The organism is Paenibacillus sp. FSL K6-0108 (assembly GCF_045040695.1).
GTDB lineage: Bacteria > Bacillota > Bacilli > Paenibacillales > Paenibacillaceae > Paenibacillus > Paenibacillus pabuli_B.
Genome location: NZ_CP150288.1, coordinates 7,208,747 through 7,439,432, shown reverse-complemented (window position 1 = coordinate 7,439,432; position 230,686 = coordinate 7,208,747). Strand labels below are relative to the sequence as shown.

At 47.1% G+C, this 230,686-nt stretch carries 190 protein-coding genes and 2 pseudogenes (2 of these 192 cut by a window edge); 128 read left to right on the top strand and 64 right to left on the bottom strand.

Translation table 11 applies throughout. The features are described 5' to 3' along the window. A protein-coding gene (locus MHB49_RS33615; RefSeq protein WP_405154522.1) for a TerD family protein crosses the window boundary here: on the top strand, nucleotides 1–886 show its 3' portion. The gene continues 1,214 nt to the left of window position 1, outside the view; the window shows 886 of its 2,100 coding nt (coding positions 1,215–2,100); its start codon lies beyond the left edge, outside the window; it ends in the stop codon at nucleotides 884–886. A gap of 106 nt (nucleotides 887–992) precedes the next feature. Here MHB49_RS33615 and MHB49_RS33610 read toward each other — a convergent pair whose 3' ends face one another. After that, entirely contained in the window at nucleotides 993–1,724 is a 732-nt protein-coding gene (locus tag MHB49_RS33610; protein ID WP_405154521.1) for a glycosyltransferase, read from the bottom strand. Further along, nucleotides 1,724–2,461, bottom strand: a complete 738-nt coding sequence (locus MHB49_RS33605; RefSeq protein WP_405154520.1) for a glycosyltransferase — start codon at nucleotides 2,459–2,461, stop codon at nucleotides 1,724–1,726. The genes MHB49_RS33610 and MHB49_RS33605 overlap by 1 nt, the downstream gene beginning before the upstream one ends. Before the next feature lie 168 nt (nucleotides 2,462–2,629). Here MHB49_RS33605 and MHB49_RS33600 point away from each other — a divergent pair, with 168 nt between their 5' ends. The 8 genes from MHB49_RS33600 to MHB49_RS33565 all read left to right on the top strand — a co-directional run bounded on the left by MHB49_RS33600 (nucleotide 2,630) and on the right by MHB49_RS33565 (nucleotide 8,927). After that, nucleotides 2,630–3,253: a hypothetical protein gene (locus MHB49_RS33600; protein ID WP_405154519.1), complete on the top strand. Its 624-nt coding sequence runs from the start codon at nucleotides 2,630–2,632 to the stop codon at nucleotides 3,251–3,253. Nucleotides 3,254–3,411: 158 nt separating this feature from the next. Then, nucleotides 3,412–4,176, top strand: coding sequence for an SDR family oxidoreductase (locus tag MHB49_RS33595; RefSeq protein ID WP_405154518.1), 765 nt, complete (start codon nucleotides 3,412–3,414; stop codon nucleotides 4,174–4,176). Between the two features lie 292 nt (nucleotides 4,177–4,468). After that, nucleotides 4,469–5,170 carry a hypothetical protein gene (locus MHB49_RS33590; RefSeq protein WP_405154517.1) on the top strand — a complete coding sequence of 234 codons (702 nt, stop codon included), beginning with the start codon at nucleotides 4,469–4,471 and terminating at the stop codon, nucleotides 5,168–5,170. A gap of 63 nt (nucleotides 5,171–5,233) precedes the next feature. Then, a complete protein-coding gene (locus MHB49_RS33585) occupies nucleotides 5,234–6,199 on the top strand; it encodes an SMI1/KNR4 family protein (RefSeq protein WP_405154516.1) in 966 nt (321 codons plus the stop codon). Nucleotides 6,200–6,444: 245 nt separating this feature from the next. Continuing rightward, complete coding sequence (locus MHB49_RS33580) at nucleotides 6,445–7,260, top strand: SDR family NAD(P)-dependent oxidoreductase (RefSeq protein WP_405154515.1); 816 nt, start codon at nucleotides 6,445–6,447, stop codon at nucleotides 7,258–7,260. A 40-nt stretch (nucleotides 7,261–7,300) separates the two neighbouring features. Then, a complete protein-coding gene (locus MHB49_RS33575; RefSeq protein WP_405154514.1) occupies nucleotides 7,301–8,035 on the top strand; it encodes an SDR family NAD(P)-dependent oxidoreductase in 735 nt (244 codons plus the stop codon). A 66-nt stretch (nucleotides 8,036–8,101) separates the two neighbouring features. Next, nucleotides 8,102–8,521: a MarR family winged helix-turn-helix transcriptional regulator gene (locus MHB49_RS33570; protein WP_405154513.1), complete on the top strand. Its 420-nt coding sequence runs from the start codon at nucleotides 8,102–8,104 to the stop codon at nucleotides 8,519–8,521. Between the two features lie 31 nt (nucleotides 8,522–8,552). Continuing rightward, on the top strand, nucleotides 8,553–8,927 hold the full coding sequence (locus MHB49_RS33565) for a winged helix-turn-helix transcriptional regulator (RefSeq protein WP_405154512.1): 375 nt from the start codon (nucleotides 8,553–8,555) through the stop codon (nucleotides 8,925–8,927). Between the two features lie 60 nt (nucleotides 8,928–8,987). Here the strand turns inward: MHB49_RS33565 and MHB49_RS33560 are convergent, their stop codons facing one another. Both MHB49_RS33560 and MHB49_RS33555 read right to left on the bottom strand, forming a co-directional pair. Further along, entirely contained in the window at nucleotides 8,988–10,058 is a 1,071-nt protein-coding gene (locus MHB49_RS33560) for an SDR family oxidoreductase (RefSeq protein WP_405154511.1), read from the bottom strand. Nucleotides 10,059–10,252: 194 nt separating this feature from the next. Further along, nucleotides 10,253–10,804, bottom strand: coding sequence for a DinB family protein (locus tag MHB49_RS33555; protein ID WP_405154510.1), 552 nt, complete (start codon nucleotides 10,802–10,804; stop codon nucleotides 10,253–10,255). 173 nt (nucleotides 10,805–10,977) lie between these two features. Between MHB49_RS33555 and MHB49_RS33550 the strand changes: the two genes are divergently transcribed. From MHB49_RS33550 to MHB49_RS33525, 6 genes are all read left to right on the top strand, one after another. Continuing rightward, nucleotides 10,978–12,135 (top strand): response regulator, encoded by a 1,158-nt coding sequence (locus MHB49_RS33550; RefSeq protein ID WP_405154509.1) that lies wholly within the window; start codon nucleotides 10,978–10,980, stop codon nucleotides 12,133–12,135. 3 nt (nucleotides 12,136–12,138) lie between these two features. Then, nucleotides 12,139–15,273, top strand: a complete 3,135-nt coding sequence (locus MHB49_RS33545) for an ATP-binding protein (RefSeq protein WP_405154508.1) — start codon at nucleotides 12,139–12,141, stop codon at nucleotides 15,271–15,273. 168 nt (nucleotides 15,274–15,441) lie between these two features. Then, on the top strand, nucleotides 15,442–16,758 hold the full coding sequence (locus MHB49_RS33540; protein WP_405154507.1) for a sensor histidine kinase: 1,317 nt from the start codon (nucleotides 15,442–15,444) through the stop codon (nucleotides 16,756–16,758). A gap of 80 nt (nucleotides 16,759–16,838) precedes the next feature. After that, nucleotides 16,839–17,204, top strand: a complete 366-nt coding sequence (locus tag MHB49_RS33535) for a DUF4180 domain-containing protein (RefSeq protein ID WP_405154506.1) — start codon at nucleotides 16,839–16,841, stop codon at nucleotides 17,202–17,204. Continuing rightward, nucleotides 17,201–17,683 carry an SRPBCC family protein gene (locus MHB49_RS33530; RefSeq protein ID WP_405154505.1) on the top strand — a complete coding sequence of 161 codons (483 nt, stop codon included), beginning with the start codon at nucleotides 17,201–17,203 and terminating at the stop codon, nucleotides 17,681–17,683. The genes MHB49_RS33535 and MHB49_RS33530 overlap by 4 nt, the downstream gene beginning before the upstream one ends. A gap of 50 nt (nucleotides 17,684–17,733) precedes the next feature. Further along, entirely contained in the window at nucleotides 17,734–18,858 is a 1,125-nt protein-coding gene (locus MHB49_RS33525; RefSeq protein ID WP_405154504.1) for an SGNH/GDSL hydrolase family protein, read from the top strand. A 112-nt stretch (nucleotides 18,859–18,970) separates the two neighbouring features. On the opposite strand, the gene MHB49_RS33520 is transcribed toward MHB49_RS33525, so the two are convergent. Continuing rightward, complete coding sequence (locus MHB49_RS33520) at nucleotides 18,971–19,507, bottom strand: dihydrofolate reductase family protein (RefSeq protein ID WP_405154503.1); 537 nt, start codon at nucleotides 19,505–19,507, stop codon at nucleotides 18,971–18,973. Nucleotides 19,508–19,578: 71 nt separating this feature from the next. On the opposite strand from MHB49_RS33520, the gene MHB49_RS33515 reads away from it, so the two are divergent. The 5 genes from MHB49_RS33515 to MHB49_RS33495 all read left to right on the top strand — a co-directional run bounded on the left by MHB49_RS33515 (nucleotide 19,579) and on the right by MHB49_RS33495 (nucleotide 23,148). Continuing rightward, entirely contained in the window at nucleotides 19,579–20,487 is a 909-nt protein-coding gene (locus tag MHB49_RS33515) for a helix-turn-helix transcriptional regulator (RefSeq protein WP_405154502.1), read from the top strand. 268 nt (nucleotides 20,488–20,755) lie between these two features. After that, nucleotides 20,756–21,022 carry a CD3324 family protein gene (locus MHB49_RS33510; protein ID WP_405154501.1) on the top strand — a complete coding sequence of 89 codons (267 nt, stop codon included), beginning with the start codon at nucleotides 20,756–20,758 and terminating at the stop codon, nucleotides 21,020–21,022. A gap of 165 nt (nucleotides 21,023–21,187) precedes the next feature. Beyond that, the gene (locus MHB49_RS33505; RefSeq protein ID WP_405154500.1) at nucleotides 21,188–21,733 is read left to right on the top strand and encodes a GNAT family N-acetyltransferase; all 546 of its coding nucleotides are present in this window, start codon (nucleotides 21,188–21,190) and stop codon (nucleotides 21,731–21,733) included. Between the two features lie 251 nt (nucleotides 21,734–21,984). Next, nucleotides 21,985–22,542, top strand: a complete 558-nt coding sequence (locus MHB49_RS33500; protein WP_405154499.1) for a class I SAM-dependent methyltransferase — start codon at nucleotides 21,985–21,987, stop codon at nucleotides 22,540–22,542. Between the two features lie 27 nt (nucleotides 22,543–22,569). Continuing rightward, entirely contained in the window at nucleotides 22,570–23,148 is a 579-nt protein-coding gene (locus MHB49_RS33495) for a hypothetical protein (protein ID WP_405154498.1), read from the top strand. A 124-nt stretch (nucleotides 23,149–23,272) separates the two neighbouring features. Here the strand turns inward: MHB49_RS33495 and MHB49_RS33490 are convergent, their stop codons facing one another. From MHB49_RS33490 to MHB49_RS33480, 3 genes are all read right to left on the bottom strand, one after another. Then, entirely contained in the window at nucleotides 23,273–25,090 is a 1,818-nt protein-coding gene (locus MHB49_RS33490; RefSeq protein WP_405157300.1) for an AbfB domain-containing protein, read from the bottom strand. A gap of 339 nt (nucleotides 25,091–25,429) precedes the next feature. Next, the gene (locus MHB49_RS33485; RefSeq protein WP_405154497.1) at nucleotides 25,430–26,875 is read right to left on the bottom strand and encodes a DEAD/DEAH box helicase; all 1,446 of its coding nucleotides are present in this window, start codon (nucleotides 26,873–26,875) and stop codon (nucleotides 25,430–25,432) included. Nucleotides 26,876–27,157: 282 nt separating this feature from the next. Further along, entirely contained in the window at nucleotides 27,158–27,514 is a 357-nt protein-coding gene (locus MHB49_RS33480; protein WP_405154496.1) for a hypothetical protein, read from the bottom strand. A 430-nt stretch (nucleotides 27,515–27,944) separates the two neighbouring features. Between MHB49_RS33480 and MHB49_RS33475 the strand changes: the two genes are divergently transcribed. Both MHB49_RS33475 and MHB49_RS33470 read left to right on the top strand, forming a co-directional pair. After that, nucleotides 27,945–28,883 (top strand): macrolide 2'-phosphotransferase, encoded by a 939-nt coding sequence (locus MHB49_RS33475; RefSeq protein ID WP_405154495.1) that lies wholly within the window; start codon nucleotides 27,945–27,947, stop codon nucleotides 28,881–28,883. A 225-nt stretch (nucleotides 28,884–29,108) separates the two neighbouring features. Continuing rightward, entirely contained in the window at nucleotides 29,109–29,615 is a 507-nt protein-coding gene (locus MHB49_RS33470) for a hypothetical protein (protein ID WP_405154494.1), read from the top strand. Nucleotides 29,616–29,731: 116 nt separating this feature from the next. On the opposite strand, the gene MHB49_RS33465 is transcribed toward MHB49_RS33470, so the two are convergent. Together MHB49_RS33465 and MHB49_RS33460 are read right to left on the bottom strand one after the other, a co-directional pair. Continuing rightward, a complete protein-coding gene (locus tag MHB49_RS33465) occupies nucleotides 29,732–31,858 on the bottom strand; it encodes a 5'-nucleotidase C-terminal domain-containing protein (RefSeq protein WP_405157299.1) in 2,127 nt (708 codons plus the stop codon). A gap of 277 nt (nucleotides 31,859–32,135) precedes the next feature. Beyond that, complete coding sequence (locus MHB49_RS33460; RefSeq protein WP_405154493.1) at nucleotides 32,136–33,326, bottom strand: MFS transporter; 1,191 nt, start codon at nucleotides 33,324–33,326, stop codon at nucleotides 32,136–32,138. Nucleotides 33,327–33,645: 319 nt separating this feature from the next. Between MHB49_RS33460 and MHB49_RS33455 the strand changes: the two genes are divergently transcribed. Beyond that, a complete protein-coding gene (locus MHB49_RS33455) occupies nucleotides 33,646–34,614 on the top strand; it encodes an endo-1,4-beta-xylanase (RefSeq protein ID WP_405154492.1) in 969 nt (322 codons plus the stop codon). Between the two features lie 108 nt (nucleotides 34,615–34,722). Here MHB49_RS33455 and MHB49_RS33450 read toward each other — a convergent pair whose 3' ends face one another. Further along, entirely contained in the window at nucleotides 34,723–36,060 is a 1,338-nt protein-coding gene (locus tag MHB49_RS33450; RefSeq protein ID WP_405154491.1) for a glycoside hydrolase family 30 protein, read from the bottom strand. A gap of 120 nt (nucleotides 36,061–36,180) precedes the next feature. Between MHB49_RS33450 and MHB49_RS33445 the strand changes: the two genes are divergently transcribed. Next, complete coding sequence (locus MHB49_RS33445; RefSeq protein ID WP_405154490.1) at nucleotides 36,181–37,095, top strand: helix-turn-helix domain-containing protein; 915 nt, start codon at nucleotides 36,181–36,183, stop codon at nucleotides 37,093–37,095. 99 nt (nucleotides 37,096–37,194) lie between these two features. On the opposite strand, the gene MHB49_RS33440 is transcribed toward MHB49_RS33445, so the two are convergent. Further along, nucleotides 37,195–38,718: a leucine-rich repeat domain-containing protein gene (locus MHB49_RS33440; protein ID WP_405154489.1), complete on the bottom strand. Its 1,524-nt coding sequence runs from the start codon at nucleotides 38,716–38,718 to the stop codon at nucleotides 37,195–37,197. A gap of 400 nt (nucleotides 38,719–39,118) precedes the next feature. Between MHB49_RS33440 and MHB49_RS33435 the strand changes: the two genes are divergently transcribed. The 7 genes from MHB49_RS33435 to MHB49_RS33405 all read left to right on the top strand — a co-directional run bounded on the left by MHB49_RS33435 (nucleotide 39,119) and on the right by MHB49_RS33405 (nucleotide 45,213). Further along, nucleotides 39,119–40,009, top strand: a complete 891-nt coding sequence (locus tag MHB49_RS33435) for a diacylglycerol/lipid kinase family protein (protein WP_405154488.1) — start codon at nucleotides 39,119–39,121, stop codon at nucleotides 40,007–40,009. 171 nt (nucleotides 40,010–40,180) lie between these two features. Continuing rightward, nucleotides 40,181–41,098: an aldo/keto reductase family oxidoreductase gene (locus tag MHB49_RS33430; RefSeq protein WP_247899985.1), complete on the top strand. Its 918-nt coding sequence runs from the start codon at nucleotides 40,181–40,183 to the stop codon at nucleotides 41,096–41,098. Between the two features lie 274 nt (nucleotides 41,099–41,372). Next, on the top strand, nucleotides 41,373–42,755 hold the full coding sequence (locus MHB49_RS33425; RefSeq protein ID WP_405154487.1) for a transcriptional regulator: 1,383 nt from the start codon (nucleotides 41,373–41,375) through the stop codon (nucleotides 42,753–42,755). A gap of 241 nt (nucleotides 42,756–42,996) precedes the next feature. Next, complete coding sequence (locus tag MHB49_RS33420; RefSeq protein ID WP_405154486.1) at nucleotides 42,997–43,167, top strand: Spo0E family sporulation regulatory protein-aspartic acid phosphatase; 171 nt, start codon at nucleotides 42,997–42,999, stop codon at nucleotides 43,165–43,167. A 98-nt stretch (nucleotides 43,168–43,265) separates the two neighbouring features. Then, nucleotides 43,266–43,646, top strand: a complete 381-nt coding sequence (locus MHB49_RS33415) for a GntR family transcriptional regulator (protein WP_247899983.1) — start codon at nucleotides 43,266–43,268, stop codon at nucleotides 43,644–43,646. Beyond that, nucleotides 43,643–44,518: an ABC transporter ATP-binding protein gene (locus MHB49_RS33410; RefSeq protein WP_247899982.1), complete on the top strand. Its 876-nt coding sequence runs from the start codon at nucleotides 43,643–43,645 to the stop codon at nucleotides 44,516–44,518. The genes MHB49_RS33415 and MHB49_RS33410 overlap by 4 nt, the downstream gene beginning before the upstream one ends. Next, nucleotides 44,515–45,213 (top strand): hypothetical protein, encoded by a 699-nt coding sequence (locus tag MHB49_RS33405; RefSeq protein WP_405154485.1) that lies wholly within the window; start codon nucleotides 44,515–44,517, stop codon nucleotides 45,211–45,213. Before MHB49_RS33410 ends, MHB49_RS33405 begins: the two co-directional genes overlap by 4 nt. Nucleotides 45,214–45,312: 99 nt before the next feature. Here MHB49_RS33405 and MHB49_RS33400 read toward each other — a convergent pair whose 3' ends face one another. From MHB49_RS33400 to MHB49_RS33385, 4 genes are all read right to left on the bottom strand, one after another. Continuing rightward, entirely contained in the window at nucleotides 45,313–45,828 is a 516-nt protein-coding gene (locus MHB49_RS33400; RefSeq protein WP_247899980.1) for a hypothetical protein, read from the bottom strand. 195 nt (nucleotides 45,829–46,023) lie between these two features. Beyond that, complete coding sequence (locus tag MHB49_RS33395; protein ID WP_405154484.1) at nucleotides 46,024–46,794, bottom strand: isocitrate lyase/phosphoenolpyruvate mutase family protein; 771 nt, start codon at nucleotides 46,792–46,794, stop codon at nucleotides 46,024–46,026. A 79-nt stretch (nucleotides 46,795–46,873) separates the two neighbouring features. Further along, nucleotides 46,874–47,923, bottom strand: coding sequence for a bifunctional transcriptional activator/DNA repair enzyme AdaA (locus tag MHB49_RS33390; RefSeq protein WP_405154483.1), 1,050 nt, complete (start codon nucleotides 47,921–47,923; stop codon nucleotides 46,874–46,876). A 169-nt stretch (nucleotides 47,924–48,092) separates the two neighbouring features. Continuing rightward, nucleotides 48,093–48,695 carry a hypothetical protein gene (locus MHB49_RS33385; protein ID WP_405154482.1) on the bottom strand — a complete coding sequence of 201 codons (603 nt, stop codon included), beginning with the start codon at nucleotides 48,693–48,695 and terminating at the stop codon, nucleotides 48,093–48,095. Between the two features lie 520 nt (nucleotides 48,696–49,215). Here MHB49_RS33385 and MHB49_RS33380 point away from each other — a divergent pair. Further along, entirely contained in the window at nucleotides 49,216–49,797 is a 582-nt protein-coding gene (locus tag MHB49_RS33380; RefSeq protein ID WP_247899976.1) for a hypothetical protein, read from the top strand. Between the two features lie 204 nt (nucleotides 49,798–50,001). Here MHB49_RS33380 and MHB49_RS33375 read toward each other — a convergent pair whose 3' ends face one another. Then, the gene (locus MHB49_RS33375) at nucleotides 50,002–50,919 is read right to left on the bottom strand and encodes a phosphatidate cytidylyltransferase (protein ID WP_405154481.1); all 918 of its coding nucleotides are present in this window, start codon (nucleotides 50,917–50,919) and stop codon (nucleotides 50,002–50,004) included. A gap of 96 nt (nucleotides 50,920–51,015) precedes the next feature. On the opposite strand from MHB49_RS33375, the gene MHB49_RS33370 reads away from it, so the two are divergent. From MHB49_RS33370 to MHB49_RS33360, 3 genes and pseudogenes are all read left to right on the top strand, one after another. Then, nucleotides 51,016–51,576: a hypothetical protein gene (locus MHB49_RS33370; protein WP_247899974.1), complete on the top strand. Its 561-nt coding sequence runs from the start codon at nucleotides 51,016–51,018 to the stop codon at nucleotides 51,574–51,576. Between the two features lie 310 nt (nucleotides 51,577–51,886). Then, nucleotides 51,887–53,196, top strand: a pseudogene (locus MHB49_RS33365) (GntP family permease). 23 nt (nucleotides 53,197–53,219) lie between these two features. Then, nucleotides 53,220–54,368, top strand: coding sequence for a glycerate kinase (locus MHB49_RS33360; RefSeq protein ID WP_405154480.1), 1,149 nt, complete (start codon nucleotides 53,220–53,222; stop codon nucleotides 54,366–54,368). A gap of 99 nt (nucleotides 54,369–54,467) precedes the next feature. On the opposite strand, the gene MHB49_RS33355 is transcribed toward MHB49_RS33360, so the two are convergent. Together MHB49_RS33355 and MHB49_RS33350 are read right to left on the bottom strand one after the other, a co-directional pair. Further along, complete coding sequence (locus tag MHB49_RS33355) at nucleotides 54,468–55,514, bottom strand: CdaR family transcriptional regulator (RefSeq protein ID WP_405154479.1); 1,047 nt, start codon at nucleotides 55,512–55,514, stop codon at nucleotides 54,468–54,470. A 216-nt stretch (nucleotides 55,515–55,730) separates the two neighbouring features. Further along, nucleotides 55,731–56,087: a winged helix-turn-helix transcriptional regulator gene (locus MHB49_RS33350; protein WP_405154478.1), complete on the bottom strand. Its 357-nt coding sequence runs from the start codon at nucleotides 56,085–56,087 to the stop codon at nucleotides 55,731–55,733. A gap of 235 nt (nucleotides 56,088–56,322) precedes the next feature. Between MHB49_RS33350 and MHB49_RS33345 the strand changes: the two genes are divergently transcribed. After that, the gene (locus MHB49_RS33345) at nucleotides 56,323–57,066 is read left to right on the top strand and encodes an SDR family oxidoreductase (RefSeq protein ID WP_405154477.1); all 744 of its coding nucleotides are present in this window, start codon (nucleotides 56,323–56,325) and stop codon (nucleotides 57,064–57,066) included. Nucleotides 57,067–57,268: 202 nt separating this feature from the next. Then, nucleotides 57,269–60,862 (top strand): S-layer homology domain-containing protein, encoded by a 3,594-nt coding sequence (locus tag MHB49_RS33340; RefSeq protein WP_405154476.1) that lies wholly within the window; start codon nucleotides 57,269–57,271, stop codon nucleotides 60,860–60,862. Nucleotides 60,863–60,970: 108 nt separating this feature from the next. Here the strand turns inward: MHB49_RS33340 and MHB49_RS33335 are convergent, their stop codons facing one another. From MHB49_RS33335 to MHB49_RS33320, 4 genes are all read right to left on the bottom strand, one after another. Next, on the bottom strand, nucleotides 60,971–62,080 hold the full coding sequence (locus MHB49_RS33335; protein ID WP_405154475.1) for a response regulator: 1,110 nt from the start codon (nucleotides 62,078–62,080) through the stop codon (nucleotides 60,971–60,973). Continuing rightward, nucleotides 62,077–65,082, bottom strand: coding sequence for an ATP-binding protein (locus MHB49_RS33330; RefSeq protein ID WP_405154474.1), 3,006 nt, complete (start codon nucleotides 65,080–65,082; stop codon nucleotides 62,077–62,079). Before MHB49_RS33330 ends, MHB49_RS33335 begins: the two co-directional genes overlap by 4 nt. Nucleotides 65,083–65,359: 277 nt before the next feature. Continuing rightward, nucleotides 65,360–69,769: an S-layer homology domain-containing protein gene (locus MHB49_RS33325; protein WP_405154473.1), complete on the bottom strand. Its 4,410-nt coding sequence runs from the start codon at nucleotides 69,767–69,769 to the stop codon at nucleotides 65,360–65,362. Between the two features lie 400 nt (nucleotides 69,770–70,169). Beyond that, nucleotides 70,170–70,736 carry a GbsR/MarR family transcriptional regulator gene (locus tag MHB49_RS33320; RefSeq protein WP_405154472.1) on the bottom strand — a complete coding sequence of 189 codons (567 nt, stop codon included), beginning with the start codon at nucleotides 70,734–70,736 and terminating at the stop codon, nucleotides 70,170–70,172. Nucleotides 70,737–70,936: 200 nt separating this feature from the next. Here MHB49_RS33320 and MHB49_RS33315 point away from each other — a divergent pair, with 200 nt between their 5' ends. The 7 genes from MHB49_RS33315 (at nucleotide 70,937) to MHB49_RS33285 (ending at nucleotide 78,201) form a co-directional block, all read left to right on the top strand. Further along, a complete protein-coding gene (locus tag MHB49_RS33315; protein WP_053782533.1) occupies nucleotides 70,937–71,812 on the top strand; it encodes a carbohydrate ABC transporter permease in 876 nt (291 codons plus the stop codon). Then, on the top strand, nucleotides 71,812–72,726 hold the full coding sequence (locus MHB49_RS33310) for a carbohydrate ABC transporter permease (protein WP_405154471.1): 915 nt from the start codon (nucleotides 71,812–71,814) through the stop codon (nucleotides 72,724–72,726). Before MHB49_RS33315 ends, MHB49_RS33310 begins: the two co-directional genes overlap by 1 nt. Nucleotides 72,727–72,759: 33 nt before the next feature. Then, nucleotides 72,760–74,139, top strand: a complete 1,380-nt coding sequence (locus tag MHB49_RS33305; protein ID WP_405154470.1) for an ABC transporter substrate-binding protein — start codon at nucleotides 72,760–72,762, stop codon at nucleotides 74,137–74,139. A gap of 88 nt (nucleotides 74,140–74,227) precedes the next feature. Continuing rightward, nucleotides 74,228–74,995, top strand: coding sequence for an HAD family hydrolase (locus MHB49_RS33300; protein WP_405154469.1), 768 nt, complete (start codon nucleotides 74,228–74,230; stop codon nucleotides 74,993–74,995). Beyond that, nucleotides 74,992–75,327: a DMT family transporter gene (locus tag MHB49_RS33295; RefSeq protein WP_405154468.1), complete on the top strand. Its 336-nt coding sequence runs from the start codon at nucleotides 74,992–74,994 to the stop codon at nucleotides 75,325–75,327. Before MHB49_RS33300 ends, MHB49_RS33295 begins: the two co-directional genes overlap by 4 nt. After that, nucleotides 75,327–76,337: a metallophosphoesterase family protein gene (locus MHB49_RS33290; protein WP_405154467.1), complete on the top strand. Its 1,011-nt coding sequence runs from the start codon at nucleotides 75,327–75,329 to the stop codon at nucleotides 76,335–76,337. Before MHB49_RS33295 ends, MHB49_RS33290 begins: the two co-directional genes overlap by 1 nt. Before the next feature lie 403 nt (nucleotides 76,338–76,740). Next, complete coding sequence (locus MHB49_RS33285; protein ID WP_405154466.1) at nucleotides 76,741–78,201, top strand: carboxylesterase/lipase family protein; 1,461 nt, start codon at nucleotides 76,741–76,743, stop codon at nucleotides 78,199–78,201. Nucleotides 78,202–78,371: 170 nt separating this feature from the next. Here MHB49_RS33285 and MHB49_RS33280 read toward each other — a convergent pair whose 3' ends face one another. Then, nucleotides 78,372–79,526 carry a VanZ family protein gene (locus tag MHB49_RS33280; RefSeq protein WP_405154465.1) on the bottom strand — a complete coding sequence of 385 codons (1,155 nt, stop codon included), beginning with the start codon at nucleotides 79,524–79,526 and terminating at the stop codon, nucleotides 78,372–78,374. Between the two features lie 253 nt (nucleotides 79,527–79,779). On the opposite strand from MHB49_RS33280, the gene MHB49_RS33275 reads away from it, so the two are divergent. The 5 genes from MHB49_RS33275 (at nucleotide 79,780) to MHB49_RS33255 (ending at nucleotide 85,025) form a co-directional block, all read left to right on the top strand. Next, nucleotides 79,780–80,121 carry a zinc ribbon domain-containing protein YjdM gene (locus MHB49_RS33275; RefSeq protein ID WP_192271904.1) on the top strand — a complete coding sequence of 114 codons (342 nt, stop codon included), beginning with the start codon at nucleotides 79,780–79,782 and terminating at the stop codon, nucleotides 80,119–80,121. 194 nt (nucleotides 80,122–80,315) lie between these two features. Next, nucleotides 80,316–80,873 carry an RNA polymerase sigma factor gene (locus MHB49_RS33270; protein WP_405154464.1) on the top strand — a complete coding sequence of 186 codons (558 nt, stop codon included), beginning with the start codon at nucleotides 80,316–80,318 and terminating at the stop codon, nucleotides 80,871–80,873. Continuing rightward, nucleotides 80,830–82,491, top strand: a complete 1,662-nt coding sequence (locus tag MHB49_RS33265; RefSeq protein ID WP_405154463.1) for a DUF4179 domain-containing protein — start codon at nucleotides 80,830–80,832, stop codon at nucleotides 82,489–82,491. Before MHB49_RS33270 ends, MHB49_RS33265 begins: the two co-directional genes overlap by 44 nt. 486 nt (nucleotides 82,492–82,977) lie before the next feature. Next, on the top strand, nucleotides 82,978–83,790 hold the full coding sequence (locus MHB49_RS33260; RefSeq protein ID WP_405154462.1) for a class I SAM-dependent methyltransferase: 813 nt from the start codon (nucleotides 82,978–82,980) through the stop codon (nucleotides 83,788–83,790). Nucleotides 83,791–83,963: 173 nt separating this feature from the next. Then, nucleotides 83,964–85,025: an LLM class flavin-dependent oxidoreductase gene (locus MHB49_RS33255; RefSeq protein WP_247899952.1), complete on the top strand. Its 1,062-nt coding sequence runs from the start codon at nucleotides 83,964–83,966 to the stop codon at nucleotides 85,023–85,025. 109 nt (nucleotides 85,026–85,134) lie between these two features. Here MHB49_RS33255 and MHB49_RS33250 read toward each other — a convergent pair whose 3' ends face one another. Beyond that, nucleotides 85,135–85,794: a TetR/AcrR family transcriptional regulator gene (locus tag MHB49_RS33250; RefSeq protein ID WP_405154461.1), complete on the bottom strand. Its 660-nt coding sequence runs from the start codon at nucleotides 85,792–85,794 to the stop codon at nucleotides 85,135–85,137. Between the two features lie 192 nt (nucleotides 85,795–85,986). Here MHB49_RS33250 and MHB49_RS33245 point away from each other — a divergent pair, with 192 nt between their 5' ends. Beyond that, nucleotides 85,987–86,802: an SDR family NAD(P)-dependent oxidoreductase gene (locus MHB49_RS33245; protein WP_405154460.1), complete on the top strand. Its 816-nt coding sequence runs from the start codon at nucleotides 85,987–85,989 to the stop codon at nucleotides 86,800–86,802. A 49-nt stretch (nucleotides 86,803–86,851) separates the two neighbouring features. Here MHB49_RS33245 and MHB49_RS33240 read toward each other — a convergent pair whose 3' ends face one another. The 3 genes from MHB49_RS33240 to MHB49_RS33230 all read right to left on the bottom strand — a co-directional run bounded on the left by MHB49_RS33240 (nucleotide 86,852) and on the right by MHB49_RS33230 (nucleotide 89,465). Then, a complete protein-coding gene (locus tag MHB49_RS33240) occupies nucleotides 86,852–87,055 on the bottom strand; it encodes a hypothetical protein (RefSeq protein WP_405154459.1) in 204 nt (67 codons plus the stop codon). Between the two features lie 69 nt (nucleotides 87,056–87,124). After that, nucleotides 87,125–88,885 carry a cellulase family glycosylhydrolase gene (locus tag MHB49_RS33235; RefSeq protein ID WP_405154458.1) on the bottom strand — a complete coding sequence of 587 codons (1,761 nt, stop codon included), beginning with the start codon at nucleotides 88,883–88,885 and terminating at the stop codon, nucleotides 87,125–87,127. Between the two features lie 115 nt (nucleotides 88,886–89,000). After that, nucleotides 89,001–89,465, bottom strand: a complete 465-nt coding sequence (locus tag MHB49_RS33230; protein WP_405154457.1) for a DUF4385 domain-containing protein — start codon at nucleotides 89,463–89,465, stop codon at nucleotides 89,001–89,003. Between the two features lie 117 nt (nucleotides 89,466–89,582). On the opposite strand from MHB49_RS33230, the gene MHB49_RS33225 reads away from it, so the two are divergent. The 4 genes from MHB49_RS33225 to MHB49_RS33210 all read left to right on the top strand — a co-directional run bounded on the left by MHB49_RS33225 (nucleotide 89,583) and on the right by MHB49_RS33210 (nucleotide 93,728). Beyond that, on the top strand, nucleotides 89,583–90,050 hold the full coding sequence (locus MHB49_RS33225) for a YfbM family protein (protein WP_405154456.1): 468 nt from the start codon (nucleotides 89,583–89,585) through the stop codon (nucleotides 90,048–90,050). A 112-nt stretch (nucleotides 90,051–90,162) separates the two neighbouring features. Beyond that, nucleotides 90,163–90,294 carry a hypothetical protein gene (locus MHB49_RS33220; RefSeq protein WP_282189435.1) on the top strand — a complete coding sequence of 44 codons (132 nt, stop codon included), beginning with the start codon at nucleotides 90,163–90,165 and terminating at the stop codon, nucleotides 90,292–90,294. A gap of 212 nt (nucleotides 90,295–90,506) precedes the next feature. Further along, a complete protein-coding gene (locus MHB49_RS33215; RefSeq protein ID WP_405154455.1) occupies nucleotides 90,507–92,012 on the top strand; it encodes a copper amine oxidase N-terminal domain-containing protein in 1,506 nt (501 codons plus the stop codon). 246 nt (nucleotides 92,013–92,258) lie between these two features. Continuing rightward, on the top strand, nucleotides 92,259–93,728 hold the full coding sequence (locus tag MHB49_RS33210) for a GNAT family N-acetyltransferase (RefSeq protein ID WP_405154454.1): 1,470 nt from the start codon (nucleotides 92,259–92,261) through the stop codon (nucleotides 93,726–93,728). Between the two features lie 120 nt (nucleotides 93,729–93,848). Here the strand turns inward: MHB49_RS33210 and MHB49_RS33205 are convergent, their stop codons facing one another. From MHB49_RS33205 to MHB49_RS33195, 3 genes are read right to left on the bottom strand one after another with little or no spacing between them, the layout of a single operon-like run. Further along, entirely contained in the window at nucleotides 93,849–94,307 is a 459-nt protein-coding gene (locus MHB49_RS33205) for a GNAT family N-acetyltransferase (protein ID WP_405154453.1), read from the bottom strand. Next, the gene (locus MHB49_RS33200) at nucleotides 94,304–95,224 is read right to left on the bottom strand and encodes a D-alanine--D-alanine ligase (protein WP_405154452.1); all 921 of its coding nucleotides are present in this window, start codon (nucleotides 95,222–95,224) and stop codon (nucleotides 94,304–94,306) included. The genes MHB49_RS33205 and MHB49_RS33200 overlap by 4 nt, the downstream gene beginning before the upstream one ends. 13 nt (nucleotides 95,225–95,237) lie before the next feature. Further along, nucleotides 95,238–96,689, bottom strand: a complete 1,452-nt coding sequence (locus MHB49_RS33195) for a PLP-dependent aminotransferase family protein (RefSeq protein ID WP_405154451.1) — start codon at nucleotides 96,687–96,689, stop codon at nucleotides 95,238–95,240. Nucleotides 96,690–97,369: 680 nt separating this feature from the next. On the opposite strand from MHB49_RS33195, the gene MHB49_RS33190 reads away from it, so the two are divergent. From MHB49_RS33190 to MHB49_RS33135, 12 genes are all read left to right on the top strand, one after another. Beyond that, entirely contained in the window at nucleotides 97,370–97,726 is a 357-nt protein-coding gene (locus tag MHB49_RS33190; RefSeq protein WP_247899942.1) for a nucleotide excision repair endonuclease, read from the top strand. Between the two features lie 284 nt (nucleotides 97,727–98,010). Next, the gene (locus MHB49_RS33185) at nucleotides 98,011–98,760 is read left to right on the top strand and encodes a Bax inhibitor-1/YccA family protein (protein WP_405154450.1); all 750 of its coding nucleotides are present in this window, start codon (nucleotides 98,011–98,013) and stop codon (nucleotides 98,758–98,760) included. Between the two features lie 281 nt (nucleotides 98,761–99,041). Further along, a complete protein-coding gene (locus MHB49_RS33180; RefSeq protein WP_405154449.1) occupies nucleotides 99,042–100,259 on the top strand; it encodes an AraC family transcriptional regulator in 1,218 nt (405 codons plus the stop codon). Nucleotides 100,260–100,308: 49 nt separating this feature from the next. Further along, nucleotides 100,309–101,355 (top strand): ABC transporter substrate-binding protein, encoded by a 1,047-nt coding sequence (locus tag MHB49_RS33175; RefSeq protein ID WP_405154448.1) that lies wholly within the window; start codon nucleotides 100,309–100,311, stop codon nucleotides 101,353–101,355. Between the two features lie 302 nt (nucleotides 101,356–101,657). Next, on the top strand, nucleotides 101,658–102,518 hold the full coding sequence (locus MHB49_RS33170; protein ID WP_405154447.1) for an alpha/beta hydrolase: 861 nt from the start codon (nucleotides 101,658–101,660) through the stop codon (nucleotides 102,516–102,518). Between the two features lie 171 nt (nucleotides 102,519–102,689). Then, the gene (locus MHB49_RS33165) at nucleotides 102,690–103,475 is read left to right on the top strand and encodes a 2,3-dihydro-2,3-dihydroxybenzoate dehydrogenase (protein WP_405154446.1); all 786 of its coding nucleotides are present in this window, start codon (nucleotides 102,690–102,692) and stop codon (nucleotides 103,473–103,475) included. A gap of 23 nt (nucleotides 103,476–103,498) precedes the next feature. Next, entirely contained in the window at nucleotides 103,499–104,833 is a 1,335-nt protein-coding gene (gene dhbC / locus MHB49_RS33160) for an isochorismate synthase DhbC (RefSeq protein WP_405154445.1), read from the top strand. Nucleotides 104,834–104,836: 3 nt separating this feature from the next. After that, a complete protein-coding gene (locus MHB49_RS33155) occupies nucleotides 104,837–106,450 on the top strand; it encodes a (2,3-dihydroxybenzoyl)adenylate synthase (RefSeq protein ID WP_405157298.1) in 1,614 nt (537 codons plus the stop codon). A 78-nt stretch (nucleotides 106,451–106,528) separates the two neighbouring features. After that, a complete protein-coding gene (locus MHB49_RS33150) occupies nucleotides 106,529–107,614 on the top strand; it encodes an isochorismatase family protein (RefSeq protein WP_405154444.1) in 1,086 nt (361 codons plus the stop codon). Beyond that, on the top strand, nucleotides 107,611–114,849 hold the full coding sequence (locus MHB49_RS33145) for an amino acid adenylation domain-containing protein (RefSeq protein ID WP_405154443.1): 7,239 nt from the start codon (nucleotides 107,611–107,613) through the stop codon (nucleotides 114,847–114,849). Before MHB49_RS33150 ends, MHB49_RS33145 begins: the two co-directional genes overlap by 4 nt. A gap of 12 nt (nucleotides 114,850–114,861) precedes the next feature. Next, nucleotides 114,862–115,098 (top strand): MbtH family protein, encoded by a 237-nt coding sequence (locus MHB49_RS33140; protein ID WP_072733826.1) that lies wholly within the window; start codon nucleotides 114,862–114,864, stop codon nucleotides 115,096–115,098. After that, the gene (locus MHB49_RS33135; protein WP_405154442.1) at nucleotides 115,095–116,561 is read left to right on the top strand and encodes an MDR family MFS transporter; all 1,467 of its coding nucleotides are present in this window, start codon (nucleotides 115,095–115,097) and stop codon (nucleotides 116,559–116,561) included. The genes MHB49_RS33140 and MHB49_RS33135 overlap by 4 nt, the downstream gene beginning before the upstream one ends. 101 nt (nucleotides 116,562–116,662) lie before the next feature. Here MHB49_RS33135 and MHB49_RS33130 read toward each other — a convergent pair whose 3' ends face one another. Beyond that, nucleotides 116,663–117,349, bottom strand: a complete 687-nt coding sequence (locus MHB49_RS33130) for a 4'-phosphopantetheinyl transferase family protein (protein WP_405154441.1) — start codon at nucleotides 117,347–117,349, stop codon at nucleotides 116,663–116,665. Nucleotides 117,350–117,427: 78 nt separating this feature from the next. After that, nucleotides 117,428–118,300 carry an arylamine N-acetyltransferase gene (locus tag MHB49_RS33125; protein ID WP_405154440.1) on the bottom strand — a complete coding sequence of 291 codons (873 nt, stop codon included), beginning with the start codon at nucleotides 118,298–118,300 and terminating at the stop codon, nucleotides 117,428–117,430. 238 nt (nucleotides 118,301–118,538) lie between these two features. Here MHB49_RS33125 and greA point away from each other — a divergent pair, with 238 nt between their 5' ends. Continuing rightward, nucleotides 118,539–119,015, top strand: coding sequence for a transcription elongation factor GreA (gene greA / locus MHB49_RS33120; protein ID WP_063565893.1), 477 nt, complete (start codon nucleotides 118,539–118,541; stop codon nucleotides 119,013–119,015). Between the two features lie 74 nt (nucleotides 119,016–119,089). Here greA and MHB49_RS33115 read toward each other — a convergent pair whose 3' ends face one another. Then, on the bottom strand, nucleotides 119,090–120,439 hold the full coding sequence (locus MHB49_RS33115) for a hypothetical protein (protein WP_405154439.1): 1,350 nt from the start codon (nucleotides 120,437–120,439) through the stop codon (nucleotides 119,090–119,092). Between the two features lie 397 nt (nucleotides 120,440–120,836). On the opposite strand from MHB49_RS33115, the gene MHB49_RS33110 reads away from it, so the two are divergent. Further along, nucleotides 120,837–122,201: a sodium-dependent transporter gene (locus MHB49_RS33110; RefSeq protein WP_405154438.1), complete on the top strand. Its 1,365-nt coding sequence runs from the start codon at nucleotides 120,837–120,839 to the stop codon at nucleotides 122,199–122,201. Nucleotides 122,202–122,377: 176 nt separating this feature from the next. Continuing rightward, complete coding sequence (gene rlmN / locus MHB49_RS33105) at nucleotides 122,378–123,472, top strand: 23S rRNA (adenine(2503)-C(2))-methyltransferase RlmN (RefSeq protein WP_405154437.1); 1,095 nt, start codon at nucleotides 122,378–122,380, stop codon at nucleotides 123,470–123,472. Nucleotides 123,473–123,926: 454 nt separating this feature from the next. Here rlmN and MHB49_RS33100 read toward each other — a convergent pair whose 3' ends face one another. Beyond that, the gene (locus MHB49_RS33100; RefSeq protein WP_405154436.1) at nucleotides 123,927–124,367 is read right to left on the bottom strand and encodes a GNAT family N-acetyltransferase; all 441 of its coding nucleotides are present in this window, start codon (nucleotides 124,365–124,367) and stop codon (nucleotides 123,927–123,929) included. 210 nt (nucleotides 124,368–124,577) lie between these two features. Here MHB49_RS33100 and MHB49_RS33095 point away from each other — a divergent pair, with 210 nt between their 5' ends. The 7 genes and pseudogenes from MHB49_RS33095 to MHB49_RS33065 all read left to right on the top strand — a co-directional run bounded on the left by MHB49_RS33095 (nucleotide 124,578) and on the right by MHB49_RS33065 (nucleotide 130,351). Then, on the top strand, nucleotides 124,578–125,018 hold the full coding sequence (locus tag MHB49_RS33095; protein ID WP_247903356.1) for a MarR family winged helix-turn-helix transcriptional regulator: 441 nt from the start codon (nucleotides 124,578–124,580) through the stop codon (nucleotides 125,016–125,018). Beyond that, complete coding sequence (locus MHB49_RS33090) at nucleotides 125,015–126,238, top strand: glycosyl hydrolase family 8 (RefSeq protein ID WP_405154435.1); 1,224 nt, start codon at nucleotides 125,015–125,017, stop codon at nucleotides 126,236–126,238. Before MHB49_RS33095 ends, MHB49_RS33090 begins: the two co-directional genes overlap by 4 nt. Before the next feature lie 111 nt (nucleotides 126,239–126,349). Further along, nucleotides 126,350–127,225 carry a diguanylate cyclase domain-containing protein gene (locus tag MHB49_RS33085; protein WP_405154434.1) on the top strand — a complete coding sequence of 292 codons (876 nt, stop codon included), beginning with the start codon at nucleotides 126,350–126,352 and terminating at the stop codon, nucleotides 127,223–127,225. A gap of 26 nt (nucleotides 127,226–127,251) precedes the next feature. After that, entirely contained in the window at nucleotides 127,252–127,395 is a 144-nt protein-coding gene (locus MHB49_RS33080; protein ID WP_247899922.1) for a hypothetical protein, read from the top strand. Next, on the top strand, nucleotides 127,388–128,683 hold the full coding sequence (locus tag MHB49_RS33075) for a glycosyltransferase family 2 protein (RefSeq protein WP_247899921.1): 1,296 nt from the start codon (nucleotides 127,388–127,390) through the stop codon (nucleotides 128,681–128,683). Before MHB49_RS33080 ends, MHB49_RS33075 begins: the two co-directional genes overlap by 8 nt. Nucleotides 128,684–128,886: 203 nt before the next feature. Further along, nucleotides 128,887–129,435, top strand: a complete 549-nt coding sequence (locus tag MHB49_RS33070; RefSeq protein WP_405154433.1) for a hypothetical protein — start codon at nucleotides 128,887–128,889, stop codon at nucleotides 129,433–129,435. Nucleotides 129,436–129,602: 167 nt separating this feature from the next. Next, nucleotides 129,603–130,351 (top strand): annotated as a pseudogene (locus MHB49_RS33065) (class I SAM-dependent DNA methyltransferase). A 330-nt stretch (nucleotides 130,352–130,681) separates the two neighbouring features. On the opposite strand, the gene MHB49_RS33060 reads toward MHB49_RS33065, so the two are convergent. Both MHB49_RS33060 and MHB49_RS33055 read right to left on the bottom strand, forming a co-directional pair. Then, nucleotides 130,682–131,461 carry an ABC transporter ATP-binding protein gene (locus MHB49_RS33060; RefSeq protein WP_405154432.1) on the bottom strand — a complete coding sequence of 260 codons (780 nt, stop codon included), beginning with the start codon at nucleotides 131,459–131,461 and terminating at the stop codon, nucleotides 130,682–130,684. Nucleotides 131,462–131,541: 80 nt separating this feature from the next. Then, nucleotides 131,542–132,768, bottom strand: a complete 1,227-nt coding sequence (locus tag MHB49_RS33055; RefSeq protein WP_405154431.1) for an MFS transporter — start codon at nucleotides 132,766–132,768, stop codon at nucleotides 131,542–131,544. Between the two features lie 117 nt (nucleotides 132,769–132,885). On the opposite strand from MHB49_RS33055, the gene MHB49_RS33050 reads away from it, so the two are divergent. From MHB49_RS33050 to MHB49_RS33005, 10 genes are all read left to right on the top strand, one after another. After that, nucleotides 132,886–133,776, top strand: coding sequence for a helix-turn-helix domain-containing protein (locus tag MHB49_RS33050; protein WP_405154430.1), 891 nt, complete (start codon nucleotides 132,886–132,888; stop codon nucleotides 133,774–133,776). Nucleotides 133,777–134,250: 474 nt separating this feature from the next. Beyond that, nucleotides 134,251–135,168 carry an ABC transporter permease gene (locus MHB49_RS33045; RefSeq protein ID WP_405154429.1) on the top strand — a complete coding sequence of 306 codons (918 nt, stop codon included), beginning with the start codon at nucleotides 134,251–134,253 and terminating at the stop codon, nucleotides 135,166–135,168. A gap of 29 nt (nucleotides 135,169–135,197) precedes the next feature. After that, nucleotides 135,198–136,079: a carbohydrate ABC transporter permease gene (locus tag MHB49_RS33040; RefSeq protein WP_192271830.1), complete on the top strand. Its 882-nt coding sequence runs from the start codon at nucleotides 135,198–135,200 to the stop codon at nucleotides 136,077–136,079. A gap of 55 nt (nucleotides 136,080–136,134) precedes the next feature. Further along, the gene (locus MHB49_RS33035; RefSeq protein WP_405154428.1) at nucleotides 136,135–137,730 is read left to right on the top strand and encodes an extracellular solute-binding protein; all 1,596 of its coding nucleotides are present in this window, start codon (nucleotides 136,135–136,137) and stop codon (nucleotides 137,728–137,730) included. Nucleotides 137,731–137,762: 32 nt separating this feature from the next. Then, the gene (locus MHB49_RS33030; RefSeq protein ID WP_405154427.1) at nucleotides 137,763–138,749 is read left to right on the top strand and encodes a LacI family DNA-binding transcriptional regulator; all 987 of its coding nucleotides are present in this window, start codon (nucleotides 137,763–137,765) and stop codon (nucleotides 138,747–138,749) included. Between the two features lie 55 nt (nucleotides 138,750–138,804). Next, a complete protein-coding gene (locus tag MHB49_RS33025; protein WP_405154426.1) occupies nucleotides 138,805–139,917 on the top strand; it encodes a glycoside hydrolase family 105 protein in 1,113 nt (370 codons plus the stop codon). Further along, nucleotides 139,914–141,005, top strand: a complete 1,092-nt coding sequence (locus tag MHB49_RS33020) for a pectinesterase family protein (protein WP_405154425.1) — start codon at nucleotides 139,914–139,916, stop codon at nucleotides 141,003–141,005. Before MHB49_RS33025 ends, MHB49_RS33020 begins: the two co-directional genes overlap by 4 nt. A gap of 369 nt (nucleotides 141,006–141,374) precedes the next feature. Next, on the top strand, nucleotides 141,375–142,946 hold the full coding sequence (locus MHB49_RS33015) for a chitinase (protein WP_405154424.1): 1,572 nt from the start codon (nucleotides 141,375–141,377) through the stop codon (nucleotides 142,944–142,946). Next, nucleotides 142,947–145,046: a glycosyl hydrolase family 18 protein gene (locus tag MHB49_RS33010; RefSeq protein WP_405154423.1), complete on the top strand. Its 2,100-nt coding sequence runs from the start codon at nucleotides 142,947–142,949 to the stop codon at nucleotides 145,044–145,046. Nucleotides 145,047–145,461: 415 nt separating this feature from the next. Then, a complete protein-coding gene (locus MHB49_RS33005; RefSeq protein WP_405154422.1) occupies nucleotides 145,462–146,259 on the top strand; it encodes a hypothetical protein in 798 nt (265 codons plus the stop codon). A 56-nt stretch (nucleotides 146,260–146,315) separates the two neighbouring features. Here the strand turns inward: MHB49_RS33005 and MHB49_RS33000 are convergent, their stop codons facing one another. Continuing rightward, nucleotides 146,316–147,161, bottom strand: coding sequence for an aldo/keto reductase (locus MHB49_RS33000; RefSeq protein ID WP_405154421.1), 846 nt, complete (start codon nucleotides 147,159–147,161; stop codon nucleotides 146,316–146,318). 202 nt (nucleotides 147,162–147,363) lie between these two features. Next, the gene (locus MHB49_RS32995; protein ID WP_405154420.1) at nucleotides 147,364–148,563 is read right to left on the bottom strand and encodes an MFS transporter; all 1,200 of its coding nucleotides are present in this window, start codon (nucleotides 148,561–148,563) and stop codon (nucleotides 147,364–147,366) included. Nucleotides 148,564–148,725: 162 nt separating this feature from the next. Between MHB49_RS32995 and MHB49_RS32990 the strand changes: the two genes are divergently transcribed. The 3 genes from MHB49_RS32990 (at nucleotide 148,726) to MHB49_RS32980 (ending at nucleotide 150,355) form a co-directional block, all read left to right on the top strand. After that, entirely contained in the window at nucleotides 148,726–149,121 is a 396-nt protein-coding gene (locus MHB49_RS32990) for a helix-turn-helix domain-containing protein (protein WP_247899905.1), read from the top strand. Further along, nucleotides 149,118–149,795, top strand: a complete 678-nt coding sequence (locus MHB49_RS32985) for a TIGR00266 family protein (protein ID WP_405154419.1) — start codon at nucleotides 149,118–149,120, stop codon at nucleotides 149,793–149,795. Before MHB49_RS32990 ends, MHB49_RS32985 begins: the two co-directional genes overlap by 4 nt. A 164-nt stretch (nucleotides 149,796–149,959) precedes the next feature. Further along, nucleotides 149,960–150,355 (top strand): MarR family winged helix-turn-helix transcriptional regulator, encoded by a 396-nt coding sequence (locus tag MHB49_RS32980; protein ID WP_247899903.1) that lies wholly within the window; start codon nucleotides 149,960–149,962, stop codon nucleotides 150,353–150,355. A 96-nt stretch (nucleotides 150,356–150,451) separates the two neighbouring features. On the opposite strand, the gene MHB49_RS32975 is transcribed toward MHB49_RS32980, so the two are convergent. Then, nucleotides 150,452–151,426, bottom strand: coding sequence for an aldo/keto reductase (locus MHB49_RS32975; RefSeq protein ID WP_405154418.1), 975 nt, complete (start codon nucleotides 151,424–151,426; stop codon nucleotides 150,452–150,454). A 110-nt stretch (nucleotides 151,427–151,536) separates the two neighbouring features. Between MHB49_RS32975 and MHB49_RS32970 the strand changes: the two genes are divergently transcribed. Both MHB49_RS32970 and MHB49_RS32965 read left to right on the top strand, forming a co-directional pair. After that, the gene (locus tag MHB49_RS32970) at nucleotides 151,537–152,571 is read left to right on the top strand and encodes an LCP family protein (protein WP_405154417.1); all 1,035 of its coding nucleotides are present in this window, start codon (nucleotides 151,537–151,539) and stop codon (nucleotides 152,569–152,571) included. 196 nt (nucleotides 152,572–152,767) lie between these two features. After that, the gene (locus tag MHB49_RS32965; protein WP_405154416.1) at nucleotides 152,768–155,353 is read left to right on the top strand and encodes a DUF2339 domain-containing protein; all 2,586 of its coding nucleotides are present in this window, start codon (nucleotides 152,768–152,770) and stop codon (nucleotides 155,351–155,353) included. Between the two features lie 160 nt (nucleotides 155,354–155,513). On the opposite strand, the gene MHB49_RS32960 is transcribed toward MHB49_RS32965, so the two are convergent. Further along, a complete protein-coding gene (locus MHB49_RS32960) occupies nucleotides 155,514–155,669 on the bottom strand; it encodes a hypothetical protein (RefSeq protein WP_405154415.1) in 156 nt (51 codons plus the stop codon). A 223-nt stretch (nucleotides 155,670–155,892) separates the two neighbouring features. On the opposite strand from MHB49_RS32960, the gene MHB49_RS32955 reads away from it, so the two are divergent. Beyond that, on the top strand, nucleotides 155,893–156,564 hold the full coding sequence (locus tag MHB49_RS32955) for an FHA domain-containing protein (protein ID WP_247899899.1): 672 nt from the start codon (nucleotides 155,893–155,895) through the stop codon (nucleotides 156,562–156,564). 157 nt (nucleotides 156,565–156,721) lie between these two features. Further along, nucleotides 156,722–157,300, top strand: coding sequence for a class I SAM-dependent methyltransferase (locus MHB49_RS32950; protein WP_405154414.1), 579 nt, complete (start codon nucleotides 156,722–156,724; stop codon nucleotides 157,298–157,300). 89 nt (nucleotides 157,301–157,389) lie between these two features. Here the strand turns inward: MHB49_RS32950 and MHB49_RS32945 are convergent, their stop codons facing one another. From MHB49_RS32945 to MHB49_RS32930, 4 genes are all read right to left on the bottom strand, one after another. Continuing rightward, entirely contained in the window at nucleotides 157,390–159,237 is a 1,848-nt protein-coding gene (locus MHB49_RS32945) for a hypothetical protein (protein ID WP_405154413.1), read from the bottom strand. Nucleotides 159,238–159,564: 327 nt separating this feature from the next. Then, on the bottom strand, nucleotides 159,565–161,826 hold the full coding sequence (locus tag MHB49_RS32940) for a carbohydrate-binding domain-containing protein (protein WP_405154412.1): 2,262 nt from the start codon (nucleotides 161,824–161,826) through the stop codon (nucleotides 159,565–159,567). Nucleotides 161,827–161,848: 22 nt separating this feature from the next. After that, nucleotides 161,849–162,532, bottom strand: coding sequence for a DUF4956 domain-containing protein (locus tag MHB49_RS32935; protein ID WP_405154411.1), 684 nt, complete (start codon nucleotides 162,530–162,532; stop codon nucleotides 161,849–161,851). After that, nucleotides 162,525–163,343, bottom strand: coding sequence for a polyphosphate polymerase domain-containing protein (locus MHB49_RS32930; RefSeq protein ID WP_405154410.1), 819 nt, complete (start codon nucleotides 163,341–163,343; stop codon nucleotides 162,525–162,527). Before MHB49_RS32930 ends, MHB49_RS32935 begins: the two co-directional genes overlap by 8 nt. Nucleotides 163,344–163,594: 251 nt before the next feature. Here MHB49_RS32930 and MHB49_RS32925 point away from each other — a divergent pair, with 251 nt between their 5' ends. The 3 genes from MHB49_RS32925 (at nucleotide 163,595) to MHB49_RS32915 (ending at nucleotide 165,961) form a co-directional block, all read left to right on the top strand. Then, nucleotides 163,595–164,272, top strand: a complete 678-nt coding sequence (locus MHB49_RS32925) for a response regulator transcription factor (RefSeq protein ID WP_247899894.1) — start codon at nucleotides 163,595–163,597, stop codon at nucleotides 164,270–164,272. Beyond that, nucleotides 164,272–165,591, top strand: a complete 1,320-nt coding sequence (locus MHB49_RS32920; protein WP_405154409.1) for a sensor histidine kinase — start codon at nucleotides 164,272–164,274, stop codon at nucleotides 165,589–165,591. Before MHB49_RS32925 ends, MHB49_RS32920 begins: the two co-directional genes overlap by 1 nt. Nucleotides 165,592–165,676: 85 nt before the next feature. Beyond that, nucleotides 165,677–165,961 (top strand): hypothetical protein, encoded by a 285-nt coding sequence (locus MHB49_RS32915; protein WP_024629759.1) that lies wholly within the window; start codon nucleotides 165,677–165,679, stop codon nucleotides 165,959–165,961. A gap of 139 nt (nucleotides 165,962–166,100) precedes the next feature. Here MHB49_RS32915 and MHB49_RS32910 read toward each other — a convergent pair whose 3' ends face one another. Beyond that, on the bottom strand, nucleotides 166,101–166,868 hold the full coding sequence (locus MHB49_RS32910; protein WP_405157297.1) for an SDR family NAD(P)-dependent oxidoreductase: 768 nt from the start codon (nucleotides 166,866–166,868) through the stop codon (nucleotides 166,101–166,103). A 199-nt stretch (nucleotides 166,869–167,067) separates the two neighbouring features. Between MHB49_RS32910 and MHB49_RS32905 the strand changes: the two genes are divergently transcribed. Continuing rightward, on the top strand, nucleotides 167,068–167,706 hold the full coding sequence (locus MHB49_RS32905; protein WP_405154408.1) for a TetR/AcrR family transcriptional regulator: 639 nt from the start codon (nucleotides 167,068–167,070) through the stop codon (nucleotides 167,704–167,706). A 16-nt stretch (nucleotides 167,707–167,722) separates the two neighbouring features. Here the strand turns inward: MHB49_RS32905 and cobA are convergent, their stop codons facing one another. Genes cobA through nirB form a run of 4 tightly spaced genes read right to left on the bottom strand, consistent with a single transcriptional unit; the run spans nucleotide 167,723 to nucleotide 172,186 of the window. After that, a complete protein-coding gene (cobA, locus tag MHB49_RS32900) occupies nucleotides 167,723–168,493 on the bottom strand; it encodes a uroporphyrinogen-III C-methyltransferase (protein ID WP_405154407.1) in 771 nt (256 codons plus the stop codon). After that, complete coding sequence (locus MHB49_RS32895; RefSeq protein WP_405154406.1) at nucleotides 168,490–169,371, bottom strand: formate/nitrite transporter family protein; 882 nt, start codon at nucleotides 169,369–169,371, stop codon at nucleotides 168,490–168,492. Before MHB49_RS32895 ends, cobA begins: the two co-directional genes overlap by 4 nt. Before the next feature lie 36 nt (nucleotides 169,372–169,407). Next, complete coding sequence (nirD, locus tag MHB49_RS32890) at nucleotides 169,408–169,725, bottom strand: nitrite reductase small subunit NirD (RefSeq protein WP_405154405.1); 318 nt, start codon at nucleotides 169,723–169,725, stop codon at nucleotides 169,408–169,410. Nucleotides 169,726–169,741: 16 nt separating this feature from the next. Next, nucleotides 169,742–172,186 (bottom strand): nitrite reductase large subunit NirB, encoded by a 2,445-nt coding sequence (gene nirB, locus MHB49_RS32885; RefSeq protein WP_405154404.1) that lies wholly within the window; start codon nucleotides 172,184–172,186, stop codon nucleotides 169,742–169,744. Nucleotides 172,187–172,638: 452 nt separating this feature from the next. Between nirB and MHB49_RS32880 the strand changes: the two genes are divergently transcribed. Both MHB49_RS32880 and MHB49_RS32875 read left to right on the top strand, forming a co-directional pair. Beyond that, nucleotides 172,639–173,232, top strand: coding sequence for an ANTAR domain-containing response regulator (locus MHB49_RS32880; protein ID WP_192271773.1), 594 nt, complete (start codon nucleotides 172,639–172,641; stop codon nucleotides 173,230–173,232). A gap of 18 nt (nucleotides 173,233–173,250) precedes the next feature. Further along, nucleotides 173,251–174,327, top strand: coding sequence for an anthranilate phosphoribosyltransferase (locus MHB49_RS32875; RefSeq protein WP_405154403.1), 1,077 nt, complete (start codon nucleotides 173,251–173,253; stop codon nucleotides 174,325–174,327). Between the two features lie 44 nt (nucleotides 174,328–174,371). On the opposite strand, the gene MHB49_RS32870 is transcribed toward MHB49_RS32875, so the two are convergent. Beyond that, a complete protein-coding gene (locus MHB49_RS32870) occupies nucleotides 174,372–174,920 on the bottom strand; it encodes an acyl-CoA thioesterase (protein ID WP_379383682.1) in 549 nt (182 codons plus the stop codon). Between the two features lie 172 nt (nucleotides 174,921–175,092). Continuing rightward, the gene (locus MHB49_RS32865) at nucleotides 175,093–175,716 is read right to left on the bottom strand and encodes an acetate uptake transporter (RefSeq protein ID WP_062322933.1); all 624 of its coding nucleotides are present in this window, start codon (nucleotides 175,714–175,716) and stop codon (nucleotides 175,093–175,095) included. Nucleotides 175,717–176,187: 471 nt separating this feature from the next. Here MHB49_RS32865 and MHB49_RS32860 point away from each other — a divergent pair, with 471 nt between their 5' ends. Both MHB49_RS32860 and MHB49_RS32855 read left to right on the top strand, forming a co-directional pair. After that, nucleotides 176,188–181,383, top strand: a complete 5,196-nt coding sequence (locus MHB49_RS32860; RefSeq protein WP_405154402.1) for a fibronectin type III domain-containing protein — start codon at nucleotides 176,188–176,190, stop codon at nucleotides 181,381–181,383. 353 nt (nucleotides 181,384–181,736) lie between these two features. Further along, on the top strand, nucleotides 181,737–181,907 hold the full coding sequence (locus MHB49_RS32855; protein WP_247903349.1) for an aspartyl-phosphate phosphatase Spo0E family protein: 171 nt from the start codon (nucleotides 181,737–181,739) through the stop codon (nucleotides 181,905–181,907). A 120-nt stretch (nucleotides 181,908–182,027) separates the two neighbouring features. Here MHB49_RS32855 and MHB49_RS32850 read toward each other — a convergent pair whose 3' ends face one another. Continuing rightward, nucleotides 182,028–182,957, bottom strand: coding sequence for a response regulator (locus MHB49_RS32850; protein ID WP_405154401.1), 930 nt, complete (start codon nucleotides 182,955–182,957; stop codon nucleotides 182,028–182,030). Nucleotides 182,958–183,406: 449 nt separating this feature from the next. Between MHB49_RS32850 and MHB49_RS32845 the strand changes: the two genes are divergently transcribed. Further along, the gene (locus MHB49_RS32845; RefSeq protein ID WP_405154400.1) at nucleotides 183,407–184,825 is read left to right on the top strand and encodes an alanine/glycine:cation symporter family protein; all 1,419 of its coding nucleotides are present in this window, start codon (nucleotides 183,407–183,409) and stop codon (nucleotides 184,823–184,825) included. A 155-nt stretch (nucleotides 184,826–184,980) separates the two neighbouring features. Here the strand turns inward: MHB49_RS32845 and MHB49_RS32840 are convergent, their stop codons facing one another. Next, nucleotides 184,981–185,820: a methyl-accepting chemotaxis protein gene (locus MHB49_RS32840; protein ID WP_247899882.1), complete on the bottom strand. Its 840-nt coding sequence runs from the start codon at nucleotides 185,818–185,820 to the stop codon at nucleotides 184,981–184,983. A gap of 285 nt (nucleotides 185,821–186,105) precedes the next feature. On the opposite strand from MHB49_RS32840, the gene MHB49_RS32835 reads away from it, so the two are divergent. Then, nucleotides 186,106–186,798 (top strand): Crp/Fnr family transcriptional regulator, encoded by a 693-nt coding sequence (locus MHB49_RS32835; protein WP_405154399.1) that lies wholly within the window; start codon nucleotides 186,106–186,108, stop codon nucleotides 186,796–186,798. A 191-nt stretch (nucleotides 186,799–186,989) separates the two neighbouring features. On the opposite strand, the gene pepT is transcribed toward MHB49_RS32835, so the two are convergent. Continuing rightward, nucleotides 186,990–188,228, bottom strand: a complete 1,239-nt coding sequence (pepT, locus tag MHB49_RS32830) for a peptidase T (protein ID WP_405154398.1) — start codon at nucleotides 188,226–188,228, stop codon at nucleotides 186,990–186,992. Between the two features lie 427 nt (nucleotides 188,229–188,655). On the opposite strand from pepT, the gene MHB49_RS32825 reads away from it, so the two are divergent. After that, the gene (locus MHB49_RS32825) at nucleotides 188,656–189,690 is read left to right on the top strand and encodes an NADH:flavin oxidoreductase/NADH oxidase (protein ID WP_405154397.1); all 1,035 of its coding nucleotides are present in this window, start codon (nucleotides 188,656–188,658) and stop codon (nucleotides 189,688–189,690) included. Nucleotides 189,691–189,947: 257 nt separating this feature from the next. On the opposite strand, the gene MHB49_RS32820 is transcribed toward MHB49_RS32825, so the two are convergent. After that, a complete protein-coding gene (locus MHB49_RS32820) occupies nucleotides 189,948–190,775 on the bottom strand; it encodes a class I SAM-dependent methyltransferase (protein WP_405154396.1) in 828 nt (275 codons plus the stop codon). A gap of 276 nt (nucleotides 190,776–191,051) precedes the next feature. Here MHB49_RS32820 and MHB49_RS32815 point away from each other — a divergent pair, with 276 nt between their 5' ends. The 4 genes from MHB49_RS32815 to MHB49_RS32800 all read left to right on the top strand — a co-directional run bounded on the left by MHB49_RS32815 (nucleotide 191,052) and on the right by MHB49_RS32800 (nucleotide 197,429). Then, entirely contained in the window at nucleotides 191,052–191,474 is a 423-nt protein-coding gene (locus MHB49_RS32815) for an SRPBCC domain-containing protein (protein WP_405154395.1), read from the top strand. A gap of 335 nt (nucleotides 191,475–191,809) precedes the next feature. Next, the gene (locus MHB49_RS32810) at nucleotides 191,810–194,785 is read left to right on the top strand and encodes an ATP-binding protein (RefSeq protein WP_405154394.1); all 2,976 of its coding nucleotides are present in this window, start codon (nucleotides 191,810–191,812) and stop codon (nucleotides 194,783–194,785) included. Nucleotides 194,786–194,886: 101 nt separating this feature from the next. Continuing rightward, nucleotides 194,887–196,053, top strand: coding sequence for a response regulator (locus MHB49_RS32805; RefSeq protein ID WP_405154393.1), 1,167 nt, complete (start codon nucleotides 194,887–194,889; stop codon nucleotides 196,051–196,053). Between the two features lie 26 nt (nucleotides 196,054–196,079). Further along, the gene (locus tag MHB49_RS32800) at nucleotides 196,080–197,429 is read left to right on the top strand and encodes an FAD-binding domain-containing protein (RefSeq protein ID WP_405154392.1); all 1,350 of its coding nucleotides are present in this window, start codon (nucleotides 196,080–196,082) and stop codon (nucleotides 197,427–197,429) included. Here the strand turns inward: MHB49_RS32800 and MHB49_RS32795 are convergent. Continuing rightward, a complete protein-coding gene (locus MHB49_RS32795) occupies nucleotides 197,383–198,126 on the bottom strand; it encodes an effector binding domain-containing protein (protein WP_405154391.1) in 744 nt (247 codons plus the stop codon). The two genes, MHB49_RS32800 and MHB49_RS32795, sit on opposite strands and share 47 nt — an antisense overlap. Nucleotides 198,127–198,271: 145 nt before the next feature. Here MHB49_RS32795 and MHB49_RS32790 point away from each other — a divergent pair, with 145 nt between their 5' ends. From MHB49_RS32790 to MHB49_RS32770, 5 genes are all read left to right on the top strand, one after another. After that, nucleotides 198,272–198,736 (top strand): GyrI-like domain-containing protein, encoded by a 465-nt coding sequence (locus MHB49_RS32790; protein ID WP_405154390.1) that lies wholly within the window; start codon nucleotides 198,272–198,274, stop codon nucleotides 198,734–198,736. Nucleotides 198,737–198,949: 213 nt separating this feature from the next. Continuing rightward, the gene (locus tag MHB49_RS32785; RefSeq protein ID WP_405154389.1) at nucleotides 198,950–200,125 is read left to right on the top strand and encodes an acyltransferase; all 1,176 of its coding nucleotides are present in this window, start codon (nucleotides 198,950–198,952) and stop codon (nucleotides 200,123–200,125) included. A gap of 629 nt (nucleotides 200,126–200,754) precedes the next feature. Beyond that, nucleotides 200,755–202,374: an HNH endonuclease gene (locus MHB49_RS32780; RefSeq protein ID WP_405154388.1), complete on the top strand. Its 1,620-nt coding sequence runs from the start codon at nucleotides 200,755–200,757 to the stop codon at nucleotides 202,372–202,374. A gap of 278 nt (nucleotides 202,375–202,652) precedes the next feature. Further along, nucleotides 202,653–203,312 (top strand): TVP38/TMEM64 family protein, encoded by a 660-nt coding sequence (locus MHB49_RS32775; RefSeq protein ID WP_405154387.1) that lies wholly within the window; start codon nucleotides 202,653–202,655, stop codon nucleotides 203,310–203,312. A gap of 89 nt (nucleotides 203,313–203,401) precedes the next feature. Next, entirely contained in the window at nucleotides 203,402–204,475 is a 1,074-nt protein-coding gene (locus MHB49_RS32770; RefSeq protein WP_405154386.1) for a DUF1835 domain-containing protein, read from the top strand. Between the two features lie 64 nt (nucleotides 204,476–204,539). Here MHB49_RS32770 and MHB49_RS32765 read toward each other — a convergent pair whose 3' ends face one another. After that, on the bottom strand, nucleotides 204,540–205,052 hold the full coding sequence (locus MHB49_RS32765; protein WP_405154385.1) for a cupin domain-containing protein: 513 nt from the start codon (nucleotides 205,050–205,052) through the stop codon (nucleotides 204,540–204,542). A gap of 149 nt (nucleotides 205,053–205,201) precedes the next feature. On the opposite strand from MHB49_RS32765, the gene MHB49_RS32760 reads away from it, so the two are divergent. Continuing rightward, nucleotides 205,202–206,209 (top strand): NAD-dependent epimerase/dehydratase family protein, encoded by a 1,008-nt coding sequence (locus MHB49_RS32760; RefSeq protein WP_405154384.1) that lies wholly within the window; start codon nucleotides 205,202–205,204, stop codon nucleotides 206,207–206,209. 162 nt (nucleotides 206,210–206,371) lie between these two features. Here the strand turns inward: MHB49_RS32760 and MHB49_RS32755 are convergent, their stop codons facing one another. Further along, nucleotides 206,372–206,545, bottom strand: a complete 174-nt coding sequence (locus tag MHB49_RS32755) for a CsbD family protein (RefSeq protein WP_064506464.1) — start codon at nucleotides 206,543–206,545, stop codon at nucleotides 206,372–206,374. Nucleotides 206,546–206,736: 191 nt separating this feature from the next. Here MHB49_RS32755 and MHB49_RS32750 point away from each other — a divergent pair, with 191 nt between their 5' ends. The 12 genes from MHB49_RS32750 to MHB49_RS32695 all read left to right on the top strand — a co-directional run bounded on the left by MHB49_RS32750 (nucleotide 206,737) and on the right by MHB49_RS32695 (nucleotide 221,156). Continuing rightward, a complete protein-coding gene (locus MHB49_RS32750; protein ID WP_405154383.1) occupies nucleotides 206,737–207,669 on the top strand; it encodes a hypothetical protein in 933 nt (310 codons plus the stop codon). A 5-nt stretch (nucleotides 207,670–207,674) separates the two neighbouring features. Next, nucleotides 207,675–209,432, top strand: coding sequence for an RNA polymerase sigma factor (locus MHB49_RS32745; protein ID WP_405154382.1), 1,758 nt, complete (start codon nucleotides 207,675–207,677; stop codon nucleotides 209,430–209,432). A 680-nt stretch (nucleotides 209,433–210,112) separates the two neighbouring features. Beyond that, on the top strand, nucleotides 210,113–210,559 hold the full coding sequence (locus MHB49_RS32740) for a DUF1641 domain-containing protein (protein ID WP_024629786.1): 447 nt from the start codon (nucleotides 210,113–210,115) through the stop codon (nucleotides 210,557–210,559). Nucleotides 210,560–210,582: 23 nt separating this feature from the next. Next, nucleotides 210,583–211,764 carry an NAD(P)/FAD-dependent oxidoreductase gene (locus tag MHB49_RS32735; RefSeq protein ID WP_062322892.1) on the top strand — a complete coding sequence of 394 codons (1,182 nt, stop codon included), beginning with the start codon at nucleotides 210,583–210,585 and terminating at the stop codon, nucleotides 211,762–211,764. 338 nt (nucleotides 211,765–212,102) lie between these two features. Beyond that, entirely contained in the window at nucleotides 212,103–212,747 is a 645-nt protein-coding gene (locus MHB49_RS32730; RefSeq protein ID WP_405154381.1) for an SDR family oxidoreductase, read from the top strand. Between the two features lie 54 nt (nucleotides 212,748–212,801). Next, nucleotides 212,802–213,551, top strand: coding sequence for a response regulator transcription factor (locus tag MHB49_RS32725; RefSeq protein ID WP_405154380.1), 750 nt, complete (start codon nucleotides 212,802–212,804; stop codon nucleotides 213,549–213,551). Next, nucleotides 213,548–214,924, top strand: a complete 1,377-nt coding sequence (locus MHB49_RS32720) for an ATP-binding protein (protein ID WP_405154379.1) — start codon at nucleotides 213,548–213,550, stop codon at nucleotides 214,922–214,924. The genes MHB49_RS32725 and MHB49_RS32720 overlap by 4 nt, the downstream gene beginning before the upstream one ends. Before the next feature lie 77 nt (nucleotides 214,925–215,001). Beyond that, nucleotides 215,002–215,802 carry a PepSY domain-containing protein gene (locus MHB49_RS32715; RefSeq protein WP_405154378.1) on the top strand — a complete coding sequence of 267 codons (801 nt, stop codon included), beginning with the start codon at nucleotides 215,002–215,004 and terminating at the stop codon, nucleotides 215,800–215,802. A 182-nt stretch (nucleotides 215,803–215,984) separates the two neighbouring features. Next, the gene (locus MHB49_RS32710; RefSeq protein WP_405154377.1) at nucleotides 215,985–216,614 is read left to right on the top strand and encodes a PepSY domain-containing protein; all 630 of its coding nucleotides are present in this window, start codon (nucleotides 215,985–215,987) and stop codon (nucleotides 216,612–216,614) included. A gap of 350 nt (nucleotides 216,615–216,964) precedes the next feature. After that, entirely contained in the window at nucleotides 216,965–218,467 is a 1,503-nt protein-coding gene (locus MHB49_RS32705) for an RICIN domain-containing protein (protein ID WP_405154376.1), read from the top strand. A 240-nt stretch (nucleotides 218,468–218,707) separates the two neighbouring features. Next, nucleotides 218,708–219,493 carry an ABC transporter ATP-binding protein gene (locus MHB49_RS32700; protein ID WP_247899859.1) on the top strand — a complete coding sequence of 262 codons (786 nt, stop codon included), beginning with the start codon at nucleotides 218,708–218,710 and terminating at the stop codon, nucleotides 219,491–219,493. 1 nt (nucleotide 219,494) lies between these two features. Then, entirely contained in the window at nucleotides 219,495–221,156 is a 1,662-nt protein-coding gene (locus MHB49_RS32695) for a hypothetical protein (RefSeq protein WP_405154375.1), read from the top strand. Nucleotides 221,157–221,305: 149 nt separating this feature from the next. Here MHB49_RS32695 and MHB49_RS32690 read toward each other — a convergent pair whose 3' ends face one another. After that, nucleotides 221,306–222,589 (bottom strand): Glu/Leu/Phe/Val dehydrogenase dimerization domain-containing protein, encoded by a 1,284-nt coding sequence (locus MHB49_RS32690; RefSeq protein ID WP_405154374.1) that lies wholly within the window; start codon nucleotides 222,587–222,589, stop codon nucleotides 221,306–221,308. A gap of 342 nt (nucleotides 222,590–222,931) precedes the next feature. On the opposite strand from MHB49_RS32690, the gene MHB49_RS32685 reads away from it, so the two are divergent. Continuing rightward, on the top strand, nucleotides 222,932–223,447 hold the full coding sequence (locus tag MHB49_RS32685; protein WP_079348022.1) for a DUF2179 domain-containing protein: 516 nt from the start codon (nucleotides 222,932–222,934) through the stop codon (nucleotides 223,445–223,447). Nucleotides 223,448–223,717: 270 nt separating this feature from the next. Here the strand turns inward: MHB49_RS32685 and MHB49_RS32680 are convergent, their stop codons facing one another. Beyond that, nucleotides 223,718–225,703, bottom strand: coding sequence for a stalk domain-containing protein (locus tag MHB49_RS32680; protein WP_405154373.1), 1,986 nt, complete (start codon nucleotides 225,701–225,703; stop codon nucleotides 223,718–223,720). Between the two features lie 350 nt (nucleotides 225,704–226,053). On the opposite strand from MHB49_RS32680, the gene MHB49_RS32675 reads away from it, so the two are divergent. Next, a complete protein-coding gene (locus tag MHB49_RS32675; protein WP_405154372.1) occupies nucleotides 226,054–227,481 on the top strand; it encodes a hypothetical protein in 1,428 nt (475 codons plus the stop codon). Between the two features lie 151 nt (nucleotides 227,482–227,632). On the opposite strand, the gene MHB49_RS32670 is transcribed toward MHB49_RS32675, so the two are convergent. From MHB49_RS32670 to MHB49_RS32660, 3 genes are all read right to left on the bottom strand, one after another. Next, entirely contained in the window at nucleotides 227,633–228,646 is a 1,014-nt protein-coding gene (locus MHB49_RS32670; protein WP_247899853.1) for a LacI family DNA-binding transcriptional regulator, read from the bottom strand. A 205-nt stretch (nucleotides 228,647–228,851) separates the two neighbouring features. Continuing rightward, nucleotides 228,852–230,036: a glycosidase gene (locus MHB49_RS32665; RefSeq protein WP_405157296.1), complete on the bottom strand. Its 1,185-nt coding sequence runs from the start codon at nucleotides 230,034–230,036 to the stop codon at nucleotides 228,852–228,854. A gap of 2 nt (nucleotides 230,037–230,038) precedes the next feature. After that, nucleotides 230,039–230,686, bottom strand: partial view of an AGE family epimerase/isomerase gene (locus MHB49_RS32660; protein ID WP_405154371.1) — the 3' portion only. It continues 534 nt past the right edge of the window; 648 of the gene's 1,182 nt are visible here — the last part of the coding sequence; the start codon falls outside the window, past its right edge; it ends in the stop codon at nucleotides 230,039–230,041.

The window sequence follows — 230,686 nt, the reverse complement described above, 5'->3', positions numbered from 1 at the left end:
TTGTCGTGATGTCGTGCAAATGTGTGAACAAGCGCTGGTGCAGCGTTTCGCTGCCCTTCCTTCGCTTGGGAAGACGTATGTCGATCCGCGGCTCCGTGATTATCTGGTTCCCTTTTCCCAAAGATCGGCGAGCAAAGCCCTTCATACGATTGTTCGGGGAAGCCGAGTACCGATGGCAGAGGGAGATACGATTCGTTTCTTCAACTGGTGGAAGGAAGGGGCCGTGAACGGTCAAGCAACGGGGCGCGTAGATATTGATCTGTCTGCGGTGATGTACGATGAGAACTGGAACTATGTGGAGCATATCTCCTATACGAATCTGCGTTCGTCCAAATACCGGGCCGCTCACAGCGGGGATATCGTAACAGCGCCTCATGGTGCGAGCGAGTTCATTGACCTGCATATTCCGTCGATTGTTGATTATGGCGGACGTTATGTGGTGGCGAGTCTGCTTTCCTTCACGAGTCATCCATATTGCGATTTGCCAGAGTGTTTTGTAGGCTGGATGATGCGGAAGAAGCCGGGTTCCGGCGAGATCTTCGAGCCGTCCACGGTGGCGAACAAGATTGATATCACGGCAGATACGCAGATCGCGATTCCCGTCATTATGGATTTGGTGGAGCGTACGGTCATCTGGACGGATCTGGCGCTGACCAGACACCCGGATTATTACAATAATGTCGAAGGTAATCAAAAAGGGATGGTCCTGATGGGCAAAGCCCTGACAACATTGCGTAAACCGGATCTCTACGACTTGTTCATGCTCCATGCCACGGCCCGTGGTGAACTGGTGGATACGGTGGATCAGGCCGATACGATCTATTCGGTGGAGCAAGGAATTACCCCGTTTGATATCGAGGAGATTATGGCCGAGTATTTGGCTTGAGTCTATCACATATGAATACCGGGATCGAGAACAGAGAAGAGCAGCGAAATGCTGCTCTTTTTTTGAAATCCAACCTGCCGTCTACAGAATCATCGATCTGTAATTGCTAAATAAGATTATCGGGTTGGCATATAAATTTTCTTGGGTTTCTCACTTTCAGCACTTTAACATTTCTTGTTAAAAGCTCTTTATCGCTTACGATCCACGTATGATCTTTGGAGTTCCTCCTGCGAATCGCAAGGAAATGGGATGAACCGCCTGAATAAATTTTATAGCCCTTTGCCAGGCTGTCCGAACAAAACGTAACGCATTCTCCTCGATTTTGGTCGGGAAAGCCAACCTCGCTTACTACATGTCGTTTTACGAGCAGGGTCGCTCCTTGAACCAGGGGAACATATTGATTCGCCTTGGTAGGGTAACGTAGCAGAAGGAGTTTTTTGCTGCTCAAGTACATGTAGTGGGCTCGTTTCCCTACAATATCTGCTCTGGTCTTTAACAGGGTATGCACGCTATCTGTCAAATAGAGAGGAGCATAATAATCATCGTCATCAAACTTAGCGATGAGATTGAAATTAGATAATGAAGCTCCATAATTTAGGCAATGTCCAAGCGATACTTGTTCCGGCAGAGAAACTATTCTTACATTTCTGTATTGTTTTGCCGCCTGGATATATTCGGTCACACGCAGATTATTATTATTTAATATGATGATAAGCTCTTTCATCTTGTAATTCTGTCTGCTGTAGTTACGAAAAAGGTTGCCCATGCACTGTCGCCGTTTGGTACAAACAATGATAGAAACTCCATTCAAATCACGGGAACGGTCTGGGTTCACCATTATAATAAGCCCTTTGGCTTTTTCTGCACATATTTCTTGTAATTCGTAACAGAAGGTATTTTTCGGCTCTGAGAGATCAGTTCTTTATCGCTAATGATCCATGTATGGTTGGATGAGTTTCTCCTGCGAATCGCGACAAAATTATTTTTTCCAGCAGAATAAACGCGGTATCCTTTACGTTTGCTTCTAATGCAAAAAAGATCATCCTCACCGACGCTTTGATTTGGGAAAGACACTTTGTTTATCACCTTGCGTTTAAAAACTAGCGTTGCGCCAGGGATTAGAGTCACAGGTCGATGTTCATCTTGTGGAAAACGAAGAATAAACGTCTTTGACCCACGTAAATACATATAATGAGACCGCTTGCCAATGACATCGGCTTTGGTTCTTTGAAAGGTCAGCAAACTTTCCGTCAAATAATAGGGAGCGTAGTAATCATCATCATCAAACTTGGCAATATAGTTGTATCTCGTTTTCTTGATCGCGTAGTTAAGACAGGCACCTAGGGAGGTACGTTCCGGAAGACGATATACGTGTACGTTTGGGAACTTTTTCGCTAGACTGAGATAAGGCTTGAGGGGGATGTTATTGTTGTTGATAATAATGATAAGTTCTTTCTTGACGTGGATCTGTCGGCTATAGTTCTTAAATAGGTTTCTTATATAACTTTGGCGTTTCGTGCAGGCAATAATAGAAACTCCCTGCTTTTTGATAGAGCTTTTTGGCATGACTCCCATGTGGACCGCTCCCCTTATCCGTTATGATCAAAACTATCTCTCTACAAAATATGTGGAAGGCAAATAAGAGGAACGGCATATTTACAAAATGGAGAATTCGCACATAAGGCTGTCTTCGTCTAATAGTGGTGAAATAGAAGACCCCATTTTACAATTGGTGGTGAGAGAATGGAACGATTAAAGAACAGTGGTTTTTATAAGCTGAAATTTTTCATTACGCCTGAAGAGTTCAAAAGCCTGCTAGCCCTTTTCGAGCAGAAACAGGTTCAATTGATCAGACCCAACCATGCGCAGACCATGTATGATTTTGATCAGGTATATCAGGCGTATAGCCGATTTTATCAATCTTACACTGCTAGGGAAGAAGAGAACAGAGAGGAGAGCCCTCCTCATTTCGTATATTCGATCTTGAGTATGTTGGATCAGGGGAAGTCTGGATTTTTCTTGAAAAACGAAGGCATTAGCTTTCCGTATTTTGGACAATGGGCGGAGGATGAATTGCCGTCTATCTTGGTGTCTTTTCCCAAAGGGCTCGCAATTCATAAGGAGGATGAGAAAGGTAAGTATTATATATACGAGGATATTCGGGAGCATCAGCCGTTAACGTATGGGTTATATCATGAAGTGGCAAATGAAATTAAAAAAATAACCAAATTGCTGCGGTTTTCCGTACCTACACCAGAAGGTTTACACGAGCAAAAGACCTCTGTTCGGATTAGCAAGGAAGCTGCCGAAGATATGAGGCGCTCATGGATTTTTAATACATACTCGCTTGTTATGAACACAAAGTAGGTTGGAGAACAAATCAGAGTAGAAGTCAATTTCACTTGAAGCGGTGATTGTCTTTTTTTTAATTGCTGCTCTCTTCGGGCGGAAAATTAAAGAGCAACATTTCAAAAATGGCTCCGTGATATAACTATTCTTGAAATTAGGATAGAGGAGATGAGCATATGAACCGCTTGAAAGGTAAAATGGCTTTAGTCACTGGGGCAAGCCGGGGGATCGGCAGAAGTATCGCGCTTCGATTGGCTCAGGAGGGCGCTTATGTGGTAGTCCATTATGGAAACAGACAGGATGATGCGGCAGCAGTTGTTCGCCAGATTGAGCAAGATGGGGGCAACGCCTGCATGATTGGTGCTAACCTAAGAACGATGGACGGTATTCATCATTTATTGGCTGAGTTGGATGAGACTATCCGGAATCAGACAGGGGCCAGTGGATTCGATATTCTGGTGAATAATGCGGGGATCGGGCAGATCGTTGGGATTGAAGAGACGACAGAAGCATCCTACGAAGAGGTCATGAATCTTAATGTAAAAGCACCACTTTTTGTGACGCAGCAGGCTCTGTCGCGAATTAATGATGGGGGTCGTATCATTAATATATCGTCCTTTGTGACCAGGGTTGCTTCTCCGGGAGTGTTTACATACAGCATGTCCAAAGGAGCGATTGATACGTTTACGCTGCTTCTCGCCAAGCAACTAGGGAGTCGAAATATTACGGTGAACGCCATCCAGCCGGGAATTATTAATACCGAGATGAATGCTGGAACGTTACAGGATACAGAGGGACAAAAATATGCGGCTGGCCTTTCCGCCTTTGGCCGATGGGGTGAGCCAGAGGATATTGCAGATATTGCTGCATTTCTGGCCTCGCCGGACAGTCGCTGGGTCACGGGACAACTGCTTGATGCAAGCGGTGGGTCGCATCTATAACTGGCGGATAAGCCTCCTTAAATGAGCCTGAATGAGCTTTGGCAAGATGTACGTTATTGGATGAATAATAGGGGCGCTTACCTATCCGGTGGCGCTCTTATTTTTTAACATTTAATGTATTTTTTTGGTGGGGGTGAATTTGAGTGTTGGGCTGACGGTTTAAAAGTGGATGTGTACCGATAAATAAAAAGAGGGAGCTAGTTGAATATGAAAAAAATAATATTTAGTTTATTATTGGTAACCTTATTGTTGTTTTCGTTCAACGCAAGTGTATTTGCTTATGACAATGTAAATGATGGGTTGGAGCAAGAAAAAACGAACTAGTATTACTCCTAACGATCAAGAATGGAAAGAATTATCAAATAAGCAAGAGATGTTAGATGCAACTCGGATTCCAAGTGATGTATTGGAAAAAATGACTACCGAAAAGGTAGTTAATGCAGTACTGGATTATCCTTTGGTGATAAATATCTATGCATATGATACGTATGAGGCCGGGCTAAAGGCATTAGCTCAGGACTCAGATGCATTTAAAGAATTACTTAACCGTCCTGATGGTGGCAATGAACTATTAAAAAAATTACAAGTTAACAAGACTTTAAGTAGTGAATCTTCATTAGAGGATTTGACAGTAAGCGTTTTACTAACTGATACCACAATTTGGGACTCTGTATCAAATAAAAAACTGGCGAGAGATTTGGTCCTTACTGCAACCAACAGCACTGTAAAAACACCAAAAGGTACAAGCGTGCCAGTGATCATCCGAGGTGAAGAGCTAACTCTTACTCAAAAAACACAATTAAATAATTCTTACATTAATTCTTATCCAAGTGCTACATTCGTATCTACTTCAACAAGTAATTATAATTGTCATTCATACGCGTGGTACTCTGATTCAACAAGTAACACTTACTGGATGAACGATCCAAGTTCATATATGACAGATGGAAGTTATTCGAGTTTTACCAATTTGGAGTTGAATGATCTGCTTTGATTTAAATCAAGGCAAGCAAAATGATATAATTTTTACAACGAATAAGAGAGGGAGGCAAAATCAATGAATGATGAACTCTTGGAACGGCTAGAAGCTTGGCATGAAGAAGATGAATATGAAGAGATTATAGATGCGATTACAGAGGTTCCAGAGGAGGAGCGGGATTACACTCTGGTTAACCACCTGGGTAGAGCGTTGAATAATATGGAGCGTTACCAGGAGGCAGTGGAGCAATTCCTGTCGGTTGAAGAAGAGGGACAAAATGACCCGCTTTGGCATTACCGCATTGGTCTGGCGTATTATTATTTGGAGCAATATGAGAACGCGCGTGTAGCGTTCGAAGCAGCGGATCGGTTAGATCCGGGAGATGAGGATACACAGGAGTTCCTGGAATGGATTCGGATTAAAACAGCAGAAGAGCTCACAGAAGCAGCGGTAGAGGAGCCCGTGGATACAGTCCACTCGGCGACTGAAATCACCATCGAAGCAGCACCTGGGATCCGCCCCGAATCGACGAGCTTTTGGAATGACAGTCCCGCGTACGTCGATCAATATGTGTTGTCCCCGCCTACCGATGAGCAAATTGAAGCAGTGGAAGAGCAGCTGGTGTTCAAGCTGCCGACATTCTATATAAACATGATGAAACTACATAATGGTGGTGTGCCCCACTATCGCTATTTTCCGGTTAGTCAGGCGGAGAGTGATGAGAAGATTCATATTGAAATTCGGAATATTCTGGGTGTTGGACGGGACAAGGCCCATTCATTGTGTGGAGCAGCGGGCAGTCGAGTGATTATTGAGCAGGGGGGTTACCCCGAAATTGGTGTCATTCTGTGTGAGTGCCCTTCCGATTCAGAGGTCGTGATGCTGGATTATCGTGAATCCGGCAATGCCGGTGAGCCTGAGGTTGTTCATGTGAATAAAGCAGAAGGCTACAAGATCACTTGGCTTGCGCCCAATGTTGAGACCTTTATTCAAGGCCTGGTGAATGAGGGAAATCAACCTGCAAACCTTGAGGGTTCATTGTAAAGAAGCTTATAGTTCCTGCTATATAAAATATTGAAGAAGCTGAATCCGTAACAAAGGATGCAGCTTTTTTAGTGTATACTTCTCACTCCATGTGGAAGCTCCACTATAGGTATCCAAAATAAGGATAGGGCCGTACGCATTGCAGAAAGATAATTCCTCTGTTATTATTTAGACATCTAATATTTAGTTATCTAAATAATAGTGTTGTTTATTTTCGGTTTCTTTATGAAAGGAGTTTGAGAACGATGTTAAGAATGAAAGACAAAGTAGTCTTTGTAACTGGAGGCGCTTCTGGAATAGGATTGTCCGCAGCCCAATTGATGGCGAAAGAAGGAGCTAAAGTCGTTATTGCTGATTTTAATCTCGATGGAGCCAAGGAAGCGGCAGCGAACATTCAAGCTCAAGGCGGAGATGCTGTGGGTGTTTTTGTAGATGCAGGAGACGAATTTTCGATTAAGGAAGCTGTGGAATTTACGGTGCAACAATATGGTAAGCTCACGAGTCTGTTCAACAATGTTGGCCTGACCAACCTGAAGAAGGATTTGGACGTGGTTAACGTAGATCTGGACGAGTGGGATCGGCTGATGAACGTGAATCTGAAAAGCGTTCTGCTTGGCTGTAGGTTCGCTATCCCTCATATGATTCAAGCAGGTGAAGGTTCCATCATTAATACAGCTTCCATGGCTGGCTTTGCGGGAGATGCGGTTCGGGTTGCCTACGGCGCCTCAAAAGCAGGGGTCGTGAATCTGACGAGGTATATTGCCACCCAATATGGCAAGCATAACATTCGCTGCAATGCTGTTGCACCTGGATTGATTCTGACCCCGGCAGCCCAGAATAATATGCCTCCGGATGTATTGGATATGTTCGCAAAATATAACGCACTGCCTTATCACGGGGAGCCCGATGATATCGGTTATACCGTTCTGTTCCTGGCCTCAGACGAGTCCAAATTCATTACCGGACAGACCCTCCAGGTTGAGGGAGGCCATTATATTGCCAACCCAACCGTTCCGGATTTTGAACAGTTTATGAAATCACACAATACGCCTGGCAACTAAAGCAGCGTCGTATAAATAAATTACATGAGGAGTGTTTCAAATGGGAAGATTAGATAATAAAGTAGCTATTATTACTGGTGGAGCTTCAGGCATTGGTGAAGGCATGGTGGATCTTTTTGCAAAGGAAGGTGCCATCGTTATTGCCGCAGACATAAATGAAGAAGCATTGGAGAAAGCAAGCCAGAAAGAGAATGTATACGGAATGAAGCTGAATGTTTCCTCGGATGAAGACTGGGAGATATTAGCGAAAGTAGTGAACGAACGTTTTGGCAAAATTGATATTCTCGTCAACAATGCGGGCATTTCTTCCGAAAAACCGTTTGAGGAAATCAATGAACAGGAATGGCAGAAAATGCTCTCCATTAATGGCTTTGGCCCATTTGCTGGCATGAAACATGTAGCTCCTTATATGGCAGCACAAAAGAAAGGTTCCATCGTTAATATCTCTTCCTACACTGCTCTGATCGGACAAGGCTTTAACCACTATTCAGCATCCAAAGGCGCGGTACGCGCATTATCCAAAGCGGCGGCAACAACCTTTGGTCGTCAAGGTGTTCGGGTGAATGCACTTTTCCCTGGAATCATCGAAACACCAATGACTCAAGCCTTGAACACATCGAAGGAATTGCTTGACCGACTCATTCAGGCGACGCCCTTGCAACGTTTGGGTCAGGCTATAGATATTGCCAACGCTGCATTGTTCCTGGCTTCGGATGATTCTTCGTACATTACAGGATCTGAGCTGGTTATCGATGGTGGATACTCAGCCCAATAGCGTGTAAAATGATGACAGCCCTTAAGTAGAATGAGGGCTGTTGTTTATTTTTACGAGGAGGATCACATGGAAGAACAAAATATTTTTGAGCTTATACACAACATGGATAATTTCACCAATAAATTAATTATACAGTGGAACAAATCGTTTAATGAGGACCTCGGCGTCTCTCATGTGCTTGTACTCAGTCATCTCAATCAAAATGGAAAAAGCCGCCCTTCGGATATTGCCAAACTATTGGGCCTGACTCCGCCCACGCTCAGCTATTTAGCGGACAAGCTGGTAGCCAAGGAATTAGCCGTCAGGATCGTAGATGCAGCTGACCGCCGCATTATATATTTGAACATTACCGACAAGGGGGCCGAAGTCCTCGAAAGAGCAATCATGGAAGGGCAGAAACTGCGTAAAAATTTATTCCAGAAATTGAACGAAGAGGATCGGGCACAATTAGTAAACATTTTTCAGAAAATGAATAGGGAAGATTGAGCAATAGACTGGAAGGGAGACAGAAGGTGATATGGAGGAACCGCTCAAAGTATATAACACCGCAGTTGAAGCTTTTCTTGAAGTGATCGGGGGAAAGTGGAAGCCCGTTATTCTATTCCATCTTACCTTTGGCAAGAAACGTAATGGTGAGCTGATGAAGCTGATCCCTGCAATCACCCAGAAAGTGTTGACTCAGCAACTTGGTGAACTTATGAAGGCGGGGGTCATTGTCCGTATTTCCCATCACCAGGTCCCGCCTAAAGTGGAGTATGAATTAACAGAGTATGGGTGGAGCCTTAAAGAGATTCTTCATCTGATGTGTAGGTGGGGCGATATACACGTGGAGAATGTTTATGGTGATCGAGGAAAAATTCTGTTTAAGCCGCCAACTACTACGGACCGTTGAGGAACTGATATAAGCCGATTCTGGAATTCACGAATCGGCTTATTATGCATTTTATTTACTTTACGGAAGGATCTTGCGCTCACGTAGATTTCTGAAAATATCCATAAACATAGCCTCAGTGTCAATGAATTCATGAAATCCGAAGCGGCGAGCTTTGGAACCATCTGCGAAGAAGTCATAATCCCACGAGAAGACAAAGTCACCAAATACCCAGGAAGAGACATCATCATAAGGGGTGTTTACCAAACCATACTTTTCAATCATGGATTTCCAAAGATCTTCTTTATCTGCCATAACGGTTGCAAGCGAGAGAGGCAGGGGTGGTGCCGTTTCCAATTCGAAAAATGCAGCGATTCTGGGCCAAAGTTCATTCCAGCGAAACAGATCGCCGTTGGTGATATTAAACGCCTGATTGGCACAGCGAGGTTCGGTTGCTGCCCATACGGTTGCATGAGCCAGCAATGTGGCATCCGTCATTTCAAGAAGCGAATGATACGCTCCTGGTTTCCCAGGGAATCGAAGTGGCAAGCCAAGCTCCTTGGAGATAGACGCATAAACGCCAATAACCATGGCAAGGTTCATTGGATTACCCAGGGCAAATCCACATACAACGGACGGGCGCAGGGCTGACCAGGTCCAGCTACTTCCGGGTTGCCGATTCTCGAGAAACTTTTGCTGATCGACATTGAATTCAGGGGGCATATGATGTGCATCTGTTTCTTTGGCAGGTGTTTTGAATGGACCCAGATGTGCACCGTACACTTTATAACCTTGCATTAGGCTAATATGTTGGAGATTTGGAGCGATCGGTTCGATGGTATTCACCACATTGACGAGCATGGCCAAGTTGGGCTGTACCAATTCGGCCCAGGTTGGGCGATCCTGATACGCGGCGTAGAAAATATGCGTAACAGTCGTTAAATGACTCAGTTTGTCTTGTGTGTCTGCTTCGTTCAGTAAATCAGCTGATATATAACGTAACTTGGGGGCATCTTCTCCTCCGCGGCGAGATACACCAATGACATTCCATTGGGGAAGTGTCATCAGATAATCAATAAGGTTTCTTCCAATGACACCTCCAGCACCGATGACAAGCGCGGTGTAACGGGTAACCAATTGTTCAGTTTTCAATGGACATGCTCCTCTCTTCTTCTGTTCATATTGTGAGTCAGAAAAAGAAGGATGAGAAGTACGCACCTCAAAGTCATATACGTACTTTGAAGTAATATATGAGCCTGGAGCAGGATATGAGCGGTATAATCTGCACTTTAATGGATGTTACTTGCCTATAACCACAAGAAGCTGTAAAAGGAACAATCGTCCTTTCACAGCTTAGATGTGTCTGTATTTTCGTCCAATGGATCTGATGTAAATAGGGTTACGCCAGGGAACCCGCCTCCTGGTGGTGGCCATGCGCCGTAGAAACGACGAAGCAGAACAATTTCGCCCAGATGGTACGAGTTATGGGATGCGATATTGCGCAGAAGTCCTGCTTTGGTTTCCCCGGGGAAATAGAGTAGTGGATCATCTAATTGTGCTGTTTCTGCAATGGCTACGGCTTGATCAACCCCATCCAAGAATGCCTGAATATCTGCCTTCCACGTGGCTTCGTCCTGTGGACCTTTCTCTTCAGGCCAGCTCTCACTCACGTTAGCAGGGAGCTGTGGCTTGCGTCCTTCCAAGTGTTCGAGCATGAATTGCTGCCAGTAATGCATGTGCTTCACCAACTGATAGATCGTATATGGCATAGCATCGTGCGTACGAGCAGCAAGTGTGACATCAATATCGGGTAGAGCACGAGCGATGCGGATATGACCGCGTTCGCCCACCAATGATTTGACAAGGGCTTGCCCAAAGCTATGATTCGCATCTGACATATGGAACCCTCCTTTCTTCCAGACCGGATCTGTTCTGTTAACCTGTCTTCTGTTAAGTATTATACAATTAAATTGCTATAAATTAAAAATAGCAAGAATCTAAATACTTAAAATTCCTATGATATAATAGTGAAAATAAATCTCAAGACCTCAGGGTCGAGGAGGAAGCTCCTGTGAAAGTGATATTGGTTGACGACGAACGTCTAGCGTTGATAGGCCTTAGAAAATCACTAGAAAAAGAAGTAAGCGGCATCAAAATTATTGCTACATATATGAATCCAACAGAGGCTATGGCAGGTATTGTGGAGCATCGACCGGATGTTGTATTTCTGGATATTCATATGCCGGAGATGGATGGTATGGATCTGGGAAGACAGATTCAGGCAGCAACACCGGGCATCGAAATTATATTTGTGACCAGTTATGACCAATATGCGGTGCATGCCTTCGAGCTGCAGGCCTTGGACTATGTGATGAAGCCCATACAGAAAGATCGATTGAAGCAGACGGTGAGCCGAGTCCGGGAGAAACTGAGCGTTACACGCGAGCAGCGGTCAAAGGATACGGACGTACCTTTAATTTGCTGTTTTAATCAGATTCAGTTTAAGCTTCCAGGCAAGGATATCCAGGTTGCCAAATGGCGCACAAGCAAGGCGCAGGAGCTATTTGCATATTTACTTCACCACCGGAATCAGACGATTCATCGCAGTGTTTTGCTAGAGATGCTGTGGCCTGAATTGGGAGAGGACAAGACGGTGCATCAGCTTTATACCGCAATGTATCATGTCCGCCAAACCCTGAAAGCATGCAACATGGATATGATCACCATTCAGAGTGGACACTTGGAAGCCGGCTATCGACTCGAATTGGGTGAAGCTCAGTTGGATAGTGAGCAGTGGGAACAAGAGATCAGGCAATGGAATGTCGTGGACGCCAGTACCATTGATGCCTATGAGCAAGCGCTTCATCAATACAAGGGCACGTATCTTGGCAATTACGAATACATGTGGGCTGAACCTGAACGGGAAAGATTACGCTACCTGTGGCTGTATCATATGAGACAACTAAGTCTGTATTACCAGCAGCAGGGGCTAGGGGAGAAAGTGATTGAGAGCACGCAGCGTATCCAGCACATGCTTCCTGATGAGGAAGAGAGTTATTTTGTTCTAATGAAATTGTATGATGAAATGAACAACGATCTCGGTGTGGAGGAGCAGTATCGTCTCTTAACCACCAGAATGGAGCACGATTTGGAGATACCGATCAGTGAAAACATTAGCGCATGGTATCAGGACTGGAAGCTCGGTTTAACCAAAGTCATGAAAACATAAATAATGAAATCACTTCAAACGAAACCTGTGAATCGTTACAGATATATGATCATCATGCTAATCATTGTTGGAGTATTGATTGGCATGCGCTCGGCATGGTCGACGTTTTTCCATACGGCTGATGAGCACCGCGTCGTTAATGGAGTGCTTGACTTAAGGGGCGTGGATCTGGATCGCTCTCCGGTCATGTACTTGAATGGGGAATGGGAACTCTACCCGGATAAGTTGCTAACCCAGAAAGAGATTGCGAAGAGGGATGGCAGTGCAAAGACTGTTCATGTCCCAGGAGACTGGGGGAGTGCACAGAATCAGGAACAAGAGAGTTCGTACGGTTACGGAACATATCGATTGCGTATTTTGACAGATCCGCTTCAGACGCCTGTCACCTTCTGGTTTAAGGGAATCCGAAGTTCATCCGAGATTGAGATGAATGGATACAACGACGGGGGTATGGGTGAGGTCTCCGCGGATAGCAGTACATATATACCCAGAAGTACTTCATACACAGCGACCTACGATCAGGAAGGAACAACCTCCATTGAATTATTGATCCGTGTAGCCAATTACGACAGCCCGTATTTGGGCGGGATTAGCAAGCCCGTTCGCTTTGGCTCACAGGCAGCTGTTGATTTTTCGCGGTGGTACTCCATTGGTTTTCAGATGGTCACCTTTCTGATTTTGCTCCTTCACGGCATGTATGCCTGTATTCTCTACGCATTTAATCCGCAGGAACGCGCCTTGCTGGTTGCGGCCATGTTAACTTTATCTGTTGGCGTCACAGTTATGATGGGTCATGATAATATTTTGATGTTATGGCTTCCGATTAATTATACCTGGGGCTTTAAAATTCGATTAATCTTATTGTTGTTGCAAAATATATGTATCCTTCTGTTATTCCAGAGATTAACGGTGGTTCATATACGAAAGGCATGGCTTCAGTCGCATGTTGTTATTACTTTAATCTATACCGCAGTGATTGTGGTGGTGCCCATTCATATTACCTTTGCCATGATCCATTACCACGTCATTAACGTATTCTTTCTTCTATCATTAATCTGGTATCTATACTTCGTAGGAACAATGATCTTCAGGAAACAGGGGGATCGGGATATTGTGTTTCTGCTGCTTACCGCAGGAGGCATTACATCCAACCTGTTATGGAGTGTGGCCGAAACTGCCAGAGATGTGACGACAGTGTACTATCCAATCGATATCATTTTTGCGATTACCGGCTTCTCAGCCTATTGGTTCAAGAAGTACTTCAGGAATGTCCGAGAGAATATGAGACTGAATACAGAATTGCAGAAGAGTGACAAAATTAAAGATCAATTCCTGGCTAATACATCCCATGAACTGCGGACTCCGCTGCACGGAATCATTAACATCGCTCACAACGTGGTCACCCGAGAGAAAAGCAGGTTGGATGAACGGAGCCAGGAGGATATGGAACTGCTCATCACGATCGGTCGACGAATGTCCCATCTGCTTGGGGATCTGCTGGATGTAGTCCGGCTGAAGGAGCATCGAATTGTGCTGCGTCAGGTCCCCCTTTCAATACAGTCAGTGGTACCTGGTATTATCGCTATGCTGCAATTCATGGCAGAACGGAAACCGGTCCGCCTTCATATGGAGATTCCAGAATCATTCCCTCTGGTCATGGCTGATGAAGAAAGACTTGTGCAGATTTTGTATAATCTGCTGCATAACGCGCTCAAACATACGGAGGAAGGGACGATCTCCGTAAGCGCCGAAATTCGTGAAGGACATGCCCTGATCCATGTGACGGATACGGGCATTGGCATGGATGAGGATACCAGGATGAGGATATTCCTTCCATATGAACAAGGGTCTTATGGAATAAGTGATGGACAAGGCATCGGGCTTGGACTGAATATCTGCAAACAGCTCGTAGAACTGCACGGCGGGGCACTAACGGTTCACTCGGAAATCGGAAAGGGCTCGGTATTCAGCTTCGATCTGCCGCTCGCGCATGAAACCCGTCAGGCTCAGTCGCAGCTCCCCCTGATCTGGGAACAGGCGATGGAGATGATGGAAGATGCATCTAGTGGTTTCCTGCTACCCCGCTCCGGTATGGGCGAGGTAGAATCTTCGGCGACAGCGGAGATGGCCCCGTTGTTAAAAGAGGGGAAAGCCGCCATTCTGGCTGTGGATGATGATCCGGTGAATCTGGATGTGCTGGTCAGTATTCTTTCGACCGAACCCTACACGATAACTACGGCCTGTTCAGGCCAAGAAGCGATGGAATTGCTGGGCACACGTCAGTGGGATCTGCTCATTACAGATGTGATGATGCCTAATATGTCCGGCTATGAATTAACCCAGAAGGTGCGGGAACAATTCTCCATGTCGGAGCTTCCCGTACTGCTGTTGACTGCTCGAAGTCAGCCGCCTGATATCTACACGGGTTTCGCGTCGGGCGCGAATGATTATGTCACGAAGCCTGTCGATGCGTTGGAGCTGAAATATCGGATACGTGCATTGACCGTATTAAATCAGTCCATCCAAGAGCGCCTGCGCATGGAGGCCGCCTATTTGCAGGCTCAGATTCAGCCCCACTTCCTGTTCAATACGCTGAATTCGCTTATGGTCTTAAGTGATATTGATACAGAGCATATGCGGAAACTTGGTGAAGCTTTTTCATCCTATTTACGGATCAGCTTCAACTATCTCAATACAGGAGAACTGGTGAAATTATCACACGAGCTGGAACTCGTGGAGGCATATCTTTTTATTGAGAAAACGCGATTTGAAGATCGCTTGTCGGTGGTATTGAACGTAGAGCCGGATCTTTCGTTGCTTCTCCCGCCGCTATCGATCCAGCCTTTGATTGAAAATGCCGTAAGACATGGGCTATTAAGCCGAAATGTGGGCGGGACGGTATGCCTGTCCATCACTCGCCATGAGGGTTATACTCGTATTGAGGTGAAGGATAATGGCAAAGGCATGGAACCGGAGAAGGTTGCAGAGCTGTCACATGCTACGCTGGGTGGAAAAGGCGGAATAGGCATTGTGAATACGAACCGCAGATTGCTGCAACGGTATGGTCAGGGGTTATCTATTGTAAGTGAGCCAGGTGAGGGAACAATGGTGTCATTTGATATTCCGGATGAGATATAAGGAAATGGCCGCAGAAGTGAAGACTTCCGGCCTTTTTGTTTTGCTTGCGCGTTGATTCCCTAATTTTTATTATTTTCTAATGCTTCTTACATATGTTAGTATATTTAACATTAGAAGCGCAGGTTTCGGTATTGGCGCTAAACGTTGCTATAGTGGGTGAAGAGATCGATGCGCAATTGGGTCAAAAATGAGAATGTGCAGATGACGGCTATTGCCTTTGCCACAGCGGTAGGTGCGCAATTCAAGATTAATCCGTTCCGGGAAGATTATTTCCGAATCGGGTTGGGGGTCAGCATCCTTTTATTTTTGCTGATGATTATGCCGCATCTGTCTTATGTGAAGACGGGGATTTTAGCGGGGATTGCGAACTTCATTTTTCAATCAGCTGATTTACTGAATCATGTGAATTCGATCTCGATCATCGAAAGCATGCAGGATAATCTGGGCGCGGGAATATATTATGTTGTGTTCACCTATGGCCTCAGCAAATTCAAGAACAGATTCCATGAGATACCGCCTCTTCTGCTCGGTGGATTAATTACATGCATTGATTTTTCCTCCAATCTCGTTGAGCTGTTCATCCGCGGCGTGTTGAGCGGGACCAATATCTTTTATATGAAGGAATGGTTGTATCTGCTTGTGGTGGGCGGTCTGCGAAGTTACTTTGTGATTGGGCTCTACAACAGTTTTGCGGTGAGGCAGATGCGACTGCTGCATGCTGAGCAGGAGAAGCGGATGGAGCAGATGCTGAGTGTCAACTCCGGTCTGTACGGTGAAGTCTTCTATCTGAAAAAAGCTATGAACACGATTGAAGGCATTGCCGTAGACAGCTACGACCTTTATCGGGATCTTAGAGAGCAGGACTTGAACCAATATAGCCAACGGACGCTCGGCATCGCCCAACAGATTCATGAGGTCAAAAAGGACTCCCAACGTATCCTTGCAGGTCTGTTGAAATTGTATGATAGCGAAAAATCAGTGAATATGAGCCTTTCAGAGGTACTGAACTTTGCGACCAAAGGTAATCGGAAATATAGCCAAATGCTGAACAAGAAGATTGAGTTCTACATTGAGCAGCAGTATGACTGTGACTCGCCTTACTATATTCCTCTCTTGACTGTCATGAATAATCTGATCGCCAATGCCGTGGAAGCCATTGAGAACGACGGAACGATTCGGATTGGCGTTTTGGAAGAAGGGGCAGATGTGCAATTTGTGGTTATCGACTCTGGAAAAGGTGTACCCGAGGCGAAGCGAGATATCATCTTCGAACCAGGTTATACGACCAAGTTCAATGAAGTAGGCATTGCGGCAACCGGAATTGGGCTGTCCCATGTACGTGATATCGTTCAGTCCCTGGAAGGACGAATCGGTGTGGAATCGGCTCCGCAAGGCGATAAGGGCTCCGCATTTGTCGTATCCATTCCGAAAGCGAATCTGGTCAATGGGGACGGTGCGGACCAAATGGTTCAAATGGATAAATAAATACACTCAAAAAGTCGTTGCTATTCATTAGGAAACTGCGAGATATTATAAAGAGAAAGGCTCGAGAAAGGAGAAATGAAATGAATATAACCATTGACCAACAGGGCAGCTCCAAGGTTGCCATTATCGAAAGCAACGACATCGTTATTAACAATGTGCAGGATGCACTGGATCTAATGGCCTCCGTGAAATACACGGATGACGCACATAAAATCCTGATTAATAAATCCAACCTCACCGAAGATTTCTTCGAACTGAAGACCAAGCTTGCGGGTGATATATTGCAGAAATACGTGAATTATCAGGTGAAACTTGCCATAGTCGGGGATTTTGACGGATACAACAGCAAAAGTCTCAGAGACTTCATCTATGAGTGCAACCATGGCAAGCATGTTTTCTTTTTGAAAACAAAAGAGGAAGCGCTTCAGGCATTGCATACGCTATGATTGCTGATCTGAAACAAACGCCAACTGGAAACGTGGCCCGTTTCGAACGTCACTGGAAGCATGCTGCAGAGGATGTATGGTCTTATTTAACGGAAAACGAAAAGCTTGCAAAGTGGTTCTCCGAACTCGAAGTAACAGATCTTCGGGAAGGTGGAAGCCTTAAGTTTAATATGCCGGATGGTACGTTCCTGGTTCTTCAAATCCTGGACTTTGTGCCGCATTCCGTTCTCGAATATACTTGGGCAGAAGACCGGGTTCGGTTTGAGCTATATCCGGAGCCGAATGGGTGTCGTCTGCTGCTGCTTGAAACCATCCATCACATCACAAGCCATACACCTAAGGATCTAGCTGGGTGGCATGTCTGCCTGAACGTCATTGAGGCATTACTGGATGGTCGTACCTTGGAATCTCGTGAAGAAGAATGGAAAATCTGGTACGAGAAGTACCAGAAGCATGTAGACCATTTTCTTAGAATCTAGTCAGATGATACTGCCCTCTGGGGCAATAATCATGCGGGAGGAAATACATCGTGAAGACTAATGAGAAATTACAGACGTACGCGTTGTCTGATGTCAGCCATCTCAAAGTACATGGCAGAACGACAGGACAACGGTCACCCTTAACCTTGTTTTGGACCGGAAGTGCGATTGAAATTAATGTAAAGGGCTCCGAGCTGTGGGTGGAGATTGAGTCCGATTATGACCTGTATGAACCTTGGATCAGTATTCTGATTAACGGTGTACCGGTGAGCAGACAGATGTTAACGGCGGGAAGGTATTGGATCTGCATATTCCGAGGCATGAACGAGAATGTGGTGAAAAATGTACGCATCGTCAAAGACGTACAGGCCATGAATGGAGACCCAGGCTGTTCATTGCAGATTTATGCGTTTAAATCGGATGGTGTCTTCCTGCCTGTAGAGGAAAAACCTTACAAGATTGAATTTATCGGTGACAGTATTACATCTGGAGAAGGTGCGATTGGGGCCAAAGAAGAAGAGGATTGGATTCCGATGTGGTTCAGTGCCATACATAATTATACGGCAATGACAGCAGAAGCGTTGAATGCAGAATACCGCGTTATCTCACAGAGCGGCTGGGGTGTGCTGACGAGTTGGGATAACAATCCGAATGCGAACATCCCTGATTATTACGAACAAGTCTGTGGATTGGTGACCGGAGATAAAAATAAAGCACTCGGCGCAGGGGACAAGCATGATTTCAACTCCTGGCAGCCGGATATCGTAGTGGTTAATCTGGGGAGCAATGATGGGGGCGCCTTTCAGACACCTGAATGGAAGGACCCCGTTACCGGAAAGGTGTACAAGCAACGTTTGAATGAAGACGGCACTTATCATGAAGAGGATCTGGTTTCCTTCGAGAAAGCCGTAAGCCAGTTCCTGACCAAACTTCGAAAAAATAATCCAGAGGCGCATCTCGTATGGGCATACGGCATGCTTGGATTCCCGATGATGCCAGCGATCTATCGTGCTGTTGACGCTTATACGAAACAGGCTGGCGATATGAAAGTCTCGGTAATACAGCTTCCAGATACGACCGAGAAGACGGTGGGCGCCAGAAGCCATCCGGGTGAGTTATCTCATCGAATGTCTGCTGATGCGTTAGCGGAGTATCTAAAGGGAATTTTAAATTAATAGGTTATGTTTAAAAATGAGCCAAGCCAGACCATTCTTGAACAAGAGAGGTCTGGCTTTAGATGGTTAGGCCTTCGACATCCGAAAGGGATGTGTTAATTACGCTACGGTTTTACTTCCCTATTACCTGGTAACGGATCGAAATGATCTGCCCCAGCGTCTGCGTATGAATCATTCTGAAATGGGTGGGTACCGTTCCAGTTGGGAATAAGGGGATTCCTTCGCCAAGGATTTTCGGAATAATGGCAATCTCAACCTCATCGAGCAGTTGTTGTTGCAGAACAGCTTGGACCACCTGGCCTCCGCCTACAATCCAAATGTCACCGCTGGAGTCCTGCTTCAAGCGAGGAATCAGGTTCTCCACAGCTTCGTTCGTAAATTGTACGTGCGGCGCAGGGGCTTGTTTGGAACGGGAAAGTACATACGTCGGGCGATCCGCATAGGGGAAATCCTCTGACAGCTTGAGCACCTCTTCATACGTAAGACGTCCCATGACCACCGTTCCAATGGTTGAATAAAACTCGCCATACCCGTTATCGCCACCATCGCCTTCCACATCGAACAGCCAATCCACTGTACCATCCGGTCTTGCAATGTACCCATCCAAGCTCATCGCAATGTACAGTACTGTTTTATTATTTGACATCATTCATCGCTCCTTTCTAAACTTTATGATACACTCCAACTATGACAAATGTTGACGTAGTTAGGTGGATGAATATGAATAATCGAAAACTCGCATTGATGCGGATCATGGATTCGAGAAAGAAATTTACGGCTCGTGAATTGGCGGAGTGTTTTCAGGTGTCGATCCGTACGATCCAGCGAGATCTGAATGATCTGCAGGAGCTGGGCTTTCCTTTGTATACGGAGGTTGGAGTGAACGGGGGTTACCGAGTACTTCCTAATCGAATTTTGCCACCTCTTCAACTCACACAGCATGAGGCTTTGGGGTTGTTTATGATGATTGAATATTTGGAGAACGTCCCGGATTTTCCGTATGGATCGATTCGTGAGCATCTCGCCGAGGAATATTATTCAACTTTGCCTCAGGATGTACAGGATCTGATTACACGGATGAGGCAGCACATTACGTTCCTTCAACATCATGCTGTACAGGCCGAGGCATTAACAACCGAGATATTAGGCGCAGCAGTAGATAAAAGAGAGATTGAATTTATATATCATTCCCGGCAGGGAGATAAAAAGGTACAGGTCTTCCCCGTCGGCATCTATTACGATCACGGGTATTGGTATATGCCGGCTCGGAGGAAGGATCGAGTGCTGTTGTATCGGGTGGATCGCATGCAGGAGCTGGTTATGCTGGATTCCATCGACGAGTCGGTTCCTAGTTTACAAGAGTGGTTGAACTTGAAGGAAGAGAGAGAAAGCATAGAAGTCGTGCTGCAATTCACGGATTTTGGGGCGAGACTGGCAGGGTCAGATGTACTGTTCAAGTCGGTTGAAGGTAATGAATGGCGAGGACTGGTTCCGCCTGAAGAGTTTCCTTTTACAGCGCGGAAGCTGCTCTCCTATGGGCCTGAAGTGAAGGTGATTGAGCCGCTGGAGCTGCAACAACAAGTGAGAGAGATGCTGGAACGGAGTTTGAATCAGTACAATACGTTGTAAAAGGATATTGCGTTCTCATATGGAACATATATATAAGAGTACCATGAAAACAGCTTATAATAGGATTTACTGAATGGGGGGCTACCATGATTCAATTCATAAGAAGTTTCACGATCCGCTCTATGCAGAGTCCATGCGATGAACAACGGCGGTTGTTTGTATAGAGCTTGAAATTCATTTCCGCCACACCCGTATAATGCGTATAACAAGTGTTCATCGGTTGACTCTGCTGCCTTAAAGATTTTAACTTTTAAGGAGTGGAGCAAATATGAAATATATTAATGCAGACACGATCCTTCCAGAATCATTATTGAAGGAAATCCAGCGCCATATTCCTGGTGGATTGGTGTATATCCCCAAACCGAAGGAAGCCCATCGAAAATGGGGCGAGAGTTCGGGCAGTCGGATAATGTTGAAGCAAAGGAATGATGAGATTCGCCAGCTATTCGCTGCGGGCATGTCCATCGACCAACTCATAGAACAATTTTGTTTATCCATCGACAGTATCAAGAAAATTGTGTATTCCAAAAAGTGATCTAAGGGTAGAGCTGCATTCGAGAAATCGAATGTGGCTTTTTGTGCAGGGATTAGTTTAAATGGTTTGCTGCCTATATTGTGCAGAAGAAGACCAATACAATGAGATTATAGAACTGTTACTAATAAAACATTACGTCAGCTATGGAGAAGGAGGGGAGCCAATATGAGAATTGACGTACAATTAACGCATAACACTGAGGCATATATCATCAAAAACATGTATCCTCTTTACCTTCATGATTTATCCGGACATTATGGTCTGAGAGCAGAACACACTCCGAATCAACATGGGATTTTCGAAATGGGTGATGATTACAAAACATTGCAAGATCAATATGATGTCCAGAACATATGGTGGGAAAAACCGAATGTTCTCTATGCATTTTTAATTAGAGTAGATGGTGTACCAGCAGGTTTTGTATTTGTAGCTACTCCGCCTCATTGTTCGGCAGACACGGATTTCTTTGTACATGAATTCTTTCTGATGCAGCCATTCAGAGGTGTGGGAATTGCAGAGTATGCTGCAAAAGAGGTATTCCGGAGATATCGGGGACGATGGGAGTTGTTCACGAATCCTTCGGAGAAAAATAAAGTAGGTCAACACTTTTGGCGAAAAACTGTATCGAACTATACCCAGGGAAACTATGTGGAGCTTCAGAACCAGACGCATGATGGAGAAAAGTTGATCTTCAGATTTTCAAATCGGTAGTCGTTTTACATAATATAGTTTGATCATATAAGGGGCCTAAGGAGTAATCCGGTAGGCTCTTTTTGTGCTCCTCAGTTCCATGTTCTATGCGTTTACCCCGTAACGCTCGCAAGCTTTATCCACTCGGAATATGATGTAGCATGCTCTCAAATTTTCATCATTCTTCTCTTATTCTCCTCGATTTGATGGCTTCTTCGGACTTTGTTGATTCTAAACTGATCTAAGGAAATTGAAAGTAGGGGGCGGATGTGATGGAGTGGTTAGCCTTTTTGAAGCAATACATCCAGGGTCCCCGATGGATTGGCGCGATTGCCTCCAGCTCAAAATATCTAGCAGCGAAAATGGTGGAAGACATCGAATTTGACCGTGCATCATGCATCGTGGAGTATGGGCCGGGCACGGGTGTGTTTACGGAAATGCTGCTTGCGAACATACAGCAGGGGACTATCCTGATTTTGATTGAAAACAATGCACGTTTCTGCCATTTGCTGCGTAAAAAATACGGTCATCTTCCGAATGTACACATCATTCATGATTCTGCCGTGCATGTGGATCAGTATTTGCGGCAATACGGAGTGAACAAGGCCGATTACATTGTATCCGGGCTTCCGTTTGCCAGCTTGCCTACGGATGTGTCACTGGACATTTTGGGTAAATCAAGGCAATATTTGAAACAAGATGGCAGGTTCATTACTTTTCAGTACACGTTAATTAAACGGGGATTGCTCAAGCAATTTTTCGGAAACGTAAGCATCACAAGGGTGTACCTTAACCTGCCGCCTGCTTATGTATTCAGCTGTAGTCGATAACAAGAACGCACAGGATGGAGGATGATTTTGCGTAAATTAAATTATTTCATCGGAACAGTTACTCTGATGTCTGTCGTAATGATGGGGTGTAACGAGTCCCAAAAAAACGAAAGTATTCAAGAGCCAGCTCCATCTTCAAATAGTCAGTTGAGTATATTGACGAATCAAAAGGCATCTGCCCAGGAAGAGCAGCAAGCTCTTGAAATGACCTTGGAATATAAAACGGTGGAGTTTGCAGTTGATAACAAGGAGGGTGAAGAATTATTAACCGTAGAAAAGATGCTAGCCAAAAAAGAGATATTGAAGCCCTTCCTGACGGAACGGAATCTTGAAAGAAGTAGTATAGGGTTGCCATTCCAGGTGGCAGACAGAGAAGATGCGTCACTGCATGCTGAAGATATAAAAGCGAAGATTAAAGAAAGTAAAAACGATTGGATGCTCGTGGAGTACACGCTACATTTGGTATTTACGAATGATGATGGAGAAGAAACGAAGACCATTCCGTTAGAAGGGGAGATTACCTTTTTACAGGAACAAGGGGGATGGCGCATTCAGGACGACACATACAATATGAAGGCATTCATGGATATCGTCAATAAGCTATGAAAATTCATTTAGAGTCTGTGTGTCCGGTAATGTTGGACTACGAAAGAGGCCACTCCTTCAGTCATAAATCTGAAGAGGCGGTCTCTATCCCGAAAATAGATCGCTTAGTGCTCATTCCCAATGGCTAAAAATCGCTTCGCCCCAACGTGGCGTCACCCTTCACCGTTGCGCTGCTGGAGGCACTGATGGGATCCATCTGCAACACATAATCGTAATGCCGGATGTAATATCCGGGCTGGCTGTACGATTGGAGCGATACTCTGGAGCTGTCTGCCCAGCCGGGGCTGCTCAGGAAAGTGGCATCTCCTTTATAGGTGGCGGTATCCGTGTACGCCTCAAGTACGATTTTGTTGCTGGTGTTGCAATTCAGGAAGTAGCCCGGAAAATTGATGGATTCCAGTGAGATGCCTGTAGAGCTGGCCAAGCCAGGTACAACACGGAATTGTGAATCCAGTACAGGTGAGACGTTGGTGTCGATCCGTGCCGTGAAATTGGAATGACGGATGTACCGATCCGGATAATTGAAGGAACTGAAACGGCTGTAATTCGTCGCATCAGGTGTGGCTGGGCCTAACATTTTGACCTCATGCAGGGTTGGGGTATACCAGTTACCCGGATTGTTCCACAGGACAGCGTTGACCATATTGATCCGTACATAGCGGGCGGTAAAATGAACAGTGTCGGTCGTAAACCCATAGGTGGTATTGCTGGTTCGATCCAGCGTGGAGTAGTTGACACCATCGTTGCTGATCTCAATTTTGTACTTATAATAGCCTTCCGATCCTTTATACATAAACCAGGAGATATCGATCTCCGTGATGGTCTTCGGTGCACCGAAATCGACCTGCCACCAGGCTGGCCAAGTATTGGACGACGCTGCCCAAGAAGTCTGATAGTTGCCGTCATTAACATTGGATGCAGTTGAGCCAGAGGCTGTGGAGATGGCGGTAGCTGTTTTGCCTTGGGCGTGATTAACAAGAGAAGGTGGCGTTACCGTGCCTGTTACAGCATCGATATTCCACTCTTTGTACCATTCCAGTGAGGCGGTTCCGTTTGAATCATTCAAGGTTAAAGGAAGCCAAATATGTTTATGTTCACCAAGATTGAGTGGATTCCAGCGGTCGCCCATATAAATATAGGATGTGGTGTTGCTGCCTGTAATGGTGGCAATATCATGGATCTGGGAGCCGAAGGCCGATGGATTGCCATAAGGTGTAAGAGCGGACCATGTGCCTGTCATGGACGATGCGGTGGCATACGCGCCCTGATTTGGATACCAGCCAGCAGCCTGAGAGGTGAAGAGGTAGTAGCGATTGCCCTTTTTCACAACGGCAGGAGCTTCACGATAGGCGTTCTCGAATTGCCAACCCACAAAGGATTCCACACCGGTATAGCTGGCGTTCATTTTGAAAATAGCCATGGTATCATTGGCCCCGCCATTCTTGCGGGATGCTGTGATCAGATAACCTGTACCGTCTGTATCTACAAAAACAGTCATGTCGCGTGACTCGTAATCCAAAGGCCGAAAACTTCCCTCATACGTGAATTTACCGTTTGGTGTGCTGCTCGTTGCTACCGCGACCCGTCCCAGATTGTAATCTGTACCGTTCTCGTAATGTGCCCATAGCACATACTGCTTTGTGGCGGCGTTGTAGATGACTTTGGGACGTTCGATTTTGCTGGAGGCCAGCTCGGTGGCTGAATCCTTGGTCAGAATGGCATTGCTGAACGTCCAATTCTTCAGATCGGTTGAAGTATAGACATTAACGCTGTCAAACTTGCCACCGACCGCATGCTCGCCGTACCAATAATACGTGCTGCCGACTTTCAGAATGTTTCCGCTATTGGCCTGAATGGGGTTGCCTGCGGTATCCAGCCAATCGGAGCCGTTAGTGATGGTCACGCTTGCCGCACTGGTCCGTTCGGGATGAATGCCAAACATGGTTAGCGTGAGCGCGAAGACCAGAAACCAGACTGCTTTCCTGTTGCCCAATACACACACCTCCTAATATCGGTCCTTTATGAAGCACTTACATATTTAGTGTAATTAAAATGAATTTCTGTACAAGTGAACAATGTGTACCCTGATGAACAAATGGAACTTTGTCTGGAATATAGCGGCGATAGCAAGGAAGCTACCTGCATTATGCGTGGCTTTTGGCATCTTTGGCTTTTGACTTGGATATGTAGCATCCCATTAAAAACAAAACAGACCGGAAGTCTAAAGACTCACCAGTCTGTTTGCTGCGAATTCTATTCGGATTTGTTGATGTCGCACATCTTATTTTTTTCCTTTACGAACCTTGAGCTGCATGCGTTTGATCGTTGTATTCTGCATAATCTCAAGCACGAGTGGGCCTTTGCCATTCAAAATTTCCACATCGGTTACATTGTCCAGAATAGTAATAATCCCGATGTCGTCTGCAGTGACGCCTTCAATCTTGGCGATGGTGCCCACAAAGTCTACCGCACGGAGTTTCTTTTTCTTGCCTCCGTTGAAGTTCAGCTTCATGATCTGCTGGTTCAACTGTTCACGCTTGTCTTTTTTGCGTTCAGGCACGATCTTCAAACGCTTCTCGAACTCTTCCCGGCGTCGGTCTACAGCATCCTCGGAAGGCGCTTTAACGACAGGGATTTCAAATCCGATATACGATTCGATCTCTGCCAGACGTCTGCCATCCTTCGGGGTAACCAAAGTAAAGGCTTTACCTGTTTTCCCGGCGCGGCCCGTACGACCTGTACGGTGCACATATCCTTCTTTTTCCAAAGGAATATCGTAGTTGATGACGTGGGTAATATTCGTGATATCAATCCCGCGCGCGGCTACATCCGTTGCAATCAGATAACGAAATTGTCCTCTTCGGAATGCATTCATCACTTCGATGCGCTCATCTTGTTCCATGCCTCCGTGGATGCGATCAACTGGATAATCGAGGTCTGCCATGACCCGGAACAACTTATCTACATTCTCTTGTGTCCGGCAGAACACGATACAGCTATCTGGATTTTCAACAATAAACAGGTCCTGAAGCAGCGCCGTTTTGTTCACCTCTGGCACGTGAATCACGGCATGTTCAATCGTGGCTGTTGTAAGACCACTTGCCTTGATCTCAATCTCGACCGGATTGTTCATGTATTTGCGTGACAGCTTGGCTACATCTTCAGGGAACGTCGCGGAAAATAGCATCGTCACTCGCTCACTAGGCAGTGCTTGAATAATGGATTGCACCGTCTCGATGAAGCCCATGTTCAGCATCTCATCGGCCTCGTCAATGACAAGGTATGAGATCCGATCCAGCGGCAGGGTGCCGCGTTCGATATGGTCCAGTACCCGTCCAGGTGTGCCCACAGCGACATGCGTTCTTTGTTTTAACTCAGCTTTTTGGATATGAAAAGGGGACTGACCGTATAGTGCGGTTGCTTTAATACGCTTAAAGCGTCCGATATTGGTAATATCTTCGTTCACTTGCAAAGCCAGCTCGCGGGTTGGCGTGAGTATCAAAGCCTGGGGTTTATTTTCGTTCCAATCTACCAGCTCACAGACTGGAATACCGTAGGCGGCTGTTTTTCCGCTGCCTGTTTGGGATTTAACCACAAGATCTTTATTTTCAAGGGCTACCGGAATAACTTTGGTTTGAACCTCCGTTGGGGTTTCATAGCCCAGGCTATCCAGCGCTTTTACGATTTCTTCGCCAAGTCCATAATCTTTAAATTGTTGCTTACTCATCGTTAACCTCTTTTACGTTAGTTTTGAATACAGGAGCGTCTGGAATCGAATTATCCATATGCTTATATACAAGCATTGCACCGTACATTTATCGTATACCTCTTTATTATACTCTATATAGAGGTGCGCTAACGGAGTAATTGCTGTGAGCAACTCGATTACTGACACTTTTCGGGGCTATGGTCTGTCGCTGTTCTTCTATGAAAGCCATCACTTCTGAAAAAGAAGGTGTATCAAAATAGTTCCACGTGAAACGAAATGTATCGGTTGCTTTGTCTTTTGTTAATGAATAATCATCCTCAAGGCTGTGGTCTGCGGGGGAGAAGATTTGGCGATAGACGGACCTGTCCACACTTCAGCCCTGCGTCCAACCAATGTTGCATCCAAAGGGGCAGTGACGGTTTCACCATTAATGATAAGTTCGGCATTCGTATGAAGTGAAATCAAGATGGGTCCAGATTTATTACCGTTATCTTCTTCATTATCGATGAGGACCTGTCCCTTTTCTTCAACAAAATTCGTGATCACTCCGCTAACAGGAGCTTTCCTCTCCTCCTTTTCTGCTGATTCTTCTGAACATCCTAGCGTTAACAGAAGCAAAATGAGCGGCATTAGGGATAATTTTCGCACAATGGACATTCGTTGATCACCTCATTCTTTGTAATGGTTCTATACATATGACGGTTCTTAAGCCACCAAGGTTCCTGCACATCGCTGAAAAAATAACAGAAAAACCGCCATTTATGCTGGAACCGGAAAATGGAATATGTTAACATATGGTTAACTTACGGAACGGAGGGATACGTGTGGCAAATTTTATCCGACTGAGATAGTATGGCGAAACTTTTGTTTGCGCTTGCTGTATTTCTGCCTGTGTGCAGCTCATCGGGATCGGTTTGCCTATTTACACGTATGCCGCTAGTCATTAAAGAAACACTCGTTTAGAGTGGTTCTTTGGTGTACTACTATTTTATTGCGAGCATTCAGGTATACCCAATATCCGAAATAGACTGCACAGGCATGGATGTCTGTGTTTTTTATTTTATTGAGGAAAAGGGGAGATCCTGAAATGACTAAATCGAACGTGAATGAGCAGTTGGAATTTCAAAAAAAACTAACATCTTTAGCTGCACAGAACGGGCTTCATATTGCTGAGGAATCCGTGATAATCAATGAGTCCGGTATGGACTTTCGTGTAGCGTTTGCCGCCGATGAACAGGGACAACAGTGGATACTGCGCCAGCCACGACGCGAGGATGTATGGGAGCGGGCTGTAAATGAGCGCAAGGTGCTGGAGGTTGTAAAAAGGCATCTGCCGATAGAGGTACCGGAGTGGCGGATCTTTACGCCGGAGCTGATCGCTTATCCTTTACTTGTTGGAGAACCGATCGCCGTAGTTGATCCGGCAGGGGGAGGGTACACATGGCGATTTCCACAGGAAAGCTTATCCGATGATTTCTTCGATTCGCTCGCTGCTGCACTTGCCGCTTTGCATAACATTGATCCTGATGAGGCGGTAAAGTGCGGAGTGCGAAGCAAGACGCCTACAGAATCTCGTAAAGCTTTTGCAGCCAATATTGAGGAGATTAAACAAAGCTTCGAGGTGCCAGATCAACTGGCCATGCGGTGGGAAGCGTGGCTGACAACGGACAGCTACTGGCCTGAACACTCAACGTTCAATCACGGTGATCTGCATCCACCGCATATCATCGTGAGCGATGATATGCGGGTGACCGGGCTGATTGATTGGACTGAGGCGGAGATTGCCGACCCGGGCAAGGATTTTGTCATCTATTATGCGCTCTTCAAAGAGGAAGGGTTGCGGGATTTGCTCCATCGCTATGAGAAAGCGGGGGGAAGGGTATGGCCGCGGATGCTGGAGCATATTCGGGAGCAATGGGCGGCATATCCGGCAATTGTTGCGCAGTTTGCATTAATCACTGGGGAAGAATCCAATATGGAAATGGCGAAAGGCATGCTTGCGAGCTGGGACGTTAAGCGGGATTAATATAAGGTGAGAAAACACTAGGGAGGAGAAGGGTGCGTGACACAACTTCGTGTAGTGTGTTGGTTGTTTGTAATCACGTTAACAGTCGGTCTATTGGGTTGCTCGGCCCCTTTTTCTAACTCAGATGATGATGAATCAGATGTTTTAGATGTTCTCTCCCAAGATCGGTTACAGGAACTGAGGGAGGAGTACCCATTATCGCCGCAGTCTCTTGTGACTCCATGGATGAAAAAAGTGACCTTTAGAGAGATCATGGACTTCTCAGATGCAGTTATTGTGGCAGAGGTTGTGAGCGTCCTGCCGAATTTCAGCATGGTGGTAACCACTGAACCAGATACACCTGAACGCACAATGACAGAAAAGCAGGAGACTACGGGAATGACTCCCTACGAAGCTGAGTTCGTCTCTTACAAAGTAAAGGTGCACGAAGTGATTACAGGAGCAGATGTAGCCAAGGAAACATTTCTGTTCTATAACGCAGTGTTTGCGGCGCTTGAGCCTAAACTTATGCCTGGTCAGAGACTAGTTACAGCGGTCAAAAAGGGGGTAGAGTCCGAGCGACGTGGAGGTTATTCCTTCTCACGTTATGGCACGTACTATATCGTCGATGGGGATTATGTCCTTTCTGCCTATGAGGGGTTGTCCAACGAGGCGCTTGAATTCACCAAACAAACGAATGGAATTAAGCTGCAACAGTTTGTGAGAAAGGTTCGAAGTTTGGCGCAGGAGTAGATAAACACGTACGTATTACTCTAAAATCCAAAAAAAGTAAAGACCTCTTCCACATGCATTGTGGAGGAGGTCTTTCTTATGAATAGATGAATTACCTAGAGTCGTAAACGGACAATCTATTTCAGCATACTTACATATTTTCCGTAGACATAAGCTATGCGACCATCCAGTTTTACTTTGACCCAACCATACTTATCAATACTGATCACCTCAAGGACGGTGCCTTTCGGTACGGCAGTAACTACTTTAGCTTTGGATGAAGCGCTGGAGCGCACGTTCAGGTAGGCTGCAGTAACCTTGGCTTGTTTGCCTTTAACGACTGTACCTGGTTTACTTGCACCTGGTGATGTCGATGGTTTGCCGGGTTTCGATGTGTCAGGTGTCGGCTTAGGTACCGTTGGTGTTGTAGGCTTCTCAGGTGTAGTCGTCTCTTCTTCGCCACTGCCAGTGGACGCCTTGCGAGCTTTATTCAGCTCCTGATAGAACTCACCTTTGGTTTTCACGCCAGAGAATTTCGCAATACTTATGTTCGCTTTGGCGGCAAGAGCAGTCATCTCTTCTTCAGTCACCGCATCCAAAATGTTAATGGACGCAATATTGGTATACTTGCCATCTTCCGTTGTCGGAACAGACATGATGCCATCATTAATCAACTCTACGACATCTGCACGTGCAGGTGCTGTCAGATCCACACCGGTGATTTTCCAGTTGTGCTGGATTTTCGGTTCGTAGACGCCTTTCATCACGTCTTTCAGATAAGCAATGGACAGATTACGGATCGTACCTTGAATCTCGCCAAATGCTGAAGCATCCTTGGACGACCACAATTGCTTGAATTTACGCCCTTCCAGTGCGCCGCCTTTGGCAATCAGGGCTTCCATCCGGTAGGCATTCATACCGAGCTTCAGTGTATCGTCTTCTTTGACCACTGTGCCATTGCTGTATTTAAGGTTCGTAATCCGACTGCCGTAAGGCTTGGTCAGGTCAATCTCGTACGTTACTCCACCGAAGAAATCATCGGTGCTGTACTTGGAAGCACGTCGTTTTGGATCAAAACTGATCGTCACATCGCCAGGACGTGTGGAGTTGAAATAACCCGCAGACCATTCCATGTAATCCTTCAGATCACGTCCGGTCACTTCATATACCGTTACTTCACCAAAGGTATATTGGTAGTTAAACGCAATATCCTTTTTCTTGATCGGTCCGACATCCAGCTTGGCCTTATCGTTATCGATCTGGTGCGCAACTACGTCGGCATCGCTATAGTGCAGCATGACTTCGGTGAAAAAGTCAGACAAAGGTGTTTCCTGAATCTGCACAGCAGGGATACCCTTAATCTCATCGGCAGGAACCAGGTTCGTCCCTTTCAGTTCAGCCACTTCAATGTTGGCATCGGCACGAGCGAACTCGTGGAACGGATGCAGTGTATCTTCCAGTCCGGGATCGGACACTTCATAAGAGCCATCAGCGGCTTTTACAGCGAGTGCTTGTGCTTCCTTGCTTTTCAGTACAACCTTGTTGCCTTCTTTGGCAAATGTGAGGTCAATCCGTGAAATGTGTGAACCATATTTGTTCGGTTCGGAGATCAATACGCCGTTAACCGTTTGGGATTCAATCAGCGTATGCATGTGTCCGGCAAAAATGGCAGCCAGCTCCGGGTTGGCATTGGCGATATCCGTAACCCCGGTGCCCGGGTTCCCGTTCTCGTTATCCAGTCCCATATGCATAAGTCCAACCATGACGTCCACTTTGCCTTTCAGCTCGGCGATGGCCTTCTTGGTCTCTTCCACCGGGTCTTTGACAATGATGCCGTCCAGGTGATCCGTACCTTTCTCGAACTCGGTAATCATAGGTGTGTTCATTCCGATGACGCCAACCTTGATGCCGTCTTTCTCAATGATCGTATAGGCAGGCATGTAGCGGTCGCCATTTTCTTTGAAAATGTTACCTACCAAGGGTTGTCCCTTGAACTGTGAGGAAATCTTCTCTAATACGTCCAATCCAAAGTTAAATTCATGATTTCCCATGACCCATGCGTCATATTTCATTTCGTTCATTGCGACCATCATGGGAGATTGAGGTTGATCGTTGAACAGTTCAGCCGAGTTGTCCTGAATCATGTCCCCTGCATCCAGCAGGATTGTATTCGGATTCTCAGCACGCACTTTTTTTACAATCGTGTACAGCTGAGTCATGCTTCCTGTTGGATTCGGACCGTCCAGAGCATAGTCCCACGGCATAAATCGGCCATGAATATCCGATGTTCCCAGCAACGTAATCTTGGTTTCCTTGTCTGCTTCAGCAGCCTGGGCCGGTGTGGAAGCAAAGGGGGCGAAGAGGATGGAGGCACATAGGAGGAATGATAAGGGCCATCCGGTGAATCGTTTCAATGAAAATTTGCGCATGTTGTAATCTCCCTTGTTATCTAGTGTTATGTAAAGATATGTGTCATTGGAGTTAATACTAGATAAACATTTGGTAAATGTAAACCACAAAATGACAAATAAAAAAGACCGCTTATACGGTCTCAATTGAACTATGACTACGGGATGTGAAAAGTTTGATTTTGACAACGATGGACACCAAAGCAAGCAAACCAAAGATGATTCCGCTCCAGATAACCTGATGAATTCCAAGTTGGGCAATGAACCAGCCGCCAATGGAAGTACCGAAGGTGATTCCCAGATTAGAGAAAGAGACAAAGAGACTGTTTCCGAACTCCGGTGCTTCCCGAGACTCCGTTGTTAGCCAAGTTTGACTGACAATCAGACCACCAGAGTGAATGGCACCCCAGACGAACACCATGATAATCATCGGGGTGAAGTAGGAGCCTGCATAATAAACGAGTGAATAAACTGCCATGTATAGCACTGGGAAAAGGAGAACGGTCCTCGGAATATTTCGATGCAGAAGCTGTCCAAACACCAAATTCCCGGCAATCATAATGACGCCAAAGACCAAGAGCATTACACTAATCCAGGAACCGCCCATATGAGTGACTTGCCCAAGATATTCGGCGAAATAACTGTACACGGAGAACATGGCTGCAAAAATAAAAACGACGGTGGCAATGTTCAACCACAGCGCAGGTTTACGCAAAATACCGATCTGTTTGCCATAAGACATCTTCTCTTGCACAGGCATCGAAGGCAGCCAAATCCGTATACCGACGAAAGCGATCATACTGACTACTGCACCGAACCAGAACGCAGTCTCCAGTGAGAAGCGATTCGCAAGATAGGAAGTTAGGGGTACGCCGAATGCAAAGCCAGCGGTGATACCGGTAAACACTTTGGCAACCGCCTGACTGCTTTTTTCCGGTGGGACCAGTTTGGCACCCGTGACGAGAGCAACAGAGAAGAAGACGGGATGAAAGATGGCCGGGATAATCCGAAAGATGAACATCATGTCGAATCGGGTTGTGTAGGCATAGACTACGTTGGAAATGGCAAACAACAGCACAGCCGTTAACAATATGGTTTTACGATTGATACCGGATACGAGTAAAGTCAGGAAAGGGCCGGACACGGCAACGACCAGAGCGAAAATACTTACAAGCCATCCAGCCTGTGCAGCGGTGATGTTGAATTTCTGCGTAATCAGGGGCAGGACACCTATAATGCCTACTTCTGTAGTGATGATGGCGAATACACCCAATGCCAGAATGAGGATGAGCAGCGGGTTAACCTGTTGTGATTTCGATTTCATGTTAAAGTGTAGACCTCCAAATTAATTTATATATATAGAAAAATAGATATACTAAGCTAAAAAATACCTCCTTGCCTTTCTGTGAAATTATGGCCGATATGATAAGTTCTCAGAATTACATTATATCTATATTTATAGATTTGTAAATATAATAAAGTGAATTGCCTTTGGTTAAGTCATATCATGCTAGTGCCCAACATCTATACTTTTTGAGGGACAAGCTATACTTTTTACATGGATAATTACAAATTTATCCAGTAAAATGAAATTGCAAGCGCTTACTTTGTATTGCGTACTATACATTTAAAGGAGGAAGATCATGTTTAAGTCCAAGTCCAAATGGTTCAAAACGGTGAGTTCGCTCGCTTTAGTGGGTGTACTTGCTGCATCAGTAGCCGTTGGTAGTGTGAGTGCCGGTCTGGCAAAAGGTAGCAAATTTCTAGGAAATATCATCGCAAGCAGTGTACCTTCCAACTTTAATACCTACTGGAATCAGGTGACTCCTGAGAATTCAACCAAATGGGATGCGGTTGAGGGTACACGCAACGTCATGAACTGGTCTCAGGCAGACATGGCATACAATCATGCCGTCAATAATGGATTTCCTTTCAAGTTCCATACGTTGGTGTGGGGAAATCAGCAGCCTGGATGGATAAATAGTCTTTCGGCTGCAGATCAGAAAGCTGAAGTAACACAGTGGATCCAGGCCGCAGGCCAGCGTTATCCCAAAGCGGCTTTTGTCGATGTGGTTAATGAACCGCTGCATGCCAAACCGTCCTATCGCAATGCCATCGGAGGGGACGGAGCGACAGGGTGGGATTGGGTCATCTGGTCTTTCCAACAAGCGAGACAAGCCTTTCCAAACGCCAAATTGCTGATCAACGAATACGGCATCATCGGTGATCCGGCTAAAGCGGATCAATATATACAGATTATCAATATTCTGAAAAGCAGAGGTCTGGTTGATGGCATTGGTATTCAGGCCCATTACTTTAACATGGATAACGTCTCCGTAAGCACAATGAATGCGGTATTGAATAAGCTGGCTGCGACCGGTCTGCCGGTTTATGTGTCCGAGCTGGACATGACGGGCGATGACAATACCCAATTACAACGTTATCAACAGAAATTCCCTGTACTATGGCAGCATTCCGCTGTTAAAGGCGTAACCCTGTGGGGCTACAACCAGAATCAAACCTGGGTATCTGGTTCTCACTTGGTGAACAGCAACGGAACAGAGCGTCCAGCGCTCCAATGGTTGAGAAACTACCTTGCGAACAATCCGTAAGCTGTTATAATCACTCTCATCTGTTATCACTTGTATCCCCAAAAATAGCGCCTGTTCCGCAGATTAGGTAGCGGAGCAGTGCGCTATTTCTTTCTCATCATGTCCTGTCTAGGATTGAGAAATGACAATACTGTTGAAGGAATCAGCCTCCAGCTTGAACTGGAGTGTCTGTCCTTCATATGCCAGGTTCAGGTCACGGCTGTCCTTGAACGGATTGTTGATGACAATGACGAGGCTATTGTCCGGGTTGCGGAAAGCCACCGTTTTGCCGCTCCAGGCTCCAGACAGACCCACTCTTCGTGCACCAGGAACAACATGATGAGCAAAATGCTTCATCACATAATACTCGGGGTTCTGAATGACATCATGGGTATCCGGGTCTACCGTTATCATGGAGTTCTGCTCCCATCCCCATGTGCTGCGGCCTTTAGGCTCCAGAACCATGTTCCAGTAAATATACGCATTCACTCCATTACTGAAATAGTGCTGGTACAGATTATATACATACTTGGCGTAGTTCCACGAGTTGTTGCCATCACCGCATTCATTCTCGGTCTGCATGTAACGAAGCTCCGGGTAGCTTGCCGCTGTACGTTGAATGGCATTTTTGCCTGCCCACTGATAACCAACTCCCTTGATATAGGCGTACGCTTTGGGATCACTAAGCACCAGTCCGGCGTATTCGTCGAAATCATTTGTTTTCTTCTTGATCAATTCTTCCCATGGATCAGGTGCGTTGATCGTTCCCAGCCAGATTTCCGTATCCAGACCATGCTTGTCAAAAGCAGGACCCAGGTAGTCGGCGATAAACTCGCGCAGCTGCTCCCCGGTCCACATGCAGGAAGGGAATTTCTGATCCGCGATGACTTCGTTCTGTACATGGACCTGATGGATGGTAATGCCAGCGTCCTGGTAAGCTTGTACGAATTTGACGAAATACAGCGCATAAGCTTCCAGGATCTCCTTCTCCCAGCGCAGCGTTCCATAGTTATAGGCTCTTGGTGACTTCATCCAGGTAGGCGGGCTCCACGGGGAGGCGAAGAATTGCAGATTCGGATTATAGGTCAGGGCCTCTTTGATGTATGGAATCAGATATTTGAAATCACGTTCGATTGAAAAATGTTCCATGGCCACATCGCCGTCCACCTCATTGTGACTGTACCATTGCTCTGCATAATCACTCGCGCCAATAGGCAGGCGACAGATGTTGAATTTATGTTCACCTTCCGGGTGAAAGAGGGAATGAAATACGTCATGACGCTGCTCCTCATTCAAGTGGGACAGGGCAATATAACCAAGCTCGTTAAAGCAGCCCCCAAATCCTTCTACTAGCTGATGCTGTTCACCTGTGAGCTTTAAGTTAGCGTTTTCATTTATAGATGTATAAGAGATCTCTTTCCACGCATGATCTGGTGTAGTGGAATAACCGTGTATTGTCAGGGACATTGGAATTTCCTCCTCGCATGAATCTCAGGTATGATGTACAGTCAGTATATCAAGTCCCATTGCAAAAGAAGATACGCTGAACCGCGTAAAATTTGCCCTAATCCAAGGTGGTGAGAATCCATGATCATTCCTGAACCATACCGTTCCTATCTGTCTCCGGAGAGTCGGTGGTTACCTGCGACGGACTGGAACGTCAAGCTGTTTGGTGCTCACATGCAGAAGGTGAAGCGGGGCTGGCAAGTGCCAATGGAATCGCATTTGGCCTTTGAGTTGATATTGATTCTGGAAGGGTCGCAGACGACCATACTGGAGAATATCCGCTATGATCTCCACGCAGGAGATATATTGCTTATCCCGCCTGGATGCAAACATACCAATGAATGCAATCAGGAGCAGGGGTTGACCTATTTTATTGCCCATTTCAATGTAGATGAGGTTCTGTTTCGCCAGGAGATGAGCAGACATGTGCAGCTGTTGTTCCCATGTGGGAGCGAGGATAATCAGCGATTAACGGAAGTCATGATGAGATGGGTGGATCTGCTTCAGCACAAAGGAGAATATACAACATCAGATCTGTTCCGTATGCAGGCGGGTTTGTTGGAGATTATGGCGATATTGGCAGAGCAAAGCTCCTCCCGTTCCCAAGAAGCCGTATCGCCTACGGTGGCGCACTATGCAACACTGATAGCCGAGGCAATCAAAAGCCGATTCAATGCCGGGAATATCCAGCGGGAAGGGCTGGGGGATAAGGAGATTCGGATTGAAGAGATTGCGGCTTCGCTGCAAATCAGCCCTGGATATGCACTGGAGACATTTCAGAAAGTATACGGCATCTCTCCGCGCAGATATTTGTCTGAACTGAAGCTCCATGAGGCCAAGCAGCTGATACACCAGCCTGCTCTTAACCTCACTCGGGTAGCCACCATGCTTGGATATTCCAGTCTTGCGCATTTCAGTCGGCAGTTCAGGCGATGGACTGGCATGAGTCCCAGTGAATACAGACAGACCCTGGGGCGCATCCGTTTTTTCGATTAAACAATCGCTATTACGCCAATCACATTCCTGCCAGCTCGTATCCAGTTTAATGCTCATCAAAAATCCCCGCTGATGTTCAGACGGGGACTTATGCCTTGCTTAATTAATTTGTACATTCTCGTCCTGCGCTTTGTTTTCGAAGATCAGAATCGTTTTGCTGCTTCCGATATACCCAACCGTTGTATTGAATTGCTCCGAAATAAAACGTACCGGGACAAACGCCTTTCCACCCTTCATCAACAGGGGAGCGTCGTTCATCGCAAGGGCATCATCTACAATCACCTGTTTATTGCCCACAGTCCACCGAATCACTGTACCATTCTGCGTTATCTGAACTTCCTGTGTGTCTGGATTCCAATTCACGCTGGCATTCAATTGCTCAGAGACAAAGCGGAGCGGTACATAGGTCCGTCCTTCATCGATAAAAGGAGCGGCTTCCAGTGCATAAGTCTGATCACCCACATAGGCGGTTGTTGAACCTTCAATTAATCGTTGGAATTTGCCTTGCGGGGTGCGTTTCTGTTCCCGTACATTCATTTGATTTAGCAGGCGCATCGTATCACTGCCGCTTGCGACATCCAGATAATTATTTTGCACCGTGAGTCCGGCAGGTTCCGGCTCGGAGATCGAAGTCTGCGTACGAGAGGATATGGAAGTAGAAGCCGAAATATCCGTTATGGTATTTGTATGGGTTGAGCTGTTTCTTGTAAAAGTAAACCCGGCAATCGGTGTCAGATCCCACACCCGATTGTTGGACAATTTCAGCACTTCCAGCTTGGACAGCTGATGTAACGGCTCCAGATCATAGATCTGATTGGACTCCGCATTCAGTTCTTTCAACCCTAACAGGTCTTCCAAGGGTGCCAGATGCTGAACCTGATTCCCGGAGAAGTCTAGCGCCTGCAGGCGTGTCATATGCTCCAAGGGCATCAGATCCGAGATCTCGTTACCTGCCACATTCAGCTTCTGAAGTGTATTTGGCAGATCAGCCAGTACATCCAGAGTGTGAACGTGGTTGTTGGCCACATTGAGCTGTTTCAGTTTTTGTTTATCCGCCAGTGGTGTCAGGTCCGTTATCGCATTGTTCGAGATTTCAAGCCATTGAAGATCATCTGCATCAGCCAGTGCGGATAGACTGGTAATCTGGTTACCGCTGGCGTGAAACGTATGTAATCGGGTGAATCCACGTACAACTTCTATGGAAGAAATGGAATTGTTGCTGATGTACAACCGTCCCAGGTCTTTCAAATCAGCCAGTGCATCAATCGATGTAATGTAATTATTGCGAACGTCAACCTCGCGAAGCTGAGTCAGATGCTCCAGCGGTGTAAGATCGTCAATCTCATTGCCATATAAACGGAGGTGAGTCAAATTCTTGGCATATTCCAGACCGGCCAGGCTTTGAATGCCTGCATTGCTCAGATCCACCACGTGCAGCTGCTCCAGATCGGATGAGGTTAGAGGGGAATCTATCGGTTTGTTCAGGATCAGCTTCAGTCCGTTCTCCAGTGCAGGGTCTTCGATGATTCCTTCGCCCAAGTCCGCGGTAGTATAGGCCATCGCTTGACCAGCCGCCCCAAGACTCAGGATGAATACTAAAAATAGTAGAGTCATTCTTCTCATTGCATGAATTCCCTCCGATTCCGATTTTGAGATTATAAAATACTCCGAACAGATTGATTTCTTTCGATGATATATAAGGTAAATACAAGATTTACACGATAACAGTGATTCGGAAGGTTGTTCTGCCATCGGAGTAGTAAGTGTAAATGGATCAGTTTATCTTATGCAGGCACGAATAAAAACACATCTATAGTTATTAACCCATCAAAGGGCAAAAGGAACAAGAATTTCATAACATACAGAACATCTACTTCTATTCTATATGATATAAACCTAACACTGCACTCTTCCATCCATATTTTTCAAAAATAATTGTACAACTCCCCCAGATCCTATTCAACTTCATAGCAGAGAGGGTATAGATGAAGTAAAGATGCCATTTGGAGGAGAAGATGCGGGTATGCGCCAAGCCATGATCATTAGCAATCCATCGTCGGGTAAAGAAGAGGCTCAGCAGTATGTATCCCAGGTTCAAGAAATTCTTGAATCACAGCAGTATGAAGTGGTGGTTAATGAGACGGCCGGTGAGGGCGACGCGACCAACTACTGTCTGAGTGCCTGCCAAGACGGTTGTGATCTCGTCATTTCGATCGGAGGGGATGGGACGCTGCATGAAACGATTAACGGCATGGTGGGTCAGGATCATCGTCCCAGACTGGGTGTGGTACCGCTGGGTACGGTAAATGATTTTGCGCGAGCGCTGAGAATCTCGCTTGACCCGGAGGAAGCCATTAGGCAACTGAAATCGGAGCAGATCCATAAGGTAGACCTCGGTAAAATCAATGATCGTCTATTTGCCAACGTGGTGGCAGCTGGTTCGTTGGCGGAGGCGCTTTTCTCGGTGTCGTCGGAAGAAAAGTCGAAGCTGGGTTCATTCGCTTATTTGAAAGAAGGATTGAAAGACCTCATGAACACACCCGCCAAGCAACTTACAATTGAATATGACGGGCAGTCTTGGGAGGGGGAGTCTCCTCTTTTTCTCGCGGCGCTGACCAATTCGGTTGGAGGTTTTGAGAAATTGTCCCCGGATGCAGCGGTAGATGATGGGTTAATTCATTGTTTTGTCATCCGTAGCATGAACGTCTTCAATACGCTTACACTCGGAACTTCCCTGCTGTTTGGCAATCTGAAGAACCATAAGGATGTTGATTATTTTACGGCAAAAGAAGTTCATGTCCGTTCCACGGATGCAATCCGTACGAATGTGGATGGAGAAGAAGGGCCTTCCCTGCCCATTCGAATCCGTGTATTGCCTCAGTATATTGAAGTGATCGTCCCGGAAGAAGTATAAGTGGATGAACGTTGCAGAAAAAACCTCCATTATTCCATATAACAATTCTAAAATTCCATTGAAACCGATTGCAGTTCTGTGTCACAATCATAGACGGAAGACAAGTATATACTAGATGGCAATCATTATGGCATGAATGTACGATACTATTCGAATATGGAGGGAATCATCTTGAGAACAATTAAACTTGGCAGCAGCGCACTCGAAGTACCGGTTGTAGCCGTTGGCTGCATGAGAATTAATTCATTAAGCAGCAAAGAAGCTGAACATTTTGTTCATTCCGCCATGGAAGCAGGCGCCAACTTCTTCGATCATGCTGATATTTATGGCAGCGGAGCGTGTGAGGAGATTTTTGCAGAGGCTGTGCAGATGAATCCTCAGGTTCGTGAAAATATGATTCTTCAATCCAAGTGCGGTATTCGCAAAGGCATGTTTGATTTCTCAAAGGAGCATATCTTGAATTCGGTGGATGGCATTCTGCAACGCTTGAAAACCGATTACCTGGATGTTCTGTTGCTTCATCGCCCGGATACATTGGTTGAACCGGAAGAAGTGGCTGAAGCCTTTGACCAACTGGAACGCGAAGGCAAAGTGCGTCACTTCGGGGTGTCCAACCAGAATCCGAACCAGATCGAGCTGTTGAAAAAATACGTGAAACAGCCACTGGTGGCCAACCAGCTGCAGATGAGTATTACCAATACCACGATGATTGACAGTGGCATCAATGTGAACATGGAAAATGATGCTGCGGTTAACCGTGATGGCGGTATTCTTGATTATTGTCGCCTGCACGATATCACGATTCAACCCTGGTCCCCGTTCCAATACGGATTCTTCGAAGGTGTATTCTTGGGTAACGATAAGTTCCCGGAACTGAATGCGAAGATCGACGAGATTGCTGCAAAATATGAAGTGAGCAACACAACCATTGCCATTGCTTGGTTGCTGCGTCACCCGGCGCACATGCAGCCTGTGACAGGCACAATGAATCTCCAGCGTTTGCAGGATTGCATCAAAGCCGGCGAGGTTCACCTTACACGTCAAGAGTGGTACGAAATTTATCGTGCAGCTGGAAATGTCCTGCCTTAAAGTAAGAATAATATATAGCATATCCGTGCTGCGGTATTGCATAAAAACACGAGCGTTTATCCCGCTCGTGTTTTTATTTTGTGTTGTATTTGATGCTTATTCGTTCCCGGTATAAAATAGGAGTAGGACCTCTATTTTAACAAAAGGATTTTTTTGTAATTTATACAAATTAGTTGAATTTATCTTATTGACCCTTGCTTAATAATTACATATAATTACTTTTGCATACCGTTAATCCTGTTTATGGTTTTTTATTTTGGAGGGTGGTGTTAGTTTGGAGCCGACAACCACGATACGCGATCATTTAGAGAATTATCTGAAGCGTGAGCAGATGTCCATTAGTCTTTTTTCAGAAACGTCAGGCATTAACTCGGGTACGCTGAGCAATATCCTGAACAAAAACCGTCCGATTGCGATGCAGCAACTGGATCGAATCACTTCAGCTATGAGACTGGAAGAAGGTCACTTCTATGAATTGTACATAGATGAGTGTTTTGTCCATGCTGCCCCTGACTGGCGAAGACTGGGACCATTCCTTCATCGATGTGCAGAATTGGATAAATTGAATTGTATTGAAGATGTTATCCGATTGATGATGGATAATCTTTCTTATATTCCTTTGTTATTTGATCTGGCTGAAGAATTTTACCATGCGGGTAAATTCAAACCGGCCGTTCTACTATATGAAACGATAGCCGAAAGTGAGAAAATGCAGCACTCTGAGAGGCTTGCACTATGTCAGTATCGACTATTCAGATTGGGGCTTAGCAATGATCAGCAGCGAAATCTGATCATCGCGGCTCAATTCGAGTACTATGTGGATCGACTTGACGAACGTTACCAGCTGGATGCTCTCAACGAACTGATTAATGCCTTTGCATCCCTTCACAGGTGGAGCAAAGTTCAGGAGCTCTCTGATAAGCTTAAAGTGAAAGCAACTATTCATTATGAGCTGAATGGCAGGAGGAAACAGGAAGAAACGAAACGTCCGATTATTTTCTATATCATGTATGCCTATTTGGCATCTGGAAGTGCCAGCTTTCATCTGAATAACTATGAAATTGCATTGAAGTATGTGTCATTATATTCGGATTATAGTTGGGTGAGAGAGCCTGATGCCGATGAAATGATTGTGATTAATCAATTTCAGGAATGGGCTGAGGGTAACCGCTATATATATAAATTGATGGCCGGACAGTTTGATGTTTTGCTTGAGTATCTGAAATACATCTCAACCAAGGAAAATGAGATATTTCCGGCATTATGTGATATTGTAACTGCTGCAAATCGCTATGATATGAACATTGATTATGTACTGAAGCAATACGAATCCTACTTCACTTATCAAGAACAAAGCAACCGAATTGGGAAAGTCAGCAAACAGGTGACGGACGATCGTTATGTTCGTCTGCTGGCAGGGTTAGGGACCTATTATCTTAAGAAGGATGAATTTTTCAAGGGATTAAATTTTGTTCTTGATAGTTTAAGGTTTTCTCTTGAAATTAGTGATGGACGAGGTATGCTTAGAGGTGTCGGGCTATTTGAGCAATATAGGGATTATGCGTCTGACACAGCTATACAGCAGTACAAAATTTTGATTAGTGAGGTGCAGAAACTCAATGAAGAGAAAGCTGGCTTTGCTGATAGTTACATGTAGTATAGTGGTGAGCATCGTTACTCCTGTTATTGGACCTGTTCCTACTGAGGAAGTTCCAAACCCATCCATTTACCGAACTAATGACCACGGTTTAGGGACATAAGCCTAAGCCAAGGGACGCTTCTGAATATTCATTCAGAGGCGTCTTTTTTGCGTCTCATGGAAGAATAAGTATGTCGTACCCCTTGCGGCCTATCGATTGGCATAATAAACTAAAATATGACAAAAAGGAGGGGGTACTATGGATTGCCTGGAGTTAATGTCACAGATCGAAGAAGCCAGACAACAGCTTCACCGCTTGCAGTCGGAATACGGCAGTCTGCTTCATCCTGAAGTCATCCGGCAATCTGTAGTTCTGGACGGTCTTATTAATCAATACAATCGAGCCAAAACGAAAAAGTTGCTCAATTAGTGGTTCGCCTATTTACATATTGGTTTCCGTGTACTATAGTTAGTTACATGAGTAACTAACCGACTAACTAATTAACGATGAATGAAAGTTGGAATCGCATGAAATCGAATTTGGATGAATCTCAGCCCATTTTTCATCAGATATCCATGATGATCATGGATGACATTGTAGACGGCAGATTGAAGGTGGAGGAACAGGTTCCTTCAACCAATGAGCTCTCTCGCTTTTACAATATTAATCCAGCCACGGCACGCAAAGGACTTCAAACGCTTGTGGACAAAGGTATCATTTACAAACAGCGGGGTGTTGGCATGTTTGTTGCGAAAGGAGCCAGGGAAGCATTGCTTGTGGAACGAAAACAGCATTTCTACGAAGAATATATCAAGCCTTTACTTGAAGAGGCGAGACGGATTCATATGAATGAGGACATGATTATTGATTTGATCCGAGGCAAGCAGGATAAGGAGAGTGAATTATGATTCAGATCGAGCAAGTAACCTACGGCTATCAACAGACGCCCGTGCTGAACAACGTGACTCTGCATGAGAGTGAGCCGATCATTAGTGCAATGTGGGGAAGAAATGGTGCCGGCAAAACAACCCTGATGAGTCTGCTCGCAGGCCATAACCGTCCTGACACTGGAACCATCCAAGTGATGGGCCAGGATCCATACAACAACTTGGCTGCGCAGGAGAATCTGTGTTATATCCAGGAGAATCATCCCCTGGGTAGAAATTGGACGATCAACGACATGGTTCGATTCGGTCAATACTTCCATCCTCAATGGGATCAGACCTTTGCAGAACAATTAATCGATAGGTTCGAATTACCAGTCAAGAAGAAGATCGTCAAATTCTCAAAAGGGATGAAGACTGCCGCCCAGATGATATTGGGTCTTGCCAGTAATGCCAGGGTAACGATTCTGGATGAGCCCACCAATGGACTCGATGCCGAGAAACGCAAATATTTCTACAATGCTTTACTGGAGACTTATGAAGATAACCCGCGTCTGATTCTGATATCAAGCCACCATATAGAGGAGATTCAGCCTTTATGTGAGTCCCTCATCGTTCTGCAAGCGGGAAAAGTGTTACTTAATCAGCCTATGGAAGAGATGCGTGAAAAAGGAGTTCTTCTAACAGGGGGAATTGATGAAATTAACCGTGTCACAGCTGACGTGGAGGTTATAGAATCTTCCCAGATGGGATCGACCATGAGAGTGATGATTGATGAGCCATACTCTAAAGTGTGGAAAGACATTGCTCATGCACAGGGGCTTTCCATTGAGAAGGCGGCATTACAAGATTATTTGATTAGCAGGACCCGTAATCAAGAGGGGGTTAAGCGATGAACGCGACAAAAGGTACGAACCGGCTGATTCTGGATGATATGCGCTGGTATTTAATGATATTTTCATCGATTACACTCATGCTTACAGTCGTCTACCTGGCCATTGGATTTATCTTTGATGTGACGTATACGACGCAATTATTTGGTCCAATGTACGGAGGGATTTGTGCTTTTGCCGTCGCGGGGATCATAACATTGTTTCCGGTTGCGATAGGTATGGGCAGTACACGAATACAGTTTATGAAATCCTTTTATATCATTTCGATATGGATGGTCGTGGGGACGATTACCATACTGAATATCATTTATTTCCTTATGCATCTTCTCCATAAATATGGAACGCTTGGCGTAACCTTTTATCAACCAGGCATGCTGTATTCAAGTGAATATCATTTTTTTTCTTACCTGTGGTTTGATCTGATGATTGGTTTTCTCGTGCTGGGACTGTCCATCTTTTCAACCGTCTGTTGGATCAGATTGGGGATGCGCAATTTTTTCGTCCTGTTCTTCGGGGTTAGCTTAATCGTCACGCTGGTAATTGTTCTATCCGATCTGAGTATGTGGGTACAGTGGTTTACGAATGTTAATCTCTTCGCATTGGTCACCGCACTGGGGGCCATTGGAGGTGCTTTGCTTCTGAGCACATACCCGATGATGAAGAATGCGCCGCTTACAATGAAAGGCAGAAAAGACTGATATGAGATGGGTTTTAATGAAGGAAATCCGGGCTGATTATCCGGTGTAATCAAAAAAACACGAGTGTGTACATACGCGCCTCGTGTTTTTTTGTATGAGTTAAGATTGAGCTTGTGGTCTGAATCCTTCTTCTTTGAGATACTCGCCAGCTTCGCTGCGAGATTCAAAAGCCATATCCAGATGAACACCGGAGTACACGTACCACATGTCATCTTCATATTTTAAAGTAAGTGTATGCCCATCCTCATCGATCCATGTTCCGCCGCCAGTAGAGGTTGTAGCTAAAGTAGGAGCCGTTTTGGCTTGTTCTGGTTCTTTTGATTCTACTGCGTTGGGATTGGTTGACATTGCTCTAATCGTTTCATCTAACAAAGTGCGTAGATCTGCTTCGGAGTAATCACGAATATTGACGAATCCTTTATCATCAGTCTCATAGTTGGGCAGCAGCCCTGCATAGATATAACCGTTACCGTTAGGGTGAATATGGAGAGCAACAATCTTCTTATCATACGCACTTTCTTCGTAGTGGAAATTGACACGGCCGAGAGAAACATCTTTGCGTTGCAGTTGGGGATACGATTCCAGCACTTCAAGCTTTTGTTCAACGTTAAGCATATTTTCCTCCTGTTAATGTTGGGTAGTGGTGATTATAACATACATAGGTGAAAAGATAAGCATCAAAAAACAGGCGCAGTCTAGCACCTGTTTGAGGATTCACATCATAGATGATCGCTTATAATAGTAGCATTAATTGAATATCGTGAGAAAGTACACCTTCCTTTGATGAAATATAAGAAGTGCGCCTTTCTGTTAATTTCCAGACAGAATACTTTGCCCCAGATCCTTCAAATATTCCATGGCTTGCAGATAAGGATATGGCCCATAGCTTACGCGTGCCACACCCAGCTCGGCAAGTTGTTGCGGTGAAGGCTCACGGGATGTAACCACGTTGACCGGAAGCGACGAACGCTCACACAATTCCTGAATCAGTTGCGGATTCTGTAAGCCTGGAACGAAAAGTCCGCTGGCTCCTGCTTCTGCATATGCATTGGAACGAATCAGCGCTTCTTCCAGGAGAGCATCGTTATGTCGTTCAGGTGTATTTTGCAAAAAGATATCTGTGCGGGCGTTAATGAACAGTTGAACGCCTGCCTGATCCGCAGCTTTCCGGGCAGCCGAAAGTCTCAGACATTGCTCCTCCACATCGTACAGTCCTGCGCCATCCGGAAGTTGATCCTCGATATTGATTCCCACGGCACCGTGATGGATCACTTGGCTCACATTTTCCTTCACTTCTGACGCAAACCTGCCATACCCTCCCTCAATATCGATCGTTACAGGCAAGTCCACGCTCGCTGTAATCCGGGCCAGATTGTCCAGTACCAGCTGAAATGGCATTGCTTCGCCATCTTGTTCACCGTGGGCAGCAGCTACTGACCAGCTTCCAGTAGCGATTGCTGTTGCTCCAGCAGATTGAATGGCGAGTGCGCTCCCTGCATCCCAGACATTGACCAGAACCAATGGCTTCCCTTTCACATGGGATTGGTGGAATGACTTCGCCTTTTCCTGTAGAGTACTCATAATACTTATCTCCTCCGTTACATAGCTGTAATCCTTCATACCACTTGCCGTTCTTTTCTTTTGTTTTCTCTTGAGTTACTCAGCTATCACCCTGCTTTTCGTGAGTTAAAAGCCAGTTTTTGCGTGTTATGCCTCCTCCGTATCCACCCAGTTCACCACTGGCATTGATCACACGGTGACATGGAATAATAATGGCCAGCTGATTGGCTCCGTTGGCCTGTGCTACCGCTCGACATGCTGTGGGTTTACCCAGTGCATTCGCAATGTCCTGATATGACCTCGTCTCCCCTGGTGGGATCGCAATCAACTGCTCCCATACACTTTTCTGGAATGGTGTTCCTAACCAGAACAACGGGGTGTGGAATCCATTTAACGTGCCTTCAAAGTACTGCGCAAGTTCCCGTTCGATTGAACGAATCGGCTCTGTTACTCCAGGAACAATGGCTGACTTTGTCCGTTTGCGCAACCGTTCTACTTCACGCTCCAGACCTCTGCGATCCACGAATTCGAGCAGATATAATGCTTTCTCATCGGCTACAGCCATCATGGGTCCAAGACGTGTATCGATCCAGGACGCCTTCAATACATGTTCTTCATCTACTTGTGTAGGCGCTGCGCCCATGATTCGCGAGAAGGCATCCCGGAACCCGCTGCCGGACTCGTAACCGGTGGACAGCTGGGCATCAATGACCGTGCGACCGGAACGAATGTTTTTCAGGGCCAGTCCCATGCGGCGAGCGCGGGCATACTCGACAAAGGTCATCCCAAAACGCTTCTTGAACTGACGTCTGGCGGTGGATTCGTCGATGGATAATGCTTTGAAATCCTGGCCTTTCCAACGTTTCTCCGGATTTTTCTCCACCGCTTCCACCAATTTGCGTACCACATCAGATACCTGATTAGGATGAGATAACGGACGGCAGCGCTGGCAAGGACGATACGAAGCAAGCAATGCCTGCTGCGCCGTCGCATAGAATTCACAGTTTTCGAATTTTGGTTTTCTCGCGGGGCATGTAGGCCGGCAGAATACACCCGTGGTCTTGACCCCGACATAGAATAGACCTTCGTACTCCGAATCCTTAGCCACAAGAGCCTGGTAGTATTGTTCTTTGAGTTCAGCAGAAATCATTGGGCGCACGTCCTTATATCAGTAGAGTTTGTCCTTGTGGATATTATAAAAAAACGATGCACAGGGCATCGCCGAAAATCAGGCATGAATATTTTTTTTGAACATGCAGCATGCTAATTGGGTTAGTATGTTCTATTAGCACAGAACGTAATACATAACCTTCATTCATTTAATCAGTAATTTTTTTGAGCTCAAAAATAGTTGCCTCTGATAACAAGAGAAGCCTATCGTTATTAACTGCTAAAAAGCTTAAACCTACAGGTATGGACATTTTTGTAGAAGGGTTACTTATATCTATAGCCTTTACTTCATCATTTATATTTAAGTCTGGGATATCTATTTTATATAATCTATAAAAAGAGTCAGAGTTATAGCATGTCGTTGTAATCTCATATATTGGTTTTTTCATTTCATATTGATACTTACTATAGTTTTTAAGTCCTTTTGAAGAAAAAAAGTCTTTTTGGGTTATAATTTCATCTCCAATAAATTTTTGCCCGCTGGGATACTCAGAAGCATCATTATATGAATTTGCAAATCCTAAAAGTTTCTCAACTTTCCAAGTTCCATAGAAATACTCTTCAGTTTCACTATCCAAACTTATACGATCTACAGTACAATCGGATGTGTTTTCTGGAATAAAAGACTCTTCCGTTTCAGGTGTAGGCTCACTTGAAGCGTTTGAAGTTGAAGTCGTTTCAACAATTCCACAAGCCGATGATAGCATCAGCATTATCATAATACAGGCTAATAATGTTTTTTCATATCTCACACTAAAATCTCCTATTCCATCATTTTTATATCACCATGTGCTAAAAGCTACTTCCATTTCCTTTATCAGCGATGCCTCAGTATTTTTTTTCGGTTGAGTTGTTGCCTGTTTACTGGGGCCCCCTCGCCATTCTATCTACCTAGCAGAAATTATATCAGAGCAATTGAAGCGGTGAATGACATGAAATTAACATTATTTATGAATAAGGTTAAATTTATGTTATTTAAATCACAATTAGAAATTCCAATAAAGCCCAGAACGGAGTCGTCAGCTTCACCAGCCGTTAATTCAAAATGAAGAAGGTTTCGGAGCGCTATGTATGTTTTGTACCTGATTTAAATTAAGTTTAAAGGGAACAATCGATGAAATAATCGAGCTATCTTATAACCCGTTTACATAATATGGAGCTTAATGTGAGACGATATGGTGTAGTAATTACTATAAGAAGGTGCTAATTGGAAAGTTCTCTTTCGATGAATGCATCATGCTTGTTACTTTAGATAAAATGGAGGGAGTTCCAATGATGAATAATAATAAAAATAAATCTATACTCTGGGTGTCTGCTCTATGTATTCTGCTGTTGACCAGCGCATGTGGGGCAAAAAACAACAATGAATCCGTACAGGAGCACGCCTATCCACAATCGAAGCAGCCCATAGAGGAAGCTGGAAAGAGTTCCGTTCCCAATGCTGAGGCGAAGAATAACAATAATGAGGCGAACGAAAGTAAGAGTGAAGGGAAACCTTCGGCCCAATCGGAATCCTCCGATGATGCGGAAGGACAGGTCGTGATCGTGATTGACCAGACGGATAAGCCGTCCGAGGGTAATAGCTTTGATTTTGCGATCAAACAAATTCCTGAGGGCTACGCTTTATCCGAGATGCGCTGGATGTCCAACATGGTAACGATTGTGAATTCCTACAAGGAAGCAATCGAGCATGGCGCAAATGGAAAAGAAGGATTTTACATCAGTGGTGACGGGCAATTCTCCGGGTTTATTTATTCGGATGATATGAAGGGTGAACGGGGCAAAGCGACGTTTGTGTTTACCAATGAAGAGGGGAAGGAAGTCACCTCGGAAAAGGAAATTAAATTAAAATAATCAGGCGGCGAATTATTGCTGTGTGCCACTTCTTCTTCTGTTGCTTCCAATTAGAATGGAACCGGCGCACTGTGCTTGCGCTTCGATTCTTCCCCTAAATATGTAAAGCAGCCTTCAAGGCTGCTTTTTGGTGATGGAGGAATTTGCACCACATGCTCTTCGATCATGCGGCGTCCAACTTGGTGTCTGTAACCGATACTCCGTCTACATAAAGTCGAAGAAATAACGCACTACGTGGAACATGACCGGAGAGGTGTATGTCAGGCTGTCGACCCGGCTCAGATAGCTTTTTTTCAATGCATCGAACTTATTGTCATCCCCAATTAACAAGTCCCGCTTCAGAACAGATACCGTCAGACTTCCGAAGAAACCGGCCAGAGCGATTAACACACCGATGAAAAGCGCGAAACGTGCATCAAACGGAGTCAGGTAAGGATGAATAAAATAAGAAACAACAGTGGTGACAACGAATGCACAGGCGAACCCTTCCCATGTCAAAAAAGGATTGGCCGTGGGCACCACTTTGCGTTTGCCCAGATAGAGCGAGGCCAGATAATGCACCACATCATTCAACTGGGTTAACACGACCAGGAACAGGACCAGCTTAGAGCCATATTCCGGTGTTGCGAACGGGAAGTAGGCCAGATGACTAAGTCCAAATACCATCAGCATGAGTCCCCATTGCGTCGAGCTGACACTTCGCAGGAAACCAACCGTGCCCTTATTAATCAGACGTGGCAGGGGCAGCACCAGGAAGACGTACAGGGGAATAAACACGATAAACATCCCATACCAGCCAATATAGATCCAGTAGAACTGCACCGGAATCGCCAGATACGCCCATAGAAACAGCCTTCGATCCGCTTTGCGGGTACTGCGGATCATGGAAAAGTACTCTTTTAACGCAAAAAAGGTGAGTACCATAAGAGAGATCAGGGAGACAATTGGATTGAATAGAGTGGCAAGGCAGAAGATGACCAGCATGCCCCACCAGGTTTTGATTTTGTTGCCAATGCCCGAATAATCCTTGTCCGGCTGTAGCTTAGTAATGATTTTGTAGACGATATGTATGACTAGCAAAGCAATAAAAATCAGTGTTAAGGTAAAGAGTGAACTGCTCAAGTACAATCACCTGCTTATCCAGAAGTAAGATTCCAATATAGGGTACCTATGCTATTATGAAGGAATAGTGCCAACTTGATAAGGGGAAATTTCGTTATGACAGAACCATGCTCCATCTATATCCTGCTTACGAATACGGGAACGTTGTTTACCAAAGTCATTCAAAGTTACACCAGAGCACCGTACAATCATGCCTCCATCTCATTTGACCGGGAATTATCCGAGCTATACAGCTTTGGTCGCAAGCATCCGAGCAATCCGCTGAACGGCGGGTTCGTGAAGGAAGATATTCAGACAGGTACATACAGCAAATATCCAAATACCACTTGTGTCATTTATGAGCTTCAGGTGACGGAGCGTGAGGTGGAAAAAATGAAACGGGTGCTGCATATTTTCATCCGCAGCCGCCAGAAATATATGTACAATCTGCTTGGTGTGATTGGCATTACGTTGAAGGAGCCGGTGGAGTTCAGCAACTCCTATTTTTGCTCGCAATTTGTTGCCGAGATTCTGCAGCGCTCAGGCATCAAGCTGTGGAACAAGCTGCCTGCGCTGGTGACCCCGGATGATTTTCGCCAGAGTGAGCAACTGCAGCTGGTGTATGAAGGGAAGTTAAGTGCCTATAAGCCAGGAAACGAAGAACAGAAAGAAGAGTAAAAGTGAGAGGTGTCCGAGACCTCTCTTGGCTCTGGTTCGGGTTCTAAGGAATAAAACCATCAGCAGCTTGTCGCCACGGATTTCCGGGCAACAGGCTGTTCTGTTTGTATAGTTAGATCGATGGTTCGTTAGCACCTTGCTAATTTGGCTCATCATGCTGACCGACCGTGCGGCCAAGCCTACTAAAGCGATAAGTCCTTTCAATACAATCACTTATTCATCATTGTGCATATGCACAATCAATTTCGTCTGATCATCAATATTTATTTGGCTCACCAGCAACTATAATGAAAGCGTGTTAAACAAGTGCATGGGGGGCAGGACAATGGAACCTTTAACTATTAGCTGGATCGGCGCACTAGCAGGGCTTGCGATAGCAATCATACTTATTCTGAAGAAGCTGAATCCGGTCTATTCTTTATTTCTGGGCGCGATTGTAGGCGCTTTAATTGGCGGGGCCAATCTGGAAGAGACCGTAAATATACTGGTGAACGGCACACAAAGTGTCATGGGTACCGTACTCCGAGTACTGGCTGCCGGGATACTGGCTGGTGTCATGATGGAGTCGGGGGCGGCAGAGACGATTGCTCAGGCATCGTGCGAAAATTTGGCGGCAGCAAGGCCATTCTGGCATTGGCTCTGGCAACGATGATTATTACAGCCGTTGGGGTATTTATTCCCGTAGCCGTCCTGATCGTAGCGCCAATTGCGCTGTCTGTCGGCAACAAGATGGGCATATCCAAGCTGGCTCTGTTGCTAGCTTTATCGGGTGGAGGCAAGGCGGGGAATATTATCTCCCCAAATCCCAATACAATTGCTGCGGCGCGAGGGTTCGATCTGGATCTTAGCAATGTCATGCTGGCAGGCGTGATTCCAGCCGTCTGCGGATTAATGGTAACCGTTATCGTAGCTTCAATGCTTAAAAACAAGGGTGTGATGGTATCTGACCAGGAAGCGGAGCAGGGTGAGGTGGACACGTCACAGTATCCATCGTTGAAAAAGGCCATTGTTGCACCTTTAGTTGCGATCATCCTGTTGATGATTAATCCAATTGGCTCCATTACGGGCATTGCAGCGCTGTCCACATTCAAAGTGGATGCGATGTACATTCTCCCGATTGCAGGAATCATCGGTATGCTGGCCATGGGCCAGGGCAAGAACATTGTGAAATACACGACTTCCGGGTTAAACAAAATGACAGCGACTGTACTTATTCTGGTTGGTGCCGGGGGCATTGCGAGGCTTATCTCTGCATCCGATCTGTCCGGTCAGGTTGTTGGACTTATTGAAGCGTCCGGGATATCCGGCACCTTCCTGGCACCGATTGCGGGTATTTTGATGGCTGCAGCGACGGCTTCCACCTCGACAGGCGTTATACTTGCCACCGGTTCATTCGGTGATGCGATTCTGAACATGGGAACCGCTCCGCTCGCAGCGGCGGTCATGGTGCACACGGGTGCGACAGTTATCGATTCCCTGCCACAGGGCAATTACTTCCACGTCTCGGCTGACAGCATGAAGATGACTATCAAGCAGCGGATGGGCGTTATTCCTTATGAAGCGATCGTGGGTGGGACGATGGCGATTGTAGCGACGTTAATCTACGGATTTATTCTTTAATAACACGGATGGGGTGGGAGAAGATGAGAGAGACGACATTTGTACTGGCACCGGATTCATTTAAAGAGAGCATGACAGCAAAAGAAGTATGTGTGGCCATGGAAAAAGGATTGCGTAAAATCTACCCAGCTGCGAACTATATTCATGTACCGATGGCTGACGGAGGCGAAGGCACTGTACAGTCACTGGTGGATGCTTCTGGCGGCGCGATTCACCAGAGAGAGGTAAGCGGGCCACTCGGGCAGCCTGTACAGGCGCAATATGGCATTCTAGGCGATGGGTTAACGGCAGCGATTGAGATGGCATCGGCGAGTGGCATTCATCTGGTGACCAAGGAAACCCGGAACCCGCTTCACACGACAACCTATGGAACGGGAGAGCTGATTCGGGCCTGTCTGGATCAGGGCATTCGCAAAATCATTATCGGAATTGGCGGCAGTGCGACTAACGATGGCGGTACAGGTATGGCCGAAGCGCTTGGTGCGAAGTTCCTGGATGCAGACGGCGAGCCAATTGCACGTGGAGGCGGGGCACTTAATCAGTTGGCGCATATCGATGTGACCGATCTGGATGAACGATTGCAGGGCGTTGAGATCATTGTGGCCTGTGATGTAACGAATCCGTTATGCGGGGAGCATGGTGCTTCAAGAGTATTCGGGCCGCAGAAGGGGGCTACACCGGAGATGGCGCAGGTACTTGATGCGAATCTGTCTCATTATGCGGAAGTCGTGAAGCAGCAGCTGCACAAGGATATACGTGATGTGCCGGGTGCAGGTGCAGCAGGTGGTTTGGGCGCAGGGCTTTTGATATTTACACAGGCTGTGTTGCGCAAAGGCATTGAAATTGTCATTGAATACACAGGATTGCGTGACAAGCTGGTACATGCGGATGTGGTGTTTACGGGCGAAGGCGGCATTGATTTTCAAACGAAATTTGGCAAGACGCCTTACGGTGTGGCACGTGCAGCCAAGGAAGCGGGCAAGCCGGTTATCGCCATCGCGGGTTACGTTGGTGAAGGGATAGATACGTTGTACACGGAAGGGATTGATGCAGTGTTCGGTATTGTGCCGGGTGCGGCCGATCTGGAACGACTTCTGCACGAAGGCCCGGAGAATGTGGAGCGTACAACTGAGAATATTGCGAGAGTTCTGAAACTGGGGCTGATTTCTTAACATTCTGTGATGTAGTAATGAGGTGGAGCGGAGAGAGACTGTACGGTGCGTGTCCGCATGATAGGGGCGTTCCGGTGCAGTCTCTTTATGTTCGGCGATCTACTTATAAGACGCGAGTAGTCCGTGGGTAAGTTCAATGAGCTCCAGCCAATTATGCGGGTCCTTGCCGGTCAGCGTCTGAATCCGTTTGAGCCGATATTGCAGTGTATTGCGATGAATGTTGAGATCCTCTGCAGTCGTGGACATGCTGCCATTGTGATGAATGAAGCTGCGAAGTGTGTCCAGCAGATCGGCTGTGTCCTCCAGCTTGATGACGACGTTGTTATGGCGTGCCAGGTTGGCCGTGCTGAAGCGTACCAGAAATTGCACATCATCATAACGGACCAACGGTGCAGCCGGCCGAAGCGCGAGTAAGATGTTCATTGCAGATCTCGCTTGTTCGTAACATACGGCAATGCTGGTTTCCCGTCTGCTTACAGAAATAAAAGCTTGGGGTGTTTCCTGATGTACAGATTGGACTATGGAATCCACGTCCGAATCGCTCTGGATCAGAATAATCTGTGCGAGACCATCGTCCTCAATGGAAAAAGAGGGGAATTGCAGTAATACTCTACTTGTTTCCGGACTAAACTCAGATGCTTCATCGGGAAGGCGAATGTAGAGAACAACCGCTGGCAGGTGCAGATCGATACGGTATTGTGCTGCTTCCCTCCTGATCTTCTGCGAATAGGAACCGGAGTGGGCAAGCAGCCGTTCCAGAAAGGCTTTTTTCCGAGAAGCTTTATGGGCCAGACTTTCCAATTGATTGCGCTGTTCGATCAGGAGAGCTACGGTTGTGCGCACAATGTTGCAGAACGGACGGACTTCATCCGGATGCCCGGATATGCCGATAACACCCACATGCTGATGATTAATGCTGATCGGTTCATTGGTGCCCATCTTCTCAAGTCTGCCATCTTGCCATACTTCGACTCGGTTTCCGGTGGTAAGGGCACGGACTGCTCCCTGGTGAATCGTGCCGACGCGTTCCTTCTGTCCACTTCCAATGATAATGCCCTGCTCATTCATAATGTTGATGTTGTAAGGGATGTCCTGCATCATTTTATCGACAATATCCTGTGCCTGTTTTTCCGAAAGCTGCAACATTACATGTCCTCCCTCTCCCGCTGTCCCATCAAGGTGCAAGTGTTTTGTCTAATAGGTATGGTCAGCCTTGCTTATTCATTGTGCATCTGAACGAAAGTATAGCTGACGTGCCTGTCTTAAACAAGTTTGTTTCCTAAAGGGTGGAGGGATACCGAATCATTTATTTGATCTTCTTGCTAAGTCATGGGGTTTCTCTTATTTATGTGCTTACCCGGTTCATGTCTCCGCAGTATTTAACTGCTTGGTTCCGTTCAAGTATTCCAGATGCGCCTTGCCCCAGCCACACATGCCATCCAAAAGCGTGCCAATCGTCTGCCCGTGTTCGGACAGGCTGTACTCGACCTTCGGTGGAACATCGCCATAGAGGGTACGCACAATAATCTGGTCCTGTTCCAGCTCGCGCAGTTGTTTCGTTAATGTCCCCTGCGCTACATCGGGAATCATGCGTCTTAGTTCACCAAACCGTTTGGTGCCTTCCTTCAATAAAATGAACAGGATAAGCGGTTTCCATTTTCCATTAATGGCTTCCAACGTAACGAGTACACCTTGTAACCGTGGTTCCTGTAAATCCATAGTATTCACCTCGTTTTATATAGCTATATGTAATTCTATCATACCTGATTTTCTCGCATTCCGCTTGTTTCGCTGTGTGAATTGGGCAGGAATAATTGTGCCATCTGGTGCCAATAGTACGAATTTTCGTACCTGGTACGATTCAATTGCGTACTGTTCAGCTCCCCTCATTTCAATAATAATGAACAAAACGCTGGTACAACGAAAATCTGGCGATACGAGAGGGAGATGCAGAATGAGTCCATTTACATTGGAGAATAAACGTGTCGTGATTATCGGAGGAAGCTCGGGGATTGGACTTGCAACAGCCGTACAGGCTGCTGAGGCGGGGGCGCAGGTGGTTATCGCAGGACGTTCTGAAGCCAGGCTGGAGGAGGTCAGGGAACAGATTGCCCATGTTGCAGGCAAAGGCAAGACGGGAGCCGTATCTATCGAGGTTTATGTGCTGGACAATCAGGATGAACAGCAAATCGATTATTTTTTCAAACAGGTTGGGGCATTCGATCATCTGTTCACCCCTGGAGCTGAATATACCCGTGGTCCGATAACTTCAGATCGGGAGACGGCAGAAAGCTGCTTCAAGGGCAAATTCTGGCCTCAGTATTTTGCCGCCAAATATGCGGCTCCGTATCTATCGGTTTCGGGTTCGATCACGCTGATGTCTGGCGGATTCAGCCAGCGCCCGCTGAATGGTGGTGCTTCCTACGCTGCGTGTAACGGAGCGATTGAAAGTCTGGGCAAAGCACTCGCGGTTGAACTGGCTCCAGTCCGAGTGAATGTCGTATCCCCGGGGACAATCTGGCGAGAGGGGCAGGAGGGCACACCGCGTGGTGAGCATTTCAAAGACTACGAGAAGCTCTCGATTTTGAAGCGTGTTGGAGATAATGAGGAGATTGCGCATACGGTTACGTATTTGATGACGAATACATTTACGACGGGAAGTACGTTGTTTGTGGATGGCGGATACACGATGATTTGATGTTGTTTACCTGTGGTCTCTATAATTACTCGAAGAAGTAAAAATGATGAATAATGACGAAAAATATTTGAAATCCGGCCTGTTTTTCACCTACAGGCCGGATTTTTTTCCGTTTATTGGAGTGAATGTTCAGAATCCGTTCAGAGTTGCGTACTACAATATGCCTATATTTCGACAAGCGAGATAAGGGAGGAAAGCGTATATGCAATATAGAAAAATAATGAGCATGCTGCTTACTTTGGTGTTGGTAGCTCCATGGTTGGCAGCACCAGCAGGAAAGGTAAATGCAGAAGCATCGTATCTAGCACCAGGAAATAATGGTCTAATAACGATAAAGTATGTAAACGAGAACTCAATCGAATTGCAATGGAAGTATGCAGAATCCGGATCTTCTACCCCACCTGATGTAAATTATCAGGTTTACATATCCAATGATTCTGATCTTAAAAATATGGAAGAAATCAGCGTAACATCAGGTCATCCCTACGACGATGACTGGATTAATGGCTCAGCTTCTCTTCCAGATGGTACATTTACGAAAATAATCACAAATTTAATAGAAGGCGATACGTACTATTTCAATGTCGTTGTTAAAGATCGAAATCTGGAAGCTGCGTATCAAATGCAATCAATCGAATTCACTGTGCAGCTGAGTGAACTGGATCAGTACAACGAACTCAAAAAAAATGCAGACCGAGGCAACAGCAATGACTTTATCCAAGATGTTATTTTGTTGCTTCGTAATAAGCAATTCATTGGTACGCCTGATTTTGAATCTTTGCCTGTAGAAGATCAGGAGGCTATTGCAAAATACTTATTAGATATTGAGGCGCCAACAAGCAAAGGATACGAGAACAAGGAGCAAGTTGAGTTCTTTGTGCAATTAGCTCTGAAAGCACTTGAAGTGACTCGCCAAATCGGTGGACCGAATGCAGTAGCTGCACTTAATGACCTGTATAGTAAGCAAGCAGAAAGAATAAATCATTTTGATTATCCGAGTGCTGAAGATAATTTCTATCCACTCATTGCTGCATATCGCTCTGCCTCCGAGGTAGATAAACGCACAACTGCTTATGTATACGAACTTAAACTTAAAACACAATCTTCCATTTCACGTGTCTTGAGATATATAGACACAGTTGTGGAAGAAACACCTTTCATTAATCGTGCAAATACAACTGAGGAAATGTTAACCTCACTGAATAAATTTCAAAAAATTTATGAGAACTCTCTGACTTATAACGAAGCGAATCCAGGAACTCCGATAACCAGCTTCGCTTTGAATACAAGCAAAATGGATAACTTGACACCAGAAGAGCAGGAACAGTTGGCTGATCATATGCTGACTGAAAGACCGATTGGTGGATATGCAAGTTTTGAAGCCATTCAGAGCGCGTTTAATCAATTTTTCCCTGGCAATGAAGCTGATGCATTGGCTGCTGTAAATACTGCTAGGGTCGACAAAAATATAGACGCTATGCGTCTGGCTATGGAGAACCAGGAATTAGGTATTGATTTCCCCAATGAATATGGTTCTTTATCTAAGCAGGTCAAAGATTATGTGGCTGGGTTCCTGATTGATAATATCAAGAAGAACTATGAAAGTAAGGAACAGGTTCAATATATGATTGAGCTTGCTGTACAAGCTCAGTTGATCTGGGAGCAGAGAGGGTTGCGCGTACTTCAGGACAAGCTGGACCAATTTGCACAGAAACTGTCTGAAGGACCCGATCATTTTAAAGACCCTGAGACAGATATGCTTCGTCAGGTTGGAAATCATCATCTACAATTAAGCGAAGTAAACAAACCAATTTTCGCTTTTAAGTACCTGCATTTATTGGGATTGGAACGCATTGCAAAACAGGCTCAAGTAGAGATTGCAGATCCGCGCTTTCTGCTGGCACTGCTATCAATGCCTTTCGAACCTATCGAGAATGCCACGACTATAGATCAGATGAATCAATGGCTTGAGACAACCATGAATGAACAGTTTAATGGACACAATTTCTTTGACCAATACAAATTCAATCTTACAGGTGAACTTGATCTGTCCAAAAGAGCTGAACTCAGCACGGAAGGCAAGAAAGAACTGGCCGAATGGGTGCTTAATGAACAAGACCGCTACGAGGATGTTGGGAATCTACAATATGTGATCAACCGATTCTTTACGGCCCCGAATGTAACGGGAAATGACATCAACAACACCATAATTGGCTTGGATGACACGATGGAGATCTCTCTTAACGGCAAACTGACCTGGATTGATGTTGCCTCTATGCAGAAATTTGATTTTAGCGGTGACAAAACGGTTTGGGTTCGTTACAAAGCCATCAGTGACTTATTGCCAGGACGCGCGGTGAAGATTGTCTTCACGGCAAATGGCGATAGCAATAACGGAAATGGTTCAACACCAATCACGGGTGGGAGTACAGGTAGTGGATCATCAGCAACTACACCTGTAACAACTACACCGACGACCAAGCAGGAACAAATCGTCGTGGACGTGAACGGAGCTAACGGCACCAACCTGACCAAAACGCCAATTACACGTACAACCGAGGCCGACGGCACGATCAAGGACCTCGTGAAAATGTCTGAGGCGATTGCCAAGGAATCGGTGGAAAAAGCGAAGCAATTAAACATGAACACGGCACGCATTGTTATCCCTGACGCCAAAGATGCTGTGTCCGAGACACGCATTGAACTGCCAAAAGCAGCGGTGAAACAGCTGAATGATGGTGGGCTTAACCTTGAGATTTCCACAGAGAACGCTATTATCTCGGTTCCAACGAAGTCGATTGCCGGATTCGACCAGGATCTGTACTTCCGCGTTGTTCCGTTGAAGAAGGAATCCGAGCGTAAAGAAGTGGAAGAGCGTGCGAAGAAAGAGCAGTTGATCCAACAGATTACTCCAAATTCAAACGTGAAAGTACTGGCTCGTCCAGTTGAGATTGAAACGAATATGCAAAGCCATGAAGTAACACTGACATTGCCGCTGCGTGACAGTCTGCCAACTGATCCTGCTGCACGCCAGCAAGCTTTGGACAACCTGGCTGTGTACATTGAACACAGTGACGGTACGAAAGAGTTGATTCAAGGCAAACGGGTGAATCTCAGCGATTCCAGTGAAGGCATCGAGTTTACAGTTAACAAATTCAGCACGTTCACGCTCGTTGTGGTGGATGGACTGAAAACTTCCCAAGGCTCGCACAGCCCGTATATCAACGGATTTGGTACGGATTTCCGTCCGGATGCATTCGTAACCCGTGCGCAAATGGCAGCAATGCTGGTTCGTAATCTCACTGATGAAGTGGGAACCGCATCTGCGAACGTTGTAAACTACGACGATGTATCTGCAACTCATTGGGCAGCAAGCGATATTGAAAAAGCGCAATCCGCAGGCATCATGAACGGTATGAACGCCACTCAATTTGCACCGGAAGGTTCGATTACCCGTGCACAAATGGCAACCATTGCATACCGCTGGATACAGCAGCAAAGCGCTGATGAGACAGGCAGCACATCACAAGCAGCAGATGGTGCTCGATTCACAGATGTGTCCGCCGACCTTTGGGCTTCCGATGCAATTGCCTATGTGCAATCCGCTGGTCTGATGACCGGATACAACGATGGTACGTTTAAACCGGACAGCAAACTGACTCGTGCTGAAGCCGTGAAAGTATTAAATGTACTATTCAAACGGACTCCGGCAATAGGCGTAACTACGCCATCTTTTACAGACGTACCTGCAACACACTGGGCATATGCAGACATTGAGGCTGCGGCACAGAAATAAAAATCAGCATATATAACTTAAAAAGGGGTGTCCCAAACCATGTAAACATGGAGGGACGCCCCTTTACTCGTCTAAAGCCTGAACAGGTCTTGTGGATACATCATCGCTTTATACATTGACCAAATATTCGTTATATCTTCTATGAATCCTTTCGGGAACAGAGAGACCAATTTCAGCTAGTTTTGCTTGTATAGTTTCAAAGAATTTTAAACAATCTTGTTTTTTGTTTTGTTCAATTAAGAATTCCAATAATAAAAACATATATTGCTCATTGAATTCATCCAATTGTAGCATCATTTGTAAACAATTGAATTTTAATAAGGAATTAACTGAGTTTGTGCTAGTGACATATTGTTCAAGTACATGCAGTACACCCTGCTTTAACCGGAGTCTTATTTGAACAGCCCATAAGTAATCTTCCTCCACTAAATAATCTCCCTCATAGCAATTAATTAACTGTTGAATAGATTTTTCATCATGTTTTTCCCGTTCGAGCAATTGAATGAGCTCCTCATAATCACTTTCAATTTCAGCATTTAGTTGGTAGTGATTATTCACTAATTGAATCGGGTCTTGTATTCCCTTTTCTTTTAAAAGCTTTCTCAATTGATAAATGGAGGTATGTAAATTACTTGAGGCCTTTTCAAAGTCCAAATTTATCCATAACTCTTCTGAGATGATGGCGTTTGACATTGGTCTTTTTTGATTAAATAATAAAAATAAAAAAAGTTCGCGTACTTTCCTTGTACGCCATTTTACTACCTCTTGCTGAGGATCAAGCAGATAAAAACTGCCTAAAGTATGAGCGTAAAACAGGCTTTTTTTATTCATAGGGGGCACCTTAACTTGTAATTGCGATTTTTTCTGTGCTTTTGTTAGCGCTTTAATCAAGCGCTTTTCATGTACAGGCTTTAATAAATAATCGGTAGCCTCTACTTCAAAAGCATCCACTGCAAATTGCGAATGTGCTGTCACAAAAATGATTTGTAAGGAGGGGTGTTTTTGTAACATTTGTCTAGCTATTTGCATACCGTGCACATCGATCATTTCGATATCCAGAAATACAAGTTCAATGGCCTCTTTCTCCAGAAAACCAAGGGCATCTACTGCATTTGTAAATGTCCCTTGGATAGAAACCTGGAATTGCGTTAGCCGTTTAATCATAATACTTAATACATCGATTGCCATTTTTTCATCATCAACAATAATTATGTTCATGCTCCACCACCCTCTGGTAATAAAACGACAATAGTTGTTCCCTTTCCTTCCTCGCTGTATAAACGTAAACTTGCATTTTTCATTAATTTGAATTTTTTTAATGGATTCATAAAGCCAATACGTGTGCTTTCTTCATTAATCAGCTTTTGAAGTTTTTCCTCAGGAATACCTACACCATTATCATAGATTTTAATTCGGGCAAATTGACCTTCCCGCTGAATACTTACCTCAATAGTACCGCCACCTTGTTTCTTAGAGATACCGTGGAGAACAGCATTTTCAACTAATGGCTGAATGGAAAGTGCTGGAATCATTAATTGAATGGATTCATCAATATCATATTTAATATTTAAACGGTCACCATAACGCATCTTTTCAATATATAAGTATGCTTCGACAAGCTCCATCTCTTCTTCAATAGAGACAAAGCTATTTCGGTAATGGACATTAAGTTTGGCACGGAAATAGGTTGCCAAGCAGTAAAGTGCTTCACGCGTGTTGTCCATATCCGTATAGCTTAAACCAATAATTGTATTAAGCGTGTTATAAACAAAATGCGGTGTGACCTGTGAATACAAATAATTCAGTTCTACTTCAATTGCATCAATTGAAGATTGACGAATGGCTAACAGAGATTCAATACGAATAAATAGTTTATCCATTAAAATAGGTTTTTGTAAGTAATCATTTGCACCAACTTGTAAAGATAACACTAAATCAGAATGCTTCATGATTGCTGTTAAGATAATAATCGGTAGTTCCAACATATCATATTGTTTTCGTACTTGCTTACACAGCTCATAACCTGACATTCCATTCATCGTTAAATCGATTAACATACAATCTACCTGATTCGTCTTAATATAGTCTACTGCATCGAAACCATTATCTACTGCAATTACAGTATATCCCTTAAGTCGTAACGCCTCGGCTAAAACTTGTATATTGACATGGTTATCGTCCACCACAAGTATCTTTTTATTATTTCCTTTATACATGAGTGGCAATTGAAGCTGTAATTCTTTGGTTCTATGCCCGGTAGATGATTGCTCAATGCTCATATGCTCTCCATTAGCAAGTGGCATTGTAAATGTAAATGTAGTACCTTCTCCTACCGTACTTGTAACATAAATCTCGCCTGTTAACTTTTCGACAATGTTTTTAGTGATACTTAATCCCAAACCGAGCCCTTCTTTTTTATGATTATTTCCTTGATAAAAGGCATCAAAGATACGGTCTATATCTGGTGCCGGAATACCACAGCCTGTATCTCTTACCTGGATGACCATCTGATGTTGATGGACATAGGCTGTCACAATGATTTCTCCAACTTCTGTATATTTAATGGCATTGTGCAGCAAGTTGTATAGAACCTGCTTAAAACGTAATTCGTCTGTGTACATATTCGGTAAATTCGAACCAACCTCTGCATCAATACTTACTAGGTGATTCATTGGCATCACACTACGAATTTCTAACACAACTTCCGTAATAACAGAGGGTGAAACACTAGAAGGGGCAACCCTTACTTCTCCTGTCATTTGATTCGAAGAGAACAACAAATCCTCTACTAAATGTCCTAAACGCTGAGTCACACTATGAATTAAAATGACTTGCTCCTGTTGAGCCCGTTTTAGAGGGCCTTGAGCTCCTTCCATTAAGGACTTTGATAAATTTAAAATACCGTTAAGGGGTGTCCGTAATTCATGAGAAGTTTTCAGTAAAAATATATCCTTCATTTGATTATGTGTGAGCAATTCCTCTGATAAGGCCTGGATTTTTAAAATAGTCTGGTTTGCACGGGAATTTAATAACGAAGCAAATCCGAATAATATTAGTAAAAATAATGCGAATTCTGTGTAATCTATGGGAACGCCCATTATAAAGTTAAAAGTCAGTAAAATGGTATAACAACTAATAGCCGAAATCACGATTAGAACATAACGAACGCCTTCAAGGTGATGTAACATTACTTTAATAAGAGTCCATAGATTATAGAATATGACTGGAGCCGTAACACAGATATATGCCATTTTTCTAAGGAACAACTCCAAATCTGAAGAAGCTCTGTGATTTTGGGTAATTGGGTTATAAATACCATAAAAAATAATTACAACCCCAAGTAAAATCATAAACATATATATCGTTTTTCTTTTTTGTACTTGCGGGTACATTGAATTAATAAACAGCGTTAAAGTTAGTAGCGCTATCGGAATAATACTGAGCTGTAGACGCAATTGATTGAAGGGGGAGATATCGGGAAATAACAGGAAAAACACTTTTTGGTTAATAAATGACATATACAATCCCAATGAAATGGTAAAAAGACCAAAAAATAATTCTTCTTTGCGTTTACGATTCTGTAAAAATGTAAAGATATAAATGATTCCGAATAACACATGCCCAATAGATACTAATGCGTCTAAAAATACTTTCCAACGATATTGGTGCTGGATAACTTCCATCGTACCAAATTCAATAGGATAGACAATACCAGCCTGTGGGGAATTATAGTTGGTTACATGGATAACAATATTCAGTTCTTTATTTTCGCTACGAGCAAATACTGTATATTTATCATCATTCTCGGACCCATATTCACTTAAAACTGTGCTTGTCTTCCCCTTTGCGCCTACCTCTACATCATTTATAAACACACGATTCGCTTGACGAATAGTCCGTATAAACAAACCGTAGAATCCCTCCGTTGGTACATGTACCTTGACATAATAGGTCCCAACTGAAATTCCCTCTTTGTTGGGCTCTACATACTCTCTCCAGTTAAATGGCACATCAAGTGTGATTCGTTTATTCTGATCGTTATTGATCTGTTCCAAAGAAGGAATTAAAACATTTGGATAAAAGTACCAATTACCTTCCAGCTTAACCGGTCTTTGTAATTGCTCAGTGGATATCTTTACCGTTCCATCATGTACAATTTTGGAATGGTTACTGATAATATAATGCCAATTGCCAAGTGAAAAGACACTAACAAACAGCATGATAATACTCAAAATGATTAGGATATTCCTTTTCACTATCATGCCTCCATATACGAGTGAATTCTTATGTATGTTTACATCATAGGGTTAATGTTTTTTTCAATCAACTCCTTTTGGAATGTTATCATACTGCGCTTGAACAAAATCTGAACAACGGATCAGGGTTCTAAAACATGTATTCATATCAAAAACACCCAGTCAAGGTTAAGATCCTAGGCTGGGTGTTTCCTTTAGTTACATTTCTAAGATACAGATATTACTTTTGCAGCACTTACACCTATCGGATGGTTAATTCCACCACATCTTCTTCCTTAGTATTATGGGCAGCATCTTCTAGGTTATTAACCTTTACAGTTACTGTACCAGCCTCTGTAATATCAGCTTGTAATGTTACTGTCAACTTCTTCTTATCTTCTGACCAAACTCCCGATTCCGTATTGAATTCTTGGTCACCAATAAATAATTGACTGAAAGTTACGGGTTCACTAAATGTCAGCTCAACACTTTCACCCTTAGTAGCTTTTCCATCGCCATTACTGTCCATTAATGTTGCTAAATTGATTGTTGGAGCTTTATTTTCCTTAATTGTTACTTGGAAATTTTTCGTTTTCGTAATTCCGTTTTGCGTAAGTGTTGCTGTTAATGTCACCACATCATCTGCATCATCATTGCTGCTTCTATTAACCGTACCGTCAGCATGGACTGTTGCACCATCAACGGTATCAGCAGTCCATGCAACTGAAACGCCATCTAGATCCGTTGGTAAATTTAAAGCCTCCGTTACCTCCTGCAAGGTCGGATTACTGGCTTTAATTAAGTTTTCATCGATTTTTGCCCGTGCCTCATCAAGTACTGCCAAGTCATCAGGATTATGCTCGTACGCATCTTTAGTTTTTCCAGCACCAGCAGCATCTAAATCAAATATAGTAGTATCTGAAATATTTAAATTTGCATAGTTGACGTTATTTCCAATCCCAAATCCATTGGCGGCTGGAGCCGTGATAACAATTTCACTAGCACCACTCGTTGTTAAACTAGAGCCCTCTCCCAGGTAAATTCCATATACGGTACCAGGGAAAGTACTTGTTTTCACATTTATTGTACTATCAGTGATATTTACAGTAGCACCTTTGGAAGTCTGAATACCATTGGCACCTCCGTTTGCACCATTTGATGAGATTATAGAATTAATAATGTCTATTGAAGCACCTTCTACATCAGCTCGTACTCCAATTGCATAATAAGAACTATTGTCAGAATTCGTAAAATGAACTGAAATAGTTGTATCTTTTATTTCTAGTTTTGCATTAGCATTTTTTAATAGAATCCCTGAAGCTCCATAACCACCACCTGCTGGAAAATCCACCGTTACATGATCAAGTATAACGTCCGCAGATCCGCTAATATAAACTGGTCCACGTTCTCCGTCCTGTGCTGTTCCTAAATAGCTACCTTTAACTGTTAGATTTTTCAATAAAACTTTACTTGGAGTTGCTGTGACCGCCACTCCAGCCGTAAATTCCAATTTATTCTGACCGTCAATAATAATGGGGTTAGCTAGGTCTACTTTAGGAACTGAGATAGGATCTGTTACGGAATCATCCACTGTAATTGTTTTTACCAAACCATTTTTCACATAGTTATGATTAACACTATTCACTACTTCTGTACTGTCTTTTACACGTAAAACAGTCGAAGTGGTAACCTTAAGAGTTTCCCCGTCTGCAAAAGCGACTTTTTGCGAATTACCGCTTTTTGTAACAGTTACAGACTTGAGTGAAAATGAACCTGATGCGATGGAACCTTGAGCGAGATCTTCATCTGTGTATGAGATTTCCAAGCCTTCAACTGGGTCCCCATTCTGTGAGAAAGTCATTGAATTTTGTATTTTCCCAGCTGCTTCACTGACAACTGCGCCATTCTCCCAAATGAAGTCGCCTGTTAAGTTGTTTTGAACAATTTCATAAGCAAATGGAACATGCTGTAATTTGACCGAATTGGTTATACTTTGACCACCATTTGCATCTTTTACTGAGCCTTCCACTAGGGCAATATCAGAGCCAACTTTAAAAACATTAGCGCTAGAAGTGTCTCCACCAATTGTCATTGTCAGGCTTGTTCCATCTTCAGACCAAACAGCCTTGATTGGATATTGATCAGTACCCACCCCAAATACAAAATCTTTCCCAAAAAGATGCTCATCAATACTGTGATCCTCTGTGTTCCCGCTATATCGAACGGGTTCACTAAATTTGAATGTAATTGTATCTCCTGGTGAAGAATCTCCGTCTTTATCGATATCATTTAAAATGGCACTCACGAGGTAAGGCTTTTTCGATTCTAACACTGTAGTTTCGATGGAAGCCTCTTTGATTGCATTTCCATTCGTTGCTGTAACCTTTAACAAAAGTTTATCATTCTCATTATCCGCATCATCTTGCATTACGTTTCCTGTTGAAAGATCAATGCTTGCGTTATGGTCGCCCACTTTTGTAGCTGAATCCCATTTAAAGCTTGTACCATTCGGTCCCACTGTAACTAAATCAAGTGAAGTAGATACCTGCTCTAAGCTTGGGTTTTCTTTTTTAATAAGTGAAGGGAGCAATGCCGTATCGACTACCAGCTTTAATTCATCCTCTGTTAACGGCTCCCCTTTTTCAGCAATCGCTTTTTTCACTGCTGTTGTTACATCTGTGATATTTTCTGGAGTAACACCTTGAATATCAATACCTTCCAATAGTTTTACTAAATCATCTGCACCCGGTGCTGGTGTTGCATTGATTTTATCTTGCACTACCTCAACAGGGCGTTTAATCGTATGTGTCATTTTACCGTTGGCATCTACTGTTACGATAATTTGTGCTTCTTTTAAGGAAGGTGCATCTTCTTTAATCGATATAGTAGCTGTACCAGGACCTTTTGATGTGACGATGATTTCTCCATCTTTTAAGGTAGCTGTTGCGACATTTGCATTACTTGATGTAACTGTTGTACCAATCATGCCTACAGCAAGTGGATCTTTGTTGTCTGTATCTTCAATATTATTGGCTTTCAGAGTTTGGGAAACAAACGGGTTCGTTGTGCCCCCATTATTTCCACCGTCTGTTGATCCGCCACCATTAGACCCACCACCATTGGATCCACCTCCACTCGAAGGTGCTGTCGGTGTTGTTGGAGTTATCGGGGGGGTAGAGTGTTCTACCTGCGCGGTGTTCGTCACATTTTTAATTGCTGAAGATATACCTCCCGGGTATTTTACAGCTTCTTCAGGCTTAATATTTTCTGGCTTAATCAAAGTATCAATTGTAGTGTCTTTTGGGACAATCAGTTGACTTCCATATTGTTTCGTTTCTACTGTTGATAGTTGGGCTTTATTTTCAAGCGTTACTTTTATTGGTGTGACAATGGTTAAATCACTTGTTTCAAGCTGTCCTTTTACGACTACATCCTGGTTCCCAATAAAATCGATTGAATTGATTTTACCTGCAATTTCGATATCAGATACATTGTTACCAACCTTAATCGATGGTGTAGCATTATTCGTCAAAATTTTAGTGTTGTCACGGTTTACATCAATTTCATCTACTGTTGTGTTGGTAAGTTTAATAACTGATTCTTGCTCACGTTTTGCATCCCCTTCAATAATTAAGCGGCCGTTTAACGCAAGCTCATTAAATTCAATTTGCTTTTGGTCACCTTTTTTAACCGTAATATCACCAGTAATATTAGCATTTGCCAGCTTAATATAATCGCCTGCAATGGTTATATTGGCTTCGACAGTACCTCCTGCCAAATCTAATGTTAGCGGGTTATCCACCGTTCCTCCATTAGTCAATTCCAGGTTGCGAATACCGATGATTTTTGTGCCAATTTTGATAAAGTCTAAATTTGCCTCATTCAACGCCGCTAAATTTTTTGAATGAAGTAATGGCTGGAGCTCTTTTTTGATGTAAAATACCTGACCACCCATAGTCATTTTATTGCCGCTTATTTCAGAAATAATTTTCTCATCTGGTTGGCGGTTATCACGATAATCTGTTGTTTTTTCGGATCTTATTGTAAATGCTGCCATATCTCCGCGAGTTAGTGTCGAAATTCCACCGTATTTTAGGGCGGATTGTCCGGTTGTAATACCTAGATCATATAAGGTTTGAATATATGGAGCAGCCCAATTATTTTTTAATTGTGTATCCGTAAATGGTAAATTAATTTCTTTGGCGGGTTCTAGACCATAGCCATTGACAATAATTTTTGCCATTTGATTTCGTGTAATAGGTGAGTTCGGTTTAAATGTCCCATCCTGAAAGCCATCGATAACACCTGCTTCTTTTAATGCTTCTATGTACGGGTATGCCCAGTCACTCGTTGAAACATCCTTAAACGTAGGATTAAAAGATTTGGTAACATTTAATCCTAGATTAAGTGCCAGAATTTTTGAGGCTTCTGCTCGTGTTAACAATCCTCCTGGTTTGAATGAACCATCTTTATAACCACTAACAAAACCACGCTCAAATAATTCATTCACATATTCATAATAATCCGAAGCAACTTTGATATCTGTAAAGGTTTCCCCATTCTCACTCGCTTTTATATAATCCGGTGCCACAACGGTAAGTGCGCTTGTTGCAATCGTTGTAGCAAGTGCTATTTTGAAAAATTTGTCATATAATACGGTGTTTTTATTCATCCTACTACTTCCTCCTCGTGATTTAATTTCAGTTTGATAGATATGTCCTTAATTTAACGAAGTGCATCTGAACAAAATCTGAACAAAATTAAGACGCGATGGCGGATGGAGGCAGAGAATCGGTGCATCGCTTGTGGATGCTTCCTGGGAGGAGGGGCGTTCATAAAGAAGTGAGAGGTACCCTTGGTTAGTCCATTACCGGACTGTATGGCATTCTTGGTGACGGCACAACAGGGGCGATCGAGATGGCACGTATACATTTTGATCTAACGAAACACCTGAGAATCCACGAGTGGTAACAGAGAAGAGGCCATCCCTGGGGTTGGCCTTTTGCTGGTTTTTTTGTAAGAAGCTCGTTTCATTAAGATCGTTATACTGGAGATCTCTTCGCAACGCTGTATTAATCACTTTCATGTGGAGCGTCTTTGTAAAAAGCACCATCCCGCAGTTGGTCTACAAATCCCTGCAACCACTCATAATACTGCTCGGCATGCTGAAGTTTATGCAAATCCCGCAAAGCGTCTTCCCGTTCCTCCGGTGGAGTTGTTCTGGCAAGAATAATCTCTGATAACTCCGGAATGACCTCGCGAAGACTTTCTTGCATCACATCAATCTCCCGTTGGAGCTTGGCTCCGAAGAAATTCTGAAACGTAGTGAAAAAGTTGGTTTCGGCCAAATAAAGATCCTGGCGTTCCCGCTTTTCCTCCAATTTATAGATCATCTGAGATTCGGTAAGCGAACGTACAGCATAACTCATATTGCTTTTGCTCATGTTCATGGACGTTTTCATCTCTTCGAGTGTCATAGGTCGATCTTCAAAATACATAATGCCATACAGTTGACCAAATGAGTGATTGACTCCGTACAGATCCATCGTATTGGCAATTGCGCCAATAACTTTCTCCCTCAGCTCAGGCCGATAGGACAACGAAGAATGGTTCTGGTCCTCGGCAGCTTCTTTTCCCACAATCTCACCTCTAGTATATGGATGGGATTCCCTGTTTTCATTTCATATTTTACATGACTCTCCGTTATTTTAACATAATCCGGAATTACATTTTTCAAATGTATTATACAATTATTTTTGTACGGAAGTAAAAAACAAATAGATTTAAGGGGATTATGCATCATCGTAAAATAAAATTTGAACAATGAGGAGTGTATGAATTGCGTGTAAAACTATGGAGGGAAACAGAAGCGGTTCTGTTCACTCTTCCTGCCCTTATTCCCTTACTTATTTTCTGGCTGGGGCCCTTGGGATACATTGTTTATCTGAGTTTTACAGATTGGGACTTCATGAGTCCTGACAAACTATTCGTTGGTTTAGATAACTACAGCTATCTGCTCACCAATTCTGAATTTTATCGTTCATTAAAAGTTACATTGTTGTTCGGTCTTGGAAGTGTAGTGCCCACCATTGTTGGGGGATTGGCTCTGGCGATGCTCATGAACAGCAAGATTAAGTCCTCTGGACTGTTCAGGACGCTACTGTTCTCTCCTTGGGTGACCCCGACTGTTGCGGTTTCCATTGCGTGGTCCTGGATTTTCGAACCCGAAGTGGGACTGGCTAACCTCTTGCTTGGTTGGGTCGGCGTATCCCCCATCGGCTGGCTGAGAGATGCAAACTGGGCACTGGTGGCTGTTCTCATCGTCACGCTGTGGAAATCGATCGGCTGGTCCATGGTATTTTACCTGGTCGCATTGCGTAATCTGCCATCCGATTTGCTTGAAGCCGCATCGATTGATGGGGCAGGCAGCTGGGACAAGTTCCGGAGTATTACACTGCCGTTGATCTCGCCAACCACGTTCTTCCTGTCCATTATCCTGACGATTCAGTCGCTTCAGGCCTATGACCAAATCAACGTGATGACCCAAGGGGGACCGGCTGGATCAACAAGAACGTTGCTCTATATGTATTACCAGTCTGCATTTGAATCCTTCAATGTCGGCGAAGCTTCTTCCATCGCTGTTGTTATTATTCTGATCTGCGTTCTGCTGTCAGGGGTATCCTTCCTGCTTGGCCGACGCCTGGTGCACTACTGATGAACATGACCGCTTTAAGTAAACAAACCAGAAAAGATAATAGCCGTGAGGAAGTGCAGAAAGGGAAGGTCCCTCGTACAGGAAAAGGATTTGCCACTGCACTTCGCTATCTGCTGCTTGCTCTGATCAGTCTGACGATGGCATTTCCGTTCTACTGGATGGTTATCAGCGGCTTTAAGACCAATGACGAGATCTGGCAGTTCCCACCAACCTTCTGGCCCGAAACGTTCCGCTGGAACAATTATGTGGATGCGTGGCAGTCGGCTCCATTTGCCCGATACATTCTGAACAGTACAGGGGTAGCGGCAGCGATTTGCCTAATTCAGGTCATTAACTCCAGCATGATGGCCTACGCGCTCACCCATATGCGTTTTCGCATGAAGGGCGTGCTCACTGGACTGATTCTGGTGGGTTACATGATTCCAAGTACCGCCGTTTATCTGCCCAGTTATTTGGTGCTCAGTGAGCTCAAATTACTGGACTCCTATACCGGACTGATCGTGTCCAACTGTGTCAGTGTGTTCTCCATCTTCCTGATTCGTCAGGCATTCATGCAGGTGTCTCACGAACTGGTGGAAGCCGGACAATTGGATGGCGCGTCGCACTTCCGCATTCTGTGGACCATTATGACGCCGCTTGTTCGATCGTCGTTTGCCGTGATGGTGTTGATAACATTCATCGACCAGTACAACAACTATTTCTGGCCGATGCTCATTACCAAAGACCCGAATCTGCAATTGGTATCCGCAGGTCTGCGCAGCTTTTTTGTGGAAGGTGGGGCCTACGGTCTCGCATGGCCGCAGATCATGGCCGCCAGTGCCTTTACCATCGCACCGCTGCTCATTCTCTTCTTGTTTACGCAGAAGACGATTATGCAGAGTGTGAACATTACTGCCGGCGTGAACAAGAACTAATTTTCACAACATATTTATATAGGAGGAATCAATATGAAGTTGGGTCAAGCAAGCATGAAATGGCGAAACAAATTAAAGCTCAGGTGGAGAGGGGGCATGTCGCTGGTACTAGCTGCGAGTTTTGCCCTGATCACCGCGTGTGGTTCCTCAGCTGATAGCGGCACAGGCACTGGTTCAGATGCAGCTGCTGCGAATGGAGCTGATTCTGCATCAAGTAATCCGGTAGAGATTGAGTTCTGGTATGGTCTTGGTGGTAACCTGGGAGATAACATGAAGAAGACGATTGATGCCTTCAATGCATCCCAGAGCGAAGTCGTTGTGAAAGGGATTGTACAAGCCGATTACACGGAGACCGAACAGAAGCTTCAAGCAGCTATTGCCTCGAAAAAAGTACCTGCCGCTGTACTAAGCTCCAACATCGACTGGGCGCGCAAAGGATACTATGCACCCCTGGATGAGCTGATCGCTGCCGATCAGAGCTTTAACAAGGAAGATTATGTACAGACCTTCCTGGAACAGGGGAAAGTAGACGGCAAGCAGTATTTCTTACCAATGTACGGAACAACGCAGATCATGTATTACCGTATGGATGCGCTGAAAGAGAATAATATCGATCCTGCCACTCTGACGACGTGGGAGGCACTTGCTGAAGCGGCAGCGAAGATGAGCAAGCAGGAGAATGGCAAGACAACCTTCTACGGCTGGGAGCCGATGTGGGGTAGCGATAACATGATCGATGCCGTGCTGGGTAAAGGCGGGAAGATTCTGAGTGATGATGGTAAGACCGTAACGATTGATTCACCGGAATGGATAGAGACGTGGGAGTTGTTCCGCAAGTGGATTAATGAAGACAAGACCATGGGGATTCATTTTGGCGGCCAAGGCTGGGAGTACTGGTACAAAACGATTGATGATGTCATGAAAAATAAAGCGGCTGGATACACCGGTTCCAGCGGTGACCAGGGAGATCTGGATTTCAGTATCGTTGCAGCCATGGAACAACCAGGCTGGGAAGGTGTAGGCCAAGGCAAACCTGTAGCGAGTGCAATTATGGCAGGTATCCCGGCTGAAGCAAGTCCAGAACAGCAGCAAGCAGCCTATAAGTGGCTGACGTATTTTTCGGAAACAGCCAACACAGCATCTTGGTCCATGAACACAGGTTACATTGCAGTTCGTCAATCCGCTCAGGAAGATCCTGCATTCAAAACATTCAGTGAAGAGAACCCGCAAATCAAGGTTCCACTTCAGCAGGCTTCCCATGCTTCGGCTCCGTTCCAAGATCCGACCGGAGGCAAAATTAATGATGCACTGAAGGCTGCAGCAGATCAGGTACAGATTAATAACATTCCAGCTGCACAAGCACTGAAAGAGGCCAAGGAAAAGGCCCAAAAAGAACTGGATCGAGTGAAATAACAAGGGAAACAAACTTAACTTGGAGGAGCGGTGCAGTCATGTACCGCTTTTCTTACCTTAGTAATTCAGCAGACAAGGAGCGTAACCGATGTCCGAACTAACGCTTGGGGGCCTGTCTACCCCAATTGAGGCTATTTTGTTTGACAAGGATGGGACTTTGCTTGATTTTACAGCGATGTGGGGCTTCTGGACCGATTGCGTAATGGAGAACTTCCGGGAGGAGCTTGCTGCCCGCGGCCTTGAGTTCAATGCAGCAGAGATTCCTCATATCTGGGGAACATTCCATGATGAGCAAGGACGGATGAACGGCTATGATGTACGAGGACCCCTTGCCATGGGAACGATGGAGGAGGTCTACGCCGTATTAACTTGGCATGGTTATCGTGCAGGATTGAGCTGGGCGGAAGCGAAAATTATCGTGAGGGAATGTCTGCTGCAGGCAGAATATGCAATGAATAAAGAACGCCCTGCTCAGCCACTCCCAGGCGTCCTTGCCTTTCTTGAACAGTGTCGCAGCAAGGGACTGAAACTGGGCGTCGTCACAGCGGATGAGACAGAAAATGCCCTCAGTCATCTGAAGTGGATGGGCATTGAATCCTTTTTCTCCGTAGTTGTAGGAACAGATCAGGTTGGAAGGGGAAAGCCGTTTCCTGACATGTTGCTGCTGGCATGTGAGCGTCTGGGTGTACCTACTGCAAGAGTTGTCGTGATCGGCGATACGGACGGCGATATGGAGATGGCTCGTGCTGCAGGGGCTGCCTGGAGGATTGCTGTCGGGGAGCCTGCTCATATCAAGCTTGCGGATCTTACGGTCCGTTCATTTGAAGAATTGCTGGAAGTCGAGGTTAACCGATGACGGGTCATTCGTATACCGGATGGATATTGCTTGCCTTGGCGATTGGATTGGAGCTGAGCGGTACGATTCTAATGAGGGTCTCGGATGGTTTTACCCGCTTGTGGCCGTCCATTCTTATGTTCGTTTGTTATGGAGCGAGCTTTACCCTGTTGAATTTTGCTGTGAAGTATATGCCGCTTGGAGTTGCTTATGCAATCTGGTCGGGCGTAGGCATTACATTGATTGGGATCGTGGGACATTATTTTCTGGGAGAACGTCTGAAGACGATGTCAATTGTCTGGATGGGCTTCATTCTGATTGGCATAATTGGACTGAAATGGAGTGATTCCTGATGGAAAATAAAAATAAATACGTACAGCCGATAGTCAGCTTTCAGGTCATTACGGACACACATGTAAGAGAGCAGGCAGATCATATCCATAACCGTCATTTGGAGAAAGCGCTGGAAGACATCGCAACGTATAGCCATGGAAGCAGCGGAATTATGCATGTGGGCGATGTTACTGATCGTGGACTGCAGCAAGAATACCAGGAGTTGCAGCGGATATTGGAGGCTCAAGGTGATTCACTGCCTTCAATCCTTTACACTGTAGGCAATCATGATATTGGGGCCATGGTATGGGGAGATCCACCGCTGAACTTGACTACAATGACCGGGCAAGAGGTGGGTGAGGTGCTGGGGCATTCAACGGATATGGGCCAAGTCGAGGCTGAAGATATCGAGAAACCCAAGGAATCCATTACGATTGATGCATTGTGGCAGAAAAGGTTGAACGATTTTACAGCAATTACAGGTATGAACGGGTCGTACCACGACCACTGGATCAACGGTTATCATTATATCTTCTTGGGTACGGAGCAGCCTCATCCGAAAGATTGCGATATGTCTGCCGAACAACTGCAATGGCTTGAAGCGAAGCTATCCGAGCAGGCCGCTGCAGACCAACCCATTTTTGTTTTTCTCCATCAACCGCTGATGGATACAGTCGCGGGTTCCATGAAGGAACAGGGTTGGTATGGCGTGAATCAGGATGCAGCATTAAAGGATGTTCTAAGTCGTTATCCGCAGGCAATTCTCTTCTCCGGGCACACCCATTGGCAATTGCAGGCTCAGCGTACCATGTACGAAGGAGGGGAGCAGATGCCAACGATGTTTAATGCCTCCTCCGTAGCTTATCTCTGGACAGATGAGGATGAGCATCTGGATGGAAGTGAGAGTTTACATGTAGATGTGTACCATGACCGCGTCGTTGTTAAGGGGCGTGATCATGTAACGGGCAGCTGGATTGAAGGCGCGAAATATACGGTTCATTATCCGGTAAAAGTAAAGGGTAGTAATTAATTCATACATCGGGTAATGTATCGAAGATATATAGGGAGCAAAGCGCAACGTCCTCCCTTCTTTTCAGCGCAGGATGTTTTATGTAAGGCAAAATAGTAGACTTCGCTCGTTAATTGCAGCGGAGTCTTTATTATGGCTGTAAAAGTTCCACGTGAAACGTAGCAGTGACGGGTAAAATTGGACAAACTTGTAAATGGGGCTCGCGGAGATCTATACTCAAATTAGTGGAAACGCGCCTGCCAATTACGTACGAAAGGGCGTAGAAGCAATGCAAGATTATTCTTCGTATACGTTATTTCATAAACATTGAGACAGAATTTCGTCAGCTCAAAGTTACATTCGGATTCGAGCAACACCAGTCGTAAGCTGGAACTATCGATCAGTAGAGAGGATGTATGTGTGCATGAGGGAACTTCAAGTTGAAACAAGATATGGCACGGTTCAAGGAGAGCTTCTGCATGGAGTGAATGTATGGAAAGGCATTCCCTATGCCAAACCACCCGTGGGTGAATTGCGCTTTCAGGCTCCGGTTCCACCCGAGATTTGGAATGGAATCAGAGAGGCGAAGCAATTCGGCCCTGAAAATATACAGCCAAGAAATCCTCAAACCGAGGCCATATCCGGACAGCCTCCGGTGGAATCGGAAGACAGTCTTTACCTGAATATCTGGGCACCTGAAAAGGAAACCGATAATCCACTTCCCGTGATGGTATGGATTCATGGTGGATCATTCGTGTCAGGTGCTGGCAGCCAACCTATGTACGATGGAACACAACTCGTCCTCCGGGGAGATGTTATCGTTGTGACGATCAACTACCGCTTGGGACCGCTAGGATTTCTGCACCTGGCTCCGTTTGGAGAGGGTTTTGCATCCAATGTGGGTTTACTGGATCAGATTGCTGCGCTGCAATGGGTACAGGACAACATCGAGGCTTTTGGCGGTGATTCGGATAACGTCACTGTATTCGGAGAATCTGCGGGCAGCATGAGTATTGCAGCGTTGATGGCGATGCCAGCAGCCAAAGGATTGTTCCACCGTGCCATTATGCAAAGTGGAGCTTCGCAGGTCATGCCAGCAGAGCAGGCTTCAGCCATTCGTGATGGCATGCTGAAGGTTCTGGGTGTAACACCAGATGACCTGCATATCCTCAAAACCATTCCAGTGGAGCAAATCATCGCTGCTGGCGAGACGGTCAAACAACAAAGCGGTGCAGGCATGGCCCTGTTGTTCCAGCCCGTACTGGATGGAGTTACACTTCCGAAGTCGCCTCTTCAGGCAGTAGAAGAGGGCGCAGCACAGGATATCCCTGTACTGATCGGAACCACTCTGCATGAAGGCTCATTGTTCATTCAGCCTCAGGTGCCTTACTCGGAAGAGATCAACATGGTGAAAGCTGTTGATTTTATGACACCTGATCTGGAGAATCGGGCTGCCATTGCGGACAGTTATCCGAAGACCGCAGATGGTCAAGCCCAGGTGATGACGGATCTGTTCTTCTGGCGCTCGGCTGTGCAATATGCGGCTGCTCAGCAGAAACATGCACCTGTATGGATGTATCGGTTTGACTGGGTCATGCCGGAGCATCCACTGCTGCATAAATCAATCCATAGCATCGATATCTTCTTTGCTTTTAATACGTTACCTGTATTGAAGTTTATGAATGCCGAACCGGATGCTGCCGCAGCAAAACTGGCAGGTAAGGTGCAGGATGCATGGATTTCGTTTGCCAAGCAGGGCAAGCCTGAGACGGCGGGAGTAAATTGGCCAACCTACAAAGATGATCGGGCCACGCTGATTTTCAATCATGAAGTGGAGTTGATTCATGACCCAGAAGCATCCAAACGCGAGCTTCTGGGGCTATAGAACTGATCCCATCTGTACTTCATCTCAACATATTAAAAGGTGTGCTTCGTCAACCAATGACGAGGCACACCTTTTGTTATGATGGATCGAACCTGCCGACTGTAATGGCAAACGCTATGGTACTGTTTTTCACCTGAACCTATGTGCTGTGAGTGGAATGAGTCCAAAATCTACTTTCGGGATGCTTGTGTCTTGGATACATCATCACAGTAAAAGGCTCGATTGCCCCGGGAGAACAGCACCAGTATGACATGAACGAACAATACCAGGAGAATCAGCACATGCAAACCAACAATGCCGATAGAGAGCCATATTTTATAGGGCTCGAGCATCGCATTTTTGTTTAGCAAAGCATAATCGTTTATGATTCGAGCAATGGTCACAAACAGCCAAGGGACGTAAAGCGCCAGCAACCTTTTGAACAGGGATGCGCTGGAAGGCTCGCCAGTCGCCCGGTTAACATATCTAAACCGCATGAGAGCGGACCCCGGAGTCTTGCCATCTCGTAATGATGGAATAAAGAAAAATACAAACAGCATGGCGATCATCGTATTTAGCGTACTGACGATTACATTTGTATTACTCCAATTGAATATGGACATCAGATTGGACAGGAATACAACAACTACACCGTCAATGATAAGCGCCAGCAATTGAGGCACAGGATAGACCTTGTTTTGTTCCAGAATCTGCTCGCTCTTCGCCTGAATACTGGCACGAGACGGAAATAAGGCAAGCAGGATGGGCGCTGCGAAAAATCCAAGTACCGTTCCTGAAGTATTCAGAAACAGGTCATCCACGTCAAACAGCCGGTACGGGCAATCATAATAACCGTAGAAGCCGGTGATCTGGGTAATCTCAAAGAACAGGGATAAGCCGAATCCGCTTAACAAAGCCTGATTCCAGTACGATCTTTTTTGCCAAAAATAACGAATATACACGCCAAGTGGCATGAGAAGCATTATGTTGAACAGAACCTGCAGAAAAGCTCTGCCCTGGATCATTCCCATATAGCTGGCGGGTTGAGACCAGATGATTGGCGTTTCTTTCATAATATCTTTTACAAAGGTGAACGGAACAAGGTTGTAATATACGGTATCCGCTGCTTGCTGTGCACATGTATTACGAGTTGTCGGGAAAGGAAGAATAACCAGACAATATGCAGCCAGCAAGTAGAAAATAAATGAAAAGCTGACGCCAAACCGTGACCAGCTAAAATATCCATCTTTCCGATATCCGTAGATTAACCAAGGCACCAGCAGAAACATGGCAATAAGGACAAAAATAAAGAAAGCCGTTTGGACAGGAAAAACATAGGGTGACATAAGCAGAAACTCCTTTTATAGGATGAATATCAGCATTTCGTGTGAGACACGACTTTGAAAATAGTATTTCGTTGCGATGCTCCATCATTTTTCTTCTAGAGCTTCAGTATAAGGAATCTTCCTTAAATCAGGGGGCGGGGCAATCTTAAATTTAGTTTAAAATCAATTAATCACCGTGGTCTATGTGGAACAATGGACTGCATTCCCGTATACTTGCGAGGAAGCCACAAAATGAATGGAGAGTTTAATACATATGTCTAATTTGCCTAACTGCCCCAAATGTAATTCCGAATACACGTACGAGGACGGTAATTTGTTGGTATGTCCAGAGTGTGCGCACGAATGGGCGCCAGCGTCTGAACAAGAGAGTGCTGAAGAAACGAAAGTCGTACGTGATTCGAATGGTAATGTCCTGAATGATGGCGATACCGTTACGGTCATTAAAGATCTGAAGGTGAAAGGCAGCTCGCTGGTGGTTAAGCAGGGGACCAAAGTCAAAAACATCCGTCTGATTGACGGTGACCATGACATCGACTGCAAAATCGACAGTCTGGGCGCGATGAAGCTGAAGTCCGAGTTTGTGAAAAAAATCTAGCAATCTCTTTTAGGTAGGCTGGATTGCCATGTTACTGGCCTTGTTTTAAGCCATAAGGAACGTTCATTTCCTGCAATGCTGTGGAAGTGAAGGTTCTTTTTTGTTGTGTGGAGAAAGGGTAAGAATGAACCTTTGAAGGATCGGCTTTGTCTATAGATTTGAAAAGGCTGATGCAGAGAGAGGAGGTAAAGCTTTTGAACGAAAAGGAATTGTTTGAAATGTACAACAAGGATGTGTACCGAACCTGTTATTACATGCTCCACCATGCTCAGGATGCAGAAGATGTATGCCACGATGTCTTTATTACGGTGTTTCGTCAGGATTGGCAGAAGGTTGAGTACATGAAGACATGGCTGATGAGAATTACGGTGAATCATTGTCTTAACTTTCTGAAGAAGGAGCGCACAGCCAAGCAGCGGGAGAAAAAGCAGTTTATTCTCACTCCTCAACGAACCGCTGATCCGGTTGATACGTTGATCGAGCATGTGGAGGAGTCCGAGGTCTGGGCACAATGGGTTCATGAGCTGCCTGAGAAGATACGTTCAGCGATTCTGCTGCGTTATATGAATGAATTGAGTTTATCCGAAGCTGCAGAGATTCTGGAAGTACCACTGGGTACGGTGAAGTCAAGAGTTTATAAGGGAATTCGATTGCTTAGGAAAAAATGGGATCAAGCCAGAAAGCAACATCAGAAAGGGGAAATGTATAGTGAAGCATACGGAAAATCTGTTGTCTCGTCATCTGAAAAATGATGCAGATATTCGCTATCCCGATTTCGATGCCATGTGGGATCAGATAGGGCAGGATCAGGAGCGTTGCCCTGAACTTCATGTATCAGAGAATAAAGCATATGTGCCACAGCACTTCAAATGGAAAAAGACTGCACTGATCGGAACCGCTGCAGTTATTCTCATGGCGACGCCGGTATATGCAGCAGTCCACTATAATTGGGGTGATCTTTTAAATCACCGCAGTGGTATCCAGAATGCCATGCAAAAGGAGCTTGGACAGAAACTGAATCAGTCCGTGACAGTAAAAGGGGTAACATTAACGCTGGATACAGCCTTTTCCGATGATAATCGCACAGTTATTTTGTATTCGCTGGACCCTGGTAAGTATAAAGGTGATACCGTAAGATTCCCTTCTATTGGCCTGCGGGACGAGAGCGGCAAGCTGATCGAAGGCAGGTACTATCATGTTTTTGATCAGACCGATGGCAAGTTTAAAGGGTACTTTGAGACGGAGTGGACACCATCAGAAAAAGAAGCAAATGTTGACTTCACTGTAGGTGGAATCCAAGTGTTAGTTCCGGAAGAAAAGGAAATTACCCTAGATCCTTTACAGCCACAATCACAGGTGTTCCATATCAACAAGGATGGTTTGGGTGAACTTGTAGTGAGCGCATTCAACGAGAAGGAAAATAAGATGATGTTGTCTACATCATTAACCTTTGATCAGCCGGAGGTTCGTGACTATGCCTTTCCTTATTTAAAGATATACGATCAGAAAGGACAGATGGTAGAGGAGAATGCACCGAGTATAAACGGTAAGCCTGGAGAACATGGTGAATATATATCAGAACAGTTCTATAACCTGGAGACGTTGAAGCAACAAGCATCATCGTATGTACTGGCTTACAGTAAAGAAGATAGCAAAATGGATCAATCGCTGGATATCGGTATTCGTCTGGATAAAACAGAGATGCTTAGTGGTACGAGTAAAAGAGTGCTAAATATCCCTCTGGAGGAGCAGTCGGATGGAGTGATCGTTAAGGAAGCGATCATTACACCTACCCAAATCAGGGTGACCCTTGCCCATAATGAACTGTTCTTGCAACTACCCTATTTGAGATACACACTTGATGTGAATGGCGCCAAGCTAGATGGAGGAGTATGGCTGTCAGAGGATTCGAAGCATGAACAGGAACTACGTTTTGAAGTGAGCGCTGGTCTGGAAATCAATCCAGATACACCAATGACTCTTTATGCCCAACATAAAGTCAATTATTTTGAGGGTGAATTTGAGCCAGTTACGTTATCCGCGATTAGTGAGAAACCACAGTACCTTGATTCAAATCTGGGCGGTTCTATAATCCATTGGACATACTACCGCAAGGACGGTGATTTGTACGTGGAGAGATATAGTGATGATCTGCATTTTGGGGGAATTAATCAGACCTATACGATTCAAAAGGGAAAACGAAGTTATGGTACTTCGGCCAAAACTCAATTTGCCGGTGACGGAAAAAACCTGGGCATTGATCGCTATGAGAAGTACTCATCGGATACGGCAATCGTATATCCGTGGATGTACAGCACAGAAGAACCGGAGCGTGAAGTAGCTGTGCAGCTGGAAGAGAAAAAGAAGTAGAACTGCTTGATGTAATTGAGATGAGAAAAGTCCAGTAACTTATTTGAAATGCATTGACAGGAAATATTTAGAAGTACTATACTGGATAAAATTTAACAGTCAAATGCAATGATCAGGAGTAATAAGGTTTAAGGTTTGATCCAGAGAACTGCCGATTTGGTGCAAGGCAGTCCAACCTATCCCCAACTCACCTGTGAGCAGCAGAATCGAACCGTAGTTACGTGAGTATCGTCATTGCTCAGCGCACAAAGGGCTGGATGTTGAAAATGATGCTATACGCTGACTTCATGTAGATCCTGACGGTTAACCTCCGTCATCAGGTCCTGAGATGTTATGGCAGGGTAGGTTGGAGCATGATGTATCCAATCCTGTTCATGGATCAAGAAGAGTGGTACCGCGAAGGTCAGACCTGTCGCCTCTTAGTTGAGGCGGCAGGTTTTTGTTTTTTATATGGCCTTAATGTTGAGAAAAGGCAGGTGCAGAATCATGGAAAGATCACGTGTGATTGAGTATTATTCCAGATTTGACGAGTGGGGAAGGCTGGATCGAGAACCGCTGGAGTTTATCATTAACATGCATTATATCCGAGAGTCACTTCCGGCAGCCGGACTTGTGCTGGACAATGGCGCAGGACCCGGAAAATATGCGCTGGAGCTTGCCCAACTCGGATACCGTGTCACGCTCTCAGACCTGACCCCTGCATCTGTTGATATGGCCCGGCAGAAGGCAAAGGAATTGGATTTAACACAGCAGTTTGACGGATTCCATGTATTGGATGCGACCCATCTGAACGGCATTGCAGATGAGACGTATGATGCGTCTCTGATGCTGGGGCCGTTGTATCATTTGCAGGCGGAAGAAGAGCGAGTGGCTGCGGTGCGGGAGCTGCATCGGGTCACCAAGCGTGGGGGAACTGTGTTTGTAGCGATGCAGAGCCGCATGCGAATGGGCATTACCTCTTTGCAATTCCCGCAGCAATGGAAACCGCATGACCACATGGAAGCTATTCGTTCTTTTGGGGAAAAGGGGACATTCGATCATCTGGATCAAGGACGGTTTACGGGGGCGTACTATTTCAACATTCAGGATATTAACCCGTTTATGGAGCAGCACGGATTCGAAACGGTAAACCTGATTGGATCGTCCAGTCTGAGAGCTATGCTCACAGAAGAGCAGCAGCAATATTGGAAAGAACGCGGAGAATACGAAGAGTTAATCCAGTACATGATTGAGGCGGCCAAAGACCCGTCGATATTGGGAATCTCGTCTCATCTGCTGTACATTGGAAAAAAGAAATAATCATGAAATCATTGGATTCTGAGAAGAATATTGCACAAAAGTGTCCTCTGGAAACAGAGGGCACTTGTATTTTTCCTCAAAATAGTTCAATATTAAGATAAATAACAAAAGGTGATCTACTTACAATAGGTTAGATGAACGACGGATCGCTTCATAACAGGGAGGAATAGACAATGGAAATCGGAATCAGTACATTTGTGGAGACGAACCCGGATGTAAAAACAGGAGAACTTATAAGTCATGCACAGCGTATTCGCGACGTTGTTGAAGAGATTGTTTTGGCAGATCAGGTGGGGCTGGATGTGTATGGCGTTGGAGAACATCATCGCGCTGACTATGCCGCTTCATCACCAGCTGTCATTCTGGCCGCTGCAGCTTCACAGACCAAAAATATCCGCCTGACCAGTGCAGTTACGGTGCTGTCATCGGATGATCCAGTACGGGTATTTCAGGATTTTGCAACACTCGACGGCATTTCGAACGGACGTGCGGAGATTATGGCAGGGCGGGGATCATTCATCGAATCGTTCCCATTGTTCGGCTATGATCTGAACGACTACGATGAGCTATTTGACGAGAAATTGGATTTGCTGCTCAAGCTGCGTGATTCAGAAAAAGTAACGTGGGAAGGCAAACACCGCCCTTCCTTTAACAATCTGGGCATTTACCCGCGCCCGGTACAGGAAAAACTGCCAGTATGGATCGGCAGTGGCGGTAACCAGGAATCGGTTGTCCGCGCAGGTCTGCTTGGATTACCGCTTGTACTCGCCATTATTGGTGGTCGTCCTGTTCAATTTGCACCACTGGTGGAACTGTACAAGAAAGCAGCCGCACACGCGGGACATGATGCTTCCAAGCTGACTGTGGCTTCTCACTCTCATGGGTTCATCGCGGATACAACCGATGAAGCGGTGGAGAAATTTTTCCCGCCAGCTCAAGCGGTTATGAACATACTGGGCCGGGAACGTGGCTGGGGACACTATAGCCGTGCAACCTTTGACGCTGCACGTAGTCTGGAAGGCGCATTGTATGTGGGTGATGTGGATACCGTTGCTCAGAAGATTATCTACCTGCGCAAAGAAGTGGGTATTACACGCTTCATGCTGCACACTCCCCTCGGCACGATGCCGCATGAGGATGTAATGAGAGCCATTGAGTTACTCGGTAAAGAGGTAGCGCCGAAAGTTCGTGCTGAAATCTCGCGTTGGGAAGCTGAGAACGAAACCGCACGTTAATTGGTAATGGTATCCCTTATAGATCTAATTAATAAAAGGAGCATGTCCTTCATCCAAGCGATGAAGTGCCTGCTCCTTTTTTCGTTTCCTTTCCTTATCAATTCATGGCTTAGCCATTGGAAGATACCCCAACAAGGGAGAGGATGACCATGGACAACGTATGATCATATAGCCTTTTGGCGGCTTCTTCACTCTCAATATGGCCTCCCAGGTACAGATGGACGACACCATGCAGAGGGGCCCAGATCATACGGACTGCAAGCAGGAGATCGTTCTCCTTAAGCATTCCCTGCTCTATTGCGGCCGCAACCAGGGACGTAATTTGTTTGAGAGCAGTTGCTGTTCCTTGCAGACTCTCTGCATCTGGTTTGAATTCTGCAAATGAACCGCCAAACATCAGCTGATAGAAGCTGGATTGTGTAATTCCAAAATCCCAGTAGGCATAAGCGAGTTCACGAAGATAATTCTCGAATGATGCTTGCTGAGGCACGGCTTCAAACGATTGGGACAGGAGGGTACACCCCTCCATGTATAGGTATTTGGCTAACCCTTCTTTCTTGCCGAAGAGGTTATATATGATTTTGGTAGAGCACTCCATTCGTTCTGCCACGCGCCGAACCGTGACGGCTTCGGGACCGTGCTCTTGCAGCAAGGATGCGGCGGCCTGCACAATATTTTGGCGCAGGTTTTCGGAGTGCTGGAGTCTGGCTTCCTGAAAGGTAGTGACCGTGTGAGCGGATTCTTTGGAACCCGAATTGTGATCTTTCATCTATCTCATCCTCATACATCCATATTGTTGTTTAACGGAAACCGTGTTTCTTATCGTCATTCTACTGTTTTACGCTGGAAATCGTCAAATGATCAAAAGAAGTTGACAGTAAGAAGACAAGAGAGTACGATGATTTCATTAGGAAACACTGTTTCCAATAAAAAACGATCGTTCGAAAAGGGTGGATGAGATATGAAACAGGTTCAAAATCATTGGGTACTCATTACGGGGGCTTCTTCAGGAATTGGACAGACTTTTGCATTGGAGATGGCGTCAAAAGGCAAACATGTGGTCTTGGTGGCTCGATCGGAGTCCAAATTGCGTCAACTGGCAGAACGGATTGAGCGAACCTATCAAGTGAAGACGGAAGTAATTGTGGCGGATCTATCCCAAGCGGATGCACCAAAACATGTTTATGAGGAATGTATGAATCGGGGCATACAGGTCAATGTATTAATCAACAATGCGGGATTTGCCACGCATGGAATGTTTGAGCAGGTAGATGGTGCACGGCAGCAGGAAGAGATCATGCTGAATGTACTTGCAGTCATGAACATGACCCATCTTTTCCTGCCAGGCATGCTGCAAAAGCGGAGCGGTACCATCATTAACGTTTCATCAACGGCTGCTTTTCAACCTGATCCATACATGGCTGTATATGGGGCTACGAAATCTTTCGTCCTTTCTTTTACAGAGGCGTTGTATGAAGAGAACCGAAAACGGGGCGTACAGTTTCTGGCCCTGTGTCCCGGTGCAACGGAGACCTCATTCTTTGATGTCGTCAATGCCGAAGAGGCCTCGGTAGGCAAACGGGATACGCCAGAGCATGTTGTGGAAGTAGCGATGAAGGCGTTGGCGTCAGGCAAGCCGTATGCTGTGCCAGGGGCCTCCAATTACTGGACGGCCCAGTTGGCCCGCCTTATGCCGCGCAGACAAATGCTGCGCATTGTAGGGGGGATGCTTCGGCCTCGGTCAAAGAACGGCAAGCCGCAAAAGGCACAGGCTTAACGTACCAAACGAAAAAGCCGCTGCCAGCGAAATTGCTCACTGGCAGCAGCTATATTTGAATGATCTTCAATACTCCATAAGCCATACTGCATCCCGCAGCCCCCAAAGCAATCACCTGCGATCTCAGTCCCAAACCTCCGAAGTCAAACACTTTGGGTAGCAGCCAGTAGAGGCTGAGAATCGTCCAAATCGCCTGTAATCCCCCTGCAAGCAGCATCAGTCCTCCTGGAACTTCACCTACGGAAAATCCCAACGTGCCAGGGAAAGTAATTAGATTAATCCATCTCGTAGGAATACATTCTAACTCTCACACCATCAGTATTTAATTCTGTACTTCTCCAATCACCTGATTTCCGTTCTTAATCAGCGTGTAGCGAATGACCTCACCACTCCAGAAGTGAAATGTCAGCTCGATCTGTCCGTCGTTCAGTTCTTTGAGCCAATTGGGCTGTAGCTTAATTTCATTGGTCTCATAAGAAGGAGCAAATGTGGTCAAGATTTCCTTATATGGTGTCCAGTCCTGTGGCGCTGTGTTCCCACCGGATGTATACACAGCCTCCATCGTAGCAAGCTGATCACCTTGAAACTGGGTGGGAATGGAGAAGGTGTCTACCGTACCTGTTGCCCCGCCCAACTTGGGCTCCGTAGACACAATTACATTCCATTTCCATTCTGCGCCCCGATTGAACTTCGCTGTAAGTATCCCATGGTTCCCAAGTTTCTGAGTTGAGCGGATCATCCGGGATAACGCGGCGGATTTGACGGTTAACGCGTTGCCGCTGAGCGAATAATCCGTGCCAGCTTTCAGCATCTCCTCACCCGCATACAGGGCAACCAGCTTGTTTCCGTTTAACTTGATCGTCAATGGTGTGTCTCCCACAGGCGAACCTTGTCTGAAATAGAGCAGATCGCTTTCTCCTGTGGCAGAACGTCCTGTCCAGGACGCTTGGATCATCTGAAATAAATCGGTGTCAGCCCACTGAAATGTTTGTCGATTCAGATGCTGACCGTTGTCCCATAACATGGACGCAATCTTTTTTTCTTTTAGCTGATGACCGATGAATTCAAAATATTTCAGCTTCTCTCCCTGTTCGATGACATCGGTATGTTTGTCAAAGCCGAGCAGGCCGTATTCGCCCACAATAACCGGAATACCTTGAACAACCAGCGTGTTGTACACATTATTGAACGTGCTGGCCGCATCATTTTTTGTATCCGTATCGAAGGTGGTATGTCCTGCAATGTTAACGCTGAACGGCCAATATCCGTAATAATGCACCGTAGCAATCAGGTTGTGATCCTTCAGCCCGGCTATCGTCTGATGTAAACTATCCAGTCTCACCTGTGTTGGCGAACCTTCCAGCGTAGGCAGGACCAACAGGCGCTCGCCGTTATTTCCACCTGTTTCCCGTACCAACTTAACAAATGCAGTGTTCAATTCATGCAAAAGCTCCAGCTGCCGCGCCTCATCAATATTGCTGCCTGAGCCCATGTCTCCGGCATTCGTAGCCCCCCGATTAAAGCGTGGTTCGTTAACACTTTCAAACATAAGCTTACGTGGTTCATCTTTGAACTGCTTGGCAATCTGGGTCCATACTGCTTTATAACGGGAGAGCACCTGATCATGGTCCGTCTCCAGTTGGCTGATCCAGAGATAGGAATCATGGTGAACGTTCACGACGACATAGAGGTTGGCGTTCAGCGCCCATCGGACAACCTCCTGAACACGCGCCATGTATGCCGGATCGACCGTGTAATCAGGTGCGGCCCCGATATGTCCATCCCAAGTGACGGGAATGCGAATGCTCCGATATCCCTGGGCAGCGATCTGCTGTATCAGTTCACGGGTAACTCGCGGATTGCCCCAATTCGTTTCATCGGGTCCAACGGTATCCAGAGAATTCCCCAGGTTCCATCCAGGCTGCATTCCGTCGACATAGGTCTGAAGCGGACCAAAAGCCGTCGTTTCATGCTGTCTGGCAAGTTCAGACTTGGCAGCAGATGCGGGTAAAGGAAGCAGAATCAACAGACATAAGGTGATGCAAACAAGCTTCAGGACGAATTGGTAGCTAGGTGGGTTCATGAGGACTCCTTTGGATGGGTATACATCGTTAATCTCGTGTGTGAAGCTTGATGTAATGCATTATATCAAAATGAACATCCACATGAATCAAGTATTTCCACCCATGTCACAGTCCCTATGCGTTCTCCGACTCGTACTTCTCCCGATGTTTCTGCTTCATTCTCACATAATCCGGGTCCGTTTTGGCGATCTCCCATTGAGCTTTGAAAATGGCTGCCGCCTCAGCCTTTACCTTATCGTTCTGATAAGGCAGGATGGAGCCGTCCTCCTTCGAATATTTGCGTCCACCTTTATGATTCGTATACCGCCTTGCCCGCGTATAGCCCATTTGCAGAAACTTGCGCGCCATATCCATACCGACAAAGTCATCCTTTTTCTTATACTCCAAAAATAGTTCGTAGATCTTCTGCGAGGATTCTGTCGCAATTTCAGGTGTTTTGAACCGCCAGTGCGGTAGAATTTCGCTTTTGTAGGGCTCAACCATTAATACCCCTTGTTCTCCCCGGCCAACGGTATACAGTTCAGGCTGCTTGCGCAGATCAAGCTCCTCGTAATTGAGGCTGTAATCAAACTTTTTCATGGATGCTGTTCCTCCTTGAACGTTTTATTCCTTTCCACCTCTTTACCCCGATTCTTGTACAACCCGCACGGTTAATGGGAAAGAAGAGAAGAAACATGACATAGGAGGGATAAGTGTATGGGCATGTCCGGCAGATATGTTGTTGTCACTAATGAATTGATTGAATCCATTAAGTCAGGCGAAGTCAGTGTACATGATTGTTCGGTCGATCTGGATATTGATAAAATGTGGCAGATGGTTCAGTTTACATTGACTGGTGAAATGGTATACGGGGAGTTTCCCCTGGGGTATGTGGTCCCTATGGCAGGTGAACAATATATAGGTAATTATTCAGATATGGATCTGTTTCTCCTGAACAATGAACAGGTGCTCGAGGCGTATATGGCGTTAGAACAATTGCCACCTGAGGAGTTGAAGAAACGATTTAGCCTGGAACAAATGGTGGCTGAGGGCGTATATCCTGTCATGGATGATTGGGATCCAGAAGAGACGTTCAAGGAAATCGTTCAGACACTGGATGATATTCAGGCTTTATATCAGGCAACGGCTGCAAGCGGGAACGGCATTATATTTTATATTTTCTAAATTCTAAATTCTAAGAAACTACCTTCGTCTGTTTAGTTCGCCATCATTCCGGTTATTGATAGAACAAGGCACAGCCTGTGCCTGAAATCCGGTAGAAGAGAGGGAATACGATATGACACAAGACCAGAATGAAGAGAACAAAGCCATTCAAGACGACGAGCCGGATCAATTTGAAACCCCTGCACGTACCGATGGTAAAGAATCGGAAGAAGATACTCAGGCAGAGAGTGCGGAAAAAGACTAAACTCAACGGTCTATGATTTGACCTAGGCATATTGTTGTTGAAGCCAATTACACCAAATTTTAAATATACGTCATACCCGAGGTCGGACCATTGTTCGGCCTTTTTTTGCTATTTAGTGATCAATCAGGTTTACAACAATTACCTATAACCCTCATAATAGAAGTGAACCATATTTTTCCTAAGGGGGAGATCGTATCAAAAATCACAAGCTAATGAAGTGGATTGCCGTACCACTCGTTTTGATGATGGTTGCGCTTACGGGATGTCAGGCCGTAGGTGGCGTAGATATTGGCAAAGCCGTTGTCAACAGTACAACCGTCAAGTCCGGTGAATCCAAACAGTCCATGCATATAAAAATTGAACCTACAGCAAACCTCGTCGATGAGGATGCGCTTCAAATGATTGAACTCATTAATTCCGTTTCATTGGATATTGAAGATGCCAAAGTGAAGGACTCCAACACGGCGTCTGTCAAAGGTACACTGAGTATGCAAGGAAAGAAATTACCTTTCCATCTGTCGATGGATAAATCGGAAATGGTCATTGATGTAGACGGAGCGCAAAAGCCTCTATACATATCTTTGCAGGATGACACACTTCCTATGCTAGATACGAAGGCGTTGGAGAAGCAGATCGAGGAGCTTTCCCCGAAATTGCTGACCTTTGCGCTGAAGCATTTGTCCAACCCGAAAAATATTTCCGTAACCCCGGTACAGGAATCGGTTAATGGTGAATCGCTGAGTCTCTCCAAACTGCATGTGGAGATCAGTGGAGAAGAACTTCTTGCCATGGTTAAACCGTTTCTGACAAGTGTTGCTCAGGATGAGCAAGGACTCAAGGATCTGATTGGAGATCTGTATGATGTGTTCTACCCTCTCCTCGTTACATTCAACACGGTTGATACTGGCGACGGCAGTGCCCTTCCTTCTACGATTAGCGAATCACGGGATGCCGAAGTTGCTTCATTGTATGAAATGATTAAGGGCGGTCTTGACGAGATTCTTGCCAATTACGACAAGGAATTAGCCAACTTGTTGACCGAAACACCTGAATTGAAGACGGTGTTCGGAACTGAGACCAATCTCAAATTGGACTTTTATCTGGACAGCGCACTGAATATCCGTAAACAGAATTATGATTTCAAAGTAGCGTTACCTGCTTCTGAAGATCTGCCGATCAAATCGGTATCTGTATATGGTGACAGCGAACTTTGGAATATTGGCGGACCAGTAACTGTGGATGCCGTGGACAAAACGGCTGGTGCAATTGATCTCATGCAGGAAGATATCACGCCAGGTCAGATGTTGCGCAATTTTGATTCCAATTCACTGGTGTATCAGCTGTTGAAAGATGAAGCGGGAATCACCCGTAAATATGTCATGTTGTATCCGGACGACGAATCCTATGGCGCAGTCACTGTTAAAAATACAACATTTGTTCCTCTTCGTTATCTGTCCGAGGAATTGGATGCTGAAGTGAAATGGACCAAAGGATCGGATAAAATCGTCGTTATTGACGATATCACCGGCGATGAGATTGTCCTGACTGTGGGTTCCAAAAAGGCAACCGTTGCAGGCAAGGAAGTAACGATGGTCGAACCTGCTTATGTGGGCAAAAACGGAAAAACTTACGTCCCGCTGCGCTTTATGGCAGAATCTCTTGGGGCATCTGTAGATAAGGAAAAAGAAACAGGATGGATTTTCATCGACCGGCCATAAGTAAGATTTGTATGTGAGTCTTAGGTTGAGAGGGGATTTCAGAGTATGCCAGATTTCTCGTAATGATCATGAAAGAACACAATGAAAAAATTCCGTTAGACCATTAACGGGATACGTGTGTCCTTTTTGAACCATTACGAGGAGCTTCGGCGTTTCTGAAATGATGAAACGAATCGGGGAGTGCCTCTATTGGAGGTGCTCCTCTTTGTCGTGTCATCGCAAATAAATCCCCCAGAGGTGTTATATATGAAAAGTCAATTGATCATCCAATCCAGTTCGATTACATTACGTCCACTAACGCTGGAAGACCAGAACGCGCTGTATGCATTGACCCGACAACCTGAAATCACGGATATTCTTCCTGAATGGAGGATGACAGAGGAACAGCTGCATGGTTTTCTGCAATTTGTGGTTGGCAGTTACGAGCAGTTCGACCCGAATGATGTACGAGTCATGCTGGCTGTTGTACACAACAAAAATCAGCAAATCATTGGCTGGTGTGGTGTGTTTCCCAATGACATGCTGGATAGTGATGATCGTGAAGTGGCTTACGCCATTTCACGGGATTATCGGAATAAAGGGTATGTCACAGAAGCAGTGAATGCCTTAACGACATACTTGTTCGAAAATACTCTGTTGGACCGAATCGTAGGTATTGTGAAGCCGTTTAACCTGCCTTCACGCAAGGTGCTTGAACATGCTGGATTTCGTTATGTCTCTCGCAGAAAACTTTCGGACCAGACAGATTACGATTACTTTGAGCGACATAAAGTACAACCGGCACCAGCATCTTCACCGGGGCTGCAATCTCAAGTTCAGCTTCGTCGTGCACGCCAAGAGGATGCTGAAGTGCTTACGGAGATATGCACCAGAGCCTTTGATCATTCGATTCGGATCTGGGCTAAAAGAGGCACGGTTCTGGACAGCAACATCTGTCCACCCGGTTATTCGTCTGTTCGCATGCACAGTTACGTGATCCGTGAATGGGACTATTACGTTATAGAATGGGATGGATGTGCCATTGGTGGAGTCAGTGTCAATGTATTGGGAAGCAGGCATGCGAGATTGGATAAAATATTTATTGATCCCGTTTGTCATGGTCGTGGGATAGGATCTCAGGTCATCAGGCTTGTTGAGGCAGAATTTCCCGAAATTGGGGTATGGAAGCTGGAGACCTCAGGAAGACAGAGGGATAATCATCATTTTTATGAGAAAATGGGTTATGTCTGTTTCTATGCGTCTGAAGATGAATATGGATATGAGAAAATCATAACAATAGAGCCTGTAATCCAGCTCCCATCCGAGGAATTATCCAATGTTAAGGGTGAGTCGGTTAATGAATTTTATCAAAGTGATCTGGATTCAGTTCGCTTCAGCACCAGCAATCTTCAGAATATCCGGATGACCGATTGCAACCTGAGTGGGGGTAAATTCACCAATCTGAATATGACCGGCATATTACTGGCCGATTTACGTTTAACAGATAGCAAGGTTGAATTCTGTGCTTTGAATGGTGTTCATTTTCAGGATACACATCTGGGCCAAGACAGAGTACCCATGCGTTGGGAACATTGTGATCTCAAGGGCAGTCATTTCAATGACTGTGATCTATCCGACGTACAATTGGAACAGTGTCAGGTGACAGGAATGAAAATCAATGGAGTGGCTATAGAGGAGTTACTTGCTGCGTATGAGTCCATGAAGGCCAAAATCTGATTATACTTGTAGAGTAATATGAAAAGCCCGTTTCCGGCTTTGTGCTGGAAATGGGCCTTTTGTTGTTACTTTATAAAGAATGGTGAATTCAACTCGGCATTCGCCAAGATGTCATCAGAGTCAGCTATGCTGCAAAGCCTTCGGCTTTTTGCTAAATCCGGTGCTGCCCGCTGTAAATCCCATCTGCTGGTAGAATTCATGCGCTGCTTCACGATCTGGGCGATTGCCGCTGTTCAGCGATAAGGAATCTACGCCATGTGTGGCTGCCCATTGCTCTGCTTCCATAATAAGCTGACGGCCGATGCCTGAGCTTCTGAACTTTTCATGCACGATAAGAGCCATGATGCGGCAGTGTCTTCCGTTTTTTTCATAGAGGTAAGATGTTTGGAGTCCAATCAATCCAACAACACGGCCACGGACTTCGGCAACCAACGTTGCAAAGTTTGGATCGGCAGCAATGTGTGAATAACGCTCTTTCATCTCGGCATACGTGGTTGGGTAACCGAGCTGATCCATAAGAATGACCATATCCTGCAGATCTTCGGTGGAACTGTTACGAATCGTTATATTTAGACTCATGATCGAGTCGCCTCCTTTTGACGTTCTTTTAACGAGAGATCAATGATGGAATCCAGCAAACCGGCAAAGGAAATACCAGCAGCGGCTGCGCTTTTGGGCAAAAGGCTGTTCCGGGTAAGTCCCGGCAGCGTATTCACCTCAAGTACATAGGGCATGCCGTCCCGAATCATCATGTCCACACGGGCATAGACACTGCATTTTAGCACACGGTAACAGGTTAATGCGGCAGCTTCTACACGTTTATGCAGATCCGCAGGCAAATGGACGACCTGCTCCTCAGCGCCGCCGTCATTATATTTGGAGGTGTAATCGAAAAAATCAGCATTTGAACGAATCGAGATAACAGGGAGCATCTGACCATCCAGAATGGCGCAGGTAATCTCCTCGCCCTCAATATATTGCTCGATCATGACGACTTCGTCCCAGACGAGTGCTGCTTCTACAGCCGCATGAAGAGCCGAGGGTTCCTGCACCACTTGCGTACCGATGCTGGAACCGCCTGAATTGGGCTTTACCACTACGGGATACGTTAACTGCTGCACAGCGACTGATGATAATTCATCCAGACTGCTTACCTGAAGCCACTCGCCAGTAGGTACACCTGCATGCTGGATAAGCCGTTTGGACATATCTTTGTCCATGCATACGCTGCTTGCGAGGATACCACAGCCTGTATAAGGAACGCCAAGCGACTCTAACGTACCCTGAATTGTGCCATCCTCACCGTATTTACCGTGCAGAGCGAGCAGCGCCACATCCAATCCTGCGGCTTTGTCGACGAGATCCCGTTTGCTGCTGATCTCTACCGGTATGACCTCATACTTCTGTCGATCCAGATGGTTGATCATCTCCTGTCCGGTGAGCAGGGAAACGTCCCGCTCCGAAGAAGTACCACCCATTATCACGCCAACTTTCATTGTTTAATCCTCCTCATCTCATTTGAGCAACCGTCTCGCCAATGATGCGAATGCCTTTGCGAATGTTCTCATCGCTGACTCGTGAGAAGCCCAAACGCATTGTGTTTTGTCCCTGGCCCGGTTCAAGATAAAAGGTATCCCCTGGCATGAAGGTAACGCCTTTTGCCTTGCAAGCCGCGAGCAACTCTCTCGTGTGGTATTCCGGCGGGAATTGCACGAACAGGTGAAGACCGCCTTCACCCGACACCCGGCACATCGGCAGATACTGCCGCAAAGAACGGACGACCAGCTCATATTTTCGTTTATATTCCGTGCGGGCCCGCTTCAGATATTTCTCGAAATTGCCGTTGCTCAGGTACTGATAGAGCAGCGATTGATCCAGCGTCGAGGTATGAATGGTGCGCGCCCGTTTCATGCTTTCCAGATAATCAATCAGAGCAGCATCCGCAATGATCCAGCCTACGCGCAGTCCCGGAAATAATACCTTGGAGAAGCTGCCCAGGTATACGAGTCCGTTTCCTTTGCCCACACTGGCAATCAGAGGGGAGACGTGGGAACCGGAATAACGCAATTCCTCGTTAAAGCCGTCTTCAATGATCGGCACCTGGTATTGGTTCATCAACCGAATGATCTCTGCCCGTTTGGCAGGTGTTGTGACGATCCCGGTTGGATTATGGTAGGAGGGCACGAGATAGGCCAGATCATACGGGTTTGCTGCAAGTTCCCGTTCCAGCTGCTGCAGATTCAGACCATCTGATTCCATATCGACACCGGTAAGATGGAACTGATGAAGCCTCAGATTTTTAACAGCGGTATGATGTGTCGGATTTTCACACAGGGCCCTGCCGCTTTGTTTGCGAAGTGCGCCCAGTACCAGATCAAAGCCTTCCGTAAATCCGTTGGTGATCAGAATATCCTTGCCGCTCAGATCGACACCCTTATTTTCCATATAACGCAGCAAATATTTCATAAGAGGCCTGTAGCCTTGCGCATATCCGTAATTCAGCAGCACTTCACCTTCAAGCGACATCCGGTCGAGAAAGGCTCTTTTTACGTTGTGCATGTCGAACAGCTTCTCATCAGGCGCAATGCTGGTAAATGAAATTTCACCGCGCTCCGAGCCGGACCCGTGCTTCATCAGATCATGCTGCTCTGCCTGTATTGCGTACTCGCTGACACGTTCGTTCCAGTCCAGCTGCCACCCGGAGGTTTCCTCAGGTGCATCGATGGTGGAACTTACGTAATTGCCTTTGCCTTTGACCGCGTAGATCAGGCCTTCCTCCTCAAGTTCAGCATAGGCCAGCAGAATCGTGCTGCGGCTTACTTTCATGAGTGTGCTGAGTTCGCGGGTGGAAGGGAGCTTTTGTTTGGCTTGCAGGCCGCCTTTGAGCATCAATCGCTTCATATAATCTTTGACTTGTATATATACAGGGCGGTCCTCCGTCAATTGCAGATCGGAATACATCCCATCACTCCCTTATTTGCTATCTTGCCATATTATAACCCCAGCAGAAAGAACCACGATACCTCTGTTTCCCTGCGGGTGTGGTTGACTGTTTGCGCAAATGTAAAAAAGCCCTAGCATCATGCCGGGCTGGGGTGAAACGTGATCCATCTTGTATAGTGCTGCTGCTATAACTTTCTAGGTTGGCGTTGCATGACTAGTCTTTCTAGGATCGATAGCTATCTGTCCTTCTACGTGTGTCTATTTACTCTCGTACGGCTATAATTGCAGGCTTTCTAGGTGAACCCATTTCTACAGTAACTTCAATTAAATCTAGGATCTTTCTACGTTTGCTTGCTGCAAGGGTCGAATAGATGATGAATCGTAAAGCTGTAAGGCTAGGTTCTTGCTCTTGCTAACTGTACTCTTGTTCGTGCGCGCGTAACAGAATTCAGTATGAAAAAGATGATCAATCATAGGGTACAATAGACGGAAGTAGATATAAAGACATATGTCTTAGTGCCCAAATTCTTCCTCATACCCCTATAGTACCACTTTGAATCAGGGAAGTTAACCTTTTTTTTGAAATATTTGTCGTAATAGTTGAAAAAAGATTGAATCTTGCTTCTTATTAATGAAATGGTTTCCCTTTATAATATATGATAGGATGTAAACCTATAGATAATGAGGAAGTGAACCTATTGATTCATATTACTGTGCCAACACCAGATGTCACCATCACGAAGCAGGCTGATCCACAGCTTAGCCACATTTATGGATTCACCGATTTCCACCTGATTACGCGGGAAAAAGGCGGTATCTTCATGTTTTACAATGCCGCTGGTGAGTTGTTATTTGTCGGGAAAGCACGGAAATTAAGACCGCGCATCAAGAAGCATTTTGAAGATACTGTATCACCAATGAAGGAACACCGCGAGGAAGTAACCACCATCGAAGTGTGCGTTATTGAAGATCCGGTGGATCGCGAAATTTACGAGACCTATATCATCAACACGATGCGTGCGAAATACAATGTAGATAAAGTGCTGTACAAATAAGTTTTTCGAATTATGCCCCAAGAGCGTTAAGAAGGGGAAGCAAGTGATGAAAAATGCTGAATAGAGTGTAGAGCAGAATTCGCAACGCTTGGGACATATAGCCTATGTCTTGCGTCAACAGACAAGGATGTGATCTGCGGATTGCATCCCAAGTCTGCTTAGAAGCATTAGAATTTTTATTTTTCCAATATGCAATTTAATATGTAGTTCGTAGAAATGGAAATGTAGAACCTAGAGATGGTAGTAGTACAGGATACCCAAATACATAAGAAGAGGTGATTGTTTTGATCGGACGTAGCGGTAACCCAACACTCAAAGATAGTACATTTGAAAACTCCAGCGGGTATGGAGATGATCGGTATCAAACTAGCATGACCATTAACGGCACGGTAAACAAAGCGTTTATTACGCTTGTAATCCTGCTGGGTAGTGCATTTGCAGCATGGATGATGTTTTTCAATGGGCAGGAAGTGCTTCCTCTTGCATACGGCGGGTTAATCATCGGTTTTATTCTGGCACTGATTATTTCATTTAAACCTGTGGCGGCGCCTTATCTTGTACCAATCTATGCCGTAGCAGAAGGGCTGTTCCTTGGTGCGCTCTCGGCTACGTATGAATCGTTGTACAACGGCATCACATTGCAAGCTGCTTTGCTGACCATGGCCGTCTTTATTGCGCTGTTGATGGCATACAAGACCAGACTGATCAAAGCTACGGAGAACTTCAAGCTGGGGGTTGTAGCCGCAACTGGTGGCATCATGATTATGTACCTTCTCAGTTTTGTGCTTGGTTTCTTTGGGATTACGATTCCTTATCTGCATGATAACAGCCTGATCGGAATCGGTATTTCTGTCGTCATCGTCATTGTGGCCGCGTTGAATCTGGTACTTGATTTTGATTTTATTGAAAGAGGCGCCGACAACGGTGCTCCGAAATATATGGAGTGGTACGGTGCATTTGGATTAATGGTTACGCTGGTATGGCTGTACATTGAAATTATTCGTCTTCTTGGCAAACTGCGGAGCCGTGATTAATTTACTTTAACTCTTTTCAAATCTCATAATGTCATTCGTGATCCAAAGCTAACTCGTGTCCAAAACACGGAGTTAGCTTTTTTGCTGTTTACTGGACAGTCTTAACATCGAACGGAGTACATTCTTCCATATATGGATTGACCGGATGGAAAACAATGTGATATTTTAATTGATAATGATTATCATTTTCGATAATCTGACATAACATCAAGTTCATCAAGTATATATTGCACTGTACTTTTGATATCAAACCGATCAAGCAGATCGAAAGGAGTGGCCTCATGTTACTGGAAAATGATTCGCAGACCCCTGCGCACTTGCCCGTTGCCGGCCGCAGTCCCAAGACGGATCTTGCCAAGGTAAAAGTATATATGGACGAGCACTATGACGAACCATTGTCTATTGCGGATCTCGCCCACAAAGCCAATATTAGCGCAAAATATTTCGTGGATCTGTTCAAGAAAACATATGGACAGAGTGCAATGGAATATCTGACTGATCTTCGCATCAATCGCGCCAAGAGATATTTGAAAGAAACAGGGTACAAGCTTCGTGAAATCGCGCTGAGAGTAGGCTATAGCGATGAGTATTATTTTAGCCGCAAATTTAAAAAGGAAGTGGGCGTATCTCCTTCGGACTATGCCAAAAATGCGAGAAAACGCATCGCCACCTGCTCCTCCAGCATCATTGGACAGCTGCTGGCGCTTAATGTCATGCCTGTCGCTGCGCCGATTGACCCCAAATGGACCGCTTATTATTATAACGCGCATCGGACAGAGATTCAGTCACACTTGAGACTGACAGACCCGTATACCAGCTTGAGATTTGAAGCCAACGTGGAGCGTTTGGTTCATATCCGGCCGGACGCTATTGTCGGTACGGATCAAATCAGTGACCAGGATCAGGCCAAACTGGCTGAGATTGCACCTTGTTGTTTTGTACCGAAGTATCACTTGGATTGGCGTGCGCAGTTACGCATGATTGCTGCTTTTCTAGAACGGGAAGAACAGGCAGAGCAGTGGATTGGTGTATACAATCAGCGAGTCGAGAAGGCACGGGATTCCGTAAAACAGAAAGTGGGCCGAGAGAAGGTCATCGTTGTCCGAGTGTATGGGCAGCACCTTTATTTGTATTTAAATCCGGGTATTGAAGAGGTGTTGTACAACAATGGTTTACAACTGGAGACGTTCCCCGATGTTCAGGCCAATACACGGTTAACATTGGAACAACTGGCTGCGCTAAATCCAGACCGGATTCTCGTTATGGTGTGTCCTGAGGCCGCATCGCGTGCATACTGGCTCAGTTTGCAACACTCGCCAGTATGGCGTCAGCTTAAGGCAGTAAGGCAATACCAGATTCATCTGATTACAGGTGATCCCTGGTTTGACTACTCTGCCGTAGGTGTGATGCGCATGCTGGATGAAGCGCTGCTGATTTTCACGGGATATTGTCCAAATGTATATCTGGATAACGTCCATGGTGATTCCCGGGCTACATGACATATAATCCATCTATCTAAATGAGAATGTTTATCAAGGGGGATATGTCATGTTTCAACAGAAAAAAGGTAACGGACACGGTTCCGTTCGTCCATTTCGTAGCGCCGGATTCTCGGCCTTGCTTGTACTGGTATTGATTACGGGTCTGCTGTCTGCCTGTGGATCCAAATCGGAAAATGCGGGAGAAGCACAGAAAGAGCAGCCAACAACGGAGGCTTCGACCACGGCCTCATCAGGGACTGCTGTAACCGAAGAGAACACGGAAGACACCAAAGGAGAACGAACTGTCAAAGACGATCTGGGACATGATGTTATCGTTCCTGAGCATACAGAGCGTGTTTTTGCGCCGTATCTGGAAGATTCTCTGCTGACGCTGGGTGTCAAACCGGTAGCTCAGTGGGCGAGTGGTAAGCAAGGCCATGTTTACCTTCAGGACCAACTGAGCGGGATACCTACACTCGATTTCTCCAGTGGGCTGCCTTCCCCAGAAGCGTTGATGGCGTACAATCCGGATTTCATTATTCTACACACGGCCCAATATGCCGAGAACGGAGTATATGAAAGTTACTCCAAAATTGCACCAACCTACGTATTTACGAATGCTTCGGGTGATGTCGAGAAGTCTTTGCAGGTAATTGGTGATCTGCTGGGCAAAACGGCTGAGGCTGAAAAAGCCATTGAAACGTATCATGCGAAGGTAGATGATGCTAAGGCCAAGCTCGCCAAAGTTACCGAAGGCAAGAAAGCAGCGATCATTCGTTTTGCACCTCGCGGGATCAGCATGATGGGTGGTAACTACTTTAGTGGTTACGTGGTATATCAGCAATTGGGACTTGGCAAGCCTGCACTGGTGCAAACAGAGAACAGCGCAACGGTATCAACCGAGGTGTTGCCTGAGATTGATGCGGACTTTATTTTCACGGTGGAACAGGGTCCGGGCAGCATGAAAGAAATGACGGATACCAAAGTATGGAACAGCATGCCAGCCGTTAAAGCTGGACATGTATACGCAGTGGAGCCAGCTCCGTGGCTGGGCGGCGGATTGATTGCTTATGGTCATGTCATTGACGACACGCTGAAGGCGTTGACGCAATAAGAGACAATCCATTGATGTATTGATCACAATATGAGAACGTAGCTCCCCACGGGGTACCAGAAACCGGACAAATTCCAGCGTTTCAGGTATTTCGTGAGGGAGTTTTTTTAATTTTTACGAGTAACCAGATTGGTTACAAAAATGTGGAAATATGGAGATAATCAAAATCATTTCTGGATATCGTCCATGGGACAGCCGGATTTACTCTCTTATAATTGGTAATGAGAATCAATCTCATAAAAATCATCTGTAGTTCAGTATTCAACTTATATACGCAGAACAACGAGGAGGAACCATCCGTAATGACGTTTCAGCCCAATCAACCCGCATCTGGCACCCTTGAACATATCGCACGCAGTACCGTACAGATTCCACGTGCCGAACAATGGACCATGAAATCACGCAACGGCAATCATGCCTATCAGATCATGGTATTCCAACCGGCAGAAGCACCACCGCCCTCGGGATATCCGGTGATCTATTTGCTGGATGCCAACTCGGTGTTTGGCACGATGGTGGAAGCCGTTCGTGTACAGGGCCGCAGACCGGAGAAGACCGGAGCACTACCGGCCATTGTTGTTGGCATCGGGTATCCAACGGCGAGCCCTTTTTCGCCGCACCGATACTATGACTTTACACCGCAGGCTACAACGGAATATACACAGAATTCGGATGGAACCCCTTTACCGAAACAGGGTGGTGCTGATGAGTTCTTGCAGTTTATTGAAGAAGAGCTGAAGCTGGATATGGAACAGCAATTCCGGATTGACCGGAGCAGACAAGCTATTTTTGGTCATTCCCTTGGTGGATTGTTCGTGCTGCATACGTTGTTCAAGAAACCGGCAGCCTTTCGCTATTACATTGCGGGCAGCCCTTCGCTTCACTGGAATCAGAACGTCATGCAGGCGGAGGAACAGGAGTTTGTCGCACGGCTGGAGCAGCATCCCGTGAACGTCAACGTGTTGATTGGCATGGGAGAAGAGGAGAAGACGCATCCTGCGCGCAACAACGATAAGGCGTCAAGTCTTACAGAACGGTTATCCGCGCTGAAGCAGCCGGGTCTGGACATTCAATATACCGAGTTCGAAGAGGAAAATCATGTCTCGGTATTGCCGTTTCTAATCAGTCGTACGATGCGTTTTGCCTGCAGCCCGGAGTACTAGGGGGAAAGCGGTTGGCGGCATTTCTCCACCAGAGGTATGTGTAGGGCAAAATGGCGATAGACAGGCGTACTGAAATGATGCGGGCAGGATTTACGGATGATCCAATCGGGTTTGGCAGGCTAACATATCGTTTCAACGGAAAAGGAGCAGTAATGCAAGGGAGGAACCGAAGTGAGTTATACAGGAATTCATGGAAAAGTCGCCGTGGTCACCGGTGCTGCACAAGGCATTGGTGAAGCTGTGGCGAGATTGCTTGCCGATCAGGGCGCTATTGTTGCCGCTGTCGACATACGAGAGGATCAGTTGAATCAACTGGTCACCGATCTGCATAGTCAGGGTCATCAGGCAGCAGCCTGTCCTATGGATATATCTAACCGTCAATCCGTTGAAGATGCAATCCAGCATATTGAGGAGACATTAGGTCCGATTGGCATTCTGGTGAACGCAGCGGGAGTACTACACACAGGGGCTTTGAGTGAGCTCCGAGATGAAGAATGGACAAGAACGTTCGACGTGAATACACATGGTGTGTTTTACATGTCACGTGCTGTGGTGCAATACATGGCCGAACGTCAATCAGGGGCGATTGTTACTGTCGGTTCAAATTCTTCTGGCGTGCCCCGGATGCATATGTCTGCCTACGTAGCTTCCAAAGCGGCTTCCACCATGTTCACCAAATGCCTGGCGCTTGAATATGCCTCAAGCCATATCCGCTGCAACATTGTATCTCCAGGTTCGACGGATACCGATATGCAGCGTGCATTGTGGGCGGATGAGCAGGGAGCACAGGCCGTTATCGCGGGTTCCCTCCAAGCATACCGACTGGGCATACCACTGAACAGGCTGGCGTTGCCATCGGATATAGCGGATAGTGTGCTTTTTTTGGTATCGGATCAAGCAAGACATATTACAATGCATAACTTGTGTGTGGACGGAGGCGCCACGCTAGGGGCCTGAATCAAGATAAGGAGATGATAATCATGTCAAAAGCGGGTACGGTTGCTGCAGCTTCCGCCTTACACCTTCTGGAACAGTACCGGGAAGGGGCGTCCTTTTTCTGGTCTTCACCGCAACATGCCCTGTTAGCTCAAGGGGAACAGATTCGATGGTCTGCCATGGAGGTATCGGAAGGAAATACACCCGATTCCATGGGCATGGTTAGTGTTACCGAACAAAAGCGTGGTGAAGCAACGAAGTTTTTCATGAACCGGATGGAACAGCTGATGGAGAAGGCGAGACGCTTGGGCCAAACGAAACCGATTGTGGTCGGCGCTATACCGTTTGATCCGATACATTCTTCTGCGGAGCTATTTGTACCGGAAACGGTACAATGGGCTGAACCCTTATCCCCGGACTCCAGAGCATTGGTGGAAAAACGTCCAGCCGCAATGGGTTGTGAGGTACGTGAGGAACCTGCCGGAGCCATATTTCAGCAAAGTGTAAACAACGTTTTGCTGGATCTGAATCAAGGCGATCTCCACAAAGTTGTGTTATCCCGTACACTGCATGTGACTTCACAGACAGTGGTGGACACGCATCAGTTACTCCGTAATTTGTTCAGGGATAACACACACGGATATACGTTTGCCGTACCAATGACGAATACTTCTCAGTCAAAAAGTGACATAACAACGAATAAACGCGCTAATGTGGAGGCGGATAAAGAAACCCATCGGACGTATATCGGGGCGAGTCCCGAATTACTGGTTACCAGGAAAGGGTCCAAAGTGAAAGCCAATCCACTCGCTGGTTCTGCTGCCCGGAGTGAAGATCCGGCTGTGGACCGTTGCCGTGCAGAAGCGCTGCTGGCTTCCGCCAAAGATCGCCATGAACATGCCGTAGTCATTGAAGCTGTCGCGGAAGCACTGCGTCCGCTGTGCAAGCAGCTATCCGTCCCGGCAGAACCTTCCTTGATCCAGACACGAACCATGTGGCACTTATCTACAGAAATTCACGGGGAGCTTGCTGATGTAAACACATCATCCCTGGAACTTGCCTTTGCTCTTCATCCTACACCCGCAATCTGTGGAACGCCTGTACAGGCCGCTCGGGAAGCCATCCGTGAACAGGAACCGTTTGAACGGGGATTATTCACCGGCATGGTGGGGTGGTGTGACAGTGACGGAGACGGCGAGTGGGCTGTAACGATCCGGTGTGCGGAAGTGGAGGGCAAGACACTTAAATTGTTCGCTGGAGCGGGGATTGTAGCAGGTTCTACAGCAGAAGCGGAGCTGGCAGAGACCTCAGCGAAATTCGGAACCATGCTGCTCGCCATGGGTTTGGATTCATCTGTGTCCAGTATGAAGGAGGAATGAATGATGCTGTCAGGATTTCAGGCCTGGCCTGAGGAAGTTGCCGAACGTTATCGTCAGGAAGGCTGCTGGGAAGGAATTACGTTTGGAGAAATGCTCCGCCAGCGCGCAGAACTATATGGCAATCGGGAAGCCGTTATCAGCGGTGAACAACAATTAACCTATGCGGAGCTGAACGACCGGGTGGAACGTCTGGCCGCTGGCTTATATGCCAAAGGAATACGACAGCATGATCGAATTATTATCCAGCTTCCCAATATTACGGCGTTTATCGAGGTGTGCTTTGCCTTATTCCGCATTGGTGCACTGCCTGTATATGCACTTCCCTTACATCGGAAGAGTGAGATTACGTATTTTGCCCGTTTCTCTGAGGCCGTAGCATACGTGATTCCAGATCAGGATGGAGGGTATGATTACCGCACGCTGGCAGAAGAGGTTCAGGCAGAGGTTCGGGGACTTCGGCATGTATTCGTGGCGGGAGAAGCGGGGCGGTTTACGGCTTTGGAGGATGTTTATACAGCACCAGTCACACTGCCGGCTGAGCCCGTTTCTTCTGATGTTGCTTTTCTACAGTTGTCTGGTGGAAGTACCGGGCTGTCCAAAATGATTCCCCGCACCCATGATGACTACATCTACAGTTTGCGGAGAAGTGTGGAGGTCTGCGGTCTTACCCCAGAGAGTGTCTACCTGGCCGTTCTGCCTATAGCACATAACTATCCCATGAGCTCACCCGGCTTTCTGGGGACGCTGTATGCGGGTGGAACCATTGTACTGTCACGCGGGTCCAGCCCGGATGAAGCTTTTCCACTCATTAAGCGTCATAAGGTGACCATAACGGCTCTTGTACCACCCCTTGCGCTCATATGGTTGAATGCGGCGGCTACCCGGGGGATTAAACTTCCCTCACTTGAGGTGCTTCAGGTTGGTGGAGCCAAATTCAGCGCGGAGGTGGCTGCACGTGTCCAACCCATCCTGGGCTGTACCTTACAGCAAGTGTTCGGCATGGCGGAGGGGCTGGTGAACTACACTCGTCTAGATGATCCGCTGCATGTCATCGTTAACACTCAGGGCAAGCCGATGTCTCCGTATGACGAAGTGCGGATTGTGGATGACGAGGACATGGATGTGGAACAGGGTCAATCGGGACATTTATTGACACGAGGGCCTTACACGATTCGTGGTTATTACAAGGCAGAAGAGCATAATGCCAGATCGTTTACTACCGACGGTTTCTACCGAACGGGAGATATTGCGAGTCTTACCGCTGATGGATATCTCGTTGTGCAAGGACGGGCGAAGGATCAGATTAATCGTGGCGGCGATAAAGTGGCAGCCGAGGAAGTGGAAAATCATCTGCTGGCCCATCCTGCCGTACATGATGCGGCATTGGTATCTATGCCCGATGAATATTTGGGCGAGCGTTCCTGTGCATTTATCGTACCGAGCGGTGAAGCTCCGTCAGCTGCCGAAGTGAAGTCCTTTCTGCGGAACCGGGGTCTGGCGAGTTATAAAATACCGGATCGGATTGAGTATGTGCAGTCTTTTCCCAAAACTCAAGTTGGCAAAGTAAGCAAAAAAGCGTTGCGTGAGATGATTACGGCTAAACAGCCCATATCCTGATTCTGAATTCGAATAGATAGCATGACAGCGCAGTGATAAACATGATGGTGATCAATAAAGCTGAAAAGAGGGATATTCATGGCACTTCCAAAGATTCAACCCTATGCAATGCCTGTAGAATCGGAGCTTCCCGTCAACAAGGTAAAGTGGACACCGGATGCGAAGCGCTCTGTACTCCTGATTCATGATATGCAGCAATATTTTATGAACGCCTTTACCGCAGGCCAGTCGCCCGTGGTGGAGCTAATCGATCATATTTCACAACTTCGTTCGAAGTGTCATGAGCTTGGTATTCCGGTGGTCTACTCTGCACAACCGGGCGGACAGACTCCGGAGCAGCGCGGGTTACAGCTGGACTTTTGGGGTGCAGGAATTGATGGAGGACCTGTGCAAAAAGAAATTATTGAAGCACTCGCACCCGCTCCGCAAGATACGTTCATGACCAAATGGCGCTACAGCGCCTTCCAGAAGACAGAGCTGTTTGAACTAATGCAGCGGGATAGTCGCGATCAACTGATCGTCTGCGGCATTTATGCTCATATCGGATGCCTGATGACCTCCTGCGAAGCCTTTATGCGTGACATTCAGGCGTTCCTTGTTGCGGATGCAGTAGCTGATTTTTCGGCGGAAAAACATCGAATGGCCTTGACCTACGCAGCAGAACGGTGTGCGGTAACACTGACAACTGGGCGTTTGCTTGAATTGCTACATAATTCTGCCGCTGACGGAAATAAAGGAGAATTGAAGTCCGAGGCAGGTCGGCAAGAGAGGAAAGATGAACAAGGTAAGAAAGGTGAGAAAGGGGATCGATCCTATGCTACCCGCGCTCACGTGGCTGTTTCAGAGGCTGAGCAGCAAACGGCATCCGCAGCAGAGAGAATCCAGGACGGAAGTCATGGCGTTGAACAAGTGACGTTGGAGGCATTAAGGAATCAGGTCGGAGAGATGCTCCAGGAGCAGCCTGCCGACATTGGAGAGCATGATGATCTGATTCAGATGTGGGGACTGGATTCCATTCGTATTATGAGTCTGGCTGAGCGCTTTCGTGTGGAAGGAGCGGGGGTAACGTTCGTGGATCTGGCGGAGCTGCCTACATTGGCTGCATGGGCAGCATTGCTGGATAAGGCCAAAGATAAAGTGCTTCCGAACGGAGACTACTTTTGAGCGGGTCCGTGCATACGTCGCACAGTCGGAACACGGCTTGGCCTCTGTCCTCTGCACAGTCCGGCATCTGGTTCGCTCAGCAGTTGAATCTGGACAATCCGATGTACAACACCGCCGAGTATGTGGTCATCCAGGGTAGCGTAGACGCAAGACGATTCGAGGAAAGTGTGCGGCAGACCGTTTCGGAAGCAGAGTCGCTGAATATGGTTTATGGTGAAAATGAACAAGGCCCATGGCAGTCTTTGAACAGCAACGCAGATCATTGGACATTTCATGTCATCGACTTGAGGGAGGAACCGGAGCCCCACACAGCAGCACTAGCTTGGATGAAAAAGGATCTTGCCAATCCCGTCAATCTGGCGACAGGTCCACTTTTCACGGAGGCATTGTTCCAGGTGAGCCATGATTGTTATTACTGGTACCAGCGCATCCATCATATTGCGATTGATGGATACGGCGTTTCGCTGATTACCCGCAGGGTGGCGAGCCTATACTCCGCAAGTGTAAAAGGAGAAGCTGTAGATCAAGTGCAGCAGGGGGCGTCGTTTGGCTCGTTGACGGCCGTTCTTCAGGAAGACGAGGCCTATCTTGGCTCGGTGGACAAAGAGCAGGATCGTCAGTTCTGGATGGATCGATATGCCGATGAACCGGATGTTGTCAGTCTGGGGGAACGGGCTCCACGAACCTCTACCTACTTCCTGAGACAGAGTGGTCTGCTTACACAGCTGCAGCGCGAGCAAATGCAGGCGACAGCGACAAAGTTCGGAGTGACTTGGCCGGATTTGTTTGTAGCGGCAACGGCCATTTACGTACACCGCATGACAGGGGCGACCGATATTGTGCTGGCTCTGCCCGTGATGTGCCGATTGGGATCAACATCCCTGCGGGTTCCGGGTATGGTCATGAACGTGCTTCCGCTGCGTCTCCACGTGGAGTCGGCCATGACCGTGTCAGAGTTGCTGAAACAAGTGGTGCAGGAGATTCGGGCGGTACGCAAGCATCAACGCTATCGGCACCAGGATCTACGGCGTGATCTGAAGCTGCTTGGAGAGAATCGTCGCCTGTTCGGCCCCATGATTAATGTCATGCCATTCCACCATGAATTAAACTTTGCGGGGCAGCGCGGCATGATTCACAACCTGTCCACGGGCCCGGTAGACGATCTGTCCATTCATGTGGTGGATCAGGGGCATGGTCATGGGCTGAGTATTGATTTTGATGCGAATCCGTCTATCTACAATGATTCTGAACTGCTGAACCATCAGCTTCGATATATGCAGCTGCTGAACCTGGTGATGCAGGAAGGCATGGAGACGGAAACGGTGGGACGACTGGAATTGCTGCTCCCTGCCGAACGTGAGCAAGTATTGGTCACATGGAATGAAACGGGAGGGCTGACAGTCGAGACCAATTCAGCAGCACGGTTTGAACAGCAAGTCCGCCGCACCCCTTCTGCAACGGCGCTGACATTCGAAGGGGCCTCCCTGACGTATGCGGAGCTGAATGAACGGGCGAATCAGTTGGCTCATGAATTGATACAACGATATCAGGCAGGACCGGAACAGCGGGTGGCCATTGCTCTGCCTCGTTCGCTCGAAGTGGTCATTGCCATTGTGGCTGTTCATAAAACGGGGGCCGCTTATCTGCCGCTTGATCCTGACTATCCCGAAGAGCGTCTGATCTACATGTTGGAGGATGCCAAGCCTGCTTGTGTGGTGACGGGGATGGACCATGTTTCCAGTCTGCCGACAACATCCAGTGTACCGATGTTGGTCATGGATGAACCGAATACTGCTACGGCAGTGAGTCGCCGGCCTGGAAGTAATCCCGAAGGTGATGATCTGACAAGTACAGCTTCTCTGCTCAATCCTTCGTATATTATCTACACTTCAGGTTCTACCGGTAAGCCCAAGGGCGTAGCCGTAACCCATCTGGGGCTGGCGAATCTGCTTGAGGATATGAAGACGAGACTACAGGTTGGTCCGCAGGACCACTGGCTGTCGGTGACCACGATTGCTTTTGACATATCTGTACTGGAAGTATTTCTGCCGCTTACGACGGGTGCCCGGCTGGATATAGCACACAAAGAGACGATTCTTGATCCGGTAGCTCTGGCTGGGAAGATGAGGGAGTTGGGGACCACCATCATGCAGGCTACGCCTACGTTATGGCAGTCTTTGGTGACAAGCCGGCCAGGGCGATTCGATGGACTAACCGTGATTACTGGAGGAGAGGCGCTGACGGAGGAACTGAAGCTTTCTTTGCAGGAACTGGGGTGTCACGTCAATAACCAGTACGGACCGACCGAGACAACCATTTATTCCACGGCTGCCTCGTTCGACACAGGGGTGATGGGGAAACCGTCGATTGGTGGTCCGGTTCGCAACACACAGCTATATGTGCTGGATCAAGGCTTGAAGCCAGTACCTTCGGGTGTAGCAGGGGAACTGTATATCGCTGGGGAAGGGCTTGCGCGCGGGTATTTGGGCAGGCCTGATCTGACCGCAGAACGCTTTGTAGCCAATCCCTTCGGTCAGCCAGGCAGTCGGATGTACCGTACAGGAGATTTGGCGAAATGGCTGCCGGATGGTTCTATCGATTATTTGGGTCGTGCAGATCATCAGATCAAAATTAGAGGCTTCCGGATAGAACTGGGCGAGATTGAATCGATAATCTCCAGGTATCCTGGCGTAGCTCAGGTCACGGTCATAGCTCGTGAGGACCAACCGGGGAACCAACGACTGGCAGCGTATGTAGTGGCTGAGTCTGAACCCGAGAATCGTATGGATCTGGCAGAACTAAGAGCTTACGTGGCGGATGCATTGCCGGATTACATGGTGCCTTCTGCATTCACACTACTGCCTGAGATGCCGCTGACACCGAATAAGAAGATCGATCGCAAACGGCTTCCTGTGCCTGCTTTGCTGTCAAATGCCAATGGACGGGAAGCGCGCACGCCACAAGAAGAAATTCTGTGCAGTCTGTTCGCTGAGATTCTTGGTGTTGGTCGTGTGGGCATTGACGATGATTTCTTTGAACTGGGTGGGCACTCCCTGCTGGCTGGACGAATTACAGCACGTATCCGTGATGTATTCGGTGCAGATCTGACCATTGGCAGTGTATTTGAAGCTCCAACCGCAGCAGGTCTAGCCAAACGATTGGATCAGGCGAAATCGGTGAGACCTGTTATTCAGCCTGTTTCACGTCAGGGGGAGCTTCCGCTCTCCTTTGCCCAGCGGAGATTGTGGTTCATGTATTGTCTGGAAGGCGCCAATCCGACGTATAACATTCCGCTGGTTTCCCGGTTGGCCGGGAAGCTGGATACGAATGCTCTGGAGAACGCCCTGCAGGATCTTGTAGACCGTCATGAGACATTACGAACGTTGTATCCGCCTGAAATGGGTTCTGCGAGCCAGCATATTCTGAATGCATCTGACGTCAAAGTGACTTTGAATATAACTGCTGCTGCGGAACGGGAGCTTCCCGAGCTTCTGACAAAAGCGTCACGCTACAGCTTCCAGCTCTCCACTGAACCGGGTATCCGTGCCGAGTTGTTCAGAATCGGCGCGGATGAGCATGTTCTGCTGTTGCTGCTCCATCATATTGCCGGGGATGGATGGTCATTGTCGCCGCTGATCCGCGATCTGTCGGAGGCATATGTGTCACGCTTGCGGGGTTCTTCCCCTGCCTGGGCGCCGCTGCGCATTCAATATGCCGACTATGCGGTGTGGCAGGAGAAATTGCTAGGGGATGAGAACCAGCAGGACAGTCTGATTGCAAGACAGATGGAATTCTGGACCAACCAGCTGGCCCATTTACCAGAGCAGGTTACGTTCCCTACGGATTACGCCCGTCCAGTCATGTCCAATTATCGCGGTGGATCGGTACCTTTTACGATCAGTCAACGTTTGCATGAGCAACTGATGGTCATCGCACGAGAGAATAAAGTCAGCCTGTTCATGGTGCTGCACTCGGCACTGTCCTTGCTGCTTACCCGAATGGGGGCAGGAACGGATATTGCTATTGGAACACCGATTGCCGGACGGAGCGATGATGCGCTGGATGAAGTGGTAGGCATGTTCATTAACACCCTTGTCCTGCGTACCGACGCTTCAGGCGACCCAACGTTCCGTGAGCTGCTGGCCCGTGTGCGGGAGGTTGATCTGGCTGCATATGAACATCAGGATCTGCCCTTTGAACGATTGGTTGAAGTGTTGAATCCGCCTCGATCCCGTTCCAAACATCCACTCTTCCAAGTAATGCTTGTGCTGCAAAACACACCGGATATCCGTCTTGATCTGCCGGGTGTTATGGCGGAAACCCGTATACATGGGGTGGGTTCATCCAAATTTGATTTGACACTCGAGCTGACAGAGCAGCGTGAGCCTAACGGGTCTCCAGGCGGAATTGAAGGTGTACTGGAGTATAGTGCGGATCTCTTCCGGGAATCTACTGCAGGCGAACTTGTGGTCCGATTGATGCAGGTGCTTGAGGATGCCGTGCAGCAGACGGATGAACGGATCAGCAGATTTCATGTCGTGACTCCAACAGAGCAGGCGCAACTTGAAAAAGAATGGTCCTTTATGCGGAGTGAAGATGCTCAACTGACCATAGCTGAGCGCTTTGAAATACAAGCAGCAGCTCATCCGGAAGCGACTGCCATGACCTGTGAGGGTATCACCTTAAATTATAAGGAACTGAATGCAAGAGCCAATCAGCTTGCCCGATTACTGATCACTCAAGGCGTAGGACCGGAACAAATGGTAGCGCTGGCCTTGCCTCGTTCCGTTGAAATGGTTGTGGGCATTCTCGCTGTGCTCAAAGCAGGAGCCGCTTATCTTCCGCTCGACCCCAATTATCCGTCAGACCGCTTGACACATATGCTGACAGATGCAGCACCGAAAGTCATGGTAACGAGTACAGAGGTATACACCTTGCTTCCGCAGGCGGCGGAAATTCAGTGTATTAATATGGACGATTCGCATATCCTGGATCAATTAGGGATGCTGGATGATCGAAACCCTGCGGATAGCGAACGCAATGGACGTGTAACACCTCTGAGCCCGGCTTACATGATCTACACCTCGGGTTCGACAGGCAAGCCCAAGGGGGTCGTTATTCCGCATGCCAATGTCATCCGTTTGTTGGATGCTACGCAGCACTGGTTCCATTTTGACGCGAGTGATGTGTGGACCTTGTTCCACTCCTATGCATTTGACTTCTCCGTCTGGGAAATCTGGGGACCGCTGCTGCATGGAGGGAGATTAGTCGTTGTTCCTCATGAGATCAGCCGTTCACCAGGAGCGTTCCTGCAGTTGCTTGCAGAGCAAAAGGTGACCGTATTGAACCAGACGCCATCCGCATTCTATCAACTTATGCAGGCTGACCGGGAAAATCCGGTCTGGGGACAGCAGCTTGCACTCCGTTATGTCATTTTTGGAGGCGAGGCACTGGAGCTTGGACGCTTGGATGACTGGTATGAACGCCATGCGGATGATGCGCCAAAACTCATCAATATGTATGGCATCACCGAGACGACGGTTCACGTCAGCTACAAGGAACTGCATGCAGGCAGTTCTACGGAAGGTGCAAGCAGCTGGATTGGATGCGCCATACCGGATCTTCGGGTATACGTGCTGGATGATCAACTGGCGCCTGTACCGACAGGCGTAACCGGAGAGATGTATGTAGCCGGAGCAGGGCTGGCCCGTGGTTATTGGAATCGACCTGATCTTACAGCCGAGCGATTCGTTGCTGATCCATACGGTCCCGCAGGTACTCGCATGTACCGGACAGGGGATTTGGCGAAGCGTCTGCATGATGGCTCGCTCGATTATTTGGGCCGGGCGGATCAGCAGGTGAAAATACGGGGATTCCGTATTGAGCTTGGCGAGATTGAAGCGGTGCTGGCAAGGCACGCAAGCGTGGCCCAGGCTGCTGTAATTGTCCGTGAAGACCAGCCGGGGGATAAACGTCTGGTAGCTTATATCGTTCCGTCTTCGGATACAGGGACGGTACCGGAAGCGCCAGTCATGCGTCGTCATGCGTCCGCCAGTCTTCCGGATTATATGGTTCCATCTGCGGTTGTAACGATGGGGAGCTTGCCACTTACACCGAATGGCAAGCTCGATCGCAAGGCACTACCGGCACCGGAAATGCAATTAACGACAGGTGGCAGAGCGCCTCGCAACCCGCAGGAGGAGATCCTCTGTGATTTGTTTGCCGAAGTATTGGGCATGCGGAGTGTGAGTATCGACGACAGTTTCTTTGAGCTGGGTGGCCATTCGCTGCTGGCTGTTCGCTTGATGAGTCGCATCCGTGAGGCTATGGGCCGGGAGCCGGGCATCGGCATTTTGTTCGAAACAGCCACTGTAGCGGGACTGGCCGAGCGGCTCGAGATGGATTCGGATTCGGGGAAAAGCTCGCTTCAAGTGTTACTGCCGCTCAGAACGCATGGGGAGCATCTGCCTATATTCTGTGTCCATCCCGCAGGAGGACTTAGCTGGTGTTACGCCGGGCTGATGAAACATCTGGGCATGGAGTATCCACTCTATGGGTTACAGGCTAGAGGAATTGCTGAGTACGAGGAACTTCCGTCTACACTGGAAGATATGACAGCAGACTACATCCGCCATATCCGCTCGGTACAGCCTGAGGGACCTTACCGTCTGCTGGGCTGGTCTCTCGGAGGCAACGTTGCGCAGGCCATGGGGGTGCAGCTGCAGTCCGAAGGCGAAAAAGTGGAGTTTCTCGCTATGCTTGATGCGTATCCGAGCCACTATCTGCCGATTCGCGGAGAACCGGATGAGGAAGAAGCCTTAACCGCATTGCTTGCACTGGGTGGTTATGATCCGGACAGCATTGGGGATGGCCCGTTGGATATGGCAACAGCTATGCGCATATTGCGCAGTGAGGGCAGTGCGCTGGCAAGTTTGGATGAAGCGACGATCATGAAACTGCGGAAGACCTATGAAAATTCCGTACGGATCTTGGGAGCCTACAAGCCATCCCGATTCGAGGGGGATCTGATCTTCTTCCGTTCCACCATTATTCCAGACTGGTTCGACCCGATTGAACCGGAAATGTGGAATGCGTACATTGGAGGCCAATTGGAACGTCATGATATCGCTTGCCGCCACAAGGACCTTTGCCAGCCTGGGCCTCTGGAGGAAATCTGCCGAACACTCGCCGCTAAGTTGGAGGAACTGAACAAGCGCGAAATTCAACATAAATAGGAGGATAAGGCGATGAGCAACCCATTTGAATATGAAGACAGCAATTATCTGGTGTTAATCAATGAGGAGGGGCAATACTCCCTCTGGCCAGCATCCCTTGAAGTGCCCGCAGGTTGGACCGTGATGCTTGGCAAGGCCAAGCGCCGGGTATGTCTCGATTACATCGCCGAGCAATGGACAGATCTGAAACCGCTGAGTCTCTGTGATGAAATCGGCATGCCTGGAGCCGTTCATGAGGCTAGCAGATGAAATTCGGTCTGAATCCCAAGGTCATCGTGAGCATGGTCTACGTATTGGCGATGTTTATGGTGGCCATGGATGGAACGGTCTTGAACGTAGCATTACGAACCATTAGTGAGGAGCTGGGGATTCCCCCGGCTGCTTCGGGTACCTTGAATGTGGGGTATTTGGTGTGTTTGGCTGTATTCCTGCCTGTCGCTGGGTGGCTTGGTGATCGATGGGGCACGAAACGGGTTTTCCTGTCGGCACTGGCACTATTTACGGTATCTTCTGCACTGTGTGCGACGGCCGATCAATTAAGTACGCTGACGTTCTTTCGCATTTTGCAGGGTGCAGGGGGTGGTCTGCTTACTCCAGTAGGGATGGCGATGCTGTTTCGAACCTTTCCTCCCCAGGAACGGGCCAAGGTATCCCGAATGCTCATCCTGCCCATCGCGCTGGCCCCGGCTTTGGGGCCGATTGTGAGCGGATTGATTGTGGACCAGCTCTCCTGGCGATGGATCTTCTATGTGAATCTGCCCGTCGGCATTCCAGCGGTAATCTTCGGAATGCTGTATCTAAAGGAACACAAAGAACAGGGAGCCGGTCGACTGGATGTATCAGGCTGGTTATTATCTGCCCCAGGACTCGCTCTGACGATGTACGCGCTTAGTCAGGGTCCACTGCGAGGATGGACTTCCCCTCTTATTATTGGAGCCGGTATTACAGGAATCATCCTGCTCACGCTGCTCGTGGTGGTTGAATTGCGCGCGAAGCAGCCTTTGCTTGATCTGCGTTTGCTGAAAGACCGTTTATTCCGCTATTCGGGTCTGGTATCCGTATGCGGAGCAGCCGGCCTGCTGGGCATGTTGTATGTATTTCCGTTAATGTATCAAAACGTACTAAACGCCTCTGCGCTGGAGACAGGGCTGACCACATTCCCGGAAGCTCTGGGACTTATGATTGCTTCCCAGCTTGTGCCCTGGACATTTCCGTGGCTGGGCCCGCGTAAGCTGATATCCATAGGTTTGATCTGCACGGCTGTGATCTTCATTACGCTTAGTCAGATTACAGTGGAAACGAATCCGTGGTTCATTCGTTCCTTATTGTTCGGCGTGGGGATCTTTCTGGGGCAGACGGTAGGCGCGGTGCAGATTGCCTCATTTGCCCAAATCCCGCCTCCTTCCATGGGACGGGCCTCCACCTGGTTCACGGTGCAGAATCGGCTGGGTTCTGCGATCGGAATGGCATTATTGTCTGCCGTTCTGGCTGGCGTGGGCACAACGACGGTGACTGCGGCTGGAACGGTGGAGCCGAATATGCTGGCGTACCGTCTGGCTTTGTTGGGAGCCGCTGCGTTCTTGTTGATTGGTCTATGCTTCGCCCTGAAAATCAGCGACGCTGACGCGGCTGCAACGATACGCAAATCCAGCGGTCAGGGACTTTTTCGAAGTAAAGAGAAATCTCCATCCTTGACGCAGGAATCACAATAATTCCAAGCATGTTCAAAAACCCTGGCGGGCTTGCCAGGGTTTTTAACATGAATTGATATTTGAAGAGAGGGTTCGCTCGTAATTCGTTTGTAACCCCTCCTTCATAATAATGCCTGATACAACTCTTCAATTGTGATGACGTCCGGCTGAGTAGGTAAAGCTTCTCCTGCAGAACAAGCGGCTAACATATGCCCATGATCCAGTCGCAGGCTGAGGAATGGATACGCGGCTGCTTCTGACGAGTGCCAGTGCCCATCAGCATTGCGGATCATGGAAAATGAATCTAGCGGCATGGACAGGCCCATGCCGACGGCCTTGATGTAGCTTTCCTTCAGCGTCCATAGACGATAAAAGGTCTCCAGCTGCATCTCGTCGGGCTCCGCAGCGAGAAATTGGCTCTCCGTAAGAGAGAAGAAGCGCTCCGCAATCTTCATATCGATGGGCGCTATTTTTTCCACATCTACACCCAGATCAGCGTCACAGCCAGAGATTAAAGCAATCCAATCGCCGGAGTGCGAGACATTAAATTGAACATCTGCATGCTGGCTGAGTGCAGGTTTGCCGTATTTGTTACGAGTAAAGGAAAGTTCTTCTGGCCTTAGGCCAGTCAACTTGCTCAGCGTCACACGGGTCAACACTTCACCCAGAACAGAGCGATAGGCATCCGCCTGATGTACAAAACGTGAAGCTTGTGCTCGCCTTTCCTCAGATACGTGCGACAGAAAAAGGTTCCAGTATGATCCCGGCAATTCTGCCGGCACTTGAAGAACTTGAATTGTTATCATCATTATCACCTGACGATGTATTCGGCATGGATTGCACACTTTCCTTTATATTCATCGGTTTCTCGGGTCTCCCGTGCCGATTCATACCTGCTGTGTTCTTTTCCATTCTTCATGTGCTGCTTGTATCCGGCCCCACAATTCTTTGCGTTCCAGTTCCGTGTAATTCACCAACGGTTCGTGGAATTTCTCAGCCAATACGTCTTTCCACTCGGTGTAGGTTTGAATCTCCATTTTGCGAATGCCTTCACGATCATGCGTCCGGAGCATACATCCACGCAGTTCGTTGCTCTGGAGAGCATCTCTCTGACGGAGCAAAAATGCGTTATGCCAAGGCGAATCAGCTGACTCGCTGTAGAATTCATGCTTGGGAATGAACTCTTCCAGGCTGGTAAGCGCTTCGGGAGCGAAATCGACACCCTCACTTGGCCCGTTGGGCTCATATTCAAGTCTCCATCCGCCAGGAGCAACTGATGAAGGCATTAGTGCATAGGTAAATGGCGCCGCTCCGTAGGTTCCATAACGTAGAGGGATCGGTTCAAAGGGCATGCCGCCCAGACCAACATCCACAATCCATCGTTCCACATCCGGGTATACATCTGGCAAAGAGACCGACAGGCCGAGATGGAACGAGTTCACACGTGGCTGCTCCCCATGTGGCTGAACTCCGGCACGATGCCAATGCACCGTATATCCCAGAGAGCGAAGCAGGACGCTGAACGCGCCATTCAGATGAAAACAGTATCCGCTCCGGCCTTGCAAGATAAGCTGGACCGATTCTTGAAGATCGATGCCCGCAGGCTGACCTGCAAAAATATCGACCGTTTGCCAGGATAGATGCTGCACATGTGCCTGCTGGATTTCGGATAGGAATTCCAGTGTGGGTTCCTTGATATCTTGAATGCCTATCCGTTTCAGGTAGGCCTGTATTTCAGATGGAGTCAATGTAACATTCATCCAGATCACCTCGAGTCATGTAGTGGGTGTGTTATAAACTGCTGCCCTGAATTCATTGTAAAAGTGAACGGATGAAATGAATACACAGATTTGCTTTAATTGTACCGGTACAGTCTATGGATACACATACACATCTTTCCATGAATGGGAGCCTTATTTCTTTTTCTTGGTATGTTAACCGTTTGGAGTGGATATAGGTTAGAATATAGATAGAAAGCAGGATTAGGAGATGGAAAAAATGGCTAATGATGAAGTGATTTTGACACAGGAAGGCTTGGAAAAGCTGGAGGACGAACTGAGGGAATTAAAGACGGTGAAGCGTAAGGAACTGGCGGCGCGTCTGAAACTCGCGATCAGTTACGGTGACCTGAAGGAAAATAGTGAGTATCATTCAGCCAAAGATGATCAGGCTTTTATGGAAACCCGCATTTTGATTCTGGAGAAAATGCTGACCAAAGCAAGAGTCATCACTTCTGACAATATCGACTCGAACAAAGTAAGCATTGGCTCAACCATTCTGCTGAATGATATTGAATTCGCCGAGAAGATTGAATACATGCTGGTTGGTCCGGCCGAGGCGGATGTTGCAGATAATAAAATATCGTACGAAAGCCCGCTTGGCAAAGAACTGATGGGCAAAGAAGTAGGCAGTGTCATTCATGTCAATGCGCCGATGGGCATTATCAAATATGAGTTGCTTGAAATTAAAATTTAATGGGAATAAAGGTGTTTTGGCAACCATGGAAATGGGTGCTGGAACACCTCTTTTTTATTCTTTCAAAATAATATTCAGCTCCGTTTTTTTCGTCCATCCAGAACTTCACGGGTCATGGCATATACAACCCAGAGCAGGATCACGATGTGGATCATCGCAATGGAAATACCTATGTTATACATCAAATCATTGCTCAGTCCTGAACCGTGCATGCTGATGCTCGCTCTATGTCCTCCGCCAAAGTTACCAGCCCCATCACCGATGCGCGATTGTCCTTCCTCGGCTCCAAAGTCGCCACCAGAACCCGTGCTCATAATCATGGCAATATTTACGTAGGTCGTCAGGGAGAAGGCGATTGCTGCGTACATCCATTTACGTTCAAAGAACGGAATCAGAATCAAGAATAACAAAGCAGGTATGCTGTAGCGCTCATGAATTTCCGTTGGCAGCATAAAGAAGGTGAGATTCACCGCTGCCCCTGCAATGAGCAGAGATGAGATTCGAATTTCCTTAATCAGCATTAGATAGGTTGCTACTCCAATCACGGCAATGGCAAGCAGCAGCAGACCAAACATTTTATACGTCACTATGCCAAACAACACCGTAGCATCACTGGTTCCCGGATCACCAAGCAGGTGATACCAGATATTCATGGCGTTCAGCGAAAGCTGCGGGTACATATTAACGGCGCTTCCGTAGGCGTTGGTCATCATGGTGCCGAGGGTTCCGTTTGCTGCAAAATAGAGAAGCACAGGCAGAATAGCCATCAGTAATCCTGCTACAAATAGAAGCGTGGCCCGATATTGCCTGTGATCAAGCTGGCGTAGTAATACAATACCGATGACCGGAGCAATGACGATCGCCTGAAACTTTGCCAGCAGGGCAACGGAGAACAATACACCTGCCAATAGAGGATTACTTAGCAGCAGAACGGTTGACAGCACCATTAATGTACTGTGCAGGATGTCGATTTGTCCCCACATGGCACTGTCTACCAGCAGACCGGGATTGAAGGCTAGAACTGCAAGCAGTATCAGACGTGCACCAGAGCTCAATTGTTTGAATGAGGGGATCAAGACAGCCATAGATAGTAAATCGAAGGCGATAGGCAGTATTTTCATGGACAGATGGCCAGCTGAGGCGGTTACGCCAAATCCATCGAGTATCCAGCGGTACAAACCCAGTATGAAGATAAATAAGGGAGGATAGTTCTGATCTTTTCCATACAGGTATGATTCACGAACGCCGTATTGGTGGACGGCATTCATCCAATCGACGAACAGGGACTGATCTCCGATATAACCCCTGAATTGTGTTCCAAGGTACAAACGCAGCAAAAGACCGCCAGTAAAAATTAGAGCAGCATACAGCCAGAAATGCCTGTTCCAACGGGTGTTTGGAACTCTGTAGCTCAGTGTGTTCATCCTTCTCCTCCTCAGCATGGGCGATTGAGATTGATGCAAGTATAGGTGATCAAGCTGAAAAAGGGATGAATTTTTGGGCAGACGTCGCCCCTGCAGAAGCTTAAAGTTTGCTGAAAACCAGTGAAGGGAAAGTTGAGTTTGCGGCCATCTACGGAATTTCCAAATTACAGGCCAGGGTTGGCGTAGACTTTTTTATCACATACTGCATATTAGGAGGTTCAGTGGACTACATATCACATGCTGTTTGCTTTGTTAAGCGAAGAAGGCAAGGGCAGCGTATTTAAAATGAACATTCCTGTAAATAAATAACATTTCGATTAATTTCGATTTTCGAATGACCTGAGGGGATGACTGTTATATAATAACGGAAAATCTTAGAACAGATGGAGTAGATATAATGAATTTCAGTAAGTCCAATAATTCAAATTTGAATCAAGACGGACCGGGCAAAGGTGAACGCTTCTCACAGGCCGGATTCATTCTGGCTGCCATTGGTAGTTCAGTGGGCCTCGGCAACATGTGGAAGTTTCCTTATATTACAGGAGAGAACGGGGGCGCTGCGTTTTTCCTGCTCTTTATCGTCTGTCTCCTGTTGATTGGTCTACCCGTGTTGCTGGCTGAGCTTGCAATTGGTCGCAGCGGCAGAGGCAGCGCGGCAACAGCCTTTATCAAGGCAGGCGGGCAAAAAGGGTGGCTTGCGGCTGGTTTGCTGCAAGTATTGACGCCATTTATCATTCTTTCCTTTTATGTCATCATTGCAGGATGGACGCTGCAATATGCAGTGACATCATTCAGCGGTACGCTGTATAACAATCCGGATTATGCTGGGCAATTTGGTGACTTTGTAGGCGGTTATATGCCGATTGTGTGGCAGCTGATTTCAGTTCTGATTACAGGCTGGATCGTAGCCAAAGGGGTATCAAACGGAATTGAGAAGTTTAACAAAGTGCTGATTCCGGCGATGCTGGTTCTGCTCATTATCCTGATGGTTCGTGCAGTGACTTTGCCAGGAGCTGGTGCGGGCGTTTCCTTCTTCCTGAATCCGGACTTCTCGCAGCTTACGACCGAATCTGCGCTGGTTGCGCTTGGACATGCCTTCTTCTCCCTATCGCTGGGTATGGGTATTCTCGTGACATACGGTTCATATGTTGATAAAAATCAATCACTCGGTGCAGCAACCGTTGCTGTCGGTGCGGGTGACCTGATCTATGCGTTCATTGCAGGTCTGATCATATTCCCAACGACCTTTTCCTTCGGAATTGCACCCGATCAGGGTCCGTCGCTGATCTTTATAGCTCTTCCGGCAGCCTTCTCGGCTATGCCGCTGGGCTTTGTGTTTGGCGGGTTGTTCTTCGTGCTTCTGGCGATTGCTGCATTAACGTCGGCGGTATCCTTGCTGGAAGTTCCGGTGAAATATTTCATGGAGAGATTGTCCTGGGGCCGAAGCCGCGCGGTATGGACCATTTCACTTGCTGTTTTCATCGTTGGGCTTCCTTCGGTATTGTCGCTTGGCTTGTTCCCTGAATGGACCATTGGCTCGAAGAGTGTGTTCGACTGGATGGACTTTGTAGCGTCCAACATTTTACTTCCGATTGGTGGATTGCTGGTTACTATTTTTGCCGGATACTTCTGGAAAAAGGCTGCCGAAGCATCCGGCCTGCGTGCAGGCTGGTTCCGTGTATGGCTGTTCATGCTGCGTTATGTAGCGCCAATTCTGGTGCTTCTGGTTCTGCTGCATACCTCCGGTATTATTCACTTCTAAATGGATGGGAATGGAAGTGGAGAAGTAAGTTGCTGTGCAGATTTGCCATTGATAAAACCTCTTGGAAGAAATGCAAAAGCCCTTGTGTTCCCTCGTCAATTTTGGGACAATACAGAGTAGAGGTTTTTTCGATAGACCGATGAGCCATATGCTTTTTGCGAAAAGAGGACAATAACATGATTAAATCATCCATATATGGATTAACATTAGAGCAACTACGTGACTGGCTGCCAGAGCACGGACAGAAGAAATCCCGTGCCTCCCGTATCTGGGAATGGTTATATCAGGAGCGTGTGAACGATTTTGCTGAGATGACGGACGTGCGCCAAGAATGTCTGGATGTCATCTCCGAGCATTTCACGATGAACTCACTGAGTGAACATGTGAAGCAGGAATCGGCTGACGGTACGGTCAAATTTCTGCTCCGCATGCAGGACGGCAATCTGATTGAAACAGTTTTAATGCGCCAAAAATATGGTCTCACTGTCTGTGTAACCACTCAAGTGGGATGTAACATTGGCTGCAGCTTCTGCGCGAGCGGGCTGATCAAGAAGAGCCGCGATCTGTCCGGTGGTGAGATTGTGGAACAGATTATGCATGTACAACAGTATCTTGATGCAGATGGTCAGGGCGAGCGGGTAACTAACGTAGTCGTGATGGGAATTGGCGAGCCGTTTGACAATTTCCAGAACATGACTGACTTCATCGAAGTGATCAAGCATCGTAAAGGACTCGCGCTTGCAGCCAAACGGATCACTGTATCCACGAGTGGGCTGCCTGACAAGATCAAAGAATTTGCAGACAGCAATCTGCAGGTTAATCTGGCGATCTCCCTGCACGCACCAAATAACGAACTGCGGACACAGATCATGAAGATCAACCGGGCCTTCCCGATTGAACAATTGATGGACGCGGTGGATTATTACCTGGCTACGACGAACAAGCGTATTATGTTTGAGTATATTTTGCTTCGGGACGTTAACGATCAGCGTGAACATGCGGCCGAACTGGCTGAACTGTTGTCCAGCCGCAAGAGTATGGTCAGTATCAACCTGATTCCGTATAATCCGGTGGATGAGCACAGTCAGTATCAACGGAGTACGGAAGAGTCTATTCTGGGCTTCTATGATACATTGAAAAAGAACAACATTAACGCTACTGTACGCATGGAACATGGTACCGATATCGATGCAGCCTGCGGACAATTGCGCAGTAAACAGATGAAAAATAACGCCGCTGAATCTCAGCCAGGCCGTTTGGCTTTGGGATAAGGATGCAAGAGCCAACGCTCGGTTAGCGTATGGCTTCTGCGTGTGGCGAAACTCCTGCAACTCGCGTCGCCCATCCGCGTATGGGGTGGCGCGAGTTTTTTTGATTTCGGACAGGTCAAAGTACCGAGGTACCCGCTCGTTAGCAGTACACATTTGCTAGACATCTTTCCAATGTGGCGCTAGGCGCTACATTTAACGAACACACCGCACCTTATTGTGGCAAATTACACGAATTAGAAATTCTAACGAATGTCAGCCACGTTATTGCAGTAAAAGCCGCATAAGAAGGTGCATTTTAGGCTGTTAGAGAGAAAATAAGGTGTGCGCGATCCGTTACATTTCCAAATGGGATGAATCTCCCTATATATCGCTTGCTGGGTTCCTTAGAACTCAAAAGAGCATCCCCAAGTCGTGGTTTCCTGACCTTTGAGGATGCTCTTTGCTTTTTTCAAAATTATTTCAGTTTCTTGGTCATCAGCAGATGGGGGATGCCGTCTTCCATAAATACGTCCGAGGCTGCCGTGTATCCAAGACGTTCGTAGAACCCGGAGGCTTGTACCTGTGCATGCAGCTTGGCCTTCTCGAGCCCTTGAGCGAGTGCCATCTGCTCCAGCTTATCGATCAGTACACGACCAAGTCCGTGTTTTCGGTAATCAAGCATCACGCAGATTCGCTCCAATTTGGCAACATTCTCAACTACACGCAGTCTGGAAGAAGCAGCAGGGACTCCGTCTACGTAGAGAAGAATATGCTTTGCTTCTGTATCCAGAGCATCATAGGCATCGAATTCATCCTCAGACGGTACGCCTTGCTCTTCAACAAAAATGGCGGTACGAATGGCGAAGCAGGCGTCGAGCAATTCCTGGTTAGTAGCATCAACAATAGTTGTATTCATTGAATGGTTCTCCTTTGGTCAATAGTAATTCTATTCTGACATGGTAAACTGGTAGATAGCATGAACGTATACCTGTTCCATATGTTATCATGGTTAAAATTTAAACGGATTTCAATTCAGTTATATCATCAATTATGTTGCGAATGCAACAATTATATTGGGAGAGTGAATACATTGACTGAAAAAAAAGAAGTATTACGTGAAATCGGCATGATTGCCCGCTGTTTGGACTCAATCAGCAACGTTGAATTCCAACATCTAAACTTGTCACGTGGACAGTATTTGTATCTTTATCGGATCTGCGAGAATCCCGGCATTATTCCCAACCAGCTCGCCGAATTAATTAAAGTTGATCGTACAACGGCGGCCAGAGCCATCAGCAAACTGGAATCGGACGGATTTGTCGTCAAACAGTCGGCAATGGGTAATAAAAAGAATAAGCTGTTATATCCGACGGATGCTGGTCTTGAAGCCTGGGAATTCATTCGCAGGGAGGGTGTCCATTCCGATCAGGTGACGCTGGATGGTTTGACGGAAGAGGAGATTGAGACAGCTGTTAATCTGCTGCGCCGTATGCGCCACAATATCGAGGTGGATTGGAAATTCGTCAAAAAGGGCGGCCGCCGGCCATATATGGATCATTCTGAATGAAACATACCTCTACCCTTGATCCTTACATTCCAGAACTTAGCCAGCCCTCTCTCAAGGAGAAGAGTAGTGATTCGAAAGTTGAAACAACGCGGGAGGACAGCATGCAGATTATGAATCGGAAAAGACGGGTATGGCTGGTCATACTGGTAGTGGGCATTGCAGCAGCATGGATTATTTTCATAAAGGAGCGATTTGTCATGAATGATCCATCTCCAACAGTCTCTTTTGTCCAGAATCATATGACCAACCCCAATGGAACACTGGCAACGTATCTCCAGGATGCTCCGTCAGAAGATGAAGATATCGTGGCAGGCCGAGAGGCGTTGTCTGAATCTCTTGGTCTGTGGATGCAATACGCTGTCGCCAAGAACGATCAGGTGTTATTTGAGCAGGCTTATGATCAGTTAACGACCTATTTTCTGATGCCACAAAACTACATTGCCTGGAAACTGGACGCGAACGGGGCATCACATGTGACTACCAATGCGCTTGGTGATGATTTTCGAATTGTCGATGCTTTATTGAAGGCAGCAGATCAATGGGGACAGAGTCGGGAAGAGAAGCTGACCATAGCGTCGGAGATTGTTCGTACCCTGACACAATCCGTTCAGAACAAGGGATATTATGTTGATTTTCACGATTTCGCCCATGGAAACACCCCCGATACGGCTACATTAAGCCTGGTTTATGTTGACCTGCGGGCTCTCCAGGCGATGGAACAGCATGAGATGCTGGAGCCTGGAACCTATGCTAAATACGAATCACTGCTGAAAGGCATGCCGAATGACGGCTTGTTTTATCCTAAAACCTTTAATGTCGAAACGAAAAAATATACATATGATGACACGATCAACCTGATTGACCAGTTGATTGTGGCTAATCATCTTACGGTAATCGGCCGGAAACCGGACAAGCTCATTACCTTTCTGAAAAAAGAATTCAATACCCGTCATCGGTTGCCGGGTCAATATAAACGCTCGGAGCGAACCCCTGCGGTATCCTACGAATCTCCATCCGTTTATGGACTCGCTATCCTGCTCGCTGTTCAATCGGGTGATCCAAAATGGGCCCAGCAGCTGTATAACCATATGATCACCCTGCGTAATCTAGATAAAGCTTATCCAGGAGGGTATGTATTTGATGGGAATACACATATGTTTGACAATCTGTTTCCTCTGCTTGGCGAGACAGAATTAAATAAGTTCCTTGAAAAGTATTAATTCTGTAATTTTATATGGGGATGAATGTGATAGTATATATCTGTCTAATTGTGTCATGATTTGGCGGAATGCCTGGGAGCATCACCAAAATCTGCTGGAGAGAAGGAAATTATGAGGAATAAAGCACCTATTCAACGTATTGCATGGGGATATGCCAGTTTGATCGGATTAGCCGTGATCCAGCAACTCGTTGTCTATCTTAAAATTTATATGAATCAGAGCTATACGGCACTTGATGTTGTGTTCAGCATCGTGTCGCTCGGAGCGCTGGTTCTTGGTTTTGTGATACCTGTCGGAGTATCTGTCGTCGCCGGATTTGTATATCTGGTCTCTTATTTTGTATGGCTTGTTACCTACGCGGATGTGAATGTGCTTACGTTCTCATGGTGGTTGCTGATCCCGGCCAATGTAGCTGTAGCCGCCTTTATTAAGGCCAGTCTCGTGCGCAACGCGCGTGTCATGGAACGTCTGCAGGAATTGCAGGATCGTAATCCGGAGATTGATCTGGACACAACCCTGGGCAACAAGGAAGCACTTGCCGATACGGTCATCAAGCAAAGCAATCTCGCCAGACGTTATTCGGAGCAATATGGGTTCAGTATGGCCATGTTCAAGATTGAATTCTTGCCGCTGGTGCTGGAATCACTTGGTTCCGTACGATATGCGCAGTTTCTGCTCGAGTTGTCGAATACCATCCAAAAACAAATCAGATATGAGGATTATAAGTTTTTTGTGGACCGGGGACGGTTTGTGATCATTTGCCCGATGACCGATGTGGAGTATTTGCCAGTCCTTACAGAGCGGATCAAAAAAGCGATGATGGACCTGCAGATGATTGATAAAAAGGGAAATGAACTACAGACGGTTATTCGATCCGGTGCACTGGTATTCCAGAAGGAGCAATTCGGCAAGTATGAGGATATTGATGCTGTAATTGCCGCACTGGAACGGAACACAGAGACAGATCTCATTGGAGAATACATCTAGATGCAGTGGGAGGGAGGCGTAGCCCTGTGAATTATTTAACCTGGTTTGTTCCGCTGTGTATTGTGGTCAGCATTTTCTTTATCGTTACGATCCTTATCTTAACCGTTGCGACGCTGCGTTTTCGAGGGAAAATCAACAGGAAATACGATCGGAGGAAGTTGAATGGCTGATTTCCTGCTGCTGATGTCCATCCTCAGTATTTGGATATCGGTTACCGAATCGATTGTCATTATGGCCGGAGCTATTCGATTCATTAATAAACAAGAAAAAAAAGGGATTCATATTCCAGAGAGTATGGATCATTACCCAACGGTAACCGTCATGGTGCCTGCGCATAATGAAGGGGTAGTCATCGTTTCTACAGTGGAGCACATACTGCGTCTGAATTACCCTGAGCATAAAGTACAAGTCATTGTTATTGCAGATAATTGTACCGATGATACAGCAGAGCGCCTGAAGGAGCTCAAGGCCAAGACGAGTTATGCAGAACGGGATTTTACGATTCTAGAGCGTACTGGTACAGGTGGTAAGTCTGGAGCATTGAATGACGGTCTCGAACTTGCTTGGGGCGAATGGATATGTATATATGATGCTGATGCAGCACCTGAGCGAAATGCATTAATGTTCCTCACGCAAAAAGCGCTGGAAAACCCTGAGAAGCATGGTGCTGTGTTTGGACGCAACAAGGCTCGCAACCGCGGTCAGAATTTCCTCTCGCGTTGTATCAATCTGGAGCTAGTAACGGTTCAGCGTGTCCACCATACAGGCTTATGGGAGTTATTCAAACTTGGTACGATTCCCGGTACGAACTATATTATCAAGGCAGCTTTAATCCGTGAGATTGGTGGCTGGGACCCTGATGCGATTACAGAAGATACGGCGGTATCGTTTGATATTCTTACCCGTGGTCAGCTTATTGCATTAGCACCACAAGCAGAGGCCTATCAACAGGAGCCGGAGCAACTCCGGGTATACATGAAACAGCGACAGCGCTGGTCCAAGGGGAATTATCAGGTTGTTATCGATAATGTGAAGCATCTTTTTGACCGCACAAGTTGGAGAATTAAACTGCATGTTCTGTATTATGCAGCAAGTTATTTCTGGTTTATGATCGCAATTATCGTATCAGATATTATTTTTGTCTCGAATCTTGTATACCAGGTTATTGCATTATTTAATCCTAATGTCATTTCTCCCTTCCAGTTCTCTGGGGATGTATATGTGTATCTTGTTATTGCATGGGCACTCATGTATTACATTTACGTGCTCCAGATTAATCTTGCGCTCTCGGCAGATATTGGTCAGAGTAATACACAGAACTTTATTGTGGCCTGCCTTTCCTATTTCACGTATGCCCAGTTGTTTCTGGTCATCTCCGTTAAGGCATTTATTTCTCTCATTGGGGATAAACTGTTTCGCAGAGAAACAAAATGGTACAAAACACAGCGCTTTGGCTGAGCAAGCTACTTGACCAACCACGAGCCAGGCGGTTCTGCAAAGCAGAGCCGCCTGTTCTTATAATGCCAGAGAGGTTAAATTTCGTTACATTCGATCCCTGATAGGGGAAGGACTCATTCTTTAACTGAATTCACAGAAATAGGTGCTATACTTCTCAGCAACAGGGATGAACCATTCATCGTAAAGGGGAAGGGACAGTGATCATGAACAAGTCAGCCGTGAAGAAGAGGGGTTATATTCCTCAAAAAGACCGCAAATGGATAGGGTTCAGTCTGGTGCTGACCGTAGTTATTTTGGCTTACGGTCTGTGGAGTTTAATTCATCTGTATAACAGTACAACAAACTGGAACGACCATCACATCAGCGAGGCGTATAAGGTTTATGGCTCTCAAGCCCGAATCTTGCTGTTTGTTGTGCTGGCATATTACGTGATCCTGTTTGTGATAAAACGAAAGTGGCTTGACGCCTGGGCGGGAATCAGGAAGCTGGCTGTAAAGCTGCTGGGTATAGCCCGGCGAGTACACGTCCCGGTTGCCATGGTTGCGATGGGTTTGATTGCGCTTCATGTGGTCGGAGCCTTTTTGTTCGATTTTAAGCTGGACTTTAACCATATTACGGGTTTGCTCGCTGGGATTGCTCTGCTTCCTGTTCCGATTGCTGGGTTTTTCCGTTACAAGAAGCTGGATCGGCAGTGGCATCTGAGATCGGGTCTCGCTTTTGCTGTATTGTTCCTGATCCATGCTTTTCTATAAAAAAGGAAGTACAGTGCGGCGCCAAGATAGCGCTCGCTGTACTTTTTTGGTTTCAGGTCTACTGAGGTTGAATCAGGCAAGGGTTCCAACTATAGCCTCCAAAGATGTATAATCTTCCAGGCTGAATAGGAGAGCTGAACTTCATCACAGTAATGGAGGGTTGCGCAATGAGCGAACGGGGATCGGATTTTTACGAGGATGAAGCTAATTTCGAGAAGTATATGGAACGCCGGCAATGGCAGGAGAATGCCAACGATACACTGGAAAAGCCTGTAATGCTGGAGTTGATCGGAGACGTTGGGGGCAAGAGCATATTGGATCTCGGCTGTGGGGATGCGAGGTTCGGAGCAGAACTGCTGGGCCTGGCCACCATGGTGGTAGTTATACCGGAGTCGAAGGTTCATTGAATATGATTCTGGCTGCCAATGAATCGATAAAGGGCCAGAACGCACAGATTGAGCAAGCGTATATGGAAGACTGGAGCTACCCCGCGGATACCTATGATCTGGTCATCTCCAGACTGGCGATTCATTATATTGAGGATGTGGATAGCCTGTTCCGCAAGGTATACCACACGTTAAAAGAAAATGGAACATTCATATTTTCGGTAGAACATCCTGTGATCACGTCAACATTGCAGCCATCAGGGGTCCGAACTAACTGGGTCGTCGATCAATATTTTGTGGAGGGATTTCGAGAGCAGCAATGGCTTGGAGGCACGGTGAAAAAAATGCATCGCTCCATCGAAGCCTATTACATGGCATTGCAAAAGGCAGGATTTCAAGTACAGCATCTGCGGGAGTCGGCGCCTCAGCGTCAGCATTTTGTGAACGAGGAGACGTATCTGCGCAGACAGCGCATTCCGTTGTTTTTATTCCTGTCTGCCCGGAAATCATACACAGAAAACTGTGGATAATTCATTATATAGTATAACAGCCCAAAAACCTGTCCACATGTGGATAAGATTTTTGGGCTGTTTCGACTGTTCGGATTGTGAATAGATAAATTGAACTAAAGAATATTTACACTTACCACTCCGATGACAGAACAACCTTCCGATCGCTGTTATCCCCAGATTTATTGAATCCCTTATTTAAAGGGGAAAATCCGGGGATAAAGGCGAGGTGTATGCTTCCGATGCAGCTTTCTTTCAGAAAGCTTTTAGCTCCGCTTCTTCAGGTTATTTCTGTCCTCTCCGTTATCGTGTAAATGTTTAGTTCAATTCAATTTATATAGATATAGAAAATTATTTTCCCGATGCTCTGACATAGACACGTTCTCCATGCCGATCCACATCCACAGGTGATTCAAAAAAGTTACTCAATACGTCTCTGTTCATCAACTCGCTGGTTAATCCGCTGTTCACGATCTCACCCCGACGGAGCAAGAGGCTGTGACTAAATACAGGCAATATTTCCTCGGTATGATGAGTTACGTAGATGAGCGAAGGGGTGTCCGGCTTCTGCGTCAGCTCACTGATGCTTTCCAGCAGCCGCTCTCTGGAGAACAGATCGAGGCCATTACAGGGCTCGTCCAGAATCAGTACACGCGGGTTAGCCATCAGGGCTCTGGCAATGAGCAGCTTCTGTTTCTCCCCCTGGGAACAGGTACGATACTCGCGATCCCACAGATGCTGACAGCCGAGGGTACGCATCAGTTCCTTTGCCTGGTCCAGATCCTCGTCTGACATTTTATCGTACAGCCCGATGGTGGCGTGTTTGCCACTGATTACGACATACTGTGTGCGGTCGGTACCATACAATTTTTCCTGAAGGGAGGAGCTGACCCAGCCGATTGACTTCCGCAGTTCGCGCAAATCCACATCCCCGTAACGGTGTCCAAGCACGGATATCGTACCTTCTGTTGGCCAGAGATATCCGGTGATCATGTTCAAGAGTGTGGTTTTGCCGGAACCATTCAGGCCAAGCAGTGCCCAGTGTTCGCCTTCGTTTACACGCCAGCTGACATCGTTCAGCAGGGTGATCGGTCCCCTTTGCCAGGTAACATGCTGTACATCAATGATCATGGATTATTCCTTCCTTCTGTTTAGCCTCTGTCTTCATGATTCTTATTGTAGTCACAAAACGACTGACGTTTCAATGCATATTAGGCGTTTCTTGGCCGATCCCGACGCAGGAATACAGCACACACCCCGAGCAGCGGCAAAAAGGAACATAGCTTGATGACGAATGAAATACTGGTCACATCAATCAGGGAACCGAGCACAACCGACCCAAGTCCTGCCATGCCAAATGACAGACCGAAGAACAATCCCGATACCGTCCCGATGTGACGCGGCAGCAATTCCTGTGCGTAGACAATGATGACACTGAAGCCGGACATCAGAATTAAACCGATCATGCCGCACAATATCATGGATAAGACCGGTCCCGCATAAGGGAGCAGTAGTGAAAACGGTGCAGTACCTGCAATGGAGAACCAGATCATCGGTTTACGTCCATAACGGTCAGCCAGCGGGCCGCCGATCAAGGTTCCAACCATACCCGCAAATTGCAGAACAAACAGGCAGATCTGGGCCTGCGAAAGAGGCAGGTTATACGTATCGGCGTAATAAAAAGCATAGTATCCGGTCATACCGGCAATATACACGAATTTGGAAAACAGCAGCAGGATGAGGATACCCATTGTAAAAGCGATAAATCCCCGACTTACAGGCTGGGCAGCAGGCTGCACGGTGCCATTAGCCTGTACAGGCTGCTGCTGACGGCTGTGATCGTCAGCCAATTTGTCTCTGTACCAGCGGCTAACCGAAGACTGGATAATGATTCCGATCAGGGCAAAGGCCATTAGCCACAGAAAGCTAAGCTGTCCATGCGGAAGCAGGATAAAGGCAACCAGCAGCGGGGCGAGGGCCTGACCTGTATTGCCACCGACCTGGAAGATGGACTGAGCCATTCCGCGTCCGCGACCAGCCGCCAGATGGGCGACACGTGAGGATTCAGGATGGAGAATGGAGGAACCTATGCCAATCAATGCTGCGGAGACAAGCAGCATCCATAATTCCGAAGACAAGGCAAAGCCGAGAACACCGATCAGGGAGAATAACATGCCGCCAGGCAGCAGGATCGGCATCGGTTTGCGATCAGACATATAACCGACCAGCGGCTGTAGGACTGATGCGGTAATATTCAATGTGAAGGCAATCCAGCCCATCTGGGCGAAACTGAGCTGCATCGTTTGCTGGAACAGCGGAAAAGCAGACGGAACCACGGTCTGCATCGCATCATTCAGCAGATGGGCGAAGCTAACCCCGGCAAGTGCCCAATTGGCGGAGTGATTGATTTGCATTTTGCTTACAGCGGCTTGAACCACGGGAGATCACCTCGAATTATTTTTTTCCATGATAAAAGATACAAACAGATATTGTCTTTGTGAAAAGTGCTTGGAAAGTGAGCACGATTTGCTATAATGTCAGCAGGTGAGGAAACGATGGAATTAAACATAATGCTGAATGGATTGGAATTGTGGAAGGCTTCTGGCGGATTCGCCAATGAACCCCATGTACATGATGACTGGTATCAGGTAACGCTGCCTGTAAGAGGCGAGTGTCATCTGGTGCAGGAACAACAAGCTTATCCTTTGCAAGCAGGGCTGGGGATTATTGCGCATCCCCGGATGGAGCACTTTTTCGAGATTGGATCGGACTCCGCGGTTATCGTGATCAAGTTTCGTAATCCGCCAGTTGGCGGCCTGGAGAATTCAGATCGACTAGGGACGCAGACTGAATTTCGGACCACACAAACTTTCGATCCGGCTGAGATCAGCAGACTGTTTCGAGGATGGAACGCCGTTTTGTTGGATGATGCGCCGGAACCATTACAGATACAGGAAACGGAGCTTGCGGTGGAGACATATCTTGGACGGATACTGTCTGGTCAACAGAATGGGAGTAAACCGACACTGGCAGCCACAGGAATGGGTGGGATAGGAAGTGCGGACGCGACCCTGGTTAACGAGCAGCTCCAGAATCTGCTTCAGCGTACAAGCAGCCGCGGTGCACTCATTGATCCCCATATGCTGCGAGTGCTGGAGTATATACACAGTGACTATACAAGTCCAATGGATATTGAATCCATGGCGGCCGTTGCACACCAGAGCAGATATCATTTTATGCGTTCCTTCAAGGCACTGACAGGTTCAACGCCGTATCAGTACGTGCTGAATTTGCGTGTGGAGGAAGCCAAACGACGACTGCGCCATACAACAGATTCTGTGACCACCATCAGCTTTGGGCTGGGGTTCTCCAATGTCAGTCAGTTCTACAGGGCATTCCAGCGCGTGACGGGTGTAACACCGATGGAGTATCGGAACCAGATGTAGAATCCGAAGAGGTTGAAGAACGGGTACACGTTTCAAAAGTAAAACAATCCTGCGCTGCGCCAGAACGCTGGCGAGGGCAGTACATGAGCCGGGCAGAACGGGAGCAATACGTTCATGGCCCTTTTTTCGTGCCTTTTTTGCCCGCTAACAATTCTCCCTGACCCTCAAAACAATGCAGATATCTTTGCAGACAAACACTGATTTTTGTTGTTGCCAAATTCAATCGACTTTGCTAAGATGGGAAAAATAGTTTATGTAAGCGTATACATTTAAAGAAAAATTACAACGTTGTAATTATGATTTTGTGTTTACATCTACGTATTCAATTGTTTCTTATTTGTCTCAATATTCTATCCATAAATGAAATTGATGGAATTTTTATGTAATCAGATCTCACCGGATTTTGCATGGAGTGGCATGTCCATGTTCAAAAATTCAAACGTTGTAATTTTGATTTAAGGGGAGTGCTATGAAATGAAAAGTCGCATGTCCACGCTGCTCAGCTTGATCAAACGAGATAAGTATTTGCTGCTGATGTTCTCACCCATTTTTCTGTATTATGTCATCTTCATGTATGTTCCCATGCCGGGCATGCTGCTGGCCTTCCGCAATTTCATGCCCGGGCAGGGAATGTTCAGTGGTGAATGGGTGGGCCTAAGGTGGTTTGATCAGTTCGTGAACTCCATTTACTTCTGGAGGCTGCTGCGCAACACGTTTTTACTTGCCTTTCTGCCACTCCTGTTCGGCTTCTCCATTCCCATTCTGTTCGCCGTCTGTATTGTGGAGATCAAGAATCAGGCGTTCAAACGGTTCGCCCAGACTGTCACCTACCTTCCGCATTTCATCTCCACCGTCGTGGTCGCGGGCATGATCATTAACTTCCTGTCACCCACGGACGGGATCGTGAACACCCTGATTGCCAAGCTCGGTATGGATAAAGTCAACTTCATGATGGATGCCGGATGGTTCCGAACGATATTCACCAGCTCCGATATTTGGCAGAGCTTTGGGTTCAGCTCCATCATCTACATTGCAGCCATTATGGGCATTGACCCCGAAATGTACGATTCCGGCAAAATCGACGGCGTCAACAAATTCCAGGAGCTATGGCACCTGACACTTCCCAGTATCAAACCAACGATCGTCATCCTGCTGCTCCTGTCGCTTGGCGGCATTATGAGCGTAGGCTTCGAGAAAGTATATCTGCTCTATAACGGTGCTACCTATGAGACCGCAGACGTGTTATCCACCTACGTGTACCGGATGGGGATTGAAGGACAGAACTACGGATTCGCGACAGCGGTTGGCCTGTTCAATTCCATCATCACTTTTGTGCTTGTATTCGCGGCTAATACGATGACCCGGCGTCTGACCAAGATGTCACTCTGGTAAGACCATATCCCGACCCAAAGGAGACCTGTATGCAAAAATCGAGAAGTGACCGGTTATTCTACGGATTTGTCTACCTGCTGACCATATTGGCAGTTGTCGTTACGTTATATCCTTTTTTGTACGTCATCAGCGTATCATTCAGCTCGGTTGATGCAATCGACAAACAAAAGGTCGCGTTGTGGCCGGTAGGATTCACCTTGTCCGGGTACAAGATGGTGCTGCAGTACCGAGAGCTGTGGGTGTCCTTCTATAACACCCTGTGGTACACCGTTATAGGCACACTGCTGAATATTGTAGCTACGTGCCTCGCTGCATTTCCGTTATCCAGACAACAATTTTTCCTGCGTAGAAAGCTGAACTTTTTCATCGCCTTCACCATGTATTTCTCGGGCGGACTCATCCCGGTCTACATGCTGATTACGTCACTGGGGCTATATAACACCCGCTGGGTCATGGTGCTGCCCGTCCTGGTCATTACATTCAACGTTATGATCTGCCGCTCAGCCTTCGAGGGTATTCCGAATGAAATCTTCGAAAGTGCAAGCATAGACGGAGCGAACGAACTGACAATGCTATATCGGCTGGCGGTACCCATCATCAAGCCAACGCTGGCCGTGCTGACGTTGTATTACGCTGTGTTCCACTGGAACAACTTCTTCTCAGCCCTGCTCTATCTGGGCAAGCAGGATATGCAGCCCTTGCAGATGTTCCTGCGCAGGGTGCTGATCATGGCATCACCGGAGGTCATGCAAAAAATGGGTGGCACGATGACCACGGGCGCGCTCGCGGTGTCCACCCTTCAGGTTCGGTATGTGTCGATTGTGGTCAGCATTCTGCCCATCGTTACAATCTACCCTTTTATCCAGCGGTACTTCGTCAAGGGGATTACCCTCGGAGCCGTGAAAGGATAGCCTTATTGATCACCATGCTTTACCCAAGGTTGTTCATAACAAGGAGGAATAACGGATGATAATCAGAGGGGCCGGAAGAAAAAGTGTTCTCGCGGTGATTCTTGCTATCAGTCTCGCCGGATGCAGCAGCAGTACAGGAGCAGGAGGCGACAAGGGAAGTGCTTCACCAAGCTCGGAGCCAGCGTTCAACTACACAGGAGCAGGTCCGGTAACTGACCAGAAAGATGCCAAGCTATCGATTCTCGGGACCAACGCCTGGACGACCAACGTGGATCTCTCTACTGCCGAGATTGTGAAGAAAATTGAGAGCAATGCCGGGGTAACGGTCGATTGGGATCTCATTCCGCCGCAGAACTACGCGGATGCGGTGAACCCAAGGCTTGCGGCCGGAACGGGATTGCCGGATATTGTTTATCTGCCCGATCAGGATCAGCTCATGAAATACATTAACAGTGGTCTGTTTATTCCGCTGAATGACCTGGTGGAGAAGTATGGTGTGAATCTCAAAAAAATATACGACAAATCCCCATCCGTCAAAGCCAGTTTAACGACGCCAGATGGTAAAATGTATTATGTTCCGCAGCAAACGCTTACGAAAAACTACATGCCAGTGTTCATGGTGAATGAACGCTGGTTGAAGAAGCTGGGACTGAACGAACCTACAACACTGGATGAGTTCACAGCGATGCTGCGCAAATTCAAGACAGACGACCCGAACGGTAACGGCAAAGCGGATGAAATACCGTTGTCCATGGAATCCAAGTTTGTGCCGATGGCATTTGGTCCTGCTTTTGGCCTTGATCTGTCCAATCAGTTCTATGCGGATGACCAGGGTAAGGTGCATTTCAGCTATTATGAGCCTGCCTACAAGGAATATCTGACATACCTGAATGGGCTGTACAAAGAAGGCCTGCTCGGGGTGGACTACGCCAGTACCACAAGTGATCAGGTGACCTCCCGCATCTCGCAGGATGTAACCGGAGCTACGTTTAATTTTAGCTGGTACATGTCGATGGTCTACAGCCCGCTGTTCAAGGATTATGATCCGGCGGAGCCCATCTTCAAAGGCATTCTGCCACTGAAAGGACCGCATGGCGACCAGTTCTATATTGGACGTACACCGGTGAGCGGAATTTTTGGAATCTCCAAGGACAGCCAAAATCCGGAGCTCGCTTTCCGCTTCCTGGATTATGCGGTGAGTGAGGAAGCGCAGACGTATTATACGTGGGGAATCAAGGATGATACGTATACCGAAGAGAATGGCGTGAAGACATTTACGGACAAAGGTAAGGACAATGACTATATCCAGAAACTCGGCATTGGTCCCGTGAATCTGCCAAACATTCAGTCTACGGATTCGGCGGATTCCGTTGTGGCCGAATGGCATGCCAAGCTCGACAAGGAATTGGAGCCTTACATCCACGAGCCGTTCCCATTTGTATATGCTCTGCCGGATGAAGCGAGTGTAGAGAGCATGTCCATGCCGGATATTACGACGTATGTGGAAGAGATGAACTTCAAATTTATAAGCGGAGATACCAGTCTGGATCAGTTTGACAGCTATATGGAGACTTTGAAGAAAATGAACATTGAGCAGGTTATTGCCGGCAGACAGGCGCAATACGACCGGTATAAGGCTGCGCAGCAATAAGCTTCCCAAGAGTTGAGAGGTGTGGATTGATTTTGATAACCATTAAGGACATCGCCAAACTGGCTGGAGTGAGCTACAGTACGGTATCCAAGGCGCTCAACGGTGATCCCCGCATCAAACCGGCGACGCGTCAGAAGGTGCTTGCGGTGGCGGAGAAGCATCAATATCGAAAAAATATTATGGCTCAGCAGCTTTCCACCGGCAGAAGCAACATTATCGGTTTTGTTCTTGATGAACTGAGCAATCCGTTGTTCTCGAATATATCGGGCAATCTGCACACAGAGTTGAAGAAGCGGGGATACCAGATGATATTGGTCGTCGCCGATGATGGGCTGGATGTCTTTAGCCAGCTGCGTGTGGATGGATGTATTCTGTGGGATTATGCGCTGGACAATCGGGATGCCTTCTGGAAAAAGTTTGCGACACTCAATATGCCATGTTTTGTGCTTGGTACAGATGAAGCCCCGAATTCCCCTTACATCAAGATTGACCGGAAAGAGGGCATATACAAAGCGGTTGAGCATCTGAAATCACTGGGACATCACCGGATTGGTTTCATTGGCAACTCCCAAAATATCAAGCTTGAAGGGTATCGGGAAGCGTTGCAGCGCACAGGACTTGAATTTGACCACCGCCATGTGCTGCCTGCACATTCCTCCTGGGAGGATGGTTATTTTGCCATTCGGCAGTACACGTTTGAATCGGATTCGCCAACGGCTTTTATTGGCTTGAACAACCTGGTAACACGAGGTGCACTGCGGGCTTTGCTGGAAGCAGGCTACAATGTGCCGAATGATATTTCGTTAATCGGTTACGATGATCTGCCAGATATGCAGTATGCCGAGGTGGCATTGACTACGATCGGCCCACCGCTGGACGAACTTGCAGCACAGGCAGCAGAGTTGATCGTATCGCTCATTCGTGATGAGCAGGTGGATTATCCGGTCGTCATTCAGCCGAAGTTGAATCATCGCCATTCGACGGCAATTTGCCGGCAGCGAGTGTCTGAGCACCAATGATCGTTAATGATCGGCTGAGTACAACCAACATTTAAGGTCCAAGGAGGGTTCTTTTATGCAGGTACAAACGCAATTATCCTGGTCGGAGCGAATCGCGGAAACGATCGTTCAGCAATGTGATGATAAGGGCTATCATGTGTTTCCTTCGGAACGTTGGGCATATGTTCAGGGGATGACGCTAATGGCAATGGCCCGCACCGGCAAGCAATATGGCAGGGACGAGTATGTGTCTTTTATGAAAAGACATATGGACCTGTATGTTCAGGAGGACGGTTCCATCGGAACGTATTCCCTTGAAGAGTACAACCTGGATCAGATCAATCAGGGCAAGAACCTGTTCGAACTGCTGGATACCGCCGGGGATCAGCGATATGCTGAAGCCGCGCATCTGCTCGCAGTCCAGCTCGCAGGACAGCCCCGAACGTCGGAAGGTGGATTCTGGCACAAAAAAATCTATCCGTTCCAGATGTGGCTGGATGGATTGTATATGTCGTCTCCATTCCTGGCGCAATATGCCAGGACGTTCGATCGGCCTGATCTGTGGGATGAAGTGGCTCATCAGATTTTGCTAATCGAACGCAAGACGCGTGATCCGCGCACAGGTCTGCTCTATCATGGCTGGGATGAATCGAAGGAGCAGATCTGGGCCGACTCCGTAACCGGATGTTCCGCACATTTCTGGAGCCGGGCGATGGGCTGGTATGCGATGGCGATCGTGGATAGTCTGGAGCACTTCCCGATTCATCATCCGAAACGGGGAACAATCATTGGTATCTTTGAGCGCATGTGTCACGCCTTGGTACGGGTACAGGAGCAGGAGAGCGGACTTTGGTTCCAGGTGCTGGATCAGGGATTCCGCAAGGGCAATTATCTGGAAGCTTCCGGTTCAAGCATGTTTGTGTACGCCATGGCGAAGGGTGTTCGCTTGCGTTACCTGGAGCCTCATTTCAGGCAGGCCGCAGAGAAGGGGTGGCAAGGACTGACATCCCGTTTGGTGAAGGAAACGGAGGAAGGCGTGCAGCTGAACGCGATCTGTCATGGGGCAGGGCTCAGTCTGGATCGGGATGGCTCATACAGTTATTATGTCGGCGAGCAGATTGTGAGTGACTCGTTCATGGGCATGGCACCACTCTTGCTGGCTGCGCTGGAAATGGAGCGATTGCCATGAACAACCCTATGTCACAAGACGCTGAGCTGAATCTGGGCAAGAATGCATATCTGGTTGCTGCGGACGGAAGCGGCGATTTTCCCACGATTCAGGCTGCCATTGATGCGATTCCGGCCGACTGCACTGAAAAGTATATGATTCGTATAAAGCCAGGCACCTATGTTGAAAAACTGCACATCGAGAAACCGATGGTTCACCTCGTTGGTTCGGGAGCTGATCAGACGATCATCACGTATGGTGATTATGCGCTCAAGAAATTCCCGAACGGGGAGTTATATCATACCTTTCATTCGTATACGGCGTTTATCGGAGCCGATGATTTTACAGCAGAGGGGCTTTCCTTTGAGAACTCAGCTGGACCCGGTCGTGAGGTCGGCCAGGCGTTGGCTGTATACGTGGATGGGGATCGGGCAGCTTTCCGACATTGCAGATTTATAGGACACCAGGATACGATCTTTACCGGACCGCTGCCCGAGCAGCCGATGGACCGGAGCTTCTTTGGGGGGCCGCGTGACGGGGCCGAGCGGCGGAAGCTGCGCCAATATTATGAGCACTGTTACATTGAGGGCGATGTCGATTTTATTTTTGGCTCGGCTACGGCGGTGTTTCAGGGGTGTGAGATCTTTGCAAAAAATCGGTTGAGCGATGTTGCTGCCTCGGAAGGCGAGGTGAACGGCTGGATTACGGCGGCCTCTACACCAGAGGATGCACGTTACGGCTATGTGTTTATCGATTGTGACCTGACCAGCAATGCCCCCGCTCAGTCCGTATATCTGGGCAGACCGTGGCGTAATCATGCCAAAGTCTGCTTCCTGAACTGCTGGATGGGGGCGCATGTGAAACAGGAGGGCTGGCATAATTGGAACAAGACCGATGCGGAAGCAACGGTTGTGTACGCCGAATATAACAGTGCCGGACCTGGGGCTGAAATTGCAATGGGGCGGGTCCCATGGGCGAGAACACTCAATGACCAGGAAGTGGCTAATTATACGGTGTCTGTTATTTTATCCGGCGAGGATGGGTGGCAGCCTTTCGAAGGTATGCTGTCATTTGAACGGGTCTCCTCGAATTTAAAACAAACCTGGTAATTCATCCGTTAATTAATAAGCTGAAAATAAATAAAGGCTGTCTATCAAGTCTCTTAGTGGCTTGGTAGATGGCCTTTTTTGTGCGGTATATTACATTTTTCGCCCCCCATAGAAATAATTTATCCCTTATCTCAATTGCGTTTTACTGATTAAATACAGGGTGAGGATCTGTAAATTCCCTGTAAAATTTGGATGATGTCTGCAAAAAGAGAAAACGAGAGGGAAGGTCCATTTTGATAAGGGAAGGGAGTGAAGCGGCACTCATCGCCAGACGGCTTTATAAGCTCTAAGATCGCGGATCACATGTAAGTGCACCAGTGAAGCATTGTTTGCAAGGTGAACATAACCTTAGTACAGGAGGGATTTTGCTTGAATCAAGCTATTCGATTCCGCCCAGTCATCACATTCGCTTTGGCATTTCTTTTGATTATTACGTGGTTTGCACCAAGAGCAGACGCCGCTGCCCAGTGGCAGGCAGGTACCGCCTACAAAAAAGGAGATCTAGTCACCTATTTAAATAAAGATTATGAGTGTATTCAGCCCCATACAGCTTTGACCGGATGGGAGCCCTCAAATGTGCCCGCATTATGGAAATACGTTGGAGAGGGTACTGGAGGGGGCAATCCAACTCCGGATACGACACCACCTTCCGTTCCATCAGGTCTAACCTCATCCTCCGTCACGAATACATCGGTCAATCTTACCTGGAACGCATCCACGGACAATGTGGGCGTAACCGGATATGAAGTGTACCGGAACGGTACTCTCGCGGCGAACACTTCAACAACTACGGCTGTAGTAACAGGACTGACAGCCGGCACCACATATGTGTTTACAGTTAAAGCAAAAGATGCGGCAGGCAATCTGTCCGCTGCAAGTACCCCTCTCAGCGTTACAACTTCCACTGGATCTTCGAATCCTGGGCCAAGCGGCAGCAAATGGCTGATCGGCTACTGGCACAACTTTGACAATGGCTCTACCAATATTAAACTGCGCAACGTGTCAACAGCCTATGACGTTATTAATGTCTCCTTTGCTGAGCCGATTTCACCCGGCAGTGGAACACTCGCTTTTACTCCGTATAACGCTACGGTAGAAGAGTTCAAGTCGGACATTGCATACCTCCAGAGTCAAGGGAAAAAGGTGCTAATTTCCATGGGAGGAGCCAATGGCACGATAGAGCTCACGGATGCGACCAAGAGACAACAGTTCGAGGATTCCCTAAAATCTATTATTTCGACTTATGGATTTGATGGCCTCGACATCGATCTGGAAGGAAGCTCCCTGTCTTTAAATGCGGGGGATAGCGACTTCCGTAGTCCAACGACGCCGAAGATTGTTAACCTGATTAACGGCGTGAAAGCGCTTAAATCACACTTCGGTGCCAATTTTGTCCTGACGGCTGCACCGGAAACGGCTTATGTACAGGGTGGATATCTGAACTATGGGGGTCCTTGGGGGGCGTATCTTCCAGTGATTCATGCCTTGCGCAATGACCTGACCTTGCTGCATGTGCAGCACTATAACACCGGTTCGATGGTCGGATTGGACGGCCGCTCTTACGCTCAAGGGACAGCCGATTTCCATGTCGCGATGGCCGAAATGCTGCTTCAAGGGTTTAACGTAGGCGGAAGCTCGGGTCCATTCTTTAGTCCTCTCCGCCCGGACCAGATCGCAATTGGCGTACCAGCTTCCCAGCAGGCTGCTGGAGGCGGCTATACGGCACCAGCCGAGCTGCAGAAGGCATTGAACTATCTGATCAAAGGAGTATCATACGGCGGTTCTTATACCTTGCGCCAGCCTGCGGGCTATGCCGGTCTCAAGGGCATTATGACCTGGTCAATCAACTGGGACGCGTATACAAATAACCAGTTCTCGAACGCACATCGTCCATTCCTGAATGGACTTAGCACGCAAAAGACAGAGGAGGTTGTGTATTAAATGATCCATTTAAATAAACACACTGCTTTTAAGAAGACGGCAAAGTTTTTCCTTGGTCTGTCCCTGCTCTTATCCGTCATCGTTCCTTCTTTTGCGCTCCAACCTGCCACGGCCGAAGCAGCAGATTCTTATAAAATCGTTGGTTACTATCCGTCCTGGGCTGCGTACGGCAGAAACTATAATGTAGCTGACATCGACCCGACCAAAGTGACACATATCAACTATGCTTTTGCTGATATTTGCTGGAATGGCATTCATGGAAATCCGGACCCCTCGGGTCCCAATCCTGTAACCTGGACCTGCCAGAATGAAAAAAGCCAAACAATCAATGTACCGAATGGTACGATTGTGCTCGGCGATCCATGGATCGATACCGGCAAGACATTTGCAGGCGATACGTGGGATCAGCCCATCGCAGGCAATATCAATCAGCTTAACAAGCTGAAACTAACCAATCCTAACCTGAAGACTATTATCTCCGTCGGAGGATGGACGTGGTCCAACCGTTTCTCTGATGTAGCCGCCACGGCTGCAACCCGAGAGGTCTTTGCGAATTCCGCCGTCGATTTCCTGCGGAAGTACAATTTTGATGGAGTGGATCTGGACTGGGAGTACCCGGTATCAGGCGGACTTGATGGTAACAGCAAACGTCCTGAAGATAAGCAAAACTATACCCTTCTCCTAAGCAAAATCCGTGAAAAGCTGGATGCAGCAGGAGCAGTGGATGGCAAGAAGTATCTGCTTACGATTGCCAGCGGTGCATCTGCGACTTATGCTGCCAATACGGAGCTTGCCAAAATTGCTGCCATCGTCGACTGGATTAACATTATGACATACGATTTTAACGGGGCTTGGCAAAAGATCAGCGCACATAATGCGCCATTGAACTATGATCCTGCGGCTTCAGCCGCTGGCGTGCCAGATGCCAATACATTTAATGTGGCAGCCGGAGCACAAGGGCATCTGGATGCAGGCGTACCGGCCGCTAAACTCGTGCTTGGTGTTCCATTCTATGGCCGTGGCTGGGATGGATGTGCACAGGCAGGAAACGGCCAGTATCAAACGTGCACAGGTGGTTCTTCTGTTGGAACATGGGAAGCAGGCTCCTTTGACTTCTACGATCTGGAAGCCAATTACATCAACAAAAACGGATACACGCGTTACTGGAATGACACTGCCAAAGTGCCATATCTCTATAATGCGTCCAACAAACGCTTTATCAGTTATGACGATGCAGAGTCCGTTGGATATAAAACGGCTTATATCAAGAGCAAAGGACTTGGCGGAGCGATGTTCTGGGAGCTCAGCGGCGACCGTAACAAAACACTCCAAAATAAACTGAAAGCCGATCTGCCTACTGGAGGTACAGTGCCTCCAGCAGATACGACAGCACCAAGCGTACCTGGAAATGCCCGTTCGACAGGCGTGACGGCCAATTCGGTGACGCTGGCATGGAACGCTTCAACGGATAATGTAGGGGTTACCGGTTATAACGTCTATAATGGTACCACTCTTGCGACATCCGTCACCGGAACGACAGCAACGATCAGCGGACTTACAGCGGGGACTTCATATACCTTCACGGTAAAAGCTAAAGATGCAGCAGGTAATCTGTCTGCGGCCAGTAATGCTGTAACCGTAAGCACTACGGCTCAACCGGGAGGAGATACGCAAGCGCCAACTGCACCAACGAACCTCGTATCTACCGCGCAAACGACATCCAGCATCACGTTGAGTTGGACGGCATCTACTGACAATGTGGGTGTAACGGGTTATGACGTGTACAACGGAACAACACTGGCAACAACAGTAACTGGTACGACGGCAACGATCAGCGGGCTTGCTGCGGATACCGCGTATACATTTACGGTAAAAGCAAAGGATGCGGCAGGCAATGTGTCTGCAGCGAGCAACGCGGTGAGCGTGAAGACTTCGGCAGGAACGACGAATCCCGGCGTTTCCGCTTGGCAGGCCAACACAGCTTATACTGCGGGACAGCTGGTCACATATAACGGCAAGACGTATAAATGCTTGCAGTCCCACACTTCCTTGGCAGGTTGGGAACCATCCAATGTGCCTGCATTGTGGCAGCTGCAATAGTTAAAAATTGAAATTCAACATTTTTAATTGAAACGTGCACTGCTGGCGAGCTTAGTTAGTGGAAAGAGAATATGCCACATGGATTGTTTCTTGGCGCTAAACAGAAGGCAATAAGAAAAGGGAAGACCAAAAACCACCGGCTCTTGATCCGGTGGTTTTTGGCTATGGTATGTCACAGCAGGCTCCAAAAATAGGCTTACCCTGCTTATTTATTGAAATTTTACTCTGACATCATTTCGGGAATCTTCAATTAGAAATCAAAGTTGTCCGGCCAAATAAAAAGTTACGCAATGTTCAACAAAGAAATACATTTTTTAAACTTTTTGGATAAATGTATTGGTATAATGTTGGGGGAATATGTAAAAGTAGAAAAGTTTTTTCATGATATTTTGTCATAAAATGGAGGATACACCTTTTGAAAAAAATCAGTATTGTCACAATGGTGGGAGCTATTTTGTTATGTGGATGTGGGGCGAATAATCAGACTTCAAGTCCTGCAAATACATATGAAGCCGCTTCTGGATTAAATGCTACACCACCAGCAACATCGACTCCCAATTCACTACTATCCGAGACCTCAGATCAGAAGATAGCTATTTATGGTGTTCAGGATAAAGCACAAAAAGACATGTTTTCGTCATTAGATGTCGTAATAAATGGAGAAACGAAAACATTCAATTGGATCAATGTAAAGAACCCTTCCTTCTATCCTCAAATATCGGTCATTGATTTAGATGCAGATGGAGAAGATGAAATTGTCATTGTTCTGACCAAAGGCACAGGGACTGGAGTACATGATTCGGAAGTGCATGTGCTTAAATCAGACTTTACAGAAATATCGGTTTCGGATCCGAAAGAATTCGTTCTAAGCAATATTAAAGTTGATTTAGAAACAGTTAAAGAGGTGCGAAAGTATACAGTTTCCCTTGATAAACAGGAGTATTCGTCTGAATTCAATGAGAGCGATTCAAACGATTGGTTTGAACAACCGACGGTTCAGAATATATTGAGATTTAGTTTAAAGGATAATCAGCTTATTGCGGAGTTACCAATTCAGATTTCAGCAGGTCATTATTTAGGGGATGCAATCGTTAGATATGTATTTGTTAATGGGAAATTTGAACCTTCTAAAATCGAGATTGCAAAAGAAGGTGTAGGAGTGTCCTTCTTCAATGTGAATCTACATCAAAAAGCCTCCAACTTTCGTACATAACGAGAGTTGGAGGCTTTTACCTGTATATTATACTCGGACAAATAAGGAATCTTCAATTAGAAATCAAAGTTGTCGGGATCAGGTCCAACGCGAACATCTTCGTTCAGGGCGCTAATGCGCTCCATCTCATCATTGGACAATTCAAAGTCGAAGATGGAAGAGTTCTCGATGATACGTTTCTCCTTGGTGGATTTCGGAATGGTGATGACACCGTTCTGCAAGTCCCAGCGCAGGATGATTTGTGCTACCGATTTACCTTTTGCAGTGGCAATCTCGGTAAGGACCGGGTTGTCCAGAAGCTGCCCCTGCATCAGTGGGGACCAAGCTTCCAATTGAATTCCGTTTTTCTCACAAAATGCTTTAAGCGGAGCTTGAGTCAGACGAGGGTGGTACTCCACCTGGTTAATCGCAGGCTTCACTTCTGCATCCTGCATCAGATCTTCAAGGTGATGGATCTGGAAGTTGCTGACGCCAATGGCTTTAATGCGGCCTGCTTTGTACAGCTGCTCCATCGCTTTCCATGCGGCTTTATATTTGCCCGCTTTTGGCCAGTGAATCAGATACAGGTCCAGATATTCCAGTCCCAGTTTGTTCAGCGTGACATCAAAGGCAGCAAGAGTTTCCTCGTATCCAAGGTCTGCGTTCCACACTTTGGAGGTAATGAACAGCTCCTCGCGTTTCAGGTTATTCTCTCTCAATGCCTCTGCAATGGCTTGCCCTACACCGGATTCGTTGCCATAGATAGCGGCTGTATCAATGCTGCGGTAACCGTGAGCAATCGCTTGTTTGACGGCCTCGATTAATTCAGATCCTTCTTCTACCTGAAATACGCCAAGTCCGAACCAAGGCATATGAACGCCGTTATTTAAAGCTACTGTAGATTGTAAATGTTGTGCTGTCATGTGAAGTCCTCCTCATCATATGAATCAAAATGGTAGTACTGATGTAACACGATAAGTCCTAATGTCCTTCATTAAGTCATAGTAGATTAAATTCGAATTAACGTATTATACTAGATTTATAATAAAGGGGAAACCGGTTCCGAGTTGTAGCTTCAACACTAGAAAGATGCATGTTTAGCCTGATGTTCTGACTGAACCTGTCTTACGTCTCTGATGGAGAGTAGGGATCTTTACGATCAAGCGCTCTTGCCCAACCAGTCAGAAGAACGGCAGCCAGAACCATAATTGCACCAACCCATGTGGTATGAATCAGACCGATGGAATCAGTAATAACACCGCCCAAATATGCACCAATGGCGATACCCGCGTTAAAGGCTGCGATGTTAAAGGCAGAGGCGACGTCTTTGGCCTGTGGAGCATATCGTTCTGCGAGCGTCACGACGTACATCTGAAGCCCTGGCACATTCATGAAGGCAAGCAGGCCCATGCCGAGTATAGTGAGTAACGCTGCCAGCTTAAATGGAACGGTGAAATACAGTATGCCCAGAACGACGGTCTGAATGATAAACATATAGAAGAGTGCCCGGAGCGGATTACGGTTGGCGGCTTTCCCTCCGATAATATTACCGATGGCGATGGCAATCCCGTACAGCAGCAGAATTCCCGCGACCGTTTGCTCGGAATATCCGCTGATATCATGCAATAGTGGGGACAGGTAAGTGAACACGACAAATGTTCCCCCATATCCTACAGCGGTAATGGCAAAGGCCAGCAGCAGCCGTCCGCCTGTCACCAGCTTCAGTTGTTCGCGGAATGCAGTTCGCGTTCCGCGCTGCAACGTGGATGGCACCAGCAGCATGTTGCCGATGAAGGCCACAACACCTACGACAACGATCAGAATGAAAGCTGCGCGCCAGCCCCAGTTTTGTCCGATGAGTGTACCCAGAGGCACACCAGTTACTGTAGCAATGGTCAGGCCAGAGAACATGATGGCAATGGCGCTCGCCCGGCGGTTTGCAGGAACCAGGTCTGCCGCAATGGTGGAACCAATGGACATAAATACGCCATGTGCCAGAGCGGAGACAATTCGCGCAATGAGCAGCATGGTAATTCCACTCGAGAGCGCCGCCATGGTGTTACCGGCGATAAAAACAACCATAATAGCAAGCAGCAGCGTCTTGCGTGACACCGTTGACGTCAATGAGGTCAGAATTGGTGCCCCGAAGGTTACGCCTAATGCATATAAAGTAACGGTCAGTCCCGCTGTCGTTACGGAAATGCCCAGGTCATCTGCAATAAGAGGCAGCAGACCAACGCTGATAAATTCAGTAGTGCCGATGGCAAACGCACTGATTGCCAGCGCCAGCAGTGCCCAGGTACTGCGTTTTGAATCATGGAACATGTCTTGTTCAACTCCCCAGAATGTAGATTTACGTACCGGCAAATGCTATTATGAGTTATTCGACATAAAATGAATAGTACGTACTTTTTAGTACCCTACGTACTTTTTAGTGCCTATATAGCAATTGCTTTTCAAAAAAGAATTCCAGGGAGGACATGCAGCATGATTAGAAAGAAATATAATATTTCCGTTGAAGCGACTCTTGAAGTCATCGGTGGCAAGTGGAAATGCGTTATCCTCTGCCATCTGACACATGGGAAGAAACGGACCAGTGATCTCAAGCGTATTATGCCCGCAATTACGCAGAAAATGTTAACACAGCAGCTGAGGGAGCTTGAAGATGACGGGATCGTGAACCGCATTGTATACAATCAGGTACCTCCCAAGGTGGAGTATGAATTGAGTGAATATGGCCGAAGTTTGGAGCCGATTCTGAATGCCCTCTGCAATTGGGGGGATCAGCATATTATTAAGGAATATGGAGACAAAGCGTCAGTGTTGGAGGATAATGGGCTAAACGATTTTGACACGGACAAAAAGGAGCTGATGAAGCCATGAACTATGAAATTCTATACGATGGTGCATTTGCGATGTTGAAGGTGCAGCTGCAACGGGGTGAGCGTTTCAAGGCAGAAAGCGGGGCCATGGTATCCATGACACCAACCGTTGACTTGAAGGGATCTGCTGAAGGCGGCATGTTTGGCGGGATCGGAAGGATGCTGAGCGGCGAGAAGTTCTTTTTTCAGGAATTGACGGCCGCAGGGGGCTCCGCGGAAATTCTGTTGTCACCCTCCAGCATGGGAGATGTAGAGGCAGTTGAATTGGATGGTTCCTATTCGCTCTTCGTACAAAAAGATGGATTTCTGGCCGGAACGGAAGGCATCCAGGTGAATACCAAAATGCAAAACTTGAAGAAAGGTCTCTTCTCGGGAGAGGGTTTCTTTATTATAGAGATCAGTGGGCGCGGAACCGTGTTCCTGTCTTCCTATGGGGCAATTCATGCGATCAATCTGGTTGCGGGTGAAGAAGTAATTGTGGATAATGCCCACTTGGTCGCATGGCCCAACTATATGGATTATCGCATTGAGAAAGCCTCACAAGGCTGGTTATCCAGCGTGACTAGCGGAGAAGGATTGGTATGCCGATTCCGGGGTGAAGGAACAGTTTTGATCCAGAGTCGTAATCCGCATGGATTTGGCCAATGGATGAAGCAATTTATTCCTTCACGCTAATGTTTTCCGATGCAAATGTATAACGTTGAAACGCATGCGCTCTGACAAGCGTTATTTTAGATAGGAAGAAGCTTAAGGTGTAATGATGGAGGTATGAAATGGAAAGCTCACGGTATAAAAATGCTCAGGAAAGTCCGGGGTATCTGCTATGGCAGGTCACTACGATGTGGCAAAAGGAAATACGCAGGGTACTCGAGCCTCTGGAATTAACACAACCCCAATTTGTATTATTGCATGCCTGTGTGTGGCTCAATGAACGCGATACCGAGGGTAAGGGAATAACCCAGGTCCAGCTTGCGCAATTTGCCAATGTGGATGTTAACGTGACTTCTCAAGTCCTCCGTGCTCTTGAAAAGAGAGAGTTGATAACTCGGAAGCGTCATCTTACCGATACCCGTGCGAATGTTATTACAACAACGCCGGAAGGAACTCGCTTGGCCCTTGAAGGTATTCATCTTGTTGAAGCAGCAGACAAGGTGTTCTTTGATATTTTAAGTGATCGCAAGGACGAATACATGGAAATTATGCAGGAATTTATCCGCCATAAAACAGATGTTTAATTCATAGAAAGAGATTTTGCTATGCTTTTATAGACTACAGTATGTAGTGGAGTTGTACCTCCCTGACTTTAAGCCGGGAGGTTTTTTTCTGTTGTTTCAATCCAATCGATAAGTCGCAAATGGTTTACCATGGCGAAATGACTCGCTAAGCTGATCGAGCTCGGCGGTCATGTCATCGCCCAATCTTATGTCCAGGCTAGCCAGATTATGCTCCAGCTGTTCGCTGCTCGTTGCTCCAACAATAACCGTTGAAACGGCAGGTCGTGCCAGCAGCCAGGCGAGTGAAAGTACACTTGGGGAGCAGCCGAATTCGGCTGCTTTCTGGCTCACTTGTTCGCCTAAGTTAATATTATGCTCAAGCAGGAATCGGTTGAAGGCGGGATCAGTATCCGCTCTGGAACCCGAAGGTATGCCTGCTTGACCATTGTATTTGCCTGTCAGAATGCCACCAGCCAGCGGGAAATACGGGATGATGCCGACGCCCTGATCGAGACACATCGGTACGAGTTCAAGCTCAGGCGTGCGATCAGCCAGAGAGTAGCTGGTTTGGGTCGAGATATAACGTACATATCCTTTTAGTTCGCTGATACCCAGAGCTTTCATTAGCTCCCAGGCTGCATAGTTGGAAGCTCCGATATAGCGAACTTTGCCGGAAGTGACCATATCGTCCAATGTGCGCAGCGTCTCATCCAGCGGTGTGTGCGGATCAAAGGTGTGGATCTGATACAGATCCACATAGTCCGTTTGCAGACGCCGCAGGCTATGTTCAAGCTCTTGCTGCAAATGGTAGCGGGAGGAACCGCGCCCATGGGGACCCTCATGCCGGGGAAGTCCGGCTTTGGTAGCAAGCACAGCGTTTTCACGTCTGCCCCTCAAGGCTTGTCCAATAATTCGTTCCGATTCCGTTCCTGCGTAGATGTTGGCTGTGTCGATAAAATTGATGTCGTGATCCAGTGCGGCATGAATAATACGAATAGAAGTCGGGTCGTCCGCCCGTTTGCCGAATGCATTGGTACCCAGTCCGAGCGCCGATACACGCAGACCACTGTTCCCCAAACGTCGATATTCCATCGTTCATCGCTCCTTCTGTGTCATTTCCTGTATAGCAGATTATAACGTAATCTATTGAAAACGTGTTATTAATATAGTTAAATGATTCTAAGACCGTTATTAAAGGAGATATGATGGAGAACAGTGCCGCACATTTAACCCGACGGAAGCCAAAGAAGCCGAAGAAGAGATGGAAAAAACCTTTAATCATTAGCCTGAGCGTGCTTGTTTTGTTGGCAGGACTTGGATTTATCTATCAAAAGCAACTCGTCGTGTTTGCGTTTAACTTGTTTGCTTCGGATACCGTAAAGGAAACGCTCGATGAATCTTTCAAGCCGGTTGGCGATAAGGAAGCACCCGTTGTCGAACATACCGATCCATTCTCGCTGTTGTTGCTGGGGATAGACCAACGGGATAACGAACCAAGCCGTTCGGATACCATGATCTATTCGGTTGTGCGTCCGGAAGAGAATAAAGTGCTGCTGCTCTCGATTCCACGTGACTCCTATACCGAAATTGTCGGCCGGGATGTGAAATCGAAGATTAATTCAGCCTATGCGCATGGTGAAGCCAAAATGGCGATGGATACTGTGGAGCATCTGTTGCAAAACAAAGTCGATTTCTATGCCGCGATTAATTTTAACGGACTCAAGGATATTGTTGATGCGGTTGGCGGTGTTGAATTGCCGATCAAGAAAAATATTGAGAACAAGATGAAAGCGCATGAGAAGCTGTTTGTTGAAGCGAACAAACCGATCTACAGCGGCGAAGAAGCACTGGGTTATGTGCGTTACCGGGAAGATTCCGATTTCAATCGGACGATGCGTCACCGTCTATTCCTGAGTGCCTTCATGAATCGTGCGCTTGAGGTCAAAAATCTGACCAAGATCCCGGATGTGATTCAGATCGCCGGGTCGAATTTTACAACCAACATGAACTCGGATTTCATCGTGAAATTTGCCGAGTCCCTATATATGAAAGACAGCACGCCTACAATCAGCAATTACATGCTAAAGGGTGAGGGCGCAACGCGCAGCGGAACATGGTACTATGACTTGTCAGAGAGTGATCTGCAATATGTGCGAACCCTACTTGCTAACTGGCTGGACCCGGATGCCACCGAAATTATGGAGCCAGAGACGGTGGATACGAAAGATCCGGCGTAAATATCGGATTACAGAAACCATAAGGTTACCGTAAGTTATGCCCGTATGCAGAGTCACTATATACTTGACCGGAGAGCTCGGAGAAGCTTAATGCTTCCCGGGCTTTTTGTGTTAGCTATTCTTTTAACCCCATTTTATGGCATACATATAGTAAAATACAGGTAATCAAATCAACAACAACCAATGGAGGAAGCTCATGAGAGAGTTCAAGGATCGGCTTCACCAGGTACAGGAGCAGCAGAAGCAGCTGGTAAAGGAATATAATGCGCTGCTTCAGGAGTATCAATCCGATGATCTGATTGTGCAGAATGAACAGCTGCGAGCGCAATATGAAGCGCATCAACGCAAGCTGCAGCAGCTTGAAGTGCGCACCCGCAAGATGGAGGAAGAGAATGCCCGTCTTCGCATGGCTCTGTCCGAACAGATGCTGGATGAGAAATTGAATCTCATTCGTGTATCCCAAGAGAAGATGGAGACCTATTTTCGGGGAAAGACGAGTGTACATAATGATCGGCTGGCGGCGCATGAACATCGTGCCAAAGTGAACTTGAATGCCATATTCAACAGGGCTTCAGAGGAGCTTCAGGAAGATGCCAATGAGATCAAGGAGAGAATTGCTCATCTGGCTGCTGAGGTCCAGGAGCGAATTGAGGTGCATAGGCAGACCCTGTGGGAAAGGGAAGAGGTACTACGCGGTCAGATGCAGCAGGGGTACGAGCATATGGCAGAGGAAGGCTTAAACGAAGAGACTATTCAGCGGCGTATTCGTCAGAACCGAATGGAGATGAAGATTGGCCTAAGTTGGATCAATAAGGTCGCCATCCTGCTCATTATTCTTGGCGTTGGCGCGGCGTTTCGCTACTCCTACGCGACCTGGTTTAACGATGAGATGAAGGGTGGAGCGTTCTTCCTGCTTGGCGCGTTCATGCTTGCCGGGGGAGAATGGCTTTTCCGGCGTAAAAGGCAGACGTTCGCGATGGGACTGCTGGGCGGCGGGATATCCGTTCTGTTTGGTTCCATTTTCTACAGCTACTTTTTATTGCATATTATTGGGTTATATACGGGACTTGCCTTGTCGGTTCTGGTTTCGGCGTTATCCGTGCTGCTCTCGTTGAGGTATCAGTCCAGGACCATCTGCTCACTTGGTTTGGTTGGAGGGTATCTGCCGTTAATCTCTTACATGGCCTATTTCGGCCTTCAAGGTTCGGCTGTGTATGTTGCCATGATCTATCTGTTGCTCTTAAACGGGATTATTGTGTGGATTTCATTTGGCAAACGGTGGCCGATTGTGCATTATATCAGTTTTCTGTTCAACACACCGTCCATGCTTATCCTGTTGTGGCTCTCGCCAAGCGAGAAGATTGGCATGGTGTATTCCATCGTGACATTTGCATTATATCTCGGCATTACACTGGCGTATCCCTTCAAACATCGGGTGAAGTTAACGTGGTGGGACTTTGCATTGCTCGCCATGAATACGAGCATCAGCTGCCTGATGTTATATGTATTGTTCGATGCAGCGGGATGGAATGACGCACAAGGTTTGCTTGCACTGATTTTCGCTCTGGTCTATTTCGGGCTAGCTCGGTTTGTCCAGCAGAGAATGCCTCAGGAAAAGCAGACCCTTCTATTGTTCTACGTCACTTCCCTGACCTTTGCCATTCTGATTATACCGTTCCAATTTGGAGCAAAGTGGCTGTCCATGGGCTGGTTGATTGAAGGGGTTCTGCTGGTTACGCTCGGACATCTGAAGCGGTTCAAGCTGGTGGAGCGTGCCGGATGGGGAATCGTGCTGCTGTGCATGTTCACCTTTGTGTACTATGATGTGCTGGTGCTGTTCATTATGGGGGAGCAATCTTATTTCATGCTAAAATACTCTTGCATCACGCTGGGGGCGCTGCTTATTACACTCTATTACGCCATGGGTCGCAACGGCTCCCTGTCTGGAGAGAAATACCATTATAGCCTGACAGAGATTGGTTTCCTGAATGCATTCAAGTATGTCACACTCGCCAATCTGTGGATATATGTGTTGTATGAATCGAATGAACTGTATATGAAAGCCGTCGATGACTCATTCCTGTTATACCTGTTCTACAAATGGCTGATGTTCGCTGCGCTGACCATTACCATGGCCTACGGATTGGGCAAGGTGAAGCTGCTGCGTGATCGGATCGTGCAGGTTTATATCGTCTTCCTGCATGTGGTGGGGTGTTGTATCGCACTGGCGGTAACGCTTTGCATGCCGGCACTTCAGCCGGATGTTCAGCAGCATACCGCGGCTGAAATCGTAGGTTTGCTCGTCTTGATCATCTTTAATGTGGGCGTGTTCTTTGCCGGGAGGGATCTGCTGATTGCGGCAATCCGCAGGCAGTTCAAGAGCATTGAGTGGTATCCCGTTATCGCAGGCGTATATCTGCTGGGGATCATCACCGTGTTCCTGACAATCCAGTTTCAATGGGGAGATGTAGGACTGCTGTTCAGCCTGATCTATCTGCTGCTTGCCATCCTGTACATTGCCTATGGATTTCGGAGAAAATATGTCATGATTCGGCGCCTCGGGCTTGGCCTGACGTTGTTTTCTACCGGGAAAATGGTGTTTTATGACGTGGGATTGCTTACATCGGGCAGCAAGATCATTGCCTATTTCAGCTTCGGCGTACTGCTGCTTGGCATTTCCTATCTGTATCAGAAGGTGTCGAGCCGGATGGAGGAAATACAGGCCAGAGAGGCCGAACAGCTTGACTCATTGAATGGGCCGAAGGGCGGTTCAGAACTATAAAGTAACGAAATGAGGCTCCTGGGCGCTGTTTTTCGAGCGAACAGGGGCCTTTTATGTTTAAGAAAAGGATGATTTAATCCTCATCCAGCATGGTCTGACCTGGCATAAGATGACATTCGTGAAACGTTTTTTATGTTGATCGCGTTATAATAGAGTATACTTACGGCTGAGTGCTCAGTTGCAGCCATGACGTTTCGGTTGTGGGCGCACCTTTTAGTGATTGTCCGGAATCATCATTGATCCGGGAGAGCACCGTCAATGTAATGGACAGGGTGAAGGCGAGCAGCACATATACGAAAATGTTTTTTTTGTTCATGATGAGGGACCTCTCTTGTTGATTGGGCTTAGGCATGCATACGACCGTTATGAGAAAAAAGGCACAACGTCTGGTATAGTAGAAAAAAGCATATAACGATGCCTGTATACACTATATAAATTGTTATGAATGCAAACAATGGAACAAATCTGATGAATTTATCATTATTTATGACGAATGCGCTCATAGAGATAGAGTGATATGTTGAAGGTGGGAGAATACTATGCGGGAGACGGCAAAAATCGTCATTCGTACACCAGGGCAGGAAAGTGACGGTTCGTTCGCTTATGTCAGCCAGGGGCGCTCTATTACCGTGGGGCGTTATACGGGTGGAGATGAACTGGACTTGTCTGTCTACAATCAGTTGATATCAAAGCGGCACTGCCGCATTCATTATGATGCCCAGTATCAGCTGTGGATTGAGGATCTGGATAGCAAAAACGGAACAGAATTGAACGGGCAGCGCCTCGTTCCATATGAGAAATACCCGTTTGCCGAAGGAGACAGCCTGACGCTGGTCAACGGCTTGATTCACCTTCGCGTAGAAGGAGATCTCGAAGAAACGAGAGAATATCGGATATCGGACCTGCTGGGCGAGGGCGTGCGTTTGCAGGATCACCTGCAAACCGTGCAGATTGGCGAAGTGGAGATTCCACTATCTAAGAAGGAGTACCAGCTGTTCAAACTGCTGCACAGCCAATTGGACCACTTCGTGACCCGGGAGCAGATTGTTGGCCAAGTGTGGCCGGAGCGAGGCATGCTGGAGAATGAGCCGGTTGGCATTGATGAGATTAACTCGCTGATCTACCGGACGAATCGCAAGCTGGGGGTTCATTTTACAATCAAGTCGGTGTACAAAAAAGGGGTATACATGAAGTCCCATGTGCCGGATTGAGCAGGTGGAATGAGCAGCGGGGTAGACTGTGATAGACACTGAATCAGAAGAAGAGAAGGGGAGCTTTTGCCAGTGTTTTTTTGGACCTGGGGAAGCTTCTTTTGTTATGATGAAGGTCAAATGCCGCCTCTTAATTAAACTCCAAAGGGTTGAGGTTATGTTCATCTTTCAGTTTATCCCATGGCTGATTGCTGTGGTGACACTTATATCCGTCGTTTCCATCGTGCTGGTCAGTTGGAAAAATGGAATCTCACCGATGCCCACATCCCGCATCGTCAGGCAGACGGTCATTCAGGAGGTCAACCGCATTCCCGGTTACGGTGACGTTATTGAAGCGGGCTCCGGATGGGGAACGCTCGCACTGGACGTAGTGAGACATTGCCCAGGCAAACGGCTCACGGGTATTGAAAATTCAATCGTGCCCTTATGGGCCTCTCAACTGATAGCTTATCTAAATGTCCGCTTTGGGCGAGCGACGGGAAAGCGCAATCCTCTGGAGGGACGGCTGCGATTTATCCGCGGCAGCATCTATACCAGTTCATATGAACACGCAGATTGCGTCATCTGTTATCTATTCCCTGGAGCGATGAATCGGCTCGTGGACAAATTCAGCTGGGAGCTGCCACCGGGAGCGAAGGTAATTAGTGTCTGTTTTGCATTGCCAGGAAAGATACCGCTGCGGACAATCACATGCCGGGATACGCTGCGTACTAAGGTGTATGTATATGTGTTCTGATTAGAGTGGTATATTTAAAAAGATGATTCTTATTAGTAAGTTTCATCTTTTTAAATACCACCACTTACCCTGAAAGAGGACGAGCTTTCCTATATGAGTAAAGATTTTGTTTTTAGCAAGTCTTTGTATGATGTAACTTTATCTATACCAGTAATTAATTTTTTATAATCTTCGTAGCTTTCCTTTTTGATTTTTACCAGTTGATGTAATGAATTGTCTGGCTGTAATGACATTGAGTACAACATGTCATCCAAAATTAGCTTTAAGTAAAAAGAAAGCCTCTCATAAATTTCCTCGAAAAAGATTTTATCCACGTATGCTTGGTGTGTTAAAATATTCCGCAATCTATAGGCACGAGATAAATCACTTTCAATTTGTTTTTCGAATTCATTTAAATATTCATAGAACCAGATTTTCTTACCTCTTAACTGCATATACTTGTTAAGGAGTCCAATGTATCGTTGGCTCAAAGAGTCTCCGGTAAACGCTGACATAGCTTCGTTCTTATGTTCTGCAATAAACTGAAGTAGGTAATGAAGCTTTATTTCTTTGTTTTTTTTATCAATTGATTCAATTCCAAGCCTCTCTTGAACTACGTCTTTTAAGATTTCATTTCCAGTCTGATTTTGCTTTATAAGTTCCCTGCACCTGTATACAAGGCTCTTCAAATAAAACTGTGATAAATATGGGGTAGCATACTCAATGATACCTTTTCTTTTATTGGTTGGTTCTGTTATGAATAGATACTCCATTAAACTCCACATAGCTACTAAACCGGTTTCTTTGGGTGAATCCTGAATCACACGACACCATTGTAATAGCTGATCTAGTCCTTTATATTTTCCAGTTAGTTTTGAACTCATGTTAATTTTAATATACGTATCGCTTCGAGTTACCTGTAACCCATATTGGGAAACTTCTATAATAGGATCTGTGTTTATTTTTTTAGTGCTAAGATCAAATACTAAAGCTTGAGTGAAGTTTCCAGGATTATATAGTTTGTGACGATTTTCAAGTGTAAAAAGCCTTGTTATAGAACTAAGTTCTTCTCTGGCTGTATTTATTGCTGCAACATCATCTGTTGCAGCTAACTTTATGCGAGCAATATGAGTATCCTTTTTAAAGAATTCGATTACAGGAGCGTCATGGACTTGAGGCACATCGTATGCATCGTCTATTGTCAGCCTTGCGCGATCAGGATCACTGAAAAAAGTTAATGGTCCGTCGGTCCCGATTAGACTATCGTATCCATCTGGCAATCGAAGAGGTATAAAACATTCGAAATTCCTTTTGTTTTTTATACCTAATTCAGATATACGTTCTAATTTTTTCAGAAAGCTACTTTCTCCATCACTAACAAGTACGCCTTGACCCCACCTATACAAGTACTGCTTGTGATGGCCTTCAAATATAAGTTCACTCATCAGCAACTCTAAGTAATTATCGATTTGCTCAAAAGAAAGTGTGGACTTGGACAATTCTTTAGATAATAAATCTACATATAATTTAGGTATGTCTATGTTCTCAAGTTTATTTAATAAGCCTTTAATTAGAGTAAGTGGGAGTTCTAATTTACGATGTTTTTCCATTCGATTTATATGTTGAAGGAAAGTCTCTTTCTCAGTTAAGAACAGTTCCAATCTGCTTATAACAAGGCTCCAGTCTTCTTTAAATTGATCCTCAAATACTTTATTTCTTTTTAAAGTTGTAATAACCTCAGTGAAAATTTCAAATACATTGTGCTCGTATAAAACTTCTGTTTTATAATTCTCGATAACTTGAACAGATTCTTTTAGAACTGCACGTACACAAGGATAAGATAATTTTCTATAATGGAGATGACTTTTCTCAAATAGTTCTCCCCACCTATGTATGAAATAAGCCTGATGAGACAAGAGTGTGGGGTTATTACCTTGTATGGAGCTAATTTTGTACATACATACACTCCTATTTATTTTTTTATTTGGGTGTTGCTTTTTTGAAAAAATAGCATATAATAAAAGTATATAGCCAAACTAGACACGGGACTTGAAATATTCTGCGGTTTTCTTTTTAGAGAAAGCAGGATGGATCTGGTCCCTTAATTTTTTATATGGTCAATTACACCACTTTATTTTACCATAATTTTCGAATCAGTTGTTTTGTTTTCTAGTTTTAAAACAAAAAATCCACATAGGGGGTTTTCTCATACACCCCATATGTGGATTTTTTAGTAGCTGTATTCATACTGAATATAAAATAATATTCCTTATTTTTTGTGATGATTATTGATTGGTGTCGGTTGTACCCGATGTACCGGATTGCGTTCTGTTTCTTCCACCGCCGAATCCGCCTTGGCCACGGCCTCCGCCTGGACCACCCATGCCCGAGTTGGCAGTTGTTACACCAGATTCATTGACCCAAGTCACATTGCTCGTGGATTGGAAGGCAACCACTTTGGTTCCGCCACTATACGTTCCGTCTGTATAGAGTCCATCCACTGCTGTGCCAGTCGATGTTCCGCCGGAGTAGATCACATAAGAACCGTCTTTTTTCAGATCCGGGGAGCTGACAACCACATTTTGATAATCTTTTGCTGGAGCAAAGGTCAGGATGCTGTTACCTTCACTATCTTCAACATGTACCAGTGTTCCTGCTTTTTGCGTTTCAGGGAACGTCATGGCAATCGTATTTTGAGTCGATGCCTCTGATGTTGCCTGAGCCATGCCGGAGCTGCCAGCTGCGACAAGAAATCCACCGCTCATCTCGAAGTTACCGTCATAGTCCAATGGACCGTTACCATTATCTGTTGGGCCGTTCACAATGACGGTACCGTCAGTCATGTAGATGGAGCCATTTGAATCCAGTCCATCGCCGCCAGCATTGACGGTGAGTGAACCACCATTGATATGAAGCTCACTGTTGCTGGCGGATTCACCCATCATTCCACCTGGAGCGCCGCCTTGTGAACGACTATTGCTATTCGCGTCCGTGTTTTGATTGGATTGTTCCGTGTTGGAAGCAGCATTGGTGTCCTCTGCTTGCGTGCTGTCATCTGTAGTCGTCGTAGCATCCGTTTCTTCATCCGCTGCAGTGATTTCACCCGAAGCATTCACGCCATCGTCCGATGCAGTCACATCAATATCCCCGTCGTTCAGGGTAATAATTGCTCCTTCAAGACCTTCATAGCTCTTGGCAATGGTGATTGTTCCGCCGTTAATCGTAAGCGCCTGATCTGCATGAATACCGTCATCCCCGGATTCAATGCTGAACTTGCCATCATTAACGGTCACATTGTTGTTGCTGTGCAGGGAATCATCCATGGAATCAATCGTATACGTACCGCCATTGACGGTGAGGTCAACTCCGGCTTTAAGTGCTTTGGCACTCGTCGTTTCTTCTTCGGTAGTTGTTGTGCTTGTGTCTGCATCTGCATTGGAGTCAATAGGTGCTTGAGCATTGGTCGAGCCAGATGGTGCTGCACCTGTTGCATTCGTTCCATTATTGCTCGACATATCAGCAGGTGGTTCTCCGTCCGGTGGTGTGCCCATATCGGTTGGAGGTGTACCACCACCCCATCCGCCGCCACCGCCGCCAAATGGTCCTTCTTCTACTTTTTCCGGTGCATTGGCACTGCCGCCTCCGGTTACGATGTTAAATGTGCCGCCATCCGTAACCAATGCAGTTTCCGCTTGAATGCCGTCGCTGCCGCTCTGGATGTTGAATGTCCCTCCAGCAATGGCCACAAAGCCTTTGGTCGCATCCGTATCGTTTGTAGATTTGATGCCGTCACCTTCTGAATCAATGGTAATGGTACCGGCTTGAATCGCCACCATGTCCTTACCTTTGATGCCGTCATCGGCGGATTTGACGTTGATCGTGCCGCTTACGATTTTCAGGTCATCTTTACTCGTAATACCTTCATTGTAGTTGCCTGTAACCGTCAGCTTGCCTGTACCATTGAACGTCAGGTCTGCCTTGCTGAAGATGGCTGCATCCGGCTCATCCGTTGTATCGTCGGCGTATACGTATGTCTTGCCATCCGAGACAGCATTCTCCGTTCCTTCTTCCAGCGTAATGATGGCTTTGCCCGCTTTCTGGATATAGATCGCTGCACTGTCGTTGTCATTGATGGTTGCCCCGTTTAATACGAGATGTACGGTGCCCTTATCTGCGACATTGACCACAATCTGTCCGTCGGTGAGCTTGCCGCTAAGTACATAGGTACCCGCTGCGGAGATGGTTACCGATCCATTGGCCGCTTTTGCACCCGATCCTGTGATGGAAGCAGTTGTTCCGTTCAGCTCGATTGTTGTGGAGTCGGTAGCACTCCAGCTCACATTGGTATCGTCTGCATCCATCGTGACCAGATCGGCATACTTCACCGAGGTTTGTTCACTGACGGATACGGTTTTGGTTGTCCCTGTCGTTGACACTGCTGCGTTTGCAGTACTGCTGGTTGCTGCCGGAGCGCTGCAAGCTGTCACCATTGCCGTAATCATCGCGATGGACCACAATTTGCTGCCAGTTATGATTTTCTTTTTCATATGTTATCGTTCCCTTCAAATTTTAATATTCAGTGGTTGTGGGACTCATGGTTAATGAGATATCCAGGTTACCGTTTCGGGTGCGGATCATATCGAGAAATTCCTTTTGATTGACATTTTCATGAATAGTAACGTTGTATACCAGCTCGTACAGACTGCCAAGCTCGGTTGTTCTGATTTTTTTGAGATCAAAAGGTACGTTAAATTTATGGAACACTTCGTTCAGTGCTTCTTCGTAGCTCAAGTTTTCCGGAATGGTTACTTTCAGTGTTTTTTGCTGGGCTTTCTTCCCTCCGAAGTTGAAGCGGCTCAGAACAAACATTAGTACACACAGGATAATGGTGAACATTACAGCATAACCGAATGCGCCTACACCGCAGGCAAGACCGGAAGCCATGGTGAACAGAACATAAGCAATGTCTTTCGGGTCACCAGGCGCACTTCTGAATCGGATGATGGAGAAGGCACCCGCGAGGCTGAATGCACGGGCAATGTTGCTGCCGATCAGAAGAATGATGATGGCTACGATGACTGGCAAGACGACCATAGTTAGTGTAAAGCTTTGGGAATAAGTGCTTTGATTTGTCTTCATGTACGTCAGGCTGATGATGACCCCCATGATGATGGCAAGTCCGATCGTTAGAATTGCATTACTAAAAGTTAGGGTGGTGTCTGTTAAAGCTGAGCTGAAAATGGAATCAAGCATATACTACACGCTCTCTTTCTGTGATTGTTTTTTCTTGTTCTATGGATGGGTTGAAATCGGTACCCGGCAGTAATTCTCGTTCAGTCTGATAGTTCAGGTTGGTTGTTCTGGCCAGGTGTTTGTACTCATTGCCGTATTTCGAGAATCCGGTGCGGTAGAGACCATGTTCGGATAACAGCTGGGAGAGCCACATCGGGACGGTTTTCTCGGCTTTGACTTCCATCAGCCAGCGTCCATCTTTCACCAGTGGTTCACCGTAATCTCCTTGCTCCAGCTTCAGATCATATCGGCGACTGCGGATGTTGGTATCAAAGGTAATCCGGAGATCGCGGCTGTTCTTGTCGAACAAAGCCTTGCGTTCATATGCCAGGTATACTTTTGGCCCCAGATCGTACAGCCGGAGGAAATACTTGATCTCTTCGACAACCTGCTTGTTCATGTAATCGGCGAGATCAGGAGCCTTGCCTGTCTGAACGAATTCATAAGCTTCATCCAGCCTCAGGGCAGTTCTTCGTTTGTTCACCAGGCCAAATACTTTCTTTTTGATCTCCAGATATACCTTGGCATTCTCTTCGGGAACTCCGTATGCCCGCAGTCTCAGCTTCTCCTTATATTTCGGTTTGGAGAGACTGGCGCGGATCAGGGAATCCTGTGGAGTATCGAAATACAGATTGCTGATGGAGTAAAACTCGTGTTTCTTGTTATAAGCATCCAGCTCCATATATTTCAGCAGGTCGGTGTAGAAGTTGTTGTATTGCTCATCAGTCAGGAGATACTTGCTCTCATATCGGTTGAATACTTCAATTGCCATTGGGGTTCAGTCCTTTCATCCATGTTTTGTATGTTTTGTTTCATCGTGTATTGCTTCCATGTCTGTATCTTAGAGCGCCAACCTTGAATGAATCTTAAATGATTTTACATTCCGTTGATCTTTTTTTACCTTCCTTTAATAGTTCTTCAAAAATAATGAATTAAGATTGATTCAAGGTTCGGCTGCTACAATCGTTGGTATAATAGATTGAAAAAGTTCGAAATCAATTCATGCAGAGGAATGAAGAACCGATGAGAATACTTATTGCGGAAGATGAGGTTCATTTGGCTGAAGCCGTGTCTCAAATATTAAAGAAAAACAATTACTCCGTGGATATGGTGCATGACGGGAGGTCGGGACTGGATTACGCCCTGAGCGGAATCTATGATCTGCTGCTGCTGGACATCATGATGCCGGAAATGGACGGAATTACCGTATTGAAGAAACTGCGGAGCGAAGGCAATCATACACCTGTCATTCTGCTTACAGCCAAAGGAGAAATCTCAGATAAAGTGACCGGGTTGGATTACGGAGCCGATGATTATATAGCGAAGCCCTTTGCTACAGAGGAATTGCTTGCCCGGATTCGGGCAGCTCTGAGAAGGAAGGGGGAAGTCGTTCCGGAGGATGGACTGAAATTTGGTGACATCGAACTGAACACCACGCAGCTGAAGCTGAGTGTGCAGGGTAAGGAAATCAAGCTGAATCTGAAGGAAAATGAACTGCTGGAGCTGCTAATCACGCGCAAGCAGGCCATTACATCCAAGGAGCAGATTATCGAGAAGTTGTGGGGCTTTGATTCGGAAGTGGAGTATAACAATGTGGAGGTGTACATCTCGTTTTTACGCAAAAAATTGACCTTCCTGAACTCTGCGGTCCGCATTAATACAATTCGGGGTGTGGGGTACGTACTTGAGGTGACGGTCTGATGTTCAAGAAACTCAGAAACCGATTTCTGGTCGTGAACCTGGTGTCCATCTCGATTATGATGTTGGTTGCTTTTGCCACGATCTACATCATTACGTACCAGAATGTACAGCGGGAAACCAATATGGAGCTGTTCAAGGTGTCGGACTTCTATCATAGTCCCTATGGCAATTCCAAAATCCCGCGCGGAGGAAATGGAGACGCAGGAACAGGTACAGAAACAGGAACGGGAACACCCCCATCGGATTCACCTGGAAACGGAGCCCCGGGAATTGATCCGAACTCGCCGCCTGGGCGATCCGTATCATTCATGATTAAGACGGACAGTGAATGGAACATCACGGATACACACTCCCGGTTTGATATGGAGGATACCTTATATACCGAAGCTTTGCAAAAGGTGAACAAGGTTGACGATCTGGACCGGAAGACCGGACAGTTTACACTGAATGGAACGGACTGGGCGTACGTAGTTGACCCCACCAGTACCGGGCACATGATTGTATTTATGGATGTGACGGCTCAACAGGGCATCCTGACGAATCTGATTTATACATTTGCCATCGTAGGTTTGATCATGCTGATCGTCATTTACTTCCTGAGTCGGTATTTCGCCAATCGTTCCATTACCCCGGTCAAGGAAGCCTTTGAGAAGCAGAAGCAGTTCATAGCGGATGCTTCGCATGAGCTAAAAACGCCGCTGGCCATCATCAATACCAACACGGATGTGCTGCTCGCGAACCGGGAGGATACGATTGAGAATCAGGCCAAATGGCTGCATTACATCAAGTCGGAGACGGAACGTATGTCGGGACTAACGAATGATCTGTTATATCTGACTCAAATTGACGATGCACGATCTTCGGTGATTCACGCCAAGTTCAATATGAGCGATGCAGTAGAAACGATTATTTTGACGATGGAAGCGGTCATTTTTGAGAAAAATATATCCCTGGACTACAGCATTGAGCCGCAGCTCATGGTCCATGGCAACAGCGAACAGATCAAGCAGGTCATTCTCATCCTGCTCGATAATGCAGTGAAATACTCCAGAGCCAAAGGCTCGGTGAACGTATCGCTCAAGAAACAGAACAATGACGTCGTGCTGGCCGTTTCCAACACGGGAGAAGGCATCGCGCCTGAGCATCTGGACCGAATCTTTGATCGTTTCTATCGCACAGATGCCTCCAGAGCGCGCAAACATGGTGGACATGGATTAGGGCTTGCGATTGCAAGGTCGATCGTGGAGCAGCACAAAGGCGAGATATACGCACGCAGTGTGGTAGGGGAAGGCGCAACATTCTACGTTCGTTTATCTTAGGGATAAAGGAATAAGGCATGTCTGTTGTGGGTTAACCTATGCTACAATGGCAACAGTATGTATGAATCAAGGAGCTGACTATAACATGACGGAAGCAAACTCAATTAATGAGCAGGAAATGAAGGCATATATTGCAGAGAAAACGAAGGCAAGCGAGGCGAATATCGCTCTAGTCCTGAAGCATGAGCAGGCATACATTAACAAAGCGCATGAAAATGCCAAAGGCGACGTGGATATCGATGGTGATGATCTGGCCGATTACATTCTGAGCCGCAAAGATGTAAAGCTGGACGAACTGACCGTAGAAGGCATTCTGGATGCCGAAATGGACTACTTGATGGAAAAGGGTCTCGCGGGCTACGTGGATTAAGTATAAGGTATGTTGCCTTGAATTCGTTTAAAAAAATGACCTCAGCCTCCACGTTACTGTGGATTTTGAGGTCATTTTTTGAGTTCCACGTTCGAAATACTCTTTGAACACCAGCCCTGTTGGGATAGTCCTGTTCTTCTTATTGACCCATCATACCGCCATCAACAGTATAAAGCGAAGCTGTGACATACGAAGCTTCTTCGGACAACAGGAAGTTCATGATCGCCGCGACTTCTTCTGGTTCACCATATCGTCCCATCGGAATTGCGGATACGGTAGCGGATTGATAATCTTCCACGTTGCCGGAGTTTGCTTCGATTTGGCGCATCATGCGGGTGTTGATGGTGCCCGGCAATACCGCGTTAACCCGGATACCATGAGGAGCAAGCTCATTCGCTGCTGTGCGGGTGAGTCCGATAACGGCATGTTTGGACATAATATATGGTGATACGGCTGGAGCACCCATCAGACCTGCAAGGGAAGAGGTATTCAGAATCGCACCCGATTTTTGTTTTTTCATGACAGGGATGACGTTCTGCAAACCAAGGAATACACCGCGCACATTGACGTTATATACGAGGTCGAGCGCTTCAACGCTCAGATCCTCGATCAGTCCGGTTGGACCTTCAATGCCGGCATTGTTAGCAAAATAATCGATACGACCAAACGTATCAAGTGCTTGCTGCACATAGTTTTTCACGTCGGCTTCCTGAGATACGTTTGCTTTCACTGCAATGACGTGCTCCTTGTCGAGTTTCAGATCCGTGATGGTTTGCTGGATGGCTTCTTCGTTCAGGTCAACCAGCACCAGATTAATTTTGCGTTCAGCCAGGCGACGTGCTAATTCTTTACCGATGCCTCCGGCTGCTCCTGTAATAACGGCTGTTTGGGTATATGGTGTACTCATCATGTATTCGCTCCTTTTAAAATTAAAATTAGATCAGGTAACTATGAAAAACAGTCAACCTGTCGTCTATCGTTCCTATCTCAATGTTAAGATATACATAGAAGTGTGACAATAATCATTGACAGCGCATATGTCAGCTATCGGACAGAGATGTAAGCGGTGTTCATTTAGGTTACAATAATGGACAGAGGAGGCGAAAATGTTGATTATCGAACACCCTCAGGATCGGAGAGCACGAAGAACGCAGGATGCCATCATTGCTGCAGCGGTTTCTTTGATATTGGAAAAGGGAGCTGAAGCCGTCACGATTCGAGACATTACGGAGCGGGCGGATTACAATCGGGGAACATTTTATTTGCATTTCCCTGGCAAACCAGAACTGCTGCAATTCATTTTGGATGATTTCATGCAGGGAGTGGGACAAGCTTATGCATTACCTTACGCGGAGTTAAAAGAAGTGGATATGACGGCATTACTGCCATCAACGATGCCTGTATTTGAATATATCGAGGCTCATCAGGATATTTTTCGAGCCTTAATGACGATGCACAGTGATATGGCTTCCCGGTTAAGTAACATGTTCCGCACCTATTTAACGGAAGACTTCATTCTCGTAACTGAAGATAGCGAATACACCATTAATTACGATATTATGCTGAGTTATCTTGTTTCAGCAACGGTCGGCGTAATTATGCACTGGGCCGAGATCGGGTTTAAATATTCGGCGCATTACATGGGGGAGCAGCTGACAGCGCTAATTAACATCAAACCGACCCGTCTGCTGATTGAACCAGGGCAGAAGGGTCGGACGATTCATGAACGCATGATGTTGGATTAGATAAGAAAGATATAGGTTATCCTGTCATGGAAGTGTTGGCCGCTTGCTGCAGTTGAAGTATCTGTTCGCGTACACGGACGGCTTCACCAATCATAATTAACGCCGGATTGCTCACTTTTTGCGACAGGGCGAGTGAATGAAGTTCAGCAAGAGTACCTGTAATGATTCGCTCCTGTGAGGTGGTACCTCGCTCAATGAGAGCCGCTGGCGTGCAGCCGTTTTTGCCATGGTGGAGCAATTCATGCTGAATCTGTGGCAACTGACTGATGCCCATGTAGATCACCAGAGTGTCTACACTATGGGCGAGCAGGTCCCAGCGGACAGAGGATACGTTTCCGTCGCTGCCTGTTCCGGTTACACATGCGAAGGATGAAGCTACACCGCGATGAGTCAGGGGAACAAGAGATGAAGCGGATGTACCCACAGCCGAAGTGATGCCTGGAATGACTTCGAATTGAATTCCTGCCTGTGCCAGCACAAGGGCTTCTTCTCCTCCGCGTCCAAAGATAAACGGATCACCGCCTTTAAGCCGAACAACCTGTTTGCCTTCAGCCGCATGCGCGACCAGCATACGTCCTATCATGTCCTGAGACATGGAATGCAGACCCGGGGCTTTGCCGCAGTAAATCCGAAGAGCTCCTTCACGAGCCTCCGCGAGCAACTGGTCATTAACAAGTCGATCATACAGAATGACATCTGCAGACTGAATACGTTTCAGGGCTTTTACCGTAATCAGCTCGGGATCTCCAGGACCTGCACCTACGATACTAACCAGGCCCCGGCTCATGATGGTGTCCCCAGCTTGGATGCAGTATCGGGACTGGCTAGTCCTGAACGGCCACCCGGAATGGTTGCCAGCGTGGATGAAAGCTTGACAGGACTTCTCCATCTATGAGCTGCATAAAGGCCAAATCCTGTGAATATTGCACCGCCAATGAAGTTGCCCACCAGCACGGGAATCTGATTCCACAGCCACCAGTCTGCAATACTGACATCAGCGCCCAGCATCATGCCTGCCGGAATGACGAACATATTCACTACAGCGTGTTCGAACCCTTGTGCGAAAAAGATGGTGATGGGCAACCACATGGCTACAATTTTACCGAGCGTAGAAGTGGAGGTCATCGCCATGACCGCGCCGAGAGTGACCATCCAGTTACATAGAATCGCTTTGATGACCACAAGAACGATACCTGCACCGCCAAGGTGTTGATACCCCAAAGTTTTGGCTTCACTGGTCTGGATCAGCGTCTGGATGAGGGGGTTGCTCATGTCCGTCCCCATTTTGGTAAGAGTCAGCCCATATAATAGAGCATAGAATAAACATCCGAGTACATGACCCGCAATGACCCACAAGTAATTGTTCAGCATATCTATCACACGGACCTTGCGTTTCAGCACCGCGAGCGGAATCAGGGCAAAGCTCCCAGTGACCAGTTCAAGTCCAAGCAGAATGATAATGACGAACCCCGCTGGGAAAATCAATGCACCTGCCAAACCAACGGAAGTTTGAGATACAGCGGTATACGCCAGGGTTGTTGCAAAAGCAAGGATAGCTCCCGCCAAAAAACCTCGGATCAGCAGCTGTACCCGGTTCATTCTGGCTTTGTTTTCTCCTGCCTCGACCATTGATTGTAATACTTCTGCCGGTTTAACAAAATCCATAGCGTATTCCTCCTTGATGTCAGGGTAACTTAACCTTTAACCTGCAATGGTGATGTAGATTTCCCCGCTGTTTCCATCCACTTCTGTCGGGTACGTGTTCAGGCAACCTTCATCCGGTTCGTGTACCTTGCCACTGCGAAGATCAATCTTCCAATCATGCAGGGGGCAATGGACTGCCGTCCCGCATACCATGCCTTCTGACAGTCTGCCGCCCTTGTGAGGGCAGCGATTCTCTACAGCGTGCAGACTTCCGTCACTCAATTTGAAGACAGCTATTTCAGTATCCTGTACTTTAAATGTTCGTGATCCTTTCTCATCAATATCCGTAAGGTGTCCAATTCTTAATTTATTCATGGCTGGTCCTCCTCTTCTAGTGGGCTGTCGGCTGTGCATCAGCCAAGGGAGTGAAGTTTTTACGCAATTTATCGTTCTCGATGATTTCTTTCCATGGATCGACGGTACGCCCCAGTGTTAATTCAAGTTTTTCTACCAGTGCGAGACGTACGTCGCGGTCTTCCAGTGCTTTTTTTACATGATCCAGACCGACCCGTTCAATCCAAGCCGCTGTTCTCTCATTCCATCGTGCATTCTCTCTATAGTATTGAAGGTAAGCGTAAGTCCACTCTTCCACTTCGGCGTCAGTCTTCACCGTACATAACAGCTCGGCTGCACGGACCTTAACTCCACCGTTGCCACCGACATGCAGTTCCCATGCTCCGTCAATTGCAACAACACCCAGATCCTTAATCGTGGCCTCTGCACAGTTCCGTGGACAACCTGAGACAGCGAGTTTCACTTTGGCAGGAGCGACCATCTTGTCGAGTTTTTTCTCCAGACGAATGCCCATCTCAATGGAGTCCTGTGTTCCGAATCGGCAGAAAGTGTTGCCCACACATGTCTTGACGGTTCGCAGTGCCTTGCCATAACCGAAGCCGGAAGGCATATCAAGCTCCTCCCAAATCTTCGGAAGATTTTCCTTCTGTACACCGAGCAGATCGAGCCGTTGCCCACCCGTGAATTTCACCATGGGTACATCGTATTTCTCCGCAACTGCGGCAATCTTCATCAACTCTGCCGGGGAAGTGACACCGCCATAGATCCGTGGAATAACGGAATACGTGCCGTCTTTCTGAATGTTGGCGTGATACCTCTCATTTGTGAATTTGGATACCCGCTCATCCTCATATTCGGTCGGCCAGATCATACCGAGATAATAGTTGAGGGATGGACGGCATTTGGAGCAGCCTTCAGGCTCATTCCAACCGAGTACGTTCATAACTTCCTTCACGGTTTTCAGTCCCATCTCCTTGATCTGGGAAACAATCTCATCACGGTCATAGGAAGTACAGCCACAGATGCCTTCTTTCACCTGTTCACCCACAGCATCGCCTGCATAATGGACAAGCAATGATTCCACAATCGGTTTGCATCCACCGCAGGAAGCTGAGGCTTTGGTACAGGACTTAATGGCTCCCAGTGTGTTGCATCCTTTGTTCAGCACAGCATCACCGATGGCAGCTTTGGTAACACCATTACATCCACAGACGATCTCGTCATCTGGCATACTTGCCATGCGTTCAGCAATGGATGGACCAGAGCCTGAACCGGAACCTGAGGGTACGCCGAGCAATATTTCTTTTTCGCGTCCACTAATGTTCTCACCACTTTTTATGAGGGAGAAAAGGGATGCACCATCTGTTGTATCGCCAAACAATACAGCTCCAATCAGCTTTCCGTCTTTTAGGACCATCTTTTTGTAGACACCATCCACGTCGTCCTGTATACGAATGCTGCGGGTGTCCGCAGAATCCTTGAACTGTCCTGCGGAGAAGACGTCTACACCGGATACTTTCAGCTTCGTCGAAGTCACAGATCCTTCATAACCTTCCGTTGCCGCACCCGCAAGACGCTTTGCCAGTACCATGCCTTGCTCATATAATGGGGCCACCAGTCCATATGCAATCCCGCGGTGCTCTGCGCATTCGCCCACAGCCGAGATGCCAGGTATGCTGGTGTTCATATAATCATCCACGATAACACCTCGGCTCACGTCCAGGCCCGCCTGACGGGCCAGTTCAACCTGGGGCCTTATTCCGACGGCCATGACGACCAGATCGGCTTCAAGCACTGTTTGGTCGGTGAATCGAATGGCTTTGACCCGATGTTTACCTGTGATTTCTTCGGTATGTTTGTTCAAAAGGAACTTCATACCCTGCTCCTCAAGCTCCCGCTGGAGCATTAGACCTGCTGGCAAATCCAGATTCCGGTCCATCAGATGTCCGTTAATGTGGATGACCGTCACGTCCATGCCCAGATTGAGCAGGCCCCGCGCAGCTTCCAGTCCAAGCAAGCCACCTCCAATGACGGCGGCTTTGCGATACGTTTGCGATGCGGCCATCATTGTCTCGCAGTCCTTGATGTCCCGGAAACCGATCACGCCTTCTTTGTCCGCTCCCGGGAGTGGCAGGATGAAGGCTTGAGAGCCTGTCGCCATAATCAGCTCATCGTAGGTTGCGCGTACACCATTCCGGGATACAACCTCCTTGCGATTGGCATCAATCTGGATGACAGGGTCACCAGGGTATACCTGAATGCCATTGTCTTCGTACCAGCTCCAATCATTGATCACAATATCTTCAATGCTCATGCCACCTGCGAGGACAGAGGAGAGCATAATGCGATTGTAGTTGGGATGCGGCTCGGCGCCGAAGACGGTGATTTCATAAGCGTGTGGTGCGAGCTTGAGAATATGTTCAATGGTTCGGATTCCTGCCATGCCATTGCCGACCAGTACCAATTTTTTCGTTGTACTCATTGTAGTTAGCCCCCTTGATTCCATTCTGCTAAATGCCCAAAACATTGCTCTAAAATAGAAAAAGCCTGTTATGCCTCGGAGGACTGCGCATATACATACGCATCCCTTGCTCCGAGATTGCAAAACAGGCTTCATTGCCGTTTCCATCAGCTACGCCGTTGTAGCTGTGATCGATTCAAATATGGAGTTGTTATGGCCTAACTATAAAAGATCCGTCTCTACATGTCAATATAGTTAACATAAAAAAGTATTTGAAATTTAAAGTTAATTATGTTTACATGTGTTTATCGACATTATGAGCGAACGACATAGATTCACTTCAACAATGGATGTCATCAAATACAGATTTGTTTATTTTGTAAGGTAATGTGACATAAGTGTGGGGTAGAGAACAGACAATACTCCCCTTTTATCTGAGTATGCCAAATGTAATAGGGAGGGATTGATCCATCATGCGATCTTTATTGGTCATCCGTGTTCAGCCAACACTATCTGCCTCGATTGATGCAATCCCTCTGACCCCGGAGAAACTACTTGGAGCGAATGGGTATCATGTGCAGGTGACAGACAGTGAGACGGAGGCGCTGAAGTTGGCTGGCGGAGCTGACGCATCCATCCTTCATTTGTCTCTGGCAGACATGGAATATTGGGTGCAATCTCTTGGAAAGGGGAAGTCGGACACACCACTGCTCTGGTGGTGTGCCCCGGATACGGCCTCTTCTTCGGCAGAATCTTGCGAGGTGGAGACGTCCTTTGACGGAATACTCACCCCCTCCATGAGCGGGCCGGAGATTCACTGGACCCTTCATTTTGCAGCCAAGCGTTATATGGAACGCAAGCAGTGGGAGCAGGAGCGCAAGCAGCTGCAATCCAGGCTGGAGGACCGGAAATGGATTGATATGGCCAAAGCAATCCTGTGTGATCTGAAGCAGATTTCCGAATCGGAGGCCTATGACTTGCTGCGCAAGAAAGCGATGGATGAACGTAAACGGATGGTGGATGTGGCAACAGCCATTGTGAAGGCACATCAACTGCTCCAGTCTTAATGGGAAGGGGGTTTTTTTGTGGATATGTCCGAGATACTCAGGGAAGTCGGGCGAGGGAAACGAGGCTCGCGTGATCTGCATTATGCGGAGGCACTGGCTGTAGCCGAAAAAATTCTCAGACAGGAGGTATCGCCTGCCCAGACGGCTGCCTTTCTTATGGCTGAGCGAATGAAGATGGAAAATGTCGAAGAACTTGAAGCGTTTGTTCATGCTTGCCAGAACCATGCGGAGCGTCTGTCCATATTTCGGGACGGACTGGATTGCGCTGGCCCGTATGATGGACGCACTAAGTCCTTTATGGCCACATTTCCGACTGCGTTTGTGCTCGCTGCTGCGGGCCTTCCGGTGACATTGCATGGAAGTGAACCTCTGCCACCGAAGTGGGGAGTTACGTTATCGGTTTTGTTAAGAAAAGCGGGGATTAATACATGGGAGATGGATCGTGAAGATGCCAGAAGTGCTGCCCTGCGTACAGGAGTGATGTATGTTTCATCCGAGGAGTGGTGCGCCCCTCTCCGGCAACTCCGTCCTTTGCGGGAAGAGCTTGGATTTCGTACAGTTCTGAACACGGCGGAGAAACTGATTAATTTTAACCAATCGCCATATTTGGTTTTTGGTGTATTTCATAATACGTTTCTGGATCGGATTGCCAAGCTGCTCACCCGTTTCCAGTATCGTCGGGCTTATGTTGTACAGGGGATGGAGGGTTCGGAAGACCTGTATATCGATCGGCCAACTCGGGTCTATGCCGTGGAACAGGGCGATATGAGGCTTGAATTGGTAGACCCAGCCGCCTATGACCTGGATATTCCTGCACCGGAGCTGGTGTGGACGGCAGCCAAACAGCTTGAAGTAGGTGAAGCCGTGTTAAGCGGGAATGGGCATATCGCTTTTGTGAACCAGGTTCTGTTGAATGGCGGATTCCGTCTGTATGCGACGGGGCGTGTCAATTCAATAGAAGAAGGTATCTATACATGCCAGGGGTTGCTGGAGAGCGGCGCTGCTTATCGCATCTATCAACAGTGGTGTGTCGCCATGGGTGGCGAACTGCCGGATAGCAGAGCAATATCCACATTTCCGGCATCGTCCAGATAAGCATGTTGGATGACCCCTGGATTGTGAAGCTGGAGTGATTTCTCTTATTCCCAAGGGTAGGTAACGGTAAGGAAGTCGGCAAATTTTTTGCTCTCTTCCCGCCGTTGTTTCCGCATGGCTGCCCGGGCTGGAGCTGTCTCGTATAATTTCTTCTCTTCTTCCGTCTCCGGAATGATGCGGGGTACGATGAGTTTACGGTTATTTTCGTCCAAAGCGACAAAGGTGAGGAATGCGGTCGCCGCAATCTTCTTTTCCCCGGTCTTGAGGTCTTCACGGATCACCTTCACAAAAATCTCCATTGAGCTTCGTCCCGTCCAGGAAGCAAAGGATTCCAACGTCACCGAATCGGTCGGGTTAATCGGATACAGGAAATCGACTGAATCGGTTGAAGCTGTGACGGTATTGACCCTGCACAACTTGGATGCTGTAATGGACGCGATGTCATCGATGTAGGACATGAGTTTTCCGCCAAACAACGTGTTATGATTGTTGACATCAGTGGGGAACACTCTTGCCGTCTTGAAACAACGTGTCTCCCGCATGTATTTTTTCTCTATTTGGTCAAACTCTGTAGGTTTAGGTATCTCTCTCATCCACTTTTTCCTCCTGACAGTATGGCTAATGCACTCTGGAAGATTGCCGAGTCCATCGTCTCTATATGTTAGTTCTAGTATAGGTGCCCGTCAAATGGATATTCAATTGAAGGCATAATTCAAAAAAAACCGCCAGGCGCGGACCGGCGCGCGGGCGGTTTGATGCTGTATATTAAGCCTTGGGTCTGAAAATGCCGGACGGCTTGCCGATCGGCAAGAACGTGTAGCCAAAATGAGCATTCAGTACAGAAGCGCCTGTGCCGTACAAGGACACGATTCCAATTCCCATTTCAGCATACGCTGCGATGGTATGGAAGATATGAGGAGCTACGCCGAAAGCGTCAAAGGTCAGACCAAGGAACAGGAAGTCGATGAGAATGAATATGATGAGCAATACTTTGTTGGCTTCCACGGCACCCAGCGTCATAAACAGGGTGAACACAAGATATCCGGCAAAAGCAAATCCGAGCTGCTTGCCATCTGCTTGTTCTGCCAGAGTGGAGCCGAACACGCCCATTTTGATCAGCCAGTTGGCGCCCATGGCGAACCAGAAGAATGCGTATGCGCCGAAGGCAGTTGTGCCGAACGTATTGTTGCGTTTGGAATCTTGAATGCAGGCGAACAGCTGGGCAAAGGCACCCAGGAAAATCGCCCAAGGAATGGCGTAGCTAAGGCCGTCTGTGATGCCAAGCTTTTGGGAGGAAGCGACCAGAGTAACGATGGCCAGCCCAAATAATCCCATCGCGCTGGGATCGGCGTTTATGATTTTGACTTTAGTCTGTGAATCGGTTTGCATGGTGTTGATGAGCCTCCAAATAATCAAATCAGGATGATCCGCTAGAACCGAACCGTCCTCTATATTTCTTAATTCGTATCCGCCTGGTCCGGACACACACATCGCCCTATTGTACCTGAATGAATTACGTATGAAAAGGGATTTTATTACCTTTTGGAGCAATTTCCGATCCCTTGTGAGGCTTATGTTAGAGATCATAAATGAACAGATCGGTTTTTTGGTGGAAAAAGACGGAAAATTACATGTTCATTCCCTGGAAGAAGGGATAGTATCGAGGGGAAATGAAAACCTTTGCCTCAAAGTTTACTGATGTGAAGCATTAAAGAATTTAAAAAATTTAAATTAAAGAGGTGATTCATTAAATCGGAAACATTCTTTTTTAAACAGCAAATTGCAAGCGCTTACTTACGGGTTGTACCATCGTTCTGGCTGTAATCATTCAATGATGAGGAAACGAAAGGAAGGATGTACATGATCGCAAAGACGAGGCAAGTTGGCATCATTTTGCTCCTGTGGGTATTTACCATTTCAAGTCTGGGCTGGGGGACGATGTTTGGCACGCCAACAGCGAGTGCAGCCGCATCGGCTGATGAAGCTGCGGGTGGAGGTGTTTATAAATACGACTTTGGTTCAGGGGCTGTTGCAAATGGGTATACTGGCGTGGACGTGACTGCGGCTTATTCAGCAGAACGTGGCTATGGCTTCACTGATGTGTCTAAGGTAACGGTACAGGATCGGGGTACAAGTGATCCGATTAAATCCGATTATGCCACAATCGCCGATGGGGGCGGATTCAAGGTGGACCTTCCAAGCGGTGATTATACCGTCTCCCTTGTCGCTGGCGACAGTGCTGGCACCACGGATATTGCGATCAAAGTGGAGAGCATGAACAAGGTTCAGCAGAACACCAAACCAGCGGGTGAATATCTGGAGATGAGCTTCGATATTGCACTGGTGGATGGGCAGATGAACTTTGAATTCTCCGGAACGGCCGCCAATATCAATGCGCTCGTCATCACCAAACAACAGGAACGCGAGGCAGGCAGCAAACCTGCGGTGTATCTTGCGGGTGATTCCACGATGCAGACCTATAATCCATACTGGGAGCCCCAAGCGGGTTGGGGGCAAATGTTCCCGTCCTTTTTCAGTGATGCTGTGGAGATTAAGAACCATTCCATCGGTGGACGCAGCTCCAAATCCTTTATTTTCGAAGGCCGATTGGATGAGATTTTACGCCTTATCCGTCCGGGAGATTATCTGTTCGTGCAGTTCGGACATAATGATGCAACGATCAGTGTTCCAGACCGCTATGCTTCGCCAGCCGATTACAAAAACTATCTGAAAACCTACATAGACGGTGTGCAGCAGCGGGGGGCTACACCAATTCTGGTCACCCCAATGGGTCGCAGGGACTTTAACGCAGACACAGGCAAATTCAATGTGTCCTTCCCTGAATATGTGCAAGCGATGAAAGAGGTAGCTTCGGAGAAGAATGTGAAGCTGATCGATCTTAGCGCACTCAGCATTGCGTACTATGATTCCATTGGACCGGAAGCGACATTGTCTGTCTTCCTCCATGTCTCACCTGGCATCTATCAGGCGTTCCCAAACGGGGCAGCGGATAATACACACTTCCAGGAATATGGAGCGATTCAGATTGCCCGTCTCGTTGCAAATGCGGTTCGTGAGCTGGATCTGCCACTATCGGAAGCGATTCAGGATGCTGAAGTTCCGGCTGAATTGCCAGCCAAACCTGCCGGATTGAAGGCTGGCAGCATCAGTAACGCGGGTGCGGTACTGAAATGGACGGCAGATGATACGGCAGACATCTACAAAGTGTACCGTAAACTCTCAACAGAAGCGGAATCTGCATACAAGTTGGCAGGAACAGCTACTGTACCTACATTAACGCTAAGCGGTTTGGTCGAAGGCAAGTCGTACACAGTTCGAGTAACCGCTGTGAATGGCCGGGGCGAATCCGATCCTTCGGATGAAGTCAGCTTCACCACCAAATCGGCAGCGTATCGATATGATTTTGGCCCAGTAGGTTCTCCGGTTGCTGAAGGGTATACGGAAGTCAATCGGAATACGCTCTATACGCCTGAACGCGGTTATGGATTAACGTCTTCCGTGAATATGGCCGATCGGGATCGTGGCAGTGCGACGGATAACCTGCGTCGTGATTTCGTTATTTATTTTAACGGCTCATATGAATTCAAAGTGGATCTGCCGAATGGTACCTATTCGGTCAAGACGTACACCGGGGACTGGATTGGTTCGGCGCGGACCAACGTCAACATTGAAGGCAAAGATTATGGAACCGTATCCTCCGGTGCTCAAAATATTGCCGAAAAAGTGATCAATCAGATCAACGTCCAGGATGGGCAGATGAATCTGGTCTTCAGCGGGCAAACGGCGCATCTCAACGGGCTTGAGATTACACCCGTCTTGGTGGCCCCTTCCCATCTGAAACTGGATGGCCTGGATCTGGAGAGTGATCCGATCACCGCTGCATTGTCATGGGACGCTATCGCGGATGACGTACAGTATAAGATATACCGTCAGACAACTGGGGCGGCCAAGGCTGAGTTGCTGGCAACCACCGACACAACAACCTATATCGACAACAAGGTCGACCTGGGCATGAATTATGTATATACGGTAACGGCTGCGGATCGTACAGGTACAGAGTCGGTAGCATCCAATGCTCTGTCTGTTTCAACGATTGATTCTTCTGTAGACAAGGCGGAGGTCCCAACTGGTCTGTCGTTACAAAGTATTAACAAAAATGATGTCTCCTTCAGTTGGACGGAAGCAGCGGGAGCGCGTGCATATCAAATCTATCGTGCTGTGAAGCAGAATGGGCCGTATGATCTGATCGCTCGTACCAAAGAGACGGCATACACAGACTCCACCATTCTGAGCACCATTCCTTATTTCTATAAAGTGGCGTCTGTGAATGCAGGTGGGGTATCCGAACTGTCGGCTGCACTCGAAACACCAGTTGCAACGACGCTGAATCGTGAAATGGAATATCTGGACCGTGCTCCGGTCGCTGTAAAAACAGAAAGCGGCAACTATATCGGCTGGCGCATGCTGGGCCTGGATGCCGACACTATAGCCTTCAATCTGTATCGGGATGGTGTGAAACTCAACAATGAGCCAATAACGGGAAGCACCAACTTTACGGATGACAAAGGAACGGATGCTTCTAAATACCGGGTCATGACCGTAGAAAACGGTATTGAAAAAGCGGCGACGAAGGAATTCGGCGTTTGGCAGGAGCAGTATCTGTCTGTGCCTCTGCAAAAGCCTGCCGATGCATATACAAAAGACGGACAGCCGTATTCGTACTATGCGGGTGATGCCAGCGTGGGCGACGTCGATGGTGACGGCGAATATGAGATTGTGCTGATGTGGTCGCCTAACAACGGCAAGGATAACTCCCAATCCGGATATACCGGAATTGTCTATATGGATGCCTACAAGCTGGATGGAACAAGACTCTGGCGCATCAATATGGGGCCGAATATTCGTGCGGGTGCCCATTACTCTCCATTCCTGGTGTATGACTTTGACGGGGATGGCAGGGCCGAACTGATGATGCGCACCGCAGATGGTACCGTTGATGGACTGGGAAAAGTGATTGGTGACGCCAACGCTGACCACCGGAACAGTTCGGGTTACGTTCTGCTTGGGGATGAATTCCTGACCGTGTTCGATGGTGAAACGGGAGCAGCACTGGACACAGTAGACTATGATCCTCCGCGTGGAGATGTGGCATCCTGGGGTGATGGCTATGGAAACCGGGTGGACCGTTTCCTTGCCGCTGTAGCGTATCTGGACGGTGAACATCCAAGTGCCATGTTCAGCCGTGGATATTATACGCGTACCGTACTGGCGTCCTATAATTTCCGTGATGGCAAGCTGAGCAAAGTATGGCGTTTTGATTCCAACGACGAAGGATACGGTGAGTACGCAGGCCAAGGGAACCACAATCTCTCGGTTGCAGATGTGGATGGCGACGGCAAGGATGAGATTACATTTGGCGCAATGGCCATCGATGATGATGGCAAACCTCTCTACAACACGAAGCTGGGTCATGGCGATGCCATGCATCTTAGTGATCTGGACCCGACTCGTCCAGGGCTGGAAGTGTTTGACGTACACGAACATAAAGATTCGCAGTACGGCATGGAAATGCGTGATGCGGCAACAGGAGAGATTCTCTGGGGTGTGTTCACAGGCATCGATACCGGACGCGGCATGGCAGCGGATATTGATCCGAATTATCCGGGGGCTGAAGTGTGGGCCGCGACAATTACCAACGCTGAACATATCCCGATCACTGGGCTCTACAGCGCTCAGGGGGAACTGATTACGACGAAGATTCCATCGTCCACCAACTTCGGCATCTGGTGGGACGGTGACCTGCTGCGTGAGCTTCAGGATGATATTCGAATCGACAAATGGGATTACGAGAACCAAACAACGGTTAATTTGCTGACAGCAACAGGTGCGGCTTCGAACAATGGCACCAAAGCCAACCCGAGTTTGCAGGCAGATCTGTTTGGAGACTGGCGTGAAGAAGTGATGTGGCGCAGCCAGGACAGCTCCGAATTACGCATTTATACGACGACAGATGAGACGGATGTGCGTATTCGTACATTAATGCATGATCCGGTCTACCGCCTCGGGGTAGCTTGGCAAAATGTAGCCTATAACCAGCCGCCACATACCAGCTTTCATCTGGGAGTAGGCATGGAGCAGCCAGCGGCACCGAATATTCGTTATGTAGGGGCTCCGCAAGAAACAGAAGATACGACACCACCGGTCATTACCGGCATGCCTGCTGAACAGATGAGTGAAGAGGATGTACTCCAAGTTAATGTGAAGGCGGAAGATCCGGAGTCCGGAATCACGCTTCTGGAATTGACTTGGGATGGCAAAGCCGTTGAACAGGGTGATGAGATTGCATTGACCGGTCTGGCTGGAAAACACATCTTTACTGCCAAGGCAGTGAACGGCGCAGGGCTCATCACCGAGCTTTCCGTGGAAGTGACAGTCATCGCCGCAGACCAAGCCACAGGTGCACCAGGTGTACCTTCCTTGTCTGATGATAACCAACATGGGGACGGATTGGCGGATGGAACATACACCATCACGATGAATATGTGGTGGGGGAATAATGGTACACAGTATAAATTGTATGAGAACGGTGAATTGATCGATACACAGAAGCTTACGGCCTCAAGCCCTTCTGCCCAAAAGGCATCCACGGATATTTCGGGCCGGGTAAACGGTACGTATGTATATACTTGCGAACTGATCAATTCAAAGGGAACGACCGAATGCATTCCGCATACCGTAATCGTTCGTGATGCAGCACCAGCGAAGCCGGTGCTCTCTCATGACAACTGGGACGGGGATGGAAACTACACCATTACGATGAATATGTGGTGGGGCACGAATGCCACCTCTTATCGTCTGTATGAGAACGGTCAAGAAATCGACAGCCAACCGCTGACTGCAGCATCCCCGAATGCGCAGACAGCAACGTTGGTGATTAAAGATCGTGCTCCTGGCGAGTATGGATACGTTGCGGAATGGATTAATGAGAGTGGATCGGTTTCTAGTGAAGTCATTACAGTGAAGGTTACACATTAATTAAAGTGATCTAATCATCTAGCACCTCTCAATCGATATAGGCCAGCCCTGTGGGTCAACCTGTAGATTGAGGGGTGCTTTTTGGTATTTTTTTAAACATACACAATAATGACACAACTGTTTGATAATGAAGATAGTGGGGTGAACTTGCTTGTTGAAATTGGGATCTGTGCTTTCAATTAGGCTTCACAGAGCCGTTTTCCGATTATTTTCCAGGGATAGCGTTAGCGGCTCTCAAAATTTGGAGAAGGATACAAAACATCCATGCGAGCTATGCCATATGTTAATCCAACTATAGATTGACAGGAAAATCTAAAATGTAACACAGAAATAGGGAGGGATCAGGCGTGGTTATGAGTTTGGAATTGAAAAATCAAATAGAGAAAGCCAGACATAACCTTCATATGTTGGTAGAGCATAACGAGGGTAGATTCGGCCATCCCGATGTGCTTCAGCAGTCCATGGTACTGGATGAATTGATCAATGAATATAATCGAATGCACTTAAACAAGCCGAGGGCTTGATGGATATAGATGAGCTTTTATTACAATCATGCGCACGTGATAATAGCTGGAACGGACAGCAGGAAGAACGAATGCTGTATCATTCCAGACTGATTATGTGTGCATGATTTTTGTTGTTTCTCAATGCAACAGCCGCTTGGCTTCCAGGTACAATACCTGAACGAACTTTTTGGTGTTAATGCGGGTCTGGGACAAGGAGGGCTCCACATTGTTTTGCAGCTCCAGCATTTTTTTGCGAATCTCCGTAAAGTCAAAGAACTTCGAAGCGTAATTCTCGAACTTCGGATGTGTATAATCGGTGAGTCCGAGTGATACGACATGGCTTAATGTTTGGAAAATTGCCCGCCGAACACGCTGTTCGGATGCTTTGATCTCTTTCGATGTTTCCGCTGGCGAAGCATCAGATCCCAGTTTCCGTATGGCTACATTCTGGAAGATATCCTTGAGCGACGGAAATGTATATGGAGAGAGTTTATGTTCCTCCGTTTCAATCTGCTCCAGATATTCCAGCATGTCCAGCAGATCTCTGCTGCCTGCTTCTCCGATCATGCCCATCTCCGATAGCAGGAAATGTCCTGCTGTCGTAATTGTTTTGTCGGGGACTGGTGATGAAGTGCGTTCGGAAGATTGCAGTCTGGACAGTCCTTGCAGTGTTCGTTGAATATCGGCAATGGATTGCTGCATGCGCAGACGTTCGTCTACAAGACGAAGAACAGACAGGATCTCCAGCCGATTAATCGGCTTCGTAATATAATATTCGATGCCAAGCGAATAGGCCTCCCCAATCATATTTTTCGACTCAATCTGGGAGATCATCACGATCTTGCCATCGAACCTTCCTTCAAGTGCACGTATGGTCTGGATTCCGTCTCTATGCGGCATGAGCAGGTCAATCAGCAGTACATCCACCTTATGCAGCTCCAACAGTTCAGCATGAACATGAGCCCCATCTTCTGCTTCTCCCGCTATGTCGCCGAGTCCCTCATCTTCAATAATATCCATCAGCATGGATCGAACCCCGGGATCATCATCCACAATGAAATAACGCATTTCAGTATCCTCCTTTCCACTTGAACGTGCTCCTATATATTCCGTTCTGTGCATCTATAAATGATCTTTCCCTGCTATTAATGTCCTCTATTATCATACTTGGTTGTATATCCCGATGTGAAGACCTGTGTATGCAGAACAATATGTCAGATAAAGTGACAATGAATGGATAAACGTTGCTTAATTATAAAAAATTTAAATGTTTCCGTGTAGGTATTTGTCGATTTCGGTAGATGCCCGTGTAGTATAGGTAACATCCGAAAATGTGGATTCCGAGATGTGCAGAATGGTGCAAACGCTGCTCTTATCCTATCGTACTTCTGCAGAAACAGCTCCTCTGTGGGGATAGAACTGCATCATGTCTTATGAAGTAGTATGAGAATTTTTCGCTCAGTCATACAGCTGGGGAACGTTTTTTAACGAGACATCAACGAAAAGGGGCATTGCCAATGGAGCAAACAATACAAGATATTATTGCAGTTTTCAATGATTTCCTGTGGTCCAAACTGTTAATCATCTTGTTGGTCGTATGTGGTTTGTATTTTACGACCAAGACCCGGTTCATGCAATTCCGCATGATTGGGGATATGGTGAAAGTGCTTAAGGAGCCGAAAAGTAAGGAGCCTGGCAAAATTTCGCCGTTTCAGGCATTTTGTATCAGTATGGCAGCCCGCGTGGGGACCGGGAATATTACCGGTATTGCACTGGCAATCGCATTGGGAGGACCAGGGGCCGTATTCTGGATGTGGGTTATCGCAATTTTTGGATCGGCTTCGAGTTTTGTGGAGAGTACACTTGCTCAAATTTATAAAATCAAGGATAAGGGTGGATTCCGCGGGGGGCCGGCTTATTATATGGAGCGTGGTCTGGGTAAACGCTGGATGGGGATATTGTTCGCAATTCTTATCACGTTGTCGTTCGGTCTGGTCTTTAATGCTGTACAGTCCAACACGATTACAGTCGCATTCAAAAATTCTTTCGGCATCGATCGGTTGACTGTGGGCATAATTATGGCCGTTGTGTTTGCAGGAATCATTATGGGTGGTGTTAAACGGATTGCGAAGGCGTCTGAATATATCGTCGTTGTTCTTGCTGTACTGTACATTGGTGTGGCTGCATTTGTGGTTCTGTCGAATATTACACAGCTTCCGGCCATGATTGCGCTGATTGTGAAAAATGCCTTCGGCATTGAACAGGTCGCTGGCGGTACACTTGGTGCCGCGCTGATGAATGGTGTCAAACGTGGTTTGTTCTCCAACGAGGCGGGGATGGGTAGTGCTCCGAATGCTGCGGCTACGGCGGATACAACACATCCGGTCAAACAAGGACTTATTCAGGCATTTGGCGTGCTGACCGATACCTTGGTCATTTGTACAAGCACGGCCATGATTATTTTGTTATCAGGCGTGTACAAGGGGTCGAATCTGGGTGGGATTGAATTGACCCAAGCGGCATTAAGTGTGCATATTGGTTCATGGGCATCCGGATTTTTGGCAGTGATGGTGTTCCTGTTTGCCTTTAGTACGCTCATCGGGAATTATTACTACGGAGAGACCAATATTGAGTTTATCAAATCCAATAAAGTTTGGCTGTGGGTATACCGCATCTGCGTCATTGCGATGGTGCTGTTTGGTGCCGTTGCCAAGGTGCAGTTGGTATGGGATCTGGCCGACTTGTTCATGGGGCTGATGGTTGTGGTGAATCTGATTGCCATCCTGATGTTGTCCAAAGTGACCTTTGAAGCACTGAAGGATTACAAGAAACAGAAGGCCGAAGGGCGTGATCCGATCTTTACTCGAGACCGTATTCACATTCCGGGCGAAGTGGAATGCTGGGAGTCGGAGGCCGAGGTCGTAGGAACCAAATGAAGTGAAGCTGCCAAATAAAAAGTGAAATGAAACAGGACTTGAATTTCCGTCACAGGGACGGGGATTCCAAGTCCTGTTTATTACATATTAAAGCCCTTAGTGCTCGAGTATCTCCGGAGAGGGGGAAACCATCTCATCGGGAGATGAACCTGTCCTTAATTGTTCACAGAGTAACTGATGAGCTGCTCGGATAGAGCCTTCATGCGCTCACCCGCTTCATTCAGCTTCTCAATGACATCCGTGAAGGAAGATACGAGCGTGGCTTGCTCCTGAGAAGAAGCTGCAATCTGAGAGACTTCTACTTCCATCTGTTTGATCACCTGTTGTACATCTCTCAGACTGATATCAATATCACTGGTCGCCTGCTTGGCATCCACAGATAGCTTGCGCACTTCCGCTGCCACCACACCAAAGCCTGCTCCTGCTTCTCCTACCCGTGCAGCTTCGATCGCAGCATTGAGCCCAAGCAGGTTCGTCTGTTCAGAGATTTCACGAATGAATCCGGCAACTTTGTTGATTTGGGAAGAGTTTTGTACCGCAAGACGGGTATTCTCCAGGATTTGTTCACTGGTGGCCTGCAATTCCTCTGCATGAGCGGCAACATGCTGGACCATATCAACCAGGTTTCCATTAATCGTTTGGTTTTCTTGTATAATGGCTTCAAGCTGATTCTGGTTCGACTGATCATACGATACACAGAAAATAGCAACGACCTGATGATTGTCATCAAAGATCGGTATATTAAGGACATCCAGTTCGATACCGTAGTATTCTGCCGGCAGGTGGGTGAGAGAAGCTTCGTTTCCGTTCTTGAGAGCGGTGAAGTTCTTATATCCATCCAAAAGAGGGTCGCCTTCGTTGAATCCCAGATTGAACTTCTCGGTGGAGACAGAATACAATACCTTTTCGTGATCATACACCGTTAGACTGGCTGGTTCTCTAAGAATCAGACGGATATAAGGCATTACTTTCAAAAGAGCATCTACAACGTTCATAACAGGTTGAACCATCCTTTCTTTATTTGAATTTCTTGATTAGCAGTTGCAACTATGCTTATTGCTTTATCTTTCATCGGAAAAGAGTGCGCTATCATGTACTCCTTTTTTCACAAAATATTGTCATTTTCAGGACGGAATTTTAGAATAGTTTCCATTTGGATTTATGTAATGGATATAAGTTCTAGTTGTAACTATTTTTATATCAAGATATGGGTACAGATCTATGTCGTTTATGGGACATGTGTCCAATATTAGTAGAACCACACAGGGGGGTTATCCGAGATGAGAGAAATCATGGACTTTGGATTGCTGCGACAGCTGGCGCGGGAACATGGCCTCGATCAGGTGCTCGACGAGCCTGCGCTTGCTGAATTAAGGCTGCTCGAAGCTTCCAAAGGTGAGATTATATGTGCCAAAGGTGAACGTCCCGAACGATTATATTTTCTCGTTCAGGGTAAACTCAAGATTTATACAACACTGCCGAATGGCAAGTCTTTGCTGCTTCGTTTTAGCATGCCGCCTGCGCTGGTAGGCGATCTAGAGCTGGTCAATGGCAAAGAAGCCAAGAACACGGTGGAATCCGTCAACAAGAGTTTACTGCTCGGTGTAAGCTACCGCTATCTCAACAATACATATGCTGAAAACCCGAAGTTTCTCCATTTTATGCTCAGTCATGTGACACACAAATTATATACATTCTCGAATCTGTCGAGTCTTAATCTGCTTTATCCTGTCGAGAGCCGTTTTGCAAGCTATTTGTTATCCACGATGGAGCAGGGGGAGCAGGTCACAGAAGAAATCCAAACCTCCAAGCTAACAGAGCTGGCGGATATGTTGGGAACGAGTTATAGACACTTGAACCGGGTCATCCATGACCTCCGCGATCGTGACATCATCCGCAAAGAGCAGCGCAACATTGTCATCTGTAATCTGGAGCAGCTGCGTGAAATTGCGGGTGGTAACATGTACGAATAAGCCATCTGCATAAATCCCAAGAGAGCAGTTCAAACCACAAATGCAGAAAAAAAACCACCCCCTGCTTGCCATGTGCCAGAGGGTGATTATAGATGCACCTGTTAGGTGGAAAATCCATTTCACTTCCATGCTTATACCTACTAATAGCTGCCTGCAGCTACAGATGTAGCCTGTGTATCTGTAAGCTCTGGCTAGATATCGCCACGCTGTTCAAATAATTGAGCGATTTCCACGATGACCTGTGTAGCCTTCACCATATTATCAACCGATACATATTCAAACTTGCCGTGATAGTTCTCTCCGCCAGTGAAGATGTTGGGTGTTGGCATACCCATGTACGAAAGCTGGGAGCCGTCTGTGCCTCCGCGAATTGGGCGGATGACAGGTTCGATATCCAGGCGAGTCATCGCTTCATGTGCAATATCGACGATCTGGCGCACAGGTTCGATTTTCTCACGCATGTTATAGTATTGGTCATTTAATTCAATCGAGATGCTTTTCTCGCCATATTTGCTTTTCAACTCGCCCACGACATTCATCAAATACGCCTTGCGCTGCTCAAACTTCTCCCGGTCGAAATCACGGATGATGTAGCTCATTTTGGTCAGTTCGACGTCTCCCTCGATGGATAACAAATGATAGAACCCTTCATAACCTTCCGTAAATTCGGGAGCTTCCTCCGCAGGTAGACGGCGGTTCAACTCCATCGCAATTTTGGCGGAATTGACCATTTTATTTTTGGCTGTTCCCGGGTGCACGTTGGTACCCCGAACCGTAATTTTGGCTGCTGCCGCGTTGAAACTTTCGTATTCCAGCTCGCCGAGTGGACCGCCGTCCACTGTATAGGCATATTTGGCTCCAAAAGCAGGGACGTCGAATTTATGCGGCCCACGGCCAATCTCTTCATCCGGGGTAAAAGCAACGCGGATCTTCCCGTGTTTCACTTCCGGGTGTTCGATCAGATAAGCCATCGCGGTCATAATCTCGGTAATGCCCGCTTTATTATCGGCACCAAGCAGTGTTGTGCCATCAGTTGTGATCAGCGTGTGACCTTGATATTCACGCAGTTCCGGGAAATCAGTGGTGGATAACACGACATCCAGTTCCTGATTCAGTACAATATCCTGTCCATCGTAGTTGTCGATGACCTGTGGTTTGACATCTTTGCCTGTGAAGTCGGTTGCCGTATCCAGATGAGCGAGGAAACCGATCACCGGAACATCCTTGTCCGTATTGGATGGCAATGTCGCCATCACATAACCGTTATCATCCATGGTCACTTCCTGCAAACCAATCGATTTGCATTCTTCAACCAGGTATTTCCCCAAGACCAGCTGGCCTGGCGTGGAAGGGCAGGTTTCACTGCTTTCATCAGATTGCGTATCCATTTGCGCATAGGTTATCAGTCTTTGAATTAAAATATCTTTCACCAGTAATCGCTCCTTCGGCTTCGGTTTTGCGTATATGCTTTCGATGCAGTTTTCGTTCAGAAAGCTTTTTAGCTTCGCTTCTACAGTTTATCCTGCCCTCTCCGTTTTCGTGTAACCGTTAGGTACAACTTATATAAAGTGGGTATATTATAACCTGCATGTCTGTATGGCTATCATATCATGTTTTGGATTCATTTCGAGTCGAGAAGAATGCATCGGGGGAAAAGATCGATAAGGTATCAAAAAGGGTACTATGTCACAAAAAAGTACGTACTTGTATTTCTATAGGTTAAGTTCATAATGATCAATGAGGAATTAGAAGAAAACCATCTGTGGCAGAAAGCAAGAATGGGCAGCTGTCTTCGATCTGGCAAACAAGTAAATGCCTTAACATAGATCATCATAAGGAATAGGAGATGTAATTGAAATGACTGAGAAATTATTTTCCCCTTATCAATTTAAGGGACTTCAACTAAATAACCGTGTCGTCATGGCACCGATGTGCCAATATTCCGTTACTGCCAAAGATGGCATTCCGAACGATTGGCATCAGGTACACTATGTAAGTCGTGCGGTTGGGGGTGCAGGGTTGATCGTGATCGAGATGACGGATGTTGATCCGGACGGACGTATTACCGACAATGACCTGGGCATCTGGTCAGATGAACACATTCCTGCCTTTACCAAACTGGTGGATGGTATTCATGCATATGGCTCCAAGGTGGCGATTCAGATTGCACATGCCGGACGTAAAGCAGAGGATGCAGCGCAGCCTGTAGCTCCATCGGTGGTTACTTTCCCTGGAGAGAGCTTCAATACACCACACGCTTTAACTACAGAGGAAACACAAGCCATGGTACAGAAGTTTGCAGACGGTGTACGCCGTGCAGTAGCTGCCGGGGTCGATGCCATTGAGCTTCATGGTGCACACGGATACCTCATTCACCAATTCCATTCTCCACTCATGAACCATCGCGAGGATGAGTATGGACAGGATCTCTCCCGTTTTGGCGTTGAAATTATTCGTGCAGTGAAAAAAGAAATGCCGGAAGATATGCCGCTGATCATGCGGATTTCAGCAGTGGAGTACGCTGATGGTGGATATGACATAGATCATACCATTGAAATTTCTCGTGCCTATCAGGCTGCAGGCGTGGATATGTTCCACATTAGCTCTGGTGGTGAAGGGCCTTCCGGGCAACGTAAACCAGGTAACTACCCTGGGTACCAAGTGCCATTTGCCCGTCGTTTCCGCGAAGAACTGAACGTTCCTGTCATTGCTGTAGGCATGCTTGAGGATGCAGCTCTGGCTCAAGCGGTTATCGGCAACGGTGATGCGGATCTGGTAGCGGTTGGCAGAGGCATGCTGCGCGATCCGTATTGGGCGACTCATGCAGCTCTTGAATTGGGTGTAAGCAAAGATAAAGCGGCTATTGCGCAACCTTATTCCCGCGGATACTGATCTTAATTAGAACATTTATATAGATGCAATTATAAAGGGATGTCCCCTAAGTCATGAACATGACGGAGGACATCCCTTTATGGCGTCATTACAATCTAACGAACCGACAGCTGCTATTAGCTGCAGTTTCCGCAGGTTTGCAGTTTAACGAATCGTAGGCACGTTACTTCCTCGATCTTTAATCTTTTGGGTCAGGTTGTGTGGCCTAATAAGTGACTGAAGTTCGATACACTTTGCACCCCACACTATTGCTCCTATTATGGTGCGGTCGATTCGTTAGCGCTTTGACCTGAAAGTGAACCCACTTTCGAGGGCATTCCTCGCGTAGCTTCAAACACAAATTTTTGATCAGAACGCGAGGGTGTCTGGTCGGGATCGAAGTCTGCATACACCACAACATCGATGAAACCGATCTGTTCCAGAATCATGCGGAGCTCCTCCACACCGTACCATCGTAATGCAAGCTGTTGCAGTTCTGTGGCTATAAGTGTGCCATGACGCCACTTTTCATAACGAATTAGACTCACTTTATATTGCTGAAGCATATTGACCTCGATGTCTTTGCTCTCCATTGTAATTGTGTCGCCATCCGGTAGTTGGACCGTTGATGTTCCTGAATAGTGGGTAGTTGTGTTCGTCACATCCGGCAGAAAGAGGTCCAGCACAAGTCGGCCTCCCGGTTCCAGATGTTGATACAGATTACGCAGAGCCTTGATGGAAGCCTGTCTGTCTTGAATAAGCAGTAGTGAGCCTGCGGCGATTATAATGAATTCATACCGATAAGGGAGATGAAGTGTCTCCAGATCAGCAGCAAACAATTCAGGCATGGGCAATCCCCGCTCGCTGCACATCAAACGACAGGAATCGATCATGGCGGTTGAATAATCCAGACCGTCTACTTTTAAACCAGCTTCAAGTAATGGGATTAGCATTCGACCGGAGCCGGACATCGCTTCCAGGCTGCGTCCATTGCAGTTCATCAGAACATCACGATAAAATTCAATATCGCCTCCAAGGGAGTGGCCAACTGGTTTGGTGGCATTGTACACCTCGGTACATAAAGGACCATAATTACTAAAAGACATATAACGCTTCCTCCACAACATAATTAAAATAAGAATGTGGAAGGGAGTGGTTGTCAGATGTTGATTATCCCTTCCGGCAGCGGTTGGAATTTAATTTTTCAGAGCAGACTATCATAAGGAATCACGCACCTTTTATGTAATATGTTCCAATTATAGGATGGACTTGAGAGTCGGTCAACAGACTACCTGCAAGATTATCTGTTGTCAGCAGAATATATTTGACACAGATCATCTTATCTTGAACAATGAGTTATATCATTTAGGAGGAGAGATATCATGGAATCTTCAAGTGCATTGCCAGATATTCGGGAACAATTGTTGCTACAAGCGCCTGTGGAGAAAGTGTGGGCGATTGTATCGACATCGAAAGGTTTGGAATCATGGTTTATGCCAAGCAATCTGGAGCCAGTGGAAGGGCATGAATTTATATTGGAAGCAGGCCCTTTCGGTAAATCCCCGTGCAAAGTCACGGAAGTTCAGCCCCCACACAAGCTGTCATTCCAATGGGGTAAGGACTGGACGCTTACGTTTGAACTGATGGAGCAAGGACAAGACACGAACTTTACCTTGATTCACAGTGGCTGGGACGCGGACAAACTGACGGAGTTTGGACAAGCTCATGCCATGGTTCGTGAACGGATGGAACAGGGCTGGGCAGGAATTGTGCAGAAACTGGCTCAGGTCGTTGGACAAGCATAAGGAACAGAGAGAAGTTAAACAAATCGTTAGCAAATTAAAAAAGTCACGGGTCTAACTACGGTGTACATTCCGGTAGCTGAGCCTGTGGCTTTTTTGGTGTTAAAATATCATGTAAGAACTATTTCCGTCAGAAGCAGAAACGTGTAACATGGAGTTATAGGTATAAAACGACAAAATTAGACGTGTCTCGCTATGGAAGCGGAAGGATTACATAAATGAGAAAACACTGGATTATGCTCACCATTAGCTTTATATGTATTGTTGTCTTTCCTCTGGGATCCATTGTACAAACGCTAATTACCGAGCGAGGCAACCCTCAGGCGAGGGAGGGGATAATGGATTTGACTGGCTGGGATTTCGACAAGCAGGGGGCTGCATCCCTGACGGGCACGTGGGATTTTTATCCAGGTCAATTGTTGACGCCCGTTGACATTGAGGCGGATGTATCAGGACGCAAGCCTCTTCCCGAGCCTTTACCCATCCATGTTCCATCACGGTGGAACAGGACTCTTGGAGAGGCACACGGATATGGGACCTATCATTTGCGTGTTCGAATTTCCCCCAGAGCAGAGAAGAATGATTATGGAATACGTACTCAGAATATTCGCATGGCCCATCGTTTATTTATAGATGGCAAAGAAATCGGCGGTAAAGGGCGGCCAGGCATAACACCAAATACCGATATTCAGCTCAATTTGCCTTTTACGGGATTTACCTCCATTGAAGGTGATGTTGCAGATATTATTATTCAGGTTTCCAATTATAGCTATTCGTCTGGAGGCATTATTGCATCCATTTTGTTCGGAGACGAGCACAGTATTCTGAAGAGCCAACAGCAGGACTGGCTCAAGGATCTGATGACACTTTTCGGATTCATTTTACCGGCGGCCTTCTTCCTGATGCTTTTCCGGCTGCGGCGCAGTGAAAAAGAACTTTGGTATCTAGGGTTATTTAGCCTGTCCGGTGCGATGTACGCATTAACTCATGGAGAGAAGCTGCTGGGAACCCTGTTACCGTTCTTACCGAATAATGATATTCTGCGGCTTCAATTAATCAGTGCGGCTCTTGCGTACTATTTCTTGTTACGATATATGGATGCGCTTGTGCCTGGAGCTGTTCACCAATGGTTTGTTCGCCTGGGTGTGGTTCTCGTACTAATCCAATGTGCGGTGGGTTTCACATTGCCTCCTGCCCTGTTCTCAATGCTGGAGCTGCCCATGCTGCTGATTTCAATTGCGGTGATTGGTTACACGCTGCGGGCCATGCTTCATTGGTTGAACAAGCGACCGAATGACGGCCATTTCGTCCTGATGAGCATGATGAGTATATTCTTGGTGGTTGTGCTGTACACCGTTGGTGCTTTCACAACAGTGGATACAACATTTCTTGCGCTGTATGAGCTGCTGTTGTTTGTTTTTGCCCAGATGTTCATAACAGCGATTCGGTTCGCACAATCATTCCGTGAAGTTGAAGCGTTATCTGAACGCTTGCTTGCAATCGACAGTCTTAAGGATGAATTTATGGCGAATACGTCACATGAACTAAGAACGCCCCTGCATGGCATCATTAATATTGCTCAATCCATGTTGGAAGGAGCGGCCGGGGCAGTCACTCCCAAGCAGGCCAAAAACCTGTCCATAATCACGTCAACTGGAAAGCGGCTTTCGCTCCTGGTAAACGATATTTTGGATTTCTCCAAGCTTAAAAATGGTGAAATTGAATTAAAACGGAGTGCTGTGGATCTCGAATCCGTTGCCCGAACGGTTGTTGAAGTCTCTGGTTTCACCTTCGGGGATAAACCGGTTGTACTGATCCAGGAATGGCCTCCGGCGTTACCACTGGTTGAGGCGGACGAGGATCGATTAAGGCAGATTTTGTACAATCTGCTGGGCAATGCGTATAAGTACACGAAGCAGGGAGAAATTCGACTGTATGCCCGTGTGGATGGGACTCTGGTGACAGTATCTGTCGCCGATACGGGTATTGGAATTGCTCCAGATAAACTGGAAGATATATTTCAGTCATATGAGCAGGACAACGGAACGAGTGAGAGGGTTAACGGGGGAACTGGCCTTGGGCTGAGTATCACTCGCAAACTGGTCGAGCTTGGTGGAGGGACCATCTGGGCAGAATCGGAGCCGGGTGAAGGTTCGACCTTTCATTTTACCCTGCCTGTTGTGCAATTTCCTCTGCTGCAAGCGAGTTCAAGACCGGTTGCAGCCCGATATGTATCTGCCCAAGAAACAAGAGCACAGGATACGACTGCAATTGAATGGGATGAGACGGATGATATTCTGGAAGCGGAGCATACCATTCTGATTGTGGACGATGATCCCGTGAATCGACAGGTATTGTTCAATCTGTTATCGACGGAACGTTATCGTGTCATTGCAGCGGATAGCGGGGCAGCAGCCCTGAAACTGCGTGAAGAATATCCCTCCATTGATCTTGTCATTACAGACTGGATGATGCCGCGAATGTCCGGGCTTGAGTTATGTCGCAAGCTGCGTGAGAACAGTTCCTTGTCCGAATTGCCCATTCTGATGCTGACAGCTCGCGGGCTGCCTGAGGATATCAAAATGGGCTTCCAGGCAGGAGCAAATGACTTTCTGAGCAAACCTGTGGATGCGGGTGAACTGCGTGCCCGGGTGCGGACGTTAATTGAGATGCGTACCTCGGTACAGGAGGTTGTTCGTACGGAGATGGCTTTTTTGCAGGCCCAGATCAAACCGCACTTTCTATATAATGCACTTAACGTCATTATTGCGACGTGTGCAGTGAACCCGGACAGAGCGACCGATTTACTTATTGAACTGAGCCATTACCTGCGTGGAAGCTTCGACTTTCAGAACCGCGACCAACTGGTTCCGCTGGCGAAGGAACTGGAGTTGGTGGAGTCCTATGTACATTTGGAACAAGCGCGGTTCGAGGAGCGTCTGGCGGTCCATTACGATATCGACCCAGATGTAAATCTTTACTTGCCGCCGCTCAGTATTCAACCGCTTGTGGAGAATGCGATTCGACACGGAGTGATGGAGCGTGCTGCAGGAGGCACAGTTAACCTTGGTATTACCAGGGAAGGTGAGAACATCGTCATTATGGTACGGGATGACGGAGTAGGCATACCTCCTGAGCGTTTGGCTCAGGTAAGCTCTGGACGAACTGAAGGTCCTGGAGGTGTAGGGCTACAGAATATTAATCGTCGCCTGTTGTCTTTATATGGTCAAGGGTTGGAGATTCAGAGTCATGCGGGGAAAGGGACACTAATACGGTTCCGCATACCTGTGGAGAAGACAATTGACTCCGAATAATGGGAGGAGTTAGGCGAATCTGGTTAACAGATGAATAAGCGGGTGCCGAGATAATCGGTGCTCCCATTGAATAATATTCACGGTAGGAGGCTGGAAGAGCGATGAAAGCCATTGTAATCGATGACGAGAAACCGGCGCAGCTTCATCTGGAGCGCCTGTTACGATCGGATGGGCGAATTACCCCCGTGCAGTGCTTTTCGACAGCCCGTGCCGGTCTGGATTTTCTGGCAAAAGAGCGTGTGGACGTTGTGTTTCTGGACATTGGCATGCCGGAAATGAATGGACTGGAAGCGGCTGAATATATACAGCAATTGGACAGCAATATTCGAGTTATATTTGTAACGGCTTACGCCGATCATGCGGTTGAGGCATTTGAGCTTCAGGCGCTGGATTATGTGCTGAAGCCAGTTAGTTCAGCGAGACTTACCAAAACAATCGATCGAATTATCGCAGGCATGATCCTCCTATCTTCTCCTGTTGCAGCAACTGCCGAGGTGCAGGTTTCCGAATCTGAAGTTGACGGGGTGGATACCCGTGTGCCCGGATTGCTTACTTTTAAACATCTGGATATCTACAGAAGCTTGGATCAGGAAGCAGAGAAGCATAAGTGGCGTACAGCTAAATCGCAGGAACTGTTTGCTTTTTTGTTTCACCATCGAGGGGAATGGGTAAGCAAAGAGATTCTGATCGATAAGTTGTGGGCGGATGTCTCGCAAGAGAAAGGGCTAACGCATCTGCATACTTCCGTTTATCAGATCCGCAAACTGTTGAAGGAGTGGAACATGACAGGCAAGCTGGAATATAACATGAACCGTTATCGTCTGTTATCGGGTAACCTGGTGAGTGATGTAGAGCAGTTCGAACAAGGAATGGCATATGCTGATGTTACGTCGGATAACGTGGATTCACTGAGAGATATTGTTCCGCTCTATCGTGGTGATTATCTGGAGGAGCATGATTATCGCTGGGCCCAAGCCAAAGCGAGAGAGCTGAGACGTAAATATGTAGAACTGGTTATGGATATCGCCGAATGGGACATGAAGCATGGACGGAGCAAGGAAGCGATGGAGCAATTGCGGGAACTACAGGAACGGGAACCGTATGCCGAAGAGATCTGCCGATTAATGATGAGAGTAGGTGCATCCATGGATGATCAACAAGCCATACTCAGAATTTATCATTCATTTACGCTGACCCTGCTTGAAGAACTGGGACATCAACCGGAGCCGGAGACAATCAGGCTGTATGAAGATTTAACAACAAAGTAGGCAGAAGTCCAGTAGGAGGATGAAGCATGAAGTTGTTTATACATCGCAAAGACTTACGTACAGATGATCTGGTCGCATTCGATTATTTGCGGGATCAGGAGGCGGAGAGTTTGCATGTACTCATTTATGATCCGTTTCTGCTGCGGCAGGGTCGTGAGAAGGAACATAGCGGTGTTAACTTCCTACAGCATGCTGCGACGCTGGGTAAGCGGTACCGCGATGCAGGCCGCAAGCTGCACGTAGCTTATGGCAAACCGGCTGAGGTGATCGACCATATACTCGGACAGATGCAAGGTCGTATAGATGAAGTCATCGTTCATCGGGATATGACTCCATATGCAATCGAACGGGATCGTGGAATACGCAGGGTAACCGAGGAACGAGAAGTTACATTTACGCAGCTGACGGATCATCTGCTGATGAATCTAGCGGGTTTTGCCGATTTTACGGGCAAGTCTGAGCCATATAAAGTATTTGCAGCCTTCCACCGACGCTGGGTAGAATTCATGAATGAGCATCCCAATCCAGCTTCAACCACTACGGTTGCAGAGGTGAAGGTCAGTGACCAGCAGCTAGAATGGCCGGATACCTTCCAGGTACCGTCTGGATTGCTGGCATATGATGCATCGGATTTGAATGACCCTCATCTAATGTTGGATCGTTTTTTATCGGACAGGATTGCCGGTTACGGAGACCATCGGGATGAATATGAAGCTTATGAACCGAGCGGTCTCAGTTCATATGTTGCTGTGGGGGCTGTATCCATCCGCAAGATGTACGATGCTGCGAAACGCATGGAGGATTCGGACGAGTGGATCAGACAATTGTGCTTCCGCGACTTCTATCTGTATCGGGCAGTGTATGAGCGTGATTATTTTACATATGAAAAAGTTTACGATCTGTCGGTGCTCAGCGAGCATCACTTCGAACGGTGGTGCAGGGCCGAAACAGGCATTCCAATAATCGACGCAGCAATGACGGAATTGAACGAGACTGGACATATGCCGAATCGGCTTCGTATTCTGACCGCGATGTTTCTTACCAAAAATCTGCAATGCCCGTTCACGCTGGGTGAAGCGTATTTCAGACGCAAGCTTCGTGACTATGACAATATTCAAAACCGGGGCAACTGGCTGTGGTGTGCATCACTTGGCGAGAATGCAGCTCCATACTTTCGGGTGAACAATCCGGTGACACAGTCAGAGAAGTATGATCCTCAAGGGGATTATATACGGAAATGGCTGCCTGCCCTGAAAGATTTGCATAGCAAAGAGATTCATCAGCCTCGCCAGGAGGCAATGGTTGATCTGAAAACATCCAGACAATCAGCTATTGAGATCTATAAACAAATTCTGGCGAGCCGTCAGAAGGGTTAGAATCACGCAATGGAATGTGCATGTTTATGCTGGAGGAATCACCGGATTCCCGGATCTCCAAGGCGTGGGCTAAGAGGTCGGGTTCCAAGCCACGCTGCCGCAGCTTATCCATGAGCAGGAGGTAAGTCTGATCGATCTCTGCCCGATCCGAATCCCCCTGATGTGTATACACGGCATATTCACGGGTTGGAAGGATAATACCGACCATGCCTTCCGGCACGTCGTGGAAGTGGGAGACTTCCACTCCGGCAATGTAGTGATAGAGGCGTGTACGGCTCAGGGATACGCCCGTCTTCACCCCCGTCCTGATTTGGCGGGGGATTTCGTGTTGTCTGCGGCCCAATTCCACCCACAGCTTGGGAATCATTACTTTTGCCATATATACTGCTGTAAAAGGAGCCTGGAATTCAAGGCCAATCACATGTGTCTGCGGCCGTATAATCCGTTGAAATGGATCTGATCTGACAATTCGTTGCCTTGTTATGCCGGCTCTTCGGTTGGCAGATTGCAACAGGGAATATCCTCCTTGTCGCCCGGGCTCTGCGTATAAGGGAACACCCATTCCGCTGAGCTCATGTAAATATCGGAGCATGGTGCGATAAGAAACTCCAAATTCAGCAGCCATCTCATCCACGGTGAACGTTGGTTTGTCATAGACTCGCATCATGAGTTCAATCAAACGCTGGGTTTTGGTCATACGCAGTCCACTCCTGAACAAGTTGTTTTATACTGACAGATTCTGTCACTGTTTTAGTATAAAATAGAGTCAGGACAGGGACAACAGGGATCGATTGAAGATAAGGATGAAAGGGTGGGGATGTATGGAACAAGTCAATTCCTCAATGTTGGTACGTAAGGAAGCCGCAACGGTTATCGGTTTGAAATGGGAAGGAACCTTTGCCGAAGCGGGGGCAGGGGGCATTCGTGTTGTGCAAACGGAGTTCAAGCGTCGTCTGCACGAGATCAGCGATGTACTCCACCCGCAGGAGCTTCTGGGATTGTCCTTTCATATGACAGATACAGGGTTTATCCATTATGTCGCGGTCGAAGTTGGCGAACGGGGAGCAGAGGCGATCCCGACTGGAATGGTGAAGGTTGATGTTCCGGCATGTGACTATGCGAAGTGCAGCCATGTCAAAGGACAGCTTGTGGAAGTTTCCTACAATCGCATCTATGCCTGGATCGAAGATCAGGGGCATACGGTGGCGGATGGTCCGCTTACACATTATGAAGTGTATCCGATGGATCAGGATCCATATGATCCGGAACCCGAGTTTACCATTTTCATCCCAGTAAACCACAAATAATTTCTGAAGAGGCAAAAACACCGTAAGACCGCATAATAGCGGTCTTTTTTACATATATAGACATGAAAATACGATGAAAATTGTTGGGAATTTAGAATATTTTAAGAAATTGGACTACCCATCTTAAGCATTATGCCTTTTAATAGATAGAGAGCTTATCGTAATAAGTCATATCTGACATATTGACGAACACATGAAGGAGAAGCGTAGAACATGAGTGAAACGATCAAAAGAGAGCGAATCCCAGAGCTGAATCTCGTACGGGCAATGGCGATCATCGGCGTGCTGTGTGTACATTCCACATCATATGCGACGGTGGACATGACAGGTTCAGGGTATTACTGGCTGTACAATTTTATTAATATTTTTATGAAGTATGGCACACCCACGTTTATTTTCATGAGCAGTTTTGTGCTGTTCTATAACTATTATTCCCGCCCGCTTGATAAAAAGCTGGTCAGTAACTTTTACAAAAAAAGATTTGTTTACATTTTGCTGCCGTATTTCTTATTTTCATTAATGTATTTTGTAATCCTGCACTTAACGCATTATCAGGGCCGTCCGTTCGGTGAATCGGCAGTAAGTTTCATCACGAAACTGTTCACGGGCAAGGCGTATACGCATCTGTACTTTGTATTTATTAATATGCAATTCTATCTATTATTCCCATTGGTCTTGTGGCTGCTCAAGAAATATCCCTCAGTGGTCAAATGGTCGGTACCGATTGGGTTGCTCATTCAGTGGGCATTTATCGTAAGTAATAAATATGGCTTCCAGGTGCCGAACAAGGGAAGTTGGGCTTTCTCGTACTTCTCCTATTTCATGTTGGGTGCTTTTATCGGGGTATATTTTCCGAAGATTAAACAATGGTTTGTCATTAGTCGGGAAAATGCAACCAAAGCTCGTGTAGTTTCATGGATTGTGCTGTGGGCGGTATGGATTTTTGCCGGACTCGGTCATGTGTACATTTATTATCTGCTGCGTATGAAGATCGCGACGTATAACACGCTGTGGTATGAGTTTTTCTGGAATCTGCATACGTTCGCCTGTGCGCTGGTGCTCATTCAGATCGCATACCTGCTCTATCAAAAAGGACCATCGCTGATCGTCAAGCCGCTTAATCGGCTTGGGGCACTGTCCTTCGGTATTTATCTGATCCATCCATTTTTCCTGCTGGTCTATCGGAATTTTCCACCACAAACCGGGGTTTCCTGGCTGATTCATCTGTGGTACGCCGGAGGTTTTGGGGTATCGCTAATTGCGTCGTGGATTGTGGTTGGACTTACGGCAAGATTCATTCCGTTTGCATGGGTTATTTTCGGCAATTTGCCAAAACCCAAACCACGTTTGGTTCCGCAGCAAAACTCGGGACAGCTCGACGTTCGTTAAAAGTTTTATGCTAATAAAGGAATAATAAACCGTTTCTTGGTCGACCATTAGGGTTGAGCGGGGAACGGTTTTTTGATTGCCGGTTGGACTCAGATATGGGGAACGAATGTTTCTTTTTCATACGCGAAGGGTAATAAGAAGGCGGAACACCATTTAAATAATTTATAAGTCTAATCTAGGTTTGAATAAAAAATACACATTAACGGAGAGGGCAGAAAAAACCTGAAGAAGCGTAGCTAAAAGCTTTCTGAAAGAAAGCTGCATCGTAAGCATATGCTTCGCCTTTAGCACCGGATTTCACCTTTTAAAAAGGGGATTAAAGAAATCTGGGGGTAACAGCGATCGGAAGGTTGTTCTGCCAGCGTAGTAAAACAGTGTAAATTCATTTATTCAATGGATGTATTGACTTTTAAGAACAGGATTAAGGTGAGAACAATGACAACATGTGAACAATGCGGGAAACCGATGCAAGATATATTGGAATATGTGGAACATATCCTTCACGAGTGCGTGGGGCAGACACAGGAGTATAAGACAAAAGACTACGGGACATCGGGCTATGAGTGTGTTGGCGAGCAGATGTGATACAATGGAAAGAAACCGGATTCATACGGAACCGAGGTGACAACATGGAGACGGGCTCTGTCCCTTTCCGGCAGAAAATGACGGAACATGAAGCGCAACTGACCAAGACATGTATGTACTGCGGGCAAAAGCGTCCTTTGTCCGAATTCCGACGAAGAACCGGAAAGCGGGCTGGCCCTGGAGCCAGACGTGGCGCTTGTCGCCACTGTCGTCAGCTCGGTGGACAAGCGGATAACGATAACACCTCACTCCGGGGTTCGAATGAGGCGGTAAAGAGTCATAGAGGTGCTCCGGCTGCCCGACCTTCTGCATCTGCGAGTCATACAGCAGAAATGATCGTCGATGCTGCAAATGGAACGCCTTCTATCCTTGCTACTTCAGAAAGACGCGGGGAGTCAGAGCCGTCTGTAGGTTCATCTTCTTCGAAGGAAAGTGAAAAGGCTGACCTCGTTGCTTCTTCCGCTGTCTCTTCGCCTTCAGGCAATCTTAAGAAGAGGAGAAGGCGGAGAAAGGCAAAGCGTCCAGAGCTGCAGTCGGGTAAAGAGCAAACGGAATCGCTCTCCCGAACTGACGAGGAGAGCGAGGCTGCAGGTCAGCCGCAGACGGGAGCTGATCTGCAAAACAGGGATTCGCAGATGCATACAGCGAGTGCTCATCCATCTGCGAAGCGTGCCAGCGCGCGCACAGCCGCTGGCACGGATCAGGCCGCCGAGCAGGAGCTTGCGGCGGCCAATGCTCTGCTGCCAGCCAAGCCGCAAGGCCTGGCAGCAGAGCCAGGGGCTGCGGATCAGCCGACCGCAGCCAAGCGCAAACGCAAGCGGCGCCGCAAGCGTGCTGCCGCGCTGCCATCCGGCGCAGGACAGGCCCGCAGCATAGCTGAGGCCAGTGCGCCGAGCCTGAGCGACCGTGGCGATGCCAATACGGTCGCCGGATCTGCTGCGGCGGCCGCACAGCCTGCCGCTGCTGCGAAGCCCGCCCCCGGCCAAGCGCCGGAGACGGCCAAGGAGGCTGCGCCTCCTGCACCCGTGCGTCAGCCAGGCTCGCCCGGGTCCAAGCCGCGCCCGGCCCGCAAGGAGCGTGCGCCTAAGGCGGGCGGCGAAGACACAGCCCGCGCCGGATCATCCGGGCAGCGGGCGCCAGCGCATTCCAGCCGCAGCCACGGGGCTGGAATGGAAAGCCGCCCCCGCCGTCATGCTCCGGCGATGCCTGTAGCGATTGACCCTGAAGATCCCGCATCGCTTCGGACGAACCGTCAGGGCATGGTCCGTATGCGCGGCAAGACGGACAAAGGACGGCGCTGGCATCAGGAAGTGGATATGGAGCTGGCGGTTACGCTGGTCAAGGAAAAGGCCGCTGTTGTGGTTAATCGGTACACAATCCGCCGATTGTTTAGCAACAAGGATTTCAAGCGGTTTATTTTGACCCGTGATAACTATACCTGTTACTTCTGTGGATCGTATGGAGACACGATTGATCATCTTCTGCCGCGAGCCAAAGGCGGACATACCACGCCACTCAACTGTGTCTGCGCCTGTAATCTATGCAATCAGTCCAAAGCTGCAATGGATGCCGAAGAATTCATGCGCTCTGGTATTCCCGAGTGGAATGCTGCGCATCAGGAAGAGCTGAATGCGCTGGCTATGCAGGAAGCTCAGTTGGAATAATTGTTAAGCGATACACTGCCCTGGGTTTGTCTCACAATCCGTGTCAGACGGGGCATTTGATAAAGAGAGCATACCAAGACTGAATAGGTCTGGGTGTGCTTTTTTTGTTTTTCATCGCAGCAGGTGAAATTTCTTCAAATTGACAACGGTACAGCGTTCATATGTACGTTATACTGTGGGAAGTGAGTAGTGAAACTTCACATCGGTTTACAGGATGTATTTTATAATGGGTACCCCATCTTTAGAAAATTTGAACTGTATAGATTGGAGGGAAGCAGATGACCCCGGCATCTTTGGACATCATGTCCTATATTACGGAAGAGAATATTCGTTTTTGGCTGGAGAAGTTTCGCTCCCTGGGTCCGTTACCGGGTATTTTACTTACCTTTATGAAATCATTCGTGCCCCCGCTGCCTACGCTGCTCATTGTGGGGGTTAACGGTGCGGTGTACGGGCTATGGGCAGGCTTCCTATATTCATGGATCGGGATGGTACTCGGCTGTACCGTCACATTCCTGATTGTACGGGAGATTGGAAAATCGGCTTTTGTAGAACGTTGGGCCAACAAACCGCGCGTGCAGCGAAGCATGGTATGGATTCGGCGGAATGCATTCAGTTACGTGTTTTTGTTGAGTATTTTCCCGGTTGGGCCATTCGTCATTATCAATGTCGCGGCAGGTATTGCTCGAATGAGATTGCTTTCCTTCCTGCTTGCGGTGAGCTTTGGCAAAGCCATTATGATCTTCTGTGTGACGTATATCGGTTCGAATGTAGCTCAGTTTATGGAACATCCTGTGCGTTGGGGAGGTGTGCTGCTGTTTATCGCGGTATCCCTGTGGGCAAGTCGGAAGCTGGAGCGGCACTTCACCCGTTCGTCATCAAATCGGGACGAAATGAATGATCTGAGTCACTCCTCTGGAAAGTCTATTTCGTCGTAAATATACGATGATACAAATATGTACGTTCGATCTTGAATGAGTTTAATCGGAGATGACCATCTGTTTAGACTGTTTAGAGGGGGATAAGCATGATTGACAATGTCTTTGATTTTGAAAAGGAGCTGCACCTTATGAATGAGGACGAGCTGCGTTCGCTATTGCGTATGCTTTATCTCATTGCAGAAAGGGAAGTCAGTATTCAGTCAGCGGAAGAACATTCTGTTCTTTTTGCAGCGAAAATTCAGTCGATATTTAATACATTGGACGAGAATCGGAAACGGGAGAAAGCTGAGAAACAGGCGTTGATGGCACAGAAACCACGTGAAATTCATATAGCGATTGGAGAATCGCCGCTAGGCAGCATTAAGGTTGCGATGGGCAAGGTTCCAGGGCGCTCGGAGCGGCGGTTTTTCTCTATGAATGACTACTATGCTATCGGTCCATTGGGCGATTTGACGAACAAGGCGGATTTACACCGCAGGCACCTCTGGCTGCTTGAGAAACTTTATATGAGTGAGCATGGAAGTTATGCTGTCCAAGGCATGGATGAGCTGCTTCAAGTAAACAACATGTTGAGTTCAATTGATGAAGATACGCGAATCACCATCTGGTATGCGAATAATGCTCATGAGAGAACGGGGCTTTTATATGCCATGCATTTGCTGCGTAACCGGCTGGGACCAATCTATTTGATCGAGACAAGTTCCTTATATCAGGAATTATTCAAACCTTTTGAGGTTCAGCATGATGTTCTAAGAACCGGTGAAATTTTTTCCGAGAAGTTGTTAGCGATGTGGGAACACTCCGTGAATGCCGAACCGTTGTCTTTGGAGGAACGCCGTCAACTGGAGCAAGAGTGGGTTGATTTGGCCGTACGGCCTGGGCTTCTGCGGTTAATGAAGGATGGCGTGATTCAAAGTGTGCCCGAAGACGGGATAGATGAGTTTATTATGCAGAAGGCAAGAGAGCTTACGTCAACCAGGCAGCCTGGCGAGTTTATAAAAGCAGCCCGCGTCGTCGGTGAAGTGCTGGGCCATCTCGAACAAGCTGTCGGAGACGCATTTATTGAATACCGTGTACGACAACTAATATTGCAAGGACGGCTAGAGATGGAAGGAAAGCCACATGCCATGCGGCTATACAGTGTAAGACTTCCACAGTGACCGAAATATGGACTGTTCCCGGTAGTTTTTTTATCCAGGAGCAGTCCATTTATTCTTTCATGTCTTATTCTGATTTCCATAATTCCAATAGCGGTCCCTCTTGTCCATAGACTGGATCGGTATCCGGGATGGGAACTTCCTGAATTTCACGCAGGACCTTGGGGCGTTCTCCTGGATCACCAGTTCGGGTATTATAGCTCATGCCACCTGGATAGGCGCCAGCTATGCGAAAGTCAAGGCTCGCGCTCAGCCGTTTGTGTCCGGTTCCCGCAGGTAGCACGACGACATCGCCAGCCTGAAGGCGAACAGTCTGTCCATGTTCCCCGCCAAGAATGAGCTCAACCCAACCGCTAACCACCGCAAGTACTTCATGAGCATTGCTGTGGTAATGATGATAGTCAAACACACCGTTAATCCAGCTATTTCCCCATCCGTTACGGTTCAGTAACGACTCTGCACGAGAGGAATCTTTTGCCCAAACCCCTTTATACAGCAATACAGGCAGACTCGGATGATTGGGAATCACACCATCGTCCTGAAATAACAGCGTCTGTACATCATTTATTCGATCATTCATCGTAAAGTTCACCTCTCTATGACATTACCCGTTTATTTCTGGAGAAGAACAAAAAACAATGGTAAAATGATACAAAATGTATCGCTTTAAGGTTATACTTAGAACATAGACTCTCTTTAGTGAACTTGTTGTATAAATCGCAAGGGGGAATGTGCTTGAACATTGTCATTACAGGAGCTTCTGGATTTGTAGGATTTAACCTTTCTCAGTACTTGGCGCAAAAAGGGCATCGAATTACCTTGGTGGATCAGGATGATTATTGTCAGAGGCTTGTTCACAGTTCCCCACTTCATGACATGGCCTTCATCTGTTGTGACCTTGCTACAGACAGATTCAGTTTGCCACACGAAACAGATTATATTATTCATCTGGCAGCGATGCCGCACGTAGACTATTCGTATCATCACCCCGGAGAAGTGTTTCGTAACAACACCCTCAGTACACAGGCTATTCTTCAGTATGCATCCGATCATCATATTCCCGTCGTACTGGCTTCATCCGTAGAGGTATATGGAGGAGAGATGGGCAGAGTGTATCATGAAACGGATGATTATGCTCCGGTATCTCCGTATTCTGCGTCCAAGGTAGCCTGTGAGATGCTTGCGTTATCCTACGCTCAATGTTATCAGCTTCCAGTCAAAATATTTCGCTTGACCAATCTCTATGGTCCCTGGCAGCTGCCGGATCGGATTATTCCGCGTAATTTTGGACGAATCATGGACGGCCTACCGCTGGATATTCAGGGATCGGCTGTACGTGACTTTCTGTATGTGGATGATGCGCTGCGAGCGATTGAACGGATTATGCTGAATGGACAAGATCAGCAGATCTATAACATTTCGACAGGGCAAGGAACGACCATGCAAGAGATAGGGGCACTTTTGCAACTAATGCATGGTTCCCATGGAACAGCACAGATTCGAGAGCAGGAACCCACTCAGTCCAGGGGCTCAAGCCTGGTCGTTCACTCTGGAAAGTTGCGAGCAGAGCTGGGGTGGTTTCCGCAGACAACGCTGGAACAGGGGCTCGAACAAACCTTTCGATGGTATCAGGAACATCCGGATTGGGTAAGACAATTCAGCCGTGAATACCATACGACAAGAGAAACACGCAATTTTATTATCGATATGGCGAGATATGCAGTTCCGGCTACCTAAATAGGACAAAAAAAGCCAGGGAAGGGTGTAGGAAATAACACCTTCCTTGGCTTTTTTGCGCCCCCGTCGAATCCCAGCTTTCAACCGGTATGGACGGTCGTGCAATAAACCTATATTTACAGCACGAATCGTCGTGCATGTTCACGTTAAAACAAGTGGATTTTAGTGATGTTTTTTCACATCAGCAATTTTGTCCTGCACAGCACCTTTGGCTTTGTCTTTCTTACCTTCAGCCTGAAGGGATCTGTTGTTAGTTGCATTACCGATCTGATCCTTCACTTCGCCTTTGGCCTTGTTTACGCCTGCTTTAATTTTATCGCTAGTTGAATTACTCATATCAAACATCTCCTTCGTTTCTGGTGTAGTCCTTATTAACCGGGATGTCCAATTTCTAAACGTTCGCTATCATGGCGGGCAGAAAAATTGTTTTGGATGTTCTGTCAGAAATGATCTGCACGGAGAGTCAGTATAAATATAGGCATTGCATAATAGCGTGCTTCATTAAGGGAATGAGAGGATGTTATGATATGAGCAATTATATTGGAAATGGAGCGTATTGCTACGCTAATTCAGCTTCAATGCTGCTGTCGTCCATTGGAGAAAAGGTTGACCCGAGTTTCCTTGAAACTATAGGTGGCTTTTCCCTGGGAGCTTTCCGCACGCAGGGAGACATTCTCTTTTTTGATAACTGTACCTCTAGTCCTGATCTGGCCATCAGCAAAGCGATGAGCATTCTGGGATTTAGTGTGCGCGAAAGTGTGCAATCACGGGGCACAGAGATGCCTGTAGATGAGCTAAGAGAGGCATTAAAAGAAAGCCCTGTAATGATGGGTCCGCTGGATATGGGCAAACTCGTCTACAATCCCAACTCTCCCAACCTGGGTGGTTGTGACCATTATGTAGTGGCGTTGAGCATGGAGGGCGATGAAATATGCCTGCATGACCCGGCTGGATTCCCGAATGTCTTCCTGGCATTGGATAAACTTGAGGAAGCATGGAAGTCTGAATTCCCTTGGAGCAGCGGTGTGTATCGACGATGGTGGAGTCCTGAACGTATCGAACATCCTGATCTGGAGGAGATTAACCGCCGCGCTTTTACTTGGTTCAAATCAAACCTTACAGAACAGATCCATGATATTGCTGCACAGGAAGGACGAACCGGAGCTTCAGCGATTCTGCATAAGGCGGAACAGGTTCGTGCTGGAGCAATCGATGGTAATGAGTGGGCTCATTATGTGTATTTTGCTCTGCCCGTAGGCGCGCGTCGTGCCCATGATTATGGTTTGTTTTTTAAAACAATCCATCCTGACCTTTCTGCTTTGAAATACGCACAGTCCCGCCAATTCGGGGAATGCCAATCCCGTCTTGTCTCCCGGAACTGGGAGGAGGCTGCGACAATCATGGTGGCACTCGCGGAGACGGAAGCCATGATCGAAGCTGCTATATTGAGAATGGAGTGATATAAGTGGAGCAAGGCACATTCGAGAATCGGCAAAAGCAGTCGGACATTGTGCTTATCCAACAAGCCCAAACTGGGGATACAGAGGCCTTTGGTGAGTTGATTAACCGTTACCGCGGGCAATTGTTCCGTTATGTGCGAGCACTTACACATGATTCTTATCTCGCAGAAGACATTTTACAGGATGGGCTTATTCGCGCGTTCATTCATTTGGGACAGCTTCAGAATACCGAGCGTTTTATGGCCTGGATGCAGCGTATTGTTCGTAATCAGGCGTACTCACATATGAATCGTCGAGAGCAGCAGCGGGAACAACATTTTTCTTCTTTCCTGGCATTTGGAGCCGATGACGCATTATGGAGCGAACAAGACTTGCTCGACAAGACGCTGAATCATCTTCTGAATGATTCGGGTTGGAGGTCTCAGCAAGCAGGTTACGATCCGTATCAAGCTATTGCTCAACAGGAAATGAGAAATAATCTCCATAAGCTGCTGGGTTGTCTGAATGAGAGAGAGCAGCAGGTCTTTACAACGTATTGGATGGAAGAGCTGTCACCGCAAGAAATTGCCTGCCGATTCAATCTGACGAGTGCCAATGTGTATCAAATTCTGTCCCGTTCGCGTAAAAAAGTATCGCAGCTTCATATTCATTTATCTGTAGAAGAAATGCTGGCAGAGTGGAATTCACTCGGACAAAATCGAGTGATTCTGGAGGAACCCCTTTCTTTTCGGGAACCCCAAACCTGGAACTCGGCAGCAGCGGCGGTTCACGAGATGTTAAATTATATCGGTCCATCTCCTTCTCTCCCCATGGTTATGGGGATGAGTGGACTTTCTTTTCGTCTGACCATCCTGCCTCGGGACATACATATTGCTGGACCCACCGCCTATAACTTCAAAGAGGTACTTACCAGAGGATTGCAACATCTGGGTTATCGTTCCTATGCGGTTGAGGCATTGGCGAGTGAAGCGGGACTTAATGCCAATCTGGTTGATCCTTTGATGCTAGAGGAGAAAGCGAAGGGGAAAAGGTTGCTAAATCCAAGGTTGGTGCGGGCGCTCTCCCTGATACGTTATTCCATTCATCGGGGAATTCCGGCTGTGGTATGGGACCTGAATATTCCCGAGTTCGGGTTGATCTATGGCTATGATGATGCAGCTCGGACCCTATACGGTGCAGACTTCATTAAATCAGGAACAATTCCCTATGATCATATAGGCCGGGGTGTGAATCAGGAAGTATTTGTACTGGCAGCAGAAACAGATGGCATGATACGAGAAATGAACTTGCGCGCGGCACTGACAGATATTTTGGCTCATTATTGTGGGAAGGACCCGTATACATTGCCGAACACAGTCAGTGGTTTGGCTGCTTATGCGGTCTGGAGAGAAGCCTTGGAAAATCAACGGGTAGAACCGAACGGTCATGCCTATAACATTGCAGTTTTGTGGGATGCGAGATGTTATGCCAGTAAATTCTTCGAAGAGTTATCTCTGAGCTGGGCTTCGCTCCCACGATACACCAAGTTGATTCCATTCTGTCACCAGGCTGAAGAATTATATCGGATCATGACCGACAGGTTAAACATGCTCAAGCAATATTTTCCTTTTCCAGAAGGGGGAAATCCTAATGAGAAAGTTCAAGGGGATAAGGCCATCTCGTTACTAATGGAGGTGGAGGAATTGGAGCGAGCTGCTGTCGTTGCAATAGAAACGTTGCTTGAGAGAATGGCTCAGTTTTCCCCGGATATAGTTATGGAGTGACTCGAATGCAACGATCAGATCGGGCGAAAAGTGAAACAAACATCAGGAGGCAGGACGATCCGTCAGGCCTTTGTGGTGTCTTTTTTGCTTTCACGCCACGATAGGTTCATACTTGGACAAGAAATGATGTTATTTCAGGAATAAGGCTGAACTCCTAGCCGCATAATAACGACAGTGACCAATTTCGTTGCATGGAAATTCATGATTTTGGAAAACAATTCCTGAAAAATCAGTTGAAAAATCCTTCCTTGTGTACATATCGCACATATGGTCATATGTGATCTTGTCTTAATACCACATGTGGTAGAGATTCAGATCCTGGACAGGGGGATATGCGGTTTTACCTTGGCGCAATGCTTGACAAAAAAATCGATTTTGTTACAATGTTCACAATATCTTCACAAGTGTAAAAAATTTCTTTTTCATGTTCATGTGTAAGAGGTGTAATATAGGGGTATAGAGTTCGGTTTCGGCCTGCTTGTCGTTTTGCGTCAACACATGTTGTCCGCAATAGACCCAAGATACAATACATGATGTAGGGGCGCCCAAGGGCTATGCTCATTCTATTGTGTGAAATTTGGTACATTTAGTTGTATTGATGTATTTGTGGTTCGGCTCTGCTTGACAGGCATCATGAAAGTCGCGGACTTCTATCCCAAAGTAAAGGAGGACTTTCTCTTATGTCACAATCGCCTACTCAACAAGAGGTGCCGGTTACAGAAGGTGCCGACGTTTCCCAACGCCAGTCCTTGGACGTACTGGATCAACTGATGAAGCCTGAGGTACAGGAGTCTCTGACCGTTCTGGTGGAGAACCTGCCTAAACTGGCTGAAATGGTCACTGCAATGACCAAAGCGTATGACTTTGCACAAAGCGTAGCTACAGACAAAGTTCTGATCAGCGACACAATGAGCGCAATGGGTGAGTTTGCTAAGCCTGTTGTAGACAAAGCTAAAGGTGTAGCTTCTGCTGCCATCGAAGCAAGTGATCGTGCGCAAGCCGAGCAAACTTCGGTTGGTTTGTTCGCTATGCTCAAAATGCTTAAAGATCCAAACGTACAACAAACGCTGCGTTTTGCTCAATCATTCCTGAGCATCCTGAACGAGCGTCAACAACAGCAACGTTAAGATTAGAAGAACGGAGGATGGATATGTCGAAGCAAATTTTGATCTTGGGCGGAGGTTACGGTGGTCTGTTGACTGCGCTGACTGCGCGTCAATACCTGACACCGGAAGAAGCGACTATTACAGTCGTGAACCGTTACCCTACGCACCAAATTATTACGGAACTGCACCGTCTTGCAGCAGGAAGCATTGCTGAGAAAGCAGTTGCTCTTCCACTCGAAAAATTGCTGCGTGGTAAAAATGTGAACTTGAAAATCGATACGGTGGACACAATCAAGCCGGACGAGAAAAAAGTTCTTATGACCAGCGGTTCTACTTACTCTTACGATGCACTCGTTGTTGCCTTGGGCAGTGAAACGGCATTCTTCGGAATTCCAGGACTGCAGGAGTACAGCTTCACGCTGAAATCCGTTAGCGATGCTAACCGCATTCGTGCACACGTGGAAGCTCGTCTGGATGCTTACAAACAATCCGGCAACAAAGCAGACGCTACGTTTGTTATCGGTGGCGGCGGTTTGACAGGTATCGAGCTTGTGGGTGAATTCGCTGACCTTCTTCCAGCTGTATGCCAGGAAAAAGGGATCGACTTCAAAGAAGTTTCCCTGTACACGGTTGAAGCAGGTCCTTCCATCCTGGCAGGATTCCCGCCAGAACTGGTTGAGCGTGCTAAATCGAGTCTGGAAAAACGTGGCGTTAACTTCATCGTTGGCGTAGCGATTACCGAAATGAAAGAAAATGAAGTTCTGCTGAAAGACGGAAGCTCGATCCCTACGAACACACTCGTATGGACAGGCGGCGTTCAAGGTAATGCAGTTGTTGCCAACAGCGGAATTGAAGTGGATCGTGGCCGTGCGAAAGTTACGGAAGTTCTGCAATCCACATCTCATAAAGACGTGTTTGTTGCTGGTGACAGCGCAGTGGTCTTCCCTAGCGAAGGCGCTCGTCCATACCCTCCAACAGCACAATTGGCTTGGCAAATGGGTGAGACTATTGGTCACAACCTGGGCGTAATGTTCAAAGGTGGCGCAATGGAATCCTTCACACCAGTATTCTCCGGTACACTGGGAAGTCTGGGTCGTAAGGATGCTGTCGGCATGATCGGTGGCAACCAGACTCGTCTGAAAGGTCTGCCTGCAACCATGATGAAAGAAGCAAGTAACATCCGTTACCTTGCTCATATTCACGGTTTGTTTGCACTGGCGTACTAAGATCTGTACGTCATGCGCAAAAAAGGTACCCCAATTGGGGTACCTTTTTTTGTTGTAGCCATGATTAGCCCAGGGGCATATATATGCATTTCCTAACGGCAGGTAGATGTATCCATGTTGTTATCATATATTGTGGGTCAAAGAAGCTCGGTATAAAGCATATGTGGCGTATGGTATATTAAAGGAAAGACGTGTTATCCGCATCGTACAGGATGCGCTGAATGGTAGGACTTCCACAGCAGCCGGCGCTTAGAAGCGTCGGCTTTCGTTTAAATTAAAGACAAGTCTGTTTATCTAAAGCTGGTTTATAAAAAGGAAAATCGAGAGGAGAATGACATATGAACGTATTAGTGATTGGAGCGAACGGACAAATCGGCAAATTTCTGCTGCAGCAGCTGGCGCAGGAAGGGAAACACCAGGTCACCGCAATGATTCGCAAACCGGAGCAGGCAGACGCACTGAAGCAGCTCGGGGCCAATGTCGTTATTGGGGATCTGGAAGGCAGCGTGGATGATCTGGCCGAGGTAATGAAGGATCATAATGCCATTGTTTTTACAGCGGGTTCCGGTGGATCTACGGGTGCAGACAAAACATTGCTCATTGATCTGGATGGTGCAGTGAAAACGATGGAGGCAGCGCAGCAACAGGGGATTACCAGATATATTCTGGTCAGTGCGTTTGGGGCAGATCAGCGGGAGAAATGGTCGGATGCGATTAAGCCATATTACGTGGCGAAGCATTATGCCGATCGGGCATTGTTCGCAAGTGAACTGAATTATACCATTATCCGTCCTGGTGGTTTGAAAAATGAGCCTGGCACAGGCAAAATTTCTGTAGGAACCGATCTGAAACCGGGAAGTATTCCACGTGAAGATGTGGCTCGTGTAATCGCTGCTTCTCTTCAGGAGGAGAGAACGTATCGAATGGCTTTTGATCTGATCGCAGGGGATGACTTGGTAGAGGATGCCTTAGGTAAATTGTAATTCGTATTGTAATATAACGGGAGAATGGAATGACGGGATGAGGGGGAGCTTTGCATGAATGAAGCCGTGCTGGTGATCGAGGATGAGCCCAAAATTGCACGTCTGCTTGAACTGGAATTACAGTATGAGGGATATCAGGTAGGCAAGGCAGGCAGCGGAACGGAAGGGCTGGAGATGTATGGGGACGGGCAATGGGATCTGGTTCTGCTGGATATTATGCTGCCGGGTCTGAGTGGCATTGAAGTGCTGCGGCGGATACGTGCCAAAGATGCGACCGTGCCTATTCTGATGCTCACAGCCAAAGACTCTGTGGAAGACAAAGTCTCCGGACTCGATCTGGGGGCCAATGACTATATTACCAAACCGTTCCGGATCGAAGAGCTGCTTGCGAGAGTGCGCGCTGCACTGCGCCTGAGTGCTGCATCGGCTGCTACCCATTCTTCCTCTTCGGTCACACCGGATACGGCGCATTCGCCGGAGCATACCTCGGAAACTGAGACAGGCTGGCTCACCGCAGGTGGATTGAAGCTGAATGAAGGAACCCGTGAGGTATCCCGGGATGGTCATTCGATTGAGCTTACCCCGCGTGAGTTCGATCTATTGGTGTATCTGCTGCAAAACCAGCGCCAGGTGCTGAGCCGGGACCAGATTGTCCAAGCCGTATGGGGATACGATTATTATGGAGATACCAATGTGGTGGATGTGTATATCCGTTATGTGCGCAAAAAAGTCGATAACGGATTCACACCACCCTTAATACATACCGTTCGGGGTGTTGGTTACGTCCTGAAGGAGCAAGTATGAGTCTGCGCAGCAAAATCTACGGCTACTCGTCCGTATTGTTCGCCGTGCTGCTGATTGCCGTGAACCTGTCGGTATATATCGTGTTTGAACGGATGTCGATCGATAACGAGATCAAGCGGGTAGAGGCTGAAGCCGAGTCTATTGTAAAAGGAGTGCGTCAGTCTGCCGGCTCCATTCCGCCGGACGACTTGCTCCGGGCCTACGCACCGCTGGACGGCATGCTGCGGATCGTCAATGAAGACGGCACCAGCTCCCCGCCGGTGACGACCTCGGCAGAAGAGCAGCTGAGCAAGCTGTCCTACAAGTACGAAAGCGAAAAGAAATCCGAATATACCCAGGTTGGACAAATCGGATATGTCTGGGTTTCTGTGCCCGTCATCTGGCCGGACGGTGAAGTGGTGAATGTACAAGTCACCGAGAGCATTGAAGATACCGAGGATAGCCTGTCCGTGCTTCGTACAGTTCTTGTTGCCGTGACCATCATTGCGTTGATTCCGGCCATCATCTCCAGCCGTATTCTGGCGAATCGGATGACACGGCCGATTCAGCAGATGACTCGCACAATGAGCGATATCCAGTCCAGTGGTCAGTTCAAGCGACTTCCGCTGGATGAAAGATCGAAGGATGAGCTGAAAACAATGGGGCAGACGTTCAACCGCATGATGGACCTGCTCGAATCCAACTTCGAGCGGCAGGAGCGCTTTGTTTCTGACGCTTCACATGAACTGAAAACACCACTCACCATTATTGAGAGCTATGCCAGTCTGCTGCAACGACGCGGCAAGGATAGACCCGAGGTATTCGACGAAGCGGTGGAGGCCATTCTGTCCGAATCCGTGCGCATGCGGGAGATGACCGAGCAGCTGTTATTGCTGGCAAAGCAGCCAGAGCAGTGGAATGTGCAGCTGGAGCGGGTGGATATTACCCGGCTTGCGCTGGATTCTACCCGTGCGTTTCGCGAAGCCTATCATCGGGAAGTTCACTGCGATGATCCGGGTAGTATATGGGCGATTAGCGATGTGAGCAAGCTGAAGCAGATGCTTTTTATTTTGCTGGACAATGCCCGTAAGTATAGTGAGGATGCCATTGAAGTCCGACTGGAGGCAAAGGGGCAGGAATGTTGGATACGGATTGTGGATACGGGGATCGGTATGCGGGAAGAAGAGTTGTCCAAAGTGTTTGACCGCTTCTATCGTGTTGATCCAGCAAGAACACGCAGCGGGGGAGCAAGTGGTTCGGGCTTGGGGCTTTCCCTTGCCAAAGATATTGCAGGAGCCGTGGGCGCGCGTATTGAACTAAGCAGCACCGAGGGCAGAGGAACCGAGGCTTTGATTATTTTGCCTACTTCCGTACAGAACAGGCCGCTCTCATGAAATTCTCATTCTTCTCTTATATACTGGTAAACACAGTACGAATTCGGATCATAAGAGAGAGTGCGCAAGGGGGAAACATGATGGAAGAGCATGAGGGGCATCCTGAAATGAAGAGAGAAGAATACGGAAGCAGCCGATGGGCTAAGCCAAGACGTTTATTTTGGTGGGGTGCGGGGTTGCTGGCTCTATTTGTTCTTATAGCGTTCATGTGGTGGAAGCCGTGGCAATCAGGCCGAGAGGTGTTAACTGCAGATGCCGTGGCCCAATCGGTCTTGGATCAATATCCGGGAGAGATTGTGAATTCCACGTTGAAGGACGGAACGTATATCATGCAGCTCCGGTCGGAAACAGGATTGTATGACGTCCAAGTGGATGCGGTTACGGCGACTGTGAATTCCATTAGACGGCTGGAGTCCAATCCGCAAGCCGAGGAGAAGACGTTATGGAGCCGGGAACAGATCAAGACGGAATTGCTGAAGCAAACGGATGCCGAGCTGGTATCGCTTGAGCTCGTCGAGCAGCAGGGAAGCCCGGTGTATGTGGCGGTATTAAAGATGAAGGGCAATGGCCAGGAGCAATGGACCATTGATCCGTATAACGGAGAGAAGCAGTCTTCAAAGACACTGGAAGCATCTTCACCCGACGAGACGACAGGGGAAGGCATCAAGACTCCATTTCTGAGCGAGAAAGAAGCAGAGCGGAAGGCACTGGCTAAGGTTCCCGGGGAAGTGGATGATATCGAGCTTCGTGGAACAAACAGCGGCAAACCGTACTATCTGGTGGAAATCGATCTGGAGGATGGTCGGGAAGCCATCGTGCAGGTGAATGCCATTTCGGGGGTGATTCGGTCCGTGACCTGGGACGAGGCCGAAGATTAATGACCCCGAAGTAGGTTCAAAAGCTCTGGATGAAACCATGCACATTGCTATTCAAGAAATAATGTGAGTGTTCTCCTCATTTTCTCATCAATTTCTAATCTGGCTCTCGCTGAACTCTCATTCGTCCAGGTTAATCTATAACTGTAGACGAGAACGAGAACAACAACGAGGAGATGATGACAATGATGAACAAACATAAACTATGGATTGGCAGCTTGTCGGCAGCGGTATTGCTCGGAGGATCAGCCGCTTTGGCTAGTGGGAGTGTGAATGGACAATCGGTACAGTCTGCGCAAACGTCCACTACACAGTCCGTAACACAGACCCAGAAGAACACAGGTAAATTGCTGACGGTCGCACAGGCAAAAGAAGCAGCTTTGAAAGCTACCGATGGTAAAGTGGATGATGTGGATCTGGAGCGCAGAAACGGCCAAACGTTCTATGAAGTTGAAATCGACAAAAAAGGAAGCAGCGACGTTGTCGTTCGTTTGGACGCCTATACAGGTAAAATCCTCGCCGTAGTCGATGATGAAGATTACGATGACGACGATGATTATAATGGCACTGTAGCAGGTGCTTCTTCCAATCAAGCCGCTTCGAAACAAGTTAAACTGACAGAGGCCCAAGCTTCGAACATTGCCCTGAAACAGGTGACAGGTGGAAAAGTAACCAAAATCGAACTGGATCATGATAACGGCCGCTATGTTTATGAAGTGGAACTGAGAACAGCAGACGGCGAAGCCGATGTAGACATCGATGCCAACACGGGTAAAGTGCTGTCGTTTGATCAGGACTTTGACCACGAAGATTAAGAAGCAGCGTTAACAGGCCAGGAAACGGATATCAACTACATATATCTGTACGTGCCTCAAGAGCTAGAGAGCTTACATTATAGTCGATAGGGTAGATATACCAGGGACGCTTCAAATGAAGCGTCTTTTTGCTGTTCACTCCGTAAGTTCAGTGTGTATTCGTACATGTTCCGCAGGATTGTTCACTATTCGAGCATGGGGATGGCGGATACAATCGTAATCAGGAGGTGAGTGCCGAGCCAGTCTGAGAGATAGGTAATTAATGAAATGCATCATCGATCGGAGGAAGAAGAGACGTATCGATTTTATTGTAAGCGCTTTATCAATAAATTATGGAGGTGCAATGTTCTATGAATGAGGGTCGGTTGGAAAAGAAAACAAATCCGCATCGTTTTACTCATCGACTTTGTTATCTGCTCGTTCTAATCTTGGCGCTGCAATCGCTAGGTATGCTGGTCGCTCCAGGACAACAGGCTTCCGCTGCTCCGCTCAGTGTGACCAACGGAGTACAGTTTAAGGATACAAGTGGCAATGTTGTTCACGCTCACGGGGGCGGGATGATCAAAGCAAACGGGTACTATTACTGGTTTGGAGAGAACCGCAATCCGAATGGAACGTTCAAGGCGGTTTCCGTATATCGTTCAGCAGATCTGAAAAACTGGGAGTATCGCAATGATGTGCTCACCAGCAGCTCGGCTGCCGAGCTGAACATTTCCAATATCGAACGCCCGAAAGTTATCTATAACAGTGCAACAGGCAAGTATGTTCTTTGGATGCATAAGGAAAACGGAGTCGACTACGGTGAAGCCAGAGTGGCTGTAGCGACCTCCAATACAGTAGATGGTAATTATACGTATGTCGGCAGCTATCGTCCGCTTGGCTACGATTCGAGAGACATGACGGTCTACAACGACAATGGCACAGCTTACCTCATCTCAGCGACCAAAGTAAATGCCGACCTGAATATCTACAAGCTGACTCCGGATTTTCTGGGAGTAGAATCTCTCGTAACGACGCTGTGGCCGGGGCAATATCGTGAAGCGCCTGCCCTGTTCAAAAAGGGAGGTGTCTATTTCCTGATTACATCCGGGGCTACCGGCTGGAATCCGAACCAGGCCAAATATGCGACTGCCTCCAGCATAACGGGCACGTGGAGCGGCCTCAGCAACTTTGGGGACAGTACAACCTATGGTTCCCAATCAGCGTATGTGCTTCCGGTGGAAGGCTCACAGACCACATCCTATCTCTATATGGGTGATCGCTGGGCGGGTGCTTGGAGCGGGCCGGTTCAGGACTCCAAATATGTGTGGCTGCCACTGTCTTTTCCGAGTGCAACCAGTCTGGCGATGAACTGGGCAAGCAGCATTACCATTGATGCAGCTGCAGGTTCCGTAACCGGAGTGGATACGCCTGACGTATGGGACTCAAGTGCTTCGTATCAGTTGATTAGTCGCAAAAGCAATAAATTGCTTAATGTCATCGGTGGTTCCGCGGATAACGGTGCCGATCTGGAGCAGCGGGCAGACAGCGGCACAACCAGTCAGCAGTGGCAGATCACGGATGCGGGTGGCGGTTATGTCAAAATCATCAACCGATCCAGCAGCAAGCTGATTGGTGTGGAAAATGGCTCCACAGCAGATGGAGCTGTTATTGAACAATGGAGCGATGGCGGTTGGGCCAGTCAGCAATGGCAGTTGGTTAGTGTGGGCGGGGGTTATTATAAATTGAAAAATCGCAGTACAGGCAAGGTGCTTGATATTTCCGGACAGTCCCTGGCAGACGGGGCTGCGGCAATCCAGTGGACAGATAATGGCGGTACGAATCAGCAATTCCAGATTGTTAAGGTTCAATAAGGATTTATTTACGGTGAGAGATTATTCATCGAGAGGATCTTGTGAAGTCCTTGTCCCGCTCTTATAGGTGGGACAAGGGTTTTTTATATTTTCACCATTGTTGCGTGAGTACGCTGTGCTGGGATGATATCCAGATGATTTCTTGTTGCATAATCTATTTCCGGCCATGTACATCCCAATCTGTGGTAAAATAGTAGAATTGTAGAAATATATACATAGAGACAGGAGCTGGATAACGAAGTGAGTGAAAAACAAGTACTGTCAATTGAAGGCTTGCGGATGAGGTATAACGACCGTTATGTGCTGAATGGTATTGATCTGGAAGTAAATCGGGGCGAGATGATCGGATACATCGGTCCGAACGGTGCGGGCAAAAGCACAACGGTCAAGATTTTGCTTGGACTGGTTGAGGGTTATGTGGGCACGGTCCGCATCTTTGGCAAGGATATCGCGGACGGTGATGTAGAATATAAGCGAAGAATTGGTTATGTGCCTGAAGTGGCGGAATTATACGAACAATTAACCCCGGCAGAGTATCTGACGTTTACCGGAGAATTGTACGGGTTGTCCTATGAGGATGCCGATTATAAGGCGAAATTGCTGATGGACTGTTTTGGACTGGAAAAATCATATCATTCCCGCATTGCTTCCTTCTCCAAAGGCATGCGTCAGAAAGTATTGCTGATCTCCGCGCTGCTGCATGACCCGGATTTGTTGTTCCTGGATGAACCGCTTAGCGGACTGGATGCCAACAGTGTGATGGTGGTGAAGGAGATTTTGTCGCAGTTGTCGGCCAAGGGCACGACCATATTCTATTCGTCACACATCATGGATGTGGTGGAGAAGATCAGCAGCCGAATCGTCCTGATTGCCGAAGGTCGTGTGATGGCAGATGGTACGTTCAGGCAGCTCCAACAGCAATCCATGGAGGGCTCATTGGAGGAAGTATTCAACCAACTGACGGGCTTCAATGAGCATCGGGCAATCGCAGAACGCTTTGTGTCCATCGTGCAGGAGGTGTACTGATATGGCGGAATCCTCCGACTTCCGCACGTTGAAGATTCTGGACCGTTTTCGGTCTGTTATCGCCAGAACAGGGGCGGATTATGATGTATTGCGTTTGATTCTAAGGGTGAAGTTCCAGATGGATCAGCGGAGGGTGCCAACGGTGTTGTCGGCGCGAAATGGCAATAAGGCGCAGAAAGAAGGCAATTTGTATCTGCGTTCCCTCTGGTTGTATGCATTGATGGGGCTGATTATGGTTCCGTTTATTGTCTGGGATACGGGACACTTTATGCTTCAGATGGGTCTAGTAACCGCCATGCTGATGTTTATGATCATGACATCCATGATCTCCGACTTTTCTTCGGTACTGCTCGATATTCGGGATCGTAATATTATCATGACCAAGCCGGTAAACGGGCGCACTGTTGGCATGGCTCGTGCCATTCACGCAGGAGTTTATTTGCTGCTGCTGACAGGCTCCCTGACGGCTGCGCCGCTGGTAGCGGGATTGATTACCCACGGGATCGGCTTTTTCCTGCTTTTTCTGGTGGAGTTGATTCTGATTAACATGTTAATTCTGGTGACTACGTCCCTGATCTATCTGTTCATGATGAAGTTTCTGGATGGGGAGAAGCTGGAGGATATGATCAATATGGTGCAGATCCTACTCTCCATCGGGATTGCTGCAGGATATCAACTGGTCATACGTTCGTTCAGCATTATCGATTTCAATATGGTGTTCACGCCTGCCTGGTGGCAGTTGCTGCTGCCCCCGGTATGGTATGCGGCAGCATTTGAGCTGCTGTTCGGCGCCGGGGGAGATGCCTGGCTGTATACATTCTCGGCGCTTGCTGTGATCGTTCCGATGGTAAGTTTGTTGGTGTACGTGAAGCTGATGCCTTCCTTCGAATTGTATTTGGAGAAAATGGCCCATGCAGGTCAGGCCTCTGGACGAAGACGTGGGGGTTGGGATCGCATCATGGCGAAGGTATTCTCCCGTTCCAAAGAGGAGCAAGCGTGCTTTCGTTTATCTGCCAGTATGATGCGAAGTGAAAGGGAGTTTAAGCTGAAGGTATACCCTTCAGTTGGTTTAGCTTTTGTATTGCCCTATGTATTCTGGTTCACCCAATCGCAGAGTTCTTCGTGGGCAGAATTTAGGGAAAGCTCCTTCTTTTACACGCTATATATTGTGCTCTTGCTGATTGTCTCAGTTGTGACCATGCTGAAGTATTCCGGGCAATACAAGGCGTTCTGGACTTTCCGGGCAGCCCCTCTGGCCAACGAGAATGTGCTATATAGTGGAGCGCTGAAAGCTTTCTTATGCAATATGTTTCTGCCTGTATTTATATTGAACGCTATCGTATTTGTGTGGACCTTTGGGTTAAGAGTTCTTCCTGATCTGATCATTATATTTTTGGTGGCAACTGCACTTATTCCGCTGTCTGGAAAGCTGTTGATGCGAAAACCGCCGTTCTCCCAATCCTTTAGTGTGGCCGGGCAGAGTGATGGCTGGCTCATCTTTGCCTTCTTTCCGCTCATGGGTTTGTTATGGGGATTACATGTATTCATCCGCACCATACCAGCAGGCATCTGGATCTATGTAGCGCTCCTGGTGGTGATCAATATGCTGTTCTGGACGATGCTGTATCGGGTGAAGCGAGAACCTGTAACGGTTGAAGGTTAAGGCGGTAATAACCTCAATCTCCACAGAAAGTGGAGGCTGAGGTTATTTTGTTAACCTAAATTAATTTACAGCGTGCGATTGGAAACTTCGAAAATGGATTTTCGAATATAAGAGGGGCATTTATTTTCTATATATACTAAATTGCTGCGTTAAGTGTGGGGTTTTCCGCTTTGCAGAACAGATTCTGCCAGCTGATCCGCCGCATCCGCTGTGGAGATGGCAGATTGCTCTGCCCTGGCATAGACCTTGGACAGCGTGCCCGCAATCCCTGCCACCTGTTGGCGGATCAGGTCGGGCCCTGCGCCCTCCAGCTCGCAGGCGGTGCTGATGATTCCGCCAGCATTCAGCACATAGTCAGGCGCGTACAGGATGCCGCGCGCCTGCATGCGGCGAACAACCAGCTCCCGATGGCTGAGCTGGTTGTTCGCCGCCCCTGCAACGATGGAGCAGCGCAGCTCCTCCACCGTTGCAGGGGTCAATACGCCCCCTAGGGCACAGGGGGCGAACACCTTGCAGTCAGCAGCGTGAATATGGGCCGGATCGGCCGAAATGGCGCCGCTGAACTGCACAAGGGCACGTTGTACACGTTCGGGTACAACGTCTGCCACGATGAGCCGTGCCCCGGCTGCATGCAGGTAACGGCACAGGGCATGACCGACCTTGCCCAGTCCCTGGACGGCAACGGAAATGCCCTGCAAAGCGTCGATGCCTTGGTGACGCAGCGATGTCACAATGCCGGTGTATACACCGTAGGCGGTCATTTCGGCCGTGAAATCATCCTGCGCGCCAAGTGACCCGGTCGTATCCGTCACATGCACCGTTTCCAGCCGGATCTGATCCATGTCTGCCGCCGTAGTGCCCAAATCAAGCCCAGTGACATAACGTCCGTTCAGTCGTTCCAGGGAACGACCAAGCGCACGGAAAATCGCTGCACGTTTGGAGGCTTGCAAGCTCAAGGCGGTACTGTCCGAAGGTCCAGGCTCTCTGTTTGTACTTGTCACGGATGTATTTAACGTTCCGTCATTTTGGTTGTTTCCAATATCTATTTTCGTTCCCGCTTCATTTTCCCCAGCTTCCTGATCCCCGTGTGTTCGCCCCTTGGGTTTCTCGTTATTTTTCTTAAGGATTTCGCTGCCTGGACTGCTACCACTTGTTATAACCCCCAGCTCAGCTGGCACATCCCACACCACAGCTTTGCCCCCGCCATAAGGCAGGCCGGAGACTGCCGACTTGTAAGTCATGCCTTTCGCGAGTTGGATGGCATCCCGAACTGCTTCTTCCTCCGATGCATACGTCCAGCAGCGGCATCCCCCGAGTGCAGGGCCAAGTACCGTACTATGAATGGCAACGACGGCTTTAAGCCCGCTGCGTGGATCATGGCAAAATATGAGTTCTTCCATACCCTCCCGCTCCATCTCGTGCCACAACTGCATGACCGTTCCCCCTTTTGGTAGCCGTCGCTTCCCGAACCTGTTTCCCTGTACTCCTCAATCTATCTTCTGTTGGTTCAGCATATTCAGTTACTCAGGTTTTCGCCCCTGGGTCTCAGGCCGGGTTGATAATGAGTGGAAAGGGATCTATAATGGCAGTTCCGGCTTGCCAGTGGGCAGAAAATGCATTCCAATTTACGTTCAACCGTTTAAAATGACCACATAACGTCCAATGATGAAGATAGGGCAAACGTACAGAAGCATAAATGACATGCAGATGAGCGGAACAAAGGCGTGTAAGAAAGGGCCCATTCCGTTGTGAAAGTCAGGAAAGAGGGATTGCGATTGTTTAAAATTTTGGTATTTATCTTTTTGATCCAGATCGTGTATGTATCTGCCTATACACTTCGGATGATTCTGACGCTCAAAGGTCAGAAATATATTGCTGCGCTCATCAGCATGGGCGAAATTGTAATCTACGTACTCGGTCTGAATCTGGTACTCAAATATCTGACTCAGCCATCTGCATTAATTGTGTATGCCGTTGGTTATGGGCTAGGGGTGCTGTTGGGTGCCTGGATTGAAGAGAAGATTGCGCTCGGTTACGTTACTGTTAAGGTGATTTGTAACCAGATGGGCGGGGATGTGGCGAATGCCTTGCGGGATAAAGGATATGGTGTTACCGCCTGGGTTGGTAGTGGACGTGACGGAGATCGGTTGGTTATGGAGATTTTGGCGAAACGCAAAAACCAGAAACTGCTGTATCAGACCATTCTGGCGCTTGACCCCAAAGCATTTGTCATTACCGTCGAACCCAAACAGTTCCATGGTGGATTCTGGACACGTTCTATTAAGCGATAACTTGTAATGATGCAACATGGTAGAATCAAAAAACTCGCCAATGACTTTTCTGGCATCGTTATATTGCATAGTCACTTCTTTAATTTTTTGAATAAGATACACTATTTATCACACCTGTAGGTTATATGTTATGGTTAATGTACCACTTCAGGGTGCATTTATAACCATAAATTTGTGTGCTACCATAACCGCGAACAAAAAGGAATCCCGGCACATCATGTCCGGGATTCCTTTTCATTTATGAATGGGAGAGATCGCACAGCTAACGTATCACTTGTTCAGCGAGAGTACCGAAGCATCTTTGATATCATAGAGAACTCCGTCAGGGGTACTTTTAACGAGTTGGATAATCTGTCTGTAGGCATCACCGTCTGATGGGGCGATGGCATCAAATACAATCTCGTCTGCTTTCAGTTTATCAGCTATTTCTTTAATGCTAAAGGAAGACAAGGGGAGTGACTCATGGACAGGGGCATCGGTAATGAATATAATCCGTTTGGCGTTGTCGCTGCTGAACTCCGAGAGCTTATTAGTAGCTAAGTTAATAGCCTCCAGTCCCGATTCTCTTATATCCCCTCCGCCAGAAGCCACCAATGTATTCAAATCCCCCTTTAACTTATCTTTATCCTGGGTAAAATCAAAGAACTTCAAATTGTAATCGCCATTTCTGTAAATGTTAACGTCCCGATAGGTGATAACCGCAAAATTCGAACCGGCAGGTACGGAATCAACGAAGCTCTTAACCGTTTCTTTGATATAGTCGATCACTTCACCCATACTGGCCGTCACGTCTATAACAAATATAATATCAGACGGAGTATTAATTCCCTTCGATATATTATTTAAAATAGGCGAGGTACTTGAAGACCCAGATTCTGTTGTTTTTGTTGCTCCCGAAGCCGGTTCTTCGCTTTCAGCAGATGTAGGAATGGATGGCTTATTTAGAAAAATGGTAACCGAACCAGCTTCTCCGTGCCACTCTACTTCTCCTCCGAATGCTTCACTGACGAACCGTAGTGGCACCATGGTTACGCCGTTAATGATCTGTGGTTTTGCACTTAAGGTTACAGCGACACCGTTAATGTAGGCAATTTTAGAGCCGATCGTCAGCACGATAGTCCGGCCTTCTCTAATTGCCGTAACCGTTTGAGTGGAACTGTTCCATTTAACATCGGCTCCCAACGATTCGAAGATTCCTCGAAGCGGCACGAGCACACTCCCCTTGAAATTAGTCGGGGGTTGCTTGTAAACCTGCTTCTCACCTTCAATAAACACCTGAATATTCGTAGGCTCATGGTTGATTATAACGAATTGAGGAATAGAAGCAGACAATTCACCTGACTGATTGGCCGATTTCAGGTAAAAATAATATCCGCCTGTTGGAAGCCCCATCTTTCTTAGTGAGAAACTGAAGGTCTTTCCTGGCTCAATCTTTATTTGCCTAACCACCTGCCCGCTTGCATTTTTCACCATTAAATAGGAGGTGTACCCGGAAACGGAGGCCGATTCAGACAGTTTGATGGTAATGGTATTGCCTGATCTGATCGTAATACTGCCGGGATAGCGCTCTCCTGTTGGAATTTGAACAAGAGGCTCCGATGGTTTGTTTGGAGTTGGACTCGGACTCTCAATCACTTCTTCGGAAGGAGAGGGTTTACTGGAAATAGAAGACTTAGGGATATAGAAATAGACTTTGGCACCGGAGTGCGGAACCTGCTGTTTTTCGGATAGGGTTACGGTATTCGTTGTTGCGTTGAAGGTAAATCGGGACGTGGCTACCTTCGTTAGGTCAATGGAAAGACTGATCTGTTTGGTTGAATTTAGCGTATAGTTTAACGACACTGGAAAATTCCGTGTGGAGCCATCTCCCTCAGGCAAGGCAAAACCCATATTGGCACCTTCTTCCCACTCAAATCCGGGAATAATGCCGTATTTAATATGAATCTCGGCACCACTGTCGGGAGCTTTATTGAAGGTGATGCTATAGTTGGCATAATCCACAACATAGTCCTTGGAGTCCACTTCTATCGCATTGACATACAAGCGCAAAGTGGTATTGGATGCGGTCAACTTGTTCTTCGTTGTAAATCCGAAGACGCGGTTTTCTCCATCACCATCTTTTAGAATATTGATTAAATCATCGTGCTCCCTGAATTCAAGGGAATCAGCAGCGTGCACAATTACGCTGTGAAAGCCCAAATTGCCAAAAATAAAAATAGAAATAAACGATATCAAGAGCATCTTTCTAAACTTCATCTGTTTCACTCCATTTTATGTAACTTATAGATAAGTCAGCGGCTGTTTGTCCTATTAATACACTCTATCCACAATGTGGAATTGCCTGCTGCTCTCTTACTTTATCACAGGAAGTAGGACTTAACTATATATATCGGAAATGTAGTCATCCTGAAACCAAGTTAAACCTATACGATTCATAGTTGATTACAGTATAACCTCTTACCAGATTTGGTTTTTCCACATGGATGTGAGATTAAGATTATTGTTGTAATCGCTTTCAAAATATACAGTGAGGACATGTCCTTCATGACACGGTATGGCAGCGAGGGACGAGCCTTATCAATTATGAAATGGGAGGAATGAATGGGATGAAAACAAAATTAAGAAGCTGGTGCAGTGCAGCTGTGGCTGTAACGTTGGGGATCACGCTAATGTCGGGTCCTGCAAGTGTGCAGGCAGCAGGGAATGCAGATTACAATCTCACGGGATTCTCCCAAGGTAACACGGGCGGTGGCATCATCAGTGAGTCGAACACGTCCACGTATAAGAAGGTATACAATGCGACTGACCTGGCACTGGCGTTGAAGAAGAACTCCGGCGTCAAAGTGGTGGAGATTATGAATGATTTGAATCTAGGGTGGAACGAAATTCCGAGTGCCGCGCAGACATCACCTTTTGCCAAACACAATGATGCCTTAACGCATCCTGTATTGAAACAGACTGGCGTAAGCAAGATTACAATTGACGGTTTTAATGGACTCACTATTTTCTCCGCTAACGGTTCCAAAATCAAACATGCTGCCATTAGCGTGAAACGAAGCTCCAACGTCATTATCCGTAACCTCGAATTTGATGAGCTCTGGGAGTGGGATGAATCCACCAAGGGTGATTATGATAAGAACGACTGGGATTACATCACTCTGGAGGAGAGCAGCGGTGTGTGGATTGATCACTGTACATTTAATAAAGCCTATGACGGACTCGTTGATTCGAAAAAAGGAACCAGCGGCGTGACCATCTCCTGGTCTACCTTCAAGGGCGATGACGGCAGCGCAAACAGTTGGGTTACGCAGCAGATCAATGAGCTGGAAGCCAATAAAGCTTCCTATCCGATGTACAACTACCTGCGCAGCAGTGCAGTGGGTCTCAGTAAAGCGGACATTATCGCCATCTCTGGACCACAGAAAAAGGGACATCTCGTTGGCTCAACGAGCCTTGAATCCACAAACGTCAATCTGTCCATGACTTTGCATCACAACCTGTACAAGGATATTCAGGATCGCATGCCGCGTCTGCGCGGAGGCAATGCGCACGCCTATAATATTGTGATGGATGCCACAGGGGCGCGTGCGGCCAAATCCAGAATCACTTCGGCAATGGCAACGGCAATTTCATCCAAAGGATATCATTTTGATATCATCGGCAACGGAGCTATTTCCACGGAAGATGGTGCAGTGCTGGTCGAAAAATCGGTGATCAAAGACGTACTGTTCCCTGTCCGCAATAACCAGACGGATCCGAACGATGCAACGTATACCGGTAAAATTAAGGTGACGGACACGATGTATTCCCTGGATGGAAGCTCATTCCGTGGAAACAGTGATACGTCTGGCAGTCCGCTCAGCCCGGTTCCGGCCGCAGTGAAAGCTTTCTCCTGGAACGGATTCTCGTCACTTCCTTACAGCTATACGACAGATGATCCAGCGACGTTGAATGCACGCCTTACCGGTTCAAGCGGAGCAGGTGCAGGCAAATTAACCTGGTCCAAAGACAACTGGCTGAAAACAAGTTACTAAGCGTCAATAGGAATTGGGTGTTGAAACGGAGAGGCCGTGCTTTATGGAAATTTCAAGCCACTTCATCCGTTTTCCCATAAGCAAAGAGTGCTCCTGCAGCCGTAATGGCCGGGAGCACTCTTTTTGTGGAACGGGGGGTCTTAGTTCCGTTTTAGTTAGACACATCATCCGAAAGGGCAGGTGCAGCACTCACCGAATCACGATAAATGATATTGCCCTTCACGTGTACGCGGCCGAAGCTGCGACTCGGGTTATCAATCTTTTTGAGCATCGAATGAACCGCAGTGCGGGCCATCTGTTCCACATCCACCTCAACCGTCGTTAATTTGGGATCGGAAAGCGTGGCATAGATATCATTATCGAACCCAACCACGGAGCATTGTGCAGGCACCTGAATACCCAGGGAAGTCAGTTTCTGAACAAGCAGATGGGCCACCTGATCACAGTTGCATACAAAAGCTGTAGGCAGCTGCTCTGGCAGATCAATTTCAATAAACGTACCGCGCTCATCACGGTCATTAAGCACGAGATTCTGATCCATCGGCAACCGATGCTCCAGCAATGATTTGTAATAACCGAGGAACCGGTCCTGAATGCTGCTTGTAGAATAAAGATTCCCAACATAAGCGATACGACGGTGTCCCTTTTGAACCAGAACGTTGGTCAGCTCATAAGCAGCGTAAAAGTTATCAGTAACGACAGAGTCGATATCCGAATGCTCATCGTAGAAATCGAGAAACATCTTGGGCACGTCCATCGACTGGACCAGCTCGATATATTCCTTGCTGACTTGTCCAAGCACGATGAAACCATCCACCTTGTTGTCACTATAGAGTTTTGGCAGGATTAGTTCCTCTTCATCCTCCACATTCAGAATATGCAGAATGCCGTAGTATCCCTGATCCTCCAGATGTTTGGTGATGCGCTGGAATACACGTACATAGAACGACTGTGTAGGTCCGGTAAAACGCTCCGGGATAATAACACCAATATTATGAGTCAAGCCTTCCTTCATCGAACGAGCCGCGGCGTTATACCGATAGCCCATCTGAACGGCAAGCACTTTAATTTTTTCCTTTAATTCACCACTGACGCCATCTTTGTCATTTAATGCTTTCGAGACCGTCACACTGCTAACTCCGAGCTTGTCGGCGATATCCCGCATGGTGATATTGTTCTTCAGCTTTGGTCGCCTCCTTCAAGCCGGTTTACGTACAATGTGCTGTCATTATGGTTAGCGCTTCCTTCAAATCATAACAACAATCCATATTAGTATACATCGTTACCCACATGGAATAAAGAAATTCTGGTTAGCGCTGCGCTATTTTTTCAGCATGCTGCATTTTCCGCCTGAAGGCTGTTCGTCGGATTTAAGTTAATTGCTTTTGAAGAAGCTTCTCATTCTGTTCAATCAGGTCACCGCGCTGGCTGGCGCAATCCAGGGAACGATACGGATCAGCCGGAGTATTAAACGTGTAATCGACGAGTTTATCCAGCGTCGTTGTGGCGACATGACAGCGGGTATCACTGGATGCGTAATAGATGAAAACCTCACCCTGTTCGTTGACCACTGCACCGTTGCAGAAAATAACATTGGACACATCGCCTACACGCTCGTCGTCATAAGGAGCAATGAAGTGTCCGCCTGGTTTGGCAATGATGCGTGCCGGATCATTCAGATCCGTGGCGAACGTATACAGGACATAACGCAGGCCAGCCGCCGTATTGCGCACCCCGTGGGCAATGTGAATCCAGCCGCGATCCGTTTTGAGCGGAGCAGGGCCTTGGCCGTTTTTCACTTCGTATACCGTATGATATTTGCGTTCGTCGATGATGGTCTCTTCATCAATGACCGGATTCAGAATGTCTTCGCACAGACCGAAGGCGATTCCGCCGCCGCTGCCTGTGGAGATGAATCCATCCTGTGGACGTGTGTAGAAAGCATATTTTCCATCCACGAATTCCGGGTGCAGAACCACATTACGTTGCTGCGGTGAGTGGGTCGTGATGTTGGGCAGGCGCTCCCAGCTGACCAGATCACGTGTGCGGACAAGCCCGGCCTGGGCTACCGCGCTAGATGTATCAAATGCTGGGGCTTCCGGATCTTTGCGCTCAGAACAGTAGATACCGTAGATCCAGCCATCTTCATGGTGCACCAATCGCATATCATATTGGTTGGTCTCTTCGGCATCGATATCTTCCCATACTAATGGCTTTCCCGTGAAACGGAATCCGTCAATGCCATTGTCGCTCTCAGCCAGGGCGAAGATGGATTTGCGGTCCAATCCTTCGGTTCGGATGACCATCACGTATTTGCCATTGAAATAGATGGCCCCCGGATTCAGCGTAGCGTTAATGCCCAGACGCTCCATGAAATGGGGGTTTGTCGTTTCATCCAGATCAAATCTCCAGTGCAGCGGTACATGATGGCGTGTGATCACCGGGTAACGGTACCGATCATATACGCCGTTGTAGAAGGAAGGATCAATTACATTTTGGCGGGTAAGCAGAAGCTCCTGTTGCTCCAGCAATTCATTATATTTTGGGTGTATCATCATTATCCCATCCTCTCAATTAGTTCAATGCAGAATCGACTATTGTGATACGGGCATTTCCACGGTCCGGCGATTTCGCTTTGATCCGGTGTGCCGTTCCCGTCTACCGACCAGTACCATTCCCCGCCGGCACGGTGATCGATAATATGTTCTTTCGTATATGTCCATAAGCGCTCCACTCTCTCCAAAAACAAAGGATCACCTGAGCGCTGATAGGCGTTGTAGAAGCCGACCATCGCTTCGGCCTGAACCCACCAAATGCGCGTCTCATCTACATGGCTGCCCTCTTGTTCATTCATTAGAGAACCATCCGCCTGTACGGCCACATTGGAAATGTTATAGGCGATATCCGTAACCATCGCTGAATACTCCGGGTGTTGCTCCAGACCCAATACTTTTAATGTTTCGTCGATCAGCCAGCTGGCTTCAATGTCATGCCCGAACGAGCGCAGGTCGATGATGGATTTCCAATCCTTGTTGAAAAATACCCCGAGGAACTTCGTTTCCTTGTCATACACCCGTTCATATAAAATGCCGAGCAGACGTTCCAGCGCCGCCTTCACCTGCGGATCGGGCCATACGCGGTAGAGCGTGGTGTAGGCCTCCAGTACGTGGATATGCGTATTCATTGTGTAATCCGCAATCACACC

Bases quoted from the DNA above. Each gene is read 5' to 3' on its own strand.
- MHB49_RS33610 (WP_405154521.1), bottom strand. From the start codon at position 1,724: ATGGTGAACCCAGACCGTTCCCGTGATTTGAATGGAGTTTCTATCATT.
- MHB49_RS33605 (WP_405154520.1), bottom strand. From the start codon at position 2,461: ATGGGAGTCATGCCAAAAAGCTCTATCAAAAAGCAGGGAGTTTCTATT.
- MHB49_RS33600 (WP_405154519.1), top strand. From the start codon at position 2,630: ATGGAACGATTAAAGAACAGTGGTTTTTATAAGCTGAAATTTTTCATT.
- MHB49_RS33595 (WP_405154518.1), top strand. From the start codon at position 3,412: ATGAACCGCTTGAAAGGTAAAATGGCTTTAGTCACTGGGGCAAGCCGG.
- MHB49_RS33590 (WP_405154517.1), top strand. From the start codon at position 4,469: ATGATGGGTTGGAGCAAGAAAAAACGAACTAGTATTACTCCTAACGAT.
- MHB49_RS33585 (WP_405154516.1), top strand. From the start codon at position 5,234: ATGAATGATGAACTCTTGGAACGGCTAGAAGCTTGGCATGAAGAAGAT.
- MHB49_RS33580 (WP_405154515.1), top strand. From the start codon at position 6,445: ATGTTAAGAATGAAAGACAAAGTAGTCTTTGTAACTGGAGGCGCTTCT.
- MHB49_RS33575 (WP_405154514.1), top strand. From the start codon at position 7,301: ATGGGAAGATTAGATAATAAAGTAGCTATTATTACTGGTGGAGCTTCA.
- MHB49_RS33570 (WP_405154513.1), top strand. From the start codon at position 8,102: ATGGAAGAACAAAATATTTTTGAGCTTATACACAACATGGATAATTTC.
- MHB49_RS33565 (WP_405154512.1), top strand. From the start codon at position 8,553: ATGGAGGAACCGCTCAAAGTATATAACACCGCAGTTGAAGCTTTTCTT.
- MHB49_RS33555 (WP_405154510.1), bottom strand. From the start codon at position 10,804: ATGTCAGATGCGAATCATAGCTTTGGGCAAGCCCTTGTCAAATCATTG.
- MHB49_RS33545 (WP_405154508.1), top strand. From the start codon at position 12,139: ATGAAATCACTTCAAACGAAACCTGTGAATCGTTACAGATATATGATC.
- MHB49_RS33540 (WP_405154507.1), top strand. From the start codon at position 15,442: ATGCGCAATTGGGTCAAAAATGAGAATGTGCAGATGACGGCTATTGCC.
- MHB49_RS33535 (WP_405154506.1), top strand. From the start codon at position 16,839: ATGAATATAACCATTGACCAACAGGGCAGCTCCAAGGTTGCCATTATC.
- MHB49_RS33530 (WP_405154505.1), top strand. From the start codon at position 17,201: ATGATTGCTGATCTGAAACAAACGCCAACTGGAAACGTGGCCCGTTTC.
- MHB49_RS33520 (WP_405154503.1), bottom strand. From the start codon at position 19,507: ATGATGTCAAATAATAAAACAGTACTGTACATTGCGATGAGCTTGGAT.
- MHB49_RS33515 (WP_405154502.1), top strand. From the start codon at position 19,579: ATGAATAATCGAAAACTCGCATTGATGCGGATCATGGATTCGAGAAAG.
- MHB49_RS33510 (WP_405154501.1), top strand. From the start codon at position 20,756: ATGAAATATATTAATGCAGACACGATCCTTCCAGAATCATTATTGAAG.
- MHB49_RS33505 (WP_405154500.1), top strand. From the start codon at position 21,188: ATGAGAATTGACGTACAATTAACGCATAACACTGAGGCATATATCATC.
- MHB49_RS33500 (WP_405154499.1), top strand. From the start codon at position 21,985: ATGGAGTGGTTAGCCTTTTTGAAGCAATACATCCAGGGTCCCCGATGG.
- MHB49_RS33490 (WP_405157300.1), bottom strand. From the start codon at position 25,090: ATGTTTGGCATTCATCCCGAACGGACCAGTGCGGCAAGCGTGACCATC.
- MHB49_RS33485 (WP_405154497.1), bottom strand. From the start codon at position 26,875: ATGAGTAAGCAACAATTTAAAGATTATGGACTTGGCGAAGAAATCGTA.
- MHB49_RS33480 (WP_405154496.1), bottom strand. From the start codon at position 27,514: ATGTCCATTGTGCGAAAATTATCCCTAATGCCGCTCATTTTGCTTCTG.
- MHB49_RS33475 (WP_405154495.1), top strand. From the start codon at position 27,945: ATGACTAAATCGAACGTGAATGAGCAGTTGGAATTTCAAAAAAAACTA.
- MHB49_RS33470 (WP_405154494.1), top strand. From the start codon at position 29,109: ATGAAAAAAGTGACCTTTAGAGAGATCATGGACTTCTCAGATGCAGTT.
- MHB49_RS33465 (WP_405157299.1), bottom strand. From the start codon at position 31,858: ATGCCGTGGGACTATGCTCTGGACGGTCCGAATCCAACAGGAAGCATG.
- MHB49_RS33460 (WP_405154493.1), bottom strand. From the start codon at position 33,326: ATGAAATCGAAATCACAACAGGTTAACCCGCTGCTCATCCTCATTCTG.
- MHB49_RS33455 (WP_405154492.1), top strand. From the start codon at position 33,646: ATGTTTAAGTCCAAGTCCAAATGGTTCAAAACGGTGAGTTCGCTCGCT.
- MHB49_RS33450 (WP_405154491.1), bottom strand. From the start codon at position 36,060: ATGTCCCTGACAATACACGGTTATTCCACTACACCAGATCATGCGTGG.
- MHB49_RS33445 (WP_405154490.1), top strand. From the start codon at position 36,181: ATGATCATTCCTGAACCATACCGTTCCTATCTGTCTCCGGAGAGTCGG.
- MHB49_RS33440 (WP_405154489.1), bottom strand. From the start codon at position 38,718: ATGAGAAGAATGACTCTACTATTTTTAGTATTCATCCTGAGTCTTGGG.
- MHB49_RS33435 (WP_405154488.1), top strand. From the start codon at position 39,119: ATGCGCCAAGCCATGATCATTAGCAATCCATCGTCGGGTAAAGAAGAG.
- MHB49_RS33420 (WP_405154486.1), top strand. From the start codon at position 42,997: ATGGATTGCCTGGAGTTAATGTCACAGATCGAAGAAGCCAGACAACAG.
- MHB49_RS33415 (WP_247899983.1), top strand. From the start codon at position 43,266: ATGAAATCGAATTTGGATGAATCTCAGCCCATTTTTCATCAGATATCC.
- MHB49_RS33410 (WP_247899982.1), top strand. From the start codon at position 43,643: ATGATTCAGATCGAGCAAGTAACCTACGGCTATCAACAGACGCCCGTG.
- MHB49_RS33405 (WP_405154485.1), top strand. From the start codon at position 44,515: ATGAACGCGACAAAAGGTACGAACCGGCTGATTCTGGATGATATGCGC.
- MHB49_RS33400 (WP_247899980.1), bottom strand. From the start codon at position 45,828: ATGCTTAACGTTGAACAAAAGCTTGAAGTGCTGGAATCGTATCCCCAA.
- MHB49_RS33395 (WP_405154484.1), bottom strand. From the start codon at position 46,794: ATGAGTACTCTACAGGAAAAGGCGAAGTCATTCCACCAATCCCATGTG.
- MHB49_RS33390 (WP_405154483.1), bottom strand. From the start codon at position 47,923: ATGATTTCTGCTGAACTCAAAGAACAATACTACCAGGCTCTTGTGGCT.
- MHB49_RS33380 (WP_247899976.1), top strand. From the start codon at position 49,216: ATGATGAATAATAATAAAAATAAATCTATACTCTGGGTGTCTGCTCTA.
- MHB49_RS33370 (WP_247899974.1), top strand. From the start codon at position 51,016: ATGACAGAACCATGCTCCATCTATATCCTGCTTACGAATACGGGAACG.
- MHB49_RS33360 (WP_405154480.1), top strand. From the start codon at position 53,220: ATGAGAGAGACGACATTTGTACTGGCACCGGATTCATTTAAAGAGAGC.
- MHB49_RS33355 (WP_405154479.1), bottom strand. From the start codon at position 55,514: ATGTTGCAGCTTTCGGAAAAACAGGCACAGGATATTGTCGATAAAATG.
- MHB49_RS33350 (WP_405154478.1), bottom strand. From the start codon at position 56,087: ATGGATTTACAGGAACCACGGTTACAAGGTGTACTCGTTACGTTGGAA.
- MHB49_RS33345 (WP_405154477.1), top strand. From the start codon at position 56,323: ATGAGTCCATTTACATTGGAGAATAAACGTGTCGTGATTATCGGAGGA.
- MHB49_RS33340 (WP_405154476.1), top strand. From the start codon at position 57,269: ATGCAATATAGAAAAATAATGAGCATGCTGCTTACTTTGGTGTTGGTA.
- MHB49_RS33335 (WP_405154475.1), bottom strand. From the start codon at position 62,080: ATGAACATAATTATTGTTGATGATGAAAAAATGGCAATCGATGTATTA.
- MHB49_RS33330 (WP_405154474.1), bottom strand. From the start codon at position 65,082: ATGCTGTTTGTTAGTGTCTTTTCACTTGGCAATTGGCATTATATTATC.
- MHB49_RS33325 (WP_405154473.1), bottom strand. From the start codon at position 69,769: ATGAATAAAAACACCGTATTATATGACAAATTTTTCAAAATAGCACTT.
- MHB49_RS33310 (WP_405154471.1), top strand. From the start codon at position 71,812: ATGAACATGACCGCTTTAAGTAAACAAACCAGAAAAGATAATAGCCGT.
- MHB49_RS33305 (WP_405154470.1), top strand. From the start codon at position 72,760: ATGAAGTTGGGTCAAGCAAGCATGAAATGGCGAAACAAATTAAAGCTC.
- MHB49_RS33300 (WP_405154469.1), top strand. From the start codon at position 74,228: ATGTCCGAACTAACGCTTGGGGGCCTGTCTACCCCAATTGAGGCTATT.
- MHB49_RS33295 (WP_405154468.1), top strand. From the start codon at position 74,992: ATGACGGGTCATTCGTATACCGGATGGATATTGCTTGCCTTGGCGATT.
- MHB49_RS33290 (WP_405154467.1), top strand. From the start codon at position 75,327: ATGGAAAATAAAAATAAATACGTACAGCCGATAGTCAGCTTTCAGGTC.
- MHB49_RS33285 (WP_405154466.1), top strand. From the start codon at position 76,741: ATGAGGGAACTTCAAGTTGAAACAAGATATGGCACGGTTCAAGGAGAG.
- MHB49_RS33280 (WP_405154465.1), bottom strand. From the start codon at position 79,526: ATGTCACCCTATGTTTTTCCTGTCCAAACGGCTTTCTTTATTTTTGTC.
- MHB49_RS33275 (WP_192271904.1), top strand. From the start codon at position 79,780: ATGTCTAATTTGCCTAACTGCCCCAAATGTAATTCCGAATACACGTAC.
- MHB49_RS33260 (WP_405154462.1), top strand. From the start codon at position 82,978: ATGGAAAGATCACGTGTGATTGAGTATTATTCCAGATTTGACGAGTGG.
- MHB49_RS33255 (WP_247899952.1), top strand. From the start codon at position 83,964: ATGGAAATCGGAATCAGTACATTTGTGGAGACGAACCCGGATGTAAAA.
- MHB49_RS33250 (WP_405154461.1), bottom strand. From the start codon at position 85,794: ATGAAAGATCACAATTCGGGTTCCAAAGAATCCGCTCACACGGTCACT.
- MHB49_RS33245 (WP_405154460.1), top strand. From the start codon at position 85,987: ATGAAACAGGTTCAAAATCATTGGGTACTCATTACGGGGGCTTCTTCA.
- MHB49_RS33235 (WP_405154458.1), bottom strand. From the start codon at position 88,885: ATGAACCCACCTAGCTACCAATTCGTCCTGAAGCTTGTTTGCATCACC.
- MHB49_RS33230 (WP_405154457.1), bottom strand. From the start codon at position 89,465: ATGAAAAAGTTTGATTACAGCCTCAATTACGAGGAGCTTGATCTGCGC.
- MHB49_RS33225 (WP_405154456.1), top strand. From the start codon at position 89,583: ATGGGCATGTCCGGCAGATATGTTGTTGTCACTAATGAATTGATTGAA.
- MHB49_RS33220 (WP_282189435.1), top strand. From the start codon at position 90,163: ATGACACAAGACCAGAATGAAGAGAACAAAGCCATTCAAGACGACGAG.
- MHB49_RS33215 (WP_405154455.1), top strand. From the start codon at position 90,507: ATGAAGTGGATTGCCGTACCACTCGTTTTGATGATGGTTGCGCTTACG.
- MHB49_RS33210 (WP_405154454.1), top strand. From the start codon at position 92,259: ATGAAAAGTCAATTGATCATCCAATCCAGTTCGATTACATTACGTCCA.
- MHB49_RS33205 (WP_405154453.1), bottom strand. From the start codon at position 94,307: ATGAGTCTAAATATAACGATTCGTAACAGTTCCACCGAAGATCTGCAG.
- MHB49_RS33200 (WP_405154452.1), bottom strand. From the start codon at position 95,224: ATGAAAGTTGGCGTGATAATGGGTGGTACTTCTTCGGAGCGGGACGTT.
- MHB49_RS33195 (WP_405154451.1), bottom strand. From the start codon at position 96,689: ATGTATTCCGATCTGCAATTGACGGAGGACCGCCCTGTATATATACAA.
- MHB49_RS33180 (WP_405154449.1), top strand. From the start codon at position 99,042: ATGTTACTGGAAAATGATTCGCAGACCCCTGCGCACTTGCCCGTTGCC.
- MHB49_RS33175 (WP_405154448.1), top strand. From the start codon at position 100,309: ATGTTTCAACAGAAAAAAGGTAACGGACACGGTTCCGTTCGTCCATTT.
- MHB49_RS33170 (WP_405154447.1), top strand. From the start codon at position 101,658: ATGACGTTTCAGCCCAATCAACCCGCATCTGGCACCCTTGAACATATC.
- dhbC (WP_405154445.1), top strand. From the start codon at position 103,499: ATGTCAAAAGCGGGTACGGTTGCTGCAGCTTCCGCCTTACACCTTCTG.
- MHB49_RS33155 (WP_405157298.1), top strand. From the start codon at position 104,837: ATGCTGTCAGGATTTCAGGCCTGGCCTGAGGAAGTTGCCGAACGTTAT.
- MHB49_RS33150 (WP_405154444.1), top strand. From the start codon at position 106,529: ATGGCACTTCCAAAGATTCAACCCTATGCAATGCCTGTAGAATCGGAG.
- MHB49_RS33140 (WP_072733826.1), top strand. From the start codon at position 114,862: ATGAGCAACCCATTTGAATATGAAGACAGCAATTATCTGGTGTTAATC.
- MHB49_RS33135 (WP_405154442.1), top strand. From the start codon at position 115,095: ATGAAATTCGGTCTGAATCCCAAGGTCATCGTGAGCATGGTCTACGTA.
- MHB49_RS33130 (WP_405154441.1), bottom strand. From the start codon at position 117,349: ATGATGATAACAATTCAAGTTCTTCAAGTGCCGGCAGAATTGCCGGGA.
- MHB49_RS33125 (WP_405154440.1), bottom strand. From the start codon at position 118,300: ATGAATGTTACATTGACTCCATCTGAAATACAGGCCTACCTGAAACGG.
- greA (WP_063565893.1), top strand. From the start codon at position 118,539: ATGGCTAATGATGAAGTGATTTTGACACAGGAAGGCTTGGAAAAGCTG.
- MHB49_RS33115 (WP_405154439.1), bottom strand. From the start codon at position 120,439: ATGAACACACTGAGCTACAGAGTTCCAAACACCCGTTGGAACAGGCAT.
- MHB49_RS33110 (WP_405154438.1), top strand. From the start codon at position 120,837: ATGAATTTCAGTAAGTCCAATAATTCAAATTTGAATCAAGACGGACCG.
- rlmN (WP_405154437.1), top strand. From the start codon at position 122,378: ATGATTAAATCATCCATATATGGATTAACATTAGAGCAACTACGTGAC.
- MHB49_RS33100 (WP_405154436.1), bottom strand. From the start codon at position 124,367: ATGAATACAACTATTGTTGATGCTACTAACCAGGAATTGCTCGACGCC.
- MHB49_RS33095 (WP_247903356.1), top strand. From the start codon at position 124,578: ATGATTGCCCGCTGTTTGGACTCAATCAGCAACGTTGAATTCCAACAT.
- MHB49_RS33090 (WP_405154435.1), top strand. From the start codon at position 125,015: ATGAAACATACCTCTACCCTTGATCCTTACATTCCAGAACTTAGCCAG.
- MHB49_RS33085 (WP_405154434.1), top strand. From the start codon at position 126,350: ATGAGGAATAAAGCACCTATTCAACGTATTGCATGGGGATATGCCAGT.
- MHB49_RS33075 (WP_247899921.1), top strand. From the start codon at position 127,388: ATGGCTGATTTCCTGCTGCTGATGTCCATCCTCAGTATTTGGATATCG.
- MHB49_RS33070 (WP_405154433.1), top strand. From the start codon at position 128,887: ATGAACAAGTCAGCCGTGAAGAAGAGGGGTTATATTCCTCAAAAAGAC.
- MHB49_RS33060 (WP_405154432.1), bottom strand. From the start codon at position 131,461: ATGATCATTGATGTACAGCATGTTACCTGGCAAAGGGGACCGATCACC.
- MHB49_RS33050 (WP_405154430.1), top strand. From the start codon at position 132,886: ATGGAATTAAACATAATGCTGAATGGATTGGAATTGTGGAAGGCTTCT.
- MHB49_RS33045 (WP_405154429.1), top strand. From the start codon at position 134,251: ATGAAAAGTCGCATGTCCACGCTGCTCAGCTTGATCAAACGAGATAAG.
- MHB49_RS33040 (WP_192271830.1), top strand. From the start codon at position 135,198: ATGCAAAAATCGAGAAGTGACCGGTTATTCTACGGATTTGTCTACCTG.
- MHB49_RS33035 (WP_405154428.1), top strand. From the start codon at position 136,135: ATGATAATCAGAGGGGCCGGAAGAAAAAGTGTTCTCGCGGTGATTCTT.
- MHB49_RS33025 (WP_405154426.1), top strand. From the start codon at position 138,805: ATGCAGGTACAAACGCAATTATCCTGGTCGGAGCGAATCGCGGAAACG.
- MHB49_RS33020 (WP_405154425.1), top strand. From the start codon at position 139,914: ATGAACAACCCTATGTCACAAGACGCTGAGCTGAATCTGGGCAAGAAT.
- MHB49_RS33010 (WP_405154423.1), top strand. From the start codon at position 142,947: ATGATCCATTTAAATAAACACACTGCTTTTAAGAAGACGGCAAAGTTT.
- MHB49_RS33000 (WP_405154421.1), bottom strand. From the start codon at position 147,161: ATGACAGCACAACATTTACAATCTACAGTAGCTTTAAATAACGGCGTT.
- MHB49_RS32995 (WP_405154420.1), bottom strand. From the start codon at position 148,563: ATGTTCCATGATTCAAAACGCAGTACCTGGGCACTGCTGGCGCTGGCA.
- MHB49_RS32990 (WP_247899905.1), top strand. From the start codon at position 148,726: ATGATTAGAAAGAAATATAATATTTCCGTTGAAGCGACTCTTGAAGTC.
- MHB49_RS32985 (WP_405154419.1), top strand. From the start codon at position 149,118: ATGAACTATGAAATTCTATACGATGGTGCATTTGCGATGTTGAAGGTG.
- MHB49_RS32980 (WP_247899903.1), top strand. From the start codon at position 149,960: ATGTGGCAAAAGGAAATACGCAGGGTACTCGAGCCTCTGGAATTAACA.
- MHB49_RS32975 (WP_405154418.1), bottom strand. From the start codon at position 151,426: ATGGAATATCGACGTTTGGGGAACAGTGGTCTGCGTGTATCGGCGCTC.
- MHB49_RS32970 (WP_405154417.1), top strand. From the start codon at position 151,537: ATGATGGAGAACAGTGCCGCACATTTAACCCGACGGAAGCCAAAGAAG.
- MHB49_RS32965 (WP_405154416.1), top strand. From the start codon at position 152,768: ATGAGAGAGTTCAAGGATCGGCTTCACCAGGTACAGGAGCAGCAGAAG.
- MHB49_RS32960 (WP_405154415.1), bottom strand. From the start codon at position 155,669: ATGAACAAAAAAAACATTTTCGTATATGTGCTGCTCGCCTTCACCCTG.
- MHB49_RS32955 (WP_247899899.1), top strand. From the start codon at position 155,893: ATGCGGGAGACGGCAAAAATCGTCATTCGTACACCAGGGCAGGAAAGT.
- MHB49_RS32950 (WP_405154414.1), top strand. From the start codon at position 156,722: ATGTTCATCTTTCAGTTTATCCCATGGCTGATTGCTGTGGTGACACTT.
- MHB49_RS32945 (WP_405154413.1), bottom strand. From the start codon at position 159,237: ATGTACAAAATTAGCTCCATACAAGGTAATAACCCCACACTCTTGTCT.
- MHB49_RS32940 (WP_405154412.1), bottom strand. From the start codon at position 161,826: ATGAAAAAGAAAATCATAACTGGCAGCAAATTGTGGTCCATCGCGATG.
- MHB49_RS32935 (WP_405154411.1), bottom strand. From the start codon at position 162,532: ATGCTTGATTCCATTTTCAGCTCAGCTTTAACAGACACCACCCTAACT.
- MHB49_RS32930 (WP_405154410.1), bottom strand. From the start codon at position 163,343: ATGGCAATTGAAGTATTCAACCGATATGAGAGCAAGTATCTCCTGACT.
- MHB49_RS32925 (WP_247899894.1), top strand. From the start codon at position 163,595: ATGAGAATACTTATTGCGGAAGATGAGGTTCATTTGGCTGAAGCCGTG.
- MHB49_RS32920 (WP_405154409.1), top strand. From the start codon at position 164,272: ATGTTCAAGAAACTCAGAAACCGATTTCTGGTCGTGAACCTGGTGTCC.
- MHB49_RS32915 (WP_024629759.1), top strand. From the start codon at position 165,677: ATGACGGAAGCAAACTCAATTAATGAGCAGGAAATGAAGGCATATATT.
- MHB49_RS32910 (WP_405157297.1), bottom strand. From the start codon at position 166,868: ATGAGTACACCATATACCCAAACAGCCGTTATTACAGGAGCAGCCGGA.
- MHB49_RS32905 (WP_405154408.1), top strand. From the start codon at position 167,068: ATGTTGATTATCGAACACCCTCAGGATCGGAGAGCACGAAGAACGCAG.
- cobA (WP_405154407.1), bottom strand. From the start codon at position 168,493: ATGAGCCGGGGCCTGGTTAGTATCGTAGGTGCAGGTCCTGGAGATCCC.
- MHB49_RS32895 (WP_405154406.1), bottom strand. From the start codon at position 169,371: ATGGATTTTGTTAAACCGGCAGAAGTATTACAATCAATGGTCGAGGCA.
- nirD (WP_405154405.1), bottom strand. From the start codon at position 169,725: ATGAATAAATTAAGAATTGGACACCTTACGGATATTGATGAGAAAGGA.
- nirB (WP_405154404.1), bottom strand. From the start codon at position 172,186: ATGAGTACAACGAAAAAATTGGTACTGGTCGGCAATGGCATGGCAGGA.
- MHB49_RS32880 (WP_192271773.1), top strand. From the start codon at position 172,639: ATGCGATCTTTATTGGTCATCCGTGTTCAGCCAACACTATCTGCCTCG.
- MHB49_RS32870 (WP_379383682.1), bottom strand. From the start codon at position 174,920: ATGAGAGAGATACCTAAACCTACAGAGTTTGACCAAATAGAGAAAAAA.
- MHB49_RS32865 (WP_062322933.1), bottom strand. From the start codon at position 175,716: ATGCAAACCGATTCACAGACTAAAGTCAAAATCATAAACGCCGATCCC.
- MHB49_RS32860 (WP_405154402.1), top strand. From the start codon at position 176,188: ATGATCGCAAAGACGAGGCAAGTTGGCATCATTTTGCTCCTGTGGGTA.
- MHB49_RS32855 (WP_247903349.1), top strand. From the start codon at position 181,737: ATGAGTTTGGAATTGAAAAATCAAATAGAGAAAGCCAGACATAACCTT.
- MHB49_RS32850 (WP_405154401.1), bottom strand. From the start codon at position 182,957: ATGCGTTATTTCATTGTGGATGATGATCCCGGGGTTCGATCCATGCTG.
- MHB49_RS32845 (WP_405154400.1), top strand. From the start codon at position 183,407: ATGGAGCAAACAATACAAGATATTATTGCAGTTTTCAATGATTTCCTG.
- MHB49_RS32840 (WP_247899882.1), bottom strand. From the start codon at position 185,820: ATGAACGTTGTAGATGCTCTTTTGAAAGTAATGCCTTATATCCGTCTG.
- MHB49_RS32835 (WP_405154399.1), top strand. From the start codon at position 186,106: ATGAGAGAAATCATGGACTTTGGATTGCTGCGACAGCTGGCGCGGGAA.
- MHB49_RS32825 (WP_405154397.1), top strand. From the start codon at position 188,656: ATGACTGAGAAATTATTTTCCCCTTATCAATTTAAGGGACTTCAACTA.
- MHB49_RS32820 (WP_405154396.1), bottom strand. From the start codon at position 190,775: ATGTCTTTTAGTAATTATGGTCCTTTATGTACCGAGGTGTACAATGCC.
- MHB49_RS32815 (WP_405154395.1), top strand. From the start codon at position 191,052: ATGGAATCTTCAAGTGCATTGCCAGATATTCGGGAACAATTGTTGCTA.
- MHB49_RS32810 (WP_405154394.1), top strand. From the start codon at position 191,810: ATGGATTTGACTGGCTGGGATTTCGACAAGCAGGGGGCTGCATCCCTG.
- MHB49_RS32805 (WP_405154393.1), top strand. From the start codon at position 194,887: ATGAAAGCCATTGTAATCGATGACGAGAAACCGGCGCAGCTTCATCTG.
- MHB49_RS32800 (WP_405154392.1), top strand. From the start codon at position 196,080: ATGAAGTTGTTTATACATCGCAAAGACTTACGTACAGATGATCTGGTC.
- MHB49_RS32795 (WP_405154391.1), bottom strand. From the start codon at position 198,126: ATGACCAAAACCCAGCGTTTGATTGAACTCATGATGCGAGTCTATGAC.
- MHB49_RS32790 (WP_405154390.1), top strand. From the start codon at position 198,272: ATGTTGGTACGTAAGGAAGCCGCAACGGTTATCGGTTTGAAATGGGAA.
- MHB49_RS32785 (WP_405154389.1), top strand. From the start codon at position 198,950: ATGAGTGAAACGATCAAAAGAGAGCGAATCCCAGAGCTGAATCTCGTA.
- MHB49_RS32780 (WP_405154388.1), top strand. From the start codon at position 200,755: ATGGAGACGGGCTCTGTCCCTTTCCGGCAGAAAATGACGGAACATGAA.
- MHB49_RS32775 (WP_405154387.1), top strand. From the start codon at position 202,653: ATGACCCCGGCATCTTTGGACATCATGTCCTATATTACGGAAGAGAAT.
- MHB49_RS32770 (WP_405154386.1), top strand. From the start codon at position 203,402: ATGATTGACAATGTCTTTGATTTTGAAAAGGAGCTGCACCTTATGAAT.
- MHB49_RS32765 (WP_405154385.1), bottom strand. From the start codon at position 205,052: ATGAATGATCGAATAAATGATGTACAGACGCTGTTATTTCAGGACGAT.
- MHB49_RS32760 (WP_405154384.1), top strand. From the start codon at position 205,202: ATGTGCTTGAACATTGTCATTACAGGAGCTTCTGGATTTGTAGGATTT.
- MHB49_RS32755 (WP_064506464.1), bottom strand. From the start codon at position 206,545: ATGAGTAATTCAACTAGCGATAAAATTAAAGCAGGCGTAAACAAGGCC.
- MHB49_RS32750 (WP_405154383.1), top strand. From the start codon at position 206,737: ATGAGCAATTATATTGGAAATGGAGCGTATTGCTACGCTAATTCAGCT.
- MHB49_RS32740 (WP_024629786.1), top strand. From the start codon at position 210,113: ATGTCACAATCGCCTACTCAACAAGAGGTGCCGGTTACAGAAGGTGCC.
- MHB49_RS32735 (WP_062322892.1), top strand. From the start codon at position 210,583: ATGTCGAAGCAAATTTTGATCTTGGGCGGAGGTTACGGTGGTCTGTTG.
- MHB49_RS32730 (WP_405154381.1), top strand. From the start codon at position 212,103: ATGAACGTATTAGTGATTGGAGCGAACGGACAAATCGGCAAATTTCTG.
- MHB49_RS32725 (WP_405154380.1), top strand. From the start codon at position 212,802: ATGAATGAAGCCGTGCTGGTGATCGAGGATGAGCCCAAAATTGCACGT.
- MHB49_RS32720 (WP_405154379.1), top strand. From the start codon at position 213,548: ATGAGTCTGCGCAGCAAAATCTACGGCTACTCGTCCGTATTGTTCGCC.
- MHB49_RS32715 (WP_405154378.1), top strand. From the start codon at position 215,002: ATGATGGAAGAGCATGAGGGGCATCCTGAAATGAAGAGAGAAGAATAC.
- MHB49_RS32710 (WP_405154377.1), top strand. From the start codon at position 215,985: ATGATGAACAAACATAAACTATGGATTGGCAGCTTGTCGGCAGCGGTA.
- MHB49_RS32705 (WP_405154376.1), top strand. From the start codon at position 216,965: ATGAATGAGGGTCGGTTGGAAAAGAAAACAAATCCGCATCGTTTTACT.
- MHB49_RS32695 (WP_405154375.1), top strand. From the start codon at position 219,495: ATGGCGGAATCCTCCGACTTCCGCACGTTGAAGATTCTGGACCGTTTT.
- MHB49_RS32690 (WP_405154374.1), bottom strand. From the start codon at position 222,589: ATGCAGTTGTGGCACGAGATGGAGCGGGAGGGTATGGAAGAACTCATA.
- MHB49_RS32680 (WP_405154373.1), bottom strand. From the start codon at position 225,703: ATGAAGTTTAGAAAGATGCTCTTGATATCGTTTATTTCTATTTTTATT.
- MHB49_RS32675 (WP_405154372.1), top strand. From the start codon at position 226,054: ATGAAAACAAAATTAAGAAGCTGGTGCAGTGCAGCTGTGGCTGTAACG.
- MHB49_RS32670 (WP_247899853.1), bottom strand. From the start codon at position 228,646: ATGCGGGATATCGCCGACAAGCTCGGAGTTAGCAGTGTGACGGTCTCG.
- MHB49_RS32665 (WP_405157296.1), bottom strand. From the start codon at position 230,036: ATGATACACCCAAAATATAATGAATTGCTGGAGCAACAGGAGCTTCTG.